Raw genomic sequence first — 227948 nt, 5'->3', positions numbered from 1 at the left:
CGACGACGACGGTGCGGGCGCTGGACCTGGCCGAGACGAGGGCCTGCCGGGAGGGCTCGGCGTCTTCGGGCAGCCCGATCTCCGCGGCACCGAGATGCATGCTCAGCATCGCGACCTGGTGGCCGATGACGTCGTGGAGATCCCGGGCGATGCGGAGTCGTTCCTCGGTCACCCGGCGGGTGGCTTCGATCTCGCGGGTGGCGATGGCGCTTTCGGCCCGTTCCTCCAGGGTGCGCCAGTGCTCTCGATACATGCGCAGCGCGGCCCCCGTCGCACCTCCCGCTATGGCGGAGAAGAGTGCGGCGGCCCCCACGATCGCGCCGCCACGGAATCCTCCCACCGTCATGAACGCCCCCAGGAAGAACGCCGCCACGATGCCGGTTCCGACCAGCGGCTGCTTCCCCCTGAGGGTGACCGAGAACAGCACGAGCACGGCCATCATCCACACCGACAGCGGGTCGTGGCCCACCGCTGTGACGGCGAAGGACGCCGCGCTCGCCACGACCAGTCCTGCCCACGGCCGCCACCATGAGAGGGCGACACCGCCACCGGCGAGGAGCACGGAGAGAGCCGTCGGCCCGTCCGACCCTCGCAGGATCACTGCCACGATCTGGCCGGTGAACGCCAGCGCGGCCACCGCATAGGCGACGAGGTGCAGCGCCTCGGGGCGGCGAACCCACAGGGGTGCAAGGGGCCCGTCCTGATTGTTCCGCGCCTTGGCCATGGCCCGATTCTCGTCCACGTGTGCCGCGGCCGTGTACTTCGAATGATGTAGACGGCGAGCTCGGCCCAGGCCCCGATGCGAAGTGGATGGCAGAAGTACTTCGTGCGAAGTACGCGGCCCCTCCCGAGGCCGCTGAGACTCCTCATCGAGGCGACCGTCTCACACCGTCACGATCACAAACGGGACACTCGATGACTCAGACCACGGTGACTTCGAGCACGACCACGACCACCACCACGACGACGCCCTCCGGACTCCGGTCGCTCTACCTGATCCGAGCCGCCTTCTCCCTGATCTGGGTGGCACTCGTCGGCACGACCTCCGCCTCGCTCGTGTCGACGGACAGGCCCACAGCGATCGCGGCCGTGCTGCTCGTCATCTATCCCCTGTGGGACGCCATCGCCACGCTCCTCGGGCGTCGCAAGGCCGGCACCGGCTCCACGGACCGCGTCGATACGACCAACATGGCTCTCGGCCTCGCCACCGCCGCCGGGATGATCATCGCCGTCTTCTCCACCATCGGGACGGCCCTGCTCGTGTTCGGCATCTGGGCCCTCCTTTCCGGAGCGATCCAGCTCGTCGTGGCGATCCGGCGCCGACGCACCGTCGGTGCCCAGTGGCCCATGGTCATCAGCGGCGGACTGTCCGTCCTCGCCGGTGCCTCCTTCGCCGCCATGTCCGCCTCGGCGACGAGCAGCTTGTCCACCCTCGCCGGATACTCGGCTTTCGGTGCCTTCTGGTACCTCGTCTCCGTCATCGCCCTCAGCATCCGCATCCGACGCGAGCGGCGTTGACCACCCGCCGGGTCCCCGGACACCGGACCCGTTCGTCTAGGCGGCCGGCTCCCTGTCCTGCTCGGGCTCCGTCACCTCGGCCGACTTCGGTCGGTCCTCGCCGCTCGTGCGGTGGCCGGGGAGTACGGCCAGGACGATCAGGGTTCCGGCGGCCATGATGACGCCGCCGAACAGGCTGGTCTGGGCGATGCTGTGGGCGAAGGACTCGTGGACGGCGTCGATCAGGGCCTGGGCCTGCTGGGCGCCGCCGGCCGGGTTCTTGGCGACCTCTTCGGCCACCGCGAGACCGGCGCCCACGGAGTCCTTGGCCGTGTCCAGGGCCGTGGCCGGGAGCCGGCCGCCTACGAGGTCGGTGAGTTCGTCGCGGTAGGCCGTGCCGAGCAGGGAGCCCAGGACGGCGATGCCGAGGGAGCCGCCGAGTTCCACGGAGGTGTCGTTGGCGCCGCCGCCGACGCCGAGTTCGGACTCGGGGAAGGTGCCCATGATGGTGTCGGTGGCCGGGGAGACGCTCAGCCCGATCGCGAAGCCCAGCATGATCATCGCGCCCAGGAAGTCGGGGTACGTCGAGCCCTTGTCGACCTGCGTGAGCAGGAAGACGCCGACCGTGCCGATGAGCATGCCGGTCACCACCATCGCCTTCACGCCCAGCTTCGGGGTCAGCCGGCCGGTCACCGCCGCGCCGACGACGACGGCACCGGCCAGCGGCAGCAGTCGTATGCCGGTCTCCAGTGGGCCGTAGCCGAGGACGAACTGCAGGAACTGGGTGGAGTAGTAGATCGCGCCGAAGGTGCCGAAGAAGAAGAACAGCACCGCGATCATCGAGCCGGTGAACGGGCGCAGCAGGAACTTGCGCACGTCCAGCATGGGCTGCGGGTGGCGCAGCTCCCAGGCGACGAAGGCCAGCAGACCGGCTCCGGCGACGACGGCCGCGGTGACCGGGCCGGCGCCCCAGCCGAAGTGCGGGCCCTCGATGGTCGCGTAGACCAGGGAGCCGATCGAGACGATGGAGAGCAGGCCGCCGACGTAGTCGATCCGGCCCATGCCCTCCGCCCTGGACGGCGGGACGAGTACCAGCGCGCCGATGACGGCGACCGCGGCGATCGGGACGTTGATCAGGAACGTGGAGCCCCAGGCGTGGTCCTCCAGCAGCCAGCCCGCGATCAGCGGGCCGACGGCGATCGCGAGACCGGAGGTGGCGCTCCAGGCGGTGATGGCCTTGACGCGCTCGCCCCGCGGGAACATCGCGACCAGCAGGGACAGCGTGGCCGGCATCACGACGGCGGCGCCGACGCCCATGATCCCGCGGGCGGTGATGACCAGGGCGGTCTCGTCGACCAGGCTGCCCATCACGGAGCCGCCCGCGAAGAGCAGCAGGCCGGCGATGAGCGCGCCGCGGCGGCTGTACTTGTCGCCGATCGCGCCCAGGACGAGCATCAGCGCGGCGTACGGGACGGTGTAGCCGTCGATGACCCACTGCAGGTCGCTGCTGCTCAGGTTCAGGTCCTGGGTCATGTCGGGCGCCGCCACGATCAGCGACGTGTTGGCCATGACGACGATCAGCAGGCTCAGGCAGAGCACGAGCAGGGCCCACCAGCGCCGGGCGTAGGGCCCGGTCATCTTCTCGACGGGGGTGGTGGCAAGGAAGGGCAAGGGCACGGGGACTCCCGGGGGCGAATGCTACGAGTTATTTGCACATCGGTGAGCAGACTAGTTACTTGCACGTCGATGTGCAAATATCGCGATGGGGCCTTCCAGGGCGCCCGTCATCCCCTCCCCCATCGCACCGAGGTGCCGACGTGAGCAGTCCGCCATCCCCGCCTCCCGTACGGCAGCGTCGTGCGACGCGTACCACCCGCGCCCGCATCCTGGACGCGGCTCTGCGGGAACTGGGCCGCAACCCCGACAGCAGCCTCGGTGACATCGCCGAGGTCGCCGGGGTGGCACGGCGCACCGTCTACACGCACTTCGCCGGACGGGCGGCGCTGGTCGCGGGGCTCGCCGAGGACGCGGCGGAGGCGATACGTCTCGCCGTCGCTGTCGCGAGCACGCCCGGCGACGGGCCGACGGCCGCCCTGGCGCGCTTCGTCCTCACCCTCTGGCCGGTCGGCGACTCCTACCGCACGCTGATCGGCCTCGCCCGTCAGGACCTCGGGCCCGAGCGGGTGAGCGAACTCCTCTCCCCGGCGCGGGAAACGGTCGCCGGCGTCCTCGCCGAGGGCCAGCGCCGGGGCGTGTTCCACACCGCCGTCCCGCCGGGCCCGCTCAGCATCGCCATCGAGGCCCATCTGCTGGCGCTCCTCGGCACCGTCCACTCCGGGATCTGGACCGATGACGGCACCGCCGCCGCCACCGCCGCCCTGATCGCCGCCGGAGTCGACGACTCCACCGCCGCCGCGACGGTCCGCCGCCTGCATGGCACCCGGCAGCTTCAACCGCCCCACCGGACCCACTCACCCCACTGGGCCCACCGTGCGGAAGCGACCGCGACGCAGGGCGACGGCGTCCGGAGTGAGTGAAAGCCGTCAGGCCAGGTCGGGCAGTGGGCGCCGGGCCACCTCGTGGGCGTCGTCCGGTGGTACGCCCAGCATGCGCAGCGCCATCTCGGCGAGTTCGGCCGCGGCCTCGTCGCCGTCCAGGTCGGGGCGGGCGAAGCGCAGTTCCACCAGGGACAGGAGCGTGCCGCCGAGTGCGGACAGGGCGACTGTCGCGTCCTGGGCGGTGAAGCGGCCGGAGGCCATCCCGGCCCGGAGGTCGCGCAGGGCCCGGACGGCGAGGCCGTTGTCCGAGTGGAGGTAACCGAGGCCGCGGCGGCGCAGCACTTGCATCAGCTCCGGGTGGGAGTCGGCCATACGGGCGCTGAGCCGGAAGCCGCCCGCGACCAGTTCCGCGGGGTCGTCGATCCCGGTCAGCCGCTCGTCGAAGGTCCGGCCGAACTCCTCCAGCGCGTCGACCACCGCCGCCTCGAACAGCTCCGTCTTGGACGCGAAGTGGTTGTAGAAGGAGCCGAAGCCGACGTCGGCGCGCTCGGCGATCGCCTGGATGCTGGCGCCGGTGTCCCCGGTCTCGGCGAGGATCTGCCGGGCCGCGCGGACGAGAGCCCTACGGGTCTCCGCGCGACGCCGCTCGAACCGGTTGCTGGGCGGGGCTGACGTAGGCATGCGCCGAGTGTAGCCGCGGGGATGAGTGCGACCGCAGTTCTGATGAGTTCGTCAGTTTCTGCGGCCGACCTATTGACGACGCTTCTGTCAAAGCTGATGATTTCATCATTACGGCAATGTTGCTCGGAGGAGACATGGACGTCAGGACGGCCCACCAGGACCTCCACAGTGAGCGGGGCGCCCTGCGTGGCGAGCACCCCGGCCGCTCCCGGAACCCGCTGATCAAGGTGGCCGACCTGGCCTGGCTGGAGTTCGAGAAGCCCGACCTGGACCGGGCCGAGGTCTTCGCCCGTGACTTCGGCTTCGGTATCGCCGCCCGCACCGAGAACGAGCTGTGGCTGCGGGGCACCTTCGCGGGCTCGCCCTGCATGGTCATCCGCCGCGGCCGGACGTCCCGGTTCATCGGCCCGGCGTTCCGCGCCGCCGAGCGGGCCGACCTGGACCGGCTGGCGCGGGCGACGGGGGCGTCCGTACGGGACGCGGATGTGCCCGGCGGGGGCAAGGCGGTCGGCCTGCTCGACCCGTCCGGCTTCCCGGTGCGGGTGGTGCACTGCGCCGAACAGCTCCCCGCGCTGCCCGAGCAGCAGCCGCTGCTGCTCAACGTCGGCACGGATCACCGTCGTACGAACGCCACTCAGCGTCCGCCGCGCGAGCCCTCCCGGATCCAGCGCCTGGGCCATGTGGTGCTGGAGACCCGGGTGTTCGCCCGTGCCCTCGACTGGTACCTGGACACCCTCGGGATGATCGTGTCCGACTTCCTGTTCCTGGACGGGCAGCGCGATCGCGGGCCGACGATGGCGTTCGTCCGCTGCGACCTGGGCGGCGTGCAGGCCGATCACCACACCCTGGCGATGCACCTGGGGCCGGGCACGGGGTATGTCCACTCCGCGTACCAGGTCACCGACCTGGACTCGATCGCGGCCGGCGGTGAGTACCTCAACGAGCGCGGCTATCAGCGCAGCTGGGGCATCGGCCGGCACATCCAGGGCAGCCAGCTCTTCGACTACTGGCGTGACCCCGACCACTTCATGCTGGAGCACTTCGCCGACGGCGACCTGTTCTCCCGCGACGTCGAGCCGGGCTGGGCGCCGATGTCGGCGAGCGGGCTGGCCCAGTGGGGGCCGCCGGTCACCCGTGACTTCCTCGGCGCGAGTCCTTCCCCCGCCAAGATCCGCGAGGTCCTCACGGCCCTGCGCGGTGACAACGAACTCGATCCGGCGCGTCTGCTGGGCCTGATGAAAGCGATGAACTCATGAGCACGAATGTCCTGCGGACTGCTGAGGGGTGGTGGGTGGTCCTGGGTGACCGGGCGGTCGCCGTCGACACGAAGGCCGTCACCACCGCCGAGCTGATCGCCCATCGTGATGCCGTACGGGAGGCGGCGCTTTCGGGTGAGGCGGGCACGCGTGTCGCTGATCTGGTCGCTCTGTCTCCGGTCACCACGCCCTGTCGGGTCGTGGCGCAGATGGTCAACTACCGCAGCCACGCCCGTGATTCGGGCTTCACCGGCGACATACCGCCCGCCTTCTTCCGTAAGGCGTCGGGTTCTGTCACTGGTCCGGGAGAGGTCATCGTCCGGCCCTCGCATGTGAAGTTCCTGGACTACGAGGTCGAGTTGGGGCTTGTCATGGGGGCGCCGCTGCCGATCGGTGCCGTGGTGGAAGAGCGGGATCTGCCGTCGTACGTCGCTGGGCTCGTCGTCACCAATGACGTCAGCGCGCGGGATGTGCAGCTGACGAAGACGCAGTTCTACGAGAGCAAGTCATATCCGACATTCACGCCGACCGGGCCGTATCTGTCTCTGCTGGAGGCGGAGGACTTCGCTCATCTGCTGGATCTGCGGCTGAAGTTGAGCGTCAACGGCGAGCTGCGCCAGGACCGCACCCTCGCCGACATGATCGTTCGCCCGGCGCAGGCGCTGACGCTGCTCGCCCGCTTCCAGACCCTCGACCCCGGCGACCTGCTGCTGACCGGCACTCCCGGCGGCACGGCCCTCAAGGCGCCGCCGAAGCCGGTGGAGAAGATCGGCGCGCTGCTGCCCCCCGCGGTGAAGTGGAAGGCGTTCTTCAAGACCCAGGCCAAGAACCCCCACTATCTGCACCAAGGCGACGTCGTTACCGCCACCATCGCCACCCCGGACGGCCGGATCGACCTGGGCGAGCAGCGTACGCCCGTGGCCGACACACGCTGAGACCGGAAGTGAGCCGCACATGACCGCCGAACAAGCGGCAAGACAGGACTCCGCCGAGTACGTGCCCGTCGTGATCGTCGGAGCCGGGCCCGTGGGCGTGACCGCCGCCCTCCTGCTCGCCCGGCGCGGGGTGCGTACCGTCGTCCTCGAGCGCCACCTGGACGTCTACCCCCTGCCCCGCGCCGTCGCCACCGACGACGAGGCCCGCAGGATCCTCCAAGCCGCTGGAATCGCCGACGAGTTCGCCGCCATCGCCCGTCCCGCGCGCGGACTGCGTCTGCTGGACGCCCACCACCGGGTGATCGCCGAGTTCCGGCGCTCCCCGCACGGCCACCACGGCTTCCCGCAGACCAGCATGTTCGACCAGCCCGAGTTGGAGCGGCTGCTGCGCGAGGCGCTCGCCCGTCGGCCGGAATGCGAGCTGCGGGGCGGGGTGGAGGTGACGGCGGTCGAGCAGCGTGCGGACAGGCCGGTCCGTGTGACGTATCGCGACGACGAGGGCGAGCACCAGCTGCTCGCCGATGCCGTCCTCGGCTGCGACGGCGCGGGCAGCCTCACCCGCGACGCCATCGGCGCGCAGTGGGAGGATCTGCGGTTCGAGGAGAGCTGGACCGTCATCGATGTGACGACGAAGGCCGCCGTCCGGTGTTGGGAAGGCGTCGATCAGGTCTGTGATCCGGAGCGTCCGGCGACCTTCATGCGGGTCGGTGAGGATCGCTATCGCTGGGAGTTCCGGCTGCGGGAGGGGGAGGAACTCGACGAGGGGCTGCTGCGTGAGCTGGTCGCGCCCTGGGTCGACATCTCCGGCCAGGATTTCCATGTCATTCGGCAGGCGCGGTACACCTTCCGGGCCCGGGTCGCCGACCGTTGGCGTCGGGGGCGGGTCTTTCTGCTCGGTGATGCCGCGCATCTCACGCCGCCGTTCGTCGGGCAGGGTCTGTGTGCCGGGATGCGGGACGCCCACAACCTGACCTGGAAGCTTGCCCGGGTTCTGCAACAGGGCGCCGATGACCGGCTGTTGGACAGTTATGAGCGGGAACGCAAGCCGCACTCCCGTCATCTCATCCGTCTCGCCGTCGCCACCGGGTGGGCGATGACCGGCGGTCAGGACCGGGCGGCGGCTCTACGTCGTACGGCCGTGGGTGCGATCTGTCGTGTGCCCGGGGTGACGGGGATGGCCGGGCGGGATCTCGGCCGGCCGCTGTCCGCCGGGCCGTTGGTACGGCGTGGTCGGCTCGGCGGGACGTACTGTCCGCAGCCCCGGATGACGGTCGAGGGCGGGCAGGTGCGGCTGGATGACCTGCTCGGGGACTCCTTCGCCGTGCTGACCGCGGTGCCGCTGCCGCCCACGCCGCGTGCGCTCGCCGAAACGCTCGGTGCCCGGGTCGTCGACGTGCGGGAGACCGGTGACGACGGCGGCCTCGTGGAGTGGTTGCGGGCCGGGCGTGCCGATGCGGTCCTGCTGCGGCCCGATCGCGTCGTCATGGACGTCCTGCCACGCGGAGGCAGCGGCTTCACGGGCGCCGCCGCCTGGGCGCCCCTGCTGTGCACCACTCGCCGATTCGCCGAAGTGCCCGTACCCGAACCCCTGTTGAGGAGCCCCGCCCGATGACCTCGCCGTACGCAGCGCCCTTCTGGACCCCCGACCCGGAGTCCGCGGCGCGCAGCCGGATAGCTGACTTCGCCCGGCGCAACGGGGTGGACCCCGCCGACTACGCAGCCCTGCACCGCTGGTCGGTCACCGACCTGGAAGGCTTCTGGGGTGCGGTGTGGGAGTACTTCGACGTCGACGCGGACACTCCGTACGACGAGGTGCTCGCGGACGAGCGGATGCCGGGCGCCCGCTGGTTCACCGGGGCCACTCTCAATTACGCCCATCACGCCCTGCGCAACCTTGTCGACGACGAGACGGCGGTCGTCGCGCTGGACGAGACCGGCGCCGGGTACGAGCTGTCCGGGGCGCGGCTGCGCGGCCAGGTCGCGTCCGTCGCCGCGACGCTGCGGGATCTGGGTGTCGGGCAGGGGGACCGGGTGGCCGGCTATCTGCCCAACACGCCTCATGCGATCGTCGCGTTCCTGGCTGCCGCGAGCCTCGGTGCCGTGTGGTCGGTGTGCGGGCAGGACTACTCGGCCGCGGCGGCCACCGACCGGTTCGCGCAACTCGAGCCGACGGTCCTGATCGCGGCGGACGGTTATCTGTTCAACGGGGTCACTCATGACCGCCGGGACGCGGCTCTCGAACTGGCCCGTGCGCTGCCGACGTTGAAGGCGACGCTGCTCGTGGACCACGTGGGGCTGCCGTGGCCGTCGGGGATCTCGTCGGCCCTGTTCGTGCCCTGGGAGGACGCGGCCACCCGTACCGAGCACCTCACCTGCACGCCCGTGCCGTTCGACCATCCCCTGTGGGTCGTGTTCTCCTCCGGTACGACCGGGCTGCCCAAGGGCATCGTGCACGGCCACGGCGGGGTCCTGCTGGAACACCTCAAGACCCTCGGCCTCCAGTCCGACCTGGGCCCCGGCGACCGTCTGCTGTGGTACACCACCACCCACTGGATGATGTGGAACCTGGTCGTCTCCACCCTGCTGACCGGGGCCACTACGTGTACGTATGACGGCAGTCCGGCCCCGCTCACGCAGCCCGACATCCTGTGGGAGCTGGCCGCCCGCCATCGCGTGACGCTGTTCGGCACCAGCCCTCAATATCTGCTGGGGATGGCCAAGTTCGGCATCGACCCTTCCGTGCACGACCTGTCGGCGGTCCGCGCGATCGGCTGCACCGGCTCCGCGCTGCCCGCCTCCGCCTACCCGTGGGTCGGCGACCGTCTGGGGGAGCAGGTCCGGCTGGTCTCCGTCAGCGGCGGCACGGATGTCGTGTCCGGCTTCGCGGGCGGCGCCCCGAACACGCCTGTGTGGGCCGGTGAGTTGTCGGCGCCCCATCTCGGCGTGGCGCTCGCCGCGTACGACTCCGAGGGCTTTCCGGTCGTCGGCCAGGTCGGTGAGCTGGTCGTCACCCGGCCGATGCCGTCGATGCCGCTGTCCTTCTGGAACGACCCCGACGGCAGCCGTTATCGGGACGCCTATTTCTCGGCGTACCCGGGTGTGTGGCGGCACGGCGACTGGATCACGGTCACGGGTCATGGGTCGGTGATCGTGCACGGCCGTTCCGACTCCACGCTGAACCGCAATGGCGTACGGCTGGGCAGTGCCGACATCCACGACGTCGTCGAGCGGCTGCCGGAGATCGCGGAGGCGCTGGTCATCGGGGCGGAGGAGCCGGACGGCGGCTATTGGATGCCGCTGTTCGTGGTCCTCGCGGCCGGGGTGACCCTGGACGACGCTCTGCGCGACAGGATCCGCGACGCCGTTCGAGCGGGCGTCTCCCCGCGGCACGTTCCCGACGAGATCGTCGAAGTCCCGGGCATCCCGCACACCCGTACCGGCAAGAAGCTCGAAGTCCCCGTCAAGCGGCTGCTGCAGGGTGCGCCCGTGGCGCAGGTCGTGAACCCGGCCGCGGTCGACCACCCCGGACTCATCGAGTACTTCGCCCGCCTGGGCGCGGAACGGGCCGAGAACGGGCGCCGCGGCGGGCTGACCTGACCGAACGGACACAACCCGGGTCCTGTTTCGGACCCGGGTTGGTCATTTCCGGACGGATGGAGATCGAACGCTTTACAGAAAGCGCAACCACAGTTCGACAATGTCTGTGAATCGGGGGGTCCGATTCACTGCTTGGTGCTGCTGAGAATTCCGCTCACGTTCAGGACCTCGTGGCACCCCTGAGCCTGCTGACCGGTCGCCGGTGTACCAGGCTTGGCGCACGTCACGCTGATCGTCACGGTGTCGTTCTCGGCGATCTTGATAGGGGTCACCCAGTGGTAGTCCTGGTTACGGAAGGTCTCCAGCGCGATGGTGGTGATTTTGCGGTCGCCGAAGTTGAAGGTCAAGACCCCTTCGTCGCCCTGGAAGTTGGCGACGACGGCGTCCGTGACTCCGAAGACACTGTCCTTCGGCACCGTGTAGGACTCGGACTTGGTCTCCCCGGCGGCCAACTCCACGTCGATGGTCTCCGAGTGCTGGCCGCTGGTGCCCGTGACGCCGCCCTCGCCCGTGGCGCCCTCGCCACCGCCGCCACCGCCCGATCCGGCCCCCGCACCCGACTCCTGGCCGCCCGGCTGGGGGTTTTCGCCGCCGCCGGTCCCGGCGCCCGGAGTCTGCTCGCCCGCGGGCGTGGGACGGGGCTGGACCGCTTCCTCGGCGGCTTCCTTGGCGGCGCTCTTCACGACCGGACGCACCAGTGCGAACCAGGCGAGCAGCAGCGCGAGCAGCGCCGCCAGCAGGATCAGCAGCCAGCGGGGGAAGATCGGGATCTGGACGAACTCCGCGTCCAGCGGCGGCGGGGCGGCGGGCTCGTCCCAGCGGGGCTGTTCCCCGTCCGCGTCCCCATCCCGGTCACCGGTCTCGGCGGTGTCCACCGTGAACGGCCACACCACCGGGGCGCCGAACCACACCGGCTTGGCCGTACGGACCCGCAGGCCGACCTCGGTCGACTCACCGGGCTCCAGCTTCGGCTGCTCCGGGGTGAAGGCGAACCCGAGTTCCTCGCCCGCCTGACCGGGCGTGAAGCCCACCTGCACCGGGGTGTTGCCCTGGTTGCGCACCGCCAGCTTGTAGCGGCCGCGCAGCCAGCCGCGGCGTCGGCGCGGGGCCAGCTCGGTCTGCAGTTCGTGGAACGCCTGGATATGGACGGTCGTTTCGAGGACCCGTACCGACTCGGGGTGCTCGGTCGGCAGGACCCGCACACCGAGGGGCTTCTCGCCGGCCCGGATCTCCGGGGAGCGCGGCGGGGCCAGACGGAGCGTCACCGTCTCGGAGGTGCCGGGATAGAGCGAGACCCGGGCCGGTTCCACGGTGGTCCAGGGGGCACAGTCCCCGACGACCTCCAGGTTGTACGCCTCGACGATGTCGCTGTCGTTGCGGACGGTCAGAGTGGTCGTGGCGATCTCGCCCGGCGTCACCGTCACGGCCGGAATGTCGAGGCCGGGCGCACCCGGGCCGGAAGAGGCTGCAGAAGGCGTCACGCCACCACCGTAGAAGCGCGTCCAGCGGTCCCACGAGGAACGCGAGGGCAATACACGGGCAGTCACGCTGCCCGGCAAGCCAATGTCAACTCCCTTGTAACGGTAGCTCGTTAATGTGGCGCGCCGCTTCCCGTGCGCCGCCTTGCGGCGGTTGCCTCGTCCTGAACCACTCTTGCCCCCACGAACCCTGGAACAGGTAACAAGCGATGTTATGTGCACAGGAGAACAGCACTGCCGTGTCCGACACCACGTCACGTGAGCCCGCCCAGGCAAAGGCCGGCCACCGGATGTCCAGAGCCGACCGGACGGGCGGCCGGGTGACCGTCGCCGTCTACGCCGCCGATCCGGTGCTGCGCGTGGGCATCGTCCACCAGTTGCGCCAGCGCCCCGAGGTCGACCTGGTCGACGACGTCGACGCGGAAGGGGCCGCGGTGTCGCTGGTGGTCGTCGACGACGTCGGCGACGACGTGGTCGCCCTGCTGCACCGGCTGCGGCACAACAAGGCCACCCGCACCGGCCTGGTGATCGGCACGCTCGGACCCGGCGCGCTGCAACGCGTCATCGAGTGCGGAGTGGCGGCGGTGCTGCGGCGTGCCGAAGCCGAACAGGACCAGCTGCTGCGCCTGGTCCTGGCGATAGCCAACGGAGAGGGAGTGCTGCCCGGCGACCTGCTCGGCAAGCTGCTCTCCCACGTGGGCAACCTCCAGCGCTCGGCACTCGACCCCGGGAGCCTGTCACTGTCCACGCTGACCACGCGCGAGGCGGACATGCTGCGTCTGGTGTCGGAGGGCCTGGACACGGCGGAGATCGCGCGCAAGACCGCGTACTCCGAACGGACCGTCAAGAACGTCCTGCACGAGATCATCACGCGACTGCAACTGCGCAACCGGGCCCACGCGGTGGGCTACGCCCTGCGCAACGGGCTGATCTGACGGACCGGTGGACTGGTTGGTCCGGCCAACGGGTCCCGTGTACGGGGCGACGGGTTCGTGTGCACCCCGTCCGGCGGCCTCCGGGAACCCGGCACTGCCCGAAAGCGCACCCACGTTTCCCCCGGGTACGTCCCCACCGCCCTGCCGCCCCGCACGGGGGCGGTGCAGGGTGGCGGGGGCACATCCAGATGCCGCATCCAGACTGCGAAGGGGACCCTGATGGAAACCGCTGGCTCCGGCGGGCGGTACCGCCTGGGGAGACTCGGGATGTCGCTGCTGCTGCTGATCCCGCTGCTCGGGGTGGCGGCGGCCGCGGGACCGGGCAGCGCCGAACCACGGGCGCAGGCCGCGGCCGACGCCGCGGACGCCCGGGTCGCGTACGCCGGTACCCGGCACCGCAGTCTCGGCAGGGTCACCTCCACCACCTCCGACCCCAAGGACAACGTCAGCGCACCGCTGTTCGGGGCGGGCCCGGCCCACTACGACACCCAGCCGTCCGCCGTCGGCGACCAGCTGGTCTTCGCGAGCCGCCGCGACGAGAAGAACCCGCAGATCTATCTGCGGGCCGCCGACGGTTCCGTACGCAAGCTCACCAGCGGCATGAACGCGGCGCACCCCCAACTGACCCCGGACGGCCGGTCCGTGCTGTTCGACTCCGCCGAGGCGAACGGCGCCGGCGGCGGGACGCAGCGCGACCTGTGGCAGGTGCGCGCCGACGGCACCGGCAGCCCGACGCGGCTCACCGACACCCCCGCGAACGAGCAGGACCCGACGGTTTCCCCGGACGGGCAGCGGATCGCGTACTCCAGTGACAGCGACGCGTCGGCCGGAGCGCAGATCTACGTACGGTCCCTGGCGGGCGGCACCGAGACCCGGGTCACCGATCCCGCGAACGGCACCGCCACCGAGCCCGCGTGGAACCCGGTGAACGACGACGTCAACCGGGACTGGATCGCGTACACCGCCACGGCCACCGTCGACGGGCAGCCGCGGCCCACGCTGCGGATCACGAACGGGACCAGCGACGAGCCGCTGTTCGCGGGCAGGTTCGCCGACTGGCGTGCCCACGCGGCAGCGTGGAAGCCCGACGGGAACGATGTGGTGTTCCTGAGCCCCGAGATCACCTGCACCTGCGAGGGCGACTACGACCACGTGTTCACGTTCCCCGCGCACGCCGGCGAGGACCCGAACGTGGAACCTCCCCTGGTGCTCAACGAGGACCGGGAAGTCCTCTCGCCCACCTGGCTCGGCTCGATCAACGGCGGCGGCGTGATCGTGGAGCGCACCACGGCGGACGACCCGGGAACCCGTACCGACGAGGTCTCCGCCGCGCACGTGGTGACGCTGCAGGACGCCCGGATGGACGGGTCCGACCCGCGCGACCTGGGGCTGACGATCCTCAACGAGGACCCGGAGGCCGACACCAACACCGATCCCGCCAAGGACCCGCTGTTCCAGCCCAGGGACGGGTACGACCCGTGGACCGAGCGGCAGAACTACACGCCCGACGGCCGGCGGATCGTCGTCACCCGCTTCGAGACCGTCGACGGGCAGCGCGTCGAGCGGATCTGGATGGTTGACGCCGACGGCGCCAACGCGGCGCCCATGCCGCTCGCCGGACGCGCCGCGGGGGACTGGGACACCGACCCGACGTTCTCCCCGGACGGCAAGTTCCTCGCCTTCACCCGGACTTCGCCGGGCGGCGTCGGTGAGGGCGCGGGACCGAGCCGCATCCTCATCGCCGACGCGGCCACCGGTGCGATCACCGGCGAGATCACCCCGCCGGCCGGGGAGCTCCAGGGTCAGGACGCCCAGCCCACCTGGTCCTCCGACGGCACCACCCTCGCCTTCACCCGCAACATGGAGATCAACGGGGGCGGCGGCAACAAGCACATCTGGACCGTGCCCGTGAACGACCTGGGCCGGCAGACCGACCTGAGCGCGATCAACTGCCCGGGCGACTGCGAAGTCATCGACGACAGCCCGGCGTTCTCGCCGGACGGGCTCACCATCGCCTACAACCGCAAGAACGGCGGCGGCGCGGTCGACGAGCAGAACGGCCTCCTCCTGACGTCCCTGTCGGGCGACGACTGCCAGGTGCTGCTGCCCGCCTCCCTCATCGACCTGCCCGGCGCCTGCGGCCGGGAGCTGCCGGACACCTCGGCCACCGGCCCGTTCCAGCCGCGCGACGCCGCGTGGACGGCCGACGGCGAGAGCCTGGTGTTCAGCTCGCGTGCCGAGGTCGCGGTCAACAGCCCCGAGAAGCTGAGCGTCCTGAACGTCGAGTCCGGCGCGATCACCCCGCTCACCACCGACTTCCCGGGCCGGCAGAAGGAACCCGCCGTCCAGCAGTCCGTGGACCTCGCTCTCGAGGCGCCCGGCACCGCGCCGGAGGTCACCGTCGGCGACTCCAGTACGGTCACCGTCGACGTGATCAACAACGGTCCCGCCGCCTCCCCCGGCACCACGCTGACCATCGCCCCGCCGCCCGGCGTGCAGATCACCGGGATCACCTATCCCGGGGGCACCTGCGACGCCGCCACCCTCCAGTGCAACGTGGGCGTGGTGGAACCCGGCACGACCGTGCCGGTGGACGTGACCCTCACCGGCGTCACGCCCGGCGACGCGCCGATCGACTGGTCGGTCACCGGTACGGTCCTGGATCCGGAGCCCACCGACAACACGGGCCGGACCGTCGTGCCGGTGGTCGAGGAGGAGCAGCCGCCCCCGCCGGACCCGAGCCCCACTCCGACACCGACGACCCCGACCCCGACCCCGGCGCCGCCCACCAGCGAGCCGCCCACGACCCCGCAGCCCCCCGTGCCCCCGGAGCCGCAGGAGCCGAAGGCCGGACCCGGCGTGCGGGTCAGCGCCCAGCCGAACCCCGGCTATGTGGGCGGGCGGGTCGTGGTGACGTACACCGTGCGCAACGGCCGCAACGCGCTGGCGACCGGGCTGCGGCTGAAGATCGGCCTGCCCAGGGGCATCGCGAACAGCGGGCCGCCGGCGGGCTGTGACACAGCCTGGGTGTGTGCGCTGCCGGACCTGAGGCCGGGCGCGAGCACGGTCGTACGGGTGGTCCTCAGCCCCAAGAAGGCGACGACGGGCCAGGCGGTCGGCATCCTCACCACCACCGGGACGGATGCCGACCGGAACGACAACACCGCCCGGGAGCGGGTGCGGATCCTGCAGCCGCGCATCATCGCGGTGCCGGAGATCGGCAAGCCCGGCTTCGTCACCTCGGTGCGCGGCAAGGACTTCCCGCCGGGTGTGCCGGTGCGGTTCAAGTGGAACCCGGGGATCACCGCGGCGGCGGCGCCGACCATTCCGAAGCGGGACGGCACGTTCATCGGCCAGCTGCTCATCCTGGCCAAGGACCAGACCGGACCGCGCACCATCACCGCGAGGGGTCCCGGGTTCTCGCCGGTGAAGACGGACTTCCTGGTGGTCATGGGCAGTGTGCAGCCGCCCGACGAGGTGACCCGCCGGTGATCCACGAGGTCGACGAGGGGCTGCGGCGGCTGCTCGGCGAGTCGGGCCTCGAGGCGTCGGGCGTCGAGGTCGTCTTCGACGCCCCCACCCGGGACTGGGCGGCGCGGCGCAGCGCCCCGACGGTCTGCGTCTTCCTGTACGACATCCGCGAGGACGCCGCCCGGCGGGGCGCCGGTGCCGGGGAGGTGTACGACGAGGACGGGTACGTGGTGGCGCGGCGCTCCCCGCCGCGCTGGTTCTGGCTGTCGTACATGGTCACGGCGTGGACGAGCCGGCCGCAGGACGAGCACCGGCTGCTCTCGCAGGTGCTCGCCACGCTGGTGGCCACGGACACGGTGCCCGAGCGGCTGCTCACCGGCACGCTCGCCGAACTCGGCCTGAAGGTATGGCTGGACGCCGGCGGGTCCGCGCTCGACGCGCCCGCCGCGTCCGATGTGTGGTCGGCGCTCGGCGGTGAGCTGAAGGCCTCGCTCGGCCTGCGCGTGCGCGCACCGCTCGCCGGCATCAGCAGGGTCACCGCACCGCCGGTCACCGAGGGCCTCGTCGTCCGCTCCGCCGCCGCCCGCGAGGGCGAGGAAGCGACACCGGGCCGCCGGCTGCGCTACAAGGAGGTCAGCGACCCGGGCCCCAACGGCTTCGCCGGCCCGCGCGAACGGGGCGAGGCCCCGGCCCGACGCCGCCGGGGGGATCGTCAGCCGTGACACACGCCGCAGAACCCGCTGTGGCCGGATCCGCCGTCCGGTCCGGCGTTGATCGGCGCCGCGGTGAGGACCGCGCTCCTGCTCGGTCCGCCGCCGACCGGCCGTGCCGGGGAGACCGCGCAACCGTTCAGCCCAACGCCGATGGGCGCCGCCGGGGGGATCGTCAGCCGTGACGTACACAGTGGAACCGGACGTCGTGGCCGACCCCGCCGTCGAACCCCTCCCCGCCGCCATCGACCCCCTGTGGGCGCGACTTCGGGCGGTCGAGGAGCGGGTGCGGCATGCGGTGGGGGTGCGGCGGGCCGGGGATCCGGATCCTGACGATCCGTACCGGGGGCAGTACCTGACGCCCGAGGCGGCGGCGCGGATCCTGGACGAGCCGGGTGGTCTCGACGTACCCGGGGAGGAGCCCTGGCAGCCGCCGGCCGGTTCCGTACTCGACGCGCTGGCGCGGCGGTTCGGCCTGTCCGCCCTCGATCTGGACCTGCTGCTGGTCGCGGTGGCGCCGGATCTGGACGCGCGGTTCGAGCGGCTCTACGGCTATCTCAACGACGACCTGACACGCCGCCGGCCCACGGTGGGGCTCGCCCTGGAGCTGTGCGGGCTCACCGGCGCGGGGCCCGACCGGTTCCGGCTGGCCCCCGGAGCGCCGCTGATCGAGGGCGGTCTGGTGGAGGTCACCGAGCCGGAACGGCCGCCGCTGTCCCGGGTGTTGGTGGTCCCCGACCGGGTCACCGCGCATCTGCTGGGCAGCGCGCAGCCGGACGCCCGGCTCGCCGGGGTGCTGGCCGAGGCACGGGAGGACCCGACCGCCGAGGAGGCGGAGGTCCACCTGACGGCCGCCGCGGCGATGACCGGCGTCGGTCTCGTCCATCTGCGCAGCCGCGGCGGCGACGCCGAGGGACTCGCCGCCGCCGCCCTGCACGCGGCCGGACTGCGCCCGCTCGCCCTGGACGCGGTGGCACTCGCCCGGCGCCCCGCCGAGGTGCCGGAGCTGGCCCGGGCGACCGCCCGCGAAGCCCGCCTGACCGGCGCCGGCGTCGTCCTGGGCCCACTGGAATCACTGCCCGCCGAACCCGCCGAACGGGCCCGCACCCTCTGGACGTTGTGCGCCGCCCTGCGCGGCATCCCCCTGTTCACACACGGCGCCGGCGGCTGGTCCCCGGAATGGGCATCCGACACCCCCGTCACCCTGACCGTCCCAGCACCCTCCCCCGAACGCCAGGCCGTGCGCTGGCGCCACGCCCTGGAACGGGCGGTCGGCAACGGCTCGGCAACCGGGGGCGTCACCGGGTTCGCTCCGACCGCCGGGGGCGACTCCACGACGGGCGGCCTGGCGAGGATCGCCGGAGACGGTTCCGCGCCGGGCGACGCCGACAGGCTCGCCCGAGCTGCCGGGGGTGGTGCGACAGTCAGGGATGTCGGCGCGTTCGCCCGGGCCGCCGGCGATGGCGTCACGGCCGGTGACGCCGGTGCGTTCGCCCGGGCCGCCGGAGATGGTGCCGCGGCCGGCGACGCCGAGGAGCTCGCGGCGGCCGTTGCCGCGCATCGGCTGGATGCCGGGCAGTTGCGGCGGGCCGCTGATGTGGCGGTGCGTACGGCTGCTCTGGCGGGGCGTGCGGTGCGGCCCGACGATGTGCGGGCTGCCGTACGCGCGCAGAACGGGGCGGGGTTGGACCGGCTGGCGCGGCGGGTGGAGCCGGGGGTCGGGTGGGACGATCTGGTGCTTCCGCCCACCACCCACCGGCGGTTGCGGGAGCTCGCGTTGCGGGCCCGCCATCGTGAGCAGGTGCTCGGGCAGTGGGGGATGCGGCCCGGTGGTGGCCGGGGACGCGGTGTGATCGCGCTGTTCGCGGGCGAGTCCGGCACCGGCAAGACCATGTCCGCGGAGGTCGTCGCCGCGGATCTGGGCATGGATCTGTATGTGGTGGACCTGTCCACAGTTGTGGACAAGTACATCGGCGAGACCGAGAAGAACCTGGAACGGATCTTCACCGAGGCCTCCGCGGTCAACGCGGTGCTGCTCTTCGACGAGGCCGACGCGATCTTCGGCAAGCGCTCGGAGGTGAAGGACGCCCACGACCGGCACGCCAACATCGAGTCGGCGTACCTGCTCCAGCGCATGGAGTCGTTCGACGGCATCGCGGTGCTCACCACCAACCTGCGGGCCAACCTGGACGAGGCGTTCACCCGCCGCCTGGACGTCGTCGCGGACTTCCCCGTGCCCGACGCCGGCCACCGCCTCGCCCTGTGGGACCGGTGCCTGGGCGACCGGCTGCCCCGCGCCGACGACCTGGACCTCGCCTTCTGCGCGGACCGCTTCGAACTCGCCGGCGGCTCCATCCGGGCCTGCGCGGTCACCGCCGCCTACCTCGCCGCGGAATCCGGCGACCCGCTCACCATGCGGCAAGTGGTGACGGCGGTCGCGCAGGAGTACCGCAAGCTCGGACGGCTGGTCCTGGAGGGCGAGTTCGGGCCGTACATGGCGGACGCCGTGGGTGCCTGACGAGGGCACCGCACGTCGTCACATGTCCATGAGCTCGGCTTCGTGCGCCCCCCGCCGTCCCGCGGCCGGCGCCGCCCCCAGGTCGGTGGCCGCCTCCCAGATCTGCTTGCTCTGTGCCGTGGGGACCGTCGCCAGGTTGGCCTTGCGGGCCTCGTCCATGATCGTCTTGAACATGCCCCACAGCTGTCCGGGGCTGTTGGCCCGCTTGGTCAGCCAGCGCATCTCGAGGGGCGCGCCCTTCTGGCCACCGATGTGAGGCACGATCGCGGCATTGGGCTCGTCCGCCTTCGGCAGTGCCTTGCCGGGCGCGATCACCGGGAAGGTCTCGTCGCCGTTGAGCAGGCTGTGCAGCATGCCCGCGGTGTTCCGGACGCCGGTGTGCCCGTGGCCGTACGCCGGCCCGGCCGGGTTCGGCGTGTTGTCCGGGTACTTGTCCAGAAGCTTTTCCCAGTGCCCGACACCGGTCTCGGGGATTTGGCTGTGCATCCACTCGGCGAGTTCGCCGATCACCTCCGGCGCGATGTCCTTCGCGCGCAGCGTGTCGGTGGTGGCCTGCTTCCGGATGGCCCCGAGATTGGCCAGCTTGAGCAGGAACGGCACGGCGTTCTTCGTGGAGGCGGTGGGCCCGCGTACCCCGGCCTCGATCATCGCCGAGCCGATGGCGTAGGACAGACCGAGCGCGAGGGTGCCGGTCAGGGCCTCCTGGTCGCCGCCCCCAAGGTCGGGCACGAGCTTCGGCACGACGTCGGAACGCAGCCGTTGCACTGAGCGGTTGACGGCGGCGGCGGCGTCGTGCCAGCCGTCGGCGATGTGCTCCTTGCCGGCGGCCCGCCGGGACTCGTGGCTGACGTCGTTGGCCTGGAAGCTGTAGAGCGACGGCATCCCGGACGGCAGCACGCCGAGGGTGGCCTGGAGGTACATCTCCGCCTTGATGTCGGACTGGAAGGCCGCGATGGCCGTCTGCACCTTGGGGTGGTCGAACAGGTCCGGGCCCAGCCACGCTTTCAGGGCGGCCAGCGGGGTGCCGGTCCCGGCCATGGGCGAACCCGGCACGGTGAAGAGGTTGTGCACCGGGTCCTGCCGGAAGATCGCGTTGACGTGCTCGTCGATACGTTCGGCGACCTTCTTGACCGCGGCGTCGGACCCCGGCGCCATCTCGTCGAACGGAGCGGTGACGTACTCGAGGTTGCTCATCGACGAGGCGAGCTGCCCGGTCACGACGGGGTTCCCGTCCGACCCGGTCAGCTCGGCGAGCACCGCGTGCAGGACGCGGACTCGGCGGGCGAGCGAGTTGTGGTCGGTGAGGATGGTCAGGTTCTGTTCGCTCATCACGGTGGCCGCGTAGGGGAATCCGCCGTGGAAGAACGCGCCGAGCTCCGGGGCGGGCTGCCGCCCGTCGACCGGGTTCAGCCCCGTCGTGGCGTGCGCACCGAAGCTCGGCACGCTCAGCTCCACCTCGAAGCCCACCAGACGCTGTACGGCGTCCGGTTCGGCCGAGCGGTGCACCTCGCCGTGCCCGTGGTCATGCCCGTCCGCCTCGTGGTGCCCGTGGTCATGCCCGTCGACGGCGCGGGCCACCGGCACGGGCCCGCTCATGACCTTGTGGGCGTTGGACTCGGCGGCCTTTTCGAACGAGTCCGACGGGTGGGAGAGCTTCAGGCCGTTGCCGTGGTCCGTGCCCGACACCGGGCCCCGACGCTGCTGGACGACGTGCGTCAACTCGTGGGCCAGGGTGTGCTTGTCGGTGCCACCGGGGCCGAGGACGACATGGCTGCCGGAGGTGTAGGCGCGGGCGCCGATGGCGCGGGCCGAGCGGCCGGCGGCGGCGCCGGTGTGCAGGCGTACGTCGGAGAAGTCGGTGCCGAAGCGGGACTCCATCTCCTGGCGGACCGGCCCCGAGAACTGTGTGCCGCCCGAGTTCAGGACCTTGGGCACCTCGGTGTCGACGCTGTCGAACTGCTCCGGGGCGGGCGCGGGGCGGGCGCGGCGGGCGATCATGCCGGTGACCGCTGCGTTGCCCGCGCTGCCCTGCGCCGCCCGCAGCACGCCGGCGGTGAGCGGGGGCGGGACGGCGGCGCCGGCCGGGGGTGTATCGCGTCGGGCGGCGGGCGTGCCCCGCACCGGCCGCTCGGCTTCGGTCCCCTCGGTGCGCCGTCCGGACCTCTGCATCTACTGCCTCCTCGTTCGGCGCACGCCTGCTGCGTCCCCCAGTGGACCGCACGCGCCGACCGGGCGTCCAGGACCGCACGGGCAGTGTGAGGGCAAAGGCGGGGGATGTCCGGACGGTCCGTGCGGGAGGTACGGAAAGGCAGCGGGCCTGCCCCCGGCCAGGTCCCCGGGTCCCTGTCACCTGCCCCACCCGTCCCCGCAGACTCGGCCTGGACACAGGTGACAAGCAAGGACGCTAAGGAGCGAACATGCCGACGTACCTCACCCCGGGCGTATACGTGGAGGAGGTGCAGTCCGGTGCTCGACCGATCGAAGGGGTCGGCACCGCCGTCGCCGCGTTCGTCGGGTTCGCCGAGCGCGGCCCCTTCCACGCGCCGACGCTGGTCACCAGCTGGGACCAGTACACCCAGGAGTTCGGTGGCTTCACCGAGGGCACCTATCTGGCCCACGCGGTCTACGGGTACTTCTCCAACGGCGGCGGCGCAGCCTACGTGGTGCGCATCGGCGGCTCCGCCGAGGACGCCTCCGCCCCGTCGGCGAACGGCGCCCGGGGCAAGCGGGACGCCAGGGCCGTGGAGCCGATCGAGCTGGGCGGCTTCCTGGTCGCGGCCAAGCCGGGCGTGACCGGAGTGTCGGTGGAGGTCGCCGACGCGGGCGGCGAGAACCCGCCGGAGGACCGCTTCAAGCTGCTGGTCCGCAGGGGCGACGAGGTCGTGGAGACGTACGACGCCTCCACCCGCAAGAACGTCAAGGGCTACCTGGTCAACCAGGCCCGCGCCTCCAAGCTGATCGAGGTCACCGAGCAGCGCGGCGCCACCCAGACCAAGCCCGCCACGCAGACCCTGGCGGTCCCCGACGCGCCGGGCGCCCCCGCCACGAACGGCGCCGGCGAGGTGGCCCGACTGAACCCCGCCGAGTACGTCGGCGACTCCGCGGCCCGCACCGGCTTCGGCGGCCTGGAGACCATCGACGAGATCACCATGGTCGCGGTGCCGGACCTGATGAGCGCCTACCAGCGCGGCGACATCGACGCCGAGGGCGTGCGCACCGTGCAGCTCGCCGTGATCTCGCACTGCGAGCAGATGGGCGACCGCGTCGCCGTCCTGGACAGCCCGCCCGGGCTCTCCGCCCAGCAGGTGCGCACCTGGCGCAACGACGAGGCGGGCTACGACTCCCGCTACGCCACCCTCTACTACCCGTGGGTGCGGGTCTTCGACCCGGCCGTGGGCCGCAACACCACCGTCCCGCCGAGCGGTCACGTCGCCGGTGTGTGGGCGCGCAGCGACGGCGAGCGCGGTGTGCACAAGGCGCCCGCCAACGAGGTCATCCGCGGCGCGGTCGACCTGGAGATCCGGCTCAGCAAGGGCGAGCAGGACCTGCTGAACCCGATCGGCGTGAACTGCGTACGGGCCTTCCCCGGCCGCGGCATCCGGATCTGGGGTGCCCGCACCCTCTCCTCCGACCCGGCCTGGCGCTACCTGAACGTGCGCCGCCTGTTCAACTACCTGGAGGAGTCCATCCTCCTGGGCACCCAGTGGGTGGTCTTCGAGCCGAACGACGACCGGCTGTGGGCGAGCATCCGCCGCAACGTCACGGCGTTCCTCCAGGAGGAATGGCGCCGGGGCGCGCTGTTCGGCCGCACCGCCGAAGAGGCGTTCTACGTGAAGTGCGACCGCGACAACAACCCGCAGGAGTCCATCGACCAGGGCCGGGTCGTCTGCGAGATCGGCGTCTCGCCGGTCAAGCCGGCCGAGTTCGTGGTCTTCCGGCTGGCCCAGTTCTCCGACAGCACCAGCCTCATCGACGAGTGACCCGCCGGGTCCTCAAGGAAAGGTGACAGACAGTCATGGCAACGGGCGATGCTCTTTCCACCCACGTCTTCGGCGTGCAGCTCGGTGGCTACCTGGTCGAGTCGATCCAGGAGATCAGCGGACTGACCGTCGAGGAGGAGGTCGTCGAGGTCAAGCAGGTCAGCGACCAGGGCAAGCAGATCATCCGCAAGCAGCCCGGCGCGCGCCAGGCCGGTGAGATCACGATCACCCGGGGACTCGACCAGAGCAGCGAGTTCACCAAGTGGATCAAGGAGACGCTGAACAACGGCGCCGTCAACACCGCGCGGCAGAACCTGACCATCGAGATCAAGGACACCGAGGGCAATACGGTCCGCCGTATCCAGCTGATGCAGGGCTGGGCCTCCAAGTGGGAGGGCCCCTCGCTGAAGGCGGGCGAGTCGTCGCCGGCCACCGAGTCCGTCACGATCACGTTCGAGGAGATCGTCGTCGAATGAGGCGCCGTACGGTGACGGCGGGCAACCTGGACGAGATCCTCCAGGCCACGGCGCCCGCCTCGGCGTCGGAGCAGGCGGCGGCCACCCCGGCCGCCGCCCCGCCGCGCCGCGAGGACCACGGGCTGCGCACGGAGTTCGAGTTCGAACTTCCGCGCGGGTACGTCGACGACGAGGGCACGGTGCACCGGCACGGCTCGATGCGCCTGGCCACCGCCCGCGACGAACTGCGGCCCCAGATCGACCTGCGGGTCAAGGAGAACCCGGCGTACCTGAGCGTGGTGCTGCTGAGCCAGGTGATCACCCGGCTCGGCAACATCACCGATGTGCATGCCGGGGTCGTGGAGCGGATGTACGCCACCGACGTGGCGTTCCTCCAGGACTTCTACCGCCGCGTCAACAGCGAGGGCCACACCCGCGCGGCGGTCACCTGCCCGCACTGCGAGGGCGGCTTCGAGGTCGACCTCTCGGGTGGGCGCCTGGGGGAATCGTGACGTACGCCCTTCCCCGGCTCCGGGAGGAGATCGCGTACATCGCCTATCACTTCCACTGGCAACGCGAGGAGATCCTCGACCTGACCCACGGCGAACGCCAGCAGTGGGTGGCCGAGATCGCCCGTATCAACACCCGCATGAACGAAGGCGGTTGAGCACATGGCATGGCGGGACAGGCTGCGTCGCCGGGCCGCCGGAGCGGACGGCTCCGGCGCCGGGCAGAGCGGCCTGTCCGGCTCCGGCGATTCGTCCGGGTCTGTCCCAGGTGCGTCGGGTGACGGCGGGGGCACGTCCGGTGCCGGTGCCTCCGGCTCCTCCGTGCCCGGCGACTGGGACGGCGGCTGGCGCCGCACCGCCCCGCCGCCGCTCACCGTCGCCCGTGCCTCGCTCGGCGTGAGCGACGGCCTCACCTTCCGCGCGGGCCTGGCCTCCTGGCAGAACCCCTCCTTCGACAACGGCCTCGGCCACGCCCTGCTGCCGACGGCTCCGACCGGCGTGGTCAGCGGGGTCACCCGCCAGGCCGCTCCCCAGCCCACGCGCGCCGGCGGGGGACCGCTGCTGCTTCGGGCGGTGCGGCCGGAGGGGGCGGATGCGGGGGACTTGGGCGGCGGGGGCCAGGGTTCGGGTTCGTCCGGTTCTGGTTCTTCCGGTACGACGTCCCGCTCGGCGCCCTCCGGGGCTGGGCCGGTGGTTCAGCGTTCCGCCGACAACAGCGGTGCGGGGCAGGGACGTTCGGCCGACGCTCCGCGCACCCGTGGCATCACGTCCGCGGATTCTCCCGCCGTACTCTCCTCGCCGGCTCCCGCTGTCCAACGGGCTGCGGAGCCGGGAGCTCCCGCCGTCGTGACGCCTGCCGACACCGGCCGGTCGGCCGGCGCTCCGGAGATTCCGCTGGTACGACGGGTCGCGGTGGTCCCGGGTGCGACGGCCGGCGTGCCCGGGCCGGACTCCGGGAGCGCGTCCCGGTCGCCGGGAGGTTCGGGGGGTCGTACGACTTCCGGACCGGCTGTCCAGCGCGCGGCGACGGAGTCACGGCCGTCCGACGTGGCCGTCCAGCCCCGCCCGGTGGGGCCCCGGCTGACCGTCGCCCGGCGCCAGGCCGGACCCGTGCGCCGCGTCCCCGCCCTGCGACCGGCCGCGCCCGACCCGCGCCCAGCCCCTGACGCGTCCGCGGCTCCCTCCGCACCGGCGGCCGGGACGACGGCGCCCGTACAGCGTGCCGCCACACGCACGGGCAGCCGCGCTCCTCTTGGCGCCCCGCTGAGCGAAATGCCGTCCACGGCAACACCGTTGGCGGAGGGTAGGCCGGCCCCGCACCCCGCGTCAGGCACCGGATCCGCGCCCGGTCCGGCGCTTCCCGTCGTGCAGCGCCAGACGGAAGGCGGCGGTGCGTCGGACGGTGGCGTGCAGGGCGCGGCTCAGCAGAGCCCGGCCCCGCGCCGGACGTCCGACGCGGGACGGTCCGGGGCACGCGCGCGTGGCGGCCTGGGCGCCCCGCTGCCCGCGCTGCCGCCGAGCGCCGCCGTGCCGGGTTCCACCTCGTCCGGCGCGCACGCTTCCCGCGGCCCGGACGTCCAGCGCGCTGCGGGCCGCCAGGACGGCCGCGGTTCCGCGACAGGGCCGGGCCGTGACCGTACGTCGGCCGAGACCGCACCGCCCGCGTCCGGCCCGGACGTCCAGCGGGCTCCGTCCCGCCAGGACGGCCGCGCTTCCGCCACCGCGCCGGGGCGCGACCGTACGCCACCCGCGTCCGGCCCGGACATCCAGCGTGCTCCGTCCCGCCAGGACGGCCCCGGCTCAGCAACCGTGCCGGGCCGTGACGGTACGCCCGCCGAGGCCGCACCGCCCGCGGGCGGGGGTAGCGGAACGGACGCGCCGCTGCTGGGGTCGGTCGACGTCCAGCGCCGCGTCACGAACCCCTCCGCCACGGGGGACACCACGTCATCCGGCCACCCCACGGCCCACGGCACCGGACCCGCAACGCCCCTGGTGACGCCGCCCCAGGCCACCGCACCGGAAGGCCCCGCGGGCGCGGCAACCCCGACAACTCCCGCAGCCCCGGCCGGGAACGCCCCACGCCCCGGCGCGCAACGGCCCTCAACTCCCGGCGCTCCGGGCCCGGTCGTGGTGGCGCGCGCCCTCGCCGAAGGCACTCCGGGCGCCGACCGGCCCGCTGCCCCGGCGGCACCCGGCGGCCACGGCGCCACCGGGACCGGTTCCGCATCACCCTCCGTCCAGGCGGCACCCGGCGGCCACGGCGCCACCGGGACCCTCGGCGCAGCCGACCCGCGCGCCCTCGCTGAAGGCACTCCGCGCGCCGACCGGCCCGCTGCCCCGGCGGCATCCCGCGGCCACGGCGCCGCCGGGGCCGGTTCCGCATCACCTTCCGTCCAGGCGGCACCCGGCGGCCACGGCGCCACCGGGACCCTTGGCGCAGCCGACCCGCGCGCCCTCCCCGTGACCGGTTCCGCAGCATCCTCCGTCCAGGCGGCCCCCAGCACCCACGGCACCCCGGGCCCGGTCGTGGCGGCTCGAGCCCTGGCCGAAGGCGCTTCGGATGCCCGGACTCCGGGCGCCGACCGGCCCACTGCTCCGGCGGCGCCCCGCGCCGGGGCCCCTGGCGCGGCCGACTCACGTTCTCTCCCCGGGGCCGGTTCCGCAGCACCCTCCGTCCCCGCGGCCCCCAGCATCCACGGTGCCCCGGGCCCGGTTGTGGTGGCGCGCGCCCTCGCCGAAGGCGCCCCGGCCGCCGACCGGCCCACTGCCCCGGCGGCCCCCCGCGCCGCCCGGACCCCCGGCGCAGCCAACGCACGCCCCCTCCCCGTGACCGGCTCCCCGGCCCCCCGCACCCTCCAGCTGCTGCCCGCGCGCCCGCTCACCCTGAGCACCCGGGCCCCGAAAGGTGCGGCACAGCCCACCGCCACCCGCCCCGGCAACCGTCCCGTCGTGCCGATGCGCCGGCCGGGCGACCCGGCTGCCCCCCAGAGCCAGGGCGGCACCGGGACCCCCGCACACCCGACGCCGGGCCCGTCCTCGGCGACCCCGGCGACGCCTCACGTGCAGCGGTCCGCGACGCCGGGCCCCGCCCCGCAGAACTCGGGCGCGCGAACGACCGGTTCCTCCACCGCGGACCAGCGCGTCCCCGTCGTACAACTTGCGCCGCCCCACCGCGAGACGCACGGGGCACCCGCCGCTGTACCTGCGCGGTCCCTGCCCATCACCGCCCCGCAGACGCCGCCACTCGCGGACCGCCCGGCGGCCACGTCGGCACCGGGATCGGCGGGGAACGTACCCGTGGTCCGGCCCCGGACCTCCGCACCCGGCGGCGGGACCCGCGGCGCCGCACCCCCCGTCCAGCGCGCCTACAGCGCGGACGACTCCGCACTTCCGGGGAGTATGGACAAGACGCGACCCGCGCGCCCTCGGCAGCCGGCCTCCGCAGCCGGTGATCTCGCCGAACCGGCCAAGCCCCAGACGGGGAACGGCCGTTCCGCCTCCGCCAAGCGCACGGCCCAGCGTGCGGAGCCACCGCAGGACCCCGGCATGGACCTGGACGAGCTGGCGCGTCGCCTGATCGACCCGGTGGCCCGGCTGCTGCGTACCGAGCTGCGGCGTGGACGGGAACGTACAGGCCGCCCCTACGACGGACGCCGCTGAGGCCCGGCACGGAACGGATGACGGACGGATGACGGACCAATGACGGACAACATCTTCGCTACGAGCGTGTTCTTCAAGCTCGTGATCGGCGGCAACGACCTCGGCGCGTTCCACACGTGCTCCGGCATGGGCGCCGAGTTCGAGATCGAGACCTATGCCGAGGGCGGCAACAACGGCTTCACGCACAACCTGCCCGGGCGGGTGACCTGGTCGAACATCACGTTCACCCGGCCGGTCACCAAGGACACGGTGAAGATCGCCCGCTGGTTCGACGAGACGCTGAAGCGGGTGGAGCCCAAGGACGGCGAGATCGTGGCGCTGAAACCGGACCTCACCCGGATCATCAGCTGGCAGGTGTTCGGGATCGTGCCGGTGCGCTGGCAGGGCCCGTCCTTCGACCCCAGCAACTCGGAGGCGGCGGTGGAGACGCTGGAGATCGCCCACGAGGGGCTGAGCCCTTCCTGAGCCGCCCTCATGACCCGGCCTCATGACCCGCCCGCCGCCCGATTGATCGTCCCGGAAAGGAAGTCCCGGCATGCCCAGAACGTCCCGCACCAGTCGGGCCAGGGCTCAGCTGACCCTGAAGGAGCCCCCTGCCTCGGTCGGCGCGAAGCCCGGCGGGACGCTCGCGCGGCTCAACCTCCAGTTCAACCCCTCCACCCTGGAGCTGAGCAAGACCACCGAGTGGCGGCGCACCCCGTCCCGTATGGCGGCGGAGTCGGCGCTGCCCGAGTTCGTCGGCAGCGGCCCGCGCACGCTGAGCCTCGAGGTGTTCCTGGACGCCACCGCCAAGCACGACAACTCGGTGGAGCAGGCGGTGGAGAAGCTGATGAAGGCCTGCGTGCCGACCAAGGCCAGCCTGGGCCGCAAGAAGCCGGCCAGCCCGTGGGTGCGGTTCGAGTGGGGCACGGCGCGGACGACGTCGTTCGACGGGGTGCTCACCAGTCTGTCCGTGTCGTACACGCTGTTCGACGTGGACGGCAAGCCGCTACGAGCCACCTGCCAGCTGTCGATCGAGGAGGCGAGCGTCGGCCCCGCGGGCCAGAACCCCACGTCCGGCGCGCGCACCGCCCGCTCCACGCACACCGTCGTGGCGGGCGACAGCCTGGCGCTGCTGGCCTGGCAGGAATACGGCGACGCGACGGCCTGGCGGGCCATCGCGGAGGCGAACGACATCGACGACCCGATGACGCTCATGCCCGGCACCGAACTCGTGGTGCCGGCACTGAGCGACGCGGGCGCTGAGGAGGAACAGTGACAGGCGGGGCACGGGACGGCAGGTCCTTCGCGGCGGACCCCATCGTGGAGGCGCCGAGTGAACTTCCGCCGGTCTGGGCCGCCCAGCTGGTGAGCTGTGTGGTCGACGAGAACGTGGGCCTGCCGGACGCGGCGGTGCTCACCTTCCGCGATCCCGACCACGAGTTCCTGAAGAAGACCGGCATCACCATCGGCACCCCGCTCAAGGTCTCCGTGATGACCGTGACCGGGCAGGCCAAGGAGCGGCTGTTCAACGGCGAGGTGACCGCCCTGGAGGTGGACCGGGACCGCACGGGCTCGTTCACGGTGGTGCGTGCGTATTCGAAGGCGCACCGGCTGCAGCGGGGCCGGAAGGTGGTGGCGTACCGGAACATGACCGCGGAGGCCATCGTCGGCAAGGTGGCCGCCGGGGCCGGGCTGGCCGTCGGCACCGTGCAGGCCGCGCCGGTCAAATATAAACAGCTCTCCCAGGCGAACGTGTCCGACTGGGACTTCCTGCAGTTCCTGGCCGCCGAGAGCGGCGCGCAGGTGAGCGTCGACGACAAGGGGCTGCTGCAGTTCACCAAGCCGACGAAGGCGTCCGGCGCGCCCGCGCCGTCGACCTCGGCCGCCAAGAACCCGATGGTGCTGGAGTACGGCCGCAACCTGCTGGCGCTACGGGCCTCCCTGTCGGCCGCCGACGGCGCGCAGCAGGTGGAGGTGCGCGGCTGGAACGTCACCACGAAGAAGCCGCTGGTGGCCCCTGCGCCGTCGGTGAACAGTGAAACGGTGGTGCCGGGCCTGAGCCCGGCGCTCGCCGCCCGGTTCGGCAAGTCGTCGAAGCTGACCGTCACCGACACCCCGTACCGGACCCAGGCCGAAGTGAAGGCGGTCGCGGACGCGGTGGCCGACCAGGTCAGTGCGGGCTTCGGGGAGTTGGAGGCGGTGGTCGAGGGCAACCCCCTCCTGCGGGCGGGCAAGCCTGTGACGCTCGGCAACGTGGGACAGTACTTCTCCGGCAAGTACACGGCGACCGCGGTGCAGCACATCCTCGAACCGGACGGCGGATACCGGACGACGGTGTGGGTCAGCGCCAGCCCCGACCGCTCCCTCACCGGCCTGGTGACCGGCGCCAACGCACCGGCCCGTGGCCCGCGCATGCCGGGCCTGGCGATCGGCGTGGTGACGGACGTCCGCGAGCCGGGCGGCGGCCTCCTCGGCGGGAGCGGCGGGGTGAAGCTGAAGTTCCCCTGGTTGGACGACACGTACACCACCGACTGGGTGCGCACCGTGCAGTGGGGCGGCAAGGGCGGCGGAGGCGTCTTCAGTCCCGAGGTCAACGACGAGGTCCTGGTCGGCTTCGAACAGGGCCTGCTGGACAGCCCGTACGTCATCGGCGGGCTCTACAACGGCGTCGACAAGCCCTCGCCCCACAAGGACCCGCTGATCGACACGACCACCGGCAAGGTCAACCGCCGCTCCATCGTGTCGCGTTCGGGGCACCGGCTGGAGCTGCTGGACGCGAGGGCGCCGGGCCAGTCCGGGCTCAGGCTCGCCTCCGCCGACGAGCGCCTCGAGATCAAGGTCGACCAGCGGAAGGGATCGATCGAGCTGACGGTGTACGCCAGCAGGGGCGGCGTCCGCCCCCTCACCTCCGTCGTGCTGGACAAGAAGGGCATCACCCTGGACGCCATGCGGGGCAACGTGAGCGTGTCCGGCCGGAACGTGGACATCCAGGGCCGGGTCGGGGTGACGATCGGCGGCCGCAAGGTGGACGTCAACGGCACGAGCGTGAACGTCACCGGCCGCACGGGGGTCACCGTCGACGGCGGCCTGCTCGGCGTCCTCAAGGCCAAGCTCATCCGGATCAACTGACTCCCGACCTTCACCTTCCCAAGGAGGACCGCATGCCACCCGCAGCCCGTACCGGTGACCCCACCAACCACGGCGGGGCGCTCGCCCTGCCGACCGGCCCCGCCGCTCAGGCGGTGCTGCGCGTGCTGATCGGCGGCAAACCCGCCGCCGTCGCCACCAGCCCCGTCGGCGGCGTGGGCAGCCTGGTCACCTGCCCGATACCACCGCACGCCGCCCTGGGACCGGCCAACCTGATCAAGCCCGACCCGAGCGCCCTCGCCAAGGGCCAGGTCCTCATCGGCGGCCTCCCGGCCGCCCGCATGCGCGACCAGACCACCTGCGGCGCAATGATCATGATGGGCGCCCCGAACGTCCTGATCGGGGGCGTGTGATGAGCGCCGCCCCGACTCTGCCCGGCACCGTGAACGTGATGATCGGGGGCCTGTGATGAGCGGCGCCCCGACTCTGGCCAGCACCTTGAACGTCCTCATCGGTGGGTGTGGTGAGCGGCGCTCCGATCCTGCCCGGCAGCGCGAGCGTCGTGATCGGGCGCGTGTGATGAGCGAGCAGTTCAGTCGGCGTGGCTGTCTGCTCCGGCTGCGGGGCGGGCATTCCACGGGCGGCGCCGTGATTCTGTCCGGTGCCCCGGACGTCCCCACCGGAGGCGCGTCATGAGTGAGCGGTTCATCGGCCGTGGCTGGGGGTTTCCGTTGCGGGTCGGGGCGACCGGGGGGATCGGGATGGTCGAGCGGGAGCGGGAGATCGAGGAGGCGATCCGGCTGGTGCTCGGCACCGCGCCGGGTGAGCGCCCCATGCGCCCCGAGTTCGGCTGCGGCATCCACGACTACGTCTTCGCCCCGGGCGACGGCGCCACCGCCGGACGTATCGCGCAGCAGGTGCGCGAGGCCCTGGAGCGGTGGGAGCCGCGCATCGCGGTGGAGGACGTGATCGTCGCCTTCGACGCCGTCGAGGACGGCACCCTCTACATCGACGTGCACTACACCCTGCGCTCCACCAACGACCGGCGCAACCTGGTCTTTCCCTTCTACACGATCCCCTCCGAGGAGGGGGCCGAGGAATTGGTCGCGGACTGATGGCCCTGCCCTCCCCCAACCTGGACGACCGACGGTTCCAGCAACTCGTCGACGAGGCGAAGCGGTATGTGCAGCAGCGCACGCCGGAGTGGACCGACCACAACGTCTCCGACCCGGGCGTCACCCTGATCGAGACGTTCGCCTACATGGTGGACCAGCTGCTGTACCGGCTGAACCGCGTCCCGGACAAGAACTACACCGCGTTCCTGGACCTGTTGGGCATCAGCCTGTTCCCGCCCGCCGCCGCCTCGGCCGACGTCGACTTCTGGCTGTCGGCGCCGCAGCCCGACACCGTCGCGCTGCCCGCCGGCACCGAGGTGACCACCGCCGGCGGCGAGAGCGACGAGCCCGTGGTGTTCGCGACCACGGACGAACTGCGCGTCGTGCCCAGCGAGTTGACCCGCCTGGTGACCGCGCCCAGGACCGGTGAGCAGACCGACATGACCGGCACGCTCGCCGAGGGCCATGACATCCCCTGCTTCCAGGCCGCACCGGAGCCGGGCGACGCGCTGCTGTTCGGCCTGCCGACGGCGGTGCCGCGCTGCATCGTCGCGGTGCGCCTGGACAGCCGCGTGGAGGGCGTCGGCGTGGACCCGCGCCAGCCCCCGCTGGTGTGGGAGGCGTGGGACGGCAGCGGCTGGCAGCTGTGCGAGACCAGCACGGACACCACCGGCGGTCTGAACCGGCCCGGCGAGGTCATCGTGCACGTACCGGCCGGGCACACCGCGTCGGTGATCGGCGGCACCCGGGCCGGCTGGCTGCGCTGCCGCGTCACCGAGGCGGAGCCGGGCCAGCCGTTCTACTCGGAGTCCCCGACCGTGCGCGAGGCGGAGGTGTTCACCGTCGGCGGCACCATGTCCGTGGAGCACGCCGAGACCGTCACCGACGTACCCCTCGGCACCTCGGAGGGCGTCGCCGGGCAGACGTTCCGGCTCGGCCGCCCGCCGGTCCTCCTCGACGGCGAGCCCCCGGTGGTGGAGGTGTCCTCGGCCGACGGCTGGCAACGCTGGGACGTGGTCGACCACTTCGGCCGCTCCGGCCCCGCCGACCGGCACGTCCGCGTGGACGCCACCAACGGCGAGTTCGCCTTCCCGCCGGTGCTGCGCGAACCGGACGGCACGCTGCGCCAGTGCGGCGCCGTACCGCCCAAGGGCGCCCAGATACGCGTCGCCCGCTACCGCACCGGCGGCGGCCCCGCGGGCAACGTCGCCCGCGGCGCGATCTCCGTGCTACTCAGCTCCGTTCCGTACATCGCCCAGGTCACCAACCGGGAGGCGGCACGCGGCGGCGTCGCCGGCGAGACGGTGGAGAACGCCAAGCTGCGGGCGCCGGACGTGCTGCGCATGCAGGAACGCGCGGTGACCGCCGAGGACTACGAGATCATCAGCCGCCAGGCCGCGCCCTCGGTACGCCGGGTCCGCTGTGTGCCCGCGGCCGAGGAACCGGGCGCGGTACGGGTCCTCGTCGTCCCGGACGCCGTGGCCGACGAGGGCGACGACCGCCTCCGCTTCGAGCAACTGATCCCCTCCGACCAGGTGCTTGAGGCCATCACCGCGAGCCTCGACGAACGCCGCCTCATCGGCACCCGCCTCGTCGTCGAGCCGCCGGTCTACCAGGGCGTCACCGTGGTCGCCCGGCTCGCGACGGCCGCCGCCGACACCGACCGCGTCCGCGACGCCGCCCTCGACGCCCTGTTCCGCCACCTCAACCCGCTGAGCGGCGGCCCGGACGGCACCGGCTGGCCCTTCGGCCGGCCCGTCCAGTACGGCGAGATCTTCGGCATCCTCCAACGCGCCACCGGCAACGCCCTCGTCGAGGAGATCCTCCTGTTCCCCGCCGACCCCATCACCGGCCGCCGCGGCGCCCCGGCGGACCGCATCGACGTGGCCGCGGGCGCGCTCGTCTTCTCCTACCAGCACCAGGTGGTCGTGACGGCGATGGACGGGGAGGGGCGGGGATGAGCGGGGTCGTCGTGGCCGATACCGCCGTAGCGCCGGAGGTACGGGGATGAGCCGCCGCGCCGCCGTACCCGGCCTGCCGAGCCGCTTCCCCATCGGTGAGCAACTGCCCGCGCTGTACGCCGACGACGACTTCGCGCAGCGTTTCACCGCCGGCCTCGACACCGTCCTCGCCCCGGTGTTCGCGACCCTCGACAACCTCACCTCCTACCTCGACCCCCGGGTCACGCCCGTCGACTTCCTGGCCTGGCTGGCGTCGTGGGTGGGCGCCGCCGACGACCCCCAGTGGCCCGTGGAGCTGCGCCGCGAGGCGGTCGTCCGCGCGGTGGAGCTGCACCGTTGGCGCGGCACCAGACGCGGTCTGGCCGAGGCCCTGCAGCTCGCGCTCGGCGTGCACAGCGACGTGACCGGCGACGGCGGTTCCTGGTGGTCGAACACCGCCGGCACCGACCTGCCGCCCCCGCCCGCCGCCGAGATCCTGGTCCGCGTCTGGCCGGTCCGCGAGGCGCGGGTGGATCCGGCCAGGGTCCGCGAGATCGTCCGGGCCATGTGCCCGGTGCACACGGCATTCCGGGTGGAGGTCCTCCCCGGCCCGCCCGCCGACGAAGGGAGGTGACGCCATGCGCGCATGTCCCGCGTGCGGGGCGTCCAACGGCTCGACGGACGACTTCTGCGGCAACTGCGGCACGTACTTGGGCTGGTCGGAACCGGCTGCTCCGACCCCGAGCACCCCCACACCGACGCCACCGGAGCCCACGGCACAGCCGACGCCGACGCCGACCGCACCCCCGGAACCCCCGGCACCCGCGCCCGCGGCAACCCCGGAGCCTCCGACACCCGCGCCCGCGGCAACCCCGGCGGACGAGCCCGAGTCCGCCGCACCTTCCCGCCCCTCGTCGTTCCGCGCCCGGCTGACCGGCCGCGGCCGCGGCGAGCCGAGGCGGCCGAGCACGACGCGGCCCGCGGCCACCGGCTCCGGCACGCCCCCCGCTGCCGACCCCGGCCGGGACGGGCCCGCCAACTCCCCAGCTCAGTCACGGGCGGACGAGGTCCACACCGGTTCCGCCGCCCCGGCCCCCGCCGCCGGCCCCGGCTCCGGCACGCCCCCCACCGGCGGCACCGGCCGGGACGAGCCCGCCAACTCCCCGGCTCAGTCAGGATCGGACGAGGTCCGCACCGCTTCCCCCGCCCCCGCCACCGGCCCCGGCGCCGCCCCAGCCCCCGCCACCGGCCCCGGCCAGGACGAGCCCGCCAACTCCCCAGCTCAGCCCGGGCCGGACGAAGTCCGCACCGGTTCCGCCGCCCCGGCACCGGGCTCGCCCACGAGCGGGACGACCGCTGCCCCCAGCGCCGAGCCGCCGGCTGAACCGACCGACAGCCCCACCGCCGAACCGACCGGCGCCGACGAGCCCCGCCGCCCCGACAACGCTCCCCCCACCCCGCCTGCCACACCCCCGACGCCCACCACGCCCCCCACACCCCCAAGGCCAACGGCGGCCCGCGCACCCTCACCCCCCACCACCCCACCCGTTCCTCCAACAGCACCCGTTCCCCCAACAGCCCCGGCGCCCCCCGCCCAGAGCATCCCCCGCCCCCGTACCCCCGCCGCCTCCGAGTCGTCGGACCCGGACGCCATCGTGCCCGTGCGCCCCGCGAAGCCGGTGGCCGCGCGTCCTGTCGTACGGCCCGTGGCCGTGCCGGACGAAGGGGCGGGAGTGCCCTGTCCGGCGTGTGGGACACCGAATCTGCCGGAGCGCCGGTTCTGCCGGCGCTGTGCGGCCGAGTTGAGGCCCACGGCGAAGCCCGCGCCGCTGCCGTGGTGGCGGACGGTGTGGCCGTTCAGGCGCCGGGTGCGGGCGAGTTCGGGCGGGCTGACGCGGTTCCTGGTGATCCTGCTCGTCGTGCTGGCGCTGTGCGCGGGCGGCTTCCTGCTGATGCCGGCCGGCCGCGCCCTGATCGAGGACACCCGGGACAAGCTGGGCAAGGCCAAGCCCGTGACGCCGGCGAGCACCGAGGCGAGCGCGTCGGTGCCGGGGCACCCGGCGAAGAACACGACGGACGGGCTGAGCAACCGCTACTGGGGCGCGCCCGCGACGGGTGCCTCGGTGACGTACACCTTCCGCAAGCCGTTCCGGCTGGTCGACGTGATCATCACCAACGGCGCGTCCAAGGAGCCGGAGAAGTACGCCCTCCAGGCGCGCGCGCTTCAGGTGGACCTGGAGGTGACGGCGGAAGACGGCACCACGCACAAGAAGGAACTCACCCTCAGCGACAAGCCGGGCGACCAGACGATCGGCACCGGCTACAGCGATGTGCGGAAGGTACGGCTGGTGCTGCGGTCCGCCGTCGGACTCGCCCAGGGCCGTCATCTGGCCCTGGCGGAGGTGGAGTTCTTCCAGCGAAGCTGACGCTACGGCCGTGTCTGCTTGGGCCCCTTCAAGGTGTCCGCGGCGTGCTTGGGCCCCCGGGACGAGAACTGGCCGACGAGTTCACGGAAACAGACCAGAGCGGTGATCGGCGGAATCCCGACGATGACCATCGCGAGCAGGGAATGCGGGGACTGGCCGATACACAGGGCGACCGCCGTGCCGGAGGAGATCAGCATCACCACCCAGGACCGCCGGGCGGTGCGGTGCTGAACGGATGCCCGCAAGATCGATAAACCGGCCACCAGCCACGGCCCGTACACGGTGAGCGGCCACCATTGCGCCAAATTCTCGGACACCACCAGCAGGGCGATGGTGCGCAGTTGGTCATATGAATAGGAGATCGACCAGTACAGCATCGTCACCGCGCACATGGTGATTATGGCCACCAAGATCGCAACGGTGATCACTCGCGGATTTCCGGTGAAGAGCTGAATCCCCGGACGGGGCCGGCGTCGATTCACCGGGCGGCGTGGGCGCCGGTGGCTGTCCAGCGGGGGAGGGACGGGATCCACGCTGGGCGTCGTACTGAGCATCTGCGCCAGCTCCTGGTCCAGATCCCAGCCGTCCGACGGGATCCCGGGGTCGGAGAGCTGCCACAGGTGCTGGGCCTCGAGCGGCTGAGTGTCCTCAGGCTTCTGGGTCGTCACCGCATAGAGCAGGTTCTCGTCCTGAATCCTGTCCATTGATCACTCCTTCCTCCGGCTCAGGACGTTTCGTTCAGATCATCCGGAGTGTGAGCCTCGGGCTGGAGCGGGGACTGTGGTGGCGGTGTCAAGCCCGTCCAGCGTAGCCCGCAGATATTCACTTTTGATGCTGCTGATCGCTTCAAGGAAGTCCTCGAACAGGTCCGAGCAGTGCGGGTGAGCCTCTTCTGCATGCCTTTCCTCCCAAGTCACGTCCACCTAACGAGCGTCCCAGGGCGCTAGGCATCGGGCATTCGGGGGAATATTGGCCAGCGGCGATTATTTATGGATCGGACTAAGATTCAGAGTTACTGAAATTCTGAAGATCTGCGCGTGGCAGTTCGAGATCGTAGTTCGAGATCATTCGCGGAACCCGTCCCGCACGGCGTTGAAGACGGGGCGGTACGTGTCCCATCGGGCGTCCGGGGCCGAGAGATAGATGTCGTACTCCCGGCCGCCGGCCGAGCCGTAGCCGAGGTCGATGGCGCGGAAGGCGCGGGCGCGGCCCTTGAAGGTGAACTCCCACACCGCGGCCGGCTGGTCCCGGAACGTCGTCTTCTGCATGCGGAGCCTGCGGTACGACGTCGGGTAGTTGACCTTGGTGTTCGCCTCGATGTCCGTGAAGTGCTCCACGGGGTGCGAGCCCGCGGGGTCCACCACGCCGACGGTGACGCCGGCCAGACCGGTCGGGTCGGCGTAGGTGACCTCGCCGCCCGCCGCCTTCTTCCGCTTCCAGTCGTCCGGCACGGGGAAGGAGACGCCGAGTTGCCTGTCGTGGACGAGGCGGTAGCCGTCGGGGACGGGTGAGGGCGTGGCCGCCGGCGCGCTGGTCGCCGCGCCGGGCCGCCGGGCGTCCGGCGTGCCGTCGTCGTTCGACGTGACGTAGAGGGCGCCGGCCACGGCGGTCGCGGCCAGGACGGCCGCCACCGGCACGAGGACGCGCGCGGCCCGCTTGCGGCCCCGACCGCTGTCTTCCGGCGGTGAGGGCGGCGCGGGCGGGGGCGGCGTGGTTGTGGACGTGGACGTAGAGGGAGCCGGGGATGTCGCAGACGTAGGGGGCGCCGGGGATGTCGGAGACGTCCGTGTCGTGCCCGGGGCGCCGACCGGGACCCCCTGGGCGACGGGGGTCGGCGCCGTGGCCGTCGGCCCGCCGGACCAGGTGGCCCGCAGGGCTCGTTCCGTCTGCTCCGCCGTGGGCCGGTCCTCGGGGTTCCGGGACAGCAGGATCTCGATGAGCGGTTCCAGCGGACCAGCCTGCCGCATCGGCGCGAAGGGCTCGACGGCGATGGCGTACGCGGTCTCCATGGGGGTGTCGCGGCGGTACGGCGGATGTCCCTCGACCGCCTGGTACAGCGTCGCGCCCAGCGACCACAGGTCTGAGGACGGGCCGGGTTTCTGGCCGCGGATCCGCTCCGGGGCCATGAAGTCGATGGAGCCGACCATCTCCCCGGTCTGCGTGAGCGTCGACGTACCCGCGGTCTGCGCGATGCCGAAGTCGGTCAGGACGACCCGGCCCCCCGCGCCCAGCAGGACGTTGCCGGGCTTGATGTCGCGGTGCAGGACACCGGCGGCGTGCGCGGCCCGTACGGCGGCGATCATGCCGAGGCCGATCCGCGCCGCCTCCTCGGGCGGCAGGGTCCGGCCGCCCTTGAGGAAGTCGCCGAGGGTGGGCGCGGGGACGTACTCCATGACGATGCAGGGCCGGCCGTCGTCCTCGACGACGTCGTGCACGACGACCACGTTGGGGTGGACGACCCGGGCGGCGCTGCGCGCCTCGCGGCGGGTGCGCTCGTACAGCGTGGCGACCTCGGCGTCGGACAGATGCGGCTGCGTGTGGAGCTGCTTGAGCGCGATCTGCCGGGCGAGCACCTCGTCCTCGGCCCGCCACACCGTGCCCATGCCGCCGCGGCCGACGCGCTCGACGAGCCGGTACCGCCCGGCGACGAGCCGCCCCTCGTCCGACACAGCCTTCTCCTCCGCCTTGCCCAGCCCCCTCGCCACTCAGCCATGCACACTAACCGACTTTGTCAACATTCCTGCCGCTGCGATCACGGGGGCCGGGCGCGCGTACGGCACCAGGAGGATCGCGGTCAGGTCGGGGTCGGGTCGCGGCGCGCCGCCGAGCACATCCGTGCCGCCTCCCGCGAGGTGGAGGCGGCACGTGGCGCGCGGAAGGCCCGGCGTGGTCAGACTCCCGTCGAGTCCTTCACGTACGGCGGCTCCGGCGCGGGCTCCGGTGTGGCGGGGCCGCCCTCGCTGAGGCCGTACCGGCTGTGGAACTTTCGCAGGAAGCCGGGGGCGTACCAGGCCGAGTGGCCGAGGAGGCGCATCGCGGCGGGGACGAGGATGCCGCGTACGGCGACGGCGTCGATGAGGATGGCCAGTCCGCTGCCGAGGCCGAACATCTGCATGAAGCTGATCTTGGATGTGCCGAAGGCGAAGAAGCTCACGGCGAGCAGACAGGCCGCTGCGGTGACGATGCGCCCGGTATGCCCCAGGCCGTCGGCCACGGCGGACTCGTTGTCCTTGCCCAGGTCGTGGAGTTCCTTGATGCGGCTGGTGACGAAGACCTCGTAGTCCATCGAGAGACCGAAGGCGATGCAGAACATCAGCACCGTCATCGACACCTCCATCGGCTGCGCGGTGAAGCCGAACAGGGAGGAGAGGTTGCCGTCCTGGAACATCCAGGTCATGACGCCGAGGGTCGCTCCCAGGCTGATCATGTTGAGGAGCAGGGCGCGCAGCGGCTGCACGACGCTGCCGGTGAACAGGAAGAGCAGCACGAAGGTGGTGAGGGCGACGAGCGCGACCGCGAGCGGGAGCCGGCTGCTGATCGAGGCCTTGGAGTCGACGAGCGCGGCGTCGACACCGCCGACGAGGGGGTGGGAGCCGGGGGGCGGTGTGACGGTGCGAACGTCGTCGACGAGGTGCTGAGCCGCGTCGGAGCGGGGCGGCAGGTCGCTGACGACACTGAGCTGGTGGGCCTGGGAGTCGCCCCGGGTGTCGACGCGGACGACGCCCTGGAGTCCGGACAGCCGGTCCTCGTACGCGCTCAAGTGGCTGTCGGAGACGGGCTGTTCGACGACGACGTGGAGGGCCGCCTCGTCGGTGCCGTTGAAGTCCTCCCGCAGTGCCGTGGCGACCTGGCGGCTCTCGGCGCCCTCGCGAGCGACGCCGGGCCACCGCCACCCGGGAGATCCTGGACACCGCCGAGCGCCACATCACCGAACACGGACCCGCGGCCCTGTCCCTGCGAGCGGTCGCCCGCAGCCTCGGCATGACCGTGCAGGCGCTCTACCACTACTTTCCGAGCCGGCACGCCCTCATCACCGAGCTGATCACCAAGGCGTACGACGACTTGGCCGAGGCCGTGCAGACAGCCGTCGACACCGCGCCGGACGAAGCCGGCCTGCCGCGACTGCAGGCGGCGGCCGAGGGCTACCGCCGATGGGCGGTCGCCCATCCCGAACGGTTCCAGCTCCTCTACGGCACGCCGCTGCGGGACTACGCGGCACCCGTCGACGGCCCGACCACCCAGGCGATGCGCCGGATGGGCGAGATCTTCCAGCGCGAGCTGTTCGGCGGCTTCACCGCGGAGCAACTGGCCGCGGCCGACACCCCCGCGCTCTCGCCCTCGCTCCGGGGCTTCCTGGACCTCCTGCCGGCGGACGGACCGGGAGCGCTGCCGCCCCCGGCGGCCGCCCTCCTCATGAGCGCGTGGGGCCATATGCACGGCCTCGTCGTGCTGGAGGTGTTCGGGCACACATCCTTCATCGGCGACCACCAGGGCGAGGTCTTCCGCATGTCGATACGGATCATGCTGGAGGACATCCACAGCCGGATCCCGGCACAGGGTGATCCCGAAGCCGCCGCAGGGCGTGGCGCGCGAGGTCAGCCGTAGGCGCGCAGGAACGCGTCGACCCCGTCGGCGATGATCGCGAGGATCTCCGATTCCGCCGCCGCGCTCTCCTCGCCGTCGTCCCGCAGCGCGTCGACGGCGAGGAGGACGGTGAGGGCGGTGGAGTGCTGCACGGCGCGGCGGGGATCGGCGGTCCGGATCTCGCCGTCCGCCGCCAGTTGCGTAAAGCGCTCCTCCAGCACCGACCGGCCCTGCGAGGTCAGCCGGCGGAAGGTGACGTAGTCCGACGAGGCGGTCGGTCCAGAGCAGGACGACGCCGGTGTCACCGTCACCCTGCGGGCACCGGATGGCATACGGACCGTCCACGCGCGTTACGTCGTGGCGGCGGACGGCGGCAGGAGCGGCACCGGGGGACTCCTAGGCCGCGGGCGTGCACGGCTACATCGGGATCGCGGCGGGGTCGTTCGTGGTCGCCACGGGGGTGTCGGCCGTGCTGGCACGCCGACGCGCATGACCGCCGAGAGGGACATCCGAGTGCTCCACATCACGCGGTGGCCAGCCGCCAGATCTGCCTCGCGGTCTGCTCCGCGGACTCGGTCGGCGGCGGATCGTTCGGGAGCTGGGCGGGCACGATCGTGTTCTTCTTCTCGCCGGGTCGGTCGGCGAAGAGGGCGAGCGTCAGGGTGAGCCGGGAGTCCAGCGCGGTGGACCACACGGTCCGGCGGGTGATCCCGCCGCCCGCTCCGGCCGTGAAGAAGACGGGCGAAATTTTCCGGGCGGCCGGATCGAAGGGGGGCACCATCCCGTTGGACACCGCTGCCTCTCGGGGAATCTTCGTGCTCCCGTACATCTGGGCCTTCACCATGAACGCGTCCCCTTCGTCCAGCGCGCGCTGTGGGTCGGGCCGTGCGGTGTAGACGTCCCGCCCGTCCCGGGTGATCTTCGCGACGGTGTACGGGGCCGCGTACACCCCGTCCGCCGCCACGGTCGCGTACGCCGAGGCCAGTTTCAGCGGGGTGGGCGCCGGGGTCTTCGGCAGCGTGGCAAGGGGGGTGCCGAAAAAGACCTTGCCGAAGGGCTCCAGCGCCGCCCCCGCCTCCACCGCGCCGCCCACCGCGTCGTTGAACGGCTGCCGGGCGTAGTCCGCGCCCCCGTACAGCAGCCGCACCGCCCCGTCGCCGGGCTCGATCGCCACGACGGCGGTGTGCAGCCGGGTTCCCTCACGGCCCTTGAGGTCCTTCACCAGCTCGGTGGTGGCGTCCTGGAGCGCCAGGTCGAAGGTGGTGTGCACGGTGTAGCCGCCGCGCGCCAACTGGTCCTCGCTGATGCCGAGCCGGTCGGCGGCCTCCTGAGCGGCCACGTCGATCATGTACTGCCGCTGCCCCTCGGTCGTCCCCGGCGGATAGAAACGGAACGCCGGAAAGGCGGCCTCGGCACGCTGCTTCGCCGTGATGCCGCCGCTCGCCGCCATCGCGTCGAGCACCCACTCCCAGCGGTCCCTGAGCTTCGCGGTCACCTTGGGATCCGAGCCCGCCTTCTCGTAGTACGAGGGGATGTTGACGATCGATGCCAGAGCGGCGGCCTGCGAGACCGTCAGGTCCCGGGTGTCCACATCGAAGTAGTTGCGCGAGGCCGCCTGGATACCGGCGGCGCCCCGCCCGAAGTACACCGTGTTGAGATAGCCCTCCAGGATCTCGTCCTTCGAGCGGGTACGGTCGAGCTTGATCGCGATCAGCGCCTCGCGTGCCTTGCGCGACAGCGTCTGCTCCGGGCTCAGCAGCGCGTTCTTCACGTACTGCTGGGTGATGGTGGAGCCGCCCTGCGGCGCCCCGCCGGTCAGCGAGGCCACCACAGCGCGGGCGACGGCGCGCGGCGAGACGCCGTTGTCCGTACGGAACGAGCGGTTCTCGGCCGCGATCACCGCGTCCTGGACATAGCGCGGGACCTGCGACAGAGGCACCTCCTGGCGGTCGACGGGACCGCGCCGGCCCAGATAGGAGCCCTTGTCGTCGATGAAGACCGTGCTCTGCGTGACGGTCTCCGGGTGCGGCTCGGGAATCTCCGTCAGCTGGTACGCGACCACCGCGGCCGTGCACAGCGCCGCGGTCAGCGCCAGGAAGGCGATGCTCAGCCGGCGCAGCAGCCGGCCTCGCGTGCGGCGGAGGCGGAGGCGGAGCGGGATGCGCAGGTGGAGGCGGTGGGAGCCTGCCGGGCGTTTCCCACGCCGAGGAGCGGCGGGCGTTTCCTGAGCGGCAGGTGGTTCGTGCACGGGAGGCCTTTCAGAAGTGGGGGGCGATTTCTGGACATCGGGCGCTTCACCCATCGGCACCGGACCGCGCGACGACCTGGCCGGCCCCGTCGTAGACCGTGACGGTCGGGCCGCCCTCGACGAAACTCGCCTTCAGCTCCGCCGTCGCCAGCGGTGCGCGCGCATACCAGACGCCCCAGCCGGGGTTGCCCGCCAACGTGAGGACGCTGCCGGTGACTTCACGGCCGTCGACGGTCACCGCGACACGATCCGGGTCGGCGGACAGGCCGTAGTAGAGGCCCGACAGGAAGTACGCGCCCTTCACCGGCTCCGGCCGCACAGAGACGCCCGGCTGCCGGCTCTCGGAGCCGGCCTCGGGAAGGCGGCGGAACTGGTTGGGCCCCCGCGCCGTCGACCAGTGCCGCCCGTCGGCGGTCAGCCAGACCTGCACCCCCGGCACGGCCTCCACCCGCTCGCCGGGCGCGACGATCCGTACCGGGCTCGACGCCATGCCGGCCGCGGCGGCGCCCGACCCGTCCGCGCCGCCGGAGCCCACGATCCGGTCGACCAAGAAAACGGCCGACGGGACGAGCAGCAGCACGCAGACGGCCGCGATCACGCCGACACGGCGGCGGCGCAAGGTCCGCCCCCGCTCCTCAATGGCACCGAGCTGCACGGCGAACGGGGCGAGACCGTCGGCGACTTCGGCGGCTTCCGTGAAGAGACCGCGCAGCCGCTCGGCGTCACCCCCGAGGGCCGCCAGCCCGCGCCGGGCATGGCCTCTGACCGCGCCGGCCGAACAGCCCAGCGTCTGGGCGACCTCCGTCTCGCCGAGTCCCTCCCAGTGCAGCATCACCAGCACGGCCCGCTGCCGAGCGGACAGTGCCCCCAACCCCTCCTGGTCCGGGGCCTTGCGGCGGCGTGCCCGGCGCAGATACTCCCGGACGAGGGAGCGCCGTACATAGAAGTCCACGTCGTCCCGCGGTATCCGGCGCCACCGCGCGCACACCCCCACCAGCGTGTTCCGCACCAGCTCCGTCGCTTCGCGGGGATCGCCGCAGAGCAGCCGCGCGGTGGCGGCCAGCCGGGGCCGGCCCGCACGCGCGTACGCGGCGAAGTCGATGCGGGGGCCGCGAGCGGGCCAGTGGATCCGGAGACTCGAGTTCATCGTCTTTCCTGTGGGGCGTGTTCCGATGTACGCGACCTACGGGACCTGTACGCACCACTGGGGCGGCCAGGTTGCACGGAATCCAAAACTCCGGTGGGGGTATGACCGACGACGAGTTCGACGCTTTCTACGCGGCCACGTTTCCCCGGCTGACCGGCCAGCTCGCCGCGTTCACCGGGGATCGCGAGGAGGCGCAGGAAGTGGTCCAGGAGGCGTTCGTACGGGCCTGGAGCCGGCGCAAGAGCTTCCTCGCGGACGAGGCACCCGAGGCGTGGATCCGCACGGTGGCCATGCGCCTGGCAGTCAGCCGCTGGCGCCGGGCCAGGCGCTGGCTGGAACTGGTGCGCCGTACGCCGCCGCCCGAGTTCACGCCGGGACCCGGTCCCGACCGCACGGCGCTCGTCGCGGCGCTGCGCCAATTGCCCAAGGTGCAGCGGATGGCGATCGTCCTGCACCATCTGTGTGACCTGAGTGTCGAGCAGGTAGCCTCCGAGACGGGTGCGCCCGTGGGGACGGTCAAGGCCAGACTGGCCAGGGGGAGAGCGGCGCTGGCGCAGCATTTGACTGTGGACGAGGCTGCCGAACCGGTTCGGAAGGAGAGCGGCCGTGTCGGATGAACGCTTTACCCAGTCGTCCGCCGAACTCTCCACCGCGCTCCACGAGTTCGCCGAGGAACACGAGACCCCTCCGGTCCTCTCCGGCGCCGAGGTCCGCGGTCGTGCCGTCCGCCGGGTGCGCCGCCGCAGGGCAGGCACGCTGGCCGCGGGTACGGCCGCCCTCGCCCTGGTGGCCTTCGCGCTGACCTTGGACCCCGCGGGGGAGGGGAACCACCGCCAGGTCCCGGCCGCCTCGCCCGCCGTCCCGTCACCGCCCCCTGCCACCTCCCGTGAGGCGACCTCTGTCATGCCCACCGTCGGCAAGGTCGACCTCGACCGGAGCACCCTGGCCGTCGGGGACCGGGTCATGACGATTACGTCGAGCGTCGCCGGCAGCCCGAAGCCGGTGGGGCCGCTGACCGTGTACAGGAAGCTCGACAACACGGTTCTGCCCGTCATCAACCCGACCGACGGAACCCGCTACGACACGGACGTCTCACTGGCCGTCGAACTGCGCGATGCCGACAACCAGCCGTTCTACGTAGGCGCGATCCTCGCCTACGAAACGAAGGGCATCGACAAGTACGACACCACCAGCGGCTGGATCAGCCTGGACGCGGCCGACGCCAAGTGGTTCTTCACCAGCGTGAAGACCGGCAACTCCTTCTCGGTCACCGGCTCCGCGTCCGCAGGCAGGCCGGCCGCCACACCGTCACTCACGCGCCCCAACCCCGCCCGGCCCGACAGGACTCCACAGGAAGGGAGTTGAACATGGACGCACCGGACGCGCAGCACACGGCCAAGCTCCTGCGGGCGATCAGCGACGAGCTGTCCGACCGTTTCTACGAGCGGGCCGACGTGGTGCGGACCCTGGTGGTGACCCTGCTGGCCGGACAGCACTCCCTGGTGCTGGGCCCGCCCGGAACGGCGAAGTCGGAGATGGCCCGGGAGCTGACCGGCAGGGTCGAGGGGGCGTCGTACTGGGAGATCCTGCTGTCGAAGTTCACCGCGCCGACGAGGATGTTCGGCCCCATCGACGTCGCCGCGCTGGCCCGGGGCGAGTACCGCCAGGTCTACGACGGCCGCGCCACGACCGCGCACATCGCGTTCATCGACGAGATCTTCAAGTGCTCCACGGCGGCGCTGAACGAGACCCTTGGCTATCTCAACGAGCGGATCTACCACCCCGAGAGCGGCGGCGAGCCGATCCGCTGCCCTCTGATCGGGGCCATCACGGCCAGCAACGAACTGCCCAGCGCGGAGGATTCCGCCGCGATCTACGACCGTCTGCTGGTCCGCATCGAAGTCGGCTACCTGGAGGACCCCTCCAACTTCGCCGCGCTGGTCCGCTCCGCCGTCAGCCGCCCCGCTCCACCGACCCGGACCACCGTCGAACTGGCCGCGTTGCAGCACGCCGTGACCGAGGCCGTCCCCGCCGTGGACGTCTCCGACGCGATCGTGGACGCCGTATGCACGCTGCGGGCTTCCCTGCGTCGCAAGGAACTCGTCGTCTCCGACCGACGCTGGCGGCAGGCGGTGGGCCTGCTCCAGGCGTCCGCATACCTCGACGGGCGCCCGGCGGTCGCTGAGAACGACCTGTCGGTGCTGACCCACGTGCTGTGGGACTCCCCCGCGCAGCGCCCCACCGTCGAGCGCGAGGTGCTGCACCTGGTCAACCCGGACGCCAAGGAGGCGCTCGACCTGGCCGACGTCGTAGACGAGTTGGAGGCCCAGCTCGACGCCATGGCCGGGCAGTCCCGCGAGGCGCTGAGCGAGTGGGTCATCAAGAAGGCCCACAACCAGCTCGCCACCGCGGGCAAGCGGCTGGAGAAACTGCGCGAGGAGGCGGTGACCGCCGGCCGCTCCACCACCGCAATCGACCGGGTCACCGCCCGCCAACGCGCCGTCCGCGCCCGCGTCCTCACCGAGGCCCTCGGCGTGGACGCGAGCATGGTGCAGGCTCAGCTCTGAGCAGGCGGGGGAATCAGGACCATGGCCAACACACCCCGCACGATCGATGAGTTGGCGAGCCAAGCCGGGAAGTGGCTGGACGGCCTGCCCGCCGCCGCCGCTCCCGAGCGGCATACGGCGGCCGTGGTCACGGACCGCTTCGACCGTTTCACCTGGCGCGACACCTACGACCAGTCGGCCGGACTGCGCGACCTGGCCGAGGAACTGATCCAGCGCTACGACGACACCGCCACGGACCTCCTGACCGACGTGTTCCTGGCCGCGTACAAGGTCGGGCCGAGACTGCGCGAGCGCGCGGAGATGGACCCCTCCCGGCTGGTCAACCACCAGGTCGTCACCGCATTGATGGAGTCACCGGAGTTCGCGGAGCTGCACCGGGAGACGGCCGGCGACCCCTACGCCGCCGCCATGGCCGTACTCGCCCAGGCCGCCGCGCTGCGCGGGATGCTGGACCGTTCCAGGGACGCCCGGGAACGGGCCGAGCAGGCGAAGAAGGCCCAGCAGGCCGCCGTAGACGCGGCGACCGCCGTGGACGAGGCGCTCCAGCAGGCCGCGGACGGGGCCGACGAGGACGGCACGGTGTCGCCCTCGGACGCCGACGCCGTACAACGGGCGATCGAGGCCGCGGAAGCCGCCGCGCGGGAGGCGGCGCAAGCCCTCGGGGCGGCGGCGGTCCCCGGCATCCGTGCCGCCGCGCGGAACGCCGCGGCGCGGGCCGTCGAGGCCGTGCGGGGGGAGGCGACGCTGATGCGGGCGTGGGGCGTCGGCCCCGGTGAGCTGGAGCGGATGCCGTTCGAGCAGCGCGCCCGGCTCGCCGAGCGGCTGCGCACGGGCCGTCTCGCCCAGTGGGCCGAACTGATCGGCCGTTTCCGTCAGATGGCGAGCGGCGAGCGCGCCCGCAAGGTGGAGAACACCGCCGGTGAACTGATCGGCGTCACGCTCGGCGACGACCTCTCCCGCGTCATCCCCTCCGAGCTGGCGAGCCTCGGCCTGCCCGAGCTGCGTGCGGTCTTCGCCGCGCGCTACGCCGCCGGGGAGCTGATGCTCTACGACAGCCAGGGCGAGCAGACCACCGGCCAGGGCGCCGTCATCGCGTGCGTGGACACCTCGCACTCCATGTACGAGGCAGGGCCCGGCGGAATCACCCGTGAGGCGTGGGCCAAGGCCTGCGCCCTGGCGCTGCTGGACCAGGCCCGCAACGCGGGGCGCGACTTCGTCGGCATTCTGTTCTCCGCCGCCGACAAGCTCCAGATCTTCCGCTTCCCGGCCGACCGGCCGGCCGACATCACCCGGACCCTCGACTTCGCGGAGACCTTCCTGGGCGGCGGCACCAGCTACCAGCGCCCCCTGACAGCCGCCGCGGAACTCCTGCGGGACGAGTTCAACGACGCCACCCGCACACGCGGCGACATCGTGATCCTCACCGACGACGACTGCGGCGTCACCGAGCAGTGGACGCGCGACTGGAACGACGCCAAGCACCTCCTCGACTTCCGCCTCTTCGGCATCGCCGTCGGCACCCCACGCGTCGCCGCCTCCGACTCCGTCCTCCACGCCCTCTGCGACAACCTCCGCTCCATCGGCGACCTCACCGACGTCCACGCCGCCGCGGACCTCTTCCGCGTGATCTGACGAGGGCCGTAGTCCTTACGAGGACATCGCCGCGGTGTAAGGAAAAGCGGCCACCGCGGCACCGACTCCCCGGACACCTCGTCCGGGGCGCTCAGCCGGTACTGCCGTGCGCCTCATGCCCGGCGCGGCGGCGGTACTCGGCGTTGATGCGTTGGGCTTCCTCGAGTTGGTCCTCGAGGATGACGATGCGGCAAGCGGCCTCGATCGGGGTGCCCTTGTCGACGAGTTCGCGGGCGCGTGCGGCGATCCGCAGCTGGTAGCGGGAGTAGCGGCGGTGTCCGCCCTCCGAGCGCAGCGGAGTGATCAGGCGAGCCTCGCCGATGGCTCGTAGGAAGGCCGGGGTGGTGCCGAGCATCTCGGCGGCCCGCCCCATCGTGTAGGCGGGGTAGTCGTCGTCGTCCAGACGACCACTGAGAGGGGTATCTGCTGTCATGTCACCTCGTAGTACAACGCGTCGAGGGGCCCCGGTGCCGTACGGCACCAGGGCCCCGAAGGAAATTGAACACCATCTGTCGGCCCTCATGCTCTGCCGACCTTCTGTTTCCGCTACCAGCCCTGCAGAAGGGAGTGCGGGGATCGCGGCTGCGTGACCGGGGACCACCTTCCAATCCGGAGTCTTGCGGTACCCGGACCGGTGCTGCTCGGCCGGGCGATCCTGATGGCGTCTGCTCCTCCGTCCTTCCTCTGATCACTCTGAACCAACTACCACTTGCTTCCCGGCAGTTCGTGTCTGCCGGGACTCACTTGACCGTGTCTACGAGAAGAAGGCTAACCGCGACAGAGCCCAATGTCTACTCTGACAAGAGTAGATTTCAGCTGTCCGGGGGACCAGATCTCCAGGGGAACGGACGGGACAACGAAGAGGGCCCTGCCGACGCGCGTCGGCAGGGCCCTCATCGGGATCCAGATGGCGGTTTCCCGCCCGTTCTCATACGTCCAGGGATGCGGAGCCGAGCAGTGCCGACGCGGTCTGGACCGCGGTGGGGACCGGCACGGGCTCGGCCTCCAGGCGGGCGTGGCACGTGAAGCCCAGGCCGGTCATGGCCCGGACGACTTCGCCGCCGGTGAAGTCGCGGGGGTCCTGTCGGGTGAGCACCTGGCCCACCTGCTTGACGGGGTAGCGACGGCGGCCGATGGTCACGGACTCACCCGTGATGAGCTCGGGCGTGACGCCCTTCATGGAGGCCAGCACTCCGCTCTTGGTCAGGTCGAACGGGTACCGGGCGATGACACAGCGCATGATGCCCCTCAGGGGAGAAGGAGAACGGACTGATCGAGGCGGGTCGATCAGCGGGAGAGGGTGAGGACGTCCTGTAGACGGATCCGGTCCGTGTACGTGGAACTGCCGCGGTGAGCGACGAGTTCGGCCCGGGTGACCGAGCCCGTGTACTGGTCGTCCCCGTCGCACAGCACGAGGAACTCCACACGAGCACTGGCCATGAGGGACAGGGCGACCTCGACGGTCATGTCGTCCCCGACCCGGGGTCCGGACGCGTCCATGCCCTCGACTACGGAGGCGATGGGGGAGCGGTCCGTCCGCATCTGCTGTGCCTGAACCGGTGTCAAATGCTGCCTCCGTCGGAGATGGGTCAACGTTCGAGGTCGCGGCGACTACGCCGCCGGGCCGAAGGCGGACGGCCGCTGCGTCCTGCGCCGCCCCGCTTCACCGGCGGTGCGCCCCCGGGCGGGACGGCCGCGGCGGCCTCGGGACGAGGGAGCGCCGGCGCGGGCCGGACGTTCCGCGGGCGGTGCGGTGATGACGACCGGGACACCGGAAGGGGCCTGGGCGCCGGTGATGCGGCTCAGTTCCGCTTCACCCGAACGTACCGAGGTGATCTGCGGGGTGATGGCGGCCGACGCCATCAGCCGGCTCATGCCGCGACGCTGGCTGGGTGTCACCAGGGTGACGACGCTGCCGGACTCGCCGGCGCGGGCGGTACGGCCGCCGCGGTGCAGGTAGTCCTTGTGGTCGCTCGGCGGATCCACGTTGACGACCAGGTCGAGGTTGTCGACGTGGATGCCGCGAGCCGCGACATTGGTCGCCACCAGGACCGTCACATGACCGGTCTTGAACTGGGCGAGGGTCCGCGTGCGCTGGGGCTGGGACTTGCCCCCGTGCAGAGCCGCGGCGCGGACGCCGCTGCTGAGCAGGTGCTTCGTCAGCCGGTCCACGGCGTGCTTGGTGTCCAGGAACATGATCACCCGGCCGTCTCGCGCCGCGATCTCGGTGGTCGTCTGGTACTTGTCCGCTTCGTGCACGTGGAGCAGGTGGTGCTCCATCGTGGTGACCGCGCCCGCCGACGGGTCGACGGAGTGGACCACCGGGTCGGACAGGTAGCGGCGGACCAGCCGGTCGACGTTGCGGTCCAGGGTGGCGGAGAAGAGCATCCGCTGCCCTTCGGGGCGCACCTGGTCGAGCAGCGCGGTGACCTGGGGCATGAAGCCCATGTCGGCCATCTGGTCGGCCTCGTCGAGGACGGTGATGGTGACGGCGTCCAGTCGGCAGTCGCCCCGGTCGATGAGGTCCTTGAGCCGCCCCGGCGTCGCGACGACGACCTCGGCTCCGGCCCGTAGCGCACCGGCCTGCCTGCCGATGGACATCCCGCCGACCACGGTCGCCAGCCGCAGCTGCACGGAGCGGGCGTACGGGGTCAGCGCGTCGGTCACCTGCTGGGCCAGCTCGCGGGTGGGGACGAGGACCAGGGCGAGCGGCTGCCGCGGCTGCGCACGCCGGCCCGCGGTACGGGCCAGCAGAGCGAGGCCGAAGGCCAGGGTCTTGCCCGACCCGGTACGGCCGCGGCCGAGCACGTCACGTCCGGCGAGGGAGTTCGGCAGGGTCGCCCCCTGGATCGGGAACGGTATGGTCACGCCCTCCTGACCGAGCGCGGCCAGCAGCGGCGCCGGCATGGCGAGGTCGGCGAACGACTCGACGGCGGGCAGCGCGGGGGTGATCGTCACCGGCAGGGCGAACTCGCCCTGGAGCGCGGGCTGTCGGCGGTCGTAGCCGGTGGAACGCCGCGACGACGTTCCCGAGCGCGTCGGGGCGGAACCCCGGGAGCGGTCGTAGGTACGGGTCGTGCGGGTGGTGCGTGCGCGGTTCAAGCGGAACCTTCCTCGTTGTGAGCACGTAGGCACGTAGCAAGGAATTTCCGCAGCAAAATGAACGGCGCAGAGAATCACGAGAACGGGCCGGTGATGATGGGCGCCGAATCGGATCGACGGGGGATGCATCACCGTTCGGTGATGTGGTGGAGCCTTCCCGTCGTGCGCCCTGAAAAGCAGCGAGCCGAGGCCCGCACCCCAAGGTGCGGGCCCCAGCTGCGAAGTATGCGTTGCTGCGGGTGTCAGGCGGGAACGATGTTCTCGGCCGTCGGGCCCTTCTGGCCCTGCGCGATGTCGAAGGACACCTTCTGGCCTTCCTGCAGCTCGCGGAAGCCCTGGGCGGCGATGTTCGAGTAGTGGGCGAAGACGTCGGCGCCGCCGCCGTCCTGCTCGATGAAGCCGAAGCCCTTTTCCGCGTTGAACCACTTCACGGTGCCAGTAGCCATGTCAATTCTCCTTCGGAGACGAAGTCCGGAATCCGCACTGTGCGAATTCCGCGTCGCCGTGCTGATTACCCCGTCGGAAAATGAACCTTCTGGCAACCACACCTGCAACTGAGATCGACATTAGCATGGTGCGACCGGCCCCGTGTGGTCGACAATTTCCGCCGCGGTCGGCGCCCGAGGAATAATCGCGGTGCACCGCACCTATTTCTTACTTCGCGGCTACAGATATTGCTCCGCGCGCATGCAGTGTTTCCGCCGGTTACGGTCGGCCACAGCGCCGTGACCTCGGACGATGAGCCTTGCGGCGCTGACAACGCGAACATACCGAGACCCCACCATCGCAATAAAGGTCACATCTGCCGGACGCCGACGGTCCAGGTGATGTTCGGGGGTTCCACGCGTGCGCACAGGGGACCGCCCTGCGCGTCGGTGAGGCCGAGGCGTCCGATCAGCAGCCCGTCGCGCGCGGCGGCGGTGAGGACGTCGGCGGGGATGACGTCGAGCATGAGCTTGGCGCGGCGGAACATCGTAAAGGTGCCGGACTCGTCGACCGTGCCCCAGGAGAGGTAGATGAACCGCCGGCCCAGACGGTGCTGCACGTAGGGGCCCTTGACCACGGTGCCGGTCGGCGAGGCGCTCGTGGTGCACTCCAGAGTCCATGTCGCGGACGGCGCGTCGCCCGGCTGTGGCTCCAGCAGCTCGGCGGGACGGTCGCGGCGTTGCACGGCGACGTGGATGTTGCCGTACGCGGGGACTGTGCCGTCGACGGAGGCGGGGCGGGTGAGGCCGGGCAGGTCGACGGCGTCGATACGGACGTGCATGGCGGCCATCATCCCGCCATCGTCCCCGCAGAGCTCAGCCGCCCGCCGGCCGGGGTGGGCCCGGGACGTCAGCGGATGGGGCGCCGCCTGGCACGCCGGAACGCTCGCACCGAGAAGAAGGCCACATCGGCCACGAAGAGCACGATGCCGATGGCCAGCAGATAGCCCAGGCCGTCCGCCGCCGCGCCGATGATTCCCAGGACGACGGCCACGAGGACGAGCAGCAGGAACAGCACCATCACCCGAACGCCTCCTTCTGCCGCGTGGGGGTGGTCAACGGCGCGCGAGTCGGCGTTCGCCGGTGGCACCCGGTCGGTACGTCATGTCGTAGTGCCGGAAGATCGCTTCCTCCTGTTCGGCGGGCAGTACGTCGTCCGTCCCGATCGCGGGAGCCTGGCGTACGTGCGTCTTGGCGTACGGAACCTGGACGTAGCCCGGCCCGAGCACGGCCTCGTCGACGGGGACGAAGACCAGCCGCTGGCGGCCGAGCAGCCCGGTCCGGACCGTGGCCATGGACGGTTCGTCCGTGGCGGTGTCCACATAGATCGCTTCGAGCGTGCCGATCTTGCGCCGCTTCAGATCGACCACGTCCTCGTTGCGCCACTCGCGGATGTCGGCTGAACGGATCATGTTGCTCCCTTGCTTGTGAGAGCACGGGCCCAGTTGTCATCGTAGGACCGCAGCACTTTTCCGACACTGGGGATTCTTCGGGCAGACACAGCGGGGCCGCAGGCTGTCGTGCCTGCGGCCCCGCTCGGGCGGCTGGGTCAGGACGGGTCGCCGTACTGGAGGCCGCGGCCGTTGGTGCCGACGTAGACGCGGCCGTAGGTGTCGGGGTCGCCGGTGATGACGCCGGTCCCGCCGATGCTGCCCCACTGGTGGGCGTCGTCGTTGACGCGGAGCCAGGTGGCGCCCTGGTCGGTGGAGCGGAAGACTCCGGTGACGTCCTTGACGGTGCCGATCAGGTAGAGGGCCTGGTAGGAGGCGCCGGGCGCGGCCTTGCCGAAGCCGAGGGCGGAGGCGGACTTCACCGTGCCTAGCGTGGTGAAGGTGCGACCGCCGTCGGTGGAGTGCAGCAGCCCCTTGCCACCGTCGGCGATCCACAGGTCCCCTGCGATGCCGGGGACGGCCGCGAGCCGGCCGGCGGGCAGGTTGCCGGCGCGGGCGGTGAAGGTGGCGCCGCCGTCGGTGCTGGCGTGGAGCGTGCCGCCGGAGAGTGCGTAGAAGGTCTTGGCCGAGGAGCGGTCGGCGACGACCACGGCGCCGTTGCCCAGGCCGCCGACCTTCGACCAGCTCGCTCCCTTGTCGGTCGAGCGGTACGGGGCCTGGCCCTCCTCGGTCCAGACGATGGCGGAGCCGTCCGCCGCGAGCGCGACCTGGCCGCTGTCGGCGCTGCCCACGGGCTCCGACTTGAAGCCGTTCCAGCTGCTGCCACCGTCGGTGGAGTAGGCGCCGTCCTGCTCGCCGCCACGGCCGACGCGGACCATCAGTGACGGGTTGGACTGGGCGAAGTCGATGTCCGTGCTGGTGATCATCATCGGGTTCTTCAGCCGCCCGGAGGGCACCTTGACCAGGGAGCCGGCGGAGCCGTAGTGGAAACCGCCGAGGTCACCCATGGAGGAGACGACGGTGGCGCCGCCGGGCGGGGCGACCGCGTCCAGCACCGCGGTCTCTTCCAGCCCTCGGGCCCCCACGGTCCAGTGGCTGGTGCCGCCGCTGTCGGAGGCGTTCGCGTCCTTGCTGCGCCAGATGCCGCTGCCGGTGCCGTACAGCACGTGCCCGGAGTCGAAGGGGTCGATGGCGAGGGCGGTCATCCAGTGCCCGGTGCCGGTACCGACGTAAGGAGCGGCGGAGGCGTCCCGCTCCGACTTGTCGGCCAGCGCCTTCCAGGTCGTACCGCCGTCGGTGGTCCGGTAGATCTCGTCCTCGGGCCACCAGCGGTCGAGGGTGGTGACCATCACCGTGGAGGGCTTGCGCGGGTCGACGGCCAGACCGGAGAACCCGTAACTGCCCTGGGACGGCGAGATGTTCTTCCACGCGCCGCCGGCCGGCGTGTACTTCCACACCGAGCCCGCGGTCACGCCGTTGGGTCCGACGACGTTGGTGTACGTCAGGTACAGCGAGCCGTCACCGGAGACCACGCCGTGCTGGGGCATCTGGCCGGTGGGCTGCCCGGAGACGGCCTGCCAGGTGCTGCCGCCGTCGGTGGAGCGGTACAGGGAGGTGGACTTGTCGGCGACGCCGACGTAGACCGTCCTGCTGTCCTTCGGGTCGTACGTCACGAAGGAGATGCCCGCGCCGCTGCTCGCCCCGTCCTTGACGGGGAACGAGGAGACCTGGCTCCATGTCGTGCCGTGATCGGTGCTGCGCCACAGGCCGTTCTTGCGGGTGCCGAGGAGCAGGGTGCCGTTGTCAGCGGGGTTGACCACCAGCCGTTCGCCCGCGCCGCGGCCGTCCTCGTTGGCGCCCAGCTTGAAGGGCAGAGCGGTGCGCTGGAAGGTGCGGCCACGGTCCTTGGAGCGCAGGATCTCTCCGTTGCCCGCCCAGCTGTTGGTGTAGGTGCCCGCCCCGAGGTAGAGCCGGTCGGGGTCGACGGGGTCGGTGGCCACCGAGTCGATGCCCAGCAGGTTCCAGTCCTTCTCGCCGGCCCAGTCGGTCAGCGGGATCCACTGCTCGGCCGCGGTGTCCCAGCGGTAGGCGCCGCCCATGTCGGTGCGGGCGTACAGCAGGCCCTTCTCGCGCTGGTTGAACACCAGCCCGGTGACGTAACCGCCGCCCACCACCTGGGCGTTCTTCCAGGCATACGGTCCGGCCGCGGCCGTGGTCTGCGCGGCACCCGTCCCGGCCGCCTGGGTCTCGGCCGTCTTCACCAGCTTCCACTGCTGGTTGGTGCTGCCCTTGCCGGGATACTGGATGACCGCCCCGCCCTCGGCCTTGGAGCCTCCGGAGACGTCCAGGACCTGGCCGCTCCTGCGGGACGTGAAGGTGACGGCGTCGGCGCCGCTCACCTCGTCGATCCGCCACTCTTGAGAAGTGGCGGAGCTGTCGGTCTGCTGCTCGGCGGCGGCCGCGCGGGCGGTCGAATTGCCCGCTATGCCCAGCACTTTGCCGCTGTTGCGGTTCACCAGCTCGTAGTAGCCGTCCCCCGTGGGTCTCAGCTTCCACTGCTGGTTGGCGGTGTTCTGGTCGGTCCACTGCTGGATGCGGGTGCCGTCGGCGGTGGAGAAGGCGTTGACGTCCAGCACCTTGCCGCTGCGTACGGAAACCAGCCGGTAGTAGGCATTGCTGTCGACCGTCGCGGCCTGCGAGTCCTCCTGCGCGAACAGCAGATACGGCACGACGATGGCGGGCACGCCGAGCAGCAGACCGGTCGCGGTCCAGCGACGGCGGTGCCGCCCGCGGCGCCCGTCGTTCGTGGGGTTCTTCATGGGGAAGTGCTCTCCTTGCATGCCGTTCACGCCGTTCACCGGAGGAAGGTGCATCCAGCCACCGATCGGCCGGATCCGACTCCTTGTGGTCACAGACGACGCAAAGGGTTGCCTTGAGCCGGGAACTGTCTTCAGATCACCTCGTGGTGCGGTGCGGCAGGCGTTGATCAGCGAACATGCGCCGGCCCGAATTCTCCGAGGCCGTCGCGCTGGATCGACGCCGCGGAGGTCCCGGCCATGGTGCAGGAGAGTCAGCCCCCGGAGTTCGGCCGTAGCGGCCACCACAAGGCCGACGGGCCCCGCGCCGCGCGCCCTGCCTCGCAGACGGAGGCCCGGCAGTTTGCTGCGGGACGAACTGCCGGGCCCGGACGGGGCGACGTGGGCCCGGCAGCGGGCGCCACGGGGTCGACGTTCCTCAGCCGACGGCCTTGTACCCCTGCCGGCCCGTCGCGATCTTCGTGCGGCTGCCGAACGACCCCTGCCGTCACCGCTCTTGCGGTACAGGTTGCCGCTGGTGTCGCGCGAGACGAGGTCCCGGCCGCTCCCCCCACGCGCGTGGTGTGGGCATGCAGCTCCGTGCGCCTACTTGGTGAGGTGCTTCTCCAGGTCGGCGAGGACCTCGTCGGCGGCCATCACGCCGAGGCCGAGGTACCAGGTCTCGTCCGGAACGTCGTACGCGCGCCCGGCCTTGACGGCGTCGAGGTTCTTCCACAGCGGGTTGCCCTGCGCCGTGGACTTGTCCGTGGCGTTCGGTTCGCCGTAGACGCCGGTGAAGATGTAGTCGGCGTCGGCCTGGTCGATGTTCTCGGCGCTGATCTCGGCGGCGAGGTCCTCGATGTCCTGGTTCTTCGGGCGGGGGATCTCGAGGTCCTTGAGGATCGTGCCGATGAACGAGGCGTTCGCGTAGAGGCGGATCACGCCGTCGGGGAGGTAACGGACCATCGAGACGGTCGGCTTGTCGGCGCCGAGCTTCGTCTTCAGCGCCGTCACCTTCTTGTCGTACTCCGCGAGGTGGGTCTTCGCCTCGGCGGTCTTGTCCAGGGCGGCCGCGTTGAGGAGGTAGTTCTCCTTCCACGTGAAGCCCGGCCGCAGGGAGAAGACGGTCGGCGCGATCTGCGACAGCTCGTCGTACTTGTCGGCGGCGCGCAGCTGGCTGCCGAGGATCAGGTCGGGCTTGAGCCCGGCGATGGCCTCGAGGTTGAGGTTGTTGATCGTGCCGATGTCCGCCGGGCTGCCCGCTTCCTTCTTCAGGTACGACGGCAGCTCGGGGGAGCCCTCGGTGGGGGCGAGACCGACCGGCTTGATGCCGAGCGACACCACGTTGTCGAGCTCTCCGACGTCCAGGACGACGACACGCTTGGGCTGCGCCTTGATCTCGGTCTCGCCCATGGCGTGCTCGACGGTCCGCGGCCACTCACCCGCCTTGGCGTCGGTGCCCATCGCCGCGGTCTGCTCCGCCGCCTTCGAGAAGTCCTCGCCGCCCTGGGCGACCGCCTTCTTGTCGCCGGATCCCGTGGACGACTTCTCGCCGCTTCCGGAGGAGCCGCCGCAGGCCGTCAGCGAGAGCGCGGCGGCGAGGGCGAGGGCTGCGGCGGCGGTACCGCGGCGGCTGGCAGACATGGGAAGGCTCCCGTCGTACGGATGAAACTTAGGCGAGCCTTACTTTATGAGAAGCCTGTGCGTCCGGAGCATCCGGAGCATGTGGCTCCGATCACGTTCCCGGTACGGCCTGCTCAGGCACGGTCGGACGCGCCGAACGCGGCGGCCCCGGCACCACCAGCGGATCGCCCGTCACCGGATCCGGCACGACGACCGACGCGAGTCCGAAGACGTCCTCGACCAGCTCGGCGGTGACGACGTCGGCCGGCGCGCCCTGCGCCACGATCCGGCCCGTCTTCATGGCGACGATGTGGTCGGCGTAGCGGGCGGCCTGGTTCAGGTCGTGCAGCACGGCGACCACGGTCCGGCCTCGCTCCTGGTTCAACTGCCGTACCAGGTCCAGGACTTCCACCTGGTGGGCGATGTCGAGATAGGTCGTCGGTTCGTCGAGCAGCAGGACGTCGGTGTCCTGGGCGAGGGCCATCGCGATCCACACACGCTGACGCTGACCGCCCGACAGCTCGTCGACCGGCCGCTCGGCGAGCTCGGCGGTCCCGGTGCGCTCCATCGCCCGGGCGACGGCCGTCTCGTCCGCCTCCGACCACTGCTGCCACCACTTCTGGTGCGGCTGCCGGCCGCGCGAGACCAGGTCGGCGACGGTGATGCCCTCCGGCGGCACGGGCGTCTGCGGCAGCAGGCCGACCGCCTGGGCGATCCGCCGGGTCGGGATGCGGGACAGCTCGGTGCCGTCGAGCAGCACCGCGCCCCGCTTCGGCTTCAGCAGCCGGCCCAGGGCGCGCAACAGGGTGGACTTTCCACAGGCGTTGGGCCCGACGATGACGGTGACCTTCCCGTCCGGGACCTGAAGGTCCAGGCCGTCGACGACCGTGCGGTCCTCGTAGGCGAGGGTGAGGCCCTGGGCGGTGAGACGGTTGCCGGTCACGCGGTTCCTCCGGAACGGCCGCTACGGGAGCTGACGATCAGCCACATCAGATACGGGGCACCCACCACGGCGGTGAACACGCCGACCGGCAGCTCGGTCGGCGAGAAGAGCCGGCGTGCCAGCAGGTCGGCGACGGTCACGATCAGCGCGCCCATCAGCGCCGAGCACAACAGCGGGATGTGCGGGGTGCGGGTGAGCCTGCGGGCGATCTGCGGGGCGAGCAGCGCCACGAAGTCCACCGGTCCGGCGGCACCGGTCGCCACGGACGCCAGCACCACACCGAGCGCGCCAAGCCCGAGCCGGTCCCGGTCGAGCCGGGTGCCGAGGGCGGTGGCGGTGTCGTCGTCGAGGCCCGCGCCACGCTGGGCGCGGGCCGCCCACAGCAGGAACGGCACGAGCAGCAGGAGTACGGTCGCGAGCGGTGCGGCCTGGTCGTAGCCGCGGCCGTTGAGGGAGCCGGTGAGCCAGACCTTGGCCTGCTGGGCGACCAGGTAGTCGCCCTTGGTCACGAACAGCCGGGTCAGGGAACCGAGGGCCACCGAGATGCCGATGCCGATGAGGACGAACCGGGTGGCGTGCAGCCCGCGCCGCCACGCGAGCAGATAGACGAGCAGCGCCGCCGCGAGACCGCCGGCGACGGAGACGTAGGGGAGTACGGCGTACGAGGTGACGCCGAACGTCATCGCCGCGACCGTCGCCGCACCCGCTCCGTGCGTCACGCCGATGACGTCAGGGCTGGCCAGCGCATTGCGGGCGACGGTCTGGATCAGCGCGCCGGAGATCCCGAACGCGGCACCCACCAGCAGCCCGGTCACCAGCCGCGGCAACCTGAGCGTGCCGACGACCAGCTGGTCGGGGCTGGGCAGACCCAGCAGCACGCGGACGACCTCGCCCGGCGCGACGAAGGACTCCCCGACGCACAGGGACGCGACGACGGTGGCAGCGAGCAGCGCGGTGAGGACGGCGGCGACGAGGAGGCTTCTGCGGTGGAGCAGGAAGCTGCTCTTCCTGGCGCGCAGGACGGCATGCCCTGGAGGGCGGAGGGGGTCCGGGGCCTTCCGGGGACTGTCCTGAATCTTCCCGAGGCTGTCCTGGGTCTTCCGGAGTCTGTCCTGGATCTTCCCGGGAGTGTCCTGGGTCATGCCGCCACCAGCTTCCGCCGCCGTACCAGCACCACCAGGAACGGCACCCCGGCCAACGCGGTCATCACAGCCACCGGCACCTCCGAGGGCCGTACGACGACCCGCCCGAGGACGTCCGCGAGGAGCAGCATCACCGGTCCCAGCACGGCGGCCATGGGCAGCAGCCAGCGGTGCCCGGGCCCGACGAGCGCCCGGGCGATGTGCGGGACGGCGAGCCCGGTGAAGGCGATCGGTCCGGCCGCGGCGACCGCGACCCCGGTCAGCACGGTCGCGCCGAGGGCGCCGGTCGCGCGCAGCAGCGCCACGTTGCGGCCCAGCCCCCGTGCGATGTCCTCGCCGAGCGCGAGAGCGTCCAGCCCGCGGGCCATGGCCAGCACCAGCAGCAGCCCCGCGACCAGGAAGGGCCAGGTCTGCCCGACGATCGAGGCGTCCCGGCCGGCGATCGAGCCGACGTCCCAGAACCGGAACTCGTCCAGGGCACGGGCGTCGGTGGTGAGGATGCCGGTGACGACGGAGGCGAGGAAGGCGTTCATGGCGGCGCCGGCGAGCGCGAGCTTGACCGGTGAGGCGCCTCCGCGTCCGCTGCCGGCGACGACGTAGATGCATACCGCCGCGACGGCCGCGCCCGCGAAGGCGTACCAGACGTATCCGTTCAGCGTGTGCACCCCGAAGAAGGTGATGGCGCAGACGACGCCGAGCGAGGCGCCCTGGCTGATGCCGAGGATGCCCGGCTCGGCGATGGGGTTGCGGGTGATGCCCTGCAGAACCGTTCCGGCAACGCCGAGGGCGACCCCGACCAGCACACCGACGACCGTCCGCGGCACCCGCAGCGCCCGTACGACCTGAGCGTCGTCGCTCGTGCCGCCGTACAGCAGCGCGTCCCAGACCGCCGAGGGGGCGATCGTGCGGCTGCCGACCGCGAGGCTCAGTACCACGGCCAGCAGCAAGAGAAGGAGGGCGACGGCCATCCAGCCGACACGTCGGCTCGCGACTCCTGACATGCGCCCTTCCCGTATCCACTGTCCGCTGGCTAAGGATTGCCTAAGCGTACGTGGTGAGAAGAGCGCGTCCGCCAGGCGTCACGCCGGGCCGGTGAAGGTCCACTTCCCGTGTCCGACCCGGAAGACGACGAACGCCGGGTCGCTGCGCAGGAACTCCGCGCCCTTGGGTGCGGCCACCCGGTCGCGCGACGCTCCCGGCACATGCACCTCGGCCGTCGAGCCCACCGGCACCCGCACCGACAGCCGCAGCTCCCGGTCGAGCCGCGACCAGGCCACGGCGGCCTCGCCGCGCACCGTACGGATCGACGTACGGGCCCAGTTCACTCCCGTACGGGCGTCGGGGCGCACCGAGAAGGTGCGGTAGCCGGCGTCACCGGGGCGCAGCCCGGCCACGTTCTCGTACAGCCATTGCGCGACCGTACCCAGGAAGTAGTGGTCGCGGGAGCGGGAGTCCAGCGGCCACATCTCCCACATGGTGTCGGCGCCGTTGTCGTGCCAGTACCCCCAGCTCGGGTACGTGCGCTGGGTCGCGACGGCGTGTGCCACGTCCGGGCGGCCGTGGGCGCACAGGACGTTCAGCAGCACACTCGTGCCCAGGCATCCGGTGTTCAGATGGTTGCCGCGCGCCTCGATGTCGGCCACCAGGCTGTCCAGCACGGAGGTGCGGGCGCCGGGCGGTACCAGGCCGAAGGCCAGCGGAATCGCGTTGGACGTCTGCCGGTAGCCGGGGTCCTTCGCCGTGCGGTAGTGGCCCTCCGGGCTCAGGAAGGCCTCGTTGAACGCGGTCTTCAGATTCTCGGCGGCGTCCCGGTAGCGCTTCACGACCTCGCCGTCACCCAGCACTTCGCCCAGTTCGGCGGTGTGCAGCAGCGCCCGGTGGAGGTACGCGGTCGCGGTCAGCCGGGTGTCCTCCGGGGGAATCTCGTAGCCGGGCGCCACCCAGTCGCCGAGCGCCGTGACCGCCAGCCCGTCCCGCAGCCGGGACAGCTCCCAGTCCAGATACCGGGTCAGCGTCGCCCAGTGCTCGCGGGCGGCGCGCTCGTCCCCGTACACCCGGTACAACTCCCGGACGACGAACGGGTAGACGGTCGTCCACTCGGGGGAGGGTGCCAGCTCCTGGTAGCCCCAGCCGCCGCTCGGCACGATCACGGGGATCTGCCCCGCCTCGTTCTGGCTGTCCGCCAGATCACCCAGCCACTTGGACAGGAAGCGGTGCACCCCGAAGGCGTACGTCATCACCGGCGTGCCGACGTGGGCGTCGCCGGTCCAGCCGTTCTTCTCGTACATGGGGGTGTCGGTCGGGATGCCGTGCAGGTTGTTCAGGAGCGTGCGGCGCATGGCACCGTCCAGCCACTCGTAGAACGGCTCCGAGCAGGCGAAGGAGCCGGCCTCCTCGACACGGGTGTGCACCAGCCGCCCCAGCACCTGCTCGGGGGACGGCCGTGCGGGCAGCCCGTGGATCTCCACGTAACGGAAGCCCTTGTACGAGAACTTCGGCTCCCATACCTCGTCCGCGCCGCCGCCCGCGCAGATGTATTCGTCGGTCTGGAAGCGGCCCGGAACATGGCCGGTCTCGGCGTGCACGCTTCCGTCGGGCTTCAGCTTCTCGCCGTGGACGAGACGGACGACGGTGCCCGCGTCGGCGCCGTGGACGGTGAGGCGGGTCCAGCCCGCCATGGTGCGGCCCATGTCGACCACGTACACCCCGGGCCGGAGTTCGGAGATCTCCGTCGGCCGTACCGTCTCGGCGATCTCGATCGGGTCGTGCGGCTGCGCCTTGAGCGCGCCCCGCGGTGCCTGCTGCACACCCGCCGCCCGCCAGCCGCTGTCGTCGAAGCCGGGACGGGTCCAGTCGCGCGGGGCCCGGCGAGCGTCGTAGGTCTCGCCCGCGTAGAGGGAGTTGGACAGGGTCGGGCCGTCGGTGATCCGCCACTCGCCGTCCGAGGCGACGGTGGTGCGGGAGCCGTCCGGGTGGTCGATCTCCAGCTGGGCCAGCAGCCGGGGCTCGCCGTGCCACGGCGGGCGGTGCCAGTTCCAGACGTTGGGGGTGGTCATGCCGAAGAAGCCGCGGCCGAGGGTGACGCCGATGGCGTTCTCGCCACGTCTGACCAGCTCGGTGACGTCGTGGACGGCGTAGAGCACGGTCTCGTCGTAGTCCGTGAAGCCGGGGTCGAGCACCTGCCGGCCGACCCTGCGGCCGTTGATCTCGGCCTCGTAGTAGGCGAGTCCGCTGATGTAGAGGCGGGCCCGGGAGATCCGCCGCCGCACGGTGAAGGCGCGGCGCAGCAGCGGCGCGGGCTGCTCCGGCACGGCGACGCTCACGCCGCTGCCCCAAGGGCCCTGCCCGTAGGGAGCGAGTACGGCGGCCTCGGCCCAGCCCGTGTCGTCGAACTCCGGGCGCTGCCAGCCTTGTTGGGGTTCGGTGGCGGTGACGCGCCAGCCGGGGCCGCTGACCAGTTCGTACGTGCTCTCGTCCGGGCCGCCGTCCGCCTTCTCGACGATCAGCCGGACCAGCAGGCCGGCGGGGTTCACGGACGGGCCGGGGCGGTTGGTGGCACGGGCGGCGAGCATCACCGGACGGCCGGCGGCGCGGGCCGCCTCGACGACCTCGGTGACATCGACCGCACGGCCGGTGCGCCAGCCGTCCTGCTGCTCCGGCGCGTGCAGCACCTGCCGGCCGTCCAGATGGAGAGTGAAGTCGTCGTCGGCGCTGGCGACCACGGTGGCCCGCCGCACCCGCGTGCCGTCGTCCGGCAGACGCAGGGCCGCCCGGAACCAACAGGGCCCCACAGGAGCGTCGGAGGACGTGGCGCCCGGCGACCAGATCCACGAGGCGCCGGAGAGGGAGGGCGGCTCCGGCGGCGCGTCGGCGCCGATCCAGCGGGCCTGCCAGTCGGCGTCCGACAACGTTGTCTCCCACCAGCCGGCCTCGCTCCAGCGGGAGGGGCGCCCGGCACCGTCCCAGGCCCGGACCCGCCAGTGGTAGCGGGTACGGGGGCGCAGTGCGGGCCCGTCGTAAGGGACCCCCACGCTGCGGTCGGACGTCACCTTCCCCGAGTCCCAGACCAGCCCGGCCGTCAGCGCCTTGGGGCTGGGGCTGGGGCTGGGGCTGAGGGTCACCTGCACCTGGTACGCGCTCTGCCGGGCGCCGTGCCCCGGCGCGGACAACTCCCAGCTGAGGCGGGGGTGTTCGACGTCCGTGCCGAGGACCCGCTCGGCGTACTCGACGGTGGTGCGCTCGATGCGGAGTGCGCCGGTGCGGAGCGTTCCGGTGCGGTCGTCGTCCTCCGGGTCCCGCGGCGGTGGCCCGGCGGCCGTCGCCAGGTCGGCGGACAATGCGGTGATTCCGGCACCCGCTCCCACCGTCGTGCCCCTCAGGAAGAGTCTCCGGTTCCATGGTCTGCCCATGCGCGTTCCTCGCTCACTGTGTCGCCGCGGACAACGAAGCTGTGCTGTGGCGCTTTGGAATGTGCTTTGAATTGCGCCTTGAAACGATTCAAATCTCCCTTGCGGTGAAATGGTAGGGACGCGAGTGGCGCTCAACAAGGTGTGTGACAGCGGAGGTTGGCGTGAGCGGTGGCGCTCCCGTGGAACCAGGGACAGCCTCCGAGCACTCTGTCACTACACCCGACCGCGATCCTCCGCCCCGACCTGGCGGGGCCACGCGAAGGGCTACGCCGCGAAGCTCGTTCAGAAACCTCTCTGGAGACCTACCTGATGAAGCTCACCAAGCGTCTCGTCCTCACCACCACAGCGCTCGCCGCCGTGACCGCCGGCACGCTCATGAGCGCGACGGCCGGCCAGGCCGCGACTCCGCAGCCCGCCCGCACCGGCGTCGACGCTCCCCCTGCCTTGAAGGTCCCCGACGGCAACCGGCTCACCGGCGTCTTCTCCGCCGAGGGCGTCCAGACCTACACCTGCACCGACGGCACCTGGAAGCTGCTGGAGCCCGCCGCCACCCTCTGGGCCAAGAACGACCGCTCCCGTCGCACTGTCGCCCTCCACTCCCGCGGCCCTGTCTGGGTGTCCACGGTGGACGGCAGCGCCGTCAACGCCGCGGCCCTCGCCAGCTCCCCCAAGGACGGCACCATCCCCGAACTCCTCCTGCAGTCCACCGCCACGCGCGGCACCGGCATATTCGCCGACGTCTCCTACATCCAGCGCCTCGACACCCGGGGCGGCGTCGCCCCCACCACGGCCTGCACCGGTACGGATCAGACCAGCGTCCGGTACTCCGCCACGTACACCTTCTACAAGCCCGCCAAGTGATGGGGTGAGCCAAGCGGCAGGGGTCTCTGGGCGATGCTGAGGGGCCCCTGCCCTGCTGCCCGCTCAGCCCGCACCGCTGCCGTCCGCTCGGAACGGAACCCGCCCCCACTTTCCTCGTCATCGCCTCGGGTTCACGATGCACACCGCTGACCGCTCATCGGTTGGAGGCCCTTTTCCAGATGCGCGTCGCGACTCCTCACGCGCAGCGGCCGGCGCCGTCCACTGCCGCGCCGTGAGCCAGATGCCGGAAGGTCGTCACTCAAGACCCACGTCATCCGTCCACAACCTGCCGAGACAGAACGACCAGCGGGCAAGATGGCCTCATGACAAAGCTGTCCGTGCGGTCGGTCCGTCGTACCTCCTCTGGTTCGGTGCTGTCGTTGTGGTCACAGGACTCCGTGTTGTCGATCGGCTCAGTGGGATCGGTGCTGTCCGTGGGTTCCGTCGGCTCGGCCTTGTCGGTCGGCTCGATCGGAAGTGCCCTGTCGGTCGGCTCGATCGGTTCCTCCCTGTCGCTGATCTCGACCGGGTCGTGGCTGAGTACGGGATCGTTGTTTTCCGCGCAGTCGCGGTGGTCGGTGCTGTCCTGGCGCTCCTCACGTAGTTTCCTGGCGGCGGGAGCGGTGGGGGCAGCGACCGGAGGCGTCCTGCTGTTGGTCCAGATGATGCACAAGGCCGAGACCGGCACCGAATAGCCCTCGTAATGCCGTGCCGGGCGACGGAGATGCATGAACAAACACCCCCGGGTCAATGACCTGGGGGTTTCACCTGATTCTTGCGAGGATGCCCCGGCGTTCACGCCGGGGAGGAACGCATCTCGAATCGGTGACGTGGAGCGTCACCGCGTCCGATGGCCGGGCGCGGAGTGCCCGCACGGCTGTCCAGCGGAGCGGCGAATTCGTACGCGTGTCCTGGATGGTCGCGAGGGTGGGTGAATGCGTGCGAAGTTCGCCCGGGTGTGCGAGGTGCTGCCTAGGTTTGGGGCTGTGAAGCTGGTGGTGCAGGTGAAGCTGTTGCCGTCGCCGGAGCAGGCGGCGGCGCTGGAGGCGACCTTGCGTGCCTGCAACCGGGCCGCCGACCACGTCTCCCGGACCGCCTTCGACGCGGGCGTGAAGGACCGCAACGGCCTGCAGAAGCTGGTCTACGCGGACATCAAGGCCACGTTCGGGCTGTCGGCACAGCCTGCGGTGCGGGTGGTGAAGAAGGTCGTGGACGCCTACGGCGCGCTCGCGGCGAGCCTCAAAGCCGGGCGGCTGGGCGGACCCGAGTCGAAGCGGTACCGCAAGGCGGTCGGCTCGCCGGTCACTTTCCGGCCCGAGGCGGCGCAGCCGTTCGACGACCGGTGCCTGTCCTGGCAGACGGACGCGCGCACGGTGTCGATCTGGACGGTGGACGGGCGGATGCGCGGCATCCGCTACACCGGCTCGCCGGACCAGCTCAAGACGCTGGCCGAGTACCGCAAGGGCGAGTCCGATCTGGTCCAGCGGGGCGGGAAGTGGTTTTTGATCGCGACCTGCGACATTCCCGATCCCGAGGTGTATGAGCCGGCTGACTGGATCGGTGTTGACCGCGGCATCGTCAACCTCGCCAGCACCAGCGATGGCACCAACTACCAGGGCCGTCGGCTCTCGCGGTATCGCCGCTGGCAGGCCCGCAAACGCGCCGAACTCCAGGCAAAACAGAGCCGTTCGGCCACCCGCCGCCTGGCCCGTCGGGCGAAGAAGGAGCAGCGCCATGCCACCCATGTGAACCACCGGATCTCGAAGGAGATCGTGTCCGTCGCGCAACGCACCGGTCGCGGGATTGCCGTCGAGCAACTCGACGGGATCCGGGACCGGGTACGGCTTCGCCGCGACCAGCAGGGCACCTTGTCTTCCTGGCCGTTCCACCAGCTCGGACAGCACCTCGCCTACAAGGCCCGCCGGGCCGGGGTGCCGTTTGTGGAAGTGGATGCGGCCTATACCTCGCAGCGCTGCCCGCGCTGCGGGCACACCGAGCGGGCCAACCGGCCCACCCGGGACCATTTTTCCTGTCGTCGGTGCGGCCTCGCTGGGCCTGCCGACCACGTCGCCGGGGTCAACGTGCGCAACCGCGCGCGCTCGGCGTGGGTGTTCGTCACCGCACCCGTCCCCGCACCAGCCTGAACGGGCCGGATTGTGGGGAGATGCGACCCGTGACCGTCCTGTCGTAGGGGGCAGTCGGGAGCGCGACAAGGTGTGAACGACCGAGTACACAAGCTCGGCCGTTCACGGCCGAGAAGGTGACATGGAGCGGGTGACGAGTATCGAACTCGCGCTCTCAGCTCGGGAAGTTGCGCTCATTTGGAGCTGTCCGGGCGCTCCTCAGGCAGCGGAGCGCGTACAAACCGTCTGCAGTACTCGTTGCACGCACCGATCGCCTCGAAGTTCTGGCGTGCCTGACGCAGGCTGAGATCGTGGTTGGGACCGCCGCGCACCACGTGTGCGTCGTGCTCGTCCTGGCCGTCGTCCTCCCAGTAACAGACATCGCAGATCTCGAATGCCCCGCGTTCGGTCAGCGTGATGAAGCCGCAGCACGGGCAGCGGTAGGGCCCGCCCTCAGCGCTGCCGAAAACGTTCATGAAGGTCACGTCTGCATTCTGCTCGGCAGGCACTGGGCGGGCACGGCTCTGTCGCGTTGGCATGCACGCTTTCCAACTGTGGTGGTGGGGCTGGGAGCTGTGTGCAGGGGCGTTCACTCGGGTTCATCGGCGGTTGGCTGCCGATGCGGGGATGGATCTGAGCCTTACCTGAACGGCCGTGAACGGTGCTGAATGAGACGGAAACTGAGACGGTGTCGCTGGGCCAGGCGAGGACTTTCCAGGTGTTGCTCAGCTTGTCTGTGCCTCGTCCATCTGTGCGGCGAGGTCGGCGGTGTCTTCGGACGGTGGTGCCTCGACGGTCACCGGCTGGTTGACGTCGAGGAAGGTGATGGTCAAGTCGAGGGGGTCGCCGTCGATGATCTCGAGCGGCTTGCCGTCGGTGCCGCCCCGTGTGTCGCGCGTATCGCCCTGCAGGCGGAACTGCTTGGTGCGGCTGTCATCACCGATCCACAGATCCATGGTGAGCGTGCCCTCGACGCGCAGCACGAAGAACTGATCAAGGCTGTTGATATGGCGCTCCCGAGCCGCCGTGCTCGCGGCAGCGTCACGGGCTGCGCCTATGCCGCGACTGGTGACCGTTCCTCTGTAGTGAGTGGTCCGGGTGCCGTCGATCGTCTGCGTCCCGATCCTCCGCACGTCCTTGGAGGCGGTCAGGATCCTGGACTGCACGGCTGGGTTACCTTCGATCTGACGCGGCAGTATGCCGTAGGAGTTGTTGTCCGCCGCGCCGCGTCCCCATACGGCGGGGTCGGCGCTGAACCAGCTCTTGCCGTCCAGCTTCTCGGAGTTGACCGCACTCCCGCCGACGTACATCACTTCGTCGACGAACCGGATCTCCAGCTGCTCGTCTCTGCCCTGGCCGGTCGCGTTCATCTTCATACTCATGGTCAGGGGTTCCGTGTGCATGGATGCCTCGGCTTCCAACCGGCCCTTGTCCGGCACGGTCCCGGTGACCCGGTAGTGGAGCGACGTGATGCGCTCGGAGTTCGCCGCCGCCTTCGCCACGGCCGTCGCGGGCGTCGTCCTGGGCGAGCTCTGATTCGCAGAGTCACTCGGCGAGCCGCCTCCGCAGGCAACCGTTCCCCCAGCGAGCAGCACAGCGGCGAACGTCGCGCTCGTCACTCTGCGCGGTACGCAACCACGCGATGAAATCCCCATAATTCCCCCCGGAATAAGGTGGCTGACCCCTGCCAAGGCTGTGAGCGTATCCCGGCGTGTGTCCTGTGATCCGCTGGGTTCTGGTGGGGCATACGCGACGGACCGCACCCGCCTGCCAACGGGAGCTTCTGCGGCCTCGGACTCTCAGCTTGGGAAGCTGCGGGCATTTGCCGCTGGTTCGGACGCTGACCTGGGGGAACGGTCGGATGATGGCGTCGTCGGGTTGGGCCCTCTTCCCCGTGATTCCCCGCTGTTCCCCGCTCGATCTGGTGCGCTTGTGGTGCGGTCGGGCAACAGGCCGTCGGGGCCAGGAAATTGGTGTGCGGCGGGGGCGTGGCGGTCGGCACCCTGGGACGATGAGCCGTTGGAAGCTTTACGAAAACTGGTACGCCGATCTGGCCGGCCTCTCCGTCGAGCAACTGCGGGAGCGCCGGGCCTTCGCTGCTCAGCGGGCTGAGGGTGCGCCGTGGCGCGTGGCATGGGCCGCAACCCCAAGGCCGCGCGGGAGTGGCGCGAGAGGCTTCGCGCTGTAGATGACGAACTCCTGAGGCGGGGTATCCAGTGGGCATAGCCATAGTGTGAGCTGTCTGAGCCTCAACCGACGACAGTCAGCCACGATGACGGGTGCGCCGACCGATCAGGCGCGCGTGTGCCTCGCTCTACCCCCACCGGCCTCCGCCACGCTGCTCGATGGCGCCCGTCAGAGCAAGCCGCGACGGCGGAAGCGTGACAGTGCGGCTTTCGAGGATGACCTCTTCCTCCCGAAGCAACTTGGACAGCTGCTCGACCTCGGGCTGCTGTGCCTGTCACCTGCGCAGACGGACCATAGGTGTGCTGGGTGTGCAGCGCGTCGGCGGTGATGACCGTGGCGATCAGGTCGACGCTGTCCAGCAGGGGCCGGAAGGCGGGTACCGCCCTGCCTCACAGCACGACCACCACCCACCAGACCCCGAACTACAGCGAAGCCACGGATCTCCAACTGAAGGGCCGAAGACCCAAATTGACATGACATCATGACTTCCCCCCGTGTTCGAATAAACGCCACGTATCGAGTTGAAGCATTTAGCAATAAAAGCGTGCCGGTGGCATGCTTTTCGGCACAACCACCTCGCGTGACCTGCCAGACGAGGGGGTATCCTGAGGATCATCTCACGAGCACCCGCGCACAGGCAGGATAAGCGATCTTGAGTACGTACTTCAGGACTGAGATTGTCGAAGCAATTCGCCAGGGGAATGCCGCCTTCGTGATCGGTGCCGGAGTTTCCGTATCAGCATCGGAAGGCAACGCGGTCGCTTCGTGGGCAGGCCTGATGGAAAGCGGCATCGACCGTTGCGTCGACCTGGACCCTACGCTGCCGAAAAAGTGGAGCACGACACACCGTAGGGCGATCAAGGGCAACGACGCGTCAGCGATGATCCGCACAGCCGAAGAGGTCCAGAAGGAGCTCAAGAATTTTCCTGGTCAATATTACGCCAAGTGGCTCGCTGATACCGTCGGAAATATTCGAGCATTAAGCCCGGGAATCGTCCAAGTACTCAACGAGTCGGGCGCACCACTGTTGACGACAAATTACGACGAAATCCTGGAGAGCATCACCGGCCGAACCCCGGTCACCTGGCAAGATTTTCCAAACATGCAACAGGAGATCAACTCTCCCGGATCGTACGTGGTCCATCTGCATGGATACTGGCGAAGGCCGGACAGCGTTGTATTCGGGTACACGAACTACGGTGAAGTTCTGAAGAATCCAGGCGCACAGGCGTTTTTGCGGTCTCTCCTCACGGTCAAAGCGGTCATCTTCATCGGATTCGGTCAAGGGCTCTTCGATCCGAACTTCTCCGCACTGTGCTCGTGGCTGACCACCAACCTCCCGGACACGAGCCTTGCTCCCTTCGCTCTGGTGCGGGAATCCGAATACCAGCAACGGAGGGTCGAATACCGTCCGCACGGGATCAACGTGGTCTCGTACGGCTCCGCATACAGCGACCTTGAGATCTTCCTCAGCGACATCGTCAGGGAAGCGCGGCAACCTGTAGTCGCGACCGATATCACGACGTTGGGCTGGGACACCCTGAGCGCACAACTTGGTCGCCTTCACAGGCGCATCACGCGTGATTTCCAGCCGGACCTGATCGTCGCGATGTCCGGTCCTGGGAATTTTGCCCCCGCGTACTGCCTGCGCCACTCGGCAGACGACCCTCCTCTCTTCTCCGCCGTAACCTTCCCCCGCCGCCCGGGGCGAAGCAGTCACAACCTCCTGTTCGGTGAAATCGCTCGTGACGACGGCTGGTTTCACTATGAGTCCGATAAATGGGACGTTTTCCTACCGCCTCTGGTCGGGAAGTTTCCGAAGGGGGCGCGTGCACTGATCTTTGACGATCGAGTGATCAACGGTCGCGTGCAGGCGTGGGTGGCAGACCTGCTGAAGGATTTCGGTTACGAAGTCCGCAGGGCCGCCATCGTGGTGCACCCGAAGTCGGCACCGAATGTCAATTTCTACGAAAAGGAGATCGAAGGTGACTTCACCTTCCCGTGGGGTGGAAAGCTCGGCAGAGGCGAGCCGGCTCCTTGAGATCGCTGCCGCAGGATTCAAGGCCCTGCAAGAACTGCAAGAGCGCTACGATGCCGACATGTGGGGGATCCAGTCCCCCGAGCATGCGAAGATTAGGCACGTCCACCTCCACCTTTCAAAGACCCTGGGTAAGCTGGCCGGAATTATCGAGCCAGCCGACCACGTCGAATACGCCGGCGAGAGGGTCGACTACTCTTCGCATGACAAGGATCTAGCTCCTGTCATCGCCGACCTCCTGATGCATTGCGCACAGATCACCAATCTCATCGGCGGGTCGATGGGAGATTTCCTCGGAGAGCGTTACAAGACCAATTCCAACCGGTTTGCGCCCGAATCGGTCTTCGCGTCGCTGGGCGACCCGGAGTCGCCCCGTAGGTGACAGGCTTCCGGGATAGGGCGATTGCAGAGATTGCAAATTCTCGTGGCCGCGGGTCTGCGCTGGTCAGTCCCTTTAGATGTCTTCAGATGTAGATCAGCTTCGCCTCTGCAGTTCGTCCATCAGCTGCGGTGGGTAACTGGCGAGCATGCAGGTAAAGTTGCTGGACGTGCCGCTGTCGGTCACGGACCAGGAGCGGGCTGAGGGGTTCTCTGACCAGGCTGCTGGAGGTCGGCGGGGTCTTCCCGCGAGCAGATCTGCGGCGCCGTGCCACGGCGTGTGTCCGCGGGTTGCTGGCGCCCCTGTCTCGTAAGAACGGCTGGCAACTATCCGAGTGCGGCGGGGAGTTGACGCCCTGGGGTTGCTCTGAGCGCGGCACGGACCCTGGCCGGGCTGGAGCGGGACGAGGCAGGAGCGCAGGCCCGGCCGGGGGTCGGGCCGCGCGCGGGGAGCGGAGCGAGCCGCCTTGAAACAGTAGAGAAAGTTGCAACTCAGGATGCGGCTGGGATGTGTCCGGTCCCGGTAGATGCTTGACACTTCGGTCCCAGCTGATGGTTGACAGTGGCCGTGTTCGGCTTTTCTGTGCGCGTCGTTGCGGCGTGTGTGGGGAGGCCGGGATTGGCGCTGGTGGAGTTGTCGGTTGTCGAGCAGAGATACCGGGCTGTGCTTGCGGTGCTGGCGGGTGCGACGGTGACGGAGGTCGCCGCGTCGCTGGGGGTGTCGCGGCAGACGGTGAGCGGGTGGAAGTCCCGGTACGAGGCCTCAGGTCTGGCGGGTCTGGTGGATCGTTCGCGCAGGCCGGCGTCGTGTCCGCATCAGGCCTCTGCCGAGGTGGAGGCAGCCGTGTGTGAGCTGCGGCGTAAGCATCCTCGGTGGGGTCCGCGGCGGATCGCTCATGTGCTGGAGCGGTCCGGGGCGGTGGCGCTGGTGCCGTCGCGGATGACGGTGTATCGGATCCTGGTCCGGCATGGGCTGGTGGAGCCGGGGGTGCGGCGCCGGAAGCGGTCCGATTACAAGCGCTGGCAGCGCGACCGTGCGATGCAGTTGTGGCAGATGGACATCGTCGGCGGCGTGATGCTGGTCGACCCGGGGACCGGGGAGTTGACCGAGGCCAAGGTCGTGACGGGTGTGGATGACCATTCCCGGTATTGCGTGATCGCCTCGGTGGTCGAGCGGGCGACCGGGCGGGCGGTGTGTGCGGCGTTCGTCCGGGCCTTGCGGACGTTCGGGGTGCCGGAAGAGGTGCTGACCGACAACGGCAAGCAGTTCACCGACCGGTTCGGGCACGGGGGTGAGGTGTTGTTCGACCGGATCTGCCGGGAGAACGGGATCGCTCACCGCCTCACCCAGCCGGCGTCCCCGACCACGACGGGCAAGGTCGAGCGGTTCCATCAGACGCTGCGGCGTGAACTCCTCGACGACTGCGGCGCGTTCGAGAGTATCGGGGCGGCTCAGGCGGCGCTGGATGCGTGGGTGGAGGAATACCACTCCGTCCGGCCGCATCAGGCCCTGGACATGCAGTCTCCGGGCGACCGGTTCACCCCGGTTCCCGAGCAGGAACGGGATGTGCTGGGCCTGCGGGTGCCCGGAGTGCTCGGGCTGGTGCCGCAGCAGAGGCCTTCCCCCGCCGAGCAGGGACCGGCTGAGGCGATGCCTGTTTCCGTCAGTCCGCTTGAGGAGATCGCGCCATCGGCGCAGGTGGAGGACGGCGGACCGGTGGAGTTCGAGCGGGTGGTGCCTGCGAGTGGGAATCTGCAGGTCGCGGGCAAGCAGTTCTGGCTGGGCCCGGCCCGCTCGGGGCTGACGGTGACGTTCTGGGCCGACACACAGGTGATCCACCTGCTGATCGCCGGGTCGCGGATCAAGTCGGTGCGGTCGCACCTGTCGGTGGCGGATCTGGCCCAGCTGGCAGCCCGGGGTGGGCGTGCGGCGGGGCCGTCGCCGCTGCCGGCGGGTGACGGTGCTGCGTTCGAGGTGGACCGGACCGTGAACAAGCACGGGCTGATGGGCCTGGGCGGGCGCCAGGTGCTGGCGGCGGAGATCCTGGGCGGGCGCCGGGTCAGCGTCCGCATCGACGAGGCCACGCTGTCGTTCTTCGACCCGTCCTCGAGGGAACTGCTGCGAGTGCGGCCCAACCCGCTCACCAGCGAGGAGGTGCAGCGGTTGCACGGCCTGCGGCCCGCGGGCCCGCCGCCCCGGCCCCGGGTGGAGCCGGTGCGTGTCCAGCGGCGGGTCAGCGCGGTCGGCACGGTCATGGTCTGCCGGCAGGTCGTCCACCTCGGCCGGCCCTACGCGGGGCAGACCGTGATCATGCACGTGTCGGCGTCGACGATCACCGTGGAACTGGACGGTCAGGCCCGGGTCATCCCGCGCACCACCGACATCCCCGTCCGCAACGTGAAAGCGAACAAGCCCTACAAGGTTTCCGATGTTGTCTAGGCCCACCGTCAAGCATCAGCTGGGACCAGAACGTCAAACATCACCTGGGACTAGACAATGCGGCTGGGATGTGCCACAAGGGCGCCGCGTACTGCTCCGGGCGGCCGTTGATCAGCAGCTGCCGCAGGTCTTGGCGTTGGCTGCCGTGGAGGTTCAGGGCCTCGGTGATGTGGCGGAACGTGGTGTGGGTGATTCCGCGGTTCCGGGCGTCGGCCTCGAACTGGTCCAGCTCTGCCAGGACCGTTTCCGGGTCCAACTCCGTTGGCGGCTGTTCCTTGAGCCAGGCGGCCTTGTTGCGTTCGTAGTCGATCTCCGAGTAGCCGCAGATCTCGCGGCTGTGGGCCTCTGCCTCGTCCAGGGTTTCGGTCGTCATGACCGCACGGGCGAGCTCGTTCCGGCTCAAGGCATCGTCCAAGTCGACCTGGTGGATCGTCGGCCCTTCGTCTGTGAGTGGCACGGGGAGACCTGCGTCTCGCACTTCGCACGTGCCGCGTATGCCTCGGGCTGTGGCTGCGAGCATTCCGGTTGCCTCGGAAGGATGCCACTCCAGGACCGGGGCGATCGGCTCGACGTCCTTCGCGGTGAAGGTGTGCACGAGGGGGCCGAGCGTGCCGCGCAAGTCGTCGAGCGGGAGTTCACCGTCCAGGCCCGGACCGGCGATCAACAGGCGCATGGGCGCGTTCACTTGGCAGCAGGCCGCGAGGGTGAGGGCGTCGGCGAGGGGGCTCTTCAGTGTTGGCTCGTCGCCTCGGGCCAGGATGTCGCCGCCCACGTCCAGGACGTCGATCGATTCGGGCTCCAAGTGGCTGACAAGCTCTTCCAGTTGGCGGGTGATGCCCTCGGCGCCGTGGTGCGGGTCGATCAGTGCGAAGGTGTGCGGGAGTTCTGCTGCGAGCCGGGGGAGGGTTGAGCCTGCCGGAGCGATCGGGTGGGCGTCGGCCGGCACTGTCGAGACGGCAGGTGTGAGGCGTTCGAGTCCCGTGAAGCTGTTGGCTCCTCTCGGGCCCGGTAGCGGGTCGATCAGCAGGCGGTCCCACGCGTACGTGAGAATCACCGCCCGCTCATCGTGGCCGTACAGGGCGGCGTGAAGCATTACGGCGGCGACTGCGTCGCCCCCTCCTCCTGCTGCGACGATCAACCGCGTCATGTGCCCCAGGTTACGAGTTCGATTATTGGCCACTCACCCTATAGTGGCTAGAGGCCATAGCCACTTGGACGAGGAGGGCACATGCCGCAGATCGAGGAGGCTCAGCCGAAGTATCTCCAGATCGCGCACTTCATCCGTGATCAGATTCTTCGGGGTGACCTGCGGCCGGGGGACGAGGTCCCCTCGGAACGTCAACTCGCGGCGGACTGGAAGGTGTCCAGGCCTACGGCCGCCCGGTCGCTTGAAGCGCTGAGTCATCAGGGCCTCGTCGAGAAGCGCCAGGGGTCTGGCACCTACGTGCGGAGTCTGGAGGTCAACCGGCGGGCCCGTGAGCTGTACGGGCGGGCGCGGCAGACCGGGAAGATCTACACATCCGGTGAGTACGCGGTGATCACGTCGGCGGGCTGGGTGGAGGCTCCGGACTACGTCGCCGAGGCGTTGGGCCTGGTGAAGGACCGTCGGGCCGTGCACCGCCGGCGCGTGACCAACAACCAGGACGGGCCTATCACCCTGTCCACTTCGTGGTTCGCTCCGGACGTCGGTCAGCGGGCGCCCAAGCTCTTGGATCCCGAGCGGATTAAAGAGGGAACCCTGATGTACGTGGAGAAGGCGACAGGCCGCCAGGGGAGCTACGCCGAAGATCGCATGTGCGCTCGGGGTGCCACCGAGGGGGAGACGACAGACCTCCAACTGGAGCCTGGCTCACCTGTGTTGGTTGTCCATCACGTCGTCTACGACCTCCAGGACCGTCCGTTGGAGTTCGCCGAAGCCACCTATCCTCCGCACCGTTGGGCGTTCGAACAGGGCTACCCCCTCGCCTGAGCAGGCATCAGTTCTGCCGAGCTGCTTGCATCTTCGGAGTGGCCAATGCCACTATCCAGTAAGTGGCTAAGGCCACTTACCCGGAGGGGGCACGGCGTGACGAGTCGGCGGCCGGATCAGGGCCCGCGGTGTCCGTGCCACATCGAAGCGGCGCTGCCTCGACTGCGACGGCAGCGGCAGGGAGTGAGCACGGATGAGCTACAGGATCGATGGCTACAGCGGTGACGACTCACCGCGACTCGGGGCGATGACCTTGCATCCGACGGCAGAGTCCGTGCCGTTGGCGCGGCGCTGGTTTCGCAAGTTCATCGCTCCGTTCGACCCTCTCTGCTCGGTCGACGACTGCGCGCTCATGATCTCGGAGCTGGTGACCAATGCGATCGTCTACGGGCGGTCGGAAGAGTCGTGGGTAGTGCGCGTGGAGTGGTTCCGTGAGGGGACTTCGCTCCGGGTCGAGGTGCACAATCCCGGGTTCCCCGCGAACGTACGGCTTCGCCGCCCCGATGCCAACGACGCCCATGGACGCGGGCTGCTCCTGGTCGACTCCATCGCCGACTCATGGCACTCCGGGCCCAGCCGCTTGGGCGGGACGGTGGTCTCCTTCGTGGTGGCCGATGCCTGGCGATGCTGAACTGGCGCACCTCGTGCGGCATGGCAACACTCCGACGAGGAGCGGCAGCGTGACATCGCGGCTGGGCTCGACGACCTGGTACGTGCCGAGCGCTCGAAGCACCACAAGGACGACCCTCCGCCGGCTTACGGCTGCCCGTCTGCGCGGTGGCACGCAGTGCGGGCGAACTGCTCGCGGATCCACGGCGCTTCACGGTCCGGAGGCGCTGACCGAGCGACCCAGGGCAATGGACAAACCCCAGACCACTGACCTGAGCGGCCCCGAGATCAGATGCCCCCGGCGCTCAGCCGAGAGCCGTAGAACGCCAGATGGCGTTGCGCGGCGGTGGCCCAGGTGTGGTGGGCGGCGAGTCGGCGGCCCCTCGCCCGCCGCGTGGGGGTGTTGTCCGTGAGTGCGGCGCCGAGTTCGGCGGCCAGGTCCTGATGGGTGGCCGCGAAACGGGCGGCGCTGTCGAATACCTCGCGCAGTACGGGCAGATCGCGTACGACCAGGGGGACTCCCGCGGCGAGTGCCTCCATCGCGGCGAGCCCGAAGCCCTCCTTGACGGAGGGGAAGGCGAACGCGGAGGCGGCGGCCACCAGGGGCGGCAGTTCGTCGTCGGCGATCTGGCCCAGCACGAGCGGCTCGACGCCGAGTTCGGCCGCCCGGGACTCCCAGCGGGCGCGGTAGTCCCGGTAGTCGAAGAGGGTCTCGCCGCCCGCGATCACGAGGCGTACGTCGGGGTGGGCGGCGCGCAGGAGGGCGTACGCCTCCAGCAGGTCCAGGGAGCCCTTGCGGGGCTCGATGCCGCCGACTGTGAGGACGTAACGGCCCAGGCGGGAACGCCAGTTCGCGCGGGCGGCCGGGTCGGTGGTGGCGAAACGGTCGTAGGCCACTCCGTTGGGGATGACCGCCGCCTCGATGCCCCAGCCGGCGGCGAGTTCCGTGGCGACGGCCGCCGACACGCAGATGTGCGCGTACGGCTCGACGATGGCCCGCTCGTGACAGGCGGCCAGTTCGGGGGTGGTGAAGTGGTCGATGTGGTGGACCGTGCGGACGCACCGGCCGCCGACCGCGTTGGCGCTGATGCAGTCCTGGGCGTGGACCATGTCGTATGCCGCCGCGGCGGGTTCGAAGGCTTCGCCGAGGACGGCGATGGAGCGCAGGATCCGTTCGCCGACCGTCTCGCCGTCCGAGCCGTCGGGGAACGGCACGATCCGCAGTCGTACCGCGGGATCCACCGGCCGGAAGAAACCGGAGTCGCCCCCGCGGCCCAGCGTCCACACCGTGACGTCCTCACCCAGCGCGGCCAGCGCCTCGGCGAGGGCGAGGGTGTGGACGACGCCGCCGCGTGGCTTGGTGGAGTAGCTGAGCAGGGCGATCTTCACGGGCGGTCCTCCCGGTAGGCGGCGGGCCGGCGTTCGTCGAGGTGGCGCAGGATACGGCGGGCCCGCTCGATCTCCTCGGCGACGTCGACCTCGGCGACGGCGAGTCCGGCCTTGGACCAGGTGCGGGCGAGGATGTCGCCGCCGGGCCCGACCACCTTGGACTGACCGAGGAACCGCATGCCGCCCATGGCGCCGGTCTGGTTGGAGGAGGCGAGGACGACCTGGTTCTCGGCGGCGCGGGCCTGGTCGTACAGGTCGAAGAGCTTGGCCTGGCGGTCCTGGGCCATGCGCGGGGCGCGGTTGGTGATGGACGTGGGCCAGGCGGACAGGCAGGCGAGGATCTCGGCGCCGTCCAGCGCCAGCGAACGGGCCGACTCGGGGAACGTCTTGTCGTAGTCGATGAGCATGCCGATCCGGCCGGCCGGGGTGTCGAAGGCGTCGAAGCGGTCGCCGGGCGTGTAGGCGGCGACTTCGCCGGCCGGGAGGTGGACCTTGCGGTGGCGGCCCAGGATGCCGTCGCCGCTGACGCAGACGGCCGCGTTGTAGCGCTCGTCGCCGCCGTCCTCGCAGTAGCCGAGGCAGACCACCATCTCGGCGGCCAGGCGCGCGACCTGGAGGATCAGCGGGTCGTCCGGCTTGAGCGCGGGCGGCAGGGCCTCGGGGTCGGGGTGGCGCAGGTCGGCGAGGTAGCCGCCGAGCGCCGCGTCGGGCAGGACCAGCAGTCCGGCGCCACAGGCGCGCGCGTCCTCGATGAGTTTGGCTGTGCGGGCCAGGTCGAACTCCAGGTCGCGGCCGAAGTGGGCGGCCGCGGCCGCGATCCGGATGGTGCTCATGCGGTGACTGCTCCCGTGGCGAGGTCGTAGGTCTCGGGCCGCCGGTCACGCAGGTGTCCCATCGACCGGCGGGCGGTTTCCAGAGCCTGTACGACGTCGAGTTCGGCGACGGCGATACCGGCCGCGACGCCCGTGTCGGCGAGGACTTCGCCGCCGGGGTCGACGACCTTGGCGCTGCCGACGAAGCGTAGCGAGCCGAAGGTGCCCGCCTGGTTGGCGGACAGCCACACGATCTGGTTCTCCAGCGCGCGGGCCCGGTCGAACAGGTCGAAGCGGCGCTTCCAGCGGTCCTGTTCGAGGTCGGCGGAGGCGTTGGTGCGCGCGCCGGGCCAGGCGGACACGCACACCCCGATCTGCGCCCCGTCCAGCGCCAGCGCCCGCGCCGACTCCGGGAACGCCTTGTCGTAGCAGATCATCATGCCGATCCGGCCGACCGGGGTGTCGAAGGCGTGGAAGCGGTCGCCCGAGGCGTAGGACGCGTCCTCGCTGAGCGGCTGGTGGACCTTGCGGTGGTTGCCGAGGACACCGTCGCCGGTGACACAGACCACGCTGTTGTAGCGGGCGTCCCCGGCCGCCTCGCAGTATCCGGCGACGACCGTCATCTCCCCGGCCAGTGCGGCCAGTCGGCGGATCTCGGGGCCGTCGAGGGCGAGCGTGGGCGGGCCCTCGTCGAGGTCGGCGGAGTCGTTGAGGCTGAGCAGATAGCCGCCCAGGCACGCCTCGGGCAGCGCCAGCAGCCGTACGCCCTCCTCCCGGGCCTCCTTGATCAGCCGTTCGGCGATCTGGAAGTCCTCCTCCAGGTCGCGGCCGAACTCGGCGGCGACGGCGGCCATGCGCAGGGTGGTCATGCGGTCCCCATCCCGGTCACGGTGGAGGTGACCGCTTCGGTGATCTCTCCGTCGGGCCAGCGCAGCCCGACGCCTTGTCCTTCGGTGAGCTCCCCGCACACCGCACCCGTGGCGGGTCCGGCGGGCAGCGGCGGTGCGCCCGGCTCGTCGGCCGTGAGCATCGCGAAGCCCGGGAAACAGGTGAACCAGTCGCCCACGGTCGCCTCCCGCGGTCGGGGCACGGCGGCCACGTCGAGCACCGCCCGGCAGCCGCTCGCCTCGGCGAGCATGCCGAGCGTCCCGGCGATCCCGGCCATGGACACGTCCTTGGCGGCGGCGGGCCGGGCGGCGGCCACCGCACCGGTCATGGCGCGCAGTTCGTCCGTACGGCGATGGGTCGTCGAGTCCCACTGGCGGCCCCGGTATCCCGGGCGCCAGCCACCGCCGAGGTCGGCGGTGAGCCACACGGCATGCCCCGGGCGTCCGCCGCCGCCCGGCACCGGCCGGTCGGTGCGGCCGAGCGCGGTCACCGACAGGGCGGCCGGGACGCCGAGCTGGGTGTGCCCGCCGAGCACCGGAATGCCGTACGACCGTGCCGCCCGGGTCAGTCCGGACAGCACCCGGGCGGCATGTGCCGCGTCGCGGGCGCCCACCGCGTCGAGCAGCCCGAGCGGTGAAGCACCCATCGCCGCGAGGTCGTTGACGTTGACGAGGACCGCGCACCAGCCCGCCCACTCGGGGTCCCGCTCGACCATGGACGGCACGATCGCGTCGCACGCGGCGATCACGTCGGTGCCGGGGACGGGGGCGCCGTCGTCGCCGACGAAGCCGGTGGGAGCGGGCAGTTCGGCGAGCAGGGGCCCCAGAGCGGCCTTCGTGGCCGCTGTCTGCGCCGCGATGCGGCCGATCGGCCGGCGCATCAGGACGTGCGGCGTACCCGCGACCGTGGTGTCCCGCACCCGCTGCCAGCCGAGGCGCCGGAACAGGGGTTCGCTACGGGCCTGGACGGTCGCGTCGAACCGCAGCACGCCCTCCGTCTCCGCCCGGGCACAGGCGGCCCGCACCAGCGCCGCGCCGATGCCGTGCGGGCCGCGGGCCCCGCGGGCGACGACCAGCCGCCCGCCCTGCCACCAGCCGAGGTCGGGCCCGTCGTCGACCGGGCACAGGCGCACCCCGCCGACCACGGTGCCCTGCGGGTCCTTCGCGACCAGGACGACGGTCCGGGGGTCGGTGTCGCGGTCGTCCAGGTCGTGGTGGGCGAAGAGCCCCTGCTCGTGGACGAAGGCGGCACGGCGCAGCTGCCGGTAGGCGGTCACGTCCGCCGCGCCCGCCGCCTCCTCGATACGGAAGGCGGGCTGCTGCTGCCGGGCGAGCGTGCTGCGGTCGCCCAGCAGCGCCAGGATGTCGGGCACCTCGTCGACCACCGCGACCGGTGCGGATCCGTCGAGGTACATCTCAGCCGCCCGCTGCCTGGAGCACACTGCACGCCCCGCAGGCCGCGCAGCCGGCCTTCTGGTCCGAGCCGCTCATCCCGGCGGCGCGCAGTTTCGCGGCGACGCCCTCGGTGACGTACGTCAGGAGCTCCGCGCCGGGTGCCCTGACGCCGTCGCGGGCGGCGAGGGTGCCGCTCATCGGGCGGAAGGGGACGACGAAGGGATAGACACCCCTGTCGATCAACTTCCCGGCCCCCGCGATGAGTTCATCGGGATCCTCGCCGAGTCCGACGAGGAGGTAGGTGGAGACCCGGTTCGGTCCGAAGACCCGCACCGCCTCGTCCCACGCGGCCCAGTACTCGGCCAGGGGGACCGTCGACTTGCCGGGCATCCAGCGCCTGCGCACCTCGTCGTCGAGCGATTCGACATGGATGCCGATGGTGGTGGCCCCGGCCTCGTGCAGTTCGCGGATCCAGGCGAGGTCGCCGGGCGGCTCGCACTGCACCTGGATGGGCAGACCGGGCACGGCTTCCAGGACGGCAAGCACCGACCGTACGAGGTTGCGGGCGCCGCGGTCGGGGCCGGTGGTGGTGCCGGTGGTCATCACCATCTGCCTGACACCGTCGAGCCGTACGGCGGCCTCGGCGACCTCGGCGAGCTGCGCCGGGGTCTTCGCGGCGACCGTGGCGCCGGAGCGCAGGGACTCCTCGATGGTGCAGAAGCGGCAGCGGTCGGACTCGGCGTAGCGGATGCAGGTCTGCACGACGGTGGTGGCGAGGACGTCGGCGCCGTGCAGGCGGGCGATGTGCTCGTACGGGGTGCCGTCGGCGGTGGTCAGGTCGTAGAACTTCGGACGGCGTACGGCAGTGAGGGTGAGGCCGGTGTCTGTGAAATGGCCGGCCTCGTCACCGAGCCAGACCTTGCCGTCGCGGACCGTGTAGGGGCTGTCGGGGTTGCGGGGGAGCGCGGCACCGGCACCGTCGACGAGGACGTGTCCGTCGTCGCTGGGTCCCGCGCCGTCGGGCCGCCGCACGGGGGCGTCCAACGCCACGCCGCACAGGGCGAGTTCGGCGCGGGTCATGATCCGCACATCCACCGCCGTCTCGGTACCGGTGCCCATGTCCGGCCCCTTACAGCTGGTAGGTCGAGTTGATGATGGCGCCCTTGCGCGCGTAGTGGATCAGCGCGTCCTGGACGTCGAGGGGGTGGGTGGGGATGACGCCCTCGATGAGGTCCTCCTCGCGGGCGCCGTGCAGGGAGAGGCCGAAGCGGCAGCAGAAGACCTTGCCGCCCTCGGCGATGAACGTCTTGAGCTGGTTGTTGATGTTGTGCTCGCCGGGGAAGGCCGAGTTGCCGACGGTCGGGAAGCCGCGCGTGGCGAGGCAGTTGAGGGAGCCGGGACCGTAGAAGTAGATGGCGGTCTCGAAGCCCTTGCGCAGGGCACGGGTCGCCTGGAGGACAGCGACGAAGGACACGGATGACTCGTGGGCGATGCCGTGGACCAGGGTGAAGTAGGTCTCCCCGTTCTCGGCCTGGTAGTCGGGGAAGACCTTGGTGGACCCGTAGATGCTGGAGCCCTCGGGGAGCGAGGGGTGCGGGATCTCGTCGAGGGACTTCTGCTCGACGTCGCTGAGCTGGGCGGTTTCCGACATGGGAATCTCCTTGGGCGAGGCGGTGGTTGGGGAGTCGGGTCAGTCGTAGAGCGCGGCGAACGTGTCCCGGAAGACCAGATCGCCGAGTGCGCCGCCGCCGGTGGCTTCGGCGAGGCGGGCGTACTCGCCGGTGAAGTCGCCCCACGGCTGGTCGCTGGCGAAGAGCACCCGGTCGTGGCCGATGCCCCGGCGCTCGATCTCCTGGGCCAGCCAGCGGGGAGTGAAGCCGATGGCCCAGGAGAGGTCGGTGTAGACGCGCTTGCCGGCGCCGATCCAGTCGAAGAACCGGGAGCCGGCGAGCTTGATGTGGCCGCTCATCCCGCCGCCGAAGTGCACGAGATGGACGGGCACCCGGTCGGCGTACCAGTCGACGAGATGGCCCACCTCGTCGATGTCGGAGGCCGCGCCGGGGGAGGTGTGCACGTGGACGACGAGGTGGTGGCGGGCGGCGGTGGCGAAGACGCGGTCCAGTTGGGGGCCGCAGGAGGGGTCGGTGGGGCGGCCGCCGAGCAGGAAGCTGAGCTTGAGGGCCTTGACTCCGGGCTCACCCGCCAACTTCAGGGCTTCTTCGGTGCGTTGGGCGTCCTCCGGGCGCGGGGACACCCACAGCCCGGCACGGATCCGGTCGTCGCTCTGGGCGGCTTCAAGCGCCAACTCGTTGAAGGAGAAGGCGATCGCGGGGTCAGGGACGCCGTAGTTGGGGATGACCAGGGCGCGTTCGGTGCCCTCCGCGTCCAGGTCGGCGATCAGCTGCTTGACGGTGGCGCGGGCGGTGGTGTCGGGGTTGACGGGCGGGCCGCCGTAGAAGGGGTGGGCGGGCAGGACGCCGATGTGGCGGTGTGCGTCGAAGACCATGTCCGGGTTCCTCGGCATCCTCGGCTGCCTCAGCCGATCGGGAGGGCGGAGGCGAGTCCTGTGGGCGCGCCGGTGAGGGTGCCGCACACGTCGGCCAGGCGGCGTGAGGCGTCGATGTGGTCGGCGAGGAACTCGGCGTCCCGGCCCACCGCCTCGAAGCGGCCCGAACCCCACGAGTACTGCCAGGGCAGACCGAGGAAATGCAGGCCGGGCGTGCTGGTGGCGCCGCGCCAGTGCATGGGATAGCCGCGGCCGTCGAAGACGGGGGCCTCGATCCAGCGGTGGTCGCGGCGGAAGCCGGTCGACCAGACGACGGAGGTGATACCGGCGGCCTCCAGGTCCAGTTCGCGCGGCTGCTCGGCGGGCTCCCACACGGGGACGTACCGGGGCTCGGCCAGGGCGTCGATCGCGTGCCTGGCGATGTACGCGTCGATGGCGTCCTTGATGCCCTCGGCGACGGCGTCGGCGTGGTCGAGGTTGACCTTGAGGTCGTCGGCGAACTCCAGTGCCTGACCGCTGACTCCGGTGAGGCGCCCGTACAGCCGCATGCCGTCGCGGGCGAAGGCCCGCAGGTCGATGTCGCGGCCTCCGTCGCGCCCCGTGACGTAGTGGTTGACCCGCATGCGCACGGCGCCGGCGTCGTCGAACTCGTCGATGGACCTGTCGTAGTGGCCCATGTCGTCGAGCCAGGCCACGCAGTCGCGGCCGCGGTAGAAGCGGGCCACACGCGGGGCGCTGCCGACGGCCAGGTGCACCTGGCGCCCGGCGAGGTGCAGATCCTCGGCGATCTGGCAGCCGGACTGGCCGGTGCCGACCACCAGAACGGCACCCTCGGGGAGCTGGTCCGGGCTGCGGTAGCGGGAGGAGTGGACCTGGGTGACGTGGTCGGGCAGGCGCTGGGCCATCGGCGGGACGGAGGGCGTGTGGTACGGGCCGGTGGCCACCACGACTTGATCGGCGGTGAAGTCCCCGGCACTGGTGGAGAGTTCGAAGACCCCGCTCGGAGAGTGCCGCAGCCGGGTGACCGTGACACCCTCCACCAGCGGCGGCCGGAAGAAGGCGACGTAGTCCTCCAGGTACCGGACGATCTCGTCACGGACCATGAACCCGTCCGGATCATCGCCCTGATACGGATAACCGGGCAGCCTGCACTGCCAGTTGGGGGTCACCAGGCAGAAGGAGTCCCAACGGCGCTCGCGCCACTCGTGCCCTACCCGGTTCGCCTCGACGACGATGTGCTCGACACCGCGCTCACGCAGGCAGTAGCTCATCGAGAGCCCGGCCTGACCGCCGCCGACCACGGCCACGGGTATGTGGGTACTGCCCACGCCCTTAAGGCTGTGGGGGAGGGCGCCGGGCAGCCGTATCGCTTCGGTCGGGCTCACCGCGTGCTCCCGTCGGCGCCGGTCAGGGACTCGACCGTGACCTTGGCAGCACTGTCGGCGGCGTATCCGGCGGCGGTTCGCTCGATCTGCGCGAGCTGCTCGGAGGCGCCGGTGCAGTAGAAGCCGAACTTCTCCTTCACCCGCTCGCCGGCGATACCGAGTGCCGTACGGCTGCGCTCGACGAAATCCGCGAGCGGGTACTGGCCACCGGGAACGAAATAGTCCTCGACTACCGTGGAGGGGGAATAGCAGCGCTGCGTCACACCGTCGGGCCAGCGCACGTGGAAATACATCTCGGGCATGACATCCTCCATGCCGGGCGCCGAGGTCTCGACACCTCGCCGCTGTCTGTGGGGACCAACTCCAACCCTCGGATATTTCCGAACGAAGTCATCCGGAATAAAGGGGAGTTGACGAAACCTCACACCGGTGCGGGTGGGAGATCAGCGCATACTCGTTCCGGTGGACATGAATCGGAACGGCCAGCGCCCCCGGCGCCCTTGACGCACCTGCCCCGCGTTATCAGCCCACCCTTTCCTCGGCGAGCTGCTCTTCGATCAGATCCGCGGCCCGACGGGTGCCGCCCTCGGCGCGCACCTCGGACCACAGCCATGCCGAGCGCGTGGCGACCTGGGGGTCGCCGATGAGTTCCATCAGGACGGTACGCAGCGTCTCCGCCGTGATGTCGGGCGTGTCGATCCGGCGGGCGACGCCCAGTTCGACGAGCCGGTCGGCGTAGAGGGACTGGTCGGGCCCGTTCGGTACCGCGATCATCGGCACACCGGCGTACAGGCCCTCACTGCTGCTGCGCACACTGGTGTGCGTCACCCATACGTCCGCCTGCTCGAGAATCGTCAACGGCGCCCCCCACGGCCGCACTTCGAAGTTGCGAGGAACCCGCTCGGCGATATCGCCGCCACTGCCGGTCTGCAACACCACATGCCACCCCGGGAGATCCGCGAACGCCGCCACACACTGGTGGTAGATCTCCCGCGGCCCGGGGTACGCCGAGCCGGCCAGCGACACCAGCAGCACCTTCTGCGCACCGGCAGGCCGCAGCCAGCCGTCCTGCTGCTGACCGGCGCCGAAGCACGGGCCGACAAACGTCACCGCGTCGGTGTCGACCCGCTCCACATGCGGCTGCATGGCGCGCGGGATCATGGCCAGCACTCGCGGCGGGCGGCCGGTGAACTCCTCCACGTTGGTCGTCATCGCACCGCACCGGACCAGCCAGTCAGCGAACCGCGCTCGGTACGCGGGCCCTCCGGGCAGATGGGCGAATGCCGCGCCGATCTCCTCCTGGGCACCCTCCCAGGCCACATGCGTCGGAGACAGCTGGACGAGGCGGCGACCCTGCGCCTCGGCCAGCGCGCGGCCCGCGTGGGCGCCGACGTCGTAGAGGTACAGGTCAGCGGGATCGTCGTCGTACGCGGCGTGCAGCTGTGGCAGTACGGCCATCGCCTCGTCGAGGAGGAGGGAGGCGGAGGCGATGGGATCCCGCGGCCAGTCGCGGCCGGCGACCGGAAGAGTGGACGTGATGCCGACCAGCTCGGCGCCGGTGGAGGTGATCAGCTCGGCGACGGGGGCGGCGGTGGCGTACGTCACGCGATGACCGCGGGCCGCCAGCTCACGGATGATCTCCAGGCTTGGCAGCACATGGTCGATCAGAGGCGTGCCAACCATGGCGATATGCGCAGAACGGGGCATAGTCGGACTTCCTTGGATAGAGGTCTATGGCAGAGAGAACGCCAAGGAGCCCGACGGGGAAACGCAGCCCTCGCTGTGCGAAGGTGCGGCGCCGGTGTCGCAGGTGCGGGCAGACGTCAGTCGATGCGGGAGCAGAGGTCGTCCTTCGTCCCGTGCACCAGGGTCACGGTCCTGTGCCCGGTGGAGCTGATGTCGAGGGTGTACACCCCGTCGATGATGTAGAGGCCGCGCGGCAGGTTGCCCTTGCCCTCTCCGATGCCGACCAGCACCGGGCCGTGCACGGACCAGAACTGAGAGCCGTCGGTTCGGTGCTCGACGATGGCCGAGCCGCTCGCGTCGGCGTCGTAGAAGGCACCCGTCCCGGTGTTCGTGACCCGTACGACCAGATCGCCCTTGTACGCGACGCGCTTCGCGGCACCGTCGGGGTGGGTGTCCAGCACGCGCTTCATCACCTCGTCGATGACGGGCTCGCCGTGAACAGGGAAGTCGCACCGCAGCCCGGCATCGACGTCCCAGGGTGCGGAAGGTGCGGGTTCCCACCCGGTACCGGCTCCGGCGGACGCGGCCGGTTCGGCCGACGCGGGCTGTGCTCCCAGCAGCACGGCGGCAAGCACGAGCGGTGCGAGACGAACGGTTCGTCGCATGACTCTCCCTGGTCGGACGGTTGATGGGAAGGTTCGCCGAAGAGGCGGTTGCCAGTCTCACGTCGGTCTCTGACCAAACCCTGACCACGGCACGGACCGCGCACACCCGGCCCGACAGGGCCGAGGCGTGGCCTAGGCTGCCGAGCGCCATGGAGTTCCAGTTGCTCGGTCCGTTCGCCGCCCGCCACGAGGGACGACAGGTGCTGGTGGGCAGCCGCCGCCAGGAGCGGTGCCTGCTGTCGGTCCTGCTGCTGCACGCCGGCCGCGCCGTGACGACCGAGCGCCTCATCGACCTGCTGTGGAACGGCGACGGGCCCGCCTCTGCCCGCGGCACCCTCCACACCTACATAGGTCGACTGCGTGCTGCTCTCAAGCCGTACGGAGTGCCGGTCGAAACCCGGCATGACGGCTACGCCGTCGAGCAGGGCCCCCATGCGATCGACGCCCAGGAGTTCACCGTCCTCGTCCGGCAGGCGGCGGATGCCGGTGATCCCGCGGAGCGAGTCCGTCTCTACGACCAGGCCCTCGGGCTGTGGCGGGGCCCGCTGCTCGCCGACGTGGCCGACGACCGGCTGCGCACCCGCCTCGGCGGTTCCCTGGACGAACTGCGCCTTTCCGCCGTGGAATCGCGAGCGGAAGCGCAGCTGATCATGGGTCTTCACGACCGCGTCGTGGCGGATCTGACGCCGCTGGTCGAGAAGCATCCAGCGCGGGAACGGCTGGTCGCCGCCCAGATGACCGCTCTCTACCGCGGCGGCCGCCAGGCAGATGCCCTCACGCTGTACCGCGGCACGCGAAAGGCGCTGGTAACCGAGTTCGGCATCGAACCGGGCGCAGAACTGCAGACGCTGCACGACCGCATGGTGCGTGGCGACCACCGGCTGGACCGGCCTCCCGGACCCGTGTACGCCGTGCGGGTCGACGACCAATGGCTGCCATGGAGCACGAGCGGACACCCCGCACTGGAGTTCTGCAACACCTACGCGGGCTGGGGCCGGGGCGAGGACCGGCTGCCGGGATCGGAGTGGCTGCGCGGCTACGCCACCCTCGCCGTATGGGCCGGCCATATGGACCTGATCGAGGAGCGCTCGGTCACTCGCCTGCGTGAACAGGCGCTACGACAGCCCGACGAGGCCGCCGCCGCGCTCACCGAGGCTCGCCGCTTTCGTACGAACCTGTACACCTGCCTGACCGGCCCGGAGGACGCCCGTGCCTTCAAGGTGGTGGCAGGCACGGTGGAGGACGCTGCCAGGCACTCGGTCTTCACCCGTGGCGAGGACGGCCTCGGACACTGGCACCCCGCACCCTCCGCGGGCTTACGGCTGCCCCTCTTGGCGGTGGCCCGCAGCGCGGGCGAACTGCTCGCGGATCCACGGCACTTCACGGTCCGCAGCTGCCCCAGTGAGGACTGCGGCTGGCTGTTCCTCGACGCGAGCGGGCGGCGCAGATGGTGCAGCTTGGCGACCTGCGGCGACGCCCGCCTGCCCACCGACCGCCGCGGTTGAGCTTGCGTCGTGAAACCGATCGGTTTACCACGCTGAAAACCGATCGGTTTCTCGTTCTCCGGAGAGAGTCGTGACTGTTTTGAAGGGCGCGAACCCGCCCGCGACCCGCGCACCGTGACGCACCCGGACGCGGTCCCGGTGGCGCTGGAGGTCACCGACCCGGCCTCGGTGGCGGCCGCCGCCGCACAGGCGCAGGACGTCACCGTGCTGATCAACAACGCCGGCGCGTCGGTCGGTGGGTCCTTCCTCGACTCCCCGGTCGACGACGTACGCCAGGAGTTTGAGACCAACTTCTACGGCCCGCTCCTGGCCGCCCGGGCCTTCCTGCCGGTCATCGAGCGCAACGGCGGCGGCCACCTCCTCAACGTGCATTCCGTGCTGTCCTGGATCGCGCTCGGCGGCTCCTACAGCGCGTCCAAGGCCGCCCTGTGGTCGCAGACCAACTCCCTGCGCCTCGAACTCCAGCCGCGTGGCATCGCGGTGACCGGACTGCACGTCGGCTACGTCGACACGGACCTCGCGGCCGGCGCCCTGGCAGGGCTGTACCCCCAGCTCGCCAAGTAGCAGTGAACACCAGTTTTCTGAGACCGGAGAGGGTATTAGCAATGAGTGCGAATTCCGAGAAGAAGAAGTTTTAGGCCCTGAATATGTTCGGCGTGGTCGACGTGGAGAAATACCTTGCGTATTTCAGCCGCTTGCCCGAAGCGGCTCCGCGTTATGGTGGCCGAATGGTGGCGTTCGGCCGCTTCCGGGACAAGGTGGCCGGTGCCCTCACGCAACGGCAGGTCCTGTTCCTCGTTGAATGGGAGTCCGAAGAGGCGTTCAACAGTTTCCGGGACGATCCGGAATTGGCCGACTTGCATCCGCTGCGGGAGAGCGGGACGGCGTCCTATATCTGGCAGACGTTCGATGGTTCCGATATGAGTGACCCCGCCGACGGAGTCGGTGGGCCCTTTCGCTGTCCGGAGGCCTGCGTCAGTCGGCCAGCTGGTTCATCTTGCGGATCTGTTTGTCGAATACCACGGCGGGAGCGAGGCGGCGCAGTATGCGTGCGCGTCCGGCCAGGGGGCCGGCGGTGTAGCGCGGCTTCGGCTTCGTGTCGGTCGCTGCCGCCACGATCGCCTTGGCGACGACCGCGGGGGCGTCGCCGCTCCTGACGGCCTCCGCCATGACGCGGTCGACGGTCTGCCGCTGCTTGGCGTACGCGTGCAGGGGAGTGTCGGGCTTCGCGCTGTTGGCCTCGAACCCGGTCCTGGTGTAGGCGGGTTCGACGATGAGCGCCCGGACGCCGTGGTCACGGATCTCGTGGTCCAGGGACTCGGTGTAGCCCTCGATCGCGTGCTTGGAGGCGGCGTAGGCGGCCATGTAGGGCTGGGGCAGGAACCCGAGCACGGACGAGATGTTGATGACGCGCCCGCGTCGCTGAGCGCGCATGTGCGGCAGGACCTCGTTCACCATGCGCATGACCCCGAAGACGTTGGTGTCGAAGACGGACTGTGCCTGCTCGACGGAGGTTTCCTCCGCCGCACCCATCGAGCCGACGCCGGCGTTGTTGACCAGGACGTCGATCCGCCCGAACCGCTCGCTCACCTCCTGGACCGCCGCGGCGACCGAGGCGTCACTGGCCACGTCGAGCCCGAGGAACGTCACACCGCCGAGCGGGGCGACGCGCGAGGTGTCACGGCTTGTGCCTACGACGTCGAATCCGGCTGCGACCAGTGCGAGCGCGGTTTCCTTCCCGATGCCGGATGACGCACCCGTCACGAGTGCCACCGGCCGATCTGTCGTCATCATGGACTCCCGCGCTCGTTCGAAACCGATCGGTTTCCCCTACCGTAAACCGATCGGTTTCAGCGTGCAAGTCCTCGCCCCGAAACGCTCCTGATGCAGTGTTCTGGACGGGTGACGTGTCAGCGCACGCCCGCCGCGTCGAGCAGCGTGGTCACTGTGGGCGCCACAAGCCCCGGAAGTTTGTCGGCTCCGATTCCCGCGCGGGCGCTCGCGCCGTCGAAGACCAGGCTGAGCTGCCGGGCCAGCAGATCGGGATCGCTTGCTCCGCCCTGTTCGGCCTCGGCGCGGAAGAAGGCGGTCAGGTTCGCCTTGACCTCATGGGCGACCCGGCTCGCGGGGTGGCTCTGGTCCTTGAGTTCGATCTGCACGGCCAGGTACCGGCAGCCTCGGAACTCGGGCGCCCCTGCCTGCGATTCCACCTGCTCGAAAACGTGCAGGATCCGCTCGCGGGGTGACCGGCCGTCGTCCGTCGCAGGCAGGAGAGTCGCCACGTAGGCGGAGGTGCGCTCCTTCAAGCTTGCTGCCAGGAGTTCGTCCTTGCTCTCGAACAGCTGGTACATGGAGCGCTTCGACACCCCGGCCGCCTTGCACAGCGCCTCGACGCCGATGTTGACGCCGTCGCGGTAGGTGAGCGTGGCCGCTGCCTCGAGCAGTCGCTCCCTGGGGCTCAGTTTCACTTCGGTGGTCATACCGCGAGGTTAACCCGAAGCGGATGAAAAGAAAACCGATCGGTTTCCGGGGTTGTGGAAGGGGTGGCTGCCGCTCATGACGTACGCGTCTCTCGGTCGGTGGACGCGGAGCGCCTCGCCGGGGGATGCCAGCCGCCGGTGACTTCCTTGACGGGCTTGTGGGGGAAGCGGCGTTGGGCGTACTCCTGCGCGTGGGAGCCGGGCAGGACGTACAGCGTCTCCTTCTTGTCCTGGAGCGGTCGCAGCACGGTGTCCATGAACGTCTTGCGGTCGTCCAGGTACGGGCCCAGGACGTCCTCGCCGGCGGGGCAGACGGCGAGGCAGTAGCCGGACTTGTAGCCGGGGGGTGAGGACAGGCTCTGCCACATCGAGGCGTTCTCGGAATCGCTGACCCGGGAGCGGTAGTCGGCGGCGTCCTCGCTGTCGGCCACGGTCTGCGCCCAGTCGGTGAACCCGCTCATGAACTCCCGGTAGTTGTGCGTGGTGCAGGCCAGCGCGTCGAAGGCGCCGTCCTTTGCGATGGCGCCGACGGGGCAGGCGGCGACGCACAACTTGCAGTCGATGCACGGGTTGTAGTCCAGCGCCTGCCCGTACTCGCTCACCTCCGCGTCCACCAGGACGGTCACGAGCAGGATGAAGCTGCCGAACTTCGGGTGGATGACGTTGCGGTGCAGGCCCATCACACCGAGCCCGGCGGCCACCGCGACCGTCTTGTGCGCCACCACCCAGATCCGCTCACTGGGGAAGCGGTCCATCTCCTGGGGGAAGCCGACGGACGGATTGAGCGCGCGGTGTCCGGCGTCCTGGAGGGCCTGGGTGACGCTGCGGGCGGCATGGTTGGCCTGCTCGTCGGCCTGGTGGAACTCCTGGTTGGCCACGCTGCGGGCGGGGGAGCGGCAGTTGTCGCGGTTCATCCGGACCGCCATCGCGATCAGGGTGCGGGTGCCGGGCAGCGCGGACTGTACGTGCTCGCGCTCACCGGCCAGGTCGGGGTGGTCCAGGCTGACCGCGGCGACGTCGTCCGCCCCGGCCGTCAGGCACAGCTCGCGCAGCCAGGCCGCGTCGATCACCGCCGGCGGGCGCGCGACGTCACCGGCCGCGCGCCGGGCGAGTACGGCCTGTACCGACGGGTGGGCCGCCAGCTTCGCCGGAAGCCGGGGAGGAGTGGGTTGTCCCTCGGTGTCGCGCGCGGTAGTCATCCGTGCTCCTGGGGATGCGGGTACGAGGCTCGCCACCACGGGCGAGAAACCGATCAGTTTCACCACCGTAAACCGATCGGTTTTCGCGCGCAAGCCCAACGTGCAAGCCCAACGCGCAGGCCCAACCCGCAAGTCCAACGCGCAAGCCCAAGCGCCGAGCCTCTCCTCCGGACCGTCGATCGGGTTCCTCGCGGACGCCGGCGATGATCGATCGCCAGGCGATCAGGGCTCAGCGCGCGAGTCAGGCCGTGGTGCCGGCCCTCGGCCAGGCAACTGGCCTGGGAGTCATGGGAGTTGCTCGGTCGCCGGGGGTCGGCTGCGACTCACCGAGCGCATCGCTCGCCGCAGCTGCTCGTCACGCGATGCGTCAGCGCATGTCCGCCGCATCCAGCAGGGTGGCCACGGTGGGCGCGATGAGCCCGGCCTGCGTGTCGGCTTTGATTCCCGCACGGGCGCTGGCGCCGTCGAAGACCAGGATCAGCTGCCGGGCCAGCAGGTCCGGGTCGCTCGCCCCGCCCTGTTCGGCCTCGGCGTGGAAGAAGGCCGTCAGGTTCTCCTTGACCCGACGGGCCACCCGGCTCGCGGGGTGGCTCGAATCCTTGAGCTCGATCTGCACGACGAGGTACCGGCAGCCCTGGAAGTCGGGTGCACCCGCCTGCGCCTCCGCCTGTTCGAAGACGTGCAGGATCCGCTCGCGGGGTGGACGGTTGTCGTGCGCCGCGGGAAGGAGTGCCGTCACATAGGCGGAGGCGCGTTCCTCCAGGCTCGCCGCCAGCAGTTCGCCTTTGCTCTCGAACAGCTTGTACATGGAGCGCTTGGACACCCCCGCCGCCCTGCACAGCGCGTCGACGCCGATGTTGACGCCGTCGCGATAGGTGAGCGTGGCCGCTGCCTCCAGCAGTCGCTCTCGGGAGCTCGGCATTGCTTCGGTGGTCATATGGCGAGGTTAACTCGATTCCGGCCCATTGGAAACCGATCGGTTTACGATGAGGCGCTGAGCGGAAGCGGTAGAAGCCGGGCGGCGTTGCGGTGAGCTGCTGTGACTTCCCCGGTGGCACCCCCGAGGGCCGGCGTGTGTGTCCACCGGCCCTCGGAAATCCAGCCCACCTCGTGCGTGCCCTCGATCGGCGATGACCGGGGCGCAGGGCATTGCTCGCCACGGTGGATTCAGGCTCAGTGGGCGATCACAGGCTCACCCTCCGACGGCGCCAGGGCTGAATTCGGCATCAGGAACGCCGTGAGCACCGCACCGACCACGAAGATCCCGGCGCCCCACGCCAGGGTGGCCGTGTAGCTCTCGACCCCGGCCTGCGCCACGGTCAGCGCGCCCGGCTTGTGCGAGGACAGGTAGTCGGTCGCGGCCGATGAGGCGACGGTGGTCAGCAGTGCCGTACTGATCGAGCCGCCCACCTGCTGACTGGTGTTGATCAGAGCCGAGGCGACGCCCGCGTCCTCGTGGTGCACGCCCGCGGTCGCACCCTGGAACGCGGTGGTCATCACCGCACCGATACCGAGACCCAGCAGGATCATGCCCGGCATGATGTCGGCGACGTAGCCGCTGTCCAGCGTGAGCCGGGTCAGCAGGGCCATGCCGGATGCGGAGACCAGGAAGCCCGCGCTGACCACGACCTTCGGGCCGACCCGGGGCAGCAGCAGCGACGGCACCGTGGTCGACGAGGCGACGATGCCCCCGACCATCGGCAGGAAGGACAAGCCGGCCTCGATCGGCGAGTAGCCGATGCTGGCCTCCAGGTAGTAGGTCAGGAACAGGAAGATCGAGAACATCCCCATGCCCAGGACGAACACGGCCAGGAACGAACCACCCCGGGTCCGGTCCAGCACGACTCGCAGCGGCAGCAGCGGATGCGCGACCCTGAGCTCCAGCCAGGCGAACACCGCGAGCAGCACCACGCCGCTGATCATGGAGCCGAGGGCGACCGGGTCGGTCCAGCTGGTGGATTCGACGTGCGCGAACCCGTAGACGATGCCGAACAGCGCGGCGCTCACCACGACGGCGCCAGGAATGTCGATCTTGGGTCGCTCGGTGACCACGGGCTTGGCCAGCAACAGCAGCGCACCGACCAGCGCGACGCCCGCGAAGATGACGTTCACGTACATCACCCAGCGCCACGACGCCCATTCGGTGAGCATGCCGCCGAGCAGGAGTCCGACCGCGGCGCCCGCACCGGACAACGCACTGAAGATGCCGAAGGCTTTCGGCCTTTCGGCCGGGTCGGTGAAGGTCACGCTGAGCAGGGAGAGCGCCGCGGGCGCGAGCAGCGCGGCGAAGAGGCCCTGGGCCACGCGTGCCGCGACGAGTATCTCGAAGCTGCCGGCCGCGCCGCCGACGACGGAGGCGACCGCGAAACCGGTCAGGCCGGTCACGAAGGTCGTACGTCGGCCGAACAGGTCACCGAGTCGGCCCCCGAGCAGCAGTAGGCTGCCGAACGCCAGGGCGTACCCCGTGATGACCCACTGCCGGCTGCCGTCGCTGAATCCGAGGTCATGCTGCGCTTCGGGTAGCGCGATGTTCACGACGGTCGCATCGAGCGTGACCATGAGCTGCGCCACGCCCAGCACGACGAGCACCCACCAGCGCACGGCATGTGAGCCGCGGCGGCCCGAGTCTGTTTTCCCGGAGGCGGGCGCCCCGCGGTCGAAGGTGGTACTCACTTTTCCCCTTAGTCACTGGTCATGGACCGACGATCGGCTGGAAACCGATCTGTTTCCACATAGGGAAACAGATCGGTTTCCGGGGCGCAAGTGAGAGTCGGTGGACCCGGGGCTCTGCCGGGCTTGCGCCTTGAGACTGATCGGTTTACGTTGATGGAAACCGATCGGTTTCTCGCTCTTCGGAGAGAGTCAGGACCGTTCGGTGCTCGCCGACGACATCTCACGGCAGGTCGAGGCGGGCCTCGCCGGCGACCTGGCGGCGCTGTACGCCCAGTTGGCGAAGAAACCCCTTCACACCCAAGGAGTCGGCGAGATGCCCAGCCACGAGTCACGTCCCACGATTCACATTCCGGGGACCACCAGCCACACCATCGCCCCGCGTGCGGGATCGGGCGGCCGCGAGGGAACGCTGCGTTACCTCAAGGCGGGCACCGGCGCCCCTCTGGTCCTGCTGCACACCGTGCGCACCCAGGCCGAGCACTTCCGCCACCTCATCCCGCTGATCGCGGACCGGTACACCGTGTACGCCCTCGACCTGCCGGGGATGGGCTACTCCGAGATCGTGCCCGGCGCGTCCTACGACGAGCCGGCCATGCGCGCGGGCGTCGAGCGGCTCCTCACCGAACTCGACCTCGACGACGTGACGTTGGCCGGGGAGTCCATGGGTGCGGTGCTCGCCCTGACCACCGCGGCTGAGTTGCCGGAGCGGGTACGGCGTGTCGTCGCGGTGAACACGTACGACTTCCGCGGCGGCATCGCCCGGTCGAGCCTTCTCGCTCGTGTGGTGGTCAGCGGTGTCCTCGCGCCCGGCGTGGGCCCCGTGATCGCCGGGGTGGAGCCCAAGCCGGCCCTCCGCAAGATCCTGCAGGGCGGGCTCGGCGACAAGAGCGCACTGCGGGAGGACTACGTGGACGAGCTCCTCCAAGTGGGCAGCCGCCCCGGCTACCCGACCGTCGCCCGGGCCGTGTACCAGAGCCTGCCCAGCCTCATCGCCGCCCGCTCGCGCTACCGCGAGGTCAAGGCGCCCGTCCACCTCGTCTACGGGGAGAAGGACTGGTCCCGGCCCTCGGACCGGCAAGCCAACAAGCAACTGCTTCCGGCCGCCGACTTCACCCAGGTCCCCGACGCAGGCCACTTCATCGCCCTGGAACGACCCGACGTCCTGGCCGACCTGTTGAACGCGGTGGCCTGACCCCGGGGACCTCTGACCTACTGCGCGCAGATGCGGACCGGCCCGGCGGCGCGGGGCCGGTGTCGCTGAGCCGGCTGCCGTACGGCAAGCAGATCCCCATGATGACCGTCATGCTCGATCCGCCGGCGGCTGGCGGCGCGGGTTCATGGTGGTCATCCAGGACACCCCCAGTGGATGGCGACACCGTCGAAGCCGCCGGAACTGAAGGACCTCGCGCCGATGATCACTGCCCGGCGGCGCGATCGAACCCCGGCCTCACTGCGCTCTGCTCTCGGTCGGCTGGCTTGCATGTCCAGCTCGGAGAGCGCTACGCGAGTGCAGAGCCATCCGGCGAAGCATCTCGCCTGTACCTGGCTCACTTGCCGGCTTCAGGGCCGTACCACTGGAGTGCCTGTCCGGTGACGGAGGCGATGCACTCGAAGTCCCGGTCACGGTGCAGAAGAGTCAGCCCCTGCAACTCGGCGGTGGCGGCCACCACCAAATCGACGGCTCCGGCGCTGCGGTGCTGTCCGCGCTGGGTGAGGACATCCTGGACCCGCCAGGCGCGGTCGTAGGCACGGTCGTCGACCGGCACCCAGCCGAAGAGCAGGCGCATGTCTTCGATGCCTTGTGCGCGGTCGGCGGCGGAACGTGCGCTGTAGAAGAACTCCAGCTCGGTGATGGGGCAGGTGGCGATGAGCCCGGCGGCTGCCGCCTGGTCCCATCCGTACGGCTCGGCGTCGCCGCGCAGCATGCGCGCGAGGGCGCTGGTGTCGATGAGGTACTGCGCGGCGTTCACCGGCGGTAGTTCCCCTTGTCCTCGAAGAGATCGAGGTCGAAGGCGCCCTCTTCCGCTGACGCCCGCAGGCGGGTGAGCGCCAGGGCCCGCCGCCGGTTCTCGAGCACCTCACGCAGCGCGGTGTTCACCGTCTCCTTCTTGGTGCTGGTGCCGAGGGCCTTGGCCACCTCGGCGACCAGCTGATCGTCGAGGTCGATCACGGTTCGGCTCACGCGTGCACCTCCATGGATATCATTGACGCCATCGATTATATCTCGCTCGGTCGCCAGTGTGGATTCGGGGACTCGATGCCTGACTGCCGGCAACGCGTTTCAGCAACAGGATCGGCGGATCAGCCGCGATCGTCGCTTCGGCCGCTGTGCGCGGCACGCACTTCGGGCAGGCTCATGGAGATCGCCTGCGCGAAGTCGGCGAGGCGGGTGGTCACGCTGCTCAACTGTTCCGAAAGGCGGTCGTACTCGGCCATTTCGGTCGAGGTCCAAGGACCCTCGTTGTCCTCCATCTCCGAGATGCGCTGTCCCGCCAAAGCCGCTCGGATCACTGCCTCGGCAGTAGTTCGCAGGCGTTCCGCGGCATGTTCCGGCGTACGGGCCAGGAGGAGGTCCAACTCCTGTGGTTCGGGGAGAGCCGGGATGCGGTGCTCGATCCAGAAGTCGCCCCAGAGGCGTTGTCGCCTGGCCTCCGGCTCGTCGTCGGGGAGGATCGGGGCGTCGCCTGTCCCGTTCGGCACGCCCAGGAACGCGCTCAAGTCCAAGAGCTGACGTGTGTGCTCGTCCACCGTGGGCAGGAGAGCCAGCTCCTCCTTGGTCATCAGAGTGCCCGGCGCCGCCCCACCCACGCGTGCCCGCACGATGGGCGTGCCGAGCACCGAGGATTTCCACGCCGCCATCGCCACATCGGTCCACCAGCTGACGAACTCGCGCGCGGCATCCCGGTATCTCTTCGCAGAGTCGGTGGCCAGTTGGAGACGGATCGACAGCAGTACGCGCTCCGGGCGGTAGGGCAAGCTCGGGTGCCCCGCGCGGTCCCGGATCTCGGCTTCGCTGAGGTCGTCCCATTCCTCCATGCGCTGTTGCGCAGCCTCGCACTCCTGGAGAAGGGCGGTCGAGGCGCGGGCCATGGCGGACAGCGTCTCGTCGATCTCGTCCGCTGTCATCTCGGCCGCGGCCTCGTATACCGCGAACTCTGCTGCCGGTGATGCTGGTTGGCCGTCCAAACCGAACTCCCATGACGAGGAAAACGGCGCTGCGCAGCGCCGCTGCGCCGGGACCGTAGTCGCTCTGGCAGTGGTAGACGCCGGAATCAGTGGAAGACGGGAAATCCCGACGCCACCCTGGTAAAGACAAGGCCGCGTTCCAGCGGCCCCTCCGAGTGGGACGCCCTCCAACGGCACGTGCCCGCTGCGGTGACGAGAATCGAACTCGCGCTCTCAGCTGGGAAAGCTGCGATCATTTGCGCTCGGCTCCAGTCCTGACCTGGGGTGAATGGTCGGGCACGGTCTCGTGGAGCTTGGCCGCTTTCCCCGTGGTTCTCCGTGGCTCCCCGCGCGTTCTGGTGCGCTTGTGGTGCCTGCCGTCGTCGTCCAGCACTCGGTGGTGCCTATCGCTTCTGCGCCCGGTAGCGCTTCATTAGGGCGGTGATCCGAGCTGGGTCCGCCTGACCATTGAGCTCGGCCAAGAGGTCGTCGGGGCACAACTCGTAGAGATCGCCCCACCATCGACGGCCTCGGTTGTCCCAGATGCGGTAGCCGCCCGGCACCCCTCTGGCCACATAGCGTCTCCTGCTCACCGTCCCCCAGCTCCCCGCACAGCTCGTGCCGTTGTCCAACCTCGTCCCCGGCGCAGACCATACGGAGGCGGGGGCCGTCGGGCGAGGCGATATGCGACAGCCGGCCAGCATGCCTTCCAACTGTGTTGGTGGGGCGCTGGGCTGCGTGCATTGGCGTTCACCTGGGTCATGGGTGACCGGACTCTGTGTCTGGTCGGGTTCGTGGCCTCGGCTGAGCGGTCGTGAACTGGGCTGAGTGAGACGGAAAATGAGACGGGCGGACATGCCGCCGACGTGGCCCCTGCCTTGATCTGGCGCCGAGATCACATGGGACCATGGGGGTGTGCAGACCATGGCGGACCTCCGAGTGCTACTCGACTCGCTCGCCAAGGAGGACGGCGTCTTCAGTCGGGTTGAGAGAGGCGACGCGGGCTCCATCGAGGAGCATGTGTACGGCTTGGTCCTCCATGCACAGGAAGCATGGGCGTCCTACGCGATCGAAGGCGCGCGGGGGCCTGCCTCTCCTGCCGACATCAGCGGCGCTCTGAAGGTCATCAGCAGACAAGAGGCTCTGACCGTCATGACCTACTTGTCCGCTGGTGATCTGGTCTTCCCCGGTCGGCTGCGTCGTGACCGCGAGCACGCCCTTCACGCTGCTGAGCGAGTGATGAGACTGATGGGATGGGACTCCATGTGGTGGACGAACATCGAACCATCCGATACGGGTCATAAGTGGAGCCCCGTTTCCCGGTTCTCGTTCGATGGTGTGGTAGTCGGCGTAGGCAATGGCGTGATCCTGGCCTTGCTCCAGGTAGGCGAAGACTGACACATGGGCGTGTTGCGGATCCGACGACCGCTTTAGGGGCGAGGCTGGGCGATCACGGGCGTGACCTGCGGATTCCCTGCCTTGGGAACAAGCCGGCGGTATCGCCCTGGCGAACCGGGTTCCCCGTGAACCCCCGTGCGTTCTGGCACGCGAGTGGCACGGCCCGGGGACCGTGCCACGACCCCTCGATGCAAACTACCGGCGGGGCGGTCGCTGAGGCCTGCCGGGCTGGCCAGAGGTGGTCTTGCGGGCGATGGGGGGCGCCATGGTTGCTGTCGACGATGCTGCTCCGGGCCGGTCGAACCGCAGTTGACCGCGGTTGTCCGTTCTTTCGGGCACGCTGTGGGCACGGCGTCGAAGACCGATCGGCAGAGCCTGCGTGCGAAGGCTCTGCACTTGGCTCGGCTGGTGCGGACCTCCAACTCGAGGGTTCATTCGCGCGCGTGCACATGGCTTCCGGTGACGTGCGCTCCTGCTACGGGATGGCCTCGTGACGGCGGCGATCCGCACTACGAGGTAGGTCGTCGACCGGTACCCAGCCGAACACAGGCCGGCTCGGTGACGGGCCGGCCGCCACCTCCGCCGGCGGCTTCGTCGACGTGCGCTGACCTCACCTGGGTGGGTCCCGGACCGGCTACCGCCTCGGTCCCGCGAGGGCGTAGGCCGCGGTGCCGGCGCCCCAGAGGAGCAGGGCGGCCCAGGTGCCCGCCGGTGTTCCGGGCGGCAGCAGCATCCAGGTCGCCACCTGTGTCGGCGTACTCGTGGCGGGCGGGGCGAGGAGCGAGAGCGAGAGCCAGGCGAACGGCAGCGTCCATGCGTACTGGCCGCCCGACAGCGCCGCGCCCAGGGCGGCCAGTCCCATCAGGCCCGCGCTGTCCCGGACGACGAACGCGGTGGTGGCCATGGACTCCCCCATCGTCTGCGCCGTCAGCAGCACGGCGGCGACGACCGCGCCGGCGAGCAGCACGTGCGCCGCTCTGCGGGTCACCCAGCGGATGGCGGCCGTCCGGTCCAGCGCGAGGTCCTGGCCGCTGAGCCCGATCGAGGCTGCCATCGTCCCCGTAGCGAGGACGAGCACGGGCAGCCGCGGATCACCGGGTCCCTCGCCCCCTTCCCGGGCGAGTGCCCACGCCGCCACCGTGCTGATCACCACGGCGGCGAGCGAGGCGGGTACCTGACGCGAGCGCGCGTACAGCATCAGCCATCTCACCCGGACGCACCGCCTTTCAGCGCTTCGTACACGTCGCCCTCGCAGGAGAGCGCGGCGGCGCGCATCGCGTTGATCCGCGAGAGCTGTTCGGCCGGCGGCAGCGCTTTGAGTTCCTTCCAGATCGGGCGGGCCTCGGCGTCGACCCCGCCGCCCAGACTTGCTGACGTCGTGCCGGGCAGCGACCTGAGGTCCCCGAGGACCCAGCCCACGGCGACGGTCTGCGCGGCGCCGTCTCCCGCGCCGCTCCAGCCGACGGGGGTGCACCCCGGCACCATGCCCTTGGCGATCAGGGCCCAGGTCAGCTCCCCGCCCTTCGCGGCGGCGATGAGGTCGTCGTCGAAGTCGAAGAGCACGGTCTTGCGGGACCACTGCGGCGTGGAGCCTTCCGGCAGTACGGCGGCGTTCTCCCGTACTGAGACCGGTGCCTGGCTGCCCAGCGCACCGTGCAGCAGGCGCAGCGCCTCCTTACCGGGACCCGCCAGGTCGGCGAGCCGTGCCTGCTGCGTCTTGGTCACGCACACCGGGCCATCGCAGACCAACTCCGCGGCGGCCTCGTCGACGACATGGATCCGGCGTGGGTCGGAGGGAAGGACGAGCAGGGCGAGCGCCGCGCCCGCCAGAGCGGGTGTCAGGGCGATCAGCCGGGTGCGCGGAGTCGCGGCGACCAGCAGCGCGAAGCCGGCCGCGGCCAGGCCGAGCAGCCAGATCGTCTGTCCGACGTGCACGGAGGCGGAGAGCGTGACGAGCACGTCGCGCACCTCCTGCACCGCCGGTGACAGCAGCGAGACCTGGTTCGGCTCCGTGGTCGAGACCCCCTCCGCCGTGGTCGTCTCCGTCCGGCCCAGCGACATGTGCATGAGGGCCGTGAACACGAAGGCGCCCATGGCCAGCAGCGGCGGGGTGAGCACGGACGGCAGGGCACGCCCGGCCCCCATGCCCAGCACGGCACCCGCGACGAGGGAGAGTGCCCCCACCAGCGAGATCGGCAGCCACCCGAGGTGCGTGTACCCGGTGTTGGCGAGCACCTGGACCCCGCCCACAAGGACAAGGAGCGCCCAGGCCGAGGCCAGCGTGATCGCCGTCGTGCCCGCGAGCGTGGCCGCGCGGTGCCGGGCGGGCCTCGGTGTGCTCGTCAGCAGCTCGGACATCTTCGAGCGGTGGTCGCGCATGCCCTGCAGCGCTCCGAGCCCCACGGCCAGCGGCCACAGGTAGAACAGCATGCCGCGGGTCCACAGGGCCAGGGACGTCCACTGGACAGTCCAGGCCGTGGTGCCCCACCCGGCGCCCACCACGTACAGGAACGCCAGTGCCGTCGTCAGGACCACGGCGCCGGCCCACGGGGCGACGGAGCGCCTCAGCTCGATGCGCAGGACACGGACGTTCACCAAGTCCCCCTGGTCTGCTCGGGGTTGAGGAGCAGCGCCGAGTAGCCGCGTTCCAGCGGGCTGTCGCCCACATGCTCGGGGCCGCCCGCCGCGGCCAGTTCGTCCGGAGTGCCCTGGAAGACCAGCCGGCCCTCGGCGAAGAGCACCACGTCGGTGCAGGCGGCAGCGACGTCCTCGACCAGATGGGTCGAGACGACCACGCACGTGTCCTGGCCCAGCTCCTGCAGCAGCTCGCGGAAGCGCAGCCGCTGTGCCGGGTCCAGGCCGACCGTCGGTTCGTCGAGGAGCAGGATCGTCGGGTCGTTGACGATGGCCTGGGCGATGCCCACCCGCCGCACCATGCCGCCCGACAGCGACTTCATCCGGTCGTCGGCGCGGTCCGCCAGACCCACCCGCTCCACGGCGCGCTGCACCGCCGCCGGTATGTCCGCCTTCGGCACCTCCTTCAGCCACGCCATGTACTCGACGAACTCACGCACCGTGAAGCGCTTGTAGTAACCGAACTCCTGCGGCAGATAGCCGATCCGGCGGCGCAGCGCCCGGTGCTCGCCCATGCCGCCCGCGGACTCGCCGAGCAGCTCCAGGGTGCCCTCGGTAGGGCGCAGCACGGTGGCCAGCGCCCGGATGAGGGTGGTCTTGCCCGCCCCGTTGGGTCCGAGCAGACCGTGCACTCCGGTGCCCAGCGACAGGTCGAGCCCGTCCACGGCCATCCGTTTCCTGCCGACCTTGACCTTCAGCCCGGTGGCCTGGATCTCCCAGGCGTACGCCGTCGGTGCGATGTCGGCCGCGCTCACCGCGGACGTCATGTGGTGTTCCTTTCCGATGGTCATCGATGGGCTCCCAGCACGGCGTACGCGCCCCTGCGGGCGATGACGACACCGATGCCGAGCGCGAGGATCAGCCCCCACACAGGCAGAACACCCGTCTGCAGGGCGAAGGTCATACGGCTGGCGGCCAGGGTCGGCGCCACGACCACGGCGGCCCACACGCCGGCCAGCACGACGGCGGCACGGGTCACACCGATGACACCGCCGAGCGCCAGGGTCGTCGCGGTGAAGGCCAGACAGGGCAGCAGCCACTGGGCCACCATCACCCCCGTCACCCATCCGCCGACCAGCAGCGCGGGGACGACCACGCCGAGCACGGACGCGGTGCGCCGCAGCACCAGATAGAGACCGGCCCTGGGCACCGAGGCCGTCAGCTCGTACGCCGGGTCCAGACCGCGCGACCACGACGCCGCGACGCCGAGCACGGGCAGGACCGGCGCGAACAGCAGCACCAGCGACACCTCGCCGGAACCGGAACCGTAGCCGGAGCCGGTGTCGGCCAGGTCGAGCAGCAGCGCGAGCAGTGTCACGCCCACGACCATGGCCAGCCACGGCACCATCGTGGGCGTCATCCATCTCGACAGCCGCGCCGACCAGCGCCGTCCGTGCGGCATCGTGGCGGTGACCGCCAGCTGGGGTTCGAGGCCGGACCATACGGTGTCGACCAGCGACGCCACGGCGGGCACCTCGGCACCGACGGCGGCAGACAGCCGGTCACGGCACACCCGGCACGCCTCCAGATGGGCCTCCACAGCCCACACCTCGTCGGCGGCGAGGTCCGTGCCGCCGCGCGCGTAACCCTCGATGACCCGCATCGACGCGTGTTCCACACTCATGCCAGCGCCCTCCGCATCGCGATCCGAGCCCGGCGGGCACGGGTCTTGACCGTGCCCTCGGGCAGCCCGAGCAGGACCGCGGTCTCCCGGACGGACAACCCGTCGAGCACCATGGCCTGCAGTACCTGCCTGAGTTCCGGTGCAAGGCGCCGCAGGGCGTCACCGACATCCCCGCCGACGGTCGCCGCGAGCGCCTCCTCCTCGGCGGCGGGCGCCGCGTCGGGGAGAGCGGCGGCCGGCGGCGGCTCGGCATGGTGGGCCCTGCGCCGGAAGGCGTCGACGAGGCGGCGTGCCGCGATCGTCCACAGCCATCCGGCAGCGGTCCCGCCCACCGAGGCCCCCGCGAACGCGCCCGCCGCTCGCCACACCGCCAGATACGTCTCCTGCATGACCTCGGCGACGATCTGCTCGTCGGCACAGCGACGGCGCAGCCGCACCGCCATCCACGGTGCGGTGCGCCGGTACAGCTCCTCGAACGCCGCGCGGTCCCCCTTGGCCACCAGCCGGACGAGACGCTCCTCGTCCAGCTCGCCCGGTGCCTTCCTGACTGATCTCACACCGGCTAGACGCCGGGCCCGGACCGCCGGTTTTCCCTTCGGCGTGAGCCCCGTCACATACTCGGTTCAGGCGTCCTTACTTACCGCGGTCGTCGTGAATGCCGGTTCGGGCGTCGACGCACAGTAAAGGCGCAGGCCAGCATGCCGAGGCCCCAGGCGATCAAAAGGGCACCCCACAGCGGCATGGTCACTTCTGGGATGAGAAGGCGGATCTCGACGCTCGTGCGGTTCTCGAAGATGAAGACCAGAGCGATCGCGGTGATCAGAACGAACGGTGCGAGGCGGCGTACGCCGGGGCGGGAAAGGAACGGCGTGTGAGCCTTGTGATCTGTGCTGGTCTCGGCCATGAGGTGCGCCTCCATCACGTGCCCCTGCATCCAGGGTCCCCTTTCACCACGTGGCACGCCACCGAAGGGACCGCGGGGGCACGACGCCGCGGATCGGCGGGATACTGGTGAGCCGAAGGCCGATGCCTCGGTTCCTGTCGCGCGGGCGGCTGACAGCCGGTTTCGGCGGACCGGTCGTGCAGATATCGGGACCCTTCCAGGGGGGTGAGAGTTTTGCCGACGGCCTCGCAGATGTTCCGGATCGCGCGGGCCGGGTCGGGCAGGTCGACCTTCCACAGCCCGACGGAGTCGCCCGTGCTGATGGCCAGAGTGCGTCCGTCCGGGCTGAACGCCACTGCTGCGGGCGAGCTGGTCGGCAGGGTGGTTCGGATCTGGCTGGTGGCGAGGTCCCACAGCTGGACTCCTCTTGCGCTGCCGGCGGCCAAGGTGCGTCCGTCGGGGCTGAAAGTCAGCGACGCCACCTCGGTGCTGACACTGAAGCTGTCTCGGAGCTGACCGGTACGCGCGTCCCATGTCTTCACCAAGCCGCTGTAGCCGCTCGCTGTGGCCAGGGTGTGCCCATCTGGGCTGAACGCAAGGGACTGTGAGCTCCTGGCACTCGCCTCGATGGTGTGCTGTGTACGGCCGTTGGCGGCGTCGAGCAGCGTGAGCTGGTCGCCGCCGCGGGCCTCGACGTGAACGACGGCGAGTGTGCGGCCGTCCGGGGCGAATGCCACCGCCCTTACGGGTCGGTCGCGGCCGGTGCGGATGGTGTGCAGCGCGCCGGTTGAAAGGTGCCAGATCCGCACCGATCCCTCCCAGCCGACGATGGCCAGCCGCATCCCGTCGGGGCTGAAGACCGCCGTGTAGATGGCCCCCAGGGCACGGCTTTGACGAAGGCGGCCCGTGGCAACGTCCCGGACATCAATCACCCTCTTCTTGGTGGCCCAGACAGCCAGAGCGCGCCCGGTCGGGCCGAACCCCACAACCCTGAGGCGGGAAACCGGGTCGCGCAGTTGCTTTCCCTGGAGTGCTGAGTCGGTGTCGAGCGCCAGTGTGGCTTCGCGGTCGCCCGTACTGACATCCCAGAGCTGTGCCGACCCACGGCCGGGCGGCCCTTGGTGAACCGTGGCCACCGAGCGTCCGTCCGGACTGAATGCCAAGTCGGAGACAGAGGTGTCAGCATGGCCTGACAGAGTGGTCTGCGGGCGATCAACAGTTGGTCGGTGGATGCGGACGTCGGGGCCCCCGTTGCTGCCGGTCACCAGGGTCCGGCCGTCCGCGCTGAGGGCCACTTTCATGGCCCCGCGTCCGTGGTGACCGGCGGTCACGGTGGCCAGCTCAGTGCCGGAGGCGGTGTCCCACAGTCGTACCGTGCCCTCACGGCCGGGGATGGCGAGGGTCCGCCCGTCCGGAGCGAAAGCCATTCCGTCCAACCCGCTGGCACTGTCCCTGATGGTGCGCCGGACGATGCCAGTCGCCGTCTCCCGCAGTTGCACCGAACCGTCGGCGCGGACAGCCGCGTATGTCCGGCCGTCAGGGCTGAAGCCCACCGCCTCGCCCTCAATCTGGTCGTCGTTGGCGGTCCGGGTGCGGCCGGTGGCCAGGTCCCACACCCGCACCCGTCCGCCGTTCACCACGGCGACGGTACGTCCGTCAGGGCCGAAGGCGACCGCACGCGGGTCGACGAGTCTGGTGAAGCTGTGCCGCTTGCGACCGGTGGCGACGTCCCATACCCGTACGGCACTTACGGAGGAGGCGGCCACGGTACGACCGTCAGGGCTGAAAGCCATGCCGCGTACCGCACCGTCGGGGATGGTGAAGGTTCTGAGTTTCCTGCCGGTGACCGGATCCAGGAGGGCCACCACCACGTCGTCGGCAGCGACGGCAGTGATGGCGAGGGTGCGTCCGTCGGGGCTGAACGCCGCGATGTTGCCGCCGTCGTAGCCGGCGAACGTGTGCCGCAGCCGGCCTTCAGGCAGATCCCAGATCCGCACCTTGCCGTCTCGGCTGTTGGCGGCGACAGTGCGTCCGTCCGGGCTGAGGGCGATGGCGTCCACGGGCTTGGTGCCGCCGGTCAGGCGCTTACGCAGCGGTAGTGCGGCAGCGGCGTACAGGGCGGCCGTGGCTTCGCGCGTCGGGCTGGTGCGATACGCGTGGACGGCGAGCAGTGCGGCGAGGTCGGGTTCGGAGTCCAGCAGTGCGCCGGACTGGGCGGCCAGTTGCCGGGACTGGGCCAGGTGCTGGGCGGTGACCGCGCTCTGCCACTGCCGCACGGCCAGGCCGGCGGCGACGAGTGCGAGGCACAGGGCGGCGGTGACTGCGGTGAGCACCAGCCGGTAACGGCGACGGCCCTTCTGTTCGTGGGCGCGGCTGGCGTCGAGGAAGGCGTGCTCCAGGTCGGTCAGGTCCTCGCGCGGTACGCCGCCGAAGTGTTCCTGAGCGACGGCGAGCCGGCTTCCCCGGTACAAGGCGCCCTTCTCGCGGTTCAGTTCCTGCCAGGCCTGGGCTGCCTCGGTCAACGCCCGGTGCAGACGCAGGCGTTCGCGGTCCTCCTCGATCCACCTGCGCAGCCGGGGCCAGGCCGTGATCAGGGCCTCGTGGGCCATCTCGACCGTGTCGCCGTCCAGAGTGAGCAGCCGCGCCCCCGCGAGTGCCTCCACCACCTGGGCGGTCTCCTCCCGTCCGGTGCCGGGCAGTTCCGCACGCTCGACGGGACGGCGGGTGTCGGGCGTGCCCTCACCAGGGGCGATCAGCCGCAGCAACACCCGGCGGGCGGCAGCTGCCTGGCCCTCGGTGAACCGGCCGTAGACCTTCTCGGCGGTCTTGGCGATCGCGCCGTCCAGGCATCCGGCCGCCTCGTACCCCGCCATGGTCAGTGTCTTTCCGCGGCGCCGACGCCAGGTCTCCAGCAACGCGTGGGACAGCAGGGGCAGCCCGCCCGGCGCATCGGCGACCTCCTTGACCAGCCGGGTGGTAAGGGCGCGTTCCACGGTCAGTCCGGCGGCCGTGGCCGGCTTGACGACGGCGTCGCGCAGTTCCGCCGGGCTCATCGCACCGGCCAGCAGGTTGGCGTCGCGCAGTGCGTCGGCCAGGTCGCGGTGCTCGGCGCAGCGGCCGTAGAAGTCGCCGCGCACCGCCAACAGCACCCGTAAGCGGCTCTCGGGCTGCCGGGCGGCCAGCAGCAGGTCGATGAAGCGGACACGCTCGGCGGCATCGCGGCAGAGGGTGAAGACCTCCTCGAACTGGTCGACGATCACGAACGTGTCTGCCCCGGCGCTGCCGTCGCCGGGAACTGCGGGTGTGAGGAGGGATGCGTGGGTGCGGGCGGGGCGGTCGCCCGGGGTCAGGATCCGGATCGCGGCCGGGCGCAGGTCCGGGTCCTGAGTCTGCCGGAGTACGGGTATCAGGCCGGCCCGCAGCAGGGAGGACTTACCGCTGCCGGAAGGGCCGAAGACCGCCGCGAACCGACGACGGCGCAGCAGGTCGATCAAGTCCGCGGTGAGCTGTTCCCGGCCGAAGAACAGGCCGCTGTCACCGCTCTCGAACCGTGCCAGACCCCGGTACGGCGTGAGTGATCCGTCGTCGTCCCGAGAGCCGTCACCGGCGGACTCCTCCACCGCCTCCTTCCACCGGGCCTCCCATTCCGCCAGGTCTCCACCGCACGCCCCCACATAGGCCAGGGCCACCGGCAGCGTCGGCAGTTGCTCGCCCGCCGCCGCCTGCGACAGCGTGGTCACCGAGTAGCCCGCCCGCTGGGCCAGAGCCCGGTACGTGATCCCGCCGGCTTCCGCCCGCAGCTTGCGTAACTCGGACGCAAATCGCTGCACCGGACCCGACTCCGGATCAACCGGCACCTCACGACGACCCGCCACACCCCTCACGCCCCCCAGCCACCTCATTGTTCGGCCGCCAGAACGGTACTGCCGAACAATGCGCCGGCCGCTGAACTCGGTGATGTTGAGCGGCACGGGGGACCGCTCCGCGGCCGCACCACAACCAACCCACCGGACACCTCACCGAAGAGGACGCTGCCTGCGCATGCAATCGCCACCCCTCACACCACGATTACTTGCAGCCATCACGACGGCCGGTTCGTCGCGGCTGGGCTGGCTGGACGCGTTACGAGGCATCGCCGCACTCGTCGTGGTGTTCGACCACTCGTCGTACACCTTCATGGCGGACTTCCGGGGGGAGTTGATGCCGCAGTTCAACACCAGCCGCTACGGCATCATGGTGTTCTTCCTGGTGAGCGGATACATCATCCCCGCGTCGCTGGAGCGCCGGGGCTGTATCCGTACGTTCTGGATCGGACGGCTCTTCCGTGTGTACCCGCTGTGGGCGGCTGTCGTCACGGTGCTCCTTGCCGTCGACCTCTCAGGCATCGCGGACATGCGCGACTTCGGCGAGCAGAGCGCTGCCGCCGTCGCTGTCGCCCACGCCACCATGCTCCAGGAGTTGCTGGGGACACCCAATCTCCTGCTCATCCTGTGGACGCTCTCCTACGAGATGTCCTTCTACCTGCTGGTCGTCGCTCTTTTCACGGTCCGCCTCCACCAGCAGTCCGCGGCGATCGCTGTCATCTTGACCGTTCTCGCCGCCGCGAGCGTGACAGCAGGGGTGGCGCTGCCGCCCTCTGCCCTGTCCAGCCTGGTCGGCACCGGCCCGCTGATCGCCTTCGCCACCATCGCCATGGGTGTCGCCATCTGTTGCACGAGCGCCAGGTCATCCGTGCTTCGAGGAGTCGGGGGTGTGTTGGGCGGCGTGCAGGCGCTCGTCCTGGTTTCGTTCAACGGCACTGTCCCGCTGTGGGAGAGCCTGGTGATCCTCGCCGTGATGTTCCTCGGCACCGCCGTCCACCGTGCCGAGAACGGGCAGAGCACCTGGCGGTGCGCGGCGGGCACTGCCGTCGTGGTGGTCGCCTGTGCCGTGGGGAGTGCGTACCGGTACGGCGACGGTGACCATTTCACCCGGCGCGGCTGGATCACCGCGTTCCTGCTGGCCGTACTCACCTTCGGCGCCGGACTGGCGTCGCGTCGCCGGCGCGTACCGCGGATACTGACCGGACTGGGAGCGATCAGCTACTCGGTCTACATGGTGCATCCAGTGCTGCTGGCAGTGATCGACAGCACGATCGGCCGACGACGGCAGGACGATCTCGCGCTCGAAGCGGCGTTCTTCACCGTGCTGTTGCCTCTGTGCGTGCTGACCTACCGCTACATCGAAGCGCCGAGCCAGACCTGGGGCCGCAGCTTGGCACACCGCGTGCAGCCACGGGCACGCGGAGGGCATGCAACCCTCAAATTGGACTAGACAACGAACAAACCCCAGGCCAATGTCCTGGGGTTTCATCATGGAGCGGGTGACGAGAATCGAACTCGCGCTCTCAGCTTGGGAAGCGATGGCGCTTGGGCGAGCCATACGGCTCTGACGTGCGCAGATGGCTTTTGCTCGCGCGGTCGTGCGGGTCGGATCGCGCCGCTGTCGACCGTGGCTGTCCGCTCTTACGGGCACGCTATGGGCACGGGGCGCGAAGACCGGTGGGCAGAGCGCGTTCTCGGACGGGCACGGTGTTGAGCCGAGTTCGATCGGACGTCGGACGGTCGTGTCTTTGCGGCCGCAGAGGACGACCAGCACCCACAGCGCGGGCGAGCCGAGCGCAACCCACAGCAACCGGCCACCGAGTAGAGCACCACTACGGCGACAGGTGCGGCGCAGGCCGGCGCGGGTCAGGAACCGAGGAGCTTGCGCTTCTGGTCCTCGAACTCCGCTTCCGTGAGGAAGCCCTGGGTCTTGAGCTCGCCCAGCTGCTTCAGCTGTTCGATCTTGCTGGTCATGTCGGAGGCCGCCGGAGCGGACGGCTCGGCAGGAGGCGTCGGCTGCGGTGCGGGCTCCTGGTGTCCCTGCTGGGCCGCCCATCGCCCCTGCTGTCGGCGGGATACTCGGTTCGACACGGCGGTCGCCGTTCCGGCGACGACGGCCGTACGGGCAACCCCTCGGAGGAGTCCCGGCATGGTGATCTCCCTTCTCGCCCCCTGCTCTTCAGGGCGCGGTTTCCACCGCGTCGAGCGCGGCCAGAACCGCGGGCACCGGGATTCTCCCGGAGGCGACCAACTCGGCACCGCCGCGTCGCAGGGCGGCGGCGAACGGCGCGGCCCACAGGTTCTCGTAGATCAGGACGCCGGCGGAGTTGCCGGGTTCCAGGGCGTTGGCTGCCTCCCCGAGGTCGTCCTGGCCCAGCAGGCCGGAGGACGCTCCCTCGAAGACGGCCAGGTCGAGTTCGCCGTTGCCGGTCAGATCGCCGATCTCCAGGCCGGTCACGGATCCGTCGGCGTCCTTCCGGATGAACGTCAGGTCGAGGATCCGGATGAGGCCGCGGTCCACCAGATCGACCAGGAGGGGGAGGCCCTCGCCGGTCATTCGGTTGCCGGGGAACTCGACGACCAGATAGTCGATCGGTCCCGTCATCCCGCCGGATGTGTCGACTTCATCGAATGTGTCGCTCACGGCGTCACCTTCTGGGCTCGTGCCTGCTCCCCCCTGCCATTGCATCACCGCACCGGGTCGGCCGCACGTCGTGCGCGGTTCACTCGTCGGGCGCACACGGGTCGCGCGTTCGGCATCGCACGGATCTTCTGGTGTCCATGGCGCACTCAGGCGACGAGCCGCTCTCGAACCGGGAGCGCAGCGAACTGGATGAACTGCGGCACCGCGTAGGTGCGCTGGAGAGTGGCGCGCGCCCGCAGCGGGCGGCACGGCATCACCCCTTCCGGTCCCGGGCTCCGTCCTGCTGATCCTCTTCGCGGCCTTGCTGTCACTGCTGTCCGTCATCGCGGTCTGGGCGAACAGCATTGTGCGGGACACGGACCGCTACGTCGCCACGGTGGGGCCGCTGGCGTCCGATCCGGATGTGCAGAAGGCGGTCACCAACCGGGTCACCAACGTCGTGCTGGCACAGATCGACGTGGACGCGTTGGTCAAGCAGTTGCAGGACGCCGTGTCGGAGAAGGGTGTGCCGCCGAGGGCGGCCCAGCTGGTCGGCAATCTGGACGGGCCGATCACGAGCGGTCTGAAGCAGCTGGTCAGCGGCACCGTGGAGCGGGTGGTCAGCAGCAGTGCCTTCGAGACGGTCTGGGTGGAGGCCAACCGCAAGGTGCACTCGGCCGTCGACAAGGCCCTGACGGGCGAGGCCGACGGCGCGGTCTCGCTGAAGAACGACCAGGTGGCCATCGACGTGGCACCGATCGTGGCCCAGGTCAAGGAGCGGTTGGTCGGCGCCGGCCTCGGAGTTGCCGCGAAGATTCCGGATGTCCACACGGACTTCGTGGTGGTCCAGTCGAAGGACATCGGCAAGATCAAGACCTATATGAGGGTCCTGGAGATCATGGGCAGTTGGCTGCCTGTCATCGCCCTGCTGGTGGCCGCGGCGGGGGTGTACACCGCGTTCAACCGCCGGCACGCCCTGATCGGGGCGGCGTTGGCGGTGTTCGTGGCCATGCTGTTCCTCGGGATTATACTCACCGTCTTCCGTGACGGCTACCTCGACCATCTGCCCTCCGGCGCGTCCACGGCCGCCGCCGGAGCGGTGTACGACGCGCTGATCAGGTTCCTGCGCGCCGGTGTACGGGCGCTCGGTGCCGTCGCCCTCGTCACCGCCATCGGCGCTTTCCTCAGCGGCCCGTCCGGGATCGCCGTCCTCGTCCGCAACGGCTGCCGCAGGGGCATCGGCGCCCTGCGCGACGTGGCGGTTTCCGGAGGGCTTCGAATCGGGGTGGTCGGGCGGTTCGTACACCGCTTCAAGCGCTGGATCGGGGCCGCGATCCTGGTGGTCGCCGCGATCGTCCTGTTCACCTGAGCTATCCGACCACGATGGTCGTGGTGTGGACCACGGTCATCGTGCTGGTGGGCTTCGCCATCCGTGAATTCCTGGACACCGGCTCAGCCCCGGCCGCCACTGAGCCCCGCACCGCCGCCGCTCCCTGACTGAGACCGCTGTGTGCTCATGCGGGCCCGTGCGGAGGCGACACCCTGCGCGGCTGGCGCTCCTCGGACAGTGGACGTTCCTCGGACATGTCGAAGAGGTTGTCGCGCTGGACCACGCACAGGGCCCAGATGATGAAGCCCGAGATCGCGATCATCACGACCGACCACACCGGGTAGTACGGCAGGGAGAGGAAGTTGGCGATGATGACGAGTCCGGCGATGGCCACGCCGGCGACGCGCGCCCACATCGCGGTCCTGAGCAGGCCGGCGCTGACGATCACGGCGACCACCCCCAGAGCGAGGTGGATCCAGCCCCAGCCGGCCAGGTCGAACTCGAACACGTAGTTGGGCGTCGTGACGAAGATGTCGTCCTCGGCGATGGCCATGATGCCCCGGAAGATGTCGAGCATTCCGGCGAGGGCGAGCATCACGGCGGCGAAGGCCGTCAGGCCGCTTGCCCATTCCTGCTTCGCCGCGTGTGCCGGCTCGGTGTGTGTCGCGGTCATCTCGTACCTCGATTCGTGGTGTTCGTGTGCTCAGCGACCGGGGGTGCGGGTGGTGGAGTCGGCGGGCTCCGCCGGGCCGTGGCCGGTCAGGACCAGTTCCTTGGCCCTGCGGAACTTCTCGTCCGTGATGTCGCCGGAGGCACGGATGTCGGACAGCTTGGCGAGCTCGTCGCCTTCCTGCTGTGCTCACGCCTGGGATATTTCCCGGCGGCCCATGTTCTTGCCGCATGCGATCACGTAGACGAAGACGCCCAGGAACGGCAGCGGGATGGTGAACGCCAGCCAGCCGGCCTTTGCCCAGCCGTTCATGTCGTCGTCACGGAAGACCGTCATGGCGGCGAGTGTGTCCAGGACAGGGGTTTGGACGCAGTGGACATGTCGTGTGCCCTCCTGGTGAGTTTCGAGCCCGAGGGGTGTGAGGCGGAAGGAACCGAGGTCCGCACATCCGGGGCCGCCTCCTCTCAACGGTAGAACCCGTCAGGGCCTCGCGCATGGCGTGCCCATGGTTCGCCGCGCCAGGGCGGCGGGCATGAAGCCCGGGGACCCAGCTGTCATGATCGGTTAATTGCCTGCGGGCGTGACGACACCAGCCTGAACTGCGCAGATGGTGTGCGAACTGCTAACCGAGAATCGCCCGTCGGGCACGCCGACATGCGCAGCGAACCCGACAGGACGAGATTGGAGGTAGCCCGAGGCCCGAAGGTGAACGCGCGGTTGTGCGAGGCCGTATCCGGATCGGAGACACCCATGAAGGACCTCAAGTTCGAGCAGAAGCGCTCCCTGTCGCGCCTTGAGGCGGCTGACCAGCTCACGGCACTGGCAGCCGCGCTGAGGGAAGGTGGGGATGCCGAACTGGAACTCAGCCCCGGAACGCTGAGCCTGTGGATCCCCGACGACCTTCGCAGCGAGCTGGAGATCGAGATCGGTGGTGGGGAGATCGAGTTGGAGATCGAGTTCAAGTGGCCGACCGCACCGACCCGGACAGCGCCGTCGCGGACGGCCACAGGCACGGAGGAGGCCACCACGCGCAAGAGCACTCCCGCAAAGTCGGAGCGCAGCGGTACGAACACCACCAGAAGCAGAGGCGCGAAGCGGTCCGTCACCAAAAAGTCCTGAGCGGTGCGAGGGACCGCTGCTGACGTTGCTCGATCGACTGGGTGCCAGAACTGAATCGCTCCCTGTCGGGCCTCGGCGCCTGTCCGAAAAAAGTACTGGGGGTGGGTCAGCCCCCCAGCAAGGGCTGACCCGCAGGAACCGCACCAGCGTCGTGTGGAGACAATTCACTTGGGTTCGTGCGACAGAGAAGGAGTGGTGTTCGAAACCAGGCCCCGGGGGAGGAACACCGCGGTGGCGAGGCCGACGAGCCCGAGGACCGCCAGAGTGATCATCGCGGCTCCGTAGGCATGGGCGGTGAGGCCGGCGACGAGGATGGTGCCGGCGACCGCGGTGCCGAGTGAGGAACCAAGGTTGGAGACGCTGCGTGACAGCCCGGAGATCTCGCCCTGCTGCTCGTCAGGGAAGCTCGACTGCACCACGTTGACCGATGGGGTCAGACTCAGGCCGAGGCCCAGGCCGATCAGCAGCAGTCCGGGCGCGAAGGCCCAGGCACTCGGCGAGCCGCTTGCCAGGGCCAGCAGAACGCCGACTCCGCCGATCGCGCAATTGGTGCCCTTCCGGTCCGACCAACTGGAGCGCGATCACGGCACTGATCGTCCGCTGTTCTCGTTCCGCCTTTCGCAGTTCACGGTGGTCGGAAGCCACGGTCCAGCCCACAATCCGCCCTTTGCATAAGGGACTTGGTCGCTATTTTTGCGAACAAGCCCAGGCCACTGACCTGGGGTTTCATCATGGAGCGGGTGACGAGAATCGAACTCGCGCTCTCAGCTTGGGAAGCGATGGCGCTTGCGCGCCTCCATGCCAGGTGATCTGTGCCGATGCGGCGTGCCGAAGCGGTTGCGCGGGTCTGGTCGTACCGCTGTTGACCGCGGTTGTCCGCTCTTACGGGCACGCTGTGGGCACGAGCGCGAGGACCGGCGCGCAGAGCGCGTGGACGAACGCCACCGCGCTTGGCCGGGCTCGTTCGGACGTTGGCCGGGGAGCGCCTTCGTACGTGCACAGGGCTCTCGGAAAAGCCTGTCTCCTGCTTACGGACCGAATGGTGCAGCGGCCTCAGAGCAGTCGGCGTTCGGGCCCGGGCTCACTCGTCGGCCTCGGGGCCGCCACCCCTGGAGCGCCAGGCCTGCCGGTCGCGGCGATGCACCCGAAGTCCCGGTCGCGGTGCAGCAGTCCGTTCTTGCGCTCCGGCTGTGGCCGCCACCACGAGGTCGACAACCCTGGTGCCGTCCCCTTCCGGAGGGGTCGGAATTCCGGTCACTGGTAGATCCTCCCGTTTGATTCATCTGATCTTTTTCAGCCACCCCTGATCCACACCGCAGCGGCGGCGAAAGGGGGAGAAACGGGCTGAGTCGGTCGCGCACCCGCGTGGGACGCGGACCGGGCGCCGGACTGGTACCGGCGTTCCGGGCCGATCTGTACAGGTTCTGAGGCACTATCCAGTGGTGCTCCCCTCCGATATCCCGGCTGCCGGTGTCCGGATCGGGGATACCGGATGCCGCACCGCAACCGCAGTGGCTGGAAATGTGTCTTTGGGCGCGTGGCCGAAGCTCCGGGGCGGGTGAGTTTCCGGCAGCACGCGCAGCCTTGGGGGCTGGAATGAACACATGGGCAGTGCCCGGATACACCGAGTCACTGGAGCTCGGATCGGGGGCAAGCGGGCGAGTCGTCCTGGCCGTGCACGAGGACACCGGCGTTCCGGTCGCGGTGAAGTACCTCAGCGAATCACTGCGCACCCGGCCGGGCTTCGTACGCGACTTCAGGGCGGAGGCGCGGCTGCTCGGCGGCCTGGAGAGCCCGTACGTCACCGGGTTGTACGAGTACGTCGAGTGCCCGGACGGCGCCGCCATCGTGATGGAGCTGGTGGACGGTGTCTCGTTGCGGACCCTGCTGACCAGGGAGGGCCCGGTCGATCCCGAGGCCGCACTCGTGGTCCTCAAGGGGTCGTTGCTCGGCCTGGCCGATGCACACCGCGTCGGCGTCGTCCACCGCGACTACAAGCCGGCGAACGTCCTGGTCGTGCCGGACGGATCGTCCAAGCTCGTCGACTTCGGGATCGCGGTGGACGCCGGCACCAGCGTCGGCGTGGCGGGAACCCCCTCCTACATGGCCCCGGAGCAGTGGACCGGCGCGCCCGCCTCTCCTGCCGCCGACGTGTACGCGGCCACGGCCACCTTCTTCGAGTGCCTGACGGGCCACAAGCCGTACGCGGGTGACAATCTCGCCGAACTCGCGCTGCAGCATGTCGACGCGCCCGTCCCCGCAGAGGAGGCCCCCGAGGCGGTGCGGGAGCTGGTCCGGCGCGGTCTGGCCAAGGACCCGCGGGAACGGCCCAGACACGCCGAGGAGTTCGTCACGGAACTCGAGGCGGTGGCCGGCGCCGCCTACGGGCCCGACTGGGAGGAACGCGGCCGCGGCCGGCTCGCCGCGCTGGTGGCCCTGCTGCCGCTGCTGCTGCCCTCGGCCCGCAACGCCCCGCGTACCACGACGGACACGGCACGCACGGTCCTGAGCCCGGGCCGCGGCTGGGCGCAGTCGTGGCGTCCCGGCCGGCCGGGGACGCTGGTGGCCGGTGCGGCCGTGCTTCTGGCCGTCGTCCTGTCCTACGGCATCCAGCACACCCCGGGAGCGGATCCGCAAGAGGCGGCGCAGGCCCTGGCCACCACCAGTGCCCAGCCCGGCGTGGAGCCGGGAGGGCCCACCGGTCCGACCGCGTCGGCGAACTCGTCCCCGTCGGCCCCGACGTCCACCGTGTCACCCAGCCTGTCGCCCTCGGACCCGGCGACTGCCGGCACCGACGAGCCCTCCGCGTCCGCCATCACGGCTCCGGCCCCGGAGACGAGTACGCCCGGCGGGGCGACCACCGAGGCGATGCCGACGACCGCTTCCCCCACCTCGCCGACTGCTCCCGCCGTCAAGGACGTCGCGGTGTCGGGCTTCCAGCAGACGGGTCCGACAACCGGCACGGCAACGATCGACATCACCACGGACGGCACCGGGCCGCTCTCCATCACCGTCTCGTGGTTCACGAGCGACACCGGGGGGCAGCTCGGCACCCCGGACGGTGCGTCCCAGACGTTCGAGCGCAGCGGTGCCACCCAGTACACGCTCACCGTCGACCACACCTTCCAGGGCACCGGCTGCTACTGGGCGGTGCAGGCCACGACCACTCCTGCCTCCGCCGACGGTGGGGCCTCGCAGCAGCTTCAGACCAGGCGGTGTGTCATCCGATGAGCGCTCACAACGACCGCACTCCCGCGTCTGCCGAGGCCTGGGAACCCACCCAGGTGCTCGGCCCCGCCGACGAAACCCGGATGCTCGACCCGGCCGACGACCACACCTCCACCCTCCACCTCGGCCCCACCGACGACCGCGCGCCGAGCGACGAACCCGGCTCCGCCGACGCCGAGTACAGCGCCACGGTGCTGGCCAGCCACTGGATCCAGAGGCCCGAGCCGGACACCACCCGCGTCGGGCAGCCCTCCACGGAGATCCTGCCGCCGCCGCCGACGCTGCCCGACCGTTCCGAAGGCACCGTGCTTCGTTTCGGCCCGGGGGTGACAGCCGCCGTCGCGCACCGCACCCATAGGACGCTGCCCGCGGTGCCGCCGCCTCGCGTGCCCCCGCGCCGACGTCTGCGAAGACACACTCTGCCCGCGCTCGTACTGATCGCCGTCATCGCCTTCCTCGCCTGGCAGCGCCTCGGGCCTTCCGTCGCGGTGCGTACGGCGGCGGTCACGGCCCGGCCGACGGTTCTGGGATGCGACGACACAGCGGACATAGTCGCCCTCGTCGCCACGAACGGCCGGCCGGGCACGCTCTCCTACCGCTGGATCCGAAGTGACGGCACCGCCTCGGGCGTCCTGCGCGAAGTGGTGGTCCGGGGCCAGAGACAAGCACGTCTGCACCTGCTGTGGACCTTCCAGGGCAAGGGCCACTACACGGCACAGGCCGAACTACGGATCCTCTCCCCCACCCACCGCACGGTCACCACCCACCTGACGTACGCATGCCCCTGACGGCCGTCGGCCGGTCAGCCATGGCAGCACGATCCCTGGACATCGGACCGGCCGGAATACGGACCGCTCGCACCATCGAAATCCTCCGCACCGAACGCGGCCTCGCCCAGCGTGAGCTCGCCGCCCGCGTCACCGTCCTGGGCCGTCCGATGACCAACACGATGCTGTCCCGCATCGAACGCGCCCAACGCCGCTGCGACATCGACGACCTCGTCGCCCTCGCCCAGGCCAGCCCTCCGGGTCTCGCCGCTGGCCCTCCTCCAGGGGATCCGCGACGCGTAGCTCAGGCGAGGCCCGCCGAACGGCCTGCCACGCCGAACCACCGCCGAGTAAAGGACCCAACGCCGTTGCGTCGACCCGCAATACCCTCTGCTCTTCCCCGCTCCCAACGCACCGCCTGCACCGCGCAGGAGGTGACCGCGAATGGCTGACCGCCTCCTGACCGTGGCCGAAGCCGGAGAAATGCTCGGCACGGGCGAGCGCTTCGTCCGCCGCCTGATCGCCGAGCGACGCATCCGCTACGTGAAGCTCGGCCGCCCGGTCCGCATCCCCGAGAGTGCGATCAACGAGTACGTCGAGGCGCGCACCGTCGAGCCGGTCCGCCGCATCCGTGCCCGCTACGGGAAGGCGGCCTGATGGCGGCACGCAAGCCGCAGCGGCGGCGCGAGTTCGGCACGGTACGCAAGCTCGCCTCCGGCCGATGGCAGGCCCGCTACCTCGGACCGGACGGCCAGCGGCACAAGGCACCGGAGACGTTCGAGACCAAGTCTGAGGCCCAGGACTGGCTCAACCTCGTCCGCGCGGACATCGAGCGCAATGCATGGTGCGACCCGGATGCCGGCGCGGTGAACTTCGAGAAGTACGCACTGCGTTGGATGGAGGAGCGCGGCCTGGCCCCGACCACGGTCGACCGCTACGACGACCTCCTGCGCCTGCATATCCTGCCGACGTTCGGCGACAAGGACCTGGACGACATCACCCCGCCCTCCATCCGCACATGGCGAGCCGAGCGCCTGAAGGTGACCGGCGCCACCACGGTCGTCAAGTCGTACCGCCTGCTGAAGGCCGTCCTTCAGACCGCGGTCGACGACGACCTCCTCCGCAGCAATCCATGCCGCATCAAGGGCGCCGGCAAGGAGGAGGCCGACGAGCGGCCCACCGCCACCATCGAGCAGGTCTTCGACCTCGCTGACGCGATGGGCCCACGCTGGCGCTTGATGTCCTCCTCGGCGCCTTCGCCTCCCTCCGCCCGGAGGAACTGGCCGAACTGCGCCGTCACAGTGTCGATCTCGACGAATGCTCCCTGCGCGTCACGCAGGCTTCGCCGGAGCTGACCAACGGCAGGCGCGTCACCGGCGACCCCAAGACCCGGGCAGGCAAGCCCACCGTCTACCTGCCCGACTTCCTGCTCCCGGAGCTGCGTCGCCACCTCCAGTGGTTCGCCGAGAAGGAGCGGAACGGCCTCCTCTTCATCGGCGAGAAGGGCGCCCCCTTCCGCCGCTCGACCTTCGACCGCAAGTGGCGCAAGGCGAGGGCCAAGGTCGGTCGGCATGCCGGACAACTTCCGCTTCTACGACCTCCGGCTCACCGGCAACACCCTCGCCGCATACACCGGAGCCAAGCTGAAAGACCTCATGGTCCGCGCTGGCCAGTCCTCGGAGCGCGCCCAACTGATCTACCAGCACTCAACGGCGAAGCACCAGCGCAGGCTCGCTCAGGGCATCGACGCCGAAGTGCGGCAGCAACTGCGCGAGGCAGCGGCGGAGGGAAGGTCGGTCGCGGAAGCGTGACAACACGATGCGCATACGGAACCTGGCCGGACAAATTTCCGGCCAGGTTCCGTGGTCACTTCCTGCGCCTCGCAGGCGATCGGGACTTCAGCCGTCCGCGGGCGCAACCACCCCGTGATGGAGAGGCGCTCCTTGTCGGCGCAGCCGCCCAACGACGGTAGACCCGTTGGGCGGCGAGGACCAGCGCCTCAGCGGGACACAGTGCGCAACCGCTGTTCCAGGAAGGAGACGACGGTCGGCCACGTCGGAGTCACGGGACGGGCCGGCGTGCTGTGCCCGTTGCGGGTGGTCTCCTGGTAGGCACCCTGGCGGGTCTCGTCGTCGGTGAGCATGTCCTCCATCGGCCCGTGCCCGGCTCGTGGGAAGGAGATCAGACGTGCCTCCTCACCCGCGGACGCGAGGGCGTCGTAGAGCAGGCGGCTCTGGTGGTACGGCACAAAGGGGTCCTGCTCGCCGTGGAAGATCAGGAACGGCGGGGTGTGCCGCTTGCCGATGTAGGTGAGCGGGTTCGCCGCGGCGACCTTGCCAGGGCAGGCCGTGATGGTGCAGCCGAGCAGGAGCGACTCGGGTGAGCGGGCGTCGGAGTGGCAGTCCGTCAGCCCGAACGCCGAGTTGAACACCCTGCAGTCGTCCGGCATGTGCGCGTCCATCTGCAGGAAGTCGGTCGGCGGGTAGAACGGCACGGCCGCCTGGACAGCGCTGGACGGCCCGCGCGGGCCGACGTCGCCCTCCAGCTCCGGACGGTCGCCGGTGACCGCGGCCATCGCGGTCGTCCAGCCGCCCGACGAGTCGCCCATGATCGCGACGCGGTGCGGGTCCAGGTTGTACGTTTTGGCGTTCGCGCGCAGCCAGCGGATGGCGCCCTTGATGTCGTACAGCTGCGTCGGGAACTGCGCCTGCCCGCTGGAGCGGATCGCCACGCCCGCGACGGCGAATCCCCGCGGGTTGAGCTGTGCGGCCACCGTGTCGGCGCCGCGGCGTCCGCTGTCCGCCAGCCAGCCCGAGCCGCTGGAGAAGATCACCAGTGGGACCGGCCGCGCGGACCTGGGGACATAGAGGTCCAGCAAGTGGCCTTGAGTGCCGGGCGGTTGGGCGGGTGCGTAGGCGAGGTCCTTGGTGACTTCCACATCGGTCTCCGCTCGGGCGGGGGCTGTGGTCCCCGCAGCCGTGATGAGAGCCACGGCTGCGGCGGCCGCCGCCAGTGCCCGAGGGATGCGCCCCGAGCGCAACCGACCCAGGTGTATCCCTGTGCGTAGCTGCATCGTGCCGACTCCTCTTCGAGGGGGTTCGTGCGAGCTGAAGCCGAATGAAGCGATGGAACGAACGAGACCGGGAGACTGGACGCGGCTGTCCGATGCGCCCGCGCCGACAGTGGCCGTGACGGGTGCCGGGGCCGTGGTGTCACTCCGGCTGATCCGCCGGGCGAGCGACACGGGGGAGAGCGTGAGCACCCGGTTCGTTCGTCTGGTGAAGCGTTATTCACTTTTGGCAGGCATGAGTCTCAGGTCGCGGTGGGCGAGTGTCAATGGTGTTGCGCGAGGCGATTCCCGATCCCCACCCTTGCTCGTACCGGCTGCGACACGGCGTTCCGTGAGGAGTCATCCATGACCAAGAGCGAGTTTCCGGAGGCCGTGACGGCGGCCGGTGCGGTCCGCGGCCGCCGTGAGGGCGGCCTGGCAGTCTTTCGCGGCATCCCGTACGCGCGGCCACCGGTGGGCGAGGCACGCTTCGCGGCGTCGCGACCGGCGGACCGTTGGGACGGGGTACGGGAGGCCTTCGCGTTCGGTCCGCCTCCCCCGCAGGAGCCGTTCGGGCCCGAGGCGGCTCCCGCCGGACCCCCTCCGGCAGGTGACGACTGGCTTACGGTCAACATCTGGACGCCGGACGCCGACCCGGCGGCGCGCCGACCGGTGATGGTGTGGATCTACGGGGGCGCCTACAAGTTCGGCTCCGCCGACGACCCCGCCTACGACGGCAGCCGCCTGGCGCGGGACGGCGACCTGATCGTGGTCACTCTCAACTACCGTGTCGGCATCGAGGGGTTCGCCTCGATCGAGGGCGCTCCCGCGAACCGGGCTCTGCTCGACCAGATCGCGGCTCTGGAGTGGGTGCGCGAGAACATCACCTCTTTCGGCGGCGACCCCGACCGGGTCACCGTCTTCGGTGAATCGGCCGGCGCCGGGTCCATCGCCGCGCTGATGGCCATGCCCCGGGCGCGGGGCCTGTTCCGGCGGGCCATCGCGCAGAGCGTGCCGGGTACCTTCTTCTCGGAGGCGCTGGCCGCGGACATCGCGGAGACCTTGGCCGGTGAGCTCGGCCTGCGCCCGACGGTGGCCGACCTGTCCGGTGTGGACCCGCGCAAGCTGCCCCAGGCGGGTGCCGCGCTGAGTGGTCGGATGCGCGAGTACGTGCACCGCTGGGGTCCGGTCGCCCTCACCCCGACCCCGTTCTCGCCCGTCGTCGACGGCGACGTTCTGCCCACCACGCCGTGGGAGGCGTTGGCGGGCGGTGCCGCACGCGACGTGGAGCTGATCGCCGGGCACAACCGGGACGAGTACCGTCTCTTCCTCATGCTGGGCGGGATGCTCGGGCGGGTGGACGAGGGTCTGGCTTCGATGGCGCTGGGCCTGTTCGGGCCGGCGCCGGACGCCGTGCACGCCTACCGCGCCGCGTTCCCGGACGCCTCGGCGGAGTACCTGTTCGAACTGGTCCAGTCCGACTGGCTGTTCCGCATGCCCTCGCTGCACTTGGTGGAGGCCCAGGTGGCCGGTGGCGGCCGGGCGCACATGTACGACCTCACCTGGTCCGCTCCGGCGAACGGCGGCGCTCTCGGTGCCTGCCATGGCCTGGATGTACCGCTGACCTTCGGTGTGTACGGCGGGCTCGGCGGCATGCTGACCGGACCGGTGCCCTCGCCCGAGACCGAGGCGCTCTCCGCCCGCTTCCGCTCCGCGTGGACCGCGTTCGCGGCCACGGGCGACCCGGGCTGGGCGGCGTACGACAGCGAGCAGCGCCTCGTCCAGGTCCTTGACTCGGAACCGACGGTCGCCGCCTACCCGGAGGATGCCTCCCGCCGCCTCTGGGAGCGGCACACCTTCGCCGCGTTGCCCCTGACGACGGCGTAGCGCTCTCCGCTCCCCACCATCCGGCCCGCGGTCGGTCAGGTCACCACCTGGCCGACCGCGGTTCTTCGACACCGGTCGAGGACCGGCAACAACCACGGCCCCGACACTCGTTGTGCACACGGCCGCTCACAGGCCGATGAGCTGCCGGTTCCCAGCCGGTGGACGTCGCGTAGCGGGCCGACTCGGTCAGCAGGATCATCGCGGTGGCTCTCGCCGCCACGATGGTGGAGCCGCCAGCGGTCACGGCGTCACCCGTGCCGGTGGCGACGGCGCGGGGGACGCCCTCGGCACCGCCCTCGACGGTCTGCCTCCGAAGCGTGGGCTTCACGACCTGGGCCACCGTCGCCAGGCGGCAGGGCGCGGTTCCGGGAGGAGCCTGGGCGCGACCTATTGACGCGATTCGGGCAGGGACATAATCTCCGCATGCATTTGTTCGGCACACGGACAGATGTTCGCAATGCGCACACACTCGTTCCTGTTCAGGAGGCCCCCATGCAACGGCGCGTTCTCGGGCTTGCCATAGCGGTAGTGACGGTCGCAGCCGCGGCCGGATGCGGATCTTCTTCCGGGGCCGGTGGTTCGTCCTCCTCGGACGGGGACAAGACCACCCAGGTCAAAGTGGGGATCATCCCGATCGTCGATGTGGCGCCCCTGTATCTGGGGCAGAAGAAGGGCTTCTTCAGCAGCCGCGGCATCGACCTGAAAATGGAGACCGCTCAGGGCGGCGCCGCGATCATCCCCGGCGTGGTGAGCGGTCAGTTCCAGTTCGGATTCAGCAACGTCACGTCGTTGATGATCGCCCAGACCAAGGGTGTGCCGATCAAGTCCGTGGTGAACGGGACCGCCTCCACCGGTGACACCGGCAAGGACATCAGCGGGGTGGCCGTCAAGAAAGACAGCCCGATCAAGTCGGCCAAGGAACTTGCCGGCAAGACGGTGGCGGTCAACACCTTGCAGAACATCGGGGACACCACGGTCCGTGAGGTGGTGCGCAAGGACGGCGGCGACCCCTCGAAGGTCAAGTTCGTCGAGATGCCGTTCGACCAGATGCCGGCCGCGCTGGACGGCGGGCAGGTGGACGCCGCCTGGGTGGGCGAGCCCGCGCTGACCATCGCCAAGGGGCAGGGCGCCCGCGTCGTGGCGTCGCCGTTCGCCGAGACCGACCCGAAGCTCACTATCGCGACGTACTTCGCCTCCACCAAGCTGGCCCAGGAGAACCCCGACCTGGTGAAGAAGTTCACCGAGGCGGTGACCGAGTCGCTGAAGTACGCCTCCGCGCACCCGGACGAGGCACGCCAGACGCTCACCACCTACACCAAGATCGACGGCGAGGTGCTGAAGAACCTGACGCTGCCGACCTGGCCGGCCGAGTACGACATGGCCTCCCTGGAGAAGCTGGCCTCGCTCGGCGAGCAGGACGGCATCTTCGGCGGTAAGAAGCCCGACCTGGATGCCCTGTTCTCATGAGCGCGTCCGGGAGCACTCCTGTACTGACGAAGCCCGCCGGGACCGCGACAGGTCCCGGCGGGCCGGGCGGCGGCCGCGTCCGGCGCGCTCTGGACAGAGCGCGCACCCCGCTGCGCGGACTGGCAGGCCTGGCCGGGCTGGTGGTGTTGCTCGAGGTGCTGCCGCACACCGGTGTCGTCTCCGCCGACTACCTCCCGCCCGCCTCCGACATGGGCCGGGCCCTGTGGCAGATGCTCGGCGAAGACGCGTTCTGGACCGCGCTCGGTGACACCCTCACCGGTTGGGGCCTGGGCCTGGCCATCGCCGTGGTGGCCGGGGTGGTGGCCGGGGTGGTGATCGGATCGGTGCCGGTGCTGCGGGCGGTGACCGCCTCCACCATCGAGTTCCTGCGCCCCATCCCGTCGGTGGCGCTGATCCCGGTGGCGGTGCTGCTCTACGGAACCGACCTGGAGTCGAAGCTGCTGCTGGTCGTGTACGCCTCCTTCTGGCAGGTGCTCGTCCAGGTCCTGGCGGGCATGCAGGACGTCGACCCGGTCGCCGAGGACACCGCCCGCAGCTACCGGATGGGCAGGTGGGGACGGGTGCGGTACGTCCTGTGGCCCACCGCGCTGCCGTACGTGATGACCGGCCTGCGGCTGGCCGCGACCGTGGCACTCGTCCTGACGATCACCGCCGAACTCGTCATCGGCTCGCCCGGCCTGGGCAACCAGCTCGCGGTCGCGCAGACCTCCGGCGCCGTACCGCGGGTCTACGCCCTGGTCCTGGTCACCGGACTCCTCGGGGTCGCGGTCAACCTGGTGGCCCGGGCGGTCGAGCGTCGGGCACTGCACTGGCACCAATCGATGCGCAGGGAGGGACAGCGATGACCGTCCTCACACTTGCCCGGCGGACCGGGCTGGTCCTGGGCCTGCCCGCCGTCCTGTTCACCGTGTGGTGGTTCGCCACCGCCGACAGCACCGACTTCTACGTTCCCCCGCTGTCCACCATCCTGGGCAAGTTCGGGGAGGTGTGGACGGGCGAACGACTGCTGTCGGACGTCGTACCCAGCCTGGTCCGCCTGCTCGCCGGCTATCTCCTCGCCGTCGCCGTCGGTGTCGGACTCGGTCTGGTGGTCGGTATGCACCGTGGCGTGCGGGACGTCCTGGAGCCGGTCCTGGAACTCTTCAGGGCCATCCCGCCCCCGGTGCTCGTGCCGGTCATCATGCTGTTCGCGGGCATCGGCGACACCATGAAGGTCATCGTCATCGTCAGCGGCTGCATGTGGCCGATCCTGCTCAACACGGTCGAGGGCGTCCGAGCCGTCGACGAGGTCCTGAGCGACACCTGCCGGTCGTACGGCATCACCGGCCCCTCCCGGCTGTGGCACCTGGTGCTGCGCTCGGCCAGCCCGCAGATCGTCACCGGCATGCGCCAGGCCCTCTCCATCGCGATCATTCTCATGGTCATCAGCGAGATGTTCGCCGCCAGCAACGGACTCGGCTTCACCATCGTGCAGTTCCAGCGCTCCTTCGCCATCCCCGAGATGTGGAGCGGTGTCCTGCTGCTCGGCCTGCTCGGATTCGCCCTCTCCCTGCTCTTCCGCATCGCCGAGAACCGGGTCCTGGCCTGGTACCACGGCCTGCGCCGGGCCCAGCGCAACCCCTGACAAGGAGACGTCGATGCTCGACGTACGCAACCTGCAGAAGATCTACACCGGACGCAACCGCAGCGTCGAAGCACTGCGGAACCTGACGTTTCACATCGGCGCCGGCGAACTCGTGTGTCTGGTCGGGCCGTCGGGCTGCGGCAAGACCACCCTGCTGAAGTGCATGGCGGGACTGCTCGACCCGACCGGCGGCGAAGTGCGCCTGGACGGCCGCCCGGTGGACGGGCCCCCGCCCGGCATGGCGGTCGTCTTCCAGGAATACGGCCGCTCCCTGTTCGCCTGGATGAACGTACGCGACAACGTCGCCCTGCCCCTGCGCCGCAAGAAGCTCGGCAAGGCCCGCGAGCGGGAGCTGGTGGACCACGCCCTGGAGGTGGTCGGCCTGGCCGACGCCCACGAGGCGTACCCCTGGCAGTTGTCCGGCGGCATGCAGCAGCGCGTCGCCATCGCCCGCGCCGTCGCCTTCGAGCCGAAGGTGCTGCTCATGGACGAGCCGTTCGCCGCCGTCGACGCGCAGACGCGCGCCGAACTGGAGGACCTCATCCGGCGGTTGTGGCGCGAACTGGGCGTCACCGTCCTGTTCGTCACCCACGACATCGACGAAGCCGTCTATCTCGGCCAGCGCACCATCATCCTGTCCACCTCACCGACCGTGGTGATGGAGGATCTGACGATCGATCTCCCCGACGAGCGCGACCAGTTGCACACCCGCTCCAGCACCCGCTTCGCCGAACTGCGCGCCCACGTCTACGAGCAGATCCAGCGCGCCAAGCACCACAACAGCGACACGGATACGCCGGTGGCCGACCGCAGCGACGAGCTCGCCCTGCACAAGTCCGAGTCCTGACACACCGTCCGACACAGGGGCCGTAGCACATGGACGACAACGAACCCGGGCGGTACTTCGTGCAGTCCCTCGAACGAGGGCTGGCCGTCATCCGTGCGTTCACCGCCGGCACACCCGAGATGACCCTCTCGGAGGTCGCCACGATCACCGGCATGAGCCGTGCCACCGCACGGCGCTTCCTGCTCACCTTCGCCGACCTGGGGTACATGGCCACCGACGGCCGCCACTTCCGCCTCACGCCCCGGGTCCTGGAACTGGGCTACGCCTACCTGTCCAGCATGTCCCTGGCGCAGATCGCCCAGCCCCACCTGGAGCAACTGGTCGCCGAGGTCCATGAGTCCTCGTCGGTGGCGGTGCTCGACGACGAGGACGTGGTGTACGTCAGCCGGGTATCCACCCGGCGGATCATGTCGGTCTCCATCAGCATCGGGACCCGCTTCCCCGCCCATGCCACCTCCCTCGGCCGGGTCCTGCTCGCCGACTTCGACGAGCCCCGGCTGCGGCACTACCTGGACACCGCCTCCTTCAAGCCGCTCACCCCCCGCACCATCACCTCGAGGGAGGCACTCGCGGCCGAACTGGAACACGTGCGGGCACAGGGCTGGTGTCTGGTGGACCAGGAACTGGAACAGGGCCTGATATCGATCGGCGTACCCATCCGGAACGAAGCACGACGGGTGGTGGCAGGCATCAACCTCTCCACCCACGTCAGCCGGCGAACGCCGGACTCGATACGCCACGATCTGCTGCCGCCGCTCCTGGCCACCGCCGCCGACATCGAGGCCGAGCTGAAGGTCCCCGGCTAGCCGGTCCGGATGCCGTGCCCCCGCGACGGCAGCACGGAGCAGCACCGGCCTTGGCGACTGGCCGGAACACACCGCCCTGCGCGACGGGCGTTGCCGTGGGCTCGTCACGGTCACCCGGACCTGTCGGCTCTCTGCCCCCACCAGGCATCATTCACTGCAGTGCTGAGACAGTCGCCGCGGAGAGCCCATGACATCGCCCCACGCCCTGACGCCTACCGACCCCATGGCGGCTCCCGCGCCACCCGAGGAAGCCGTGGCCCCTCTCATCCGGGGGATCGCCGTGCTGCGCGAGCTCACCGACGCCGGAGGGACGGCCGGCCTCAGCGATCTGGGACGGGCCACCGGCCTGGCCCGCGCCACCATCGACCGGGTCACCGGAACACTCGCTCACATGGGGTACCTGCGGATGGACGGCAGCAACGCCGTCCTTGCCCCCCGCCTGATGGAGCTGGGGAACGCGTACCTGGCCGCCCTGCGTCTTCCCGCGCTGCTAAGTGCGCACGCCGATGCCCTCGCCGAGGAACTCGACGAGTCGGTGTCCCTCGCGGTGGCGGACGGTGACGGCATCCGCTTCATCCACCAAGCAATTCGCCGCCGCGCCTTGTCGCTGAGCTTCCGCATCGGCGACCTGCTGCCCGCCGAACGCACCGCGCCAGGCCCGCTGCTGGCAACCGAGTGGAGCACGGAGGACTGGGCGCGGTGGCACAAGCGGCAGGACGCCGACCCCGAGGACCTCGGCTTCCCGGCGGTCCCCCCTCGATCGCACCGTACCGCCACGACAGACTTCGAAGAACGGGTGGAACGGGCGCGCGCCCATGGCTGGGCGATGGACGACCAGTTGATCGAGCCGGGGCTCGTCGCCGCATCCGTTCCGGTTCGCGCCCCCGACGGCCGGATCGCCTGTGTGGCGAGCGTCGTGAGCCATACCAGTCGGCACAGCGCGGACTCGCTGCGCGACGCCCTTCTCCCCAAGCTCCGTACTGCCGTGACCGTCATGGAGCGGAAGTTGGCCGACGCTCCGCCTCCGGAGCCGCCGAGCAAAAGCACTCCCGACGGGCTCGCCACCTGGACGAGCGCGTCCAAACAGGAACTGGGCGGGGAGTTCATCGAATCCCTGGCCCGCGGCCTGACCGTGGTCACCGCGTTCGGTGAGGGCCGTGCGGAGCTGACCCTCACCGAGGTCGCCGAAGCCACGGGCCTGTCCCGCGCCACGGCTCGCCGCGCCCTGATAACCCTTGGGTACCTCGGTTACGTCACGCTGCAGGGGCGGGTCTTCCGGCTCACTCCACGCGTCCTCGCCCTCGGTTTCCCGCCACTGTCCAAGACGACACTCACCCGGATCGCGCACCCCCATCTCGCCGCCCTCACCCGCAAGGTGGCGGACTCGACGTCCCTGGCAGTGCTCGCCGGTGACGATGTCCAGTGCGCGGCCTCGGTCGCCGCGGGACGCATCATGGACGCTGATATCGCCGTGGGCGCGCGCGTGCCCGCCTATGCGACCTCCACGGGCCGGGTGCTGTTGGCGGGGCTGCCGGCCGAGGAGCGCACTGCCCGGCTGGCGCGCGTGCGGATGGGGGCGCTGACCGCTCGCACCGTCACCCGGCCCACCGACCTCGAGGTGATTCTCGACCGAGTGCGCGAGGACGGTTATGCCCTGGTCGATGAGGAACTGGAAGAAGGGCTTCGCTCGATCGCCGTACCGGTACGCGACCGCGACGGCGGCCTCATGGCGGCGATCAACGTCACCATGCACAGCGGTCGCCGCCCCGCCGCGGAGTGCGTCACAACCATCTTGCCGGAACTGCGGGCCACGGCTGCCCACATCGAGGCCAACCTTCATATAACCGGGCGATTCGTGCGAGTTCCGACATGGGAGCTGTAGTTGGTGAGGAGTGAGGTTCCTGTCGTGTGACGGCTGCTGTTCGGGCGAGGGAGCGCCCCTGGGGAGCCGCTTGACCTCGACTTAGGGCACGCAGAGGGCACGCCACCCTCAAATTGGACTAGACAACAAACAAACCCCAGGCCATCGACCTGGGGTTTCATTCTGGAGCGGGTGACGAGAATCGAACTCGCGCTCTCAGCTTGGGAAGCTGATGTTCTACCATTAAACTACACCCGCGTAAGACGCCGGTCGGGACCGGTGTCGGAACGCGTGGTCACTTTACCTCATGTCGGGCCCCCGGTGCTGAAGCCGTGGGGCCCGAGGGTGTTTTGAGGGGGCGATGGGGCTGCGGGGGGCGGGAGTTGGGACGTACGGTGGAGGGGTGGCACGGGGTCTGGGTGGGGTCGGAGTGCCCCCTGGATGGCCGTCCCTTTCATCCCGTAATGTGGCCTTTCGTCGTCCGGCGGGCAGCAGCCGGACGCGGCTCTGGGGAAGGGACTCTAGGACTTGATGGAGCGCACCGTCGTCCGTTGTGCCGATGGGCACGTGTTCAGCACCGGATCGTTCCCGATGCAGCAGGCCGACCGCCTCGGACCCGGACGGCTCGTCCGATGTCCGCGGTGCGCCCGGCTCCGCAGCGTCGTGCCGGTGACTCTTGAAAAGCGGTAACTCGCGGTAAGCGGTAAGCAGTAAGCGATAAAGCAGTAAGCAGTACGCCAGCGCGCGCGGAGTTCGCCGATTGTGGTGGCTCCGCGCGCCTTGCGTATCCTCGGGACGTGCTTCTCTCAGACAAGGACATCCGGGCCGAGATCGACGCCGGACGTGTACGGATCGATCCCTATGACCAGACCATGGTGCAGCCGTCCAGCGTCGATGTGCGGCTGGACCGGTACTTCCGGGTGTTCGAGAATCACCGGTACCCCCACATCGACCCCTCCGTCGAGCAGGCCGATCTGACGCGGCTGGTGGAGCCGGAGGGTGACGAGCCGTTCATCCTGCATCCCGGGGAGTTCGTGCTCGCCTCCACGTACGAGGTCATCACCCTGCCCGATGATCTGGCCTCCCGGCTCGAGGGCAAGTCGTCCCTCGGGCGGCTCGGGCTCGTCACCCACTCCACCGCCGGGTTCATCGACCCGGGGTTCAGCGGGCACGTCACCCTGGAGCTGTCCAACCTCGCCACGCTCCCCATCAAGCTCTGGCCCGGCATGAAGATCGGCCAGCTGTGCCTGTTCCGGCTCAGTTCGCCCGCCGAGTTCCCGTACGGCAGCGAGCGGTACGGGTCGAGGTATCAGGGGCAGCGCGGGCCCACCGCCTCCCGGTCCTACCTCAACTTCCACCGGACACAGGTGTGATGGCGGGGGATGGCGGCGGCATGAGCGGCATACGGGAGAACCTGACCTACGAGGCCTTCGGCACTGCCGTACGCGAACTCGCGCAGGCCATCGCCGACGACGGGTACGAGCCCGACCTCGTCCTCAGCATCGCCCGCGGCGGCGTCTTCGTGGCCGGCGGCCTCGCCTACGCCCTCGACTGCAAGAACCTCCACCTGGTGAACGTCGAGTTCTATACGGGCGTGGGCACCACCCTCGACATGCCCGTCATGCTCGCTCCCGTTCCCAACGCGATCGACTTCACCGACAAGAAGGTCCTGATCGCCGACGACGTCGCCGACACCGGCAAGACCCTCAAGCTCGTCCGCGACTTCTGCGTCGACCATGTCGCCGAGGTGCGGTCCGCCGTGATCTATGAGAAGTCCCACTCCCTCGTGAAGTGCGAGTACGTGTGGAAGCGCACCGACGAGTGGATCAACTTCCCGTGGAGCGTGCTGCCGCCCGTGCACCGGTCGGGGGAAGCGGTCAAAGCGAACAGGGAAGCGCTCTGAGCTGCGCGGACCGGACGTACGTACGGTAAAAATGTGGTGAAGCGTTGGCCAACGCCGTACGCTCCGATCTGATCGATTCGATCCATCTGATCAAGCACGAAATCCCGTGGGGGGATATTCATGCGCGCACTCACGCGCCTTGCCCTGCTCGGCACCAGCGTCGCGCTGGTCGCCGGTGCGACCGGTGCCACCGCTGCCCAGGCGGCGGACGGCGGCTCGGGCAACATCACGATCGACAAGGTCGTCGTCAACGGCGGCAAGCCGGTCGTGGTCGGCACCACCAACGTCGTGTCCGCCAAGGTCTCGGTGACCGCGTCGGACGACTCGGGCATCAAGCAGACGTCGTACATCCACGGTGCCGGTCCGCGTCCGAACTTCGCGCAGATCTGGTACGACGACGGCGACATCACCTGCGTCGAGGTCAGCGCCACCACGTCGACCTGCACGGGCACGCTGACGTTCGACCCGCAGGCGGCGACCGGCTTCGTCAACAACGCCGCGGCGGCCACCTGGGACCTCGGCACGCTGGTCTCCGCGAACGACGCCAACTACATCCACCGGGACGCGGCCACCACGTTCAAGGTGCAGCGCAACTCGAAGCTGACGGTCAACGCCTCGCCGGAGCCGGTGAGGAAGGGCAAGACGATCACGGTCACCGGCAAGCTCTCCCGGGCCAACTGGGACGACAACCTGTACCACGGCTACACGAACCAGCCGGTGAAGCTGCAGTTCCGCAAGAAGGGCAGCAGCACCTACACCACGGTGAAGACGATCAAGTCCAACTCGACGGGCAACCTCAAGACGACCGTCACCGCCTCCACCGACGGCTACTTCCGCTACAGCTTCGCGGGTACGGCGACGACTCCGGCGGTCAGCGCGGCCGGTGACTTCGTGGACGTGCAGTAACCGGGGAAGTCGCCGGGCGCGATGAGTTCCGGCCGGGGTGCGAGTCTGTTCTGGTGACCGTCGTACGAGACTTCACGGAGGACACCATGACGAGCACTGGGGACGAACCGGCCACCGCGCTGCCCGGCCGCCCGCCCGTCGTCGACCTGGCCACCTGGCAGGCGGCCCGTGACGAGCTGTTGGTACGCGAGAAGGCCCATACGCGCGAGGGGGACGCGATCGCCGCGGCCCGTCGGCGGCTGCCGATGGTGGAGTTCGACGGGACGGTGGAGGTGGTGGGACCCGACGGGGCGGTTCCGTTCCTGGAGCTGTTCCAGGGGCGCGACGAGCTCGTGGTCTACAAGCACATGTGGTACGACGGGGCGCCGCCCCAGGGGCAGTGCGAGGGCTGCACCACCACGGCCTGGCATCTGAAGGACGCGGTCTACCTCAACGCCCGCGGCGTCTCGTTCGCCATCGTGACCACGGGCCGGTGGGACGAGGTGGCCGCCTTCGTCGAGTTCATGGGCTACACCCAGCCCTGGTACTCGGTGCGCGACGTGGACGAGCCGGTCGGCGGCCCCATGGGGTACATGACCTCCTACCTGCGCGACGGCGACCGCACGTTCCTCACCTACTCCACGACGGGCCGTGGCACCGAGCGGGTCAACGGGTCCCTCGGTCTGCTCGACATGACGCCCTACGGCCGTGGCGAGGCATGGGAGGACAAGCCCGAGGGCTGGCCGAAGGGGGACGTCCCGTGCTGGTCCTGGCGCACGGACGCGGACGGCAACGCCACCTGGGGTCCGACCAGCCGCCCCGTACCGCAGTGGACCCGCCCCGGCGCGACCCCGGTGCAGACCCTCGGCCGGCACGGACCCCATCACTGACGCGCATGTGTCGACCACGAGAAGGGCTCCCGGCGTGCACCGCCGGGAGCCCTTCTCCGTACCGCTCAAGACCTAGAACGTACCCAGCTTCACGATCGACAGGATCGCGATCAGCTGGATCGCGGACGCGCCGAGGGCCTTGGGCCACGGGAGGTCGTGCGAGCGCCGGACCATGACGGTGAGGAGGGCGCCGGCCGCCACCCAGGTGGCCCAGCCGAGGAGCTGGACGAAGGGGGCGTCGCCGCCGAGGAACATGGCGACGACGAGGCGGGGGGCGTCGGTGATGGACATGATCAGCATGGAGAGGCCGACCGTGGGCTGCCAGGCGCCGTCGCCGCCGAGCTGGCGGGCCAGGGTGTGGGTGACCACGCCCAGGACGAAGGCGGACAGGACCATCGCCACCGCGGTGGTCAGGACGATCGGGACCGCGTTCGAGAGGGTCGCGTTGATCGCTTCCTCGCGGGCGCCGTCGAAGCCGAAGACCGCCAGCAGGCCGTAGAGGAAGCTCACGATGAGGGCGGGGCCCCACATCGTGTAGTCGCGCATCTGGAGGAAGGTCTGGTTGGGGGCGACGACTATGCCCCTCAGCAGCGCCTTCCAGTGCAGCCGCGGGCCGATGGGGGCGGCCGGCGCGGTCGAGCCCGCGTGGTACGTCCCGCCCTGGTTGTACGGCTCCTCGCCGACCGAGAACGCCTGGGTGTGACCGGGGTTGTTGGCCGCGTACGGGTCCGGGCCGGGGTGGGGTGCGTACCCGCCGCCGTCGCCGAAGTACTCCGGCTCGTCGTAGCCCCCCGCGCCGCCCCGGCCGCCATGGCCCTGGCCGCCGTAGCCACCGCCCTGGCCGCCGTTGCCCTGCGGCCACTGCTGTTGCGGGGCGTACGGCTGCTGCGGCGCCGTGGGATTGCCGTACGGCGGACCCTGCGGGGCCTGTCCGTACGGAGGTTGTTGCGGTCGCGCGTGAGGAGCGCCGTTGCTTCGGCCGCGTCCGATCCTGAATCCAGCCACGTCTTCGAACGTACCTGGTTCCTGGGAGTCCCGTGCCGGGCCCGGGGTTTCGGGCCCGGCTTTGCGGCCGAGCTGTGACATCCCCTAAGGGACAGATGGTGCTGTTCTCGGTGGTCGGTCAGGGTGTCGCCCTAGGGACGCGCTCCGACGTGCCCCTTGCCCAGCCGTGCCAGCCGGTGTCGTCCGGTCTCAGCCGGTGAGAGCGGCGCCGAACGCCCCGTACGTGCGCGAGAGCCCGAACGTGCCCGGGCCGAAGGACTTCGCGCCGGTGGTGGTGATGCCGCTCGCCGAGCCCCGCAGCGCGGTCACCGCGCCGACGCCCTCGTCCTCGAAGCCCGCCGTGATCGTCAGGTCGGCGCGGCCGTCCTTGGTGACGTCGGTCAGCAGGACGTCCGAGCTGAAGTAGTCCATGGACTCCGCGGTGCCGGGGACGCCGGGGGTGTTCTGGGAGAACGTACGGGCGCCGGTGCGGGAGACGCCGGAGGCCGAGCCGTTCATCAGGACGACCAGGCCCGTGTCCTCGGCCGCGCCGATGTCCTTGAAGGTGACGCCGATGGCGAGCTCGCCGAAGCCGTCGCCGTTGACGTCGCCGATGGAGAGGTCGCCGCCGAAGGCGTCGCCTGCCTTGTCGGTGCCGGGAACTCCCGTGGAGGACTGGGTGAGTCGGGCCATGGGGGCGTCGCCGTTGATCGGGCCGCCCGCGCTGCCGCGGATGACGACGACCTGGCCGCCGAGGGTGCCGGTGTGGTCGGTCTCCTGCTCGAAGACGTTGCCGATGGCGATCTCGTCGTAGCCGTCGCCGTCGATGTCGCCGAGGGCCAGCGAGGTGCCGCCGTTCAGCGGGCGCGGCTGGGTGACGACGACGCCGGTGGAGGCGCCGAGGAAGGCGGCGCCCTTGGACCAGCTGCCCGACTCGTGGGAGTCGAGCGCGGTGCGGTAGGTGAGCACCAGGTCGGCCTTCTTGTCGCCGTTGGTGTCGCCCGCGGCGATCGCGTCGATGCCGAACTCCGCCTTCTCAGGCGTGGTGACCTTCTGCGTGCCGCCGGTGGTGCCGGACTTGGTGAAGCCGCCCTTGACGATGTATGCGTACGAGGCGCTGGTGCCGGAGGCCAGGTCGGCCTTCTTGTCGCCGTTGAAGTCACCGGCGGCCAGTACGGTGCCCCAGCCGTCGGCCCTGGTGGGAGTCGGGTCCTTCACGGTCGTGCCGTTCTTCACGCCGCTCGCCGAGCCCCACAGCACGGTGACCGAACCGGCGCCGTTGTCCTCGCCGGGGGCGCCCACCGCGAGGTCGGTGTAACCGTCGCCGTTGAGGTCGGCCACGGCGAGCGCCTGGCCGAAGGTGTCCTCGGCCTCGGCGGTGCCGGGGACGCCGGCGGTGTTCTGGCTGACGACGGTGCGCTTGGCGGTGTTGAGGCCGGAGGCGCTGCCGTAGACGACGGCGACATAGCCGGCCATGCCCTTGCCGGCGACCTTCGCATAGGGGGCGGCGAACGCGACGTCGCCGTAGCCGTCGCGGTTGAAGTCCGCCTTGTAGGCGCGGGGCGAGGCGGCGGCGCTCGCCGTGGAGGCGGAGAAAGTGAGCAGCCCGCCCGTCAGCGCGGCGGCGGTGACCGTCGCGAGGGCGAGTCTTCGGTGGTGCCTGATCATGGGGAGCTCCTGCGGTCAGGTGGGGTGGGGCGACGGCGGGGGTCAGCGGCTCGGCGTCGCCCGTGGAGGTGGCGTCAGCGACCCAGCGTCGACCCGTAGCCCGGGGTGCCCGAAGTCGAGACGCCCGTGGCAGTGGGGCCGAAGCTCACGGCGCCGGACGTCGTCGGTCCGGCGGTGGTCCCGCGCAGCGACCACACCGCGCCGTCGCCCGAGTTCTCGCCCGGCGCGGACACGGAGAGCTCGGCGCGGCGGTCGCCGGAGTGGTCCAGCAGGGTCGTGCGGCCGCCGAAGCGGTCGTTCTTCTCATCGGCGCCGGGCACGCCCGCCGTGTTCTGCGTGTACGACGTGGCGCGGCTGGTGGTCAGACCGGAGGCCGAGCCGTACAGGACGGTCACCGAGCCGGTGGTCGCGGCGGCGCCGGTGGATTCGCCGGACGCGCCGATCGCCAGGTCCGCGTACCCGTCACCGTTGATGTCGCCGAGACTGACGCCGGAGCCGAACGCGTCGGCCGTCTCGGCGGTGCCGGGGACGCCCGCGGTGGCCTGGGTCAGGACGAGCGGGGCGCGATTGGTGTCTCGGCCGTCGGGGCCTCCGTAGACGACCGTGACCTTGCCGCCCTTGGCGCCCGCGGGGTCGCCGGAGGTCTCGCGGTGGTTGCCGACGGCGATGTCCGCATAGCCGTCGCGGTCGATGTCGCCGACCGCGGAGACATAGCCGGCGGGCAGGTCCACCTGCCAGTCGGTGAAGTTGCCGATGCTGCCGTCCACCAGGGTGGTGACCGCGTCGTCGGTACCGTCGAGGCGGCCGTGCACGACGAGTTGGGCGAACCCTCGGCCCATGACGTCGCCGGTCGAGAGGTGTTCGATGCCGTACGAGGCGTCGAGCGGGTGGGAGCCGTACGCGAAGGATCCGCCGTTGCCGCCGCCGAAGGCGCCGGTCTTGGTGAAGGGGCCGGAGACGAAGTTGAGCTCGAACCGGCCGGTCGAGCCGGTCGCGATCTCGGGCAGGCCGTCGCCGGTGAAGTCGCCCGCGGCCACCGCCTTGCCATAGCGGTCGTTTTCGCGCTCGTTGTGGTTGACGAGCGTACGGCCGCCGGACAGACCGGACCTGGAGCCCCAGACGATGACGATGGTGCCGTTGTTGGTGTCCGGCTCGTCCTCGCCGGGGGCACCGACGACGAGGTCGGCGTAGCCGTCACGGTTCAGGTCGGCGGAGGCGACGGAGGAGCCGAAGGCGTCGTCGGTGCCGGCGGTGCCGGGGATGGCCGTCGTGTTCTGGGTGATCACCTTGTACGAGGACGGCTTGAGGCCGCTGGAGCTGCCGTACACGACGGACACCGCTCCCGCCCGCGCCTTGCCGGCGACGGTGGCGCCGGGCGCACCGATCGCGAGGTCGCGCCGGCCGTCGCCGTTGAAGTCGTACGGGGCGGCGGGCGTGGCGGCGTGCGCCGCGGGGGCGCAGAGCGCGAGCGGGGTGAGGGTGGCGGCGAGGAGTGCGGCGGCGGCGCGGAAGCGCATGGAGCTCCTTGGTCCGTGCGGGAGTCGACGGGTCGTCACTGGGCGATCACCCAGCCGAAGTCGGCGTTGCCCTTGAGGGAGACGGCGGGGGCGGTGAAGGACTTGGCGCCGGTGGTGATCAGGCCGGAGGCGCTGCCGCGCAGCACGGTGATCGCGCCGTGGCCGTTCTCGTAGCCGATGCCGGCGACCAGGTCGGCCTTGCCGTTCTTGTCGAGGTCGATCAACCGGACGGACTGGCCGAAGGCGTCGTTGGTCTCGTTGCTGCCGGGGACGCTCGGCGTGTTCTGCGTGTACGACTTGGCGCCCGAGCCCTTCAGCCCGGTGGCCGAGCCGAGCAGGACCGTCACCGAACCGGAGTCCCTGGCCGTGCCGTTGTCCTCGCCGGGCGCACCGACCGCGACGTCGGCGTACTTGTCGCCGTTGATGTCGCCGACGCTCACCGCCGCGCCGAACACGTCGTCGCTCTCGCCCGCACCGGGCACGCCGGCCGTGTCCTGGTGGATGACGGTCGGCTTCTGCGCCGGGTCGGGGCCGGTCGCGCTGCCGTACCAGACGGTGATCTGGCCGCCCTTGTGGCCGCCGGGCTTGCCGCTGCGGGGGTCTGCGTAGTCGGCGAGGACGAGATCGCCGTAGCCGTCGCCGTTGATGTCGCCGACCGTGCCCAGGGAGCCGTCGGCCTTGGGCAGCATGGTCTCGGCGTAGTCCGACTCGGGGTGGGTCTCGCCGCCCGCGGGGTCGTGGCGGAGGTAGCCGATGACGCCGCCCTGGTCGGCGTCCGTGGCGTACGGGTACACGCGCTCGGCCGCCTTGCCGCCGTTGAGGTTGCCCGCGATGACGTCGTACGTCGAGCCGACCTCGTAGACGCCGGTCTCGCTCACCGGCTTACCGGTGCGGGCGAAGGGGCCCTTGTACAGGCCGGTGTAGCTCTGGCCGGTGATCGTGACGTCCGTCTTGCCGTCGCCGTCGAAGTCGCCGGTCGCGACGCCGGAGGAGTGGCCGCCCCACTCGGAGAGGTACGACGGCTGCGGCAGCGCCGAGCCGCCGGTCAGGCCGGACCTGCCGCCCCAGATGACGGTGGCGGTGCCGACGCCGTCGCGGTCGCCGATGCTCTCGTACTGGGAGCCGACGACCAGGTCCGCGTAGCCGTCGGCGTTCAGGTCACCGGCGGCGAGGCTGCTGCCGAAGCGGTCGTCGGTCTCGGCGGTGCCGGGCACGCCGGTGGAGTTCTGCGTGATCACGGTCTTCTTGGCGGCGGAGACGCCGGAGGACGAGCCGTACATGACGACCACGGCACCGGCGTACGGCACGGAGCCGACGGTGGCGCTCATCGCGCCGATGGCGACGTCGCGGTATCCGTCGCCGTTGAAGTCACTGGCGAGCCCGGACGGCGCGGCCGAGGCGGTACCGGGCAGGGCGGTGAGCAGGCCGGTGGTGAGGGTGGCGGCCAGCAGAAGGGTGCGCTTGCGCAAGACGGGTTTCTCCAGCGGCAGGCGGGGGATGCCACGGGGCATCCGCAGTCAATGGGGCGCGGACCCCTGCGCGCGTCACGTCCGGCGCGGAGGGTTCGGCGATCAGGAGACTCCTGCCGGGATGCAAGGGTTGTACGTGAGTTCGGTGAAAGTCCTGAGCCCGCTGTGGCGTTCAGCGGCCGAGGAACTCCGACGTGGAGAAGGTCACCACGGGTTCGGCCGCGACCAGATCGCTCTTCGTGCCCGGATAGACGGCGACGGTGTCCTTCGTCTCGCCCTGATACGTCCGTACGGCCAGGTCCGCGCGTCCGTCCCCGTCGAAGTCCGCGGCGGCCAGGACGCGGGTGGTGCCGCGGGCGGCGGGCTCGACGGTCACGGTCGGTGCCGTGGACAGTCCGGCCGTACCACCGCGGAACAGCCGTAGCCGCGAGCCGCTGGACACGAGGTCGTCCTTGCCGTCGCCGTCGAAGTCGGCGGCGGTGAGCATGGAGCCGGGGGTGGGGAGGGTGGCGCGGGTGGGGGTGGGGAGGTCGTAGCGGAGGGCGGTCGCGCCCATCGCGCCGACCGCGGCATCGAGCCGGTCGCCCTTGCCGAAGTCGCCGAGGGCCACGTCGATGCCGTCCGGGAGGGCGGGTCCGGTGCCGGTGGGGCCGGTCGGGCCGCCGAGGACGAGTGTCGAGGTGGCGGCGGATTCCGCCGTACGGACGATCAGGTCGTCGTGACCGTCGCGGTCGACGTCGGCGGCGGGGCCGATGGGGAGGTTGCCGGGCGCGGGGATCGGGGTGGTGGCGGCGCTCGGGGCGCCTTTGCGGGTGAACGGGCCCGGCAGAAAGCTGAGTTGGCGGTCGGAGGCGTGGACGACAAGGTCCTCGGCCCCGTCGCCGTCGAAGTCGCCGCACACGGGCTGGTCCGGCCAGTCGTTGCCGGCGCGAGCCCGGTCGGGGACAGCGAGGGTGACGGCCTTGCCGGTGAGGCCCTCGGGGGAGCCGAAGAGGAGCTGGAGGGGGACCGGGGGGCGGCCCTGGCCGTCGTAGGGCGGGTCGGTGGAGATCACCAGGTCGGTGAAGCCGTCCCCGTCGAGGTCGCAGGCGGTCTCCGCGTCGAAGAGGGCGGGGAGTTGACCCCCGACGCGGGCCGCGTTGCGCGCCGGGCTCAGCAACTGCCGGGCGCCGGGGACGAGTCCGCGCGCCGAGCCGTAGACGACGCCGATGCCCGCGTCGTCCGCATGGCTCTGCTTCTTCACCAGGTCGTCGAGGACGAGATCGCCGTGGCCGTCGCCGTTGAAGTCGTCGGGGACGTCGCTGCCCTTGCCGCGGGGGACGGGCAGTTGGGCGGGGACATCACCCTTCGCGACCTTCACGGGGGTGGGCTTGGCGGTGCCGGTGTGCTGGGTCGGCCCGCAGGCGGCGAGAGGAAGAAGCCAGGCGACCGTCACGGCCGCCACACACATCGTGCGTCTTCGCACGCGCACCGCTCACCTCGCCGACCTCTTTGACAACGACTCAGTAATGATGCGCGTGTTCGGGCCGGGAGTTAAGAGGCGTGACGTGTTCAGGATCAGTACGTCACGACTGATACGGCTGCTGCTGCTGCGGCTGCCCGTAAGCCTGACCGCCGCTCACCGCCTGCGCCTGAAGCTGTTCCGCCTGCTCGGTGGTGATCTTCTGCTCCGCACCGCAGAACGTGCACTGCGTCGCGTACTTCGTCGAGAACGGGAACAGCGGTACGAAGAACAGCGTGAACTTGGTGACGCGCTTGCGCAGCGTGTGCGCAGCGGGGTTGCCGCAGTGGCCGCACAGGAGGGTGAGTATCGCGAGTTGGTAGACGTAGCCCTTGGTGCCAAAGATGATCATCCCGCGGCCCTTTCGGATCGGTTGCTTCCCCCAGTGTGAAGGATGAGCCTCAGGAGTCGGCGGTGTGTTCGCCCACTCTGTCGTCGAGCAGCGCGGCCAGCTCCTCGTCGTACCGGCATGCCTCGCAGGCGCTCAGGCGCACCTGGGCGTCCGGGTCGAGGGTCAGGGCGCGCAACGCCTCCCTGGCCTCCGCGGTGAGCGCGACGTCCTCATCGATCAGGCACCAGGGCACCTCCCGGCGCACCCGCGGGTCGGGGTGGCCGGCGTGGCGGAGGCCTATGGCCCGCTGGTCGGGGTGGCTGTACTGGGCGTACGTGTCCAGCACCCGCGCCAGCATCTCGCCGTCCGTCTCCGCCGCGGCCCAGTCGGCCAGGAACGCGCCCTCCTTCTTGTCGTAGTAGGCGGCGGAGTTGGTGTGGTACCGGAGGAAGGATCTGTCGCGCAGGTAGTCCAGGACGAACCGGCGGTTCAGCGGGGAGGGGTGATGGCGGTGAGCCACCACCGCCGTCCAGGTCTCGAGGCTGCGCCGCTGGGCGAGGACGGAGCGGACCGCCCACCAGTCCACATGCGCGGCGTCCTGTTCCTTCACCGCACGGGCGATCAGTTCGTCGACCGGCGCCAGGATCCGGAAGGCCCACTCCAGCGCGGACAGGACGGACCCGTGCCCGGCTCGTACGGTGCGTCCGCCGAGGGTGACCTCCCAGACCCAGTCGTGGTCGTCGTCCAGGACCCGGGCGGTCTCGGCGGGTCCGCGGGCGCCGGTCAGCCCGCGCAGCTCCTCGGCCGCACCGGTCTCGTACCAGCGCCGGGCCAGGGCCAGCAGCCGTTCCCGGGCCTCTTCGGGGAGGCGCAGCCGCGGCTCGGTGCCGAGGACAGCCGAGAAGACGGCCGGTGAGCCGCCTACGACGGCCCGCTCCAGCGGCGTCGTCCCGTCCGGGAGCGCCCGGTCGGGGTCCGCTCCGGCCTCGACGAGCGCCTCGGCGACGGGGGCGTCGTACGCGGCCACCGCGGCGCACAGGACGGGCAGCCCGTCCGGGCCCACGGTGTCCGGGTCCGCGCCCGCTGCCAGCGACTCCCGTACGGCGTCGGCGTCCTTGGCCCGCACCGCGTCCACGAGCCGTCCGCTCCCGGTCTCTTCCCCACCCATGGGGAGCAAGGTACGCAGGACCGCCGCCCCCGCTCACCTGGTTTCCGCGACGACGACGCCCCCTGCCCATCACGGGGCAGGGGGCGTCGTTTCTGTCGTACGGCCGCTGTTACTTCACCGGCTCCGGCTCCGACGTGCTCTCCGCATCGGCCGAGTCCTCCGGGTCCACCGGCGTCTTCACGGAGTCCAGCAGGAGCTGGGCGACGTCGACGACCTGGATGGACTCCTTCGCCTTGCCGTCGTTCTTCTTGCCGTTGACCGAGTCGGTCAGCATGACGAGGCAGAACGGGCAGGCCGTGGACACGATGTCCGGGTTGACGGAAAGAGCCTCATCGACGCGCTCGTTGTTGATGCGCTTGCCGATCCGCTCCTCCATCCACATCCGCGCACCGCCGGCGCCGCAGCAGAAGCCGCGCTCCTTGTGGCGGTGCATTTCCTCGTTGCGGATGCCGGGGACGCTGGCGATGATCTCGCGCGGGGGCGTGTAGATCTTGTTGTGGCGGCCCAGGTAGCAGGGGTCGTGGTAGGTGATGATGCCCTCGACCGGGGTCACCGGGACCAGCTTGCCCGCGTCGACGAGGTGCTGGAGCAGCTGGGTGTGGTGGATGACCTCGTAGTCCCCGCCGATCTGCGGGTACTCGTTGCCGATCGTGTTGAGGCAGTGCGGGCAGGTCGCGACGATCTTCTTGGCCGACTTGGGCTTCTTGGTGCTCTCGTCCTCGTCGTCTTCCCCGAACGCCATGTTCAGCGCGGCCACGTTCTCCATGCCGAGCTCCTGGAACAACGGCTCGTTGCCCAGGCGGCGGGCGGAGTCACCGGTGCACTTCTCGTCGCCGCCCATGATCGCGAACTTGACGCCCGCGATGTGGAGGAGTTCGGCGAAGGCCTTCGTCGTCTTCTTGGCGCGGTCTTCCAGCGCGCCCGCGCAGCCGACCCAGTACAGGTACTCGACCTCGGACAGGTCCTCGATGTCCTTGCCGACGACCGGGACCTCGAAGTCGACCTCCTTGAGCCACTCCAGGCGCTGCTTCTTCGCCAGGCCCCAGGGGTTGCCCTTCTTCTCCAGGTTCTTGAGCATCGTGCCCGCCTCGGACGGGAACGCGGACTCGATCATCACCTGGTAGCGGCGCATGTCGACGATGTGGTCGATGTGCTCGATGTCGACGGGGCACTGCTCGACACAGGCGCCGCAGGTGGTGCAGGACCACAGGACGTCCGGGTCGATGACGCCGTTCTCCTCGACGGTGCCGATGAGGGGGCGCTCGGCCTCCGCGAGAGCGGCGGCCGGGACGTCCTTCAGCTGCTCCTCGGACGCCTTCTCCTCGCCCTCCATCGTCTTGCCGCCACCGGCCAGCAGGTAGGGCGCCTTGGCGTGGGCGTGGTCCCGCAGCGACATGATCAGCAGCTTGGGGGAGAGCGGCTTGCCCGTGTTCCAGGCCGGGCACTGCGACTGGCAGCGGCCGCACTCGGTGCAGGTGGAGAAGTCCAGCAGGCCCTTCCAGGAGAACTGCTCGACCTGCGAGACACCGAAGACGTCGTCCTCGCCGGGGTCGGTGAAGTCGATCGGCTTGCCGCCCGACGTCATCGGCAGCAGCTCGCCCAGCGCGGTGCCGCCCTTGGCGTCGCGCTTGAAGTAGATGTTCGGGAAGGCCAGGAAGCGGTGCCAGGCCACGCCCATGTCGGTCTTCAGGGCGACCACGATCATCCAGATGAACGAGGTCGAGACCTTCAGGCCGGCGAAGAAGTACGTGAGGTTCTGGAGCGTGGAGAGGTCCATGCCCTCCAGCCACGACACCACCGGGTACGAGATGAAGAACGACGCCTCGTAGCTCTCGACGTGGTGCTGGGCGCCCTCCAGCGCGTGCAGCATGAAGATGCAGACGCCGACGATCAGGATGACCGTCTCGACGAAGTACGCCTGGCCGGTGTTGGAGCCCGCGAAGCGGGACTTGCGGCCCGGCTTGTTCGCCTTGCTGAGCTGCCGGATGACGATCAGCGCCAGGATGCCGAGGACCGTCATGGTGCCGATGAACTCGACGAAGACGTTGTACGGCGCCCAGTTCCCGATGATCGGCAGCACCCAGTCGGCCTGGAAGAGCTGCCCGACGGCGTTCACGATCGTCAGCAGCAGCGTGTAGAAGCCGATGGCCACGAACCAGTGCGCGACGCCGATGACGCCCCAGCGGTTCATCCGGGTATGGCCGAGGAACTCCTTGACCACGGTGACGAGGCGCTGCACCGGCTCGTCGGTGCGGGTGCCCGCGGGCACGCTCTGGCCGAGCCGCATGAAGTTGAGGATCTGCAGGGTGGCGCGGGTGAACAGGGCCACGCCGACCACGATCAGAACCAGCGACACGATGATCGCGGCGAGTTGCATTTCGGGGCTCCTCGGGCCTGCGAGAGGGGCTTCGTCGAGAGGTCTCAAGAGATTACTAAGCGGTAACTTAATCAGTTCCGAGACTACCCCTATCTTCCGCCGCACTGTAGCCGGGCGTGCGGTGATCTGTGTCGCTGAGGGTTGCCTCAGGAGTCGACCGTGTTATTCATGATAATTAGGGCAATTCATGACTAATTTAAGAGGGTGATCTACGGGATCGTCGCCGCCTCAGCCGCCTTTCTCCTCGCCGCCGTCCTCGCGGCCCTGTTCCGGCTGCCCGCCCAGCGGATCGGGCTGATCGACCGGCGGTGGCAGCGGCCCGTCCCCGTGGTCGGCGGGGTGGCCGTCGTGGTCGCGACCTGTGTCGTGGCCGGCGCGGGGAACTGGACGCGGTACGCGCCCCTGGGGGACGGGGTCGGCGGGCTGGTCGTGGCCGCCGCCGTCGTCGCCGGGCTGGGGCTGATCGCCGACTTCCGGCGGGTGAAGCTGCGGTTCCTTGTCGGCGGTACGGCCATCGCGGCGGCCTGCGTGGTGCCGTACGCCGAGACCGGGCTCTTCGTCGGCGTGCTCGCCGTCGGCTGGATCGTCTTCGTGGCCGTCGGGTTCCGGGCACTCGATCACGCGGACGCGCTGGCGGGGACCGTCGGGGTGGTGACCGCCTTCGGGGCCGGGGCCATCGCCGCCGCCGAAGTCATGGACGGTCTTGCGGTGTTGCTGAGCGTGCTGGCCGCCGCGCTGACCGGGTTCCTCATGCACAACTGGCCGCCCGCGCGCGTGGCACTCGGTTCGTGCGGGTCGCTGTTCACCGGGTTCCTGCTCGCCTCGACGGCCGTGTTCACACGGGCCGGCGGCGATCCGTTGTCCGACGCGGGCGTGCTGTTCGCCCTCGCCGCGGTCGCGGGCGCCGATGTCGTACTCGTGATGCTGTCCCGCCGCTTCGCCGGGCGGCCCCTGCTGCGGCGCGGGCCCGACCATCTCGCGCACCGGCTGCGGCGGCTCGGGCTCACCCCGCAGGGGGCGGTGGTCATCCTGGCCCTCTGCGCGTTCGCGGCGGTGGCCGTCGGGGTGCTGGTGCATGTCGGGTGGGTGGGGGAATCGGCGGTGGTGTGGGTGGCCGGCGGTGCCGTGGTGGTCGTGGTGGGGCTGCTCGGGGTGCCGGTGTACGGGCCTCGCCGGTCCGCTTCTCCGCAGGTCACGGGCCAGTTGCGTGTAAGGAACGGATAAGAGTTGAGCCTCACAGACTCAGGTCTGTTGACCGCAGGGAAGCCGTCGTGCACACTTGAGTCCGTTCCACTCAAGTCAGCTGGAGGAATCAACCATGGCACGTGCGGTCGGCATCGACCTGGGCACGACTAACTCCGTCGTCAGCGTTCTGGAGGGCGGTGAGCCCACCGTCATCACCAACGCCGAGGGCGCCAGGACCACGCCGTCCGTCGTCGCCTTCGCCAAGAACGGCGAGGTGCTCGTCGGCGAGGTCGCCAAGCGCCAGGCGGTCACCAACGTGGACCGGACCATCCGCTCGGTGAAGCGGCACATGGGCACGGACTGGAAGATCGAGCTCGACAACAAGCCCTTCAACCCGCAGCAGATCTCCGCGTTCATCCTGCAGAAGCTGAAGCGCGACGCCGAGTCCTACCTGGGCGAGAAGGTGACCGACGCGGTCATCACCGTCCCCGCGTACTTCAACGACTCCGAGCGTCAGGCGACCAAGGAAGCCGGTGAGATCGCCGGTCTCAACGTCCTTCGTATCGTCAACGAGCCGACGGCCGCCGCTCTCGCGTACGGCCTCGACAAGGACGACCAGACGATCCTCGTCTTCGACCTCGGCGGCGGCACCTTCGACGTGTCCCTGCTGGAGATCGGCGACGGTGTCGTCGAGGTGAAGGCCACCAACGGTGACAACCACCTCGGTGGTGACGACTGGGACCAGCGCATCGTCGACTACCTGGTCAAGCAGTTCTCGGCCGGTCACGGCGTGGACCTGGGCAAGGACAAGATGGCCCTCCAGCGCCTCCGCGAGGCCGCCGAGAAGGCCAAGATCGAGCTGTCCTCCTCCACCGAGACCTCGATCAACCTGCCGTACATCACCGCCTCCGCCGAGGGCCCGCTGCACCTGGACGAGAAGCTCACCCGGGCGCAGTTCCAGCAGCTGACGGCCGACCTGCTGGAGCGCTGCAAGACCCCGTTCTTCAACGTGATGAAGGACGCCGGCGTCTCCATCAACGAGATCGACCACGTCGTCCTCGTCGGCGGCTCCACCCGTATGCCCGCCGTCGCCGAGCTGGTGCGCGAGCTGACCGGCGGCAAGGACGCCAACAAGGGTGTCAACCCGGACGAGGTCGTCGCCATCGGCGCCGCCCTGCAGGCCGGTGTCCTCAAGGGTGAGGTCAAGGACGTCCTGCTCCTCGACGTGACCCCGCTGTCCCTGGGTATCGAGACCAAGGGCGGCATCATGACCAAGCTGATCGAGCGCAACACCACGATCCCGACGAAGCGCTCCGAGATCTTCACCACGGCCGAGGACAACCAGCCGTCGGTGCAGATCCAGGTCTACCAGGGCGAGCGCGAGATCGCGGCGTACAACAAGAAGCTCGGGATGTTCGAGCTCACGGGCCTGCCGCCGGCCCCGCGCGGTGTCCCGCAGATCGAGGTCGCCTTCGACATCGACGCCAACGGCATCATGCACGTCACGGCCAAGGACCTCGGCACCGGCAAGGAGCAGAAGATGACCGTCACCGGCGGCTCCTCGCTGCCGAAGGACGAGGTCGACCGGATGCGCCAGGAGGCCGAGAAGTACGCGGAGGAGGACCACGCCCGCCGCGAGGCCGCCGAGTCCCGCAACCAGGGCGAGCAGCTCGTCTACCAGACGGAGAAGTTCCTCAAGGACAACGAGGACAAGGTCCCCGGCGAGATCAAGACCGAGGTCGAGGCCTCCGTCGAGGAGCTGAAGGAAGCCCTCAAGGGCGAGGACACCGCCGTCATCCGCACGGCCACCGAGAAGGTCGCGGCCGTCTCGCAGAAGCTCGGCCAGGCCATGTACGCCGACGCCCAGGCCGCGCAGGCCGAGGGCGGCCCGGAGGGTGCCACCGCCGGCGGCGCCAAGGCGGACGACGACGTCGTGGACGCCGAGATCGTGGACGACGAGCGCAAGGACGGTGCGGCGTGACCGAGGAGACCCCGGGCTTCGACGAGAAGCCCGACGTCCCCTCCGGCGCGACCCCCGACGACGCCGAGCCGCAGGCCGCTCCCGAAGAGGGGGCGGCCCCGGCCGGGGACGTGAACGCAGAAGCGGGCCTGCTGGCCCAGCTGGACCAGGCGCGTACGGCGCTCGGTGAGCGCACGGCCGACCTCCAGCGGCTCCAGGCCGAGTTCGCGAACTACCGCCGCCGGGTCGAGCGCGACCGGATCGCGGTCAAGGAGATCGCCATCGCGAACCTCCTGACCGAGCTCCTGCCCGTGCTCGACGACATCGGCCGCGCCCGCGACCACGGCGAGTTCGTCGGCGGATTCAAGTCCGTCGGGGAGTCGCTGGAGACCGTCGCGGCGAAGATGGGACTGCAGCAGTTCGGCAAGGAGGGCGAGCCCTTCGACCCGACGATCCACGAGGCGCTGATGCACTCCTACGCGCCGGACGTCACCGAGACGACCTGCGTCGCGATCCTCCAGCCGGGGTATCGCATCGGCGAGCGCACCATCCGCCCCGCGCGGGTGGCGGTCGCCGAGCCGCAGCCGGGCGCCCAGACCGTCAAGGCCGAAGAGGCCGAGGCCGGCGACGACAAGGAGAACGGTGGCCCGGACGAGGGCTGACGTTGAACTGACGACGAGAGAGGAGGGACGTCGAGGATGAGCACCAAGGACTTCATCGAGAAGGACTACTACAAGGTCCTCGGCGTCCCCAAGGACGCCACCGAGGCCGAGATCAAGAAGGCGTACCGGAAGCTCGCCCGCGAGTACCACCCGGACGCCAACAAGGGCAACGCCAAGGCCGAGGAGCGCTTCAAGGAGATCTCCGAGGCGAACGACATCCTCGGCGACCCCAAGAAGCGCAAGGAATACGACGAGGCACGCACCCTCTTCGGCAACGGCGGATTCCGCCCGGGGCCGGGCGCGGGCGGCGGCAACTTCAACTTCGACCTGGGCGACCTCTTCGGAGGCGCCCCCCAGGGCGGGGGTTCCGGAAGCTTCGGCGGCGGCATCGGTGATGTCTTCGGGGGCCTGTTCAACCGGGGCGGCGCCACCACGCGCACCCAGCCGCGACGCGGCCAGGACATCGAGTCCGAGGTCACCCTCAGCTTCACCGAGGCGATCGAGGGCGCGACGGTCCCGCTGCGGATGTCCTCGCAGTCACCCTGCAAGGCCTGCTCGGGCACGGGTGACGCGAACGGCAACCCGCGCGTCTGCCCGACCTGTGTGGGCACCGGCCAGGTGGCAAGGGGCTCCGGCGGAGGTTTCTCCCTCACGGACCCCTGCCCGGACTGCAAGGGCCGCGGCCTGATCGCGGAGAACCCCTGCGAGGTCTGCAAGGGCAGCGGCCGCGCCAAGTCGTCGCGCACCATGCAGGTCCGTATCCCGGCCGGGGTGTCGGACGGCCAGCGCATCCGCCTGCGCGGCAAGGGCGCACCCGGTGAACGGGGCGGCCCGGCAGGCGACTTGTACGTGGTCGTCCATGTCGACGCCCACCCGGTCTTCGGCCGCAAGGACGACAACCTCACCGTCACCGTCCCGGTGACGTTCACCGAGGCGGCACTGGGCGGAGAAGTCCGGGTCCCGACGCTGGGCGGCCCTCCCGTCACCCTGAAGCTGCCGCCGGGCACGCCCAACGGCCGCACCATGCGGGCGCGGGGCAAGGGCGCGGTCCGCAAGGACGGCACTCGCGGTGACCTGTTGGTCACCGTGGAGGTGAGTGTTCCGAAGGACCTGACGGGGAAGGCTCGTGACGCGCTAGAGGCGTACCGCGAGGCGACCGCGGGTGAGGATCCGCGGGCGGAGCTGTTCCAGGCCGCGAAGGGAGCTTGATGGAGATGGACGGCCGTCGACGCAACCCGTATGAACTGACCGAGGAGACCCCGGTCTACGTCATCTCGGTGGCGGCCCAGCTGTCCGGCCTGCACCCGCAGACGCTGCGTCAGTACGACCGCCTGGGCCTGGTCTCCCCGGACCGCACCGCCGGCCGGGGCCGCCGCTACTCGGCGCGCGACATCGAACTGCTCCGCACCGTGCAGCAGTTGTCACAGGACGAGGGCATCAACCTCGCCGGCATCAAGCGCATCATCGAACTGGAGAACCAGGTCGCCGCCCTGCAGTCCCGCGTCGCGGAACTCCAGGCGGCCCTGGACGGCGCCGCGGCGGCGATGCAGCAGCGCGAGGCGGCGGTGCACGCGTCGTACCGCCGCGATCTGGTGCCGTACCAGGAAGTGCAGCAGACCAGTGCGCTGGTGGTGTGGCGGCCGAAGCGGTCGTCCGAGCAGTAGGCGGGCTCAACACGCTCGAGGGGCCCGCATGCCGACCGCACTGTCGGTATGCGGGCCCCTTTGCTGTGAGGCGGGGTCGTGTCTCAGGCGGTCGGCGTGGTGATCGCGTAAGCCCCCGCGGGGGCGGTCTCCGTGCCGTCGGCGGCGACGGCCGTCACCCAGTAGAAGGACGTCGTGCCGCGCTTCGCGCCCGTGTCGATGAAGGACGTGTCGCTGTTGCCGAGGTCGGCGATCTTCTCGTATGCCGACGTGGCCGGGTTCCAGCGGTGGACGCGGTAGCCGCCGGCCGCCTCGGGGGCGGATGCGCCGAGCCCGGTCCAGGTCAGGGAGTTGCCCCCGTCGCCCTCCGGTGCCACCGCTTCCAGTTCCAGCGGGGAGCCCTCCGGCGTCGCCACACTCGGCGTGACGTCGAGTTCCGTCTCCACCACGATGTCGGCCTCGCCGGTCCACTTCCAGCTGGAGAGCCAGTTGTCGTCGTACGCGTCCACGAAGAAGCACGCCTCCTCGCCGTCCGGCAGGGTCGCGTACTCGTACGACGTGGTGTCGGCGAACAGCCACTCCACCTCGTGCACGGAGCAGACCTTCTCCTCCTCGTCGCCCACGAGTTCACCCCGGTAGACGAGGTACCGCCCGAGGTCGGGCGCCGGGTTGGGGTCCCAGCTCAGCGTGAAGCCGTACCCGGTCGGTGTGACCGTCAGCCCGGTCACCGCGGGCGGCGGGGTCCGGTCATAGCGGGTCGCCTCGACGGCGGCGGAGCGGACGGACTCGTTGCCCGCCGCGTCCAGGGCGGTCACCCGGTAGGTGTAGGAGCTTCCCTCGACCGCCGAAGTGTCCCGGTACGAGGCCTCGTTCGCGTCCCCGACCTTGACGTACGAGGTGCTCCAGATCGGCGCCCGGTACACGCGGTACGACGCCGCTCCGGTGACCGCGGTCCAGTCGAGCCGGAGTCCGTCCGCCACGGAGGTTTCCGCCAGGTCGGTGGGCGCGCCGGGGGCCGTGCGGTCGGCGGTGACGACGGCCTTGTCCGCCGTACCGGCCGACTCGTTGCCCGCCTTGTCGTAGGCGCGGACCTCGTAGTAGTACGTGTCACCGGTCACCGGAAGGGTGCTGTCGGTGTACGACGTCGACGTGGTCGTCTTCAGCGGAGTGCTGCCGAACGACGCACCCTTGAGGCGGCGGTAGACGCGGTATCCGGCGAGGTCCATCTCCTTGTTCTTGGCCCAGGTGAGCTTGGCCTTGCCGGTGGCCTGGTCGTACGACAGCGAAGTGCCGGTCGGGGTGAGGGGCTTGACCTTGTCGACGGTCGCGGACGTGCGGGGCGTGTAGGCGAACTTGACGCTCGCGCTGCCGGTCCAGTTGACGTAGTCGACGCGGATGCTGTGCTTGCCGGACGGGATCGTGAGGTTGACGGCCTTGGTGACCGTCGACGACACGTTCTTCCACAGGTCGATCTTGCGGACGCCGTCGACGTACACGCGGATGCCGTCCAGGGCGGAGGCGTTGAGGGCGAACGGGCCGCCGGAGCCGAAGTCCCTCGTCACCGTCCAGCGGACGCCGAAGTTGTTGCTCGGCAGGCCGGTGGCGGGGGCGCCCGTGCCCCAGTTCTGGTCGATCGCCGGGTCACAGTCGGTCTTCTTCGCCGTGCCGGAGAACGTGGTGTTCGCGAAGAACTGGCGCTTGAAGACGGGGGAAGTGCAGCTCACGGCCGCAGTGGCCGGGGCCGCGGTCGCGGCGAGGAGGCCGCCCGCGGTGGTGAGCACGACGGCGGTCGCGGTGACCGCCGTCGTGCGTCTGGCGTGGTTCATCGGGTCCTTCGGGGAGTTCAGGTTCCGGGTGTGGCAGAGACCTCGGGAGACAGCGCGGACTCCAGGCCGGCCTGGTTGAGCGTGGCGACGGCGTAGTAGTACGTCGTGCCGTTGGTCAGTCCGGTGTCGGTGTGGCGGTGGTCGGCGGTGTCGTAGGTCGCCTCGGCGTTCTCCTTGGTGACGCCGGGGCTGGTCGAGCGGTACACGCGGTAGCCGGTGACCGGGGACTGGCCATTGGGGGACGCCACGATGGCCCAGGTCAGCCGGACTTGTCCGTCGCCTGGCACGACCTCGTACACCTCGGTGGGCCCGGGCGGCCGGGTCTCGACCTGGCCCCCGCCCGCGGGAGGCAGCACGGAGTTCGAGGGGGCCGAGCGGATGCCGTATGTCGAGGTGGCGACCACCGCGTAGTAGTAGGTCCGATCGTCGGCGGTCGCCGTCATCTCGTACGACCTGGCGGTGGTCGTGGCGTACACGTTCGAGGCGTTGGTCGTGTCCACCGGCGTCGTGCGGGAGCGGTACACCGTGTAGCCGGACACGGGAACCGCGCCGCTCTGGTTCCAGACCAGGCTGATCCGGTCGCTGCCGGCGTCCGCGAGGATGCTGAGGCCCGGAGCCCCGGGCGCGCTGCTCGGACCGACCGTCCTGGTGCCGGGGACGCGGGCCCCGGCGTGGGACTCGTTGCCGGCCGCGTCCACGGCCGTCACCACGTAGATGTACGTTTCCCCCGCCACGCCGGTGGTGTCCCGGTAGGTGACCGTCTGCGTCGTGCCGACAAGCGTGCCGTAGGACTGGGACGACGTGGATCGGTAGACGCGGTAGGCGGCGGCGTCGCTGCCGATGCTCTGCCAGGTGAGCGTCACTCCGTCCTCGTCCTCCGCGACGACGTCGACCCCCTGCGGCACCGCCGGCGCCACCGTGTCCCGGGTCGCCCACACGACAGCGGAGAACACCGAGATGTTCCCGGCCGCGTCCAGCGCCCGCACCTTGTAGGCGAAGGGCACGTCGGCCGTCGCGTCCTTGTCGTCGTACGCCGCCGAACCGGTCACCGCGATGCGGGTGAAGGGGCCATCGGCGTTCGACGCGCGGTACACCTCGTACGAGGTGGCGCCGGAAACAGCCTGCCAGGAAAGAGAGTTGGCCGCCTTGGTCGACTTCGCCACGAGACTCTTCGGCGCGCCGGGGGCCGTGCTGTCGACGGTGGTGACCGGCTGGTCGGCGGTGCCCGTCGAGACGTTGCCCGCCTTGTCGACCGCGCGGACCTCGTAGTAGTAGGTGTCACCGGTCGGGGGCGGGGAGTTCGTGTACGACGTCGAAGTGGTCGTCGCGAGCGGCGTGCCCGGGTACGAACTCCCCTTCAGGCGCCGGTAGACCCGGTATCCGGCGAGGTCCATCTCCTTGTTCTTGGCCCAGGTGAGCTTGGCCTTGCCGGTGGCCTGGTCGTACGACAGCGAAGTGCCGGTCGGGGTGAGGGGCTTGACCTTGTCGACGGTCGCGGACGTGCGGGGTGTGTAGGCGAACTTGACGCTCGCGCTGCCGGTCCAGTTGACGTAGTCGACGCGGATGCTGTGCTTGCCGGACGGGATGGTGAGGTTGACGGCCTTGGAGACGGTCGTGGAGGTGTTCTTCCACAGGTCGATCTTGCGGACGCCGTCGACGTACACGCGGATGCCGTCCAGGGCGGAGGCGTTGAGGGCGAACGGGCCGCCGGAGCCGAAGTCTCTGGTCACCGTCCAGCGGACGCCGAAGTTGTTGCTCGGCAGGCCCGAGGTGGGGGCGCCGGACCACTTCTGGTCGATGGTGGTGTCGCAGTCCGTCTTCTTCGGAGTGCCCGAAAAGGTGGTGTTTGCGAAGAACTGCCGTTTGAAGACGGGGGAAGTGCAGCTGACGGCGGCGGAGGCGGGGGTGGTGGCGATGGTGGAGAGCAGGCCGCCGGCGGTGGCGAGCGCGACGGCGGTCGCGGTCGTCGTGCGTCTGGCTGAGTTCATTCGGTCCTCGGGTCGGGATCAGAGCGACGGAAAAGAGCTGCCCTGATCACGACTCGCGAGGTATGGCGTTGGTTGTACGGATCTCGATCACTGCTCGGGGTGCGTCGAATGGAGGGTCCGTAAAGGGGGTTTGGAGGCGAATCTTTCGGTTCTTCACAGGTCAAACGGAGGGTGATGTTGTCATCTCGTTAAGTAGTTCCGCTTGACGCGGGCGGGCGCGGGCGCGTTGGCTTTTCAGTCACCTGGGTCGCAATGCTGCGCCCACGTCCGGAAGACACCAGAAGTGAGCCCCTTCATGCGTCGTACCGCCATAGCTCTGGCCGCGTCCACGATGACCCTGTCGCTCGCCTCCTGCGGCGTGCTCAACGCATCAGGCGAGGCCAGTGACGCGAGCCCGACCAAGGGCAACGACATCACCGTGGGGCTGCTGCTGCCCGAGCGGGCGAACTCCCGCTACGAGAACTTCGACTACCCGATCATCAAGAAGAAGGTCGAGTCCCTCACCCGGAAGCAGGGCAAGGTCGACTACGACAACGCCGACGCGAGCGCCGCCAAGCAGGCGGACCAGCTGCAGAAGATGATCGACGACGGGGTCGATGTGATCCTGCTGGACGCGGTCGACTCGCACGCCATCGCGGACGGTGTGAAGAAGGCCAAGGATGCCGGTATCCCGGTCATCGCCTACGACCGGCTGGCCGAGGGCCCGATCGACGCGTACATCTCCTTCGACAACTCGCTGGTCGGCGAGGTCCAGGGCCGCACCCTCGTCGAGGCGCTGGGCAACGGCGAGGACGTCTCGAAGAAGATCGTCATGATGAACGGCTCGCCCACCGACCCGAACGCCAAGCAGTTCAAGGCGGGCGCGCTCGACGAGCTGACCGGCAAGGTGGACATCGAGGAGTCCTTCGACACCAAGGACTGGGATCCGAAGAACGCCGAGGCCAACATGGAGCAGGCCATCGCCAAGATCGGCGTGGACAACATCGCCGGTGTCTACTCCGCCAACGACGGCATGGCCGGCGGCATCGTCGACGCCCTGAAGGCCGCGGGCGTCACCGACATGCCGCCGATCACCGGGCAGGACGCCGAACTGGGCGCCGTGCAGCGGATCATCAGCGGCGAGCAGTACATGAGCGTCTACAAGTCGTACCCGCAGGAGGCCGAGGCCGCGGCCGAGATGGCAGTCGCCAAGATCCAGGGCAGGGACATCCAGTTCGACGCCCTCACCCGTGACAAGGTCGACAGCCCGACGAACAAGGACATCCCCGCTCAGCTCGTCCCTGTCGTCGCCCTGACGAAGAAGAACATCAAGGACACGATCATCGCCGACGACATCTACCAGCTGTCGGACATCTGCACGAGCAAGCTCAAGAGCGCGTGCGACGAGCTCAACCTGGGGTGATCCCGGGCGGAGGGCCGGAACACCCGGCCCTCCCCTTGGCGGACCCGCCGGCTCATCCCACCCTGGTGAACTCCACCGTCACCTCCGGCGGCCCGCCCGCCACACCCCGGTAGATGCCCTTGTGCGGCGTCACGTCGTCGTAGTCGCGGCCCCGGCCCACGACCACGTGGGACTCGTCGGGCCTGGTGCGGTTCGTGGGGTCGTAGCCGCACCAGTCGCCTGCCCAGTACTCGACCCAGGCGTGGCTCTGTCCCTCCACGGGACGGTGCAGTTCGGCCTCGCGTACGGGGTGGAGGTAGCCGGAGACGTAGCGGGTGGGCAGGCCGAGGGCGCGCAGGAGGGCGATGGTGACGTGGGCGATGTCCTGGCAGACGCCAGCGCCCTGCTCCCAGGCCTCGGCGGCCGAGGTGGTCACGCCGGTGGCGCCGGGGATGTAGGAGACGTGGTCGGCGACCAGCCCGGACACCGCGATCGCCGTCCCGTGCGGGTCCAGGCCGGCGGAAACCTCCCTCGCCCGCTCCACCAGCTCCGCCGGGACGGTCGTACGACTGGTTGCGTTCGCGAATTCGAGGAGGCGGGAGTTGGCGGTGCGCGCCGCTATCCCGGTCCAGTCGGGGGCCTCGGGCAGGGGGGCCGCCGGGGCCGTCTCGACGAGGCTCGACGCCGTGATCGTGACGTCGGCGTGCGGGTCCATGAGGTCGAAGCCGGTCACCTGGGTGCCCCAGTAGTCCCAGTACGACCAGGTCGCCGTCGCCGGGGCGATGCTGACCCGGGCATCCAGGGTGGTCTGTCCCGGCAGCGTCAGCGGGGTCATGCGGACCTCGTTGTGGGACGAGGCGGCCGGCTGGGCGTACGAGACCTTGGTGATGTGCTTGATGCGGAGGCGGCGGGTCATGCTCACGCTCCTTCCTGGGCCCACTCGACGGGCCCCTGGTACGGGAAGAACCGCTCCGCCACCGCTTCGGCGGAGGCCATGCAGGACTGCCGCAAGTCGGTCAGCAACAGGGGTAGTTGCTCTTCCAGGGCATGGGAGTCCAGATACTCCAGGCGGGTGCGTATCCGGCCGATCGGGCGGCGTGCCGGGTCCTGGCGGGGGCGGCCCAGCGCCGTCAGGCACTCCTCGGCCGTGGTCAGCGCGTGCAGCGCCGAGCGCGGGAAGGCCCGGTCCAGGAGCAGGAACTCGGCGACCCGCGGGCTGTCGCCGAAACCGGTGTGCACGCGCGCGTACGCCTCGTCAGCGCCGCTCGCGCTCAGCAGCGTCGTCCAGTCCGGGGCGTGGGCGGCGTCCAGCACACGCACGGACAGCAGCCGCACCGTCATGTCCACCCGCTCCAGGCTCCGGCCCAGCACGACGAAACGCCAGCTGTCGTCCCGGCTCATGGTGGAGTCGGCGAGGCCGAAGAAGAGGGCGGCCCGGCTGCGGACCAGCTCCAGATAGGCGTACGGGCCGGTACGGCGGGCCGCGCGCCGCTGTTCGCCGAGCGCGTGCCAGGTCGCGTTGAGGCACTCCCACATCTCGGAGGAGACCGCCTCCCGCGCGCTGCGCGCGTTCAGCCTGGCAGCGCCCAGCGCGCCCTCGATGGAGCAGGTCGAGTGGGCGTCGAACGCCAGCTGGTCGAGGACCTGCTGCATGTCCACGCGCTCGTCGCCCGCGTCGACGCCGAGGATCGCGTACAGCGACCGGCAGGCCGCGTCCTCGTCGCGCCAGGGGTCCTCCAGCATGCGGTGCAGATATGCGTCGAGGATGCGCCCGGTGGCGTCCGCCCGCTCGACATAGCGGCCGGTCCAGGTCAGCGCCTCGGCTATCCGGGACAGGATCACATCGTTCACTGCTGCGCCCCTTCCTGTACGACGGTGGGGGAGCCGTCGGGTCCGAGCTGGCGGGGTGCGACCTCCGGGAGGCCGCCGGCGGGCGCCGGGGCGGGCCCTTCGGCAGGGCCCTCGGCCAGCACCCAGGTGTCCTTGGAGCCGCCGCCCTGGCTGGAGTTGACGATCAGGTTGCCCTCCTGGAGGGCGACCCGGGTGAGGCCGCCGGGGAGCACCCAGATGTCGTTGCCGTCGTTGACGGCGAAGGGGCGGAGGTCGATGTGGCGCGGCGCCATCCGCTCGCCCGCGAGGGTGGGGGAGGTGGACAGGGCGACCGGCCGCTGCGCGATCCAGCCGCGGGGGTCGGCGGCGACGGCCTGCCGGGTCCGCTCCAGGGTCTCGGCGTCGGCCTTCGGCCCGATGACGATGCCCATCCCGCCCGCGCCGTCGACCGGCTTCACGACCAGCTGGTCGATCTGATCGAGGACGGCCTCCAACTGGCCGGGCTCGTCGGGCCGGTAGGACTCGACATTGGGGAGAATCGGTTCCTCGGAGAGGTAGTAGCGGATCAGATCAGGGACGTAGGTGTAGAGCAGCTTGTCATCCGCAATCCCATTCCCCACGGCGTTCGCGAGTGTGACATTGCCTGCCGTGGCGGCGCTCAGGATGCCGGGGCAGCCGATCACCGAATCGGGCCGGAAGTGCAGCGGATCGAGGAAGTCGTCGTCGAGCCGCCGGTATACGACATGGACGGGCACCTCGCCACGCGTGGTCCGCATCCAGATCCGGTTGTTCCGGCAGACCAGGTCGTGCCCCTCGACCAGCTGAACCCCCATCAGCCGGGCGAGCAGGGCGTGCTCGAAGTAGGCGGCGTTGCTGGGACCGGGGGTGAGGACGACGACCCGGGGGTCGACCGTGCCGCCGGGTGCCGCGGCCCGCAGCGAGGCGAGCAGCCGCTGCGCGTACCCGTCCACCGGCAGCACATGCTGCTCCGTGAAGAGCGAGGGGAAGATCCGGGTCATCGCCCTGCGGTTCTCGATGACGTACGACACCCCGCTCGGGACCCGCACATTGTCCTCGAGCACCCGGAAGTCCCCGGCCTCGTCCCGTACGAGGTCGATGCCGGCGACGTGGATGCGCACCCCGCCGGGTGGTTCGACCCCGTGGGCCGCCCGGTGGAAATGGGCGGAGTTGAGCAGCAGCCGCCAGGGCACCACACCGTCCTCGAAGGCGCGGCAGTGCCCGTAGGCATCGGAGAGGTAGGCCTCCAGGGCGCGCACGCGCTGGGCCACCCCGCGCTGGATGAGATCCCATTCCAGGGCGTCGAGGATCCTGGGCACGAGATCCAGCGGCCAGGGCCGTTCCTCGCCCGCGAAGGCGTAGGTCACCCCACGGTCGGTGAACGCCCGGGCCATCTGGTCCGCCCGGAAACGCAGCTCACTCGGCTCGATCGGCTGCAGAGCCGCCAGCACCGGCTCATAGGCGGTCCTGACCTCACCCGGCCGCACAAACATCTCGTCCCACGCATCGGCCAACGCGTACGCGTCAAATATGTCCGCCATGACTGGACGTTAAGGGCGGTACGTAACGCGGCGATCACCCGGTGATTTCGGGCAGCTCACGCGGCGAATCGCGCTCCGGGCGGCCCTGAAGGCAGCCCGTGTCTTTGCTGTGGTCAGAGAGGGGTGCTGCCGACCATGAGGATCTTGATCGATACCGTGGAGCCGTCGATCTCGTAGGTGGCACGGTAGACGCCGACGCGTAACCTCCGCAGGCTGGTGCCGCCGAGCTTGCTACTCGTGGCTGGCTCCGGATCTCCGGCGAGCGCGTTGATCGCTTTGAGGAGCGGCTTCACGGCGTCTCCGTCACGGGTCCTGAGTCGCTTGAGGCCGTCGGAAGCGGACCTTTCCCAGATGATGGTGTAGCTCAAGAGGCTTCCGCTCCCGTAACGAGGGCTTCGATCTCGGCCTGGGTGGTCGTGGGGCCGCCCGCGGCTCGTGCGTACAGGGATACGGCAACGTCGGCGAAGTCGATCGCTTGCTCGCGTGCGTCCTCGTCCACCGCCGAGTCGGCGAGTGCCTGGGTCCACCAGTGGTTGAGGAACGCGTCGAAGCCGCCGGAGTCGGCCAGGGCGCCCAGCTCCGTGTAGAAATCGGCGCGGTGGTCGAGTCGCAGGGCGGATCCGATTCCGTCGACGGTGTGCGGGACGACCTCTCCGCTGAACCCGGTGGCTTCCTGGGCCTCGGTCACCGCGTCCTGCCACTCGATCGCCATGTGCGTCTCCTTTCGCCGTGCGGCCAAGGTACCGCTGCGGCACCTTCGCAGACGGCCGAGCAGACTACGCATCCGCCACACCTCGAAGGTCCAGCTCCGCCCAGACCGTCTTGCCCACGGTGAGCGTCTCCACGGACCAGCGGTCGGCGAGCGCGCGGACGATGAGCAGCCCCCGGCCGAACTGGTCATCGGTGGTGGAGGGGCGGGAGTACGGGAGCCGCTCGCTTCGCGGGTCGGTCACGGCGACGCGCAGGGCAGTGGCCGTGAGGGACGTCTCGACCTGAAACAGGCGGTCCGGTAGACACCCGTGCAGCAGGGCGTTCGTGCACAACTCGCTGGCCAGCAGCGCTGCGTCGCCCGCCGCGCCGGGGTGGCCCCAGTCGACGGTGAGTTGGGCGACGTGTCTGCGGGCGAGGGCGATGTTACGCGGGAACGGGGTGTAGCTGACGGCGTCGTAACGGTCGTACGGCTTGGGGCTTTTGGAGTGGTGGGGAGGACAGGAGTCGGTCACGGGGGCGCACCTCCTTGTGCGGGGGCGGAGTGCCCGGGGTGGACGCCAGGAGGGTGGGGGAGGTGGCTTCGCCTTACGGCCCTGGGGTGGGCAGCATGGTGCGCTTCCGCCAACTGGTGTCGCTGTGTGGGCGATTGAGTACTGACGGTAGTGCTTGCGATGGGAGGCCAGCAAGTCGCTTGCCAGAAAGATGTACTCGAACTGGCTTGCTTGTAGTACGGTGTCGCCGCGGGCTGTGGCCAACTCAAAGGCGGGAGAGACGGGATGACAGGCAGGGACCGGGACCCTGATCGCGGCAAGATCGTGTCAACAGTGCTCGCGCGCCGACTGGGGGGTGAGTTGCTGCGTATGCGTGAGGCATGCGGAATGCGCCAGCCTCATGCCGCTGAAGTGCTGGCGGCGTCTGTGTCCAAGGTCGCCAAGATGGAGCGTGGCGGCGTGCCCATGCGGGATCCGGACATCCGTGCGCTGTGCCACCTGTACGGCGAGACCGACGAAGTCGCGATCGAGCGGCTTTTGGCGCTGGCGCGCACCGATCGAGAGAGGCGCAAGGCCAAGGGATGGTGGAATCAGTACCCGCAGCTCTCTGCCATGGTCGAGTACGTTGCTCTGGAGGACATCGCCACCAGCATTCGTACCTGGCAACTCGCCTTCATCCCTGGGTTGTTGCAGACGCCGGACTATGCGCGTGCTGTGGCGGTGGGCGCCGGTTCGTGGGAGGGTCCGAGCGATATCGAGCCCTTTGTGGAAGCGAGGCTTGCCCGCCAGGCGCGACTGCGATCGGAGCGCCCGCTGGAGCTGTGGGCCGTGATCCACGAGGGGGCGCTGCGTCAGCTCGTCGGTGGCCGTGACGTGATGCGGCAACAGCTGGGGCATCTGCTCGAACTGGCCGTTCTGAGCACGGTGACGATCCAGGTCGTGCCGTTCTTGGCGGGCGCCAACCCGGGCATGATCGGGGCATTCAGCATCATCTCGTTCGCCGAGCCTGCAGCGCTGGATGTCGTACACATGGACGTACCTTCTTCTACTCTCTGGTTGGAGAGCCAGGAGGACGCCGCCCGCCACGGCCGGACCTTCGACCGCATCGCGCGGGTTGGGCTGGCGGAGCGCAACGCCGTCGACCTGATCGAGACCATTCGCAAGGAGTTGTAGGCCCGGTGACCGAGTTCGAGTTCGTCAAGTCCAGCTACAGCGGCGGAGATGCCGGCCAGGAGTGCGTCGAAGTCGCCCGCAACATATCCGGCACCGTCGCCGTACGGGACTCCAAGGACTCGGACGGTCCGATACTCCGGCTTGCGGCGGAGACGTGGGGGGAGTTCGCCGCGCACGTAGGGAGGCGCTAGCCCGGTGGCAAGCCGAATCAGGAGTTAGTCACCGCGGGGCCGCCAGGCGACTGCGTGGCGAGCGGCGACGCTGCCACAGGCCAGGGCAACCACTGTGCCCGCCAGAGCCACCACGACCAGGCCCACCAGAAGAAGCGGCAGTGACATCCAGCCGCCCTTGCCGAGGTTGATCAGCAAACCTCCGGGAAGGGCTGCCACTACGGCCCCCACGGCTCCGACCACGCTCAGTGGGATCGCCATGTTCCAGGCGGCGATGCCGCTGTAGAACCGGCGGTCGGTACGGAAGGCGGACAGCGGACCGAGCGCCCTCGCCTGTTCCAGGAAGATTCCTGCGGCACCCAGGGCGCCCGCAGCGGCGAGGGCCGCAAGCCCGATCAGGGCGACGTCGAGCAGCCAACGCGTCTGGGCGGCCTGGGCAGCTGATCCCAGGTACCACGACTGACCGGGCAGGGCGGTCATGGGACCGAACAGGTGCTGGAATGCGGCCCGCTTGATTCGGCTGAGCCCTTCATCGCCGTTTGAGTTGCGCACCAGGAAGCCGTAGAGGGCCTTGTCGCCGTGCGTCGGTGCCTCGCAGGTGCAGACCGAGGCGATGGGGGCGCTGACCAGGTCGCCGTCACGCAGCACGTTCGCACCCGCAGGGGTGAGTTGGGTGAAGACGCTTTCCGGGGATTTAGGTGTGGACGGACAGGAGGCCACCTGTCCGAGGGCACGGAGGCTCTTGCACGTACCGGTGAGCCGCGTTTTCGGAGTATTGGCCGATGTGCCCGGCTCTGGTGAGTACTGCAGGACCTCATCGTGGCCCAGGGCGGTCGTGAAGGCGGCGGCGGTCGCTGGAATGTCTCGGGAACGCACCTGCACGAGTTCGGCTCCGGATGCCTGGTAGCGGTCCCGTGCTTCGGCTGCAGGGCCGGTGAACTGCGTTGTCAGAACCTGGCCGATGGTCACAAGTCCGAGGCCGACCACGAGTGCGGCGCTGAGGCGTGCCAGAGTCGCCGGGCGCGCGGCGAGCCACCGGCCGGCGACGATACGTACGGGATCGCCCTTGGCGCCGCCTCGTTCAGCGAGACGGCGGCCAAGCACACGTGCGAGGTGTGAGGCCGAGTAGGGAAGTGCGATCAGCGCGACGACGGACCCGGCGACGAATCCGAACCTTCCCTCCACCTGGCGGTGTTCGGACCCCCAGGCCGCGACGGCCAGCCCAAGTATGAACAGGGTGTGCGGCCAGCGAGCCGTTCGGCTGCGTTGGCGGGTCGGCCTGGTGCCGGTTCGGCGGGGCCTGCGGATCCCCGCCAGGACTGTGAGCAGGATCAGACAGACGAGGACGCCCAGGCTCAGGACCGGCAGCTTGGGCAGGGCTGCTCTCAGGTCGTGCGACCAGACTTGATAGCCCGTGAACGGCAGCGTGGGTGACGTCCACGACAGGGCGGTGATGGCGGCAGACGCCGCGATCACCGCGAGTGCGACGGGTTTCCACGACTCGCCTGCCAGAACCAGGGCACGCACGCGGGTGGGCGCCCCCAGCGCTTCGAGGAGTGCGAGACGGCGGTCCCGGGTGTCGGCTCGACTGCGCACGGCCACAAGAATCAGGGCTGCTGTCGGGAGGGCCGCCATGAGCAGGATGAGCAGGTCCAGCTCGGCCACTCCCCGGTCGAACTGATGGCTGCTCACGAAGAACATGGCCTGATTCGGGTTGCCGAAACCGCGGACATACGAGTTCGGCTCGAAGACCTGCTTGAAGAACGCCGACTGCGAGGGGTTGACGTAGGCAACGAGCTCGGCGGCGTCGGCAAGACCGTTCTGCCCGATGGTCCCGGCGAACGATCCGTATCGGTGCTCCATCTCCGGAGCCGCGGCAGGAGCGATGGAGAGAGGAACGTCTCGCCGCGCTTGGGCCATCGATCAAGCCCTGGAGGGGGCGGTGTGCCAGGGCGCGTCTCGCGGACGAAGATCACGGAGACACTGCGGTCGCCGACTGTGTCCGGCCGCTCCCACCACCGTGCCACTGCGGAATCAGTGTCGCCCTGGGCCACCGGGATGGGATTGCGTGCGGTCATCCGCTGGTTCCGCTCGGCATGCACGGTGTGAGCCGCAGCCGAGACCCACAAGGTCAGTAGTGCGAGGAACGCAGCGCAGGCCAGTGATGCCTTGTGCAGTCCGCCGCCGCTGCCCTTGCCTGCGCGATGGCCAACGGCCAGCGCAACTCGGAGACGGCCCCCTCGCCCTGCGGCCGTACGGCCCGGAGACTTGGTCCGAGACGACGTATCTACGGTCCTGGTGTCAGAAGGCATCGTCATCGCTGATTCACCGCACCGTTGGTCTCGTGGACGGTGTGCAGCCGCCCTTCACGCATGGCGAGAACGCGGTCGGCCCGAGAGGCGACGTCCGGGTTGTGGGTGACGACAACGAGAGCGCAGCCGTGGGATGCGGGAAGGCGGAACAACAGGTCAGCGACGGTGTCGGAGGTCTCGCTGTCGAGTGCTCCGGTGGGCTCGTCGGCGAGTATGACGCGCGGCTTCCCGATCAGGGCCCTGGCTACCGCGACGCGCTGGCGCTCGCCGCCCGAGAGCGCCCCGCACTCGGTGGCTGCTACGGAGGCGACCCCCAGATCCTTGAGGAGCACTTCCGCCCAGGCGTACGTCTCGGCTGTGGGGACGCCGGCCATGAGTGCGGGAAGGGCGACGTTCTCAAGCGGGCTCAGCTCCGGGAGCAGCTCACCGAACTGATAGACCATTCCGATGGTGCTGAGGCGGACAGCGGCTCTGCGCCCCGGTGAGAGCGCGGTGACTTCCTGGCCGTCGACGGTGACGGTGCCTCGGTCGGGGGGCGTGAGCCCCGCGAGACAGCTGAGCAGGGTGCTCTTGCCGCATCCACTGGGGCCTGTGATGGCCACGCTTTCACCGCGGTCGATGTGCAGTGTCAGCGAATCCAGGATCACTCGAGTGGCGATCATGTAGTGCAGATCCTGGGCGTGAACGCCAGTGGGTGTGGGGGGCATACGGCATCTCCGGTTCCTGGGGTCACGAAACCCGCGAACGGCGGTGGTGCAGAGCCTGACACCCTGCACCACCGCCGTCAGTTTCTAGTAGCGGTACTCGAAGCTGGACCAGGCGTCCGGAGCGAAGTCGCGGATCTGGTGGGCCTGGTGACGGTAGACAAGGTTGGTGCTGTTACCGCTCGCGTTGCAGTGGCCCACGCCGCTGTGCTCCGCAACGGTTCCGTGGCTGCCGCTGTCGCGGTAGTAGTTGCTCTCGACGTAGTTGCCGTCGCTGTCGCCGTCACAGATCTTGGCTGCCTTCCAGCCGTTGATGGCATAGGAGCAGCTGTTGTAGGCGCACACCTTCGCTTCCGCGGTCGGAACTCCGACCACGAAGGTGGAAACGGCCATGAGACCCACTACTATGCCTGCACGCTTTCGCATGAAGACTCCTTTGCTGAGGTGGACTGCGATCGTGAGAGTGGGTGCGGCGGAGCAACGCCGCGCCCACTGCTTTTCGTTGAGCCAGGTTGGCAGGCGTGACGCCACGGCTCATCCCCGTCGTGGTCAGGCCGCGTGTGACCGGCGTTCCCGGTTGATCAACCATGTATTGCCTGGGCGTGTGTAGATAGCCTCATGATGTGCTCATGCCTGATGGTGAGGGGTGGATAAAAAGTGCACAGTGTTGTAATTGGGAAGCTCTATCGGGCCTGAAGTTGTGTAGACGGGTGGCGGCATCCGATCCGGGCTGTGTTGCGGAGCAGGTCCGGTCCCTTCATAGTTGCGCTGCAAAGAGGCTGAACCGGGGGTGGGATGGGCGATGGCCGGGCACGGGACGGACGAGCATCCACACGGTGCTGACCGACTGTGCGACGCGGGGGATCGCGTGTATTCCCGGGCCGTACGGCGGGGCCGCGTGCGGCGTCAGGACGCGGAGCCGGTGCCGTGCCTGCTCGAACTCGCCCTGCTGCATCCGGACCCCGACGACATGGACTGGCTGGTCCCCACCTCCCCGCAGGAGGTCATGACCCGGCTGCTGCGCGGGGTGTACGACGAGGTCAGCGCGAGCCAGCGGCGGGTCGGGTCGGTGGTGGCAGCCGTGGAGCGGTTCGCCGGACTCGGCCCGCGCCTTTCGTCGGTGCCCGCCGAGGGCACCTCGATCCGGGTCCTCGACGGCCTCTCCCGCATCCAGGCCGCCATGGACGAGGCGACCGAGGCGTGTACGTCGGAAGTGCTGACCGTGCAACCGGGCGGCATCCGCCCCGAACACGAACTGACGGAGGGCCTCCATCGCGCCCTGGCCCTGCGCGGCCGGGGCGTGCGTATGCGGGACCTGTACACCCACGTCGCCCGGCACGGCCAGGGCCTGCTCAACTACCTGGAGCTGATGGGCGACGCGGTGGAGGCCAGGACCCTCGACGAGGTCATCGACCGACTGATCCTCTTCGACCGCACGGTGGCCTTCATCCCGGCGAACGCGGACCGCACGCTGGCGTTGGAGCTGCGTCATCCGGCGCTGGTCCAGTACTTGGTGACGGTCTTCGAACGGCTCTGGCGCCTGGCGATCCCCGTGACCGCCGCACTGCCCGACACGGGCATCGAAGGCATCTCACACCGTGAGCAGTCCATCGCGGCGCTGCTGGCTGAGGGCCATCAGGACGCGGTGATCGCCGAGCGGCTGGGGATCAGCGTCCGCACCTGCCGTGCCCACATCGCGCGTCTGTCGGAGACGCTGGGCGCGGCCAGCCGTACGCAGTTGGGCGTCCGTATCGCCCAGGTGGGGCTCGATGGCCCGTCCCGCCCCCTCATTGTTCCCGGTCAAGAATCCCCGACTGTCCGATGAGGTAACCGAGTTGGGCCCGGCTGTCACTGCCGAGGGTGGCAGCGAGTTTGGCGATGTGCACGCGGGCGGTGCGGATGTTCATGCCGAGGCGTTCCGCGATGACGGCATCCGTGTGGCCTTCGACGAGGAGGCTTGCGATGGCTCGTTGGCGGGGGGTGATGCCGTCGAGGGTGGGGCGTTGGACGGCTTCGGGGTACATGGGGGTGGCGAGGCGCCAGAGGCGGTCGAAGGTGGTGGCGAGGTAGCCGACGATCGCGGGGTGGCGGATCTCCAGGGCGAGGGTGCCGTCGGGGTTGGCGGGGATGAAGGCCACCGTGCGGTCGAGAATGACGAGGCGGTCGGTGATCTCGTCCAGGGAGCGGGCCTCGTCATCACCATGCAGCAGCTCGTGGTAGCCGACGATGGCGGGCACATGGCGAAGGGTGTGCTGGTAGAGGGTCCGGGACCGGCCGCCACGGTCCAGCAGAGCCTGGTCGCGGGCCAGGGCCACGAGCCGGGCCGACTCGCCGCGCTCACCGAGAAGACCGGCGTGAGGCTGGACGCAAAGCGCTTCCTGGCGCGCGTCGGCCATGGCCTGGGTGATGGCGCGGTTGATCTGCTCCGTGCCGTTGAGCACCGTGATCGTCGGTGTGCCCGCTGCTGCCGTATGCCGGCCGTCGATGCGCATCAGAGGCAGGAACACGGAGGTCAGCCGCTCCTCGAGCCGCCGCTCGTCGGCGATGCGGTCCTCGACGGTCCGAAGCAGCCGGTGCAGGGCATGGGCCGGTGCGACGGGTTGCAGCCACCGCAGATCCTCGGCGTCCGGCTGCAGGAGTCCCAGGTCGACCAGGCACGGCGTCCCTTCCACGGCTTCGGCACCCACCCGCCCCTCCCGCAGGGCATGGGCGTACAGGTCCAGGCCCGCGTCGCACAGCTCCTCCGCTCCGTGGGTGTGCGCCGTCACGGGTGGCGGTCTCCTCCCGGTGCCGATTGGTCCTGCTTCAGGATCCCCGACTGCGCTATGAGAAAGCCGAGTTGAGCGCGGCTTCCGCTGCCGAGGGAGGTGGCCAGCTTGGCTATGTGGGCCCGGCAAGTACGTACGTTCATGCCCAGGCGGCGCGCTATGGCCTCGTCGACATGCCCTTCGACGAGGAGCTTGGCGATGGAGTGCTGGATCTCCGTGATGCCGTCGGAGGCCGTTTCGTATGGGGCGCCCGTGCTCAGCGGTACCGCGCGGTCCCACAGGAACTCGAAGAGCTTGATCAGGTAGCGGACCAGGCCGGGGTGCCGGAGTTCCAGAGCCACCTGCTGGTCGTCGCGCGCGGGAATGAAGGCGACTGCCTCATCGCAGATGATCAGCCGCTCGACCAGTTCGTCGATGGTGCGGTACTCCGCCTTGCCGTTGGACAGTTGGGACGTATAGGCCAGCTTCTCCGGGCTGTAGCGTGCCGTGTGCTGATAGAGGGTACGAATCCTCACACCACGTTCGATCAGCTCCCGGTCCCGCTCCAGCCCCTGCATGAGCCTGCGCTCCGGACGGTTGCCACTCGGCTGGATTGTGAGCATCTCGGACGTGCACTGGGCCGTGGCAAGGTTGAGTGCCGCGTTGATCCGTTCTCCGCCCTCCAGCACTGTGATCGAGTCGGTGGCCGTGGTCGCCTGGGCACTGAGCGCCATGAACGGCTCGAATGCATCGGACAGTTCGATCGACAGGCGCCTGCGTTCCGTGATCTCGTGCTCGATGGGATTGAGCCGCTGGGCCAGGGCGACTGCAGGGGGTACGGGGCGCAGCCACTCCGGATCGTCAGGGTCGGGATGGAGGAGAGCGAAGTCCATCAGACAAGGAGCGGGCTCCACATCGGCGCGGGCGATGCGTCCCGTGCGCAGCGCGTTCGCGTAGAGGCGTCCCCCTTCGTCGCACATCTCGCTCACAGTATGGGGATGCGTCGCATTAGTCCGATTCATCACCAAATCTCCACCCCCCAGGGTCCTGAACATGCAGGAACATGATGCATCGATAGTGTGGCCATGACGTGCCTGAATGAGCCATCGTCTTACTCGACGGGGGAAGAGGGACCTTCAAGTGAGGACGAAGCCGACTATGCGTAAGAGAATGCTTCGCTCGTTTCTTGTCGTCGCCTTCTCCGCCGTTGTGGCCTTCGGAGCGCTGAGTGGCCTCTCCGGTGAGAAGGGTGACGTAAGGGCGGACAGTGCCTGGCCGGCGATTGCTGTTCCCGTCGCGCCTGACACCGAGGGGAAATGACGTGACCACCCCACCCGACGACCGCTCCTTCCGCCGTGAAATGGCGACCGCCTACCGCTCCGGCTGGCACTTCATCGACCTCGCCACCGCCATCCCCCACAGCGGTGACTCGCTGATGGTGACCGTCTTCGGTGAGCCGGTCGTCGTCACGCGGGACGAGGACGACGACGTCCGGGCGTACCGGTGTCTGCGGCGTCCCCGGGGGGCGCCGCAGCCGGTGAGGTGTGCCATCCGATACGGAATGATCTTTGTGAACCTCGACCAGCGTGACCACCAGCTGGCCGAGCCCGAGCCCTCGGCCGCCCCACAGGCCGTCCCAGCCACCCCCCGCAGTGCCTGACGCGATTCCCCCGTCGTAACAAGATCGCTCAGGTGCTTCCCCCCGCAGCGGCGTCACCGTGACCTGAACACGGTGACGCCGCTGCAGTTTTACGGGATATTTCAGGACAACCACCCAGTCGGTCTGTGGCTGGAAAACACCGCGATCACCCGAGCCGGCCGAGTCGGACGCGTTCCGCGAACGTATGTCCACGACGCCTGAACTCCGCCGCCGAACCTCCCGTACACCCCCTTGAGTGGAATAGACTCAACTTTGTGTACGTTGCTCACGTCAGTGTGGACGGCTGACGCTTAGGAGGAGAACGGATACGTGGACGCCGAGCTGACCAACCGGAGCCGGGACGCCATCAACGCGGCCAGTAACCGGGCCGTGCAAGAGGGACACCCCGATCTCACCCCGGCGCATCTGCTGCTCGCGCTGCTCGCGGGCCAGGAGAACGAGAACATCACCGACCTGCTCGCCGCCGTCGACGCCGACCAGGCCGCCGTACGGACCGGCGCGGAGAAGATCCTCGCCGGGCTGCCCAGCGTGACCGGGTCCACCGTCGCGCCGCCGCAGCCCAGCCGTGAGCTGCTGGCCGTGATCGCGGACGCGCAGGCCAAGGCCAAGGAGCTGGGGGACGAGTACCTCTCCACCGAGCACTTTCTCGTCGGGATCGCCGCGAAGGGAGGTCAGGCCGGCGACGTACTCTCCCAGCAGGGCGCCAGTGCGAAGAAGCTGCTGGAGGCCTTCCAGAAAGCGAGGGGAGGGCGACGCGTGACCACACCGGATCCCGAGGGCCAGTACAAGGCACTCGAGAAGTTCGGCACCGACTTCACGGCCGCCGCGCGCGAGGGGAAGCTCGATCCCGTCATCGGGCGGGACCAGGAGATCCGGCGGGTCGTGCAGGTGCTGTCCCGGCGGACCAAGAACAACCCCGTCCTCATCGGTGAGCCCGGCGTCGGCAAGACCGCCGTCGTCGAGGGGCTCGCCCAGCGGATCATCAAGGGCGACGTGCCCGAGTCCCTCAAGAACAAGCGGCTCGTCGCGCTCGACATCAGCGCCATGGTCGCCGGGGCGAAGTACCGCGGTGAGTTCGAGGAGCGGCTGAAGACCGTCCTCGCGGAGATCAAGGACTCCGACGGGCAGGTCATCACCTTCATCGACGAGCTGCACACCGTCGTGGGCGCCGGCGCCGGCGGGGACTCCTCGATGGACGCCGGCAACATGCTCAAGCCCATGCTCGCCCGCGGTGAGCTGCGCATGGTCGGTGCCACGACCCTGGACGAGTACCGCGAGCGGATCGAGAAGGACCCGGCGCTGGAGCGCCGCTTCCAGCAGGTGCTGGTCGCCGAGCCGAGCGTCGAGGACACCATCGCCATCCTGCGCGGGCTCAAGGGGCGCTACGAGGCCCACCACAAGGTCGTCATCGCGGACAGCGCGCTCGTCGCGGCGGCCAGCCTCTCCGACCGCTACATCACCTCCCGCTTCCTGCCCGACAAGGCCATCGACCTGGTCGACGAGGCCGCCTCCCGGCTGCGCATGGAGATCGACTCCTCGCCCCTGGAGATCGACGAACTCCAGCGTGCCGTCGACCGGTTGAAGATGGAGGAGCTCGCGCTGGTCAAGGAGACCGACCCGGCCTCGCGCGAGCGGCTGGAGCGGCTGCGGCGCGATCTCGCCGACAAGGAGGAGGAGCTGCGGGGCCTGACCGCCCGCTGGGAGAAGGAGAAGCAGTCCCTGAACCGCGTCGGCGAGCTGAAGGAGAAGCTCGACGAACTGCGCGGGCAGGCCGAACGGGCCCAGCGCGACGGCGACTTCGACACCGCCTCCAAGCTGCTGTACGGCGAGATCCCCACCCTGGAACGGGACTTGGAGGCCGCCTCGCAGGCCGAGGAGGAGGCATCCAAGGACACCATGGTCAAGGAGGAGGTCGGCGCCGACGACATCGCCGACACCGTCGCCGCCTGGACCGGCATCCCCGCCGGGCGCCTCATGGAGGGCGAGACGCAGAAACTCCTGCGTATGGAGGAGGAGTTGGGCAAGCGCCTCATCGGCCAGCAGGAGGCCGTGCGGGCGGTGTCCGACGCCGTCCGGCGGAGCCGGGCGGGCATCGCCGACCCGGACCGCCCGACCGGCTCGTTCCTCTTCCTCGGCCCCACCGGCGTCGGCAAGACCGAACTGGCCAAGGCGCTCGCCGACTTCCTCTTCGACGACGAGCGGGCCATGGTCCGGATCGACATGTCGGAGTACAGCGAGAAGCACAGCGTGGCCCGGCTGGTCGGCGCCCCGCCCGGCTACGTCGGGTACGAGGAGGGCGGCCAGCTCACGGAGGCGGTGCGGCGGCGGCCGTACAGCGTCATCCTGCTGGACGAAGTCGAGAAGGCGCACCCCGAGGTCTTCGACATCCTGCTCCAGGTGCTGGACGACGGCCGTCTGACGGACGGTCAGGGGCGGACGGTCGACTTCCGCAACACCATCCTGGTCCTCACCTCGAACCTCGGCAGCCAGTTCCTGGTCGACCCGATCATCACCGAGGCGGAGAAGAAGGAGCAGGTGCTCGAGGTGGTCCGCGCCTCCTTCAAGCCGGAGTTCCTGAACCGCCTCGACGACCTGGTCGTCTTCTCGGCCCTGACCAAGCCCGAACTGGAACGCATCGCCAGGCTCCAGATCGACCGCCTCACCAAGCGCCTCGCCGAGCGCCGCCTCACCCTGGAGGTCACCGACGAGGCCCTGGCCTGGCTCGCGGACGAGGGCATGGATCCGGCCTACGGAGCCCGTCCGCTGCGCCGCCTCGTCCAGACCGCGATCGGCGACCGGCTCGCCAAGGAGATCCTGGCGGGCGAGGTCAAGGACGGCGACACCGTCCGGGTGGACTCGTTCGGGGACGGACTGATCGTCGGCCCGGCGACGGGTAAGACCCTCTGAGCGGCGCGCGGGGGCTCTCGCGAAGGAGCCCCCGCGTCACCCAGCCACCACCCACACCGCGAGCAGCGTGAGGACGCCGGCCACGAGCGCCGCGGGCAGCCCCAGGATGAGGGCGACCACCCACCACCTGGTCCGTCCCACCGTCTCGCCACTCTGTGCCATCGCCATTTGCCCCACCCTTCGTGCAGCGGACGTCCCCTACCGGACAGATCCTGTCAGCTGACGGCTGACACTTCCTGTCGGGGTTGCCAACCGGGTCCCCCAGTGAGGGAGGATGGCGGAATCCGTACGAAGGGAAATTCACGGTGACCATCGACCCGTCCTCGATTCCGAACTTCGGGGGCCAGCCCGAGCCGCAGCCCCAAGGACCGGCGGGCCCCGTCGTCCCGGATCAGGACCTCGTTAAGCAGCTCCTCGACCAGATGGAGCTGAAGCACCTCGTGGACGAGGAGGGTGACCTCGTCGCACCGTGGGAGCAGTTCCGTACGTACTTCATGTTCCGCGGCGAGGGTGACCAGCAGGTCTTCTCGGTGCGGACGTTCTACGACCGGCCCCACCAGATCGACGAGAAGCCGCAGCTGCTGGAGTCCATCGACGACTGGAACCGGCGGACCCTGTGGCCCAAGGTGTACAGCCACACCCATGACGACGGCACCGTCCGCCTGATCGGCGAGGCCCAGATGCTGATCGGCACGGGCGTGAGCCTGGAGCACTTCGTGTCGTCCACGGTCAGCTGGGTGCGGGCCGCGATCGAGTTCGACAAGTGGCTCGTGGAGCAGCTCGGCCTCGAGCAGGAGGTCAACGAAGCGGAGAAGCCCGAGGACGACGAGTAAGTCACGTCCTGGTCTTCAGCGGAGCCCGGCCAGGGCATGGGTCATTGCGGCCTCATGCCGGGGTCGGGCTCTCGTCGTCCACAGCCTGTGGAAAACTCTGCCGATCTACGGGGCCACCCGACCCGGCCTCAGCCGGCCAGCGCCTTCAGCCGCTTTACCGCCTCCTCCAGCACGCCCGTCTGCTTGCAGAACGCGAACCGCACGAAGGGTGCGCCCGCCTCCCTGTGGTCGTAGAAGACGGCGTTCGGGATGGCGACCACCCCCGCGCGCTTCGGCAGCGCGCGGCAGAAGGCGAAGCCGTCGCTCTCGCCGAGGGGGCGGATGTCGGTGGTGATGAAGTAGGTGCCGGCGGGCTTGAACACCTCGAAGCCGCTCTCCGCCAGCCCCGCCGCCAGCAGGTCCCGCTTGACCAGCATGTCCTGGCGAAAGGCCGTGAAGTACGTCTCCGGGAGCCTCAGCGCCTCGGCGACCGCGTACTGGAACGGCCCGGAGGCGACGTACGTCAGGAACTGCTTCGCCGACCGCACCGCCGTGACCAGCTCCGGCGTCGAGGTCACCCAGCCGACCTTCCAGCCGGTGAAGGAGAACGACTTCCCGGCCGAGCCGATGGTGACGGTCCGCTCGCGCATGCCGGGGAACGTGGCCAGCGGCAGATGCTCGGCGTCGTCGAAGACCAGGTGCTCGTACACCTCGTCCGTGACCACCAGCAGATCCCGCTCTACGGCCAGCTCGGCGATCGCGGTCAGCTCCTCGCGGGTGAGGACGGTGCCGGTCGGGTTGTGCGGGGTGTTGATCAGCAGGAGGCGGGTGCGGTCGGTCACCGCGTCGCGCAGCTCGTCCAGGTCGAGGCGGAAGCTGCCCTCGTGCGGACGGAGGGTGACCGGCACGCGCGTGCCGCCCGCCATCGCGATGCAGGCCGCGTAGGAGTCGTAGTACGGTTCGAAGGCGATCACCTCGTCGCCGGGTTCGAGCAGGGCCAGGAGTGAGGCAGCGATCGCCTCGGTCGCGCCGGCCGTCACCAGGACTTCGCGGTCCGGGTCGTACGACAGCCCGTACCGCTGCCGCTGATGATCCGCGACGGCGCCCCGCAGCTCGGGGATGCCGGGACCCGGCGGGTACTGGTTGCCGCGGCCGTCGCGCAGGGCGCGCACCGCCGCCTCCCGGACTTCGTCGGGCCCGTCGGTGTCGGGGAAGCCCTGGCCCAGATTGATCGACCCGGTCGACAGGGCGAGCGCGGACATCTCGGCGAAGATCGTCGTCCCGAACTCGGCGAGCCGGCGGTTGAGGAGCGGGCGTGCGCTGGAGGTCATGCCGGTCATCCTGCGCCCAAGCTCTGGACTTCCTCAACTCTGCTTTGACGGTCATGGCGGCCGGGCATGCCCAGGTCACGCAACCAGCGGAGCGCCCACGGGGGGCCGCTCCGGGGTAAACGGAAGGAGGGTGACGCCATGACCATCGGCATCATCCTGACGGTCTTCATCGTCCTGTTCTTCGCGGCCATGGTCGCCAACGCGCGCAGGGGCGGCCAGCGGCGTCGTCGGCGCGCGGGACGGTACAGCGGGAGCGGCGACGCCGGCGCCGGCAGCAGCGGCAGCTGGTGGGCCGGTGGGGGAGACAGCGGCGGCTCGTCGTGCGGCGGTGGATCGTCGTGCGGGGGCGGCGGCGGGGGTGGCGGATGCGGTGGTGGAGGCAGCTGACACGGGGCAGCTGAGCTCCCCCAAGGGGGAACCGCATCCGACCACGGGACCGCGCTCGCTGCCGGTTCCACATCGCGCCCGCCGGGGACAGTTCCCGGCGGGCGCTCGTGCGCTCCCGTGCACGCCAAATGCGCTGAGGCGCACGCCGTGGTTGAACAGATGAGCTGAGGAGCCCACTGAGGGATGGAAACCCTACGAAGTTGGGTAAAAACGCTGTGGAGGCGCCTCAGTTCATGATTCCCTCTACATCACCAAAGCGGCCCCTCGGACGTCCCGCGGACACCTGTTCCCGACCGGGCTGACCGGGCTGATCTCCCGGCGTGGACCGGGAAGTGCCGGACCCACCCCTCCCTTTTTCTTTGTTTTCTAGCGGAGCCGACCCATGCTCACGACCCTGAAAACCTCGTACACCGACACGCGCGCGGCCGACCTCGCCTGGGCCCTGGGGCGTGAGCCGCTTCCCGCACTGGCCACCCTCGACCTCGAACTGACCGGGACAAAGCTCCAGTTGAGACTGCTTGGCGCGTCCCACCAGGTGCTCCTGGAGGAGGAGCAGGGCGTCTGCTCGGAGACGGTGGCATGCATTCCGGGCAGCAGCACACCGCTGCCGCTCGGCGTCGCCAAGCGGGTGGGCGACTGGGAGTACGAGTTCGCGGCACGCGTCGAGATGCTCTCCCCGGGCTCCTTCGCGGGCCGCGCCCAGGAGTTGCTGGCCCTCGTCTCCGACCACCCGCACGGCCTCGCCGGAGTCTTCCCGGGCAGCCCGCACGCCTTCACCGCGCTGCTGGCCCAGCGGCACGAGGGGCAGGTGCACTGGCGGACCTGGCACGCGTACCCGCAGGACGGGCAGTTGGTGGCGACGCGGACCCGCGTCGGGGTGCGGGTGCCGGCGGGCCGGCCCAGCCCGTCGCCGGTGTCCTCCCGCCCCGGCGCGGGGGAGTTCGCGGCCCAAACCGGTATCCGCCGCCTGTAAACAGACTCCACACGTGTGGGTGACGAAGCGTGCCGGTGGCGTGACGTACCGTCGCAAGGTGATCGAACCGCACGCGCCCGCCCCACCCGGCACACCGCCGCCCTGGGGCCGCCCCGCGCGGCTGCCCGTCCGGCCTGGCGTCGGCCGGTTCCTGGTCCTCGCGGGTGTGTTCGTCTGCGCTGCCTGCGGACTCGTGTACGAACTCGAACTCGTCGCCCTCGCCTCGTACTTGATCGGCGACTCGGTCACCCAGGCGTCCGTCGTGCTGTCCGTGATGGTTTTCGCCATGGGCATCGGTTCCCTCGTCGCGAAACGGCTGCGCAGCCTCGCCGCGGCCGGCTTCGGCGCGATCGAGGCGACGCTCGCGCTGGTCGGCGGCTGCAGCGCGATGGCCTTGTACGCCGTCTTCGCCTGGACCGGCGACTGGGGCGGACTGTGGGCGCACGGCCCCCGGCTCCTGCTCGTCACCTTCTCCCTCGCCATCGGCCTGCTGATCGGCGCCGAAGTCCCGCTGCTGATGGAACTCATCCAGCGCATCCGCCGCCAGGACCCGGGCGGCGCGGTCGCCGACCTGTTCGCGGCGGACTACGTCGGCGCGCTCGTCGGCGGCCTCGCCTTCCCCTTCGTACTCCTGCCGCAGCTCGGCCAGTTGACCGGTGCGCTGATCACCGGGGCGGTCAACGCGGTGGTCGGCGGTGCGCTCGTACTGGGCCTGTTCCGCGGCGATCTCACCCTGCGCGGCCGGTGGTTGCTGGTGCTGGCCAACCTCACCGTCCTCGGCGTCCTCGCGACCGCCGCCGTCCACGTCGACGACTTCGAACGCGCGGCCCGGCACGCCGTGTACGGCAGGGACGTACGCGTGGCCGTGCAGACCGACGTCCAGGAGGTCGTCCTCACCGGCGACACCGACGGCCGCCCGCTCGACCTCTACCTCGACGGCCGGCTCCGCGTCGGCGGCCAGGACGAGCGCCGCTACCACGAAGCGCTGGTCCACCCCGCGATGAACGGCCCGCACGCGCGCGTGGTGATCCTCGGCGGCGGCGACGGGCTGGCCGCCCGCGAAGTACTGCGCCACCCCGACGTCCACCGCGTCGACGTCGTCGAACTCGACGCGGGAGTGGTCCGCCTGGCGCGCGGGGACCCGGGACTGTCCGCGCTGAACGATCACGCCTTCGACGACCCCCGCGTCCATGTGAGCACGGCGGACGCCTTCGCCTGGCTGCGGTCGGCGCCCAGAGCGGCGTACGACGTGGTCATCTCCGACCTGCCGGACCCCGGGATCACGGCGAGCACCAAGCTGTACTCGCAGGAGTTCTACGGCCTGGCGCGGCGGGCGCTGGCACGGGACGGCCGGCTCGTCGTGCACGCCGGTCCGGTCTCCTCCCGCCCGAAGACCTTCTGGACGGTGGACACCACGATGCGCGCCGCGTCCCTGTCGACGTCCCCCTACGGCATCACCGGCCACGACGCCGGCTTCCGCGCCGGCCCCGACCGCTCGACCGGCGGCACGGCGGATGGCCCGCACGACTGGGGCTTCGTGCTGGCGACGACCGGGGGGAATCCGCCGCTGTCCCTCGCGGAGGCGCCGCCGCTCCGGACGCTGACTCAAGGGGAGTTGAGGGCGGGGGCGAGGGTGCTGGAGGGGATGCGGGTGAGGGGGGTGGAGGCTTCGACGCTGGTGCATCCGCGGTATTGAGGGGGGTATTGCGGGCGGTATTGAGGGGGTGTTGAGGGCGGTATTGCGGAGGGGTCTTGAGGGCGGTATTGCGGGGGTTTCCTTTGGGTGCCGGGGAGGCGGCAGCCGCCGGTCGACGTCCGCACACACGCCGAGCGAGTTGTGGCCAACGGGAGCATGCGGACGGCGCCTGCGGGTACGCTCGGCCAACATGGAGCATGAGGTGTTCGTTCCGGTTCCGGTCGAGCGGCTGAGGGAGGCGCTGGCCGACCCCGCACGAATCGCGCGGGCGGTCCCCGGGCTCCAGCAGGACGCCGGCGCCGAGCCCGTCACCGGCAGGCTGAAGGTCCGCGTCGGCGGCCACACCATCACCTACCGCGGCTCCGCCCGGCTCTCCGGGCAGGACGACGGTTCGTACGCCATCGAGGGCGACGCGACCGAGGCCCGCGGCACGGGTTCGGTCAAGCTCGCGCTCACGCTGCGTCTCCGTGACGCGGACGGCGGCACGACGCTCAGGTTCGAGGGCACGGCCACGGCGGACGGACGTGTGGCGGAACTTTCGGCGGATGCGGTCACCTCGGCGGTGGGCCGTCTGCTGAACCGTTTCGCGGAGAATCTGGGGGCCGAGGGGGAAGAGGCTGAGGGTCCGGGGCCGAGGGGGGCGGAGGCGGCGGAAGCTGCGGATGCCGTTGTCGAAACCCCGGAGGAGCCGAAGGGGGCGGCGGAGGTCGCGGACGCTGCGGATGCCGTTGTCGAAACGCCGGAGGAGGCGAAGGGGGCGGCGGAGGTCGCGGATGCTGCGGATGCCGTTGCCGAAGCGCCGGAGGAGTCCTCCGTGTTCGATGCGGAGGTGCCTGCGCCGGGCCTCGATCCGCTCGCGGAGGCCGAGGCCGAGGAGCCGGCGCCCGCCGAAGCCGCTCACGCTCGGCGCACGATGATCGGGCGCAGTGCGGAGGAGGTGGATCACGCTCCGCCGCGTGGCCGGTATGCGCCGGTTCCCGCGCCTCAGACGGTGGCCCCGCACTCGACGCTTCGGTGGGCGGCTCCGGCGGCGGCGCTGGTGCTGGCGTCGGCGATCGTTGTCGGCAGGGTGCTGCGTAAGCGGCGCTGAGTGGTGGGGCGGGGATTTTCTCGCCCCCGCCGCCCCTACCCGTCCCATCCCTGGGGGCTGCGCCCCCAGACCCCCGCTTCGGCCTGACGGCCTCGTCCTCAAACGCCGGACGGGCTGGAATGCGGGGACCGGCGCCGAGAAGCGAGCGCCCCCCGGCTGAAATACGCGCACCGGCGCCGAGAAGCGAGCGCCCCCCCGGCTGGAATGCGCGGACCGGCGCCGGGAAGTGAGCGCCCCCCCGGCTGGAATGCGCGGACCGGCGCCGAGAAGCGAGCGCCTCCCGGCTGAAGTACGCGCACCGGCGCCGAGAAGCGAGCGCCCCCCGGCTGGAATGCGCGGACCGGCATCAAGAGGCACCGGACGGCCTCTTGATCCGCCCAGTAGGGTCGTGCCGTGAGTAGTGAAGACATCACGCTGACCGCGGGTGACGCGGAGGTGACCGTGCAGCCGGGGAACGGCGGGCGGGTCGGTGGGCTGCGGGTCGGTGGGGATCAATTGCTGCGGCAGGGGGAGCGGTTCGGGTGCTTCCCGATGGTGCCGTGGTGCGGGCGGATCCGGGACGGGCGGTTCCGGGACGGGGCAACGGTCCACCAGTTGCCGCTCAACTCCCCGCCGCACGCCATCCACGGCACCGCCCGCGACGGCGCCTGGCGCACCGCCCGCAGGACGGCGAACGAGGCCGTCATCACGTACGACCTCGTCGACCCCTGGCCCTACCCCGGCCGGGTCACCCAGGTTGTCGCCCTCGCCGAGGACTCCCTCACGCTCACCATGTCCGTGGAGACGTACGAGTCGTCCTTCCCGGCGCAGATCGGCTGGCACCCGTGGTTCAACCGGAAGCTCGGTGAGAGTGCGGGCGTCGTCCTCGACTTCGCCCCCACCTGGCAGGAGGAGCGCGGCGACGATCATCTGCCGACCGGGAACCGGATCGAGCCGAAGCCCGGGCCCTGGGACGACTGCTTCGGTATGCCCGGCGGCGTCGACGTCACCCTCACCTGGCCGGAGCGGCTGGAGCTGACCGTCAGGAGCGGCGAGGAGTGGGTCGTCGTGTACGACGAGCAGGAAGCGGCCGTATGCGTCGAACCGCAGACCGGGCCGCCGGACGGGCTCAACAGCCTGCCCCGCCTCGTGACCCCGTTGGAGCCGCTGGAGGCCTCGACCACCTGGACCTGGCGCAGCCTGAGGGCTGTCTAAGCTGGCAGTCATGACGACGGACGCACGTGACGCGCTGCTGCGGCAGATCAAGGACAAGGCCGTGGTGCACGGCAAGGTGACCCTCTCCTCGGGTATCGAGGCCGACTACTACGTCGACCTGCGCCGGATCACCCTCGACGGCGAGGCCGCCCCGCTGGTCGGGCAGGTGCTGCTCGACCTCACCTCCGACCTCGACTTCGACGCGGTCGGCGGCCTCACCATGGGCGCCGACCCGGTCGCCGCGGCCATGCTGCACGCCGCCGCCGCGCACGGGCGGAAGCTGGACGCCTTCGTCGTCCGCAAGGCCGCCAAGGCGCACGGCCTGCAGCGGCGGGTCGAGGGCCCGGACATCGCCGGCCGCCGCGTTCTCGTCGTCGAGGACACCTCCACCACCGGCGGCTCCCCGCTCACCGCCGTCGAGGCCGTGCGGGAGGCCGGCGCCGAGGTCGTCGCCGTCGCCACGATCGTCGACCGGGCGACCGGCGCCGCCGAGAAGATCCAGGAGGGCGCGGGGGTGCCGTACCGCTACGCCTACTCGAAGGACGAGCTGGGACTGGACTGACGGGGCGTCCCGATCATCCGGTCCTGTCTGGAAAGATGGGCCCGACGATGACGTCGCCCCCTAGGTCAGGGCCGTAAAGCCAGCAGAACGCCACCCGCACAATCAAGGAGCGGACAGATGCCCATCGCAACCCCCGAGGTCTACAACGAGATGCTCGACCGGGCGAAGGCAGGCAAGTTCGCCTACCCGGCCATCAACGTGACCTCGTCCCAGACCCTGCACGCGGCCCTGCGCGGTTTCGCGGAGGCGGAGAGCGACGGCATCATCCAGATCTCGACGGGTGGCGCCGAGTTCCTGGGCGGTCAGCACAGCAAGGACATGGTCACCGGTGCGGTGGCCCTGGCCGAGTTCGCGCACATCGTCGCCAAGAAGTACGACATCACCGTCGCCCTGCACACGGACCACTGTCCGAAGGACAAGCTCGACGCGTACGTACGTCCGCTGCTCGCCGTCTCCGAGGAGCGGGTCAAGGCCGGGCAGAACCCGCTGTTCCAGTCGCACATGTGGGACGGTTCCGCCGAGACCCTCGCCGACAACCTCTCCATCGCGCAGGAGCTCCTCGAGCGCGCCCGCGCCGCGAAGATCATCCTCGAAGTGGAGATCACCCCGACCGGTGGCGAGGAGGACGGCGTCTCGCACGAGATCAACGACTCGCTGTACACGACGGTCGACGACGCCATGCGTACGGCCGAGGCCCTCGGGCTCGGTGAGAAGGGGCGCTACCTGCTCGCCGCCTCCTTCGGCAACGTCCACGGTGTGTACAAGCCGGGCAACGTCGTGCTCCGCCCCGAGCTGCTGAAGGAGCTGAACGACGGCGTCGCCGCGAAGTACGGTCAGCCGGCCGGCTCGCAGCCCTTCGACTTCGTCTTCCACGGCGGCTCCGGCTCCACCGCCGAGGAGATCGCGACCGCGCTGGAGAACGGCGTCGTCAAGATGAACATCGACACGGACACGCAGTACGCCTTCACGCGTCCCGTCGCCGACCACATGTTCAAGAACTACGACGGCGTCCTCAAGGTCGACGGCGAGGTCGGCTCCAAGAAGACCTACGACCCGCGCACCTGGGGCAAGCTGGCCGAGGCGAGCATGGCCAAGCGCGTCCTCGAGGCCTGCGGGAACCTGCGTTCCACCGGCACGAAGATCAAGTAGCCGTAACCGTACGTTTGCAGCGAGCCCGGTGCTACGGCACCGGGCTCGCTGTATACCTGTGGGCATGCCCGACGTCCGGATCGCCTCCTCGCAGGGCAAGTGGATCCTGCTCACCACCGTCCTCGGCTCCAGCATGGCCCTGCTGGACTCGACCGTCGTCAACGTCGCCCTCCCCCGGATCGGCGAAGACCTCGACGCGAACCTGTCCGCCCTCCAGTGGACGGTCAACGCGTACACGCTCACGCTCGCCGGACTGATCCTCCTCGGCGGTTCCCTGGGCGATACGTACGGCCGCCGCAAGATCTTCGTCATCGGCGTCATCTGGTTCGCCGTGGCCTCGCTGCTGTGCGGGCTCGCCCCGAACGCCGGCTTCCTCATCGCCGCGCGGGCCCTCCAGGGCGTCGGCGGCGCGCTCCTCACGCCCGGCTCCCTCGCCCTCATCCAGGGCTCCTTCCACCCCGACGACCGGGGCAGGGCCGTCGGCCTGTGGTCCGGCTTCGGCGGCATCGGCGCGGCCGTGGGCCCGTTCCTCGGCGGCTGGCTGGTGGACGGCCCCGGCTGGCGCTGGATCTTCCTGCTCAACGTCCCGCTGGCGCTGCTCTGCGTCCCCATCGCTCTGCGCCACGTCCCCGAGTCCGGGGACGGCCGCAAGCACGGCCGCTTCGACGTCCTCGGCGCGACCCTCGGCGCGCTGTCCCTGGCCCTGGTGACGTACGCGCTGATCGAGGCCCGGAGCGGTTCCCTCGTCGTCACCCTCACCGCGATCGCGGGCGTCGCCGCCGGGATCGCCTTCGTGTACGTCGAGAAACGGCGGCCCGACCCGATGATGCCGCTCGGAATCTTCGCGTCCCGCCAGTTCACCGCGGTCAACCTGGTCACCGTGTGCGTGTACGCGGCCCTCGGCGGCTTCTTCTTCCTCGCCGTGCTCCAGCTCCAGGTCGTCGCCGGCTACTCCGCCCTCGCCGCCGGTACGGCCATGCTTCCCACGACCGTCCTGATGCTCCTGCTCTCCGCCCGCTCCGGCGAACTCGGCGAACGCATCGGCCCCCGCATCCCCCTCACCGTCGGCCCCCTGGTGTGCGCCGCCGGCCTGCTGCTGACGCTGCGCATCGGCCCCGACGCCTCGTACGCCGCCGACGTCCTGCCGGCCGTACTCGTCTTCGGCCTCGGCCTCGTCGCCCTGGTCGCCCCCCTGACAGCCACCGTCCTCGGCTCCGTGGACGCCTCCCGCGCGGGCCTCGCCAGCGGCATCAACAACGCGGCGGCGAGAGCGGCCGGCCTGATCGCGGTCGCGGCCCTCCCCCTGCTCGCCGGAATGGGAGAAGACGCCTACCGCTCACCGACCGCCTTCGACGACGCCTTCGGCCGCGCGATGATCATCTGCGCGGCCATCCTGGTAGCGGGCTCGATCCTGGCCTTCACGACGGTACGCCGCCTGCCCCCGGACTGCCGCCGCCCGGAATGCCGTACACATGGGGCGATCACGGCACCGCCGCTGGAGGGGGAACCGGTAAAGAAACGGATCGCATAGCGCCCCGAAAGGGGCGCGGGGCTGTATCGATATGCGGCTCCGCCGCGTGGGCGCGACCAGCCACGACGCAGCCGCAGACGACAGACAACCCGGCGCGGCACTTCCAGGGGGAACCTGTGAAGAAGCGGCTCGCGTAGCGCCCCGAAAGGGGCGCGGGGAACTGCGCGACCAGCCCCCACCGGCCCGCAGACAGCCGACGACCGACCACGGCACCCCCAGTGGCGCGCCATGCCCCAGACTGGAACCCATGACGATCCATGAAAACCTCCTCGGGGGCCCGCCCCCGACGCACCTCCCCGACGACCCGGAGCCGCGCGAACTGCTCGCGAACGGCACCGCACCCGCGGACGTGGCCGCGCAGTACCCGACCTCCTCCCTCGCCTGGGCCCAGCTCGCGGACGACGCGTTCGAGCGGGGCAGCGTCGTGGAGTCGTACGCCTATGCCCGCACGGGCTACCACCGCGGCCTGGACTCCCTGCGCCGCAACGGCTGGAAGGGCCACGGCCCGGTGCCCTGGGAGCACGAGCCGAACCGCGGCTTCCTGCGCGCCCTGCACGCCCTCGCCCGCGCCGCCGGGTCGATCGGTGAGCAGGAGGAGTACGAGCGCTGCTCGCAGTTCCTGAAGGACTCCTCGCCCACGGCGGCCCAGACCCTGGGCTAGGCGAGCGCCGGCGTCGAGTGCGGGTCCGGCTGTGATCCAGTCGGGCCTTGCACTTTCCGGGGGACACCCGTGAGGATTCGGGTGGGGACCGGGGCCCCCGTGTCGGTAACGGCAGGGGCGGACCGCTACCCGGAGTTACAACAGGAGACAGCGATGTCCCAAGAGGCTCACGAGACGAACGAGCCCGAGACCCCGCATCTCGACTTCGCAGGCACGACGCCGTACGAGGACTACGTCAAGGCGGACGTGCTCACCCACCTCCAGCACACCCTCTCCGACGATCCCGGAGAGATGGTCTTCCTGGTCACGACCCAGGTGATGGAGCTGTGGTTCACCGTCATCGTCCATGAGTGGGAGACCGCCGCGCACGCCCTGCGCGAGGACCGGGTGCGGGTGGCGATCGACGCGCTGAAGCGTTCGGTACGGGAACTGGAGGCGCTGAACGCCTCCTGGAAGCCGCTCGGACAGCTCACCCCGGCCCAGTTCAACTCGTATCGAAGCGCTCTCGGCGAGGGCTCCGGCTTCCAGTCGGCCATGTACCGGCGTATGGAGTTCCTGCTCGGCGAGAAGTCCGCGTCCATGCTGGTCCCGCACCGCGGGGCGCCCCGAGTCCACGCCGAGCTGGAGAAGGCACTGCACGAGCCGAGCCTGTACGACGAGGTCCTGCGGTTCCTCGCGCGGCGCGGGCACGCGATTCCGTCGTCCGTACTTCAACGTGACACAGCACTGCGGTATGAGCCGTCGCCGGAGGTGGAGGCCGTCTGGACGGCCGTCTACGCGGGCGATCCGGGTGATGAAGTGGCCCGGCTGGGCGAGGCGTTGACCGATGTCGCCGAGCTGGTGTGGCGCTGGCGGAACGATCACTTGGTCGCCACGCGCCGGGCGATGGGCGCCAAGACAGGGACCGGCGGCTCCGCCGGGGTCGCCTGGCTGGAGAAGCGCGCACAGAAGAACGTGTTTCCCGAGCTGTGGACGGCGAGGTCTCATGTCTGAGCGATCTGAGCGATCTGAGCGATCTGAGCGATCTGAGCGATCTGAGCGGTCTGAGCAACTGCTGCGCGCCGAGAAGCTGGACGCCGCCGACGAACTGGCCGGTGTGCGTTCGCGGTTCGTGCTCGACGACGTGGTGTACCTGGACGGCAACTCGCTGGGCGCGCTGCCCGCGCACGTCCCCGGCCGGGTCGAGGACGTCGTCCGCCGGCAGTGGGGTGAGCTGCGCATTCGTTCCTGGGAGGAGAGCGGCTGGTGGACCGCGCCCGAGCGGATCGGCGACCTGATCGCTCCGCTGGTCGGTGCGGCGGCCGGGCAGATCGTCGTCGGGGACTCGACAAGTGTCAACGTCTTCAAGGCACTTGTGGCAGCCGTGAGGATGGCGGATTCCGGTCGGGACGAGATCGTCGTCGACGCGACGACGTTCCCCACGGACGGCTACATCGCCGACTCCGCCGCCCGGATGACGGGCTGCACGCTGCGGCCGGTGGCCCCGGCGGACGTACCGGGGGTCCTGGGCGACCGTACGGCCGCGGTGCTCCTGAACCACGTCGACTACCGCACGGGCCGGCTGCACGACCTGCCCTCCCTGACGTCCGCGATCCGCGCGGCCGGCGCCGTCTCCGTCTGGGACCTGTGCCACAGCGCGGGCGCCCTGCCGGTGGGGCTCGACGAGCACGGGGTCGACCTGGCGGTCGGCTGCACGTACAAGTACCTGAACGGGGGTCCCGGTTCACCGGCGTACCTCTATGTGCGCCGTGAACTGCAGGACCGCTTCGACTCTCCGCTGCCCGGCTGGAACTCCCACGCCGAGCCCTTCGGTATGCGGTCGGCGTACGAACCGGCGGCGGGCGCGCCGCGGGGGCGGGTCGGGACGCCGGACATCCTCTCGATGCTGGCGCTGGAGGCTGCGCTGGAGGTGTGGGAGGGAGTCTCGGTCGAGTCCGTTCGCGCCAAGTCCCTCGCTCTGACGGACTTCTTCCTGGAGTGCGTGACGTCGTACGTCCCCGAGGGCAGGGTCGAGTCCCTGACGCCGAGCACGCATGCGGAGCGGGGGAGCCAGGTCGCGCTGCGTTGCGATGACGCCGGGGATGTCATGAAGCGGCTCGTCGAGCGGGGCGTCGTCGGCGACTTCCGCGCGCCTGACGTGCTTCGGTTCGGGTTCACGCCGCTGTACGTCGGGTTCGGGGATGTGGAGCGGGCGGCTCGGGTGCTGGGGGAGACGGTGGCCGGGGCTGCGTGACGGGGCGGGCGGGGGCGTGGCGGGGCGGGTCGGATCGGTCGTCGGTGAGTCCGGCGGGCGCCGTCATGGGGCGTGCACGCTGTGGTGCGAGGGCGCGGCGGCACTGCGGAACCGTTCACCCTCACCGAGGGTGACATCCCCGTGTCGGCGCACGTCACCGGGCTGATACCGTCCCCGCCAACGGCCGATTTCTCTCCTGGTCCGCCAATTTCGTTCCGTCGCTGAGAGGTTGGAGCATGCCGGACGACGTCGCAGCACGAGCCGCCGCCGAAGAGGAGTCGGCCTTCTCGCACCCGCCCGTCGACCCCGACGCCACCGCGGCCTACGGCGACCACCACGACCAGGTGATCGACTTCTACGCCCCGCGCACACCCGAACCGGCCATCCCGGGCGTCCTCGCGCCGCTGATCGTCATCCTGCACGGCGGCGCCTGGCGGGCACCGTACGACCGCCGTCACATGACCCCGTTCGCAGACTTCCTGGCCCGCCGGGGCTTCGCCGTGGCGAATGTCGAGTACCGGCGCGGAGGGCGGGAGACGGAGGGGACCGCCGATGCGGGCGCGGGGGCGACGGGCGATGCGGGCCCGGGGGCGACGGGCGATGCGGTCCCGGGGGTGAAGGGCGATGCGGGCGCGGGCGTGCAGGGTGGTCAGGGCGCGGACGTGCAGGGTGATCCGGTCGCGGAGGCGAAGGACGATGCGGTCGCGGGCATGCAGGGCGGTCAGGTCGAGGGGGAGCAGGGCGATCCGGTCGCGGGGGAGCGCGGCCCCGTCGCCGGTCGCTGGCCGGACACCTTCGACGACGTGGCGGCCGCGGTGGACGCGCTCCCCGCGCTCGTACGGGAGATCCTCCCGCAGGCCGACGCGCGCCGCATGGTCGTCACGGGTCATTCCGCGGGCGGTCACCTGGCTCTGTGGGTGGCGGCCCGTCACCTTCTGCCGGCCGACGCCCCCTGGTACACGGCCCGCCCCGCGCCTCTGCGCGGTGTCGTCGCCCTCGCCCCGATCGCCGATTTCGCGGTCGCCGAGAAACTCGACGTCTGCGGCGGCGCGGTACGTCAACTCCTGGGCGACGAGGAAGAGTTCGCGGCCCGCCGGCCGTACGCCGACCCGGCGCTCCTCCTGCCCACCGGCATCGCCACCACCCTCGTCCAAGGGCGTACCGACATCGACGTCCCGCAGGCGGTCGCCGAGTCCTACGCGGACGCGGCGGCGAAGGCGGGCGAGGTGGTGGGCCTGACGCTCCTGGAGGACGTCGGCCACTTCCCCCTGATCGACCCGGCGGCGGACGCGTGCGCGGTGGTGGCGGAGGAGATCGCGCAACTGGCCTGGTGACACCGGCCTTTCGGGGCCGCGGCACTCCGAGTCCGAGCGAGCACTGTGTGCCCACGGTGCCCACGCGACGCGCGTGGCCGTCATTCGTCGCGTCGTCGGCGGCCCCTTCATACCCGTAATACCTGAGAGCTACGTCGCAGGTGAGCTCCCTGGCGTGACGCGGACGACAACCGCTGATCCGTAACTTCCCATCCAGACAGGCCCGATGGCCGGGCGGAACTGGGAGGGGAGTCGACCATGGGGCTGGACGAGAGGGCGGCGACGGAGAGCGGTCGCAGCGGTCCGGGGGACCGGCGGCCGCGCACTCGGCGGCACCTCGCCCTCAGATGGCGCCGCACCGTCCTGGCCGCTCTCATCACCGCCGCCGTGGTCTTCCCCCTCTCCGGCGCCGCGCAACCCGAGATCCCCGCGCCGCGGCCCGCGGCCATCGCCTCGGTGACCGTGGCCACGCTGGGCGAGGTGTACGGGGCGAACCGGGCGAACGCGGTGGAGGCGTCCCGGATGGCGGCCGCCCACGGGGACACCGGCCGCGCCGCGGCGGACCGCTCCCTCGCCGCCCCCTCCCGCCACCTCCTCGCCTTCGACGGCCGTGGGGCGGGCCGGGCGACGGAGGTCTTCGGCGACCTGGCCCACGCCGACCGCATAGCGGTGCTGGTCCCGGGCTCGGACACCTCCCTCGACACTTACGGCCGCTTCCGCGCGACGGCCCTCGCTCTGCGGCACCAACTCGCCCAGGACGCCCCGACCGGTCCCCGCACCGCGGTCGTGGCCTGGCTCGGTTACAAAACGCCCGGCACGGTGAGCGCGACGGTCACCACGACCGGCCGAGCCGAGGAAGCGGCCCCGGAACTGCGGGAGTTCATACGGCAGTTGCGCGGCGTCGTCGGCCGTGACGCGCAGGTGTCCCTGGTCTGCCACTCGTACGGCTCCGTGGTCTGCGGCCGGGCCGCCGCCGGCCTGGACGTCGACGACATCGCCCTCGTCGGCAGCCCGGGCACGGGCGCCGACACGGCCGCCGACCTGCGCACACGCGCCCGCGTGTGGGCGGCACGCGGCGCGGACGACTGGGTGGCGAACGTTCCGCACGTCAGCGCCGACCTGTTCGGCACCACCGTCGGCTTCGGCACCGACCCGGTGTCCCCGGCCTTCGGCGCCCGTGTCTTCACGGCGGGCGACGGCGGCCACAGCGACTACTTCGCACCGGGCTCGGCCTCCCTGGCCAACCTGGCCCGGATCGTCCTCGGAGAGGCTTCGGAGGTGACCCGTGCGTGAGCTGAAGCTGCGCGGCCCGGGCGAGCGCATACGCAAGAACACCGAGCGCATACGCACGGACATCGAGCACATACGCACGGACATAGGGACGGGCATGTGGAAGGAGATGCGGAAGGGCGCCGACCGAGCCGACGCCGCGACCCCCGCGGACCGGGACCGCGCGGTCGACGCCCTGCGCGCCTTCGCGATCCTCGGCATAGTGCTCGGCCACTGGCTGGTGACGGCCCTGGTCGCGCGCGACGGCTCGCTGCGCGCCGCCAGCCCGCTGCAGCACATGCCCTGGCTGGCCCCGATCTCCTGGGCCTTTCAGACGCTCGCCGTGTTCTTCCTGGTCGGCGGCCATGTGGCGACCCGTGGCTACACCTCGGCACGCGCCCGCGGCACGACCTACGGACAGTGGCTGACCGCCCGGCTCTCCCGGCTGTTCAAACCGGTGGCGGCCGTCCTCGCCCTGTGGACGGTGGCCGCGGTCGCCCTCCTCCTGACGGGTGCGGAGTTCGGCACGGTCCGCACACTGGTCAAGCTGGCCCTGTCCCCGCTGTGGTTCCTGGTGATCTTCGCGGCGCTGACGGCGGTGACACCACTGCTGGCCCGGCTCAACCCGCTCTGGCCGCTGGCCGTCGTCCTTCATGTGGACCTCCTGCGCTTCGGACTGGGCGGCCCGTCCTGGCTCGGCTGGGCGAACGTGGCGGCGGGCTGGCTCGTCCCGTACACCCTGGGCGCCGCCTGGACCCGAGGCGAGCTGGACCGTCGTCGGGCCGGCTGGATCCTCCTCACCGGCGGCGCGGTGGCGACGGCGGCGCTCATCGCCTGGGCGGGCTATCCGGCGTCGATGGTGGGCGTACCGGGAGCCGGTATCTCGAACCTCAACCCGCCGACCCTGGCCGCCGTCACCTTCGGCCTGGCCCAGTGCGGCCTGGCCCTGCTCCTGCGCGACCCGCTGCGCCGCACGATGCGCCGCCCCCTGACCTGGGCAGCCGTGGCCCTGGTCAACCTCTCCGCCATGACGATCTTCCTCTGGCACCAGACGGCCCTCATGGCGACCACCGCCACGACCCTCCTGGCCGGTCACCTCCCCGGCCTCCACACCCGCCCCGACAACCTGACCTGGATCGCCTACCGTTGCGCCTGGCTCCCCCTCTTCGCCCTGGCCCTGACCGCTTGCTGGACGGCCTTCCGCGCGTACGAACAGCCCTCGGGCCGCCGACGCCGCCCCCGACCCCGCCCGTCCCGAGTGATCCGCTCCCACCGCCACCCCCGGACCCCGCAAGCAAAGGCCCCTCACCGTGCCTAGGGTTGACGGCGTGAACGGCGAGGAGAACGACCCACCGGCAAAGGAGCCACAGCACTCACCCCAACCCGCCCCCGCACCGACCCGCGTGCACCGCCTCCGCAAAGCCCTAGGCACGTCCCCCTCCCCAACTTCCCCCCACCTGCCCAAGTACCGCTGGCTGCGCTGGCTGACCTACCTCCTCGTCTTCTGGATCGCTCTGGGCATCTCCCTGGCCGGCGGCGCCGATATCAGCGACAACTACGGCCTGTCCGCGGGACAGGGACTGGTGCTCGGCCTCACGCAAGGCGCGGCAGTCGTACTGGCCTTGTGGCGCCCGACGCCCGCCTGGGCCCTGTCCCTCGCCGCCACCGTCACCACCGCCCTGACCGTCGGCCCGCACCTGGCCGATGCCAAAGGCCCTGACCCCAGCTGGCCGTGGAGCACCCCCGCTGTCCTCGCCCACTCCCTCGTGTTCCTCCTGCTCGCTCTGCGCGTACCTGCGCGCAAGGTGATCGCGGCCCTGGTGGTGACGGGCCTGGCCACCGTCGTTCTCCAGGTGGGCGTGTGGCGCGTCGACGCGACCGCCGGGTACTCCAGCACGGGCACGGTGGCGATCGCGCTCTTCGCCGTGGCCGTCGTGGTCGGCATGGCGCTGCGCGGCAGGCGCGAGGCCCGCACCCGGCTCGTGGAGCAGGAGACGAGAACCGCGGAGGAGCGGGCCCGCCGCACGCTGCTGGAGGAGCGCAGCCGGATCGCCCGTGAACTGCACGACGTGGTCGCGCACCACATGTCGGTGATCTCCATCCAGGCCCAGGTCGCCCCGCACCTCGTCGAGAACCCGTCCGAGGAGCTGAAGGAGAACCTCGACGGCATCCGGCAGAACGCCCTGGAGGCCCTGACCGAACTCCGCCGAGTCCTGGGCGTCCTGCGCTCCGAGAACCCCGACGACCCCTACGGCCTGGGCGAACCCGGCACCGGCACGGCCCCGCAGTCCCCGCAGCCCACGCTCGACCGCCTGGACGCCCTGATTGAGAACACACGTGCCGCCGGGCTGAGGGTCGCCACCGACATCAGGGGCACGGCACCTCCGTATCCGCCGGGCGTGGAGCTGTCGGCGTACCGGATCATCCAGGAGGCGCTGAGCAACGCGCTGCGGCACGCCCCGGGATCGGCGGTGCGCGTCGAGATCACCCACTTCCCCCGCGGTCTGTACCTCGGTGTGATCAACTCCCGTCCGGAGGGCCCGGTCCCGCCCTCACCGGGCACGGGCCACGGCTTGCTCGGCATGCGTGAGCGCGCCACGATGCTCGGCGGCCACGTCACCGCCACCCCGACCCTGCACGGCGGTTTCTCGGTCTCGGCGTTCCTCCCGAGAGACGGCACCGCGGACCCCGACGACAGGGAGCCCGTCGAGCCGGACGGCTCCGTCACGCCTGTGTTCGGCCCCGGCGTCTTCGAGACCGAGGCACCCCGACCCACGACCGGAGAAGAGAACCCATGACGAGCGGCACCATCCGCGTACTCATCGCCGACGACCAGCAGATGGTCCGGCAGGGCTTCACCGTGCTGCTCAACACCCAGCCCGACATCGACGTCATCGGCCAGGCGGTGGACGGTATGGACGCGGTCGCCAAGGTCGCCGAACTCGTCCCGGACGTCGTCCTCATGGACATCCGTATGCCCGAACTCAGCGGCATCGAGGCCACCCGCCGCATCGTCGGCGTGACCCCGCACATCAAGGTGCTCGTGCTGACCACCTTCGACCTGGACGAGTACGTGTACGAGGCGCTGCGTGCCGGCGCGTCCGGGTTCCTGCTGAAGGACGCCTCCGCCGACAAGCTCGCCGAGGCGATCCGGGTGGTGGCGGCCGGCGACGCGCTGCTCGCGCCCGGTATCACCCGGCGGTTGATCGCCGAGTTCTCCCGTCTCGGCGACAAGCCGCGTGCCCCGCTCAAGACCCGCGTCGGCGACCTGACCGAGCGGGAGACGGAAGTGCTGGCGCTGATCGCGCAGGGTCTGTCGAACGCGGAGATCGCCGAGCGCCTGGTCGTCGCCGAGCAGACCGTGAAGACCCACGTGGGCCGCATCCTGGTGAAGCTGGGCCTGCGCGACCGTACGCAGGCGGCCGTGTTCGCGTACGAGTCGGGGCTGGTGAGGCCCTCGGGGTACTGACCGGCGTCCGCCGGCCGCTCCCACCCCCCGGAGCTGGGCGTACCCGTAATACCTGAGATGGACGCCGAAGTACCCCTCTCACTGGTGACGCCCGAGACCCCCGTTGACCTCTACCGTCTTATACGTGACCGAGACGACCCAGACACCGACGCCGCCGGGCGGCGAGTTCGATGCGTACAAGGCCCGCAGCCCGGAGTTCCGACTGGCCGTGGACGCTCTGCGCGGGCTGCGCCAGGACCTGATCCACGACGCGTTCGCCTACCGCCCACTGCCCCGCAGGAGCGAGGGCGGCCCGATCGTCCGGCGGCTGCCCGGCCGTATGCGGGAGTACGCGGGCTGGCTGCCGCACACCCTGATCACCGGCGCCGGGCTGATCGCAATGCTCGTCGGCACGGCCGACAGCAACCCGCTCGTCGGCCTGTGCGTGCTGGCCCCGGTCCTGCTGACCATGGCCCGGCCGGTCGGCGCGTTCTGGCTGTCCATGGCCGTGACCCCCGTCACCGCCGTGCTCGGCCAGACCGGTGACGGCTGGCCGTGGCAGCCCGGCAGCTTCATCTGCCATGTGGTGGTGCTGTACGTCGTCGCGTTGCGCACCCGGCCGCGTACGGCCGCCTGGATGTGGGTGCTGACCGCGCTGTACGGGCTGATGGCGGAGAGCGTCGGCGGCGGGCCATACGGATACAGCGGCTCGGACCTCATGCCGATGCTGTTCTTCACCGCCCTGCTCCTGCTGGGCGTCACCGTCTGGCACATCCGCCGTGAGGCCCGTCAGGAGGTGACCGCCCAGCAGACGGTGACCGCGCACGAGCGCTCCAAGCGCACGCTGCTGGAGGAGCGCACGACGATCGCCCGCGAGCTGCACGACGTGGTCGCCCACCACATGTCGGTCGTCGCCATCCAGGCGGAGGCCGCCCCCTACCGGGTGGAGAACCCGCCGCCGGAGCTGGAGCGCGCCTTCGCCACCATCAGGGAGAACGCGGTGGCGGCCCTCACCGAACTCCGCCGCGTCCTGGGCGTCGTCCGGGCAGAGGGCTACGAGGCCCCGGACGCCCCGCAGCCCACCCTCGGCGACCTCGACGCACTGCTGGCGAACGTGCGGGACACGGGCCTGAGCGTGGAGAAGACGGTGATCGGCGCGGTGCGCGAACTCCCGCAGGGCGTCGAGCTGTCGGCGTACCGAATAGTCCAGGAGGCACTGAGCAACTCACTCAGACACGCACCCGGCGCGAGCGCCCGCGTAGAGATCGCCTACGTCCTCGGTGGCCTGGGTCTGCGCATAGTCAACGGCCCCCCGCCGGCCCTCGCCCTCGTCAAGCCCTCACCCGGCGCCGGCCACGGCATCACCGGTATGCGGGAGCGTGTCTCCATGCTGAACGGCGAGATGACGGCGAGCGGCACGGACGACGGCGGCTATGAGGTGTCGGTGTTCCTGCCGGTCACCGCGGTGATCGAAGGTGACGCATGACCATCCGCGTGCTGATCGCGGACGACCAGATGATGGTCCGCGAGGGCTTCTCGGTCCTGCTGAACGCGATGCCGGACATCGAGGTCGTCGGCGAGGCCGTCAACGGCCGGGAGGCGGTGGACCGCGTCCGCGAACTGTCCCCGGACGTCGTGCTGATGGACATCCGCATGCCCGAGCTGAACGGCATCGAGGCGACCCGGGAGATCGTCGCGGCGGACGACGCGGCGAAGGTGCTGGTGCTGACCACCTTCGACCTGGACGAATACGTCTACCAGGCGCTGCGGGCAGGAGCCTCCGGCTTCCTCCTCAAGGACGCCTCGGCCCGCCAACTCGCCGACGGCGTACGGGTGGTGGCGTCCGGTGAGGCCCTCCTCGCCCCCTCCGTCACCAAGCGCCTGATCACCGAGTTCTCCAAACTGTCCGAGGCCCCGCGCGCCATGTCCACCGCCCACGCGGCGTACGGCGAACTGACCGAACGGGAGACGGAGGTCCTGGTCCTGATCGCGCAGGGCCTGTCGAACGCGGAGATCGCCGAGCGCCTGGTGGTGGCGGAGTCGACCATCAAGACCCACGTCAGCCGGATCCTGGTAAAGCTCGGCCTCAGGGACCGCACGCAGGCGGCGGTCTTCGCGTACGAGGCACGGCTGGTGACGCCGGGTTAGTGACCGCAACAGGGCCGTTGAACCGGCGCGCGTCTGTCCGTGCGTGCGGCGCAGGCTTGAAGTACGACGGCTTGGTGCGCCCGGACGTGTGCAGGCCCTGCGTACTCGACCGTCAGCGTGGCCGCCGTTGGACAACGTCGGCGAGCACCGTTGTCACGAGCTTGTTGACGGTTGCCGTGGTCGGCGGGCTGGGATCGCGGTCGGCGAACAGGAGATGCCCGCCACCGACCAGGGAGAGGGTGAGCGAGTCGATGTCGGCGTCGGCCGCGATGCGGCCCAGTTCACGCTCGTCGGCCAGGTAGGCGGAGATCGCGGTCGTGGCCTGGGCGAGGATCGCGATGCCGCCTCCGGGCCTGGCTTGTCGCAGCCGTGCGCGCAGCTCGTCCCGGAAGGTGATGAGCGGGATGATCGCCACCGGAACCGGTCCGAACAGGGTGGTCAGCGCGGTGGTGAGGTTGTCGGCCACCGTGCCGGTGCCGGCGGACTCGCGCAGCGCACTCGCGTGCGTCTCGAGCTGCGCGGTTCGGTCGAGCACGAGGTCGGTGAGGAAGGCGTCGAAGTCGCTGAAGTGCCGGTGCAGGACGCCTTTGGCGCAGCCTGCCTCGTCGGTGACGGCCCGGCTGGTCAGCGCATCTGGCCCGTCCCGCAGCAGCACGCGTTCGGCGGCGTCGAACAGCTGCTGCCGCGCGTCGCGAAGGTGTATCCCGGTTGGCACTCACAGATCCTCTCGTGCATCAGTCTGCTGGCATCCGTTGCCCAGTGGGCATGCGCCCACTAAAGTGGGCGCATGCCCACTTTACCGCGAGAGCAACCAGAACCGTCCCGAGCGGAGCTACACCAGGCCCGGCAGATGGCCGAGTCGTTCGGTACGGACCCGCAACGTTACGACCAGGCCCGGCCCGACTACCCAGACGCATTGGTGACGCGGATCGTCGCCGGGAGCCCAGGGCCTGAGGTGCTCGACGTGGGTTGTGGCACCGGCATCGCAGCCCGCCAGTTCCAGGCCGCCGGCTGCGCCGTGCTCGGCGTCGAACCGGATGCGCGGATGGCCAAGTTCGCGCGAGCCCACGGCCTACAGGTCGAGGTGGCGACGTTGGCAGCCTGGGAGTCGGCCGGCCGGACGTTCGACACGGTAATCGCGGCCCAGTCCTGGCACTGGGTGGACCCGGTCGTCGGCGCAGTCAAGGCCGCCCAGGTGCTGCGTCCGGACGGGCGTCTGGCGATCTTCGGGCACGTGTACGAACCGCCCGCCGAGGTGGCCGAACCGTTCGCCGCCGCCTACCGGCGGGTGGTGCCGGACTCGCCGTTCAGCAGTCAACAGGCCCGACGTCCACTGGACATGTACCAAGCGGGGTACGCGAAGTTCGCCGACGCGATCCGTCAGACCGAACGCTTCAACGACCCCGAACAGTGGCGATTCGACTGGGAACGGCCCTACACGCGCGACCAATGGCTGGAGCTGCTTCCCACCACCGGCGGTCTCACCCAACTACCTCCCGACAAGACAGCCGACATCCTTGACGCGGTCGGGGCCGCCATCGACTCGATAGGCGGTCGCTTCACAATGGTCTACACCACCCTGGCGACGACCGCCGTACGCGCCGGCACCTCCTGACTCATCTGAAAGAGCCACCGAGCTGGTCACAGGTTGTACTGGACGTCCGTGGACACTGTTTCCCAGATGGAGTTGAACCAGAGATGGGACTGCTCGACGAAAGTCGTGTCGGTTGATTCAGTTGCATCCGAAGTGAATCGTCTCTGTAGCGACAGCTCTGTCATTGCGTCAAAGAAATCCTGTGGCTGGTCGTCGATGACTTCTTCGCGGCGCGTGGCCATGCAGTAGGAGAAGAGTGCTTCAGATCCATTGATCAGATAGAGCTCCGCCATCGGCGTGAAGGGGACGGCGCGAAAGGCGACGTCCACGTCAATGTCGTGGGTGGAGCGAAGCGAGAGTAGTGCCGTTCTGAGCGACTGTGCATGGGTGTTGCGTCGCATCAGCCATCGTTGATGCAGTAGGTCGCCGTCGGCATCATCTGCTTTCACTGAAACCGGGAAGGCCAGGGCTATGTCCCGACTCGGCACCAGAACCCGAACGGAAACTCTCGCGGGGCGAATTTTTCCCGCGTGTATGTCCTGAACCGGTCTGGCTGCAGCCAGGGCCAGTGATTGGCCGGTCAGACACAAGGCGTCGACTTCCACATGCGACGCAGAGAAGCCGATCGAAAGTCGATCTCCGAGGCCGACGATGGAAGTGGTCCACTGAGCGCTGTCAGGAGTGGCTGGTGCGGACTTGCTCGCGCCGGTGCCGCTTGTCGTCTCGACAAGCTGGATCCACTCACGAACATTCGGAGAAGGTAGCTCGGCCCAATGGCACAGGAGGCGCACGACATCGAGGAAGCGGTCGGCGTCACGCGGGGCGTGATGGCCAGTACGCCAGTCACTCAATGTGGTTACTGGCACTCCGGTCTCCTGCTGAACTCGGAGCAGGGTCACCCTGCTTCCTGCAGCGGCTTGGCGAGTTCGCGCGGCATCCCATAAGTCGGAGAAGGCTCTCATCGTTGGTGACGCCATACGGTGCCCCACCCCACTGCTTCCGAGTCGGAAGTTCCGACTCGGGACCGAGTGTATGAGTCCGGAATCCGGATCGTCACGAGATCTGTGGCACCGACAGGCGAGCACCCCTCCAATGGGCAACAAGCAGCGTGACGTCGCTGCCCCGCGCATCACGTCAGGGGGTTCACGTGAGCAACAGGACTCGAAGCAGGCACACCGCCCAGCGGCTGGGGCGGACCGCCCTGTTCGGGGTCGTCCGCGGTGTCAGCACTGCCCTGGGCGGTGCAGCCGTCGCCGCGTTCGTCTGGTGGGTGCAGAGCCGGTGAGACCGACGGGCAGTCTGCTCACGGCGGAATCAAGCCGTCGCGAGCTCACACCACACGTACTTACCCCGGTTGCCGAATCTGGACAGGGGCTGCCACCCCCAGAGGGTGGAGCAGGACTTCACGAGGACGAGGCCTCGGCCGTCCTCCGTGGTGGTGAGGTCCCGCAATTCATCCGGGAAATCCGGCGGTTCCGGGTCTGCGTCCCACGCGCCGATCCGCAGAACGCCGGCCGACCACCGTACCCGTAGTGCAGCGGGGCCCTTTGTGTGGCGCACGGCATTGGAAACCAGCTCCGCTGCGAGGAGCTCCGCTGTGTCGACGATGGTGATCAAGCCGTGCAGGGTCAGGATCAGGCGGAGGGTGCGGCGACAGACGGTGACGGCGCGTGGGTCGTTGGGGATGTAGAGGGAGTACTCCCATGGCTCGCTTTCGGGCATGCGTGAACTCCGTTCGGCTGATGGGGGGTTGTGGTCCGCCGGGCGGTGGCAGTGCCGCGGCCGTCATGGCAGGACGGGGCGGTGCGCTTCCGGGGTCCCGGAGTGTCGCAGCGTGTGCGTCGCGACACTGACGGTATTTCCTAGACTTAGGAAAGTGCAACCTGCTGCCGTATTCTGGCGCTCGAACGAGGGACATCCACGGGGGAGTTGGAGCGAGGAGGCATCGGTTGCCGCCGAAGAGGGATCTCACGGCCCGAAGAGTGAGGTTGGGTGCCGAGCTGCGAAAACTTCGCGAGGCAACGGGCATGACGGCCAAGGAGGCGGCAGAGCTGCTTGAGGCCGACGCCGTCCAGATGAGTCAGATCGAGTCCGGCACGGTAGGCGTGAGCGCCAAACGCGTGCGCCGCCTCGCAGTCAACTATGCGTGTGCGGACGAGGCGTTGATCGAGGCGCTCGTGGCCATGGCAATCGATCGCACGCGTGGCTGGTGGGAGGAGTACCGAGGAGTTTTGCCCCAGGTAAACCTGGACGTGGCCGAGGCGGAACACCACGCCACGTACCTGCGAGACATCGTCATCACCCGCATCCCCGGGCTCCTTCAGACGCCGGACTACGCCCGTGCGGTATTCGCCTATATGAACCCTGGGCTGCCCGACGACGAGGTGGACATCAAGGTGGAGTACCGGATGCGACGTCGTGCCGTGGTCGAGGGAGAATCCCCTACGCCGTACGAGGCGATCATCCACGAAGTGGCACTGCGGCTGCGCGTCTCCGACCGGGAGTCCTCGCGTGCCCAGCTCCGACAGATCCTGGACTTGGTGGAGCAGGGGCTTGCCACGGTGCGTGTCATTCCCACCGAGCAAGACGGCTTTGCCGGTTCCGGGGCTTCGATGTTGTACGTGGGAGGCTCCGTGCACCAACTGGACACTGTGCTACGAGACTCGCCCAGCGGGGTCGCGTTCGTCGATGCCGAATCCCAGTTGGACCGACTACGGGCGTTGATTCGTAGGGTGGAGAGTGCGTCGCTGGACCCCATGGCGTCGCGCGACTTCATCCATCGTCTGTCGAAGGAGCTGTGATGAACTGGCGTAAGTCCACGTACTCCGATGGTGGCGAGGGCGACACTTGCGTCGAGATCGCGGAGCTGCACCCCCGCATAGCCATCCGCGACTCCAAGGCCCCCACCCGAGCCACCCTCTCTTTCCCCACGGCCTCCTTCACCGTCCTCATCGAGCACCTCAAGGCGTGTAAGCCCGCACCATGAGCGTGCCCAGATTTCCCGGCACGGGTGCGGCGAGCACATGCGCGTCGATGCCGGTGAAGCCGTACCGCTTGAGGATGTCCGCCCACATCTCGGGGGCGTACTGCCAGTGAAGGACGGTCAGTTCGCGCTCTCGGCCTTCGAGTCACTTGCCCGCATCTGCTGAGGTCCGTATGAACCAGTGACCGGTTCGGCGTGTGAGAAGGCGAAGACCCCGCCAGGGGACAGTCGCTCGAAGACGCGGGGGATCGAACTCTACGGACGACGATGACAGGTAGGCGCAGGCCTCTGCCTCTATGAAGGACAGCCCGGGAGTGTCCTCCCATCAGGCGCGGGCGACTTGGACCGGGGAGAAGGCGACGCCGGTCACCTCGACGCCCTGCCGGGCCAGATGGGTCGCTTCCTTGCCCTCCGCCGGTCCCAGTTCCAGCGCGCGGCGGGGGAGGCCGAGGACCTCGGAGCCGGGGCCGTGCGCGGGGTGCTGGGTCCAGTCGAACCGGTCGGCCTGCGGGCCCGGTTGTGTGCCCTCGCCTTGTAGGGCTTGTACCTGTCCCAGTATTCGGCCGGTGTCTTGGGAGCGTGGGGCATTCGACTCCTCGGGAGGGCGGACTGACCGGTGTCCGTCGGGCTGGACACCGTATCGGTGCTCCCTTCCAGTTCGCCCCGGACTGCATGGCCCGCACTTGCCGTAGTCCCGTTCTAAGAGCTTCCAGTCCACGTGGAAGCCGGCGTCGGCGGTGATCTGCGCGGTGCGTTCCACCGAGCCGTCGTACTTGAACTCGTTCTCCCGGATGTGTTCCAGGAATCGGCCGCCGAAGTGAGCCGCGCAGGACTCGCGGTAGTTCTTCGTGTCCAGGATGAAGGCGTGGACTGCCAGCTCGACCAGGCGGCCGCAGCACATCTCGAGGCCTTGGCCCCATTTCTCCATCGCGGTGATCAGGTACGAGTTCGCGGCGCCGAACAGCCGGTTGGCCAACACCTCGTCCACCGGGTGGTCCCGCATCAGGAGCTGGATCTCCCCGTCCCACACGTCGTGCGTGACGTAGCCCCGGGGGTCTCGGACCCGCGGGTGAGCGGCGTACGCGAGCTCGTCGCGGCAACAGGTGTCCGTGGCTGACCTCGGCCGCACAGGAGAAATCCCTGGTTGGACAGGGAGCCGACGGTCTGGCGTCACCCGTGCACGGCAGTTGCTTGCGAGGGTGTTCGCTTATGAGGCGCGGTTGGTGACGTCCGGGCCAGGCGGGGCCGGCGAAGTCGGGGCGTGGTTAGCCACGACGGACCCGCAGACGAAACGCCGGAGTTTCAGCACAGCGCCTGGTCGGCGCGGGCTGGCGTCAGGCCGCGTGCTGATACGTCGGGTAGGTCAGGTATCCCGAGTCACCGCCCTGGTAGTAGGTGGCCTCGTCGACGGGGGCGATCGGGAGTCCGGTGCGGAGCCGTTCGACCAGGTCGGGGTTGGCGATGAAAGCGCGGCCGAAGCTGATGAGTTCGGCTCCCAGCCCGAGCCAGTGGTCGGCCTCGGCCCGGCCGGTCTGCTTCGGTCCCATCGGAAGCACCGGATTCATGATGAGGGTGCCGGGCCACGCGCGGCGCAGTGCGACCAGTACGTCTTCATCGGCGGTGGCCTCGAGATGGATGTAGGCCAGCTCCAGGCGGGCCAACTCGGGCAGCAACTCGGCGTAGAGATCGGCGACATCGGTCTCCTCGACTCCCCAGAAGGTCCCGCCCGGGGAGAGGCGGATGCCGGTCCTGGCCGCGCCGACGGCCTCGACGGTCGCCGATACGGCCTCGACGGCGAACCGGATCCGGTTCGCCGTCGAACCTCCGTAGCGGTCCGTGCGCAGGTTGGCGTTGGTGGAGAGGAACTGCGAGATCAGGTAGCCGTTGGCGCCGTGCAGCTCGACGCCGTCGAAGCCGGCGTCGATGGCGCGGCGAGCGGCCTGGGCGTACGACTGGGCGTGCTCGGGCACCTCGGCGGTCGTCAAGGCACGCGGCATCGGTGCGGGCTGCGGCCCGGTCGGGGTGAACACGTCGCCGACGGCGGGGACGGCCGAGGGCCCGACGGGCTGCATCCCGGTGGTGTCGGGATGGGAGACCCGTCCGCCGTGCATGAGCTGGGCGAAGAGCCGTCCGCCGTTTGCGTGCACGGCGGCGGTCACCTGGCGCCACGCGGTGACCTGTTCATCGGTGTGCAGTCCCGGGGTGCCCGGATTGGACTGTCCGATCAGGCTCGGCTGCACGCCCTCGGTCACGATCAGCCCGGCCGTCGCACGCTGGGCGTAGTAGGACGCCATCGAGGGCGTCGCCAGACCGCCGGCAGCGGCGCGGACCCGCGTCATCGGGGCCATCACCACCCGGTTGGGCAACGTCAGGTCACCGAGCTGATGGCTGTCGAAAAGGGTCGTCACGTCAGGACTCCATCGTGATCTGCGGTACCCGGGTCTCGGGCACGGCAGTTACGCTAAAACCTCACATCCATGTGAGAGGCAAGGGCTGTGTCGCAGGTCACAGCCGGGAGGACGGCATGCGCATCGGGGAGCTCGCGTCACGGGCCGGAGTCAGCGTCCGGTCCCTGCGGTACTACGAAGAACAGGGACTGCTCGCCAGCGTCCGCAGCCCCAGCGGGCAGCGGCACTACACCGAGGATCACGTCGATCGGGTCATGTTCATCCAGCGGTTGTACGCGGCGGGCCTGTCCAGCCGCACCATCGCCGAACTGCTGCCCTGCCGCTACGCGCCCAGCGAGGAGAACTCCGACGCCGCACTGGAGCGGATGGCCCAGGAGCGCGACCGGCTCTCCGAGCACATCGCGGACCTCGCCCGCACCCGTGACGCACTGGACGGGCTGATCGTCACCGCCCGAGCGCATCGAGAGAGACTGCGGGCACCCTTGGCCGGCTGAACGTACCGTGAGGGCATGGAACAGCGCATCACGTTGATCACGCTGGGTGTTTCCGATCTCGCCCGGGCCAAGGCCTTCTACGAGGCGCTGGGCTGGCGGGGCCAAGAGGTCGAGGAGACGGTCTTCTTCCAGGCCGGCGGCCTCGGGCTGGTCCTGTGGGGCCGGGACAAACTGGCGCGGGACTGCGGGTTGGAGCCGGCGCCGAGCACCGGATTCGGCGGCATCGCGCTCGCGCACAACGTCCGCTCCGACGCGGAGGTCGACACGCTGCTCGGGGTCGTGGAGCGATCCGGCGGCACGGTCACCAAGCCCGCCGCCGTGAACCCCATCGGCTTCTACTCCGGCGCCTTCACCGACCCGGACGGCCACGCCTGGGAAGTCGCCCACAACCCCGGTTTCCCCTTGGCCGAAGACGGCACGGTCACCCTCCCGGATTTCGGCGCTCAGTAAGAGGCGCCCCGAAGGAGAGGCGCCCCCGAAGGGGCGCGGGGCTGTATCGATATGCGGCTCCGCCGCGTGGGCGCGACCAGCCACAACGGACCCGCAGACAAAGACCGGCCTGTTGCGGCCCGTCCCGCGAAGCGCTTAGCGTCCGCTCATGCCAGCTGCTTCCGACCTCGCCTTCGACCCATGGGACCCGGCGTTCCTAGCCGACCCGTACCCCGCCTACGCCGAGCTGCGTGCGCGGGGCCGGGTGATCCGTTACGAGCCCACCGACCAGTGGCTGGTCCCGCACCACGCGGACGTCTCGGCGCTGCTGCGGGACCGGCGGCTGGGCCGCACGTATCAGCACCGCTTCACGCACGAGGACTTCGGGAGGACGGCGCCGCCGCCGGAGCACGAGCCGTTCCATGTGCTGAACGACCACGGCATGCTGGACCTCGAACCCCCGGACCACACCCGGATCCGGCGCCTGGTGTCGAAGGCGTTCACGCCGCGTACGGTCGAGCAGCTCAAGCCGTATGTGGCCAACCTCGCCGGGGAGTTGGTCGACGCGCTGGTGGAGCGCGGCGGCGGTGATCTGCTCGCGGATGTGGCCGAGCCGCTCCCCGTGGCTGTCATCGCCGAGATGCTGGGCATCCCGGAGTCGGACCGCGCCCCGTTGCGCCCCTGGTCGGCGGACATCTGCGGAATGTACGAGCTGAACCCGTCCCAGGAGACGGCGGCGAAGGCGGTGCGGGCGTCGGTCGAGTTCACGGAGTACCTGCGCGAACTGATCGCGGCCCGCCGCAAGGAGCCCCGCGACGACCTCATCTCCGGCCTCATCGAGGCCCACGACGAGGGCGACCGGCTCACCGAACAGGAGATGATCTCGACCGCCGTCCTCCTCCTGAACGCCGGCCACGAGGCGACGGTGAACGCCACGGTCAACGGCTGGTGGGCCCTCTTCCGCAACCCCGGCCAGCTCGCGGCCCTCCGAGCCGACCACTCCCTCGTCCCGACGGCCATCGAAGAACTGATGCGCTACGACACCCCGCTCCAGCTCTTCGAACGCTGGGTCCTGGACGAGATCGAGATCGACGGCACGACGATCCCCAGGGGCGCGGAGATCGCCATGCTCTTCGGCTCCGCCAACCACGACCCCGAGGTGTTCCGGAACCCAGGCCGCCTCGACCTCACCCGCCAGGACAACCCCCACATCTCCTTCAGCGCCGGCATCCACTACTGCATCGGCGCGCCCCTGGCCCGTATCGAACTGGCCGCATCCATGACGGCACTGCTGGAGAAGGCGCCGACGCTGCGCCTCGCGGCGGAGCCGGAGCGGAAGCCGAACTTTGTGATCCGGGGGTTGGAGGGGTTGAGCGTGGAAATCGGCTGATCACCCGTTCGGATGATCATCGAGTAAAGCCGGTCGGCGGTCGGGAGTCAGCGGTCACGCTGGTGTCTGCCTGCGAAGGGAGGCACCATGACGGTTATGGCAGAGCGCGCGTTGCAGACGCCCCAGATGTCGGTTCGCGAGTTCGAGAGGATCGCCGCGTTCGCGGCCAAGGAGACCGACGACGCCGTCAGGTTGGAGTTCATCAACGGACGGATCGGGGTCAAGAAGGTGGCGGACGGGGATCACGACACCATTGTCGTGTGGCTGAGCAAGCGGTGTATGCAGGTCCGGCCTGACCTCGACCTGTACCAGGGCCGAGGGCTGAGGGTGGAGAAGTACCGTGAGGGACGGGCTCGTCCTGATGCGGTGCTGGTGCCCGAGGAGCACTTCGCCGGGCATGGTGAGTGGGCTGATCCGAGCGGTGTGCTCCTGGTGCTGGAGGTCACGTCGTACGACTCCGACACCGACCGGCGCGACCGCCAGGAGAAGCCCGATGCCTACGGTGCCGCGGGCATTCCGTTCTACCTGTTGATCGACCGGGACGCGTGCGCTGTAAAGCTCTACAGCGATCCGGCGCCTGAGCTCGGGTACGGTAACTGCCGCACCGTACCTTTCGGGGACACGCTTGTACTGCCCGAGCCTCTCGGCATCGAACTCGACACCGAGAAGCTCAAGCAGTACGTCGACTGACTCCCACCGTCACGTACTCATATCCCGCCTCCGCAGCCCCACCAGCCCCGCAGCCACCAACACCCCTGCGATCCCCATAAGGACCCCCACCGGCCCCCAAGCCATCTCCCCACCCGGCAGCTTCGGCAGATGACCGAACGGCGAGATGTCCAGCACCGTCTGCGGCAGATCCAGTGCGGGTCCGATCCACCCCAGGAAGAGCACGACGCCCGCCGCACCCCACGCGGCCGGAGCGACCTGCGGGGACAGCCCGTACAGCAGGACCGTCAGTCCGCCCAGTGCCCAGACGGCCGGTACCTGGACCAGACAGGCCCCGAGGATCGGGCCGAACTCGCCGCCGTAGCCGAGGCCGAGGCCCACCCCGGCCAGGAGCATCAGCAGCACCGTCCCGCCGAACGCGACGACCAGATGTCCGGCGGCCCACCGCAGCCGTCCGACCGCGCCCGCCAGCACCGGCTCGGCCCGCTGGGAGGTCTCCTCGCCGTGCAGGCGTAGCACGGAGGAGACGATGTACAGCGCGGCGACCAGGCCGAACATGCCGACCATGGTGGACAGGAACGCGTCCGTGATGTCGGACTGGCCGCCCATCCGCTCGATGATCTCGCGGGTGTTGTCGTTGTCGCCGACCAGGTCCGCCGCCCCCTTGGTGACCCCGCCGAACGCGGCCCCGCCCGTGAGGAACCCGAGTCCCCAGCCGAGCACGCTGCCCCGCTGCAGCCGCCAGGCCAGCGCGCCCGCCGTGCCCAGCCGCCCCTCGGCCGGTCCGGGCCGGGTCGCTACGAAGCCGCTGCCGACGTCGCGCCGCCCGGCGAGCTCGTACGCCACGGCCCCTTGGATCACCGTCGCGGCGGCGAACAGCAGCAGCACCCACCACCGTTCGTCGGCGAAGGCCCGCAGGTTCTCCAGCCAGCCGATCGGGGAGATCCAGGTGAGCGTCGAGGACCCGTCCGTCGTGGCCGAGTCACCCGCCGCCCGCAGCACGAACGCCGCCCCGATCAGCCCGCCGGTCAGCCCCTTCGCGAGCCGCCCGCTCTCGGTGAGCTGCGCGACGATCGCGGCCATCGTGGCGAACACCATCCCGACGCCCGCGATACCGAGCCCGAACGCCAGCGCCCCGGATGCGCCCTGTCCGGCGAGGCCGCCCGCGACCAGCAGCGCGACCACGCCGTTGGCGACGAGCGCGGTCAGCAGGGCCGCCGTCAGCGGGGCCCGCCGGCCCACCATCGCCGACGAGACGATTTCCTGGCGCCCGCTCTCCTCCTCGTCACGGGTGTGCCGTACGACGATGATCAGGCTCATGATCCCGGCGAGTACGGCCGCGTAGACGCCGATGCGCCAGGCGGTGAGGCCGCCGAGCGAGTCGTCGAAGACCGGGCCGTACATCGCGCGCAGCGAGTTGTTCGTCAGCATCTGCTGGGCGATGTCGGCGCGTTCGGCGGGCGTGGAGTAGACGGTCTTGAGCGAGTTCGGCATGGAGACGACCATCAACGCCGTCACGGCCACCCAGAGCGGGACGGTGACGCGGTCGCGCCGCAGGTTGAACCGCAACAGGGCGCCGGTGCCCGCCAGTTGACGTTTTCCGCCGACTCGCGGCGCGTAGCGGCGGCGATCGGCCACGAGTGTGGTCATCGGGCCACCGCCTCCTCACTTGCGACGTCCTCCTGGTAGTGGCGGAGGAACAGTTCCTCCAGCGTGGGCGGTGTAGAGGTCAGGGACCGTACGCCCGACTCGCTCAGCGAGCGCAGTACGGCGTCCAGCTTGTCGGTGTCGACCTGGAGCCTGACCCGCCGTCCCTGTACGTCGAGGTCGTGGACGCCGGGGAGGTGGGACAACCCGTTGGGGGCGTCGGCGAGTTCGGCCGTCACGCTCGTCCGCGTCAGATGCCGCAGATCGGCGAGCGAGCCGCTCTCCACGGTCTGTCCCTTGCGGATGATGCTCACCCGGTCACACAACTCCTCGACCTCGCTCAGGATGTGCGAGGACAGCAGGACGGTCCGGCCGCGCTCCCGCTCCTCCTCCACACACCGCTGGAAGACCTCCTCCATCAGCGGGTCGAGCCCCGAGGTCGGCTCGTCCAGGATCAGCAGGTCCACGTCCGAGGCGAACGCGGCGACCAGGGCGACCTTCTGCCGGTTGCCCTTCGAGTACGTCCGTCCCTTCTTCGTCGGGTCCAGCTCGAACCGTTCGATCAGGCCGTCGCGGCGCTTCTTGTCGAGGCCTCCGCGGAGCTTGCCGTAGAGGTCGATGACCTCGCCGCCGGAGAGGTTGCGCCACAGGGTCACGTCGCCGGGGACGTACGCGATCCGGCGGTGCACCTCGACCGCGTCCGTCCACGGATCACGGCCGAGCACCTGCGCGGCGCCCGCGTCGGCGCGCAGCAGGCCGAGCAGGACGCGGATGGTGGTGGACTTGCCGGCGCCGTTGGGGCCGAGGAAGCCGTGGACCTCACCGGTCTCGACGTCCAGGTCGAGACCGTCGAGCGCATGGGTCTTGCCGAACGACTTGTGCAGTCCGGAGACGGTGATTGCCTTCGTCATGCTTCAGAACGTACGCTTCTTTCAGAAATTTGTGAAGTTAAGGAAGCGTTAAAATCACCTTCGATAGGATGTTGACCATGACGGAATCAACGGAATCAGCGGAGGGTGGTCGCGACGCGGAAGCCGTGTCGAAGTTCGTCGAGTCCTTCGCGGCGCAGCTCGTCGAGGCCGGGATGCAGCGCATGGCCGCCCGGGTCTTCGCGGCGCTGCTGTCCTCCGACTCCGGGGTGATGACCTCCGCCGAACTGAGCGAGCAGCTGCAGATCAGCCCCGCCGCGGTCTCCGGCGCGGTGCGCTACCTGGCCCAGACGCACATGGTGTCGCGCGAGCGGGAGCCCGGTTCACGCCGGGAGCGCTACCGGGTGCACGGGGACCAGTGGTACGAGGCCCTCACCAACCGCGAGGCCATCATCAAACGCTGGGAAGGCGCCCTCCGCGAAGGCGTCAACAGCCTCGGCGCCGACACCCCGGCCGGCCGCCGCATGGCCGAGACGCTGGCCTTCTTCGAGTTCATCGAGGGCGAGATCCTGAGCATGATGGAACGCTGGCGGGAGCACCGCGAGAAGACGTTCGGCCCGGGGTGACACACGGCGCGCGCGCCGAAGTTCCGGGAGCGCGCGGATCGCCTCTGTTCCCGGCGAGCAGACCCCTCGTACACTCGGAGTGCGTGCTCAACTCCGTTGCGGGACAGGGGGATTCGTGCCGGACAGCAGTGCCGGGCCCATCGCGGCGACCACCTCGGCCGACGCGCGGCTGGCAGCCCTGTGTGCCGAGGTGGACCAGGTCATCAGCGAGGCGCGGATCGGGGCCCGGCGCGCGCAGCGCCGCGCCAAGCTGTGGCATGCGACGTACCTCGGCCTCGGCTTTCCCGGAGCCGTGCTGGCCGGCATCTCGGGCTCCGTCGGGCTTGCCTCCGCCGGCGCGCGCGTGCCGGCGGCGGTCCTCGCCCTGCTGGCGGCCGGTTTCTCGGCGGGGTCGACGTTCCTGCGCGCCGACGCACGGCACTCGACGAACCTGCGCAGGCGGTACGCCTGGCAGAACCTCGAGTGGCGAGCGCGGCTGGTCAAGGCGTACGACGCGCACGAGAGTGCGGAGCACCTGTATGCCGCGATCCTGGAGCTGTACGAACTCCGGGCGGCCGTACCCTCCAGCGCGCTGGTCCTGGTGGAGTCACAGCCGTCGCCCGCCTTCCAGCCGCCGGTCCCCCCGGCGGGCCAGCCGCCCTTGATCCAGCCCGCACCGGCTCCTGCCGATCCCGGCGCCTGACCCGAAGCGGTGCCGCTCCGCAGGATCCGCGGTTCGTTCGCTGCGGGCCGGTGGGGGCTGGTCGCGCCCACGCGGCGGCAGCCGCAAATCGGCACAGCCCCGCGCCCCTTTGGGGCTCCCGCTACCGCTCTTTTGTCTCCTCCAGCACCGTCCGCCCCAGCAGCGCGTACCGCTCCGGATCCCGCCGCTTGAGGTACTGCGCGTACCCGATGCCCGCCGCCGCGATCAGCGCGACGATCCACGGGGTCCCCTTCAGCACCAGCGAACCGGACTCGGTGCCGGCTGCCACGCCCATGTTGGACACCAGCAGCACCACTACGGCGAGCATCGCGACGCCGCCGACGAGCGGGGCGGTGAACGTGCGGAACCAGTGGCGGCTCTCGGGGTGGTTCTTGCGGAAGTACGCCAGCACCGCGAACGAACACACGGCCTGCACGACGAGGATCGACATCGTGCCGAGGATGGCGAGAAGGACGTACAGACCGGCGTACGGGTCTTTGCCCGCGATCCAGAACGCGGCGATCAGCACCGCGCTGACGATGGTCTGGACGAGGCCCGCGATGTGCGGGGAGCCGTGCCGGGCGTGGGTGCGGCCGATGGTGTTCTTCAGGGACGGCAGGACACCCTCGCGGCCCAGCGCGTACATGTAGCGGGCGGCGCAGTTGTGGAAGGCCATGCCGCAGGCCAGCGAGCCGGTGATCATCAGCCACTGCATGACGACGACCGCCCAGTGGCCGACGTACTGCTCGGTGGGGTTGAAGAACATGGCGAGCGGATTCGCGGACGAGGCCGCCGCCACGGCCTCCTTCTCGCCGTTGCCCGTGATGGCCATCCAGGAGACGAAGACGTAGAAGACGCCGACGCCGAGGACCGAGATCATCGTCGCCTTGGGGATGATCTTCTTCGGGTCGCGGGACTCCTCGCCGTACATCGCGGTCGACTCGAAGCCGACCCACGACCAGAAGGCGAAGAAGAGACCGAGCCCGGCGCTGGTGCCCTGGAAGGCGTTGACCGGGTTGACGGGGCCGAAGGTGAAGCCGTCGGGGCCGCCGCCGTGCAGGGCGACGGAGATCGCCATGGCCGCGAGGATCGTCACCTCGGTGGCCAGCAGCACCACGAGCACCTTCTCGGCGACGGAGACACCGAACCAGGTGCCCATTGCGTTGATTCCGAGCATCAGCGCCGCGAAGAGCCACCACGGCATGCTCAGCCCGGTCTGGTCCTCCAGGGTCGTCGTCGCGAAAACCGAGAAGATGCCGATGAGGGCGGGCTCGAAGACGACGTACGCGAAGGTGGCGAGGAGCCCGGAGGCCAGTCCCACGGTGCGTCCGAGGCCGTAGGAGATGAAGCCGTAGAAGGCGCCCGTCGAGGTGATGTGCTTCGCCATCGAGGTGAAGCCGACGGAAAAGATTGCCAGTACGACCATTGCGACGAGGTAGCTCGCCGGGGCGCCGATGCCGTTGCCGGACGACACCATGAAGGGCACGTTGCCCGTCATCGCGGTGATCGGCGCGGCGGTCGCGACGGCCATGAAGACCACGCCGAGCAGGCCGATGGCGTTGGGCTTCAGCCGGTGAACCGTGCCATCTTCGCTTGCTTTCGCCGCTGGGGCGACTCCCTCGTCCACTGCCATCGGGTTGGCCCCTCTCCTGCTGGTCGGCTGGTGCGCTGGACCGGAACTCTGCAGCTCGAATGAGTCGGGCAAGGATGTCGGGATGTTAAATACTTGTCAATCAGACCTTTAGAAATCTGGCGGCAACAAGTGGCTCGTACGGTCGACCGCCATGAGCGCCTACACCTCCACCCTCAGCGGCGAGCGCTACCGCTTCGACTCCCTCGCCCGCCTCCTCGCCGCCGCGAGCCCCGAGCGCTCCGGCGACCGGCTGGCCGGTCTCGCCGCCCGGAGCGCCCAGGAGCGGGTGGCGGCGCGCTGGGCGCTGGCGGACATGCCGCTCGCGGAGTTTCTCGCCGAGCCGGTGATTCCGTACGAGACCGATGACGTCACCCGGCTGATCATGGACGGCCACGACGCCGCGGCCTTCGCGCCGGTGGCCGGCCTGACGGTCGGCGAGTTCCGGGAGTGGCTGCTGTCCCAGGCGGCGGACGCGGGGACGCTGGCCGCGCTGGCGCCCGGGCTGACGCCGGAGATGGTCGCGGCCGTGTCCAAGCTCATGGGCAACGCCGACCTGGTCGCGGTGGCCAGGAAGGTGACGGTGGTGACGGCGTTCCGGTCGACGATCGGGCTGCCGGGACGCCTGGCGACCCGCCTCCAGCCCAACCACCCCACCGACGACCCGGCCGGTGTCGCCGCCGCCCTCCTCGACGGCCTGCTGCTCGGCTCCGGCGACGCGGTGATCGGCATCAACCCCGCGACGGACAGCCCGAAGGCGGTACGGGACCTGCTGGAGCTGCTCGACTCAGTGATCGGCCGGTATGCCATCCCCACCCAGTCGTGCGTGCTCTGCCACGTCACCACCAGCGTCGACCTGATGGAGCGCGGCGCCCCGGTCGACCTGGTCTTCCAGTCCATCGCGGGGACGCAGGCGGCGAACGCGTCCTTCGGTGTGACACTCGGCCTGCTGGACGAGGCGCACGAGGCGGCGCGGGCACTGGACCGGGGCACGGTCGGCCGGAACGTCATGTACTTCGAGACGGGCCAGGGCAGCGCCCTCTCCGCAGACGCGCACCACGGTGTCGACCAGCAGACGGTGGAGGCCAGGGCCTACGCGGTGGCCCGCCGCTACGACCCGCTCCTGGTGAACACGGTGGTCGGCTTCATCGGCCCGGAGTACCTGTACGACGGCCGGCAGATCCTCCGTGCCGCCCTGGAGGACCACTTCTGCGGCAAGCTGCTCGGCCTGCCGATGGGTCTGGACATCTGCTACACGAACCACGCGGACGCGGACGACGACGATGTGGCGACCATGCTCACGATGCTGGGCGTGGCCGGGGCGTCCTTCGTGATCTGCACGCCCGGCGGCGACGACATCATGCTCAACTACCAGTCGGCCTCGTACCACGACGCGTTGTACCTGCGTGAGGTGCTGGGACTGCGCCCGGCGCCGGAGTTCGAGGCCTGGCTCGGATCGATCGGTCTGCTGGACGAACGCGGCGCGATCCGGGACGTGTCCGGTACGGGGCACCCGCTGACGGCCATCGGAAGGGAACTGGCGGCATGACGGATGGTCAGATACAGCCGCCGACAGGCGACTTGGCCTTGTGGTCGGCGCTGCGACGCCACACCCAGGCCCGCATCGGCCTCGGCCGGTCGGGCTCCGCACTGCCGACCCGCCACCGCCTGGAACTCCAGTCCGCGCACGCGGCGGCCCGGGACGCGGTGCACTCGCCGTTCGACCCGGGGGCGGTGGCGGCACAGCTTCCGGGCATGGCGACGGTACGGGTGCGCAGCGCGGCCCCCGACCGGCTGACGTACCTCCAGCGACCGGACCTGGGCCGACGGCTGGACGCGACGGACCGGGCGCACCTTCCGGTGGGGGAGTGGGACGCGGTGTTCGTCGTGGCGGACGGGCTGTCCAGCCGGGCGGTGCACGAGCACGCGGCGGCGGTGGTGCGGGAGACGGTGGTGCGTGTGCCCACCTTCCGGATCGCTCCCGTCATCCTCGCCGAACAGGCTCGTGTCGCCCTGGGTGACGACATCGCGGCGGCCATCGGCGCGGCGATGGTGGTCGTCCTGGTGGGAGAACGCCCGGGGATGTCGGCGGCCGATTCCCTGGGCGCGTACCTGACGTACCGCCCGAAGCCGGGTGTCACGACGGACGCCGACCGCAACTGCCTCTCCAACATCCGGCCACCGCTGGGGCTGACCTACGAGGGGGCGGCGGGGAAGCTGGCGGGGCTGATGGGGAGGGCCCGGGAGCTGGGGCTGACGGGGGTGGGGTTGAAGGACGACTCCGATCACGTTGCTGTGGTCGAACCGCTACGCTGAGTTGCTGCTGGTCTGCATCAGAGGGAGGGGGCATCATGACGTTGATGACAGAGCGACCGACGATAAGCGGCACCGAGCCCCGCAGCTTCGAGGCGTTGCTGGACGACCTCGACGAGCTGATCGTGCCCGACGGCTACAAGGCCGAGATCGTCAGGGGGAGAATCGTCTTGTCGCCGTGGTCGAAGGGGTACTACACCGACGTCATGGAACTGGTCTGTGATCAGCTCCGGTCGTATCTCCCCGAAGGGCACCGCATCAGCTACGGTCCCAACCTGTATGTCTTCCCAGGGGATGAGCGTGCATACGGACCGGATGTCCACGCGGCGCCCCGATCAGTGTTCAGGACGACCAGCAACCGCCTGGACGGCGAGGCCCTCACTTTCGTCGCTGAGCTGACGTCCACTTCCACCCGCGACGATGACCTGACCGACAAGGTCTTCGTCTACGGCAGGGCAGGCGTCCCCGTCTACCTCGTCCTCGACATGCAGGAGGAGCAGGCCACAGTCCTGTGGACGCCGTCCGCCAAGGGATACGAGTCACACTGCACCAGGCCGTTCGGCGAGAAGCTCCCGATGCCCGCCCCGTTCAACTGCACGCTCGACACCACTGGCTTCCAGAACCCTGAAGAGGATGAAGACGAGGCCTGACTCAACCCGTCACCGGCAACGTCAGCCCCCAAGCCCCCTCCAGTACCGTCCACGTCCGTGTCCGTACCGGGCCGCTCACCACCGCGTCCGCCCGGTAGCGGAAATCCGGCCCGGACACGGTCACCGCGCGCCCGACCGCACGCAACGGTGACGCCTCCGCGCCCACCGAGGCGGGCCGTACCTCCACCTCGGCCGAACCCACGCGGCCCGGCATGACGGACACGGCCTCCACCGGCTGGTCGAGATCCACCAGCGTGACCCCGTCGACCTCCACGCGCAGCCGCGCGGGCCCGGCGGTGGGGGCGGACGGGATCGTCCGGCCCGGGCGGGTGGCAAGGGTCCGTACGAAGGACTGGCAGGTACGCAGCCAGGGATGCACGGAGGACACGGCCGACGCCCCCGCCGAATGCCCCCGGGGATCCCGAGGCTCCCGCAGGGCCAGCGGCGGAATCCGCAGCGCGCCGAGCACCACCCCGTCGCTGTCGTCGACGAGCAGATCCAGCCGGCGCTCCGCCCCGTCCAGCACGGCCCGCGCCGCCGCCACCGCCCCCGTGGGCACCCCGAGCGACCGGGCCAGCGACAGCACACCGCCCACCGGAACCACCGACAGCCCACATCCGCCCAGCTCCCGCTGCCGGTGCAGCAGGGACACCGCCCGCAGCAGCGCCCGGTCGTCCCCGACGACCACGAGCCGCCGCGACCCCCGCCGAGCCAGCGCCCGGGCGAATTCCTCCGGCCCCTCCGGCAGACACACCTTGGTCGCGGCACCCGCGCTGAGCACGTCTTTCGCGATCCGTACGGACTCTCCGTCCGTCCGACGGGCGATCGGGTCGACCACCACCAGCAGCTGTGCGGACGTCGGAGAAGTCGCCACCTCGGTCATGCCTCGCTTCCTCGGGTAGCATCTTTGTGCAAGAGCCCCTTGCGCTATTGCGCCAGGGGCTTCGTCTATTCCGGGGCATCCGGTCCGACGGTTGCGGCCAACGAAGGTCGCCGGTGTACGAAACAGGCTGTGCGACGCACAGTCAATGTCGCGTACGCCTCTGACCTTGGACATGCCCCGCCCGGAAGGGGTGTACGCGCGTGCCCGCACTTGTGCTGCTCGGTGCTCAGTGGGGTGACGAAGGCAAGGGAAAGGCGACGGACCTGCTAGGCGGGTCGGTCGACTACGTAGTGCGCTACCAAGGCGGCAACAACGCCGGCCACACGGTAGTCGTGGGCGACCAGAAGTACGCCCTGCACCTCCTTCCTTCCGGAATCCTGTCCCCGGGGTGCACCCCGGTCATCGGCAACGGAGTCGTCGTCGACCCGTCGGTCCTGCTCTCCGAGCTGAGCGGGCTGAACGAGCGAGGCGTCGACACGTCCAAGCTCCTGCTCAGCGGCAACGCTCACATCATCACGCCGTACAACGTCACCGTCGACAAGGTGACGGAACGCTTCCTCGGCAAGCGGAAGATCGGCACCACCGGCCGCGGCATCGGCCCCACCTACGCCGACAAGATCAACCGCGTCGGCATCCGCGTCCAGGACCTCTACGACGAGTCGATCCTCACCCAGAAGGTCGAAGCGGCCCTCGACGTCAAGAACCAGATCCTCACCAAGCTGTACAACCGGCGCGCGATCGCCGTCGACCAGGTGGTCGAGGAGCTGCTGACCTACGCCGACAAGCTCGCGCCGTACGTCACCGACACGGTCCTGGTCCTCAACCAGGCCCTGGAGGACGACAAGGTCGTCCTCTTCGAGGGCGGCCAGGGCACGCTGCTGGACATCGACCACGGCACGTACCCCTTCGTCACCTCGTCCAATCCGACCGCGGGCGGCGCCTGCACGGGCGCCGGCGTCGGCCCGACGAAGATCAGCCGTGTCATCGGCATCCTCAAGGCGTACACGACCCGCGTCGGCGCGGGCCCGTTCCCGACCGAGCTCTTCGACGAGGACGGCGAGGCGCTGCGCCGCATCGGCGGCGAGCGGGGCGTCACGACCGGCCGTGACCGCCGCTGCGGCTGGTTCGACGCGGTGATCGCCCGCTACGCCACCCGCGTCAACGGCCTGACGGACTTCTTCCTCACCAAGCTGGACGTCCTCACCGGCTGGGAGCAGATCCCCGTCTGCGTGGCGTACGAGATCGACGGCCGGCGCGTCGAGGAACTCCCGTACTCCCAGTCCGACTTCCACCACGCGAAGCCCGTCTACGAAATGCTGCCCGGCTGGTCGGAGGACATCTCCAAGGCCAAGACCTTCGCCGACCTCCCGAAGAACGCGCAGGACTACGTCAAGGCCCTGGAGGACATGTCCGGCGCCCCGATCTCCGCGATCGGCGTGGGCCCGGGCCGCGACGAGACGATCGAGATCAACTCGTTCCTGTAGACCGCGTGTCGGTCCGCTCGTGGGCCGGTCATGGACATCCCTGACCGGCCCAAGGACGATGCCTTCGAATCCCGGGACTAGCTGGGTCCCCGCCACCGGCGTCCAACTCCGCGAGGCAGGCGTCCAGTTCCTTGTGGCCGTCGGCAGTACATCCCGATCCCTGCCCTCAACGGCCTGACCTGGCCCTTGAGTTGGCGATACCGCCCGACGGGTGCCGACCACCTCGTACACGCGCTCCTGCTGCGCACCGTTCTTCACTCTGAGGGGTGAAGAACATCAACTTCCGCCTGGGAAAAGCTGGTTTCGGCTTGCGTTCGTCGCTCTGCGTACCCGTAGAGTCACGCCCAACAGCGAAATGCCCCCGCGGTGCGCCAACACCCGGGGGCTCGACACCCGGAGCCAACTCTCCAGATGCGTACTCATCGTACGACGCCTGCGCGCGTCATTTCAGGCCTCTTGGCCGCCCTTCTCCGTGATCGGCGCATCACCTGGTGCGTGGTGAGCGTACTGACGTACCTGCTGGCCCTCCCTGGTGGCGCCCGCGTCGCCCTGCGCGCGATTGCTGCGCAGTGCCCGGAGAGGCGGGCGCGTATGGCCGCCGCCCTTCGTGAGCTGGAGGAACGGCGGGATCCGTGGCGGGTGGTGCGCGGGGGCGGGGTTGCGGGTCAACTCCCCGTCATTCACGAGGTGTTCGACGTCCCGTGCGAAGTTGTGCCACCAACGGGTGAAACCGAAAAAGTCCGGGATCGGCAGGCGCGGAGGAGCAGGCAGACCGCGCTCGCCGCGCAACTGCTCATCTCCCTCGGGCGGATCGATTCCCGGCTCACCCTCGACGCCACCGAGGCACTGCGGCTCGCGCCGCTCGTCGAGGCGTGGTGGGCGCGGGGCGTCGGCAGTGCTCAGGTGCGGGCGGCGCTGGTGTACGGCTGGGCGCCGGAGCCGGTGCGGTCGGCGCGTGCGGTTGTGGAGGACCGTTTGCGGCGTGGGTGTCCGGTGCCTGCGTAGGCCCATGCAGACTCTCGGCCGTACATCCGTAGAGCCGGGCGATCCAACCGAAAGGAACGAAATGACCGCACTGCTCGAGCGGGCCGATACGGTATACCGTAGGTATACTGCCGTCATGGCTGACACCACCGTCAAGGTCGACCCCGCTGTCCGTGACCGCCTCATGGTGCTCGCTCGCGAGCGTGGGATGACCATGCGCGATCTGATCGCCGAGCTGGCGGGGGCCACCCCCACCAAGGAGGAGCTGCGCAAGCGGTACGAGGAGACGAAGGCGTACTGCGAGACGCATTTCGGCGTGACGTTCACTGACGAGGATCACGACCGGGTCGAGAAGGTCTGGCAGGACCTCGAGGCCGGCCGACCGGTGGAGAGCCTGTGAGCGCCATGGCGGCCGGTTCCACCGGCGTCGTCTTCGATGAGTCGGCCCTGCTGGCGCTGGGTTCTGGGAACTCGCTCGCCTCGCAGTTCGTGGCGAACACCGAGCACGGGCCGACGCGGCATGTGTACGTTCCCGCCCTCTGCCTGGCCGCCGCCGACGGTATGCGCAATGGGCTCGCCGAGCACGTCGGCGCCCTCCCTGCCGTCGAGATCGTCGAGTTGGACTTCCCGGGTGCGTGCAGTGTGGGCTCGCTGCTGCGTGACGGGGTGGAATGGCGGCTCGGTCAGGCCGTTCATCTGTCCAGGCCGACGCCCGACTGGCCGGACGGCCGCCACGTGGTGACCGTCGACCCGGACCTGTACGCGGACATGCCGCTCGTCCGCACGATCAGGTTGCCGCGTCAGCGCTGATGCTCTCCGGCCGGGGTCGGTATGAACCACTGCCGCCCCGGCCGATCCGCCCCAGCCGATCCGCCCGGCAGCCCGGAATGCGGCATATAGGCATATTCTGAGGCGGGGGCCGTTCAGAAGAAGGTGAGTGCGATGCGCGTTCTGTTCAAGGCACGACTCGACACGGAGAGGTCGAACGAGGCCATCCGGAACGGGACCCTGTCGAAGCTGGTCCAGTCGTCGATGGAGCAGGTCAAGCCGGAGGCGGCCTACTTCACCACGGACAACGGCCACCGCACCTGCTACCTGGTGTTCGACATGAAGGACAGCTCGGAGATGCCGTCGATCGCCGAGCCGTTCTTCCTGGAGCTCGGTGCCGACGTCACGTACACGCCGGTGATGAACCCCGAGGACCTGCAGAAGGGGCTCTCCGCGCTGGCGCGGTGACGCCGGCCCTCAGCTGAAGATGATCATCGAGCCCTGCGCCAGACTCCGTGTCGCCGCCGCGTGCAGGCCGAGCCAGACGTGCCGCTCGCGGGCGAAGGGGCTGGGGTCGTAGGGGGCGGGGACCGCGGGTTCCTCCAGCTCGGTGGGGGCCAGTGGGGGCTGAGGTGGTGCCGGGGGGTTGGCCGGGTCGATGCCGATCACCGGCGCTACGAGCTCCAGCTCGCGCAGAAGGGCCTGCGAGGAGCCCAACGGGCCGCCTCCCGCGAGGAGTTCGTCGTTGGCGAGGGGGTGCGGGAAGTCCACGGGGACGTATGCGCCCGCATGGTCGTAGTGCCAGACCAGGTGTGACTGCTGGGCCGTCGTCTCGAACATCTCCAGGAGCTGTTCGTAGTCGCCGCCGAGTGCGTCGACCGGCGTCACCGGCAGGCCGCAGACCTGGAGCAGGTATGCGCGGCGCAGGAAGTGCAGCGCGTCGTAGTCGAAGCCGGCCACGGGGGCCACGTCGCCGGACAGGCCCGGCATGTACTGGTACACCGGCACCGGGGGCAGCCCGGCCTCGGCCAGCACCTTGTTGTATTGCGCGAGTTCCTCGGCGAACGGGTTGTCGGGCGTGTGGCACAACACGTCGACGAGCGGTACCAGCCACAGGTCACAGGCCAAAAGAGGTCTCCTCGTCACGACTAGAAACGACCAGAACTGAGTAACTAGCGACTTCTGAAACGACTAGGACAGTAGTCGGTGTGGTGCCCATCAGCTCCCCGCGTGCAGATCCCATACCCACACCCCGCCGGTCCATTTACCAGGGCTGCCCACCAGCTTCTCCACCGTCTCGCGCAGCTTGTCGTCGTTCTGCTGCGGCGCCAGCACCAGCACGCCCGCCTTCCAGAAGGCCAAGTCGTGCCGGGCCAGCGTCCGCCAGTTCGCACCGATCGCCGGGATCTTGCCCGTATAGCGCACCTCCCGCAGGAGGTTGGAGGTGTCGCGGGGGGAGGCGCCGTAGATGCCGACGCGCTCCTCGCCGTAGGGGCCGTTGAAGTAGCCGCCGGGGAGTTTGAAGCCCATGCCGGCTTCCGTCTGCCAGTGCAGGGCCTCCGCGTTGCCGGGATCCGGCAGCGGGACCGGGACGAGCGACTCGCCTTTTCCGAGGTACGACTTCCAGCTCCCGTCCGCGATGAACGCGGGCACCTCCGCGCGGTCCACCGCCTTCAGCGGGGCGGGGACGAGGGGGAGCAGGGCGAGGCAGATGCCGAGGAAGCCGGCGAACTGCGTGCTCACGGAGCGGGTGGCGGCCAGCCGGTCCACCGTCAGCGCCACCAGCATGCCCAGCGCCGGTGCGCACACCATCGCCACGCGGCTCTCGATGACCGACTCGAACAGCGGCTTCTCGGCGAGCAGCGCCCAGGGGCCGGGGAGGACGACATCCGTCAGCGGGATGCGGAACTCCGGGCCCAGGGAGAGGAAGGCCGCGGCGACCGCCGTGAACGCCAGCGCCTTGACCAGGGCGTGTTCCCACAGCCGTATGACGATCGCGAAGGCGAGGGCGACCAGCGGCCAGCCGTAGAAGGCGTTCTGTTCGGTGGGGTTGAGGGAGAGGGCGTTCGCGGTGTCCGCGTCGCCCGCGATGAGTGAGCGTTCGGCGAAGGAGAGCAGGGCCAGCGGGCTGTTGCCGGCGTTGTCGCCGTGCAGGACGCTGTGGTAGCTCTGCGGGCCGTAGAACTGCCAGGCCAGGGCGTAGACGACCAAGGGGAGGCAGGTCGCGGCGCCGATCAGCAGGCCCTTGCCGAGCGGGCGCCAGGACGCCTTCGCCACATCCCGTCGTACCACTCCGTACGCGGCGGCGAACAGCAGCATCCCCATCGCCGCGAGGAGGAGGGGTTCTTCGCCGAGGTAGATCTGGTACGCCGCCATCAGGCCCAGCACGATCCCGTCCCGGGTGACCCGGGTGCCGGAGCAGAGTCGCAGCGCGCGGTCGATGATCAGCGGGATCATGAACAGGATGATGAAGTTCGGGTGCGCGTTGGCGTGGCTGACCATCGGCGGGGCGAAGGCCGCGAGGGACGCGCCGACGAAGGCCGCGGCGCGCTGCCGTACGACCCGTTTCACGATCAGCCAGTACCAGGCGGCGGCCGTGGCCGCGAGGCCCAGCGTCATGACGACGCTCAGGGAGATCGCCGGGCCCGCGAGCAGCGTCAGCGGCGTGAAGGGGACGGACAGGCCGAGCATGACCGTGTTGGCCATGAGGTTCACGCCGTCGGGGAAGCCCTGGAGATCGGTGAAGAGGGGGTTGCGGAGGTGGGCGACGTTGTCGGCCGTCACCGCGAAGAACCACTCCCACTGGTTCTGGTCCCGGAGCGAATCCGGCAGATAGCGGTTGCTCGGGTCGATCAGGCGGCCCGAGTAGAGGGCGACCGACATGAGGAGGAAGAAGGCGACGGCCAGGAGGTCCGCCGGGCGGAGTGCACGGGCCTTGAGGCGGGCGAGTTCGGCGAGGACGCGGCCGTAGTCGAGGGGGCCGACCTTCGAGCCGCTCTGGTGCGACCAGCGGACCGGGACCTCGGCGAGCGGCCAGTCGGCGCGGCGGAAGTGCTGGAGGACCTCGACGTCGATGCCCCAGCCGTCGAGGCGGGAGTCGGCGAAGGCCTCGCGGGCGCGGTCGCCGTCGAAGAGCTTGAAGCCGCACTGGGTGTCGCGGATGCCGGGGACGGCGGTCCTGCGTATGAGGACGTTGCCCGCGCGGCCGAGCAGTTCACGCACCGGGTGCTGGCGGTCGCCGATCGTCGCGCCGGGGACGGAACGGGAACCGATCGCGGCGGCGTAGCCCTCGCTGAGCGCCTTGTCGAGCCGCTCCAACTCCTCGATGGGCGCGGCCAGATCGGCGTCGGTGACCAGGACCCGGCGGCCACGGGTGGCGGCGACGCCGAGGCGGAGGGCGGCGCCCTTGCCGCGGTTGCGGTCGCCGGTGACGAGGCGGATGCGGGCGTCGCGCCCGTCGGTCCCCGCGGTCTTTTCTGCGCGCTCCGCTCGCTCGGTGACGAGGTCACGGGTGCCGTCGGTGGAGCCGTCGTCGGCGACGACTATCTCCCAGTCGCCCCAGCGGCCCTCGTCCTCGCCGAGATAGTCGGCGATGGCGTCGAGAGTGGGGCCGAGACGCCCTTCTTCGTTGTAGGCGGGGATGACCACGGAGAGGTCCACGGCCGTCTCAGGGCCCTTCATCCGGCCGCCAGGCGTTCGATGAGGGCCAGGGAGTCAGCGTTGTACGAGGCGACGATCGCGCGTGCCTCCGTCGTGTCGCGTCGGGCCAGTGCGTCGACCAGTTCGGTGTGGCAGGACCAGAGGTGGCCGCGCAGGTCGGTCACCCGGCGCAGGTGCTGGACCGCGCAGACCCAGGACTGGACGCGCAGCCGGTGCAGGAAGTCGGCGAGGTAGGGGTTGCCGAAGAGGTTGCCGAGTTCCTTCCAGAAGCGCAGGTCGTAGCCGATCAGGACGGTGAGGTCGCCCGCGGCTGCCGCGCGCTGTGCCTCCTCGCCGCGGCGGCGCACTCCGGCGAGGCCGGCGGCGAAACGGGCGTCCGTGGGGTTCTGGTAGCCCCGGTGATTGCCGTCCAGTGCCTGGAACATGCCTGCGATGACCAGGCTGCGGGCCTCCAGGATGCGGCGGTAGTCCGCTACGGAGTACTCGTGCACGTGGAAGCCGCGGTGCTGGTCGGCGTCGAGGAGGCCCTGCGCGGAGAGATCGACCAGGGCCTCGCGTACGGGGGTGGCGGAGACGCCGTACTGCTCGGCGATCTCCTTCACCGTGAACTCCTGCCCCGGTTGCAGCCGTCCCGCCAGCACCTCGTCGCGAAGCGCTTCGGCGATCTGCTGCCGCAGGGTGCTGCGGGTCACGGCGCCGTTGCCGCTGGTGCCGGGCATGGTCGGGGCGTCTCCCTACGTCGCGATGGGGTGGCGTGCTCGCATATGTCTACGAGCACGCCACCTTACGCGTTCGGCTTGCAGGGGTCGCCGTCCCGGCGGAGGAGGGAGAACCGAGGTGTTTTCGCCCCCGCCGCCCCTACCCGTCCCATCCTGAAGGGGCTCCGCCCCTTCGACCCCGCCAAGGGGCTGCGCCCCCTGGACCCCCGCGGGGCTTCGCCCCCTGGACCCCCGCGGGGCTTCGCCCCCTGGACCCCCGCGGGGCTTCGCCCCTGCACCCCATCGGCCTGCGGCCTCGTCCTCAAACGCCGGACGGGCTGGGATTGCCCAGCAGCCGCCTCCCGCGCCGCAGCCTGCGGGCATGCGTGCCGCCTGGGGCGGCACGGGTGGGCGCAGGCGGCACCCCGGCAGCGCCGGGCTGCGCGGCCAACCCCCGCAGCTACTCCGCGAACTCGTCAGCCACGGTCAGCGCGGCGTCCAGTGCCGCGAGGCCCTCCTTCAGTTCCGCCTCGGTCACGTTGCACGGCGGTACGACATGTGTCCGGTTCATGTTGATGAACGGCCAGATCCCGTGCGCCTTCGCGGCGGAGCCGAACGCGGTCATGGGGGCGTTCGCCTCGCCGGACGCGTTGTACGGAACCAGCGGCTCGCGGGTCTCCCTGTTCTTCACCAGCTCCAGCGCCCAGAACATGCCGACGCCGCGCACCTCGCCCACGCACGCGTGCCGCTCGGCCAGCTCTCGCAGCGCCGGTTCCACGACCTCCGCACCGAGCCTCGCCGCGTTCTCGACGATGCCCTCCTCGGCCATCACGTTGATCGTCGCGACGGCGGCGGCGCAGGCCAGGGGATGCCCGGAGTAGGTCAGTCCGCCCGGATAGGCCCGCTTGCCGAAGGTCTCCGCGATCGCCCCGGAGATCGCGACCCCGCCCAGCGGCACATACCCGGAGTTCACGCCCTTCGCGAAGGTCAGCAGGTCAGGTACGACGCCGAACAGGTCCGCCGCGAACCACTCGCCGGTCCGCCCGAACCCGGCCATGACCTCGTCCAGCACGAAGACGATCCCGTACTTGTCGCAGATCTCACGGACGCCCGCCAGATAGCCCCGCGGCGGCACCATGATCCCCGCGGTCCCCGGGATCGTCTCCAGGACGATCGCGGCGACGGTCGACGGCCCCTCGAAGGCGATCGTCGTCTCCAGGTGCTCAAGAGCCCGCTCGCACTCCTGCTCCTCCGTCTCCGCGTAGAAGCGGGAGCGGTACAGGAACGGCGCCCAGAAGTGCACGACCCCGGCGGAACCGGCGTCCGACGCCCAGCGGCGCGGGTCACCCGTGATGTTCACCGCCTGCTGCGTACCGCCGTGATAGGAGCGGTACGCCGACAGCACCTTCGGCCGGCCCGTGTGCAGCCGGGCCATCCGCGCCGCGTGTTCGACCGCGTCCGCCCCGCCGTTGGTGAAGAAGATCTTGTCCAGGTCACCCGGCGTCCGCTCGGCGATCAGCCGCGCCGCTTCCGACCGCGCCTCGATCGCGAACGCGGGCGCGAAGGTCGTCATCCTCCCGGCCTGCTCCTGGATCGCGGCGACGACCTTCGGGTGCTGGTAGCCGATGTTCGTGTAGACGAGCCCGCTGGTGAAGTCGAGGTAGCGCTTGCCGTCGTAGTCCCAGAAGTACGACCCCTCCGCGCCGGCGACGGCGAGCGGGTCGATGAGCTCCTGCGCGGACCAGGAGTGGAACACATGCGCACGGTCCGCGGCCTTCACGGCGGCGCCGACCTCGGGATCTGGCTGAGGGGTCATGCGGGCGAGCGTAAATGTCCGCGATACGGAAGCGGTATCGGCGTCCTGTCTGTGGGACGACGCTTTCCGCGACAGGTTGTCGACAACCAGGGATCCCAATCCAGTCATTGACAGCATGCTGTCGTGAATGACAGGATGCTGTCATCGCATTCGAAGGGTCTCAGGAGGAGCCAGCCATGAACCACAAGCCTGTACACCTCGCCGTCTACAACACCCTCGCCGACTGGGAGACCGGCCACGCGACCGCCCATCTCGCCCGCGCCGGGTACCCGATCCGCACCGCCGGCCCCACCCGCGACCCCGTCACCAGCATCGGCGGGCTCCGCATCCAGCCCGACCTCGCCCTGGACGACGTACGCCCCGAGGACAGTTCGCTGCTGATCCTGCCGGGCGCCGACCTGTGGGACACGAGCGACGATCTCGCGCCGTTCGCCCGCAAGGCGCGGGAGTTCCTCGACGCCGGCGTTCCCGTCGCCGCGATCTGCGGAGGCACCGCGGGACTCGCCCGCGAGGGACTGCTCGACGACCGCGACCACACCAGCGCCGTCTCCTTCTATCTCGCGGCCACCGGATACAAGGGCGGCGACCGGTACGTCGACGCGGACGCCGTGACCGACGGCAACCTCGTCACCGCCGGCCCCACCGAGCCCGTCGCCTTCGCGCGGGAGATCTTCCGGCTGCTCGGGGTGTACGAGGGTGAGCTGCTCGACGCCTGGTACCGGCTGTTCCACGACTCGGACGCGGAGGCGTACGCCGTCCTTCAGGGGGCGGCCGAGTGAGCAGGGAGCGTCAGGATCTGCTCAGCCGCAGTGCCCTCGGCGTCTTCCGGCTGAACGGTCAATTCCTCGCCGTGGCCGAGGAGTTGGCGCGGCCCGCCGGACTCACCGCCGCTTGGTGGCAGGTGCTCGGCGCGGTGCTGCGGGAGCCGTTGCCGGTGTCCGGGATCGCGCGGGAGATGGGCATCACGCGACAGAGCGTCCAGCGGATCGCCGATCTGCTGGTGGAGCGAGGCCTCGCCGAGTACCGCCCCAACCCCGCCCACCGCCGCGCCAAGCTCCTCGCACCGACGGAGGAGGGGCTCGCGGCGGTCCGCCGGATCAATCCCGGCCACGCCGTCTTCGCGGACAGGCTCGCGGAGGCCTTCGGGGAAGACGAACTCACGGACGCCGTGCGGCTCCTGGAACGGCTGTCGAAGGTACTCGAGCAAGTGGGCCCACCTGTTACGGAACCTTGAAGTGCTCTCCCGCCCGAAGGCGGGAGATTTCTGCCTACCTTGCGGTGGCGGGCTTGACGCAGCGAGCGCGCCTGACGACTGCCCTTCCGGCAGCCGGGACGAGCGCGTGGCCCATCCGGTACAGGTGCAGGATGTTCCGGGCTGCGTTGTGGTCGGCGTTGCCGACCCATCCGCAGTCGGGGTTCTGGCACACGAACACGGCCTGGGACTGGCGACTGCCCGGGGTGGTGACACCGCAGGCCGAGCAGCGCCGTGAGGTGCCGGGGGCAGGAACCTTGTGCACGGCACCACCGTGCTTGGCGGCCTTGTACGTCAGCATCGTCACGGTCCGGTCCCACGCCTCGCCGCTGATGCTGCGGTTGAGGCCGGACTTCTGCGCGACCTTCTTCCCGGGGTTCTCGACGGTGCCTCTTGCGCTCTTGGTCATGTTCGTGATGGCAGGTCTTCCACTGTCAGCGGGCCCCGACCGACGGCGACCCGATAACCACCGCCGTGCCAAGCAGGGCGTTCCGGCACGCCGTGTCTGTCAGGGATGGTCGGGGCTGGTGGCGAGGGATCCGCCTATCCAGAAGGGCAGTGCCTTTTGGTCTTTGCTCAGTGAGCGTCGTATGGCGTTGACCAACTGCACCTGCGCTTGGGCGGGTGCTCTACTGGCCTGGGCGAACTCCTCCGCGCTCAACGGATTATGCAGCGGGTCGCGTGCCGGGTCGCGCGCCACCTGGTCCAGGAACGCGCCGATGGCCTTGCCGAAGTTGTCGATCTCCGCCGCGACGGCGGCGGGGGCGACCAGACTGGCACGGGTCAGGGCTGCGCTCCACTCGCTCCAGTCGTAGTCCCATCCCTGTCGGCCGGCATGGGCGCGGCTGATGGTCATCGTGAACTTGGCGTAGTGGCTGATCAGTTCCTGGTAGGCGATCAGTTGCTTGTCCCGCAGCCACTGACGGTCCTGGGCGCGGTGGGTGACGATGCCCCCGACCAGGACCCCGATCGTGGCGGCCAGCGCCCCGGCGGCCGTTGTCACCAGTGTGTCCAGCAGTGCCACCCGAGGCCCCGCATCCCCTGTCGCTCGAACGCCAGCGGCTCGAACCTACTGGTGACCAGCCTTCGGTGACAATGCTCAACTGCCGTGGCACAGGCAGCCGTCGCGGTGTGTCACGCGAGCAGGACCATCTTCCGTAACAGGTCGAATTCGGCTCGGCCGTACAGATACCTTTTCATCTTTTTGATGCGGTTCACGGCGCCCTCGGTGCCGCCCGAGCTGCAGCGGAGGTGGCTGCGGGAGTGGAGTTCGACGGGAGCACCCTGGCGGAGGATGTCGACGCGCAGCTCTCCGGGGACGAGCTCGTGCCCGATGCACCGGAGTTCGGATCTCCGGTTCGGGGCCACCCCGCTCACCTCCCCCTGTCCCGGCCGTATCCTCGATCCATTGCACAGCGCGTATCGGGGGAGGGCGGCGCGGCGATGGAGAAACTGGGGGCCGGGGATCCACCGCGGATCGGGGCGTATCGGCTGCTGGCGCGGCTGGGTGCGGGTGGGATGGGGCAGGTGTTCGTGGCCCGGTCCGACCGGGGGCGGACCGTCGCGGTCAAGCTGGTGCGGGAGGAGCTGGCCGCGCAGGAGGAGTTCCGGGCGCGGTTCCGGCAGGAGGTGCAGGCCGCGCGGCAGGTCGGCGGGGACTGGACCGCGCCGGTGCTGGACGCCGACACCGAGGCCGCCGTGCCCTGGGTCGCCACCGGGTATGTCGCCGGGCCCAGCCTGCAGCAGGTCGTCGGCCGTGATCACGGGGCGTTGCCCGAGCGGTCGGTGCGCATTCTCGCGGCCGGGCTCGCGTATGCGCTGAAGGACATTCACGCGGCCGGGATCATCCACCGGGATCTGAAGCCGTCCAATGTGCTGGTCACCATCGACGGGCCCCGGGTCATCGACTTCGGGATCGCCCGTGCCCTGGAGACCGTGACCGACGGCGGACTCACGCGCACCGGCGCGCTCGTCGGCTCGCCCGGCTTCATGGCGCCCGAGCAGGTGCGCGGCGACCGGATCACCCCGGCGTGCGACGTCTTCTGCCTGGGCTCCGTCCTCGCCTACGCCGCCACCGGCAACCTCCCCTTCGGCGCCGCGGGCAGCGGGGTCCACGCCCTGATGTTCCGCATCGCCCAGGAGGAACCCGACCTGGAGGGCGTACCGGAGGGGATCGCCGACCTCGTACGGCACTGTCTGCGCAAGGACCCGGCGGCGCGGCCGACGCTCGACGAGATCCTGGAGCGTACGGGCGCCGACGCGACCGTCTCGGACGGGCGCTCGCGGGATCCGTGGCTGCCCGGCACGCTGGTGGCCCAACTCGGGCGGCACGCCGTGCAGTTGCTGGAGACGGAAGACCCTGAGGACGCAGCGGCCGTTGAGGCGTCCCCGGAGCATGCGCCGGTCGCGGACGACGACGCTCCTACGGCCGTACAGGCGCCGGTGCCTCCTCCGCCCGGACAGCCGGGTGGCGGTGCCCCCTTGAACCATCTACCCACCATGGTTTCGGGGCAGGGGCCCCAGGCTCCGCCGCCTGCCCCGGCGCCGCACCCGGCGTACGGCTATCCCCAGCAGCACCCGCAGCCGGCCGGGTACGGGTACCCGCCGCAGTCGGGTGCCGGGGCGCCGCCGCCGTACGGCCAGCAGTACAACCCGAACCCGTACGGCAGCCTCGGCGCGACCCCGCCGTACGGGCCGGGCGCACACCAGGAACCGCCGCGCCAGAGCGGCCGTTCCACGGTGCTGCTCGTCGTGATCGCGCTGGTCGTGGCGCTGGCCGCCGGCGGTTCGGTGTACGCGCTCATGAACGGCTCGGGGGACGAGAAGAACGACGGCAAGAGCGACGGCACGTCCACCGCGTCGCCGAGCGCGAGCGCCCCCGCCACGTCCGGGCCGACGACGGCGCCGGAGTCGTCCCCGGCCACCTCGGCGCCCGCCGGCGGTGCGATTCCGACGGCGTTCCTGGGCACGTGGTCCGCGACCATCTCCAACGACGCCGGGAGCCACAGCCGTCGACTCACCCTCCAGCAGGGCGAGGTGGGTGACACGGTGCTCTCGCTCGCGGCCGACGGCCCGGACTACCACTGTGTGTTCCAGGCGCAGCTCGCCGAAGAGCCGGGCGCGGAGGGCCCGTTGAAGATCGGCCCGTCTACCGTGACCGTAGGTGAGCCGGCCTCCTCGTGCACGCCAGGCGCCGCCACCGAGCTGACGCTGCTGCCGGACGGCCGTCTGGAGCGGGTGAACGCGAGCAGTGGGGAGAAGCTGGCCTACACACGGCAGTGACTACACACGGCAGTGACCAAGTCCCCCTGTGTGCACGCCCGTTGAAGACCCCACGCGGTAGTTGAATCTCAAGCGAACATCTGCGGACGGAAACGGAGTATCACAGCCCGCGACCGTACAGTGACCGGACACTATCGGGTTCTGGGAGTTGCGGGGGCACCCAGTGGAGTGGCTGAGCGCTGAGAACGTCATCGCCGTCGCGACGGCGTCCATCGGCATCGCGGCCTCGGTCGCCATGGTGTGGTACGAGCGCCACATCCCGCGGCGTAAGCGGATCGGTTACCGCGTCCAGATGGACAACCCGATAGGGGACGACGTCCAGTCGGGCCGCCCGAACGTCCGGCTCGGTTCGTTCGACGCGCCCAACATGGCCAACGGGACGCTCGTCCTGCTGCGCATCGAGAACGACGGCTCGGAGAGCATCGGCCTCGACGACTACACGAGCCGTGAACTCAACGGTCTCACCGTGGAGTTCACCGACCGGACC

At 70.1% G+C, this 227948-nt stretch carries 204 protein-coding genes, 1 tRNA gene and 8 pseudogenes (2 of these 213 cut by a window edge); 112 read left to right on the top strand and 101 right to left on the bottom strand.

All coding sequences use genetic code 11. The features are described from left to right. A protein-coding gene (locus tag OG828_RS24180; protein WP_328502308.1) for a sensor histidine kinase crosses the window boundary here: on the bottom strand, nucleotides 1-724 show its 5' portion. Its footprint begins 464 nt before the window's first position; the window shows 724 of its 1188 coding nt (coding positions 1-724); it begins with the start codon at nucleotides 722-724; its stop codon lies beyond the left edge, outside the window. A 191-nt stretch (nucleotides 725-915) separates the two neighbouring features. Between OG828_RS24180 and OG828_RS24175 the strand changes: the two genes are divergently transcribed. After that, entirely contained in the window at nucleotides 916-1518 is a 603-nt protein-coding gene (locus OG828_RS24175) for a DUF308 domain-containing protein (RefSeq protein WP_328360533.1), read from the top strand. Between the two features lie 36 nt (nucleotides 1519-1554). Here OG828_RS24175 and OG828_RS24170 read toward each other — a convergent pair whose 3' ends face one another. After that, on the bottom strand, nucleotides 1555-3168 hold the full coding sequence (locus OG828_RS24170; RefSeq protein ID WP_328442392.1) for an MFS transporter: 1614 nt from the start codon (nucleotides 3166-3168) through the stop codon (nucleotides 1555-1557). A gap of 146 nt (nucleotides 3169-3314) precedes the next feature. On the opposite strand from OG828_RS24170, the gene OG828_RS24165 reads away from it, so the two are divergent. Further along, nucleotides 3315-4034, top strand: coding sequence for a TetR/AcrR family transcriptional regulator (locus tag OG828_RS24165; RefSeq protein ID WP_328502307.1), 720 nt, complete (start codon nucleotides 3315-3317; stop codon nucleotides 4032-4034). 6 nt (nucleotides 4035-4040) lie between these two features. Here the strand turns inward: OG828_RS24165 and OG828_RS24160 are convergent, their stop codons facing one another. Continuing rightward, the gene (locus OG828_RS24160; RefSeq protein ID WP_328439552.1) at nucleotides 4041-4676 is read right to left on the bottom strand and encodes a TetR/AcrR family transcriptional regulator; all 636 of its coding nucleotides are present in this window, start codon (nucleotides 4674-4676) and stop codon (nucleotides 4041-4043) included. A gap of 134 nt (nucleotides 4677-4810) precedes the next feature. On the opposite strand from OG828_RS24160, the gene OG828_RS24155 reads away from it, so the two are divergent. Genes OG828_RS24155 through OG828_RS24140 form a run of 4 tightly spaced genes read left to right on the top strand, consistent with a single transcriptional unit; the run spans nucleotide 4811 to nucleotide 10464 of the window. Continuing rightward, nucleotides 4811-5932 carry a VOC family protein gene (locus OG828_RS24155; RefSeq protein ID WP_328502306.1) on the top strand — a complete coding sequence of 374 codons (1122 nt, stop codon included), beginning with the start codon at nucleotides 4811-4813 and terminating at the stop codon, nucleotides 5930-5932. Then, nucleotides 5929-6867, top strand: a complete 939-nt coding sequence (locus OG828_RS24150) for a fumarylacetoacetate hydrolase family protein (RefSeq protein ID WP_328502305.1) — start codon at nucleotides 5929-5931, stop codon at nucleotides 6865-6867. The genes OG828_RS24155 and OG828_RS24150 overlap by 4 nt, the downstream gene beginning before the upstream one ends. Nucleotides 6868-6886: 19 nt before the next feature. After that, nucleotides 6887-8479, top strand: coding sequence for a bifunctional 3-(3-hydroxy-phenyl)propionate/3-hydroxycinnamic acid hydroxylase MhpA (gene mhpA / locus OG828_RS24145; protein WP_328502304.1), 1593 nt, complete (start codon nucleotides 6887-6889; stop codon nucleotides 8477-8479). After that, complete coding sequence (locus OG828_RS24140) at nucleotides 8476-10464, top strand: acetoacetate--CoA ligase (protein WP_328502303.1); 1989 nt, start codon at nucleotides 8476-8478, stop codon at nucleotides 10462-10464. The genes mhpA and OG828_RS24140 overlap by 4 nt, the downstream gene beginning before the upstream one ends. A gap of 125 nt (nucleotides 10465-10589) precedes the next feature. Here OG828_RS24140 and OG828_RS24135 read toward each other — a convergent pair whose 3' ends face one another. Beyond that, on the bottom strand, nucleotides 10590-11897 hold the full coding sequence (locus OG828_RS24135) for a COG1470 family protein (RefSeq protein WP_328504931.1): 1308 nt from the start codon (nucleotides 11895-11897) through the stop codon (nucleotides 10590-10592). Nucleotides 11898-12232: 335 nt separating this feature from the next. Between OG828_RS24135 and OG828_RS24130 the strand changes: the two genes are divergently transcribed. From OG828_RS24130 to OG828_RS24115, 4 genes are all read left to right on the top strand, one after another. Beyond that, nucleotides 12233-12877 (top strand): helix-turn-helix transcriptional regulator, encoded by a 645-nt coding sequence (locus tag OG828_RS24130; protein ID WP_328442391.1) that lies wholly within the window; start codon nucleotides 12233-12235, stop codon nucleotides 12875-12877. Nucleotides 12878-13096: 219 nt separating this feature from the next. After that, entirely contained in the window at nucleotides 13097-16369 is a 3273-nt protein-coding gene (locus OG828_RS24125) for a hypothetical protein (RefSeq protein ID WP_328502302.1), read from the top strand. Next, nucleotides 16366-17070: a DUF4255 domain-containing protein gene (locus OG828_RS24120; RefSeq protein WP_328360509.1), complete on the top strand. Its 705-nt coding sequence runs from the start codon at nucleotides 16366-16368 to the stop codon at nucleotides 17068-17070. Before OG828_RS24125 ends, OG828_RS24120 begins: the two co-directional genes overlap by 4 nt. Nucleotides 17071-17239: 169 nt before the next feature. Then, nucleotides 17240-19576 (top strand): ATP-binding protein, encoded by a 2337-nt coding sequence (locus OG828_RS24115; RefSeq protein ID WP_443062429.1) that lies wholly within the window; start codon nucleotides 17240-17242, stop codon nucleotides 19574-19576. 18 nt (nucleotides 19577-19594) lie between these two features. Here OG828_RS24115 and OG828_RS24110 read toward each other — a convergent pair whose 3' ends face one another. After that, nucleotides 19595-21745: an eCIS core domain-containing protein gene (locus OG828_RS24110; protein WP_328502301.1), complete on the bottom strand. Its 2151-nt coding sequence runs from the start codon at nucleotides 21743-21745 to the stop codon at nucleotides 19595-19597. 248 nt (nucleotides 21746-21993) lie between these two features. On the opposite strand from OG828_RS24110, the gene OG828_RS24105 reads away from it, so the two are divergent. The 13 genes from OG828_RS24105 to OG828_RS24045 all read left to right on the top strand — a co-directional run bounded on the left by OG828_RS24105 (nucleotide 21994) and on the right by OG828_RS24045 (nucleotide 36730). Beyond that, complete coding sequence (locus OG828_RS24105; protein ID WP_328502300.1) at nucleotides 21994-23556, top strand: phage tail sheath family protein; 1563 nt, start codon at nucleotides 21994-21996, stop codon at nucleotides 23554-23556. Between the two features lie 35 nt (nucleotides 23557-23591). Further along, nucleotides 23592-24032 carry a phage tail protein gene (locus OG828_RS24100; RefSeq protein WP_210573033.1) on the top strand — a complete coding sequence of 147 codons (441 nt, stop codon included), beginning with the start codon at nucleotides 23592-23594 and terminating at the stop codon, nucleotides 24030-24032. Further along, the gene (locus OG828_RS24095) at nucleotides 24029-24523 is read left to right on the top strand and encodes a hypothetical protein (protein ID WP_328360497.1); all 495 of its coding nucleotides are present in this window, start codon (nucleotides 24029-24031) and stop codon (nucleotides 24521-24523) included. Before OG828_RS24100 ends, OG828_RS24095 begins: the two co-directional genes overlap by 4 nt. Beyond that, a complete protein-coding gene (locus OG828_RS24090; RefSeq protein WP_163014002.1) occupies nucleotides 24520-24678 on the top strand; it encodes a DUF6760 family protein in 159 nt (52 codons plus the stop codon). The genes OG828_RS24095 and OG828_RS24090 overlap by 4 nt, the downstream gene beginning before the upstream one ends. A gap of 4 nt (nucleotides 24679-24682) precedes the next feature. Beyond that, entirely contained in the window at nucleotides 24683-28180 is a 3498-nt protein-coding gene (locus OG828_RS24085; RefSeq protein WP_328502299.1) for a hypothetical protein, read from the top strand. 39 nt (nucleotides 28181-28219) lie between these two features. Further along, complete coding sequence (locus tag OG828_RS24080; RefSeq protein ID WP_328502298.1) at nucleotides 28220-28645, top strand: phage tail protein; 426 nt, start codon at nucleotides 28220-28222, stop codon at nucleotides 28643-28645. 70 nt (nucleotides 28646-28715) lie between these two features. Further along, on the top strand, nucleotides 28716-29438 hold the full coding sequence (locus OG828_RS24075) for a CIS tube protein (protein WP_328360485.1): 723 nt from the start codon (nucleotides 28716-28718) through the stop codon (nucleotides 29436-29438). Continuing rightward, nucleotides 29435-31291, top strand: a complete 1857-nt coding sequence (locus OG828_RS24070) for a VgrG-related protein (RefSeq protein WP_328360483.1) — start codon at nucleotides 29435-29437, stop codon at nucleotides 31289-31291. Before OG828_RS24075 ends, OG828_RS24070 begins: the two co-directional genes overlap by 4 nt. Before the next feature lie 32 nt (nucleotides 31292-31323). Beyond that, on the top strand, nucleotides 31324-31662 hold the full coding sequence (locus OG828_RS24065) for a PAAR domain-containing protein (RefSeq protein WP_210573020.1): 339 nt from the start codon (nucleotides 31324-31326) through the stop codon (nucleotides 31660-31662). 279 nt (nucleotides 31663-31941) lie between these two features. After that, complete coding sequence (locus tag OG828_RS24060; protein WP_328360476.1) at nucleotides 31942-32364, top strand: GPW/gp25 family protein; 423 nt, start codon at nucleotides 31942-31944, stop codon at nucleotides 32362-32364. After that, nucleotides 32364-34325, top strand: a complete 1962-nt coding sequence (locus tag OG828_RS24055) for a putative baseplate assembly protein (RefSeq protein ID WP_328502297.1) — start codon at nucleotides 32364-32366, stop codon at nucleotides 34323-34325. The genes OG828_RS24060 and OG828_RS24055 overlap by 1 nt, the downstream gene beginning before the upstream one ends. Nucleotides 34326-34371: 46 nt before the next feature. Further along, nucleotides 34372-34938, top strand: a complete 567-nt coding sequence (locus OG828_RS24050) for a phage tail protein (RefSeq protein WP_328502296.1) — start codon at nucleotides 34372-34374, stop codon at nucleotides 34936-34938. Nucleotides 34939-34942: 4 nt separating this feature from the next. After that, the gene (locus OG828_RS24045) at nucleotides 34943-36730 is read left to right on the top strand and encodes a zinc ribbon domain-containing protein (protein WP_328502295.1); all 1788 of its coding nucleotides are present in this window, start codon (nucleotides 34943-34945) and stop codon (nucleotides 36728-36730) included. 2 nt (nucleotides 36731-36732) lie between these two features. Here OG828_RS24045 and OG828_RS24040 read toward each other — a convergent pair whose 3' ends face one another. From OG828_RS24040 to OG828_RS24030, 3 genes and pseudogenes are all read right to left on the bottom strand, one after another. Next, the gene (locus OG828_RS24040) at nucleotides 36733-37434 is read right to left on the bottom strand and encodes a DUF2637 domain-containing protein (RefSeq protein ID WP_210579600.1); all 702 of its coding nucleotides are present in this window, start codon (nucleotides 37432-37434) and stop codon (nucleotides 36733-36735) included. A gap of 360 nt (nucleotides 37435-37794) precedes the next feature. Next, a complete protein-coding gene (locus OG828_RS24035; RefSeq protein WP_328504929.1) occupies nucleotides 37795-39399 on the bottom strand; it encodes a serine/threonine-protein kinase in 1605 nt (534 codons plus the stop codon). 221 nt (nucleotides 39400-39620) lie between these two features. Further along, nucleotides 39621-40634 (bottom strand): annotated as a pseudogene (locus tag OG828_RS24030) (MMPL family transporter); the annotation flags it as partial. Between OG828_RS24030 and OG828_RS24025 the strand changes: the two are divergent. After that, nucleotides 40565-41335 carry a TetR/AcrR family transcriptional regulator gene (locus OG828_RS24025; protein ID WP_328439541.1) on the top strand — a complete coding sequence of 257 codons (771 nt, stop codon included), beginning with the start codon at nucleotides 40565-40567 and terminating at the stop codon, nucleotides 41333-41335. The pseudogene OG828_RS24030 and the gene OG828_RS24025 sit on opposite strands and share 70 nt — an antisense overlap. Here OG828_RS24025 and OG828_RS24020 read toward each other — a convergent pair. The 3 genes from OG828_RS24020 to OG828_RS24010 form a co-directional block, all read right to left on the bottom strand. Continuing rightward, nucleotides 41326-41535, bottom strand: coding sequence for a TetR/AcrR family transcriptional regulator C-terminal domain-containing protein (locus tag OG828_RS24020; protein ID WP_328504928.1), 210 nt, complete (start codon nucleotides 41533-41535; stop codon nucleotides 41326-41328). The genes OG828_RS24025 and OG828_RS24020 overlap by 10 nt on opposite strands. A gap of 302 nt (nucleotides 41536-41837) precedes the next feature. After that, nucleotides 41838-43562: a transglycosylase domain-containing protein gene (locus OG828_RS24015; protein WP_328502294.1), complete on the bottom strand. Its 1725-nt coding sequence runs from the start codon at nucleotides 43560-43562 to the stop codon at nucleotides 41838-41840. 46 nt (nucleotides 43563-43608) lie between these two features. Next, nucleotides 43609-44709, bottom strand: a complete 1101-nt coding sequence (locus OG828_RS24010) for a sigma factor-like helix-turn-helix DNA-binding protein (protein WP_328502293.1) — start codon at nucleotides 44707-44709, stop codon at nucleotides 43609-43611. A 101-nt stretch (nucleotides 44710-44810) separates the two neighbouring features. On the opposite strand from OG828_RS24010, the gene OG828_RS24005 reads away from it, so the two are divergent. Genes OG828_RS24005 through OG828_RS23990 form a run of 4 tightly spaced genes read left to right on the top strand, consistent with a single transcriptional unit; the run spans nucleotide 44811 to nucleotide 48908 of the window. Then, the gene (locus OG828_RS24005) at nucleotides 44811-45326 is read left to right on the top strand and encodes a SigE family RNA polymerase sigma factor (RefSeq protein WP_328502292.1); all 516 of its coding nucleotides are present in this window, start codon (nucleotides 44811-44813) and stop codon (nucleotides 45324-45326) included. Then, entirely contained in the window at nucleotides 45316-46074 is a 759-nt protein-coding gene (locus OG828_RS24000; RefSeq protein ID WP_328502291.1) for a hypothetical protein, read from the top strand. Before OG828_RS24005 ends, OG828_RS24000 begins: the two co-directional genes overlap by 11 nt. Before the next feature lie 2 nt (nucleotides 46075-46076). Further along, complete coding sequence (locus tag OG828_RS23995; RefSeq protein WP_328502290.1) at nucleotides 46077-47276, top strand: AAA family ATPase; 1200 nt, start codon at nucleotides 46077-46079, stop codon at nucleotides 47274-47276. A 21-nt stretch (nucleotides 47277-47297) separates the two neighbouring features. Then, the gene (locus OG828_RS23990; RefSeq protein WP_328439534.1) at nucleotides 47298-48908 is read left to right on the top strand and encodes a VWA domain-containing protein; all 1611 of its coding nucleotides are present in this window, start codon (nucleotides 47298-47300) and stop codon (nucleotides 48906-48908) included. Nucleotides 48909-48999: 91 nt separating this feature from the next. On the opposite strand, the gene OG828_RS23985 is transcribed toward OG828_RS23990, so the two are convergent. The 14 genes from OG828_RS23985 to OG828_RS23920 form a co-directional block, all read right to left on the bottom strand. Next, entirely contained in the window at nucleotides 49000-49341 is a 342-nt protein-coding gene (locus OG828_RS23985) for a MerR family transcriptional regulator (protein WP_328360440.1), read from the bottom strand. Between the two features lie 495 nt (nucleotides 49342-49836). Further along, a complete protein-coding gene (locus OG828_RS23980) occupies nucleotides 49837-50148 on the bottom strand; it encodes an SCO5918 family protein (protein WP_210579627.1) in 312 nt (103 codons plus the stop codon). Between the two features lie 47 nt (nucleotides 50149-50195). After that, nucleotides 50196-50474 carry a CBS domain-containing protein gene (locus tag OG828_RS23975; protein ID WP_443060174.1) on the bottom strand — a complete coding sequence of 93 codons (279 nt, stop codon included), beginning with the start codon at nucleotides 50472-50474 and terminating at the stop codon, nucleotides 50196-50198. Nucleotides 50475-50519: 45 nt separating this feature from the next. Then, the gene (locus tag OG828_RS23970; RefSeq protein WP_328360434.1) at nucleotides 50520-52010 is read right to left on the bottom strand and encodes a DEAD/DEAH box helicase; all 1491 of its coding nucleotides are present in this window, start codon (nucleotides 52008-52010) and stop codon (nucleotides 50520-50522) included. Between the two features lie 242 nt (nucleotides 52011-52252). Next, complete coding sequence (locus OG828_RS23965) at nucleotides 52253-52456, bottom strand: cold-shock protein (protein WP_030224351.1); 204 nt, start codon at nucleotides 52454-52456, stop codon at nucleotides 52253-52255. Between the two features lie 350 nt (nucleotides 52457-52806). Continuing rightward, nucleotides 52807-53277 (bottom strand): DUF5990 family protein, encoded by a 471-nt coding sequence (locus OG828_RS23960; protein ID WP_328439531.1) that lies wholly within the window; start codon nucleotides 53275-53277, stop codon nucleotides 52807-52809. 68 nt (nucleotides 53278-53345) lie between these two features. Further along, nucleotides 53346-53516, bottom strand: coding sequence for a hypothetical protein (locus tag OG828_RS23955; RefSeq protein ID WP_328360429.1), 171 nt, complete (start codon nucleotides 53514-53516; stop codon nucleotides 53346-53348). Between the two features lie 34 nt (nucleotides 53517-53550). Beyond that, on the bottom strand, nucleotides 53551-53907 hold the full coding sequence (locus OG828_RS23950; RefSeq protein ID WP_328360426.1) for a PRC-barrel domain-containing protein: 357 nt from the start codon (nucleotides 53905-53907) through the stop codon (nucleotides 53551-53553). Nucleotides 53908-54044: 137 nt separating this feature from the next. Next, nucleotides 54045-56705, bottom strand: a complete 2661-nt coding sequence (locus OG828_RS23945; protein ID WP_328502289.1) for an RICIN domain-containing protein — start codon at nucleotides 56703-56705, stop codon at nucleotides 54045-54047. 582 nt (nucleotides 56706-57287) lie between these two features. Then, on the bottom strand, nucleotides 57288-58325 hold the full coding sequence (locus OG828_RS23940) for an ABC transporter substrate-binding protein (RefSeq protein ID WP_328439529.1): 1038 nt from the start codon (nucleotides 58323-58325) through the stop codon (nucleotides 57288-57290). Between the two features lie 91 nt (nucleotides 58326-58416). Beyond that, the gene (locus OG828_RS23935; protein ID WP_328502288.1) at nucleotides 58417-59247 is read right to left on the bottom strand and encodes an ABC transporter ATP-binding protein; all 831 of its coding nucleotides are present in this window, start codon (nucleotides 59245-59247) and stop codon (nucleotides 58417-58419) included. Continuing rightward, the gene (locus OG828_RS23930) at nucleotides 59244-60389 is read right to left on the bottom strand and encodes a FecCD family ABC transporter permease (RefSeq protein WP_328502287.1); all 1146 of its coding nucleotides are present in this window, start codon (nucleotides 60387-60389) and stop codon (nucleotides 59244-59246) included. Before OG828_RS23930 ends, OG828_RS23935 begins: the two co-directional genes overlap by 4 nt. Further along, a complete protein-coding gene (locus tag OG828_RS23925; RefSeq protein WP_210579658.1) occupies nucleotides 60386-61390 on the bottom strand; it encodes a FecCD family ABC transporter permease in 1005 nt (334 codons plus the stop codon). The genes OG828_RS23930 and OG828_RS23925 overlap by 4 nt, the downstream gene beginning before the upstream one ends. Nucleotides 61391-61468: 78 nt before the next feature. After that, nucleotides 61469-64798, bottom strand: coding sequence for a family 78 glycoside hydrolase catalytic domain (locus OG828_RS23920; protein WP_328502286.1), 3330 nt, complete (start codon nucleotides 64796-64798; stop codon nucleotides 61469-61471). Between the two features lie 309 nt (nucleotides 64799-65107). On the opposite strand from OG828_RS23920, the gene OG828_RS23915 reads away from it, so the two are divergent. The 3 genes from OG828_RS23915 to OG828_RS23905 all read left to right on the top strand — a co-directional run bounded on the left by OG828_RS23915 (nucleotide 65108) and on the right by OG828_RS23905 (nucleotide 67803). After that, nucleotides 65108-65659, top strand: a complete 552-nt coding sequence (locus tag OG828_RS23915; protein ID WP_328502285.1) for a DUF3455 domain-containing protein — start codon at nucleotides 65108-65110, stop codon at nucleotides 65657-65659. 323 nt (nucleotides 65660-65982) lie between these two features. After that, a complete protein-coding gene (locus OG828_RS23910; RefSeq protein WP_328502284.1) occupies nucleotides 65983-66354 on the top strand; it encodes a hypothetical protein in 372 nt (123 codons plus the stop codon). A gap of 291 nt (nucleotides 66355-66645) precedes the next feature. Continuing rightward, nucleotides 66646-67803, top strand: coding sequence for an RNA-guided endonuclease InsQ/TnpB family protein (locus tag OG828_RS23905; RefSeq protein WP_328502283.1), 1158 nt, complete (start codon nucleotides 66646-66648; stop codon nucleotides 67801-67803). A 173-nt stretch (nucleotides 67804-67976) separates the two neighbouring features. Here OG828_RS23905 and OG828_RS23900 read toward each other — a convergent pair whose 3' ends face one another. After that, nucleotides 67977-68258, bottom strand: a complete 282-nt coding sequence (locus OG828_RS23900) for a CPCC family cysteine-rich protein (RefSeq protein ID WP_328504927.1) — start codon at nucleotides 68256-68258, stop codon at nucleotides 67977-67979. Nucleotides 68259-68507: 249 nt separating this feature from the next. Further along, a complete protein-coding gene (locus OG828_RS23895; RefSeq protein WP_328502282.1) occupies nucleotides 68508-69284 on the bottom strand; it encodes a hypothetical protein in 777 nt (258 codons plus the stop codon). A 1337-nt stretch (nucleotides 69285-70621) separates the two neighbouring features. Between OG828_RS23895 and OG828_RS23890 the strand changes: the two genes are divergently transcribed. The 3 genes from OG828_RS23890 (at nucleotide 70622) to OG828_RS23880 (ending at nucleotide 74825) form a co-directional block, all read left to right on the top strand. Next, entirely contained in the window at nucleotides 70622-72010 is a 1389-nt protein-coding gene (locus OG828_RS23890) for an SIR2 family protein (RefSeq protein WP_328502281.1), read from the top strand. Beyond that, nucleotides 71955-72389: a hypothetical protein gene (locus OG828_RS23885; RefSeq protein ID WP_328502280.1), complete on the top strand. Its 435-nt coding sequence runs from the start codon at nucleotides 71955-71957 to the stop codon at nucleotides 72387-72389. The genes OG828_RS23890 and OG828_RS23885 overlap by 56 nt, the downstream gene beginning before the upstream one ends. A gap of 615 nt (nucleotides 72390-73004) precedes the next feature. Continuing rightward, nucleotides 73005-74825, top strand: coding sequence for an IS481 family transposase (locus tag OG828_RS23880; RefSeq protein WP_328502279.1), 1821 nt, complete (start codon nucleotides 73005-73007; stop codon nucleotides 74823-74825). Between the two features lie 40 nt (nucleotides 74826-74865). On the opposite strand, the gene OG828_RS23875 is transcribed toward OG828_RS23880, so the two are convergent. Next, nucleotides 74866-75972 carry a DUF1152 domain-containing protein gene (locus OG828_RS23875; RefSeq protein ID WP_328502278.1) on the bottom strand — a complete coding sequence of 369 codons (1107 nt, stop codon included), beginning with the start codon at nucleotides 75970-75972 and terminating at the stop codon, nucleotides 74866-74868. 81 nt (nucleotides 75973-76053) lie between these two features. On the opposite strand from OG828_RS23875, the gene OG828_RS23870 reads away from it, so the two are divergent. Both OG828_RS23870 and OG828_RS23865 read left to right on the top strand, forming a co-directional pair. Further along, a complete protein-coding gene (locus OG828_RS23870; protein ID WP_328502277.1) occupies nucleotides 76054-76794 on the top strand; it encodes a GntR family transcriptional regulator in 741 nt (246 codons plus the stop codon). Between the two features lie 193 nt (nucleotides 76795-76987). Beyond that, nucleotides 76988-77425 carry an ATP-binding protein gene (locus tag OG828_RS23865; RefSeq protein WP_328502276.1) on the top strand — a complete coding sequence of 146 codons (438 nt, stop codon included), beginning with the start codon at nucleotides 76988-76990 and terminating at the stop codon, nucleotides 77423-77425. Between the two features lie 266 nt (nucleotides 77426-77691). Here the strand turns inward: OG828_RS23865 and OG828_RS23860 are convergent, their stop codons facing one another. The 11 genes from OG828_RS23860 to OG828_RS23810 all read right to left on the bottom strand — a co-directional run bounded on the left by OG828_RS23860 (nucleotide 77692) and on the right by OG828_RS23810 (nucleotide 88128). Then, nucleotides 77692-78792, bottom strand: a complete 1101-nt coding sequence (locus OG828_RS23860; RefSeq protein ID WP_328502275.1) for an MSMEG_0565 family glycosyltransferase — start codon at nucleotides 78790-78792, stop codon at nucleotides 77692-77694. Then, entirely contained in the window at nucleotides 78789-79625 is an 837-nt protein-coding gene (locus OG828_RS23855; protein ID WP_328360381.1) for a carbon-nitrogen hydrolase family protein, read from the bottom strand. The genes OG828_RS23860 and OG828_RS23855 overlap by 4 nt, the downstream gene beginning before the upstream one ends. Further along, nucleotides 79622-80473, bottom strand: coding sequence for a carbon-nitrogen hydrolase family protein (locus OG828_RS23850; protein WP_328502274.1), 852 nt, complete (start codon nucleotides 80471-80473; stop codon nucleotides 79622-79624). Before OG828_RS23850 ends, OG828_RS23855 begins: the two co-directional genes overlap by 4 nt. After that, entirely contained in the window at nucleotides 80470-81906 is a 1437-nt protein-coding gene (locus OG828_RS23845) for an MSMEG_0567/sll0787 family protein (RefSeq protein WP_328502273.1), read from the bottom strand. Before OG828_RS23845 ends, OG828_RS23850 begins: the two co-directional genes overlap by 4 nt. Nucleotide 81907: 1 nt before the next feature. Then, nucleotides 81908-83005 (bottom strand): MSMEG_0568 family radical SAM protein, encoded by a 1098-nt coding sequence (locus OG828_RS23840; protein WP_328502272.1) that lies wholly within the window; start codon nucleotides 83003-83005, stop codon nucleotides 81908-81910. Nucleotides 83006-83015: 10 nt separating this feature from the next. Further along, the gene (locus tag OG828_RS23835) at nucleotides 83016-83537 is read right to left on the bottom strand and encodes an MSMEG_0572/Sll0783 family nitrogen starvation response protein (protein WP_328360369.1); all 522 of its coding nucleotides are present in this window, start codon (nucleotides 83535-83537) and stop codon (nucleotides 83016-83018) included. A gap of 39 nt (nucleotides 83538-83576) precedes the next feature. Further along, entirely contained in the window at nucleotides 83577-84392 is an 816-nt protein-coding gene (locus OG828_RS23830; protein WP_328502271.1) for an amidohydrolase family protein, read from the bottom strand. A 29-nt stretch (nucleotides 84393-84421) separates the two neighbouring features. After that, a complete protein-coding gene (locus OG828_RS23825; protein ID WP_328502270.1) occupies nucleotides 84422-85777 on the bottom strand; it encodes an MSMEG_0569 family flavin-dependent oxidoreductase in 1356 nt (451 codons plus the stop codon). Further along, nucleotides 85774-86079 carry an MSMEG_0570 family nitrogen starvation response protein gene (locus OG828_RS23820; RefSeq protein ID WP_328360360.1) on the bottom strand — a complete coding sequence of 102 codons (306 nt, stop codon included), beginning with the start codon at nucleotides 86077-86079 and terminating at the stop codon, nucleotides 85774-85776. Before OG828_RS23820 ends, OG828_RS23825 begins: the two co-directional genes overlap by 4 nt. Nucleotides 86080-86299: 220 nt before the next feature. Further along, entirely contained in the window at nucleotides 86300-87460 is a 1161-nt protein-coding gene (locus OG828_RS23815) for a macrolide family glycosyltransferase (RefSeq protein WP_328502269.1), read from the bottom strand. A gap of 140 nt (nucleotides 87461-87600) precedes the next feature. Then, nucleotides 87601-88128: a hypothetical protein gene (locus tag OG828_RS23810; protein ID WP_328502268.1), complete on the bottom strand. Its 528-nt coding sequence runs from the start codon at nucleotides 88126-88128 to the stop codon at nucleotides 87601-87603. A 149-nt stretch (nucleotides 88129-88277) separates the two neighbouring features. Here OG828_RS23810 and OG828_RS23805 point away from each other — a divergent pair, with 149 nt between their 5' ends. The 3 genes and pseudogenes from OG828_RS23805 to OG828_RS49600 form a co-directional block, all read left to right on the top strand. Beyond that, on the top strand, nucleotides 88278-89633 hold the full coding sequence (locus OG828_RS23805) for a BTAD domain-containing putative transcriptional regulator (RefSeq protein WP_328502267.1): 1356 nt from the start codon (nucleotides 88278-88280) through the stop codon (nucleotides 89631-89633). A 96-nt stretch (nucleotides 89634-89729) separates the two neighbouring features. Beyond that, nucleotides 89730-90158, top strand: a pseudogene (locus OG828_RS23800) (SDR family NAD(P)-dependent oxidoreductase); the annotation flags it as partial. A 122-nt stretch (nucleotides 90159-90280) separates the two neighbouring features. Next, nucleotides 90281-90505: pseudogene (locus OG828_RS49600) on the top strand (DUF1330 domain-containing protein); the annotation flags it as partial. Between the two features lie 103 nt (nucleotides 90506-90608). Here the strand turns inward: OG828_RS49600 and OG828_RS23795 are convergent. From OG828_RS23795 to OG828_RS23775, 5 genes are all read right to left on the bottom strand, one after another. After that, on the bottom strand, nucleotides 90609-91424 hold the full coding sequence (locus OG828_RS23795) for an oxidoreductase (protein ID WP_328504926.1): 816 nt from the start codon (nucleotides 91422-91424) through the stop codon (nucleotides 90609-90611). Nucleotides 91425-91543: 119 nt separating this feature from the next. Beyond that, complete coding sequence (locus OG828_RS23790; protein WP_328502266.1) at nucleotides 91544-92113, bottom strand: TetR/AcrR family transcriptional regulator; 570 nt, start codon at nucleotides 92111-92113, stop codon at nucleotides 91544-91546. Between the two features lie 74 nt (nucleotides 92114-92187). Next, nucleotides 92188-93312, bottom strand: coding sequence for a 4Fe-4S binding protein (locus OG828_RS23785; RefSeq protein ID WP_328502265.1), 1125 nt, complete (start codon nucleotides 93310-93312; stop codon nucleotides 92188-92190). Between the two features lie 367 nt (nucleotides 93313-93679). Next, nucleotides 93680-94249 carry a TetR/AcrR family transcriptional regulator gene (locus OG828_RS23780; RefSeq protein WP_328502264.1) on the bottom strand — a complete coding sequence of 190 codons (570 nt, stop codon included), beginning with the start codon at nucleotides 94247-94249 and terminating at the stop codon, nucleotides 93680-93682. 236 nt (nucleotides 94250-94485) lie between these two features. Further along, nucleotides 94486-95985, bottom strand: coding sequence for an MFS transporter (locus OG828_RS23775; RefSeq protein ID WP_328502263.1), 1500 nt, complete (start codon nucleotides 95983-95985; stop codon nucleotides 94486-94488). 313 nt (nucleotides 95986-96298) lie between these two features. Between OG828_RS23775 and OG828_RS23770 the strand changes: the two genes are divergently transcribed. Continuing rightward, complete coding sequence (locus OG828_RS23770) at nucleotides 96299-97177, top strand: alpha/beta fold hydrolase (RefSeq protein WP_328504925.1); 879 nt, start codon at nucleotides 96299-96301, stop codon at nucleotides 97175-97177. A 355-nt stretch (nucleotides 97178-97532) separates the two neighbouring features. Here the strand turns inward: OG828_RS23770 and OG828_RS23765 are convergent, their stop codons facing one another. From OG828_RS23765 to OG828_RS23750, 4 genes are all read right to left on the bottom strand, one after another. Continuing rightward, complete coding sequence (locus tag OG828_RS23765) at nucleotides 97533-97955, bottom strand: PIN domain nuclease (protein WP_328502262.1); 423 nt, start codon at nucleotides 97953-97955, stop codon at nucleotides 97533-97535. Next, nucleotides 97952-98167: a type II toxin-antitoxin system VapB family antitoxin gene (locus tag OG828_RS23760; RefSeq protein ID WP_328360333.1), complete on the bottom strand. Its 216-nt coding sequence runs from the start codon at nucleotides 98165-98167 to the stop codon at nucleotides 97952-97954. The genes OG828_RS23765 and OG828_RS23760 overlap by 4 nt, the downstream gene beginning before the upstream one ends. A gap of 119 nt (nucleotides 98168-98286) precedes the next feature. Then, nucleotides 98287-99171: a hypothetical protein gene (locus OG828_RS23755; protein ID WP_328502261.1), complete on the bottom strand. Its 885-nt coding sequence runs from the start codon at nucleotides 99169-99171 to the stop codon at nucleotides 98287-98289. 383 nt (nucleotides 99172-99554) lie between these two features. Further along, nucleotides 99555-99743 carry a hypothetical protein gene (locus OG828_RS23750; protein ID WP_328360327.1) on the bottom strand — a complete coding sequence of 63 codons (189 nt, stop codon included), beginning with the start codon at nucleotides 99741-99743 and terminating at the stop codon, nucleotides 99555-99557. A 322-nt stretch (nucleotides 99744-100065) separates the two neighbouring features. On the opposite strand from OG828_RS23750, the gene OG828_RS23745 reads away from it, so the two are divergent. Next, nucleotides 100066-100548, top strand: a complete 483-nt coding sequence (locus OG828_RS23745; RefSeq protein ID WP_328502260.1) for a hypothetical protein — start codon at nucleotides 100066-100068, stop codon at nucleotides 100546-100548. A gap of 634 nt (nucleotides 100549-101182) precedes the next feature. Here OG828_RS23745 and OG828_RS23740 read toward each other — a convergent pair. The 7 genes from OG828_RS23740 to OG828_RS23710 all read right to left on the bottom strand — a co-directional run bounded on the left by OG828_RS23740 (nucleotide 101183) and on the right by OG828_RS23710 (nucleotide 109591). After that, nucleotides 101183-101758: a hypothetical protein gene (locus OG828_RS23740; protein ID WP_328502259.1), complete on the bottom strand. Its 576-nt coding sequence runs from the start codon at nucleotides 101756-101758 to the stop codon at nucleotides 101183-101185. Then, a complete protein-coding gene (locus OG828_RS23735) occupies nucleotides 101755-103143 on the bottom strand; it encodes a hypothetical protein (RefSeq protein ID WP_328502258.1) in 1389 nt (462 codons plus the stop codon). Before OG828_RS23735 ends, OG828_RS23740 begins: the two co-directional genes overlap by 4 nt. Then, nucleotides 103140-103973, bottom strand: a complete 834-nt coding sequence (locus OG828_RS23730) for an ABC transporter ATP-binding protein (RefSeq protein ID WP_328502257.1) — start codon at nucleotides 103971-103973, stop codon at nucleotides 103140-103142. The genes OG828_RS23735 and OG828_RS23730 overlap by 4 nt, the downstream gene beginning before the upstream one ends. Continuing rightward, nucleotides 103970-104806: a zf-HC2 domain-containing protein gene (locus OG828_RS23725; RefSeq protein WP_328502256.1), complete on the bottom strand. Its 837-nt coding sequence runs from the start codon at nucleotides 104804-104806 to the stop codon at nucleotides 103970-103972. The genes OG828_RS23730 and OG828_RS23725 overlap by 4 nt, the downstream gene beginning before the upstream one ends. Further along, entirely contained in the window at nucleotides 104803-105363 is a 561-nt protein-coding gene (locus tag OG828_RS23720) for an RNA polymerase sigma factor (RefSeq protein ID WP_328502255.1), read from the bottom strand. Before OG828_RS23720 ends, OG828_RS23725 begins: the two co-directional genes overlap by 4 nt. An 80-nt stretch (nucleotides 105364-105443) precedes the next feature. Next, the gene (locus tag OG828_RS23715) at nucleotides 105444-105710 is read right to left on the bottom strand and encodes a hypothetical protein (protein WP_328502254.1); all 267 of its coding nucleotides are present in this window, start codon (nucleotides 105708-105710) and stop codon (nucleotides 105444-105446) included. Nucleotides 105711-105724: 14 nt separating this feature from the next. Continuing rightward, a complete protein-coding gene (locus tag OG828_RS23710; protein ID WP_328502253.1) occupies nucleotides 105725-109591 on the bottom strand; it encodes an nSTAND1 domain-containing NTPase in 3867 nt (1288 codons plus the stop codon). 139 nt (nucleotides 109592-109730) lie between these two features. Here OG828_RS23710 and OG828_RS23705 point away from each other — a divergent pair, with 139 nt between their 5' ends. Then, nucleotides 109731-111002 (top strand): acyltransferase family protein, encoded by a 1272-nt coding sequence (locus OG828_RS23705; protein ID WP_328502252.1) that lies wholly within the window; start codon nucleotides 109731-109733, stop codon nucleotides 111000-111002. Between the two features lie 416 nt (nucleotides 111003-111418). On the opposite strand, the gene OG828_RS23700 is transcribed toward OG828_RS23705, so the two are convergent. Continuing rightward, nucleotides 111419-111703, bottom strand: coding sequence for an SHOCT domain-containing protein (locus tag OG828_RS23700; protein WP_328502251.1), 285 nt, complete (start codon nucleotides 111701-111703; stop codon nucleotides 111419-111421). A 28-nt stretch (nucleotides 111704-111731) separates the two neighbouring features. Further along, entirely contained in the window at nucleotides 111732-112157 is a 426-nt protein-coding gene (locus OG828_RS23695; RefSeq protein ID WP_328504924.1) for a DUF6325 family protein, read from the bottom strand. A gap of 176 nt (nucleotides 112158-112333) precedes the next feature. Between OG828_RS23695 and OG828_RS23690 the strand changes: the two are divergent. Next, nucleotides 112334-113672: pseudogene (locus OG828_RS23690) on the top strand (hypothetical protein). Nucleotides 113673-113689: 17 nt separating this feature from the next. Here OG828_RS23690 and OG828_RS23685 read toward each other — a convergent pair. Beyond that, nucleotides 113690-114178, bottom strand: coding sequence for a DUF7144 family membrane protein (locus OG828_RS23685; RefSeq protein WP_328502250.1), 489 nt, complete (start codon nucleotides 114176-114178; stop codon nucleotides 113690-113692). 30 nt (nucleotides 114179-114208) lie between these two features. Beyond that, nucleotides 114209-114505: pseudogene (locus tag OG828_RS23680) on the bottom strand (SHOCT domain-containing protein); the annotation flags it as partial. 420 nt (nucleotides 114506-114925) lie between these two features. Between OG828_RS23680 and OG828_RS23675 the strand changes: the two are divergent. Then, entirely contained in the window at nucleotides 114926-115294 is a 369-nt protein-coding gene (locus OG828_RS23675) for an amphi-Trp domain-containing protein (protein ID WP_328502249.1), read from the top strand. A gap of 164 nt (nucleotides 115295-115458) precedes the next feature. Here the strand turns inward: OG828_RS23675 and OG828_RS23670 are convergent, their stop codons facing one another. Beyond that, a complete protein-coding gene (locus OG828_RS23670) occupies nucleotides 115459-115833 on the bottom strand; it encodes an MFS transporter (protein WP_328504923.1) in 375 nt (124 codons plus the stop codon). Nucleotides 115834-116890: 1057 nt separating this feature from the next. On the opposite strand from OG828_RS23670, the gene OG828_RS23665 reads away from it, so the two are divergent. The 5 genes and pseudogenes from OG828_RS23665 (at nucleotide 116891) to OG828_RS23645 (ending at nucleotide 121100) form a co-directional block, all read left to right on the top strand. Beyond that, nucleotides 116891-118525: a serine/threonine-protein kinase gene (locus OG828_RS23665; RefSeq protein WP_328502248.1), complete on the top strand. Its 1635-nt coding sequence runs from the start codon at nucleotides 116891-116893 to the stop codon at nucleotides 118523-118525. Further along, a complete protein-coding gene (locus OG828_RS23660) occupies nucleotides 118522-119310 on the top strand; it encodes a hypothetical protein (protein WP_328502247.1) in 789 nt (262 codons plus the stop codon). The genes OG828_RS23665 and OG828_RS23660 overlap by 4 nt, the downstream gene beginning before the upstream one ends. A gap of 20 nt (nucleotides 119311-119330) precedes the next feature. Next, nucleotides 119331-119592 (top strand): annotated as a pseudogene (locus OG828_RS23655) (helix-turn-helix domain-containing protein). Nucleotides 119593-119733: 141 nt separating this feature from the next. Next, nucleotides 119734-119946: a helix-turn-helix domain-containing protein gene (locus tag OG828_RS23650; RefSeq protein WP_328502246.1), complete on the top strand. Its 213-nt coding sequence runs from the start codon at nucleotides 119734-119736 to the stop codon at nucleotides 119944-119946. Further along, nucleotides 119946-121100: pseudogene (locus OG828_RS23645) on the top strand (tyrosine-type recombinase/integrase). The gene OG828_RS23650 and the pseudogene OG828_RS23645 overlap by 1 nt, the downstream one beginning before the upstream one ends. A gap of 188 nt (nucleotides 121101-121288) precedes the next feature. Here OG828_RS23645 and OG828_RS23640 read toward each other — a convergent pair. Then, nucleotides 121289-122362 carry an alpha/beta hydrolase gene (locus tag OG828_RS23640; RefSeq protein WP_328502245.1) on the bottom strand — a complete coding sequence of 358 codons (1074 nt, stop codon included), beginning with the start codon at nucleotides 122360-122362 and terminating at the stop codon, nucleotides 121289-121291. Nucleotides 122363-122704: 342 nt separating this feature from the next. On the opposite strand from OG828_RS23640, the gene OG828_RS23635 reads away from it, so the two are divergent. The 7 genes from OG828_RS23635 to OG828_RS23605 all read left to right on the top strand — a co-directional run bounded on the left by OG828_RS23635 (nucleotide 122705) and on the right by OG828_RS23605 (nucleotide 130872). Beyond that, nucleotides 122705-124225 carry a carboxylesterase/lipase family protein gene (locus OG828_RS23635; protein WP_328502244.1) on the top strand — a complete coding sequence of 507 codons (1521 nt, stop codon included), beginning with the start codon at nucleotides 122705-122707 and terminating at the stop codon, nucleotides 124223-124225. Nucleotides 124226-124717: 492 nt separating this feature from the next. Then, nucleotides 124718-125692, top strand: coding sequence for an ABC transporter substrate-binding protein (locus OG828_RS23630; protein WP_328441210.1), 975 nt, complete (start codon nucleotides 124718-124720; stop codon nucleotides 125690-125692). Continuing rightward, nucleotides 125689-126558, top strand: coding sequence for an ABC transporter permease (locus tag OG828_RS23625; RefSeq protein WP_328441209.1), 870 nt, complete (start codon nucleotides 125689-125691; stop codon nucleotides 126556-126558). The genes OG828_RS23630 and OG828_RS23625 overlap by 4 nt, the downstream gene beginning before the upstream one ends. After that, nucleotides 126555-127337, top strand: coding sequence for an ABC transporter permease (locus OG828_RS23620; protein WP_328441208.1), 783 nt, complete (start codon nucleotides 126555-126557; stop codon nucleotides 127335-127337). The genes OG828_RS23625 and OG828_RS23620 overlap by 4 nt, the downstream gene beginning before the upstream one ends. Nucleotides 127338-127350: 13 nt before the next feature. Beyond that, nucleotides 127351-128184, top strand: coding sequence for an ABC transporter ATP-binding protein (locus OG828_RS23615; RefSeq protein ID WP_328441207.1), 834 nt, complete (start codon nucleotides 127351-127353; stop codon nucleotides 128182-128184). A 29-nt stretch (nucleotides 128185-128213) separates the two neighbouring features. After that, on the top strand, nucleotides 128214-128990 hold the full coding sequence (locus OG828_RS23610) for an IclR family transcriptional regulator (RefSeq protein WP_328441206.1): 777 nt from the start codon (nucleotides 128214-128216) through the stop codon (nucleotides 128988-128990). A 187-nt stretch (nucleotides 128991-129177) separates the two neighbouring features. Further along, nucleotides 129178-130872 (top strand): IclR family transcriptional regulator domain-containing protein, encoded by a 1695-nt coding sequence (locus OG828_RS23605; protein WP_328502243.1) that lies wholly within the window; start codon nucleotides 129178-129180, stop codon nucleotides 130870-130872. A 163-nt stretch (nucleotides 130873-131035) separates the two neighbouring features. Here OG828_RS23605 and OG828_RS23600 read toward each other — a convergent pair. Next, nucleotides 131036-131109 (bottom strand) — tRNA-Gly (locus OG828_RS23600). A gap of 539 nt (nucleotides 131110-131648) precedes the next feature. Here OG828_RS23600 and dcd point away from each other — a divergent pair. The 4 genes from dcd (at nucleotide 131649) to OG828_RS23580 (ending at nucleotide 134529) form a co-directional block, all read left to right on the top strand. Further along, the gene (gene dcd, locus OG828_RS23595; protein ID WP_328360182.1) at nucleotides 131649-132224 is read left to right on the top strand and encodes a dCTP deaminase; all 576 of its coding nucleotides are present in this window, start codon (nucleotides 131649-131651) and stop codon (nucleotides 132222-132224) included. A gap of 20 nt (nucleotides 132225-132244) precedes the next feature. Then, complete coding sequence (locus OG828_RS23590) at nucleotides 132245-132754, top strand: phosphoribosyltransferase (protein WP_328360179.1); 510 nt, start codon at nucleotides 132245-132247, stop codon at nucleotides 132752-132754. Between the two features lie 120 nt (nucleotides 132755-132874). Then, a complete protein-coding gene (locus OG828_RS23585) occupies nucleotides 132875-133660 on the top strand; it encodes a calcium-binding protein (RefSeq protein ID WP_328360176.1) in 786 nt (261 codons plus the stop codon). Between the two features lie 86 nt (nucleotides 133661-133746). Next, nucleotides 133747-134529: a DUF899 family protein gene (locus OG828_RS23580; RefSeq protein WP_328502242.1), complete on the top strand. Its 783-nt coding sequence runs from the start codon at nucleotides 133747-133749 to the stop codon at nucleotides 134527-134529. A 72-nt stretch (nucleotides 134530-134601) separates the two neighbouring features. Here the strand turns inward: OG828_RS23580 and OG828_RS23575 are convergent, their stop codons facing one another. The 8 genes from OG828_RS23575 to OG828_RS23540 all read right to left on the bottom strand — a co-directional run bounded on the left by OG828_RS23575 (nucleotide 134602) and on the right by OG828_RS23540 (nucleotide 145544). Next, nucleotides 134602-135615, bottom strand: coding sequence for a Yip1 family protein (locus OG828_RS23575; RefSeq protein ID WP_328502241.1), 1014 nt, complete (start codon nucleotides 135613-135615; stop codon nucleotides 134602-134604). 108 nt (nucleotides 135616-135723) lie between these two features. Then, nucleotides 135724-137181: an FG-GAP-like repeat-containing protein gene (locus OG828_RS23570; RefSeq protein ID WP_328502240.1), complete on the bottom strand. Its 1458-nt coding sequence runs from the start codon at nucleotides 137179-137181 to the stop codon at nucleotides 135724-135726. 74 nt (nucleotides 137182-137255) lie between these two features. Next, nucleotides 137256-138698 (bottom strand): hypothetical protein, encoded by a 1443-nt coding sequence (locus OG828_RS23565; RefSeq protein WP_328502239.1) that lies wholly within the window; start codon nucleotides 138696-138698, stop codon nucleotides 137256-137258. Nucleotides 138699-138733: 35 nt separating this feature from the next. Further along, nucleotides 138734-140167: an FG-GAP and VCBS repeat-containing protein gene (locus OG828_RS23560; RefSeq protein ID WP_328502238.1), complete on the bottom strand. Its 1434-nt coding sequence runs from the start codon at nucleotides 140165-140167 to the stop codon at nucleotides 138734-138736. A 172-nt stretch (nucleotides 140168-140339) separates the two neighbouring features. Continuing rightward, entirely contained in the window at nucleotides 140340-141638 is a 1299-nt protein-coding gene (locus OG828_RS23555) for an FG-GAP repeat domain-containing protein (protein ID WP_328502237.1), read from the bottom strand. Nucleotides 141639-141732: 94 nt separating this feature from the next. Then, nucleotides 141733-142020: a zinc-ribbon domain-containing protein gene (locus OG828_RS23550; RefSeq protein ID WP_328360156.1), complete on the bottom strand. Its 288-nt coding sequence runs from the start codon at nucleotides 142018-142020 to the stop codon at nucleotides 141733-141735. Between the two features lie 49 nt (nucleotides 142021-142069). Further along, nucleotides 142070-143167, bottom strand: coding sequence for an ankyrin repeat domain-containing protein (locus OG828_RS23545; RefSeq protein WP_328502236.1), 1098 nt, complete (start codon nucleotides 143165-143167; stop codon nucleotides 142070-142072). A 109-nt stretch (nucleotides 143168-143276) separates the two neighbouring features. Continuing rightward, entirely contained in the window at nucleotides 143277-145544 is a 2268-nt protein-coding gene (locus tag OG828_RS23540; protein ID WP_328502235.1) for a (Fe-S)-binding protein, read from the bottom strand. A gap of 204 nt (nucleotides 145545-145748) precedes the next feature. Here OG828_RS23540 and OG828_RS23535 point away from each other — a divergent pair, with 204 nt between their 5' ends. The 5 genes from OG828_RS23535 (at nucleotide 145749) to OG828_RS23515 (ending at nucleotide 151015) form a co-directional block, all read left to right on the top strand. Further along, nucleotides 145749-146768 (top strand): MraY family glycosyltransferase, encoded by a 1020-nt coding sequence (locus OG828_RS23535; RefSeq protein ID WP_328502234.1) that lies wholly within the window; start codon nucleotides 145749-145751, stop codon nucleotides 146766-146768. Between the two features lie 94 nt (nucleotides 146769-146862). Beyond that, complete coding sequence (gene dnaK / locus OG828_RS23530) at nucleotides 146863-148710, top strand: molecular chaperone DnaK (protein WP_210579842.1); 1848 nt, start codon at nucleotides 146863-146865, stop codon at nucleotides 148708-148710. Further along, complete coding sequence (gene grpE, locus OG828_RS23525; RefSeq protein WP_328360141.1) at nucleotides 148707-149351, top strand: nucleotide exchange factor GrpE; 645 nt, start codon at nucleotides 148707-148709, stop codon at nucleotides 149349-149351. The genes dnaK and grpE overlap by 4 nt, the downstream gene beginning before the upstream one ends. A gap of 36 nt (nucleotides 149352-149387) precedes the next feature. Next, nucleotides 149388-150560, top strand: coding sequence for a molecular chaperone DnaJ (gene dnaJ / locus OG828_RS23520; RefSeq protein WP_210579846.1), 1173 nt, complete (start codon nucleotides 149388-149390; stop codon nucleotides 150558-150560). Between the two features lie 5 nt (nucleotides 150561-150565). Further along, entirely contained in the window at nucleotides 150566-151015 is a 450-nt protein-coding gene (locus OG828_RS23515; RefSeq protein ID WP_328360135.1) for a heat shock protein transcriptional repressor HspR, read from the top strand. Between the two features lie 83 nt (nucleotides 151016-151098). Here the strand turns inward: OG828_RS23515 and OG828_RS23510 are convergent, their stop codons facing one another. Next, on the bottom strand, nucleotides 151099-152820 hold the full coding sequence (locus OG828_RS23510) for a fibronectin type III domain-containing protein (protein WP_328502233.1): 1722 nt from the start codon (nucleotides 152818-152820) through the stop codon (nucleotides 151099-151101). Between the two features lie 17 nt (nucleotides 152821-152837). Further along, nucleotides 152838-154808, bottom strand: a complete 1971-nt coding sequence (locus tag OG828_RS23505; protein WP_328502232.1) for a fibronectin type III domain-containing protein — start codon at nucleotides 154806-154808, stop codon at nucleotides 152838-152840. Nucleotides 154809-155103: 295 nt separating this feature from the next. On the opposite strand from OG828_RS23505, the gene OG828_RS23500 reads away from it, so the two are divergent. Then, a complete protein-coding gene (locus OG828_RS23500; RefSeq protein WP_328360129.1) occupies nucleotides 155104-156210 on the top strand; it encodes a sugar ABC transporter substrate-binding protein in 1107 nt (368 codons plus the stop codon). A 52-nt stretch (nucleotides 156211-156262) separates the two neighbouring features. On the opposite strand, the gene OG828_RS23495 is transcribed toward OG828_RS23500, so the two are convergent. The 6 genes from OG828_RS23495 to OG828_RS23470 all read right to left on the bottom strand — a co-directional run bounded on the left by OG828_RS23495 (nucleotide 156263) and on the right by OG828_RS23470 (nucleotide 160801). Then, nucleotides 156263-157105, bottom strand: a complete 843-nt coding sequence (locus OG828_RS23495; RefSeq protein ID WP_328360126.1) for a transglutaminase family protein — start codon at nucleotides 157103-157105, stop codon at nucleotides 156263-156265. A 2-nt stretch (nucleotides 157106-157107) separates the two neighbouring features. Beyond that, nucleotides 157108-158040: an alpha-E domain-containing protein gene (locus tag OG828_RS23490; protein ID WP_328439489.1), complete on the bottom strand. Its 933-nt coding sequence runs from the start codon at nucleotides 158038-158040 to the stop codon at nucleotides 157108-157110. After that, nucleotides 158037-159578 (bottom strand): circularly permuted type 2 ATP-grasp protein, encoded by a 1542-nt coding sequence (locus OG828_RS23485; RefSeq protein ID WP_328502231.1) that lies wholly within the window; start codon nucleotides 159576-159578, stop codon nucleotides 158037-158039. The genes OG828_RS23490 and OG828_RS23485 overlap by 4 nt, the downstream gene beginning before the upstream one ends. 113 nt (nucleotides 159579-159691) lie before the next feature. Then, entirely contained in the window at nucleotides 159692-159946 is a 255-nt protein-coding gene (locus tag OG828_RS23480) for a type II toxin-antitoxin system RelE family toxin (protein ID WP_328502230.1), read from the bottom strand. Continuing rightward, nucleotides 159943-160290: a hypothetical protein gene (locus OG828_RS23475; protein WP_328502229.1), complete on the bottom strand. Its 348-nt coding sequence runs from the start codon at nucleotides 160288-160290 to the stop codon at nucleotides 159943-159945. Before OG828_RS23475 ends, OG828_RS23480 begins: the two co-directional genes overlap by 4 nt. A 64-nt stretch (nucleotides 160291-160354) precedes the next feature. Beyond that, the gene (locus OG828_RS23470; protein ID WP_328502228.1) at nucleotides 160355-160801 is read right to left on the bottom strand and encodes an ATP-binding protein; all 447 of its coding nucleotides are present in this window, start codon (nucleotides 160799-160801) and stop codon (nucleotides 160355-160357) included. A gap of 264 nt (nucleotides 160802-161065) precedes the next feature. Here OG828_RS23470 and OG828_RS23465 point away from each other — a divergent pair, with 264 nt between their 5' ends. Beyond that, nucleotides 161066-161953 (top strand): helix-turn-helix domain-containing protein, encoded by an 888-nt coding sequence (locus tag OG828_RS23465; RefSeq protein ID WP_328502227.1) that lies wholly within the window; start codon nucleotides 161066-161068, stop codon nucleotides 161951-161953. 5 nt (nucleotides 161954-161958) lie between these two features. Continuing rightward, a complete protein-coding gene (locus OG828_RS23460; protein WP_328502226.1) occupies nucleotides 161959-162144 on the top strand; it encodes a DUF397 domain-containing protein in 186 nt (61 codons plus the stop codon). Between the two features lie 24 nt (nucleotides 162145-162168). On the opposite strand, the gene OG828_RS23455 is transcribed toward OG828_RS23460, so the two are convergent. From OG828_RS23455 to OG828_RS23445, 3 genes are all read right to left on the bottom strand, one after another. Then, nucleotides 162169-163986 (bottom strand): FtsX-like permease family protein, encoded by a 1818-nt coding sequence (locus OG828_RS23455; RefSeq protein ID WP_328502225.1) that lies wholly within the window; start codon nucleotides 163984-163986, stop codon nucleotides 162169-162171. 451 nt (nucleotides 163987-164437) lie between these two features. Beyond that, the gene (locus tag OG828_RS23450; RefSeq protein WP_328502224.1) at nucleotides 164438-165097 is read right to left on the bottom strand and encodes an ABC transporter ATP-binding protein; all 660 of its coding nucleotides are present in this window, start codon (nucleotides 165095-165097) and stop codon (nucleotides 164438-164440) included. 129 nt (nucleotides 165098-165226) lie between these two features. Beyond that, a complete protein-coding gene (locus OG828_RS23445) occupies nucleotides 165227-165532 on the bottom strand; it encodes a hypothetical protein (protein WP_328502223.1) in 306 nt (101 codons plus the stop codon). Between the two features lie 409 nt (nucleotides 165533-165941). Here OG828_RS23445 and OG828_RS23440 point away from each other — a divergent pair, with 409 nt between their 5' ends. Then, nucleotides 165942-166964 carry a helix-turn-helix transcriptional regulator gene (locus OG828_RS23440; protein ID WP_210579868.1) on the top strand — a complete coding sequence of 341 codons (1023 nt, stop codon included), beginning with the start codon at nucleotides 165942-165944 and terminating at the stop codon, nucleotides 166962-166964. Here OG828_RS23440 and OG828_RS23435 read toward each other — a convergent pair. Both OG828_RS23435 and OG828_RS23430 read right to left on the bottom strand, forming a co-directional pair. Next, nucleotides 166927-167907, bottom strand: a complete 981-nt coding sequence (locus OG828_RS23435) for a helix-turn-helix transcriptional regulator (RefSeq protein WP_328502222.1) — start codon at nucleotides 167905-167907, stop codon at nucleotides 166927-166929. The two genes, OG828_RS23440 and OG828_RS23435, sit on opposite strands and share 38 nt — an antisense overlap. Further along, nucleotides 167904-168941: a helix-turn-helix transcriptional regulator gene (locus OG828_RS23430; RefSeq protein WP_328502221.1), complete on the bottom strand. Its 1038-nt coding sequence runs from the start codon at nucleotides 168939-168941 to the stop codon at nucleotides 167904-167906. Before OG828_RS23430 ends, OG828_RS23435 begins: the two co-directional genes overlap by 4 nt. A 266-nt stretch (nucleotides 168942-169207) precedes the next feature. Here OG828_RS23430 and OG828_RS23425 point away from each other — a divergent pair, with 266 nt between their 5' ends. Beyond that, nucleotides 169208-169546 carry a hypothetical protein gene (locus OG828_RS23425; protein ID WP_210579881.1) on the top strand — a complete coding sequence of 113 codons (339 nt, stop codon included), beginning with the start codon at nucleotides 169208-169210 and terminating at the stop codon, nucleotides 169544-169546. Between the two features lie 309 nt (nucleotides 169547-169855). Then, nucleotides 169856-172453: an ATP-dependent chaperone ClpB gene (gene clpB, locus OG828_RS23420; RefSeq protein ID WP_328502220.1), complete on the top strand. Its 2598-nt coding sequence runs from the start codon at nucleotides 169856-169858 to the stop codon at nucleotides 172451-172453. A gap of 36 nt (nucleotides 172454-172489) precedes the next feature. Here clpB and OG828_RS23415 read toward each other — a convergent pair whose 3' ends face one another. Beyond that, nucleotides 172490-172621, bottom strand: a complete 132-nt coding sequence (locus OG828_RS23415) for a hypothetical protein (protein WP_328360081.1) — start codon at nucleotides 172619-172621, stop codon at nucleotides 172490-172492. 137 nt (nucleotides 172622-172758) lie between these two features. Between OG828_RS23415 and OG828_RS23410 the strand changes: the two genes are divergently transcribed. Further along, nucleotides 172759-173286 (top strand): YbjN domain-containing protein, encoded by a 528-nt coding sequence (locus OG828_RS23410; RefSeq protein ID WP_210579884.1) that lies wholly within the window; start codon nucleotides 172759-172761, stop codon nucleotides 173284-173286. Nucleotides 173287-173414: 128 nt separating this feature from the next. On the opposite strand, the gene OG828_RS23405 is transcribed toward OG828_RS23410, so the two are convergent. Next, nucleotides 173415-174605, bottom strand: coding sequence for a pyridoxal phosphate-dependent aminotransferase (locus tag OG828_RS23405; RefSeq protein ID WP_328502219.1), 1191 nt, complete (start codon nucleotides 174603-174605; stop codon nucleotides 173415-173417). A gap of 129 nt (nucleotides 174606-174734) precedes the next feature. Between OG828_RS23405 and OG828_RS23400 the strand changes: the two genes are divergently transcribed. The 18 genes from OG828_RS23400 to OG828_RS23315 all read left to right on the top strand — a co-directional run bounded on the left by OG828_RS23400 (nucleotide 174735) and on the right by OG828_RS23315 (nucleotide 194250). Further along, on the top strand, nucleotides 174735-174983 hold the full coding sequence (locus OG828_RS23400) for a hypothetical protein (RefSeq protein ID WP_328360071.1): 249 nt from the start codon (nucleotides 174735-174737) through the stop codon (nucleotides 174981-174983). 382 nt (nucleotides 174984-175365) lie between these two features. After that, nucleotides 175366-175956 (top strand): DUF2617 family protein, encoded by a 591-nt coding sequence (locus OG828_RS23395; RefSeq protein WP_328360068.1) that lies wholly within the window; start codon nucleotides 175366-175368, stop codon nucleotides 175954-175956. A gap of 58 nt (nucleotides 175957-176014) precedes the next feature. After that, nucleotides 176015-177652, top strand: coding sequence for a polyamine aminopropyltransferase (locus OG828_RS23390; RefSeq protein ID WP_328502218.1), 1638 nt, complete (start codon nucleotides 176015-176017; stop codon nucleotides 177650-177652). A 190-nt stretch (nucleotides 177653-177842) separates the two neighbouring features. Then, nucleotides 177843-178742, top strand: coding sequence for an SRPBCC family protein (locus OG828_RS23385; RefSeq protein WP_328502217.1), 900 nt, complete (start codon nucleotides 177843-177845; stop codon nucleotides 178740-178742). A 393-nt stretch (nucleotides 178743-179135) separates the two neighbouring features. Then, on the top strand, nucleotides 179136-179936 hold the full coding sequence (locus OG828_RS23380) for an aldose epimerase family protein (protein WP_328439480.1): 801 nt from the start codon (nucleotides 179136-179138) through the stop codon (nucleotides 179934-179936). A 10-nt stretch (nucleotides 179937-179946) separates the two neighbouring features. After that, nucleotides 179947-180498 (top strand): orotate phosphoribosyltransferase, encoded by a 552-nt coding sequence (pyrE, locus tag OG828_RS23375; RefSeq protein ID WP_210579899.1) that lies wholly within the window; start codon nucleotides 179947-179949, stop codon nucleotides 180496-180498. A 117-nt stretch (nucleotides 180499-180615) separates the two neighbouring features. Continuing rightward, on the top strand, nucleotides 180616-181647 hold the full coding sequence (gene fbaA, locus OG828_RS23370) for a class II fructose-bisphosphate aldolase (protein WP_328360054.1): 1032 nt from the start codon (nucleotides 180616-180618) through the stop codon (nucleotides 181645-181647). A gap of 64 nt (nucleotides 181648-181711) precedes the next feature. After that, nucleotides 181712-183178, top strand: coding sequence for an MFS transporter (locus OG828_RS23365; protein WP_328502216.1), 1467 nt, complete (start codon nucleotides 181712-181714; stop codon nucleotides 183176-183178). Between the two features lie 247 nt (nucleotides 183179-183425). Beyond that, nucleotides 183426-183839, top strand: coding sequence for a DUF3151 domain-containing protein (locus OG828_RS23360; protein WP_301982806.1), 414 nt, complete (start codon nucleotides 183426-183428; stop codon nucleotides 183837-183839). 153 nt (nucleotides 183840-183992) lie between these two features. After that, nucleotides 183993-184832: a tryptophan 2,3-dioxygenase family protein gene (locus OG828_RS23355; protein WP_328360045.1), complete on the top strand. Its 840-nt coding sequence runs from the start codon at nucleotides 183993-183995 to the stop codon at nucleotides 184830-184832. Beyond that, the gene (gene kynU, locus OG828_RS23350) at nucleotides 184825-186072 is read left to right on the top strand and encodes a kynureninase (RefSeq protein WP_328502215.1); all 1248 of its coding nucleotides are present in this window, start codon (nucleotides 184825-184827) and stop codon (nucleotides 186070-186072) included. Before OG828_RS23355 ends, kynU begins: the two co-directional genes overlap by 8 nt. A gap of 236 nt (nucleotides 186073-186308) precedes the next feature. Then, nucleotides 186309-187406: an alpha/beta hydrolase family protein gene (locus tag OG828_RS23345; RefSeq protein ID WP_328502214.1), complete on the top strand. Its 1098-nt coding sequence runs from the start codon at nucleotides 186309-186311 to the stop codon at nucleotides 187404-187406. A gap of 237 nt (nucleotides 187407-187643) precedes the next feature. Further along, nucleotides 187644-188678 carry an alpha/beta hydrolase gene (locus OG828_RS23340; protein WP_328502213.1) on the top strand — a complete coding sequence of 345 codons (1035 nt, stop codon included), beginning with the start codon at nucleotides 187644-187646 and terminating at the stop codon, nucleotides 188676-188678. Between the two features lie 106 nt (nucleotides 188679-188784). Next, complete coding sequence (locus OG828_RS23335) at nucleotides 188785-189972, top strand: acyltransferase family protein (protein ID WP_328504922.1); 1188 nt, start codon at nucleotides 188785-188787, stop codon at nucleotides 189970-189972. A gap of 85 nt (nucleotides 189973-190057) precedes the next feature. After that, nucleotides 190058-191452 (top strand): histidine kinase, encoded by a 1395-nt coding sequence (locus OG828_RS23330; RefSeq protein ID WP_443062514.1) that lies wholly within the window; start codon nucleotides 190058-190060, stop codon nucleotides 191450-191452. Next, on the top strand, nucleotides 191449-192123 hold the full coding sequence (locus tag OG828_RS23325) for a response regulator transcription factor (protein WP_328502212.1): 675 nt from the start codon (nucleotides 191449-191451) through the stop codon (nucleotides 192121-192123). The genes OG828_RS23330 and OG828_RS23325 overlap by 4 nt, the downstream gene beginning before the upstream one ends. Before the next feature lie 124 nt (nucleotides 192124-192247). Next, nucleotides 192248-193588 carry a sensor histidine kinase gene (locus tag OG828_RS23320; protein WP_328502211.1) on the top strand — a complete coding sequence of 447 codons (1341 nt, stop codon included), beginning with the start codon at nucleotides 192248-192250 and terminating at the stop codon, nucleotides 193586-193588. Continuing rightward, nucleotides 193585-194250 carry a response regulator gene (locus OG828_RS23315; RefSeq protein WP_210580566.1) on the top strand — a complete coding sequence of 222 codons (666 nt, stop codon included), beginning with the start codon at nucleotides 193585-193587 and terminating at the stop codon, nucleotides 194248-194250. The genes OG828_RS23320 and OG828_RS23315 overlap by 4 nt, the downstream gene beginning before the upstream one ends. 112 nt (nucleotides 194251-194362) lie before the next feature. On the opposite strand, the gene OG828_RS23310 is transcribed toward OG828_RS23315, so the two are convergent. Next, the gene (locus OG828_RS23310; RefSeq protein ID WP_328439473.1) at nucleotides 194363-194965 is read right to left on the bottom strand and encodes a TetR/AcrR family transcriptional regulator; all 603 of its coding nucleotides are present in this window, start codon (nucleotides 194963-194965) and stop codon (nucleotides 194363-194365) included. 72 nt (nucleotides 194966-195037) lie between these two features. On the opposite strand from OG828_RS23310, the gene OG828_RS23305 reads away from it, so the two are divergent. Further along, nucleotides 195038-195865, top strand: coding sequence for a class I SAM-dependent methyltransferase (locus OG828_RS23305; protein WP_328502210.1), 828 nt, complete (start codon nucleotides 195038-195040; stop codon nucleotides 195863-195865). Nucleotides 195866-195891: 26 nt separating this feature from the next. On the opposite strand, the gene OG828_RS23300 is transcribed toward OG828_RS23305, so the two are convergent. Then, entirely contained in the window at nucleotides 195892-196743 is an 852-nt protein-coding gene (locus OG828_RS23300; RefSeq protein WP_328439471.1) for a GntR family transcriptional regulator, read from the bottom strand. A gap of 248 nt (nucleotides 196744-196991) precedes the next feature. Here OG828_RS23300 and OG828_RS23295 point away from each other — a divergent pair, with 248 nt between their 5' ends. After that, a complete protein-coding gene (locus tag OG828_RS23295; protein ID WP_328439470.1) occupies nucleotides 196992-197129 on the top strand; it encodes a hypothetical protein in 138 nt (45 codons plus the stop codon). 29 nt (nucleotides 197130-197158) lie between these two features. Here OG828_RS23295 and OG828_RS23290 read toward each other — a convergent pair whose 3' ends face one another. Continuing rightward, nucleotides 197159-197566: an ATP-binding protein gene (locus tag OG828_RS23290; protein ID WP_328439469.1), complete on the bottom strand. Its 408-nt coding sequence runs from the start codon at nucleotides 197564-197566 to the stop codon at nucleotides 197159-197161. A 305-nt stretch (nucleotides 197567-197871) separates the two neighbouring features. Between OG828_RS23290 and OG828_RS23285 the strand changes: the two genes are divergently transcribed. Both OG828_RS23285 and OG828_RS23280 read left to right on the top strand, forming a co-directional pair. Continuing rightward, on the top strand, nucleotides 197872-198645 hold the full coding sequence (locus OG828_RS23285) for a DUF5753 domain-containing protein (protein WP_443060172.1): 774 nt from the start codon (nucleotides 197872-197874) through the stop codon (nucleotides 198643-198645). Beyond that, nucleotides 198645-198830: a DUF397 domain-containing protein gene (locus OG828_RS23280; RefSeq protein ID WP_328439467.1), complete on the top strand. Its 186-nt coding sequence runs from the start codon at nucleotides 198645-198647 to the stop codon at nucleotides 198828-198830. Before OG828_RS23285 ends, OG828_RS23280 begins: the two co-directional genes overlap by 1 nt. A gap of 322 nt (nucleotides 198831-199152) precedes the next feature. Here OG828_RS23280 and OG828_RS23275 read toward each other — a convergent pair whose 3' ends face one another. Both OG828_RS23275 and OG828_RS23270 read right to left on the bottom strand, forming a co-directional pair. Beyond that, the gene (locus OG828_RS23275; protein ID WP_328439466.1) at nucleotides 199153-199956 is read right to left on the bottom strand and encodes a hypothetical protein; all 804 of its coding nucleotides are present in this window, start codon (nucleotides 199954-199956) and stop codon (nucleotides 199153-199155) included. A gap of 205 nt (nucleotides 199957-200161) precedes the next feature. Then, complete coding sequence (locus OG828_RS23270; protein WP_328502209.1) at nucleotides 200162-201235, bottom strand: alkene reductase; 1074 nt, start codon at nucleotides 201233-201235, stop codon at nucleotides 200162-200164. Nucleotides 201236-201351: 116 nt separating this feature from the next. Between OG828_RS23270 and OG828_RS23265 the strand changes: the two genes are divergently transcribed. From OG828_RS23265 to OG828_RS23250, 4 genes are all read left to right on the top strand, one after another. Further along, entirely contained in the window at nucleotides 201352-201729 is a 378-nt protein-coding gene (locus tag OG828_RS23265) for a MerR family transcriptional regulator (RefSeq protein WP_328439464.1), read from the top strand. A 15-nt stretch (nucleotides 201730-201744) separates the two neighbouring features. Continuing rightward, nucleotides 201745-202179 carry a VOC family protein gene (locus OG828_RS23260; protein WP_328502208.1) on the top strand — a complete coding sequence of 145 codons (435 nt, stop codon included), beginning with the start codon at nucleotides 201745-201747 and terminating at the stop codon, nucleotides 202177-202179. A gap of 148 nt (nucleotides 202180-202327) precedes the next feature. Beyond that, entirely contained in the window at nucleotides 202328-203548 is a 1221-nt protein-coding gene (locus tag OG828_RS23255) for a cytochrome P450 (RefSeq protein ID WP_328502207.1), read from the top strand. 87 nt (nucleotides 203549-203635) lie between these two features. Further along, nucleotides 203636-204238 carry a Uma2 family endonuclease gene (locus OG828_RS23250; RefSeq protein WP_328360017.1) on the top strand — a complete coding sequence of 201 codons (603 nt, stop codon included), beginning with the start codon at nucleotides 203636-203638 and terminating at the stop codon, nucleotides 204236-204238. 9 nt (nucleotides 204239-204247) lie between these two features. Here OG828_RS23250 and OG828_RS23245 read toward each other — a convergent pair whose 3' ends face one another. Together OG828_RS23245 and OG828_RS23240 are read right to left on the bottom strand one after the other, a co-directional pair. Continuing rightward, nucleotides 204248-205867, bottom strand: a complete 1620-nt coding sequence (locus OG828_RS23245; protein ID WP_328502206.1) for an ABC transporter permease — start codon at nucleotides 205865-205867, stop codon at nucleotides 204248-204250. Further along, complete coding sequence (locus OG828_RS23240; RefSeq protein WP_328360011.1) at nucleotides 205864-206775, bottom strand: ABC transporter ATP-binding protein; 912 nt, start codon at nucleotides 206773-206775, stop codon at nucleotides 205864-205866. Before OG828_RS23240 ends, OG828_RS23245 begins: the two co-directional genes overlap by 4 nt. Before the next feature lie 77 nt (nucleotides 206776-206852). Between OG828_RS23240 and OG828_RS23235 the strand changes: the two genes are divergently transcribed. Next, the gene (locus OG828_RS23235) at nucleotides 206853-207359 is read left to right on the top strand and encodes a GbsR/MarR family transcriptional regulator (RefSeq protein WP_328502205.1); all 507 of its coding nucleotides are present in this window, start codon (nucleotides 206853-206855) and stop codon (nucleotides 207357-207359) included. A 115-nt stretch (nucleotides 207360-207474) separates the two neighbouring features. Further along, nucleotides 207475-208041 carry a hypothetical protein gene (locus OG828_RS23230; RefSeq protein WP_328502204.1) on the top strand — a complete coding sequence of 189 codons (567 nt, stop codon included), beginning with the start codon at nucleotides 207475-207477 and terminating at the stop codon, nucleotides 208039-208041. Between the two features lie 121 nt (nucleotides 208042-208162). Here the strand turns inward: OG828_RS23230 and OG828_RS23225 are convergent, their stop codons facing one another. Next, on the bottom strand, nucleotides 208163-209674 hold the full coding sequence (locus OG828_RS23225) for an APC family permease (protein ID WP_328360002.1): 1512 nt from the start codon (nucleotides 209672-209674) through the stop codon (nucleotides 208163-208165). Between the two features lie 151 nt (nucleotides 209675-209825). On the opposite strand from OG828_RS23225, the gene OG828_RS23220 reads away from it, so the two are divergent. Genes OG828_RS23220 through OG828_RS23210 form a run of 3 tightly spaced genes read left to right on the top strand, consistent with a single transcriptional unit; the run spans nucleotide 209826 to nucleotide 212634 of the window. Next, nucleotides 209826-211220, top strand: a complete 1395-nt coding sequence (locus tag OG828_RS23220; RefSeq protein WP_328502203.1) for an ethanolamine ammonia-lyase subunit EutB — start codon at nucleotides 209826-209828, stop codon at nucleotides 211218-211220. Beyond that, on the top strand, nucleotides 211217-211987 hold the full coding sequence (eutC, locus tag OG828_RS23215; RefSeq protein WP_328502202.1) for an ethanolamine ammonia-lyase subunit EutC: 771 nt from the start codon (nucleotides 211217-211219) through the stop codon (nucleotides 211985-211987). Before OG828_RS23220 ends, eutC begins: the two co-directional genes overlap by 4 nt. A 35-nt stretch (nucleotides 211988-212022) precedes the next feature. Further along, a complete protein-coding gene (locus tag OG828_RS23210; RefSeq protein WP_328502201.1) occupies nucleotides 212023-212634 on the top strand; it encodes a Uma2 family endonuclease in 612 nt (203 codons plus the stop codon). Between the two features lies 1 nt (nucleotide 212635). On the opposite strand, the gene OG828_RS23205 is transcribed toward OG828_RS23210, so the two are convergent. Further along, complete coding sequence (locus OG828_RS23205; protein WP_328502200.1) at nucleotides 212636-213517, bottom strand: diacylglycerol kinase family protein; 882 nt, start codon at nucleotides 213515-213517, stop codon at nucleotides 212636-212638. Between the two features lie 200 nt (nucleotides 213518-213717). Here OG828_RS23205 and OG828_RS23200 point away from each other — a divergent pair, with 200 nt between their 5' ends. The 5 genes from OG828_RS23200 to OG828_RS23180 all read left to right on the top strand — a co-directional run bounded on the left by OG828_RS23200 (nucleotide 213718) and on the right by OG828_RS23180 (nucleotide 217221). Continuing rightward, entirely contained in the window at nucleotides 213718-215001 is a 1284-nt protein-coding gene (locus OG828_RS23200; protein WP_328439453.1) for an adenylosuccinate synthase, read from the top strand. 495 nt (nucleotides 215002-215496) lie between these two features. Then, the gene (locus tag OG828_RS23195) at nucleotides 215497-216006 is read left to right on the top strand and encodes a hypothetical protein (protein WP_328502199.1); all 510 of its coding nucleotides are present in this window, start codon (nucleotides 215497-215499) and stop codon (nucleotides 216004-216006) included. Between the two features lie 115 nt (nucleotides 216007-216121). Then, a complete protein-coding gene (locus OG828_RS23190; RefSeq protein WP_230396234.1) occupies nucleotides 216122-216385 on the top strand; it encodes a hypothetical protein in 264 nt (87 codons plus the stop codon). A 5-nt stretch (nucleotides 216386-216390) separates the two neighbouring features. Continuing rightward, nucleotides 216391-216795 (top strand): hypothetical protein, encoded by a 405-nt coding sequence (locus OG828_RS23185; RefSeq protein WP_328504920.1) that lies wholly within the window; start codon nucleotides 216391-216393, stop codon nucleotides 216793-216795. Nucleotides 216796-216927: 132 nt separating this feature from the next. Further along, entirely contained in the window at nucleotides 216928-217221 is a 294-nt protein-coding gene (locus OG828_RS23180) for a DUF3303 family protein (protein ID WP_328359985.1), read from the top strand. A 9-nt stretch (nucleotides 217222-217230) separates the two neighbouring features. Here OG828_RS23180 and OG828_RS23175 read toward each other — a convergent pair whose 3' ends face one another. The 4 genes from OG828_RS23175 to OG828_RS23160 form a co-directional block, all read right to left on the bottom strand. Then, on the bottom strand, nucleotides 217231-217881 hold the full coding sequence (locus tag OG828_RS23175; protein ID WP_328359982.1) for a hypothetical protein: 651 nt from the start codon (nucleotides 217879-217881) through the stop codon (nucleotides 217231-217233). 90 nt (nucleotides 217882-217971) lie between these two features. After that, nucleotides 217972-220434, bottom strand: coding sequence for a dolichyl-phosphate beta-glucosyltransferase (locus OG828_RS23170; RefSeq protein WP_328502198.1), 2463 nt, complete (start codon nucleotides 220432-220434; stop codon nucleotides 217972-217974). After that, nucleotides 220431-221132, bottom strand: coding sequence for a GntR family transcriptional regulator (locus OG828_RS23165; RefSeq protein WP_210580606.1), 702 nt, complete (start codon nucleotides 221130-221132; stop codon nucleotides 220431-220433). Before OG828_RS23165 ends, OG828_RS23170 begins: the two co-directional genes overlap by 4 nt. Nucleotides 221133-221571: 439 nt before the next feature. Next, a complete protein-coding gene (locus OG828_RS23160; RefSeq protein WP_328502197.1) occupies nucleotides 221572-222927 on the bottom strand; it encodes an aspartate aminotransferase family protein in 1356 nt (451 codons plus the stop codon). Nucleotides 222928-223103: 176 nt separating this feature from the next. Between OG828_RS23160 and OG828_RS23155 the strand changes: the two genes are divergently transcribed. After that, nucleotides 223104-223706: a type 1 glutamine amidotransferase family protein gene (locus OG828_RS23155; protein WP_328502196.1), complete on the top strand. Its 603-nt coding sequence runs from the start codon at nucleotides 223104-223106 to the stop codon at nucleotides 223704-223706. Continuing rightward, nucleotides 223703-224161: a MarR family winged helix-turn-helix transcriptional regulator gene (locus OG828_RS23150; RefSeq protein WP_328439447.1), complete on the top strand. Its 459-nt coding sequence runs from the start codon at nucleotides 223703-223705 to the stop codon at nucleotides 224159-224161. Before OG828_RS23155 ends, OG828_RS23150 begins: the two co-directional genes overlap by 4 nt. 34 nt (nucleotides 224162-224195) lie before the next feature. On the opposite strand, the pseudogene OG828_RS23145 reads toward OG828_RS23150, so the two are convergent. The 3 genes and pseudogenes from OG828_RS23145 to OG828_RS23135 form a co-directional block, all read right to left on the bottom strand. Then, a pseudogene (locus tag OG828_RS23145) lies at nucleotides 224196-224597 on the bottom strand (zinc ribbon domain-containing protein); the annotation flags it as partial. 90 nt (nucleotides 224598-224687) lie between these two features. Continuing rightward, on the bottom strand, nucleotides 224688-225203 hold the full coding sequence (locus OG828_RS23140; protein ID WP_328359967.1) for a hypothetical protein: 516 nt from the start codon (nucleotides 225201-225203) through the stop codon (nucleotides 224688-224690). Between the two features lie 110 nt (nucleotides 225204-225313). Beyond that, on the bottom strand, nucleotides 225314-225547 hold the full coding sequence (locus OG828_RS23135; protein ID WP_328505068.1) for a hypothetical protein: 234 nt from the start codon (nucleotides 225545-225547) through the stop codon (nucleotides 225314-225316). Between the two features lie 75 nt (nucleotides 225548-225622). On the opposite strand from OG828_RS23135, the gene OG828_RS23130 reads away from it, so the two are divergent. Beyond that, nucleotides 225623-227461, top strand: a complete 1839-nt coding sequence (locus tag OG828_RS23130; protein ID WP_328502195.1) for a serine/threonine-protein kinase — start codon at nucleotides 225623-225625, stop codon at nucleotides 227459-227461. 163 nt (nucleotides 227462-227624) lie between these two features. Then, a protein-coding gene (locus OG828_RS23125) for a substrate-binding domain-containing protein (RefSeq protein ID WP_328502194.1) crosses the window boundary here: on the top strand, nucleotides 227625-227948 show its start. It continues 1224 nt past the right edge of the window; 324 of the gene's 1548 nt are visible here — the first part of the coding sequence; it begins with the start codon at nucleotides 227625-227627; its stop codon lies off the right edge, out of view.

This window comes from Streptomyces sp. NBC_00457, assembly GCF_036014015.1.
Taxonomy (GTDB): domain Bacteria; phylum Actinomycetota; class Actinomycetes; order Streptomycetales; family Streptomycetaceae; genus Streptomyces.
The sequence above is the reverse complement of the archived record's forward strand: the minus strand, read 5'-3'. Positions and strand labels throughout refer to the sequence as shown.

What these genes read in the sequence shown, in the direction of transcription:
- OG828_RS23510 (WP_328502233.1), bottom strand. Translation starts at nt 152,820, where the DNA reads ATGAACCACGCCAGACGCACGACGGCGGTCACCGCGACCGCCGTCGTG.
- OG828_RS24040 (WP_210579600.1), bottom strand. Translation starts at nt 37,434, where the DNA reads ATGGACAGGATTCAGGACGAGAACCTGCTCTATGCGGTGACGACCCAG.
- OG828_RS23335 (WP_328504922.1), top strand. Translation starts at nt 188,785, where the DNA reads ATGCGGAAGGGCGCCGACCGAGCCGACGCCGCGACCCCCGCGGACCGG.
- OG828_RS23985 (WP_328360440.1), bottom strand. Translation starts at nt 49,341, where the DNA reads ATGACAGCAGATACCCCTCTCAGTGGTCGTCTGGACGACGACGACTAC.
- OG828_RS23580 (WP_328502242.1), top strand. Translation starts at nt 133,747, where the DNA reads ATGACGAGCACTGGGGACGAACCGGCCACCGCGCTGCCCGGCCGCCCG.
- OG828_RS23790 (WP_328502266.1), bottom strand. Translation starts at nt 92,113, where the DNA reads ATGACCACCGAAGTGAAACTGAGCCCCAGGGAGCGACTGCTCGAGGCA.
- OG828_RS23625 (WP_328441209.1), top strand. Translation starts at nt 125,689, where the DNA reads ATGAGCGCGTCCGGGAGCACTCCTGTACTGACGAAGCCCGCCGGGACC.
- OG828_RS23515 (WP_328360135.1), top strand. Translation starts at nt 150,566, where the DNA reads ATGGACGGCCGTCGACGCAACCCGTATGAACTGACCGAGGAGACCCCG.
- OG828_RS23835 (WP_328360369.1), bottom strand. Translation starts at nt 83,537, where the DNA reads ATGTCGGAAACCGCCCAGCTCAGCGACGTCGAGCAGAAGTCCCTCGAC.
- OG828_RS23915 (WP_328502285.1), top strand. Translation starts at nt 65,108, where the DNA reads ATGAAGCTCACCAAGCGTCTCGTCCTCACCACCACAGCGCTCGCCGCC.
- OG828_RS23245 (WP_328502206.1), bottom strand. Translation starts at nt 205,867, where the DNA reads ATGACCACACTCGTGGCCGATCGCCGCCGCTACGCGCCGCGAGTCGGC.
- OG828_RS23770 (WP_328504925.1), top strand. Translation starts at nt 96,299, where the DNA reads ATGCCCAGCCACGAGTCACGTCCCACGATTCACATTCCGGGGACCACC.
- OG828_RS23610 (WP_328441206.1), top strand. Translation starts at nt 128,214, where the DNA reads ATGGACGACAACGAACCCGGGCGGTACTTCGTGCAGTCCCTCGAACGA.
- OG828_RS23640 (WP_328502245.1), bottom strand. Translation starts at nt 122,362, where the DNA reads ATGCAGCTACGCACAGGGATACACCTGGGTCGGTTGCGCTCGGGGCGC.
- OG828_RS23315 (WP_210580566.1), top strand. Translation starts at nt 193,585, where the DNA reads ATGACCATCCGCGTGCTGATCGCGGACGACCAGATGATGGTCCGCGAG.
- OG828_RS23285 (WP_443060172.1), top strand. Translation starts at nt 197,872, where the DNA reads ATGACGGCCAAGGAGGCGGCAGAGCTGCTTGAGGCCGACGCCGTCCAG.
- OG828_RS23355 (WP_328360045.1), top strand. Translation starts at nt 183,993, where the DNA reads ATGTCCCAAGAGGCTCACGAGACGAACGAGCCCGAGACCCCGCATCTC.
- OG828_RS23240 (WP_328360011.1), bottom strand. Translation starts at nt 206,775, where the DNA reads ATGACGAAGGCAATCACCGTCTCCGGACTGCACAAGTCGTTCGGCAAG.
- OG828_RS23280 (WP_328439467.1), top strand. Translation starts at nt 198,645, where the DNA reads ATGAACTGGCGTAAGTCCACGTACTCCGATGGTGGCGAGGGCGACACT.
- OG828_RS23685 (WP_328502250.1), bottom strand. Translation starts at nt 114,178, where the DNA reads ATGACCGCGACACACACCGAGCCGGCACACGCGGCGAAGCAGGAATGG.
- OG828_RS23875 (WP_328502278.1), bottom strand. Translation starts at nt 75,972, where the DNA reads ATGACGCGGTTGATCGTCGCAGCAGGAGGAGGGGGCGACGCAGTCGCC.
- OG828_RS23395 (WP_328360068.1), top strand. Translation starts at nt 175,366, where the DNA reads ATGCTCACGACCCTGAAAACCTCGTACACCGACACGCGCGCGGCCGAC.
- OG828_RS23870 (WP_328502277.1), top strand. Translation starts at nt 76,054, where the DNA reads ATGCCGCAGATCGAGGAGGCTCAGCCGAAGTATCTCCAGATCGCGCAC.
- OG828_RS23255 (WP_328502207.1), top strand. Translation starts at nt 202,328, where the DNA reads ATGCCAGCTGCTTCCGACCTCGCCTTCGACCCATGGGACCCGGCGTTC.
- OG828_RS23185 (WP_328504920.1), top strand. Translation starts at nt 216,391, where the DNA reads ATGGCGGCCGGTTCCACCGGCGTCGTCTTCGATGAGTCGGCCCTGCTG.
- OG828_RS23845 (WP_328502273.1), bottom strand. Translation starts at nt 81,906, where the DNA reads ATGTACCTCGACGGATCCGCACCGGTCGCGGTGGTCGACGAGGTGCCC.
- OG828_RS23160 (WP_328502197.1), bottom strand. Translation starts at nt 222,927, where the DNA reads ATGACCCCTCAGCCAGATCCCGAGGTCGGCGCCGCCGTGAAGGCCGCG.
- OG828_RS23505 (WP_328502232.1), bottom strand. Translation starts at nt 154,808, where the DNA reads ATGAACTCAGCCAGACGCACGACGACCGCGACCGCCGTCGCGCTCGCC.
- OG828_RS23345 (WP_328502214.1), top strand. Translation starts at nt 186,309, where the DNA reads ATGCCGGACGACGTCGCAGCACGAGCCGCCGCCGAAGAGGAGTCGGCC.
- OG828_RS24050 (WP_328502296.1), top strand. Translation starts at nt 34,372, where the DNA reads ATGAGCCGCCGCGCCGCCGTACCCGGCCTGCCGAGCCGCTTCCCCATC.
- OG828_RS23290 (WP_328439469.1), bottom strand. Translation starts at nt 197,566, where the DNA reads ATGCCCGAAAGCGAGCCATGGGAGTACTCCCTCTACATCCCCAACGAC.
- OG828_RS24065 (WP_210573020.1), top strand. Translation starts at nt 31,324, where the DNA reads ATGCCACCCGCAGCCCGTACCGGTGACCCCACCAACCACGGCGGGGCG.
- OG828_RS24085 (WP_328502299.1), top strand. Translation starts at nt 24,683, where the DNA reads ATGGCATGGCGGGACAGGCTGCGTCGCCGGGCCGCCGGAGCGGACGGC.
- OG828_RS23780 (WP_328502264.1), bottom strand. Translation starts at nt 94,249, where the DNA reads ATGACCACCGAAGCAATGCCGAGCTCCCGAGAGCGACTGCTGGAGGCA.
- OG828_RS23190 (WP_230396234.1), top strand. Translation starts at nt 216,122, where the DNA reads ATGGCTGACACCACCGTCAAGGTCGACCCCGCTGTCCGTGACCGCCTC.
- pyrE (WP_210579899.1), top strand. Translation starts at nt 179,947, where the DNA reads ATGACGACGGACGCACGTGACGCGCTGCTGCGGCAGATCAAGGACAAG.
- OG828_RS23795 (WP_328504926.1), bottom strand. Translation starts at nt 91,424, where the DNA reads ATGACGACAGATCGGCCGGTGGCACTCGTGACGGGTGCGTCATCCGGC.
- OG828_RS23455 (WP_328502225.1), bottom strand. Translation starts at nt 163,986, where the DNA reads ATGGAGCACCGATACGGATCGTTCGCCGGGACCATCGGGCAGAACGGT.
- dnaJ (WP_210579846.1), top strand. Translation starts at nt 149,388, where the DNA reads ATGAGCACCAAGGACTTCATCGAGAAGGACTACTACAAGGTCCTCGGC.
- OG828_RS23445 (WP_328502223.1), bottom strand. Translation starts at nt 165,532, where the DNA reads ATGGCCGTTTCCACCTTCGTGGTCGGAGTTCCGACCGCGGAAGCGAAG.
- OG828_RS23700 (WP_328502251.1), bottom strand. Translation starts at nt 111,703, where the DNA reads ATGCCGGGACTCCTCCGAGGGGTTGCCCGTACGGCCGTCGTCGCCGGA.
- OG828_RS23955 (WP_328360429.1), bottom strand. Translation starts at nt 53,516, where the DNA reads ATGGTGCTGTTCCTGCTGCTCGTCCTCGTGGCCGTCGTCCTGGGAATC.
- OG828_RS23180 (WP_328359985.1), top strand. Translation starts at nt 216,928, where the DNA reads ATGCGCGTTCTGTTCAAGGCACGACTCGACACGGAGAGGTCGAACGAG.
- mhpA (WP_328502304.1), top strand. Translation starts at nt 6,887, where the DNA reads ATGACCGCCGAACAAGCGGCAAGACAGGACTCCGCCGAGTACGTGCCC.
- OG828_RS23660 (WP_328502247.1), top strand. Translation starts at nt 118,522, where the DNA reads ATGAGCGCTCACAACGACCGCACTCCCGCGTCTGCCGAGGCCTGGGAA.
- OG828_RS23585 (WP_328360176.1), top strand. Translation starts at nt 132,875, where the DNA reads ATGCGCGCACTCACGCGCCTTGCCCTGCTCGGCACCAGCGTCGCGCTG.
- OG828_RS23840 (WP_328502272.1), bottom strand. Translation starts at nt 83,005, where the DNA reads ATGGGCACCGGTACCGAGACGGCGGTGGATGTGCGGATCATGACCCGC.
- OG828_RS23540 (WP_328502235.1), bottom strand. Translation starts at nt 145,544, where the DNA reads ATGCAACTCGCCGCGATCATCGTGTCGCTGGTTCTGATCGTGGTCGGC.
- OG828_RS23830 (WP_328502271.1), bottom strand. Translation starts at nt 84,392, where the DNA reads ATGGTCTTCGACGCACACCGCCACATCGGCGTCCTGCCCGCCCACCCC.
- OG828_RS23675 (WP_328502249.1), top strand. Translation starts at nt 114,926, where the DNA reads ATGAAGGACCTCAAGTTCGAGCAGAAGCGCTCCCTGTCGCGCCTTGAG.
- OG828_RS23920 (WP_328502286.1), bottom strand. Translation starts at nt 64,798, where the DNA reads ATGGGCAGACCATGGAACCGGAGACTCTTCCTGAGGGGCACGACGGTG.
- OG828_RS23475 (WP_328502229.1), bottom strand. Translation starts at nt 160,290, where the DNA reads ATGGCGATCGAGTGGCAGGACGCGGTGACCGAGGCCCAGGAAGCCACC.
- OG828_RS23130 (WP_328502195.1), top strand. Translation starts at nt 225,623, where the DNA reads ATGGAGAAACTGGGGGCCGGGGATCCACCGCGGATCGGGGCGTATCGG.
- OG828_RS24055 (WP_328502297.1), top strand. Translation starts at nt 32,364, where the DNA reads ATGGCCCTGCCCTCCCCCAACCTGGACGACCGACGGTTCCAGCAACTC.
- kynU (WP_328502215.1), top strand. Translation starts at nt 184,825, where the DNA reads ATGTCTGAGCGATCTGAGCGATCTGAGCGATCTGAGCGATCTGAGCGA.
- OG828_RS23620 (WP_328441208.1), top strand. Translation starts at nt 126,555, where the DNA reads ATGACCGTCCTCACACTTGCCCGGCGGACCGGGCTGGTCCTGGGCCTG.
- OG828_RS24075 (WP_328360485.1), top strand. Translation starts at nt 28,716, where the DNA reads ATGCCCAGAACGTCCCGCACCAGTCGGGCCAGGGCTCAGCTGACCCTG.
- eutC (WP_328502202.1), top strand. Translation starts at nt 211,217, where the DNA reads ATGACGGATGGTCAGATACAGCCGCCGACAGGCGACTTGGCCTTGTGG.
- OG828_RS24175 (WP_328360533.1), top strand. Translation starts at nt 916, where the DNA reads ATGACTCAGACCACGGTGACTTCGAGCACGACCACGACCACCACCACG.
- OG828_RS24105 (WP_328502300.1), top strand. Translation starts at nt 21,994, where the DNA reads ATGCCGACGTACCTCACCCCGGGCGTATACGTGGAGGAGGTGCAGTCC.
- OG828_RS24155 (WP_328502306.1), top strand. Translation starts at nt 4,811, where the DNA reads ATGGACGTCAGGACGGCCCACCAGGACCTCCACAGTGAGCGGGGCGCC.
- OG828_RS23465 (WP_328502227.1), top strand. Translation starts at nt 161,066, where the DNA reads ATGACAGGCAGGGACCGGGACCCTGATCGCGGCAAGATCGTGTCAACA.
- OG828_RS23630 (WP_328441210.1), top strand. Translation starts at nt 124,718, where the DNA reads ATGCAACGGCGCGTTCTCGGGCTTGCCATAGCGGTAGTGACGGTCGCA.
- OG828_RS24150 (WP_328502305.1), top strand. Translation starts at nt 5,929, where the DNA reads ATGAGCACGAATGTCCTGCGGACTGCTGAGGGGTGGTGGGTGGTCCTG.
- OG828_RS23805 (WP_328502267.1), top strand. Translation starts at nt 88,278, where the DNA reads ATGGAGTTCCAGTTGCTCGGTCCGTTCGCCGCCCGCCACGAGGGACGA.
- OG828_RS23260 (WP_328502208.1), top strand. Translation starts at nt 201,745, where the DNA reads ATGGAACAGCGCATCACGTTGATCACGCTGGGTGTTTCCGATCTCGCC.
- OG828_RS24045 (WP_328502295.1), top strand. Translation starts at nt 34,943, where the DNA reads ATGCGCGCATGTCCCGCGTGCGGGGCGTCCAACGGCTCGACGGACGAC.
- OG828_RS23945 (WP_328502289.1), bottom strand. Translation starts at nt 56,705, where the DNA reads ATGAAGAACCCCACGAACGACGGGCGCCGCGGGCGGCACCGCCGTCGC.
- OG828_RS23665 (WP_328502248.1), top strand. Translation starts at nt 116,891, where the DNA reads ATGAACACATGGGCAGTGCCCGGATACACCGAGTCACTGGAGCTCGGA.
- OG828_RS23155 (WP_328502196.1), top strand. Translation starts at nt 223,104, where the DNA reads ATGAACCACAAGCCTGTACACCTCGCCGTCTACAACACCCTCGCCGAC.
- OG828_RS23960 (WP_328439531.1), bottom strand. Translation starts at nt 53,277, where the DNA reads ATGCACGTCCGTATCGACGCCGTCGACCTGCCCGGCCTCACCCGCCCC.
- OG828_RS23940 (WP_328439529.1), bottom strand. Translation starts at nt 58,325, where the DNA reads ATGTCTGCCAGCCGCCGCGGTACCGCCGCCGCAGCCCTCGCCCTCGCC.
- OG828_RS23165 (WP_210580606.1), bottom strand. Translation starts at nt 221,132, where the DNA reads ATGCCCGGCACCAGCGGCAACGGCGCCGTGACCCGCAGCACCCTGCGG.
- OG828_RS23615 (WP_328441207.1), top strand. Translation starts at nt 127,351, where the DNA reads ATGCTCGACGTACGCAACCTGCAGAAGATCTACACCGGACGCAACCGC.
- OG828_RS24080 (WP_328502298.1), top strand. Translation starts at nt 28,220, where the DNA reads ATGACGGACAACATCTTCGCTACGAGCGTGTTCTTCAAGCTCGTGATC.
- OG828_RS23900 (WP_328504927.1), bottom strand. Translation starts at nt 68,258, where the DNA reads ATGAACGTTTTCGGCAGCGCTGAGGGCGGGCCCTACCGCTGCCCGTGC.
- OG828_RS23430 (WP_328502221.1), bottom strand. Translation starts at nt 168,941, where the DNA reads ATGTTCAGGACCCTGGGGGGTGGAGATTTGGTGATGAATCGGACTAAT.
- OG828_RS23855 (WP_328360381.1), bottom strand. Translation starts at nt 79,625, where the DNA reads ATGAGCACCATCCGGATCGCGGCCGCGGCCGCCCACTTCGGCCGCGAC.
- OG828_RS23225 (WP_328360002.1), bottom strand. Translation starts at nt 209,674, where the DNA reads ATGGCAGTGGACGAGGGAGTCGCCCCAGCGGCGAAAGCAAGCGAAGAT.
- OG828_RS23500 (WP_328360129.1), top strand. Translation starts at nt 155,104, where the DNA reads ATGCGTCGTACCGCCATAGCTCTGGCCGCGTCCACGATGACCCTGTCG.
- OG828_RS23925 (WP_210579658.1), bottom strand. Translation starts at nt 61,390, where the DNA reads ATGTCAGGAGTCGCGAGCCGACGTGTCGGCTGGATGGCCGTCGCCCTC.
- OG828_RS24110 (WP_328502301.1), bottom strand. Translation starts at nt 21,745, where the DNA reads ATGCAGAGGTCCGGACGGCGCACCGAGGGGACCGAAGCCGAGCGGCCG.
- OG828_RS24060 (WP_328360476.1), top strand. Translation starts at nt 31,942, where the DNA reads ATGAGTGAGCGGTTCATCGGCCGTGGCTGGGGGTTTCCGTTGCGGGTC.
- OG828_RS23400 (WP_328360071.1), top strand. Translation starts at nt 174,735, where the DNA reads ATGACCATCGGCATCATCCTGACGGTCTTCATCGTCCTGTTCTTCGCG.
- OG828_RS23730 (WP_328502257.1), bottom strand. Translation starts at nt 103,973, where the DNA reads ATGACCATCGGAAAGGAACACCACATGACGTCCGCGGTGAGCGCGGCC.
- OG828_RS23405 (WP_328502219.1), bottom strand. Translation starts at nt 174,605, where the DNA reads ATGACCGGCATGACCTCCAGCGCACGCCCGCTCCTCAACCGCCGGCTC.
- OG828_RS23815 (WP_328502269.1), bottom strand. Translation starts at nt 87,460, where the DNA reads ATGGTTGGCACGCCTCTGATCGACCATGTGCTGCCAAGCCTGGAGATC.
- OG828_RS23545 (WP_328502236.1), bottom strand. Translation starts at nt 143,167, where the DNA reads ATGGGTGGGGAAGAGACCGGGAGCGGACGGCTCGTGGACGCGGTGCGG.
- OG828_RS23360 (WP_301982806.1), top strand. Translation starts at nt 183,426, where the DNA reads ATGACGATCCATGAAAACCTCCTCGGGGGCCCGCCCCCGACGCACCTC.
- OG828_RS23220 (WP_328502203.1), top strand. Translation starts at nt 209,826, where the DNA reads ATGAGCGCCTACACCTCCACCCTCAGCGGCGAGCGCTACCGCTTCGAC.
- OG828_RS23950 (WP_328360426.1), bottom strand. Translation starts at nt 53,907, where the DNA reads ATGATCCGTTCAGCCGACATCCGCGAGTGGCGCAACGAGGACGTGGTC.
- OG828_RS23650 (WP_328502246.1), top strand. Translation starts at nt 119,734, where the DNA reads ATGGCTGACCGCCTCCTGACCGTGGCCGAAGCCGGAGAAATGCTCGGC.
- OG828_RS24100 (WP_210573033.1), top strand. Translation starts at nt 23,592, where the DNA reads ATGGCAACGGGCGATGCTCTTTCCACCCACGTCTTCGGCGTGCAGCTC.
- OG828_RS23590 (WP_328360179.1), top strand. Translation starts at nt 132,245, where the DNA reads ATGAGCGGCATACGGGAGAACCTGACCTACGAGGCCTTCGGCACTGCC.
- OG828_RS23725 (WP_328502256.1), bottom strand. Translation starts at nt 104,806, where the DNA reads ATGAGTGTGGAACACGCGTCGATGCGGGTCATCGAGGGTTACGCGCGC.
- OG828_RS23170 (WP_328502198.1), bottom strand. Translation starts at nt 220,434, where the DNA reads ATGAAGGGCCCTGAGACGGCCGTGGACCTCTCCGTGGTCATCCCCGCC.
- OG828_RS23695 (WP_328504924.1), bottom strand. Translation starts at nt 112,157, where the DNA reads ATGACGGGACCGATCGACTATCTGGTCGTCGAGTTCCCCGGCAACCGA.
- OG828_RS23205 (WP_328502200.1), bottom strand. Translation starts at nt 213,517, where the DNA reads ATGACCGAGGTGGCGACTTCTCCGACGTCCGCACAGCTGCTGGTGGTG.
- OG828_RS24140 (WP_328502303.1), top strand. Translation starts at nt 8,476, where the DNA reads ATGACCTCGCCGTACGCAGCGCCCTTCTGGACCCCCGACCCGGAGTCC.
- OG828_RS23450 (WP_328502224.1), bottom strand. Translation starts at nt 165,097, where the DNA reads ATGATCGCCACTCGAGTGATCCTGGATTCGCTGACACTGCACATCGAC.
- OG828_RS24125 (WP_328502302.1), top strand. Translation starts at nt 13,097, where the DNA reads ATGGAAACCGCTGGCTCCGGCGGGCGGTACCGCCTGGGGAGACTCGGG.
- OG828_RS23995 (WP_328502290.1), top strand. Translation starts at nt 46,077, where the DNA reads ATGGACGCACCGGACGCGCAGCACACGGCCAAGCTCCTGCGGGCGATC.
- OG828_RS23575 (WP_328502241.1), bottom strand. Translation starts at nt 135,615, where the DNA reads ATGTCACAGCTCGGCCGCAAAGCCGGGCCCGAAACCCCGGGCCCGGCA.
- OG828_RS23810 (WP_328502268.1), bottom strand. Translation starts at nt 88,128, where the DNA reads ATGCGACGAACCGTTCGTCTCGCACCGCTCGTGCTTGCCGCCGTGCTG.
- OG828_RS23865 (WP_328502276.1), top strand. Translation starts at nt 76,988, where the DNA reads ATGAGCTACAGGATCGATGGCTACAGCGGTGACGACTCACCGCGACTC.
- OG828_RS23990 (WP_328439534.1), top strand. Translation starts at nt 47,298, where the DNA reads ATGGCCAACACACCCCGCACGATCGATGAGTTGGCGAGCCAAGCCGGG.
- OG828_RS23265 (WP_328439464.1), top strand. Translation starts at nt 201,352, where the DNA reads ATGCGCATCGGGGAGCTCGCGTCACGGGCCGGAGTCAGCGTCCGGTCC.
- OG828_RS23250 (WP_328360017.1), top strand. Translation starts at nt 203,636, where the DNA reads ATGACGGTTATGGCAGAGCGCGCGTTGCAGACGCCCCAGATGTCGGTT.
- OG828_RS23365 (WP_328502216.1), top strand. Translation starts at nt 181,712, where the DNA reads ATGCCCGACGTCCGGATCGCCTCCTCGCAGGGCAAGTGGATCCTGCTC.
- OG828_RS23705 (WP_328502252.1), top strand. Translation starts at nt 109,731, where the DNA reads ATGCAATCGCCACCCCTCACACCACGATTACTTGCAGCCATCACGACG.
- OG828_RS23340 (WP_328502213.1), top strand. Translation starts at nt 187,644, where the DNA reads ATGGGGCTGGACGAGAGGGCGGCGACGGAGAGCGGTCGCAGCGGTCCG.
- OG828_RS23965 (WP_030224351.1), bottom strand. Translation starts at nt 52,456, where the DNA reads ATGGCTACTGGCACCGTGAAGTGGTTCAACGCGGAAAAGGGCTTCGGC.
- OG828_RS24005 (WP_328502292.1), top strand. Translation starts at nt 44,811, where the DNA reads ATGACCGACGACGAGTTCGACGCTTTCTACGCGGCCACGTTTCCCCGG.
- OG828_RS23325 (WP_328502212.1), top strand. Translation starts at nt 191,449, where the DNA reads ATGACGAGCGGCACCATCCGCGTACTCATCGCCGACGACCAGCAGATG.
- OG828_RS23495 (WP_328360126.1), bottom strand. Translation starts at nt 157,105, where the DNA reads ATGACCCGCCGCCTCCGCATCAAGCACATCACCAAGGTCTCGTACGCC.
- OG828_RS23820 (WP_328360360.1), bottom strand. Translation starts at nt 86,079, where the DNA reads ATGCCCGAGATGTATTTCCACGTGCGCTGGCCCGACGGTGTGACGCAG.
- OG828_RS23980 (WP_210579627.1), bottom strand. Translation starts at nt 50,148, where the DNA reads ATGCGCTGTGTCATCGCCCGGTACCCGTTCGACCTGACCAAGAGCGGA.
- OG828_RS24095 (WP_328360497.1), top strand. Translation starts at nt 24,029, where the DNA reads ATGAGGCGCCGTACGGTGACGGCGGGCAACCTGGACGAGATCCTCCAG.
- dnaK (WP_210579842.1), top strand. Translation starts at nt 146,863, where the DNA reads ATGGCACGTGCGGTCGGCATCGACCTGGGCACGACTAACTCCGTCGTC.
- OG828_RS23605 (WP_328502243.1), top strand. Translation starts at nt 129,178, where the DNA reads ATGACATCGCCCCACGCCCTGACGCCTACCGACCCCATGGCGGCTCCC.
- OG828_RS23570 (WP_328502240.1), bottom strand. Translation starts at nt 137,181, where the DNA reads ATGATCAGGCACCACCGAAGACTCGCCCTCGCGACGGTCACCGCCGCC.
- OG828_RS23415 (WP_328360081.1), bottom strand. Translation starts at nt 172,621, where the DNA reads ATGGCGATGGCACAGAGTGGCGAGACGGTGGGACGGACCAGGTGGTGG.
- OG828_RS23235 (WP_328502205.1), top strand. Translation starts at nt 206,853, where the DNA reads ATGACGGAATCAACGGAATCAGCGGAGGGTGGTCGCGACGCGGAAGCC.
- OG828_RS24160 (WP_328439552.1), bottom strand. Translation starts at nt 4,676, where the DNA reads ATGCCTACGTCAGCCCCGCCCAGCAACCGGTTCGAGCGGCGTCGCGCG.
- fbaA (WP_328360054.1), top strand. Translation starts at nt 180,616, where the DNA reads ATGCCCATCGCAACCCCCGAGGTCTACAACGAGATGCTCGACCGGGCG.
- OG828_RS23440 (WP_210579868.1), top strand. Translation starts at nt 165,942, where the DNA reads ATGGCCGGGCACGGGACGGACGAGCATCCACACGGTGCTGACCGACTG.
- OG828_RS23385 (WP_328502217.1), top strand. Translation starts at nt 177,843, where the DNA reads ATGGAGCATGAGGTGTTCGTTCCGGTTCCGGTCGAGCGGCTGAGGGAG.
- OG828_RS24130 (WP_328442391.1), top strand. Translation starts at nt 12,233, where the DNA reads ATGTCCAGAGCCGACCGGACGGGCGGCCGGGTGACCGTCGCCGTCTAC.
- OG828_RS23305 (WP_328502210.1), top strand. Translation starts at nt 195,038, where the DNA reads ATGCCCACTTTACCGCGAGAGCAACCAGAACCGTCCCGAGCGGAGCTA.
- OG828_RS23210 (WP_328502201.1), top strand. Translation starts at nt 212,023, where the DNA reads ATGACGTTGATGACAGAGCGACCGACGATAAGCGGCACCGAGCCCCGC.
- OG828_RS23930 (WP_328502287.1), bottom strand. Translation starts at nt 60,389, where the DNA reads ATGACCCAGGACACTCCCGGGAAGATCCAGGACAGACTCCGGAAGACC.
- OG828_RS23910 (WP_328502284.1), top strand. Translation starts at nt 65,983, where the DNA reads ATGACAAAGCTGTCCGTGCGGTCGGTCCGTCGTACCTCCTCTGGTTCG.
- OG828_RS23850 (WP_328502274.1), bottom strand. Translation starts at nt 80,473, where the DNA reads ATGACCACCCTGCGCATGGCCGCCGTCGCCGCCGAGTTCGGCCGCGAC.
- OG828_RS23565 (WP_328502239.1), bottom strand. Translation starts at nt 138,698, where the DNA reads ATGCGCTTCCGCGCCGCCGCCGCACTCCTCGCCGCCACCCTCACCCCG.
- OG828_RS23715 (WP_328502254.1), bottom strand. Translation starts at nt 105,710, where the DNA reads ATGGCCGAGACCAGCACAGATCACAAGGCTCACACGCCGTTCCTTTCC.
- OG828_RS23710 (WP_328502253.1), bottom strand. Translation starts at nt 109,591, where the DNA reads ATGAGGTGGCTGGGGGGCGTGAGGGGTGTGGCGGGTCGTCGTGAGGTG.
- OG828_RS23785 (WP_328502265.1), bottom strand. Translation starts at nt 93,312, where the DNA reads ATGACTACCGCGCGCGACACCGAGGGACAACCCACTCCTCCCCGGCTT.
- OG828_RS23550 (WP_328360156.1), bottom strand. Translation starts at nt 142,020, where the DNA reads ATGATCATCTTTGGCACCAAGGGCTACGTCTACCAACTCGCGATACTC.
- OG828_RS23485 (WP_328502231.1), bottom strand. Translation starts at nt 159,578, where the DNA reads ATGGCGGACATATTTGACGCGTACGCGTTGGCCGATGCGTGGGACGAG.
- OG828_RS23635 (WP_328502244.1), top strand. Translation starts at nt 122,705, where the DNA reads ATGACCAAGAGCGAGTTTCCGGAGGCCGTGACGGCGGCCGGTGCGGTC.
- OG828_RS24010 (WP_328502293.1), bottom strand. Translation starts at nt 44,709, where the DNA reads ATGAACTCGAGTCTCCGGATCCACTGGCCCGCTCGCGGCCCCCGCATC.